The sequence below is a fragment of the Streptomyces sp. T12 genome (assembly GCF_028736035.1).
GTDB lineage: Bacteria > Actinomycetota > Actinomycetes > Streptomycetales > Streptomycetaceae > Streptomyces.
In genome coordinates this window covers 8722400-8948643 of the sequence record NZ_CP117866.1, presented here as the reverse complement: position 1 = coordinate 8948643, position 226244 = coordinate 8722400, and the positions used below count along the sequence as shown (strand labels likewise).

General features: G+C 70.2%; 212 protein-coding genes and 10 pseudogenes (2 of these 222 running past the window's edge). 91 read left to right on the top strand and 131 right to left on the bottom strand.

Annotation, left to right across the window (positions count from 1 at the left end):
• On the bottom strand, positions 1 to 706 hold the 5' end (the start) of the coding sequence (locus PBV52_RS40130) for an AlkA N-terminal domain-containing protein (protein ID WP_274249868.1). The gene continues 773 nt to the left of window position 1, outside the view; only the first 706 of its 1479 coding nucleotides appear in the window; the start codon lies at positions 704 to 706; the stop codon falls past the left edge of the window.
• Between the two features lie 178 nt (positions 707 to 884).
• On the opposite strand from PBV52_RS40130, the gene PBV52_RS40125 reads away from it, so the two are divergent.
• Positions 885 to 1253, top strand: coding sequence for a metalloregulator ArsR/SmtB family transcription factor (locus PBV52_RS40125; RefSeq protein WP_274245616.1), 369 nt, complete (start codon positions 885 to 887; stop codon positions 1251 to 1253).
• Between the two features lies 1 nt (position 1254).
• Here PBV52_RS40125 and PBV52_RS40120 read toward each other — a convergent pair whose 3' ends face one another.
• Together PBV52_RS40120 and PBV52_RS40115 are read right to left on the bottom strand one after the other, a co-directional pair.
• Entirely contained in the window at positions 1255 to 1749 is a 495-nt protein-coding gene (locus PBV52_RS40120) for a hypothetical protein (protein ID WP_373921969.1), read from the bottom strand.
• Positions 1750 to 1793: 44 nt separating this feature from the next.
• Entirely contained in the window at positions 1794 to 3323 is a 1530-nt protein-coding gene (locus PBV52_RS40115) for an FAD-dependent monooxygenase (protein ID WP_274245614.1), read from the bottom strand.
• Positions 3324 to 3611: 288 nt separating this feature from the next.
• Here PBV52_RS40115 and lanKC point away from each other — a divergent pair, with 288 nt between their 5' ends.
• The 4 genes from lanKC (at position 3612) to PBV52_RS40100 (ending at position 10053) form a co-directional block, all read left to right on the top strand.
• A complete protein-coding gene (gene lanKC / locus PBV52_RS40110; RefSeq protein WP_274249864.1) occupies positions 3612 to 6239 on the top strand; it encodes a class III lanthionine synthetase LanKC in 2628 nt (875 codons plus the stop codon).
• Positions 6236 to 6376 (top strand): SapB/AmfS family lanthipeptide, encoded by a 141-nt coding sequence (locus PBV52_RS51925; RefSeq protein WP_373921968.1) that lies wholly within the window; start codon positions 6236 to 6238, stop codon positions 6374 to 6376. Before lanKC ends, PBV52_RS51925 begins: the two co-directional genes overlap by 4 nt.
• Positions 6377 to 6493: 117 nt before the next feature.
• Complete coding sequence (locus tag PBV52_RS40105) at positions 6494 to 8215, top strand: ABC transporter ATP-binding protein (RefSeq protein WP_274245613.1); 1722 nt, start codon at positions 6494 to 6496, stop codon at positions 8213 to 8215.
• Between the two features lie 65 nt (positions 8216 to 8280).
• Positions 8281 to 10053, top strand: coding sequence for an ABC transporter ATP-binding protein (locus tag PBV52_RS40100; RefSeq protein ID WP_306801461.1), 1773 nt, complete (start codon positions 8281 to 8283; stop codon positions 10051 to 10053).
• A 25-nt stretch (positions 10054 to 10078) separates the two neighbouring features.
• Here PBV52_RS40100 and PBV52_RS40095 read toward each other — a convergent pair whose 3' ends face one another.
• The 10 genes from PBV52_RS40095 to PBV52_RS40050 all read right to left on the bottom strand — a co-directional run bounded on the left by PBV52_RS40095 (position 10079) and on the right by PBV52_RS40050 (position 20279).
• Positions 10079 to 10648, bottom strand: coding sequence for a response regulator transcription factor (locus PBV52_RS40095; RefSeq protein ID WP_181449719.1), 570 nt, complete (start codon positions 10646 to 10648; stop codon positions 10079 to 10081).
• A gap of 136 nt (positions 10649 to 10784) precedes the next feature.
• Positions 10785 to 11294, bottom strand: a complete 510-nt coding sequence (locus PBV52_RS40090; protein ID WP_274245609.1) for an O-acetyl-ADP-ribose deacetylase — start codon at positions 11292 to 11294, stop codon at positions 10785 to 10787.
• A gap of 37 nt (positions 11295 to 11331) precedes the next feature.
• Entirely contained in the window at positions 11332 to 12519 is a 1188-nt protein-coding gene (locus PBV52_RS40085; protein WP_274245607.1) for a cytochrome P450, read from the bottom strand.
• Positions 12516 to 13946, bottom strand: coding sequence for an alkaline phosphatase family protein (locus PBV52_RS40080; protein WP_274245605.1), 1431 nt, complete (start codon positions 13944 to 13946; stop codon positions 12516 to 12518). The genes PBV52_RS40085 and PBV52_RS40080 overlap by 4 nt, the downstream gene beginning before the upstream one ends.
• A complete protein-coding gene (gene eboE, locus PBV52_RS40075) occupies positions 13943 to 15100 on the bottom strand; it encodes a metabolite traffic protein EboE (RefSeq protein ID WP_274245603.1) in 1158 nt (385 codons plus the stop codon). Before eboE ends, PBV52_RS40080 begins: the two co-directional genes overlap by 4 nt.
• A gap of 7 nt (positions 15101 to 15107) precedes the next feature.
• Positions 15108 to 15962 carry a TatD family hydrolase gene (locus PBV52_RS40070; protein ID WP_274245601.1) on the bottom strand — a complete coding sequence of 285 codons (855 nt, stop codon included), beginning with the start codon at positions 15960 to 15962 and terminating at the stop codon, positions 15108 to 15110.
• 2 nt (positions 15963 to 15964) lie between these two features.
• Complete coding sequence (locus PBV52_RS40065) at positions 15965 to 16642, bottom strand: EboA domain-containing protein (RefSeq protein ID WP_274245599.1); 678 nt, start codon at positions 16640 to 16642, stop codon at positions 15965 to 15967.
• Between the two features lie 62 nt (positions 16643 to 16704).
• On the bottom strand, positions 16705 to 17565 hold the full coding sequence (locus tag PBV52_RS40060) for a sugar phosphate isomerase/epimerase (RefSeq protein ID WP_274245598.1): 861 nt from the start codon (positions 17563 to 17565) through the stop codon (positions 16705 to 16707).
• Between the two features lie 34 nt (positions 17566 to 17599).
• Positions 17600 to 18736 carry an SCO3242 family prenyltransferase gene (locus PBV52_RS40055; protein ID WP_274245597.1) on the bottom strand — a complete coding sequence of 379 codons (1137 nt, stop codon included), beginning with the start codon at positions 18734 to 18736 and terminating at the stop codon, positions 17600 to 17602.
• A gap of 130 nt (positions 18737 to 18866) precedes the next feature.
• On the bottom strand, positions 18867 to 20279 hold the full coding sequence (locus PBV52_RS40050; RefSeq protein WP_274245595.1) for an NAD(P)/FAD-dependent oxidoreductase: 1413 nt from the start codon (positions 20277 to 20279) through the stop codon (positions 18867 to 18869).
• A 96-nt stretch (positions 20280 to 20375) separates the two neighbouring features.
• Here PBV52_RS40050 and PBV52_RS40045 point away from each other — a divergent pair, with 96 nt between their 5' ends.
• A complete protein-coding gene (locus tag PBV52_RS40045) occupies positions 20376 to 20978 on the top strand; it encodes a hypothetical protein (protein ID WP_274245593.1) in 603 nt (200 codons plus the stop codon).
• On the opposite strand, the gene PBV52_RS40040 is transcribed toward PBV52_RS40045, so the two are convergent.
• The 5 genes from PBV52_RS40040 to PBV52_RS40020 all read right to left on the bottom strand — a co-directional run bounded on the left by PBV52_RS40040 (position 20914) and on the right by PBV52_RS40020 (position 26461).
• A complete protein-coding gene (locus tag PBV52_RS40040; RefSeq protein ID WP_274245590.1) occupies positions 20914 to 21759 on the bottom strand; it encodes an inositol monophosphatase family protein in 846 nt (281 codons plus the stop codon). The genes PBV52_RS40045 and PBV52_RS40040 overlap by 65 nt on opposite strands.
• Before the next feature lie 126 nt (positions 21760 to 21885).
• Positions 21886 to 23712, bottom strand: a complete 1827-nt coding sequence (locus tag PBV52_RS40035; protein ID WP_274245588.1) for a gamma-glutamyltransferase family protein — start codon at positions 23710 to 23712, stop codon at positions 21886 to 21888.
• Between the two features lie 47 nt (positions 23713 to 23759).
• Positions 23760 to 24590, bottom strand: a complete 831-nt coding sequence (locus PBV52_RS40030) for a bifunctional 2-polyprenyl-6-hydroxyphenol methylase/3-demethylubiquinol 3-O-methyltransferase UbiG (RefSeq protein WP_274245586.1) — start codon at positions 24588 to 24590, stop codon at positions 23760 to 23762.
• A 40-nt stretch (positions 24591 to 24630) separates the two neighbouring features.
• Positions 24631 to 25305: a response regulator transcription factor gene (locus PBV52_RS40025; protein WP_274245585.1), complete on the bottom strand. Its 675-nt coding sequence runs from the start codon at positions 25303 to 25305 to the stop codon at positions 24631 to 24633.
• 52 nt (positions 25306 to 25357) lie between these two features.
• Positions 25358 to 26461 (bottom strand): sensor histidine kinase, encoded by a 1104-nt coding sequence (locus PBV52_RS40020; protein WP_274245583.1) that lies wholly within the window; start codon positions 26459 to 26461, stop codon positions 25358 to 25360.
• A gap of 167 nt (positions 26462 to 26628) precedes the next feature.
• On the opposite strand from PBV52_RS40020, the gene PBV52_RS40015 reads away from it, so the two are divergent.
• Together PBV52_RS40015 and PBV52_RS40010 are read left to right on the top strand one after the other, a co-directional pair.
• Positions 26629 to 27636, top strand: coding sequence for a carboxymuconolactone decarboxylase family protein (locus PBV52_RS40015; RefSeq protein ID WP_274245581.1), 1008 nt, complete (start codon positions 26629 to 26631; stop codon positions 27634 to 27636).
• 150 nt (positions 27637 to 27786) lie between these two features.
• A complete protein-coding gene (locus PBV52_RS40010) occupies positions 27787 to 28449 on the top strand; it encodes a hypothetical protein (protein WP_274245579.1) in 663 nt (220 codons plus the stop codon).
• 30 nt (positions 28450 to 28479) lie between these two features.
• Here the strand turns inward: PBV52_RS40010 and PBV52_RS40005 are convergent, their stop codons facing one another.
• The 9 genes from PBV52_RS40005 to PBV52_RS39965 form a co-directional block, all read right to left on the bottom strand.
• The gene (locus PBV52_RS40005; RefSeq protein WP_274245577.1) at positions 28480 to 30027 is read right to left on the bottom strand and encodes an NCS1 family nucleobase:cation symporter-1; all 1548 of its coding nucleotides are present in this window, start codon (positions 30025 to 30027) and stop codon (positions 28480 to 28482) included.
• A 145-nt stretch (positions 30028 to 30172) separates the two neighbouring features.
• Positions 30173 to 31195 carry a TIGR03842 family LLM class F420-dependent oxidoreductase gene (locus PBV52_RS40000; RefSeq protein ID WP_274245575.1) on the bottom strand — a complete coding sequence of 341 codons (1023 nt, stop codon included), beginning with the start codon at positions 31193 to 31195 and terminating at the stop codon, positions 30173 to 30175.
• An 11-nt stretch (positions 31196 to 31206) separates the two neighbouring features.
• The gene (gene hydA, locus PBV52_RS39995) at positions 31207 to 32610 is read right to left on the bottom strand and encodes a dihydropyrimidinase (RefSeq protein ID WP_274245574.1); all 1404 of its coding nucleotides are present in this window, start codon (positions 32608 to 32610) and stop codon (positions 31207 to 31209) included.
• A gap of 97 nt (positions 32611 to 32707) precedes the next feature.
• Positions 32708 to 33550, bottom strand: coding sequence for a nitrilase-related carbon-nitrogen hydrolase (locus tag PBV52_RS39990; protein WP_274245572.1), 843 nt, complete (start codon positions 33548 to 33550; stop codon positions 32708 to 32710).
• Positions 33551 to 33730: 180 nt separating this feature from the next.
• Entirely contained in the window at positions 33731 to 35314 is a 1584-nt protein-coding gene (locus PBV52_RS39985; RefSeq protein WP_274245570.1) for a PucR family transcriptional regulator, read from the bottom strand.
• Between the two features lie 23 nt (positions 35315 to 35337).
• Positions 35338 to 36621, bottom strand: coding sequence for an aspartate aminotransferase family protein (locus PBV52_RS39980; RefSeq protein WP_274245568.1), 1284 nt, complete (start codon positions 36619 to 36621; stop codon positions 35338 to 35340).
• Positions 36618 to 37460: a nitrilase-related carbon-nitrogen hydrolase gene (locus PBV52_RS39975; RefSeq protein WP_274245566.1), complete on the bottom strand. Its 843-nt coding sequence runs from the start codon at positions 37458 to 37460 to the stop codon at positions 36618 to 36620. The genes PBV52_RS39980 and PBV52_RS39975 overlap by 4 nt, the downstream gene beginning before the upstream one ends.
• 225 nt (positions 37461 to 37685) lie before the next feature.
• Positions 37686 to 39602: a hypothetical protein gene (locus PBV52_RS39970; RefSeq protein ID WP_274245564.1), complete on the bottom strand. Its 1917-nt coding sequence runs from the start codon at positions 39600 to 39602 to the stop codon at positions 37686 to 37688.
• Positions 39603 to 39734: 132 nt separating this feature from the next.
• Complete coding sequence (locus tag PBV52_RS39965) at positions 39735 to 39995, bottom strand: helix-turn-helix domain-containing protein (RefSeq protein ID WP_274245562.1); 261 nt, start codon at positions 39993 to 39995, stop codon at positions 39735 to 39737.
• Between the two features lie 65 nt (positions 39996 to 40060).
• Here PBV52_RS39965 and map point away from each other — a divergent pair, with 65 nt between their 5' ends.
• Together map and PBV52_RS39955 are read left to right on the top strand one after the other, a co-directional pair.
• On the top strand, positions 40061 to 40837 hold the full coding sequence (gene map, locus PBV52_RS39960) for a type I methionyl aminopeptidase (RefSeq protein WP_274245560.1): 777 nt from the start codon (positions 40061 to 40063) through the stop codon (positions 40835 to 40837).
• A 318-nt stretch (positions 40838 to 41155) separates the two neighbouring features.
• A complete protein-coding gene (locus PBV52_RS39955; protein ID WP_274245558.1) occupies positions 41156 to 43711 on the top strand; it encodes an ATP-dependent Clp protease ATP-binding subunit in 2556 nt (851 codons plus the stop codon).
• Between the two features lie 13 nt (positions 43712 to 43724).
• Here the strand turns inward: PBV52_RS39955 and ggt are convergent, their stop codons facing one another.
• Positions 43725 to 45524 carry a gamma-glutamyltransferase gene (ggt, locus tag PBV52_RS39950; RefSeq protein WP_274245556.1) on the bottom strand — a complete coding sequence of 600 codons (1800 nt, stop codon included), beginning with the start codon at positions 45522 to 45524 and terminating at the stop codon, positions 43725 to 43727.
• 117 nt (positions 45525 to 45641) lie between these two features.
• Between ggt and PBV52_RS39945 the strand changes: the two genes are divergently transcribed.
• Both PBV52_RS39945 and PBV52_RS39940 read left to right on the top strand, forming a co-directional pair.
• Positions 45642 to 46400, top strand: coding sequence for a hypothetical protein (locus PBV52_RS39945; protein ID WP_274245554.1), 759 nt, complete (start codon positions 45642 to 45644; stop codon positions 46398 to 46400).
• A gap of 116 nt (positions 46401 to 46516) precedes the next feature.
• Positions 46517 to 48085, top strand: coding sequence for a CocE/NonD family hydrolase (locus tag PBV52_RS39940; protein WP_274245552.1), 1569 nt, complete (start codon positions 46517 to 46519; stop codon positions 48083 to 48085).
• 225 nt (positions 48086 to 48310) lie between these two features.
• On the opposite strand, the gene PBV52_RS39935 is transcribed toward PBV52_RS39940, so the two are convergent.
• Both PBV52_RS39935 and PBV52_RS39930 read right to left on the bottom strand, forming a co-directional pair.
• The gene (locus PBV52_RS39935) at positions 48311 to 49054 is read right to left on the bottom strand and encodes an amino acid ABC transporter ATP-binding protein (protein ID WP_274245550.1); all 744 of its coding nucleotides are present in this window, start codon (positions 49052 to 49054) and stop codon (positions 48311 to 48313) included.
• A gap of 137 nt (positions 49055 to 49191) precedes the next feature.
• On the bottom strand, positions 49192 to 49599 hold the full coding sequence (locus tag PBV52_RS39930; protein ID WP_274245547.1) for a DUF6278 family protein: 408 nt from the start codon (positions 49597 to 49599) through the stop codon (positions 49192 to 49194).
• A 243-nt stretch (positions 49600 to 49842) separates the two neighbouring features.
• On the opposite strand from PBV52_RS39930, the gene PBV52_RS39925 reads away from it, so the two are divergent.
• Positions 49843 to 51609, top strand: coding sequence for an SGNH/GDSL hydrolase family protein (locus PBV52_RS39925; RefSeq protein WP_274245545.1), 1767 nt, complete (start codon positions 49843 to 49845; stop codon positions 51607 to 51609).
• A 13-nt stretch (positions 51610 to 51622) separates the two neighbouring features.
• On the opposite strand, the gene PBV52_RS39920 is transcribed toward PBV52_RS39925, so the two are convergent.
• The 3 genes from PBV52_RS39920 to pcaC all read right to left on the bottom strand — a co-directional run bounded on the left by PBV52_RS39920 (position 51623) and on the right by pcaC (position 54463).
• Positions 51623 to 52402: an exodeoxyribonuclease III gene (locus tag PBV52_RS39920; protein WP_274245543.1), complete on the bottom strand. Its 780-nt coding sequence runs from the start codon at positions 52400 to 52402 to the stop codon at positions 51623 to 51625.
• A 56-nt stretch (positions 52403 to 52458) separates the two neighbouring features.
• Positions 52459 to 53094 carry an MBL fold metallo-hydrolase gene (locus tag PBV52_RS39915; protein WP_274245542.1) on the bottom strand — a complete coding sequence of 212 codons (636 nt, stop codon included), beginning with the start codon at positions 53092 to 53094 and terminating at the stop codon, positions 52459 to 52461.
• A 70-nt stretch (positions 53095 to 53164) separates the two neighbouring features.
• Positions 53165 to 54463 carry a 4-carboxymuconolactone decarboxylase gene (pcaC, locus tag PBV52_RS39910; RefSeq protein WP_274245540.1) on the bottom strand — a complete coding sequence of 433 codons (1299 nt, stop codon included), beginning with the start codon at positions 54461 to 54463 and terminating at the stop codon, positions 53165 to 53167.
• 412 nt (positions 54464 to 54875) lie between these two features.
• Between pcaC and PBV52_RS39905 the strand changes: the two are divergent.
• Positions 54876 to 54968: pseudogene (locus PBV52_RS39905) on the top strand (GNAT family N-acetyltransferase); the annotation flags it as partial.
• A gap of 351 nt (positions 54969 to 55319) precedes the next feature.
• Here PBV52_RS39905 and PBV52_RS39900 read toward each other — a convergent pair.
• The 5 genes and pseudogenes from PBV52_RS39900 to PBV52_RS39880 all read right to left on the bottom strand — a co-directional run.
• Positions 55320 to 55643 (bottom strand): annotated as a pseudogene (locus tag PBV52_RS39900) (transposase); the annotation flags it as partial.
• Positions 55644 to 56145: 502 nt separating this feature from the next.
• Complete coding sequence (locus PBV52_RS39895; protein WP_274245538.1) at positions 56146 to 57093, bottom strand: nuclear transport factor 2 family protein; 948 nt, start codon at positions 57091 to 57093, stop codon at positions 56146 to 56148.
• Positions 57094 to 57156: 63 nt separating this feature from the next.
• Positions 57157 to 57876, bottom strand: coding sequence for a YceI family protein (locus PBV52_RS39890; RefSeq protein WP_274245536.1), 720 nt, complete (start codon positions 57874 to 57876; stop codon positions 57157 to 57159).
• A 91-nt stretch (positions 57877 to 57967) separates the two neighbouring features.
• Positions 57968 to 58783, bottom strand: a complete 816-nt coding sequence (locus PBV52_RS39885; RefSeq protein ID WP_274245535.1) for an SDR family oxidoreductase — start codon at positions 58781 to 58783, stop codon at positions 57968 to 57970.
• A gap of 49 nt (positions 58784 to 58832) precedes the next feature.
• Positions 58833 to 59798 carry an SDR family NAD(P)-dependent oxidoreductase gene (locus tag PBV52_RS39880; protein ID WP_274245533.1) on the bottom strand — a complete coding sequence of 322 codons (966 nt, stop codon included), beginning with the start codon at positions 59796 to 59798 and terminating at the stop codon, positions 58833 to 58835.
• A gap of 105 nt (positions 59799 to 59903) precedes the next feature.
• Here PBV52_RS39880 and PBV52_RS39875 point away from each other — a divergent pair, with 105 nt between their 5' ends.
• Both PBV52_RS39875 and PBV52_RS39870 read left to right on the top strand, forming a co-directional pair.
• Positions 59904 to 60479 carry a TetR/AcrR family transcriptional regulator gene (locus PBV52_RS39875; protein ID WP_274245530.1) on the top strand — a complete coding sequence of 192 codons (576 nt, stop codon included), beginning with the start codon at positions 59904 to 59906 and terminating at the stop codon, positions 60477 to 60479.
• 12 nt (positions 60480 to 60491) lie between these two features.
• Positions 60492 to 61367, top strand: coding sequence for an LLM class F420-dependent oxidoreductase (locus PBV52_RS39870; RefSeq protein ID WP_274245528.1), 876 nt, complete (start codon positions 60492 to 60494; stop codon positions 61365 to 61367).
• A 131-nt stretch (positions 61368 to 61498) separates the two neighbouring features.
• On the opposite strand, the gene PBV52_RS39865 is transcribed toward PBV52_RS39870, so the two are convergent.
• The 9 genes from PBV52_RS39865 to PBV52_RS39825 form a co-directional block, all read right to left on the bottom strand.
• Positions 61499 to 62344: a class III extradiol dioxygenase subunit beta gene (locus tag PBV52_RS39865; protein ID WP_274249862.1), complete on the bottom strand. Its 846-nt coding sequence runs from the start codon at positions 62342 to 62344 to the stop codon at positions 61499 to 61501.
• Position 62345: 1 nt separating this feature from the next.
• On the bottom strand, positions 62346 to 62705 hold the full coding sequence (gene ligA / locus PBV52_RS39860; RefSeq protein WP_274245526.1) for a protocatechuate 4,5-dioxygenase subunit alpha: 360 nt from the start codon (positions 62703 to 62705) through the stop codon (positions 62346 to 62348).
• Positions 62706 to 62737: 32 nt separating this feature from the next.
• Positions 62738 to 63484: an SDR family NAD(P)-dependent oxidoreductase gene (locus PBV52_RS39855; RefSeq protein WP_274245524.1), complete on the bottom strand. Its 747-nt coding sequence runs from the start codon at positions 63482 to 63484 to the stop codon at positions 62738 to 62740.
• A complete protein-coding gene (locus tag PBV52_RS39850; RefSeq protein ID WP_274245522.1) occupies positions 63481 to 63762 on the bottom strand; it encodes a muconolactone Delta-isomerase family protein in 282 nt (93 codons plus the stop codon). The genes PBV52_RS39855 and PBV52_RS39850 overlap by 4 nt, the downstream gene beginning before the upstream one ends.
• 23 nt (positions 63763 to 63785) lie before the next feature.
• Positions 63786 to 64502 (bottom strand): alpha/beta fold hydrolase, encoded by a 717-nt coding sequence (locus PBV52_RS39845; protein ID WP_274245520.1) that lies wholly within the window; start codon positions 64500 to 64502, stop codon positions 63786 to 63788.
• Entirely contained in the window at positions 64499 to 65545 is a 1047-nt protein-coding gene (locus PBV52_RS39840) for an aromatic ring-hydroxylating dioxygenase subunit alpha (protein ID WP_274245519.1), read from the bottom strand. The genes PBV52_RS39845 and PBV52_RS39840 overlap by 4 nt, the downstream gene beginning before the upstream one ends.
• Positions 65546 to 65596: 51 nt before the next feature.
• Positions 65597 to 66631 carry a PDR/VanB family oxidoreductase gene (locus tag PBV52_RS39835; RefSeq protein ID WP_274245517.1) on the bottom strand — a complete coding sequence of 345 codons (1035 nt, stop codon included), beginning with the start codon at positions 66629 to 66631 and terminating at the stop codon, positions 65597 to 65599.
• Positions 66632 to 66738: 107 nt separating this feature from the next.
• Entirely contained in the window at positions 66739 to 67050 is a 312-nt protein-coding gene (locus PBV52_RS39830) for a hypothetical protein (RefSeq protein ID WP_274245515.1), read from the bottom strand.
• A complete protein-coding gene (locus tag PBV52_RS39825) occupies positions 67047 to 67796 on the bottom strand; it encodes a PIG-L deacetylase family protein (RefSeq protein WP_274245513.1) in 750 nt (249 codons plus the stop codon). Before PBV52_RS39825 ends, PBV52_RS39830 begins: the two co-directional genes overlap by 4 nt.
• Before the next feature lie 205 nt (positions 67797 to 68001).
• On the opposite strand from PBV52_RS39825, the gene PBV52_RS39820 reads away from it, so the two are divergent.
• Together PBV52_RS39820 and PBV52_RS39815 are read left to right on the top strand one after the other, a co-directional pair.
• Positions 68002 to 68685: a 4-carboxy-4-hydroxy-2-oxoadipate aldolase/oxaloacetate decarboxylase gene (locus PBV52_RS39820; protein ID WP_274245512.1), complete on the top strand. Its 684-nt coding sequence runs from the start codon at positions 68002 to 68004 to the stop codon at positions 68683 to 68685.
• 48 nt (positions 68686 to 68733) lie between these two features.
• Positions 68734 to 69387, top strand: coding sequence for a GntR family transcriptional regulator (locus PBV52_RS39815; protein WP_274245510.1), 654 nt, complete (start codon positions 68734 to 68736; stop codon positions 69385 to 69387).
• A 70-nt stretch (positions 69388 to 69457) separates the two neighbouring features.
• Here PBV52_RS39815 and PBV52_RS39810 read toward each other — a convergent pair whose 3' ends face one another.
• Positions 69458 to 71104 (bottom strand): AMP-binding protein, encoded by a 1647-nt coding sequence (locus tag PBV52_RS39810; RefSeq protein WP_274245508.1) that lies wholly within the window; start codon positions 71102 to 71104, stop codon positions 69458 to 69460.
• Between the two features lie 406 nt (positions 71105 to 71510).
• Between PBV52_RS39810 and PBV52_RS39805 the strand changes: the two genes are divergently transcribed.
• The 5 genes from PBV52_RS39805 to PBV52_RS39785 all read left to right on the top strand — a co-directional run bounded on the left by PBV52_RS39805 (position 71511) and on the right by PBV52_RS39785 (position 76745).
• Positions 71511 to 73163: a histidine kinase gene (locus PBV52_RS39805; protein WP_274245506.1), complete on the top strand. Its 1653-nt coding sequence runs from the start codon at positions 71511 to 71513 to the stop codon at positions 73161 to 73163.
• A complete protein-coding gene (locus PBV52_RS39800) occupies positions 73151 to 73798 on the top strand; it encodes a response regulator transcription factor (protein WP_274249860.1) in 648 nt (215 codons plus the stop codon). Before PBV52_RS39805 ends, PBV52_RS39800 begins: the two co-directional genes overlap by 13 nt.
• A 125-nt stretch (positions 73799 to 73923) precedes the next feature.
• Positions 73924 to 74835: an SDR family NAD(P)-dependent oxidoreductase gene (locus PBV52_RS39795; protein WP_274245504.1), complete on the top strand. Its 912-nt coding sequence runs from the start codon at positions 73924 to 73926 to the stop codon at positions 74833 to 74835.
• Positions 74832 to 75122, top strand: a complete 291-nt coding sequence (locus tag PBV52_RS51470; protein WP_306801460.1) for a hypothetical protein — start codon at positions 74832 to 74834, stop codon at positions 75120 to 75122. Before PBV52_RS39795 ends, PBV52_RS51470 begins: the two co-directional genes overlap by 4 nt.
• Before the next feature lie 141 nt (positions 75123 to 75263).
• A complete protein-coding gene (locus PBV52_RS39785) occupies positions 75264 to 76745 on the top strand; it encodes an aldehyde dehydrogenase family protein (protein WP_274245501.1) in 1482 nt (493 codons plus the stop codon).
• Between the two features lie 68 nt (positions 76746 to 76813).
• Here PBV52_RS39785 and PBV52_RS39780 read toward each other — a convergent pair whose 3' ends face one another.
• Entirely contained in the window at positions 76814 to 77758 is a 945-nt protein-coding gene (locus PBV52_RS39780; RefSeq protein ID WP_274245499.1) for a superoxide dismutase, read from the bottom strand.
• A gap of 369 nt (positions 77759 to 78127) precedes the next feature.
• Between PBV52_RS39780 and PBV52_RS39775 the strand changes: the two genes are divergently transcribed.
• Both PBV52_RS39775 and PBV52_RS39770 read left to right on the top strand, forming a co-directional pair.
• Positions 78128 to 79588: an aldehyde dehydrogenase gene (locus PBV52_RS39775; protein ID WP_274245497.1), complete on the top strand. Its 1461-nt coding sequence runs from the start codon at positions 78128 to 78130 to the stop codon at positions 79586 to 79588.
• A gap of 460 nt (positions 79589 to 80048) precedes the next feature.
• Positions 80049 to 80855, top strand: a complete 807-nt coding sequence (locus PBV52_RS39770) for an SGNH/GDSL hydrolase family protein (protein ID WP_274245495.1) — start codon at positions 80049 to 80051, stop codon at positions 80853 to 80855.
• 327 nt (positions 80856 to 81182) lie between these two features.
• On the opposite strand, the gene PBV52_RS39765 is transcribed toward PBV52_RS39770, so the two are convergent.
• A complete protein-coding gene (locus PBV52_RS39765; protein WP_274245493.1) occupies positions 81183 to 81758 on the bottom strand; it encodes a PadR family transcriptional regulator in 576 nt (191 codons plus the stop codon).
• 131 nt (positions 81759 to 81889) lie between these two features.
• Between PBV52_RS39765 and PBV52_RS39760 the strand changes: the two genes are divergently transcribed.
• Positions 81890 to 82282 (top strand): nuclear transport factor 2 family protein, encoded by a 393-nt coding sequence (locus tag PBV52_RS39760; RefSeq protein WP_020269986.1) that lies wholly within the window; start codon positions 81890 to 81892, stop codon positions 82280 to 82282.
• Positions 82283 to 82614: 332 nt separating this feature from the next.
• On the opposite strand, the pseudogene PBV52_RS39755 reads toward PBV52_RS39760, so the two are convergent.
• From PBV52_RS39755 to PBV52_RS39740, 4 genes and pseudogenes are all read right to left on the bottom strand, one after another.
• A pseudogene (locus tag PBV52_RS39755) lies at positions 82615 to 83084 on the bottom strand (transposase); the annotation flags it as partial.
• Positions 83085 to 83500: 416 nt separating this feature from the next.
• Positions 83501 to 85177 (bottom strand): CocE/NonD family hydrolase, encoded by a 1677-nt coding sequence (locus PBV52_RS39750; RefSeq protein WP_274245488.1) that lies wholly within the window; start codon positions 85175 to 85177, stop codon positions 83501 to 83503.
• A 104-nt stretch (positions 85178 to 85281) separates the two neighbouring features.
• On the bottom strand, positions 85282 to 86160 hold the full coding sequence (locus PBV52_RS39745; protein ID WP_274245486.1) for an alpha/beta fold hydrolase: 879 nt from the start codon (positions 86158 to 86160) through the stop codon (positions 85282 to 85284).
• Positions 86161 to 86516: 356 nt separating this feature from the next.
• Positions 86517 to 87086, bottom strand: a complete 570-nt coding sequence (locus PBV52_RS39740; RefSeq protein ID WP_274245484.1) for a TetR/AcrR family transcriptional regulator — start codon at positions 87084 to 87086, stop codon at positions 86517 to 86519.
• Between the two features lie 413 nt (positions 87087 to 87499).
• Between PBV52_RS39740 and PBV52_RS39735 the strand changes: the two genes are divergently transcribed.
• Together PBV52_RS39735 and PBV52_RS39730 are read left to right on the top strand one after the other, a co-directional pair.
• Positions 87500 to 88069 carry an RNA polymerase sigma factor gene (locus tag PBV52_RS39735; RefSeq protein ID WP_274245482.1) on the top strand — a complete coding sequence of 190 codons (570 nt, stop codon included), beginning with the start codon at positions 87500 to 87502 and terminating at the stop codon, positions 88067 to 88069.
• On the top strand, positions 88066 to 88674 hold the full coding sequence (locus tag PBV52_RS39730) for a hypothetical protein (protein WP_274245480.1): 609 nt from the start codon (positions 88066 to 88068) through the stop codon (positions 88672 to 88674). Before PBV52_RS39735 ends, PBV52_RS39730 begins: the two co-directional genes overlap by 4 nt.
• 179 nt (positions 88675 to 88853) lie before the next feature.
• Here PBV52_RS39730 and PBV52_RS39725 read toward each other — a convergent pair whose 3' ends face one another.
• A complete protein-coding gene (locus PBV52_RS39725) occupies positions 88854 to 89054 on the bottom strand; it encodes a hypothetical protein (protein WP_274245478.1) in 201 nt (66 codons plus the stop codon).
• Positions 89055 to 89272: 218 nt separating this feature from the next.
• Complete coding sequence (locus tag PBV52_RS39720) at positions 89273 to 90490, bottom strand: acetyl-CoA C-acetyltransferase (protein ID WP_274245476.1); 1218 nt, start codon at positions 90488 to 90490, stop codon at positions 89273 to 89275.
• A gap of 555 nt (positions 90491 to 91045) precedes the next feature.
• Here PBV52_RS39720 and PBV52_RS39715 point away from each other — a divergent pair.
• Genes PBV52_RS39715 through PBV52_RS39700 form a run of 4 tightly spaced genes read left to right on the top strand, consistent with a single transcriptional unit; the run spans position 91046 to position 94408 of the window.
• On the top strand, positions 91046 to 92191 hold the full coding sequence (locus PBV52_RS39715; RefSeq protein ID WP_274245475.1) for an acyl-CoA dehydrogenase family protein: 1146 nt from the start codon (positions 91046 to 91048) through the stop codon (positions 92189 to 92191).
• Between the two features lie 42 nt (positions 92192 to 92233).
• Complete coding sequence (locus PBV52_RS39710) at positions 92234 to 92971, top strand: SDR family NAD(P)-dependent oxidoreductase (RefSeq protein WP_274245473.1); 738 nt, start codon at positions 92234 to 92236, stop codon at positions 92969 to 92971.
• A gap of 16 nt (positions 92972 to 92987) precedes the next feature.
• The gene (locus PBV52_RS39705) at positions 92988 to 93746 is read left to right on the top strand and encodes an SDR family NAD(P)-dependent oxidoreductase (RefSeq protein WP_274245470.1); all 759 of its coding nucleotides are present in this window, start codon (positions 92988 to 92990) and stop codon (positions 93744 to 93746) included.
• Between the two features lie 35 nt (positions 93747 to 93781).
• Positions 93782 to 94408 carry a TetR family transcriptional regulator gene (locus PBV52_RS39700; protein WP_274245469.1) on the top strand — a complete coding sequence of 209 codons (627 nt, stop codon included), beginning with the start codon at positions 93782 to 93784 and terminating at the stop codon, positions 94406 to 94408.
• A gap of 456 nt (positions 94409 to 94864) precedes the next feature.
• Here PBV52_RS39700 and PBV52_RS39695 read toward each other — a convergent pair.
• From PBV52_RS39695 to PBV52_RS39660, 8 genes and pseudogenes are all read right to left on the bottom strand, one after another.
• Positions 94865 to 95209: pseudogene (locus tag PBV52_RS39695) on the bottom strand (MFS transporter); the annotation flags it as partial.
• 349 nt (positions 95210 to 95558) lie between these two features.
• Positions 95559 to 97103 (bottom strand): class I adenylate-forming enzyme family protein, encoded by a 1545-nt coding sequence (locus PBV52_RS39690; protein ID WP_274245467.1) that lies wholly within the window; start codon positions 97101 to 97103, stop codon positions 95559 to 95561.
• Entirely contained in the window at positions 97100 to 97984 is an 885-nt protein-coding gene (locus PBV52_RS39685) for an MBL fold metallo-hydrolase (RefSeq protein WP_274245465.1), read from the bottom strand. Before PBV52_RS39685 ends, PBV52_RS39690 begins: the two co-directional genes overlap by 4 nt.
• A gap of 174 nt (positions 97985 to 98158) precedes the next feature.
• The gene (locus PBV52_RS39680; RefSeq protein WP_274245463.1) at positions 98159 to 98551 is read right to left on the bottom strand and encodes a hypothetical protein; all 393 of its coding nucleotides are present in this window, start codon (positions 98549 to 98551) and stop codon (positions 98159 to 98161) included.
• Positions 98552 to 98644: 93 nt separating this feature from the next.
• The gene (locus PBV52_RS39675; protein ID WP_274245461.1) at positions 98645 to 98773 is read right to left on the bottom strand and encodes a hypothetical protein; all 129 of its coding nucleotides are present in this window, start codon (positions 98771 to 98773) and stop codon (positions 98645 to 98647) included.
• A gap of 98 nt (positions 98774 to 98871) precedes the next feature.
• Positions 98872 to 99315, bottom strand: coding sequence for a tautomerase family protein (locus PBV52_RS39670; RefSeq protein WP_274245460.1), 444 nt, complete (start codon positions 99313 to 99315; stop codon positions 98872 to 98874).
• A gap of 66 nt (positions 99316 to 99381) precedes the next feature.
• A complete protein-coding gene (locus PBV52_RS39665) occupies positions 99382 to 100287 on the bottom strand; it encodes an alpha/beta hydrolase (protein ID WP_274245458.1) in 906 nt (301 codons plus the stop codon).
• Between the two features lie 173 nt (positions 100288 to 100460).
• Positions 100461 to 101525, bottom strand: coding sequence for an AraC family transcriptional regulator (locus tag PBV52_RS39660; RefSeq protein WP_274245456.1), 1065 nt, complete (start codon positions 101523 to 101525; stop codon positions 100461 to 100463).
• Here PBV52_RS39660 and PBV52_RS39655 point away from each other — a divergent pair.
• Positions 101515 to 102561 carry an AraC family transcriptional regulator gene (locus PBV52_RS39655; RefSeq protein WP_274245454.1) on the top strand — a complete coding sequence of 349 codons (1047 nt, stop codon included), beginning with the start codon at positions 101515 to 101517 and terminating at the stop codon, positions 102559 to 102561. The genes PBV52_RS39660 and PBV52_RS39655 overlap by 11 nt on opposite strands.
• A 45-nt stretch (positions 102562 to 102606) precedes the next feature.
• Here PBV52_RS39655 and PBV52_RS51920 read toward each other — a convergent pair.
• Positions 102607 to 102837, bottom strand: a pseudogene (locus PBV52_RS51920) (ATP-binding protein); the annotation flags it as partial.
• Between PBV52_RS51920 and PBV52_RS51915 the strand changes: the two are divergent.
• Positions 102831 to 103172 (top strand): pyrroline-5-carboxylate reductase dimerization domain-containing protein, encoded by a 342-nt coding sequence (locus PBV52_RS51915; RefSeq protein WP_373922042.1) that lies wholly within the window; start codon positions 102831 to 102833, stop codon positions 103170 to 103172. The pseudogene PBV52_RS51920 and the gene PBV52_RS51915 sit on opposite strands and share 7 nt — an antisense overlap.
• A gap of 612 nt (positions 103173 to 103784) precedes the next feature.
• Here PBV52_RS51915 and PBV52_RS39640 read toward each other — a convergent pair.
• From PBV52_RS39640 to PBV52_RS39595, 10 genes are all read right to left on the bottom strand, one after another.
• A complete protein-coding gene (locus PBV52_RS39640) occupies positions 103785 to 104411 on the bottom strand; it encodes a peroxiredoxin (protein ID WP_346283437.1) in 627 nt (208 codons plus the stop codon).
• 149 nt (positions 104412 to 104560) lie between these two features.
• On the bottom strand, positions 104561 to 104788 hold the full coding sequence (locus PBV52_RS39635) for a hypothetical protein (RefSeq protein ID WP_274245449.1): 228 nt from the start codon (positions 104786 to 104788) through the stop codon (positions 104561 to 104563).
• A complete protein-coding gene (locus PBV52_RS39630) occupies positions 104785 to 105957 on the bottom strand; it encodes a thiolase family protein (protein ID WP_274245447.1) in 1173 nt (390 codons plus the stop codon). The genes PBV52_RS39635 and PBV52_RS39630 overlap by 4 nt, the downstream gene beginning before the upstream one ends.
• 56 nt (positions 105958 to 106013) lie before the next feature.
• Positions 106014 to 106691 (bottom strand): 3-oxoacid CoA-transferase subunit B, encoded by a 678-nt coding sequence (locus PBV52_RS39625; RefSeq protein ID WP_274245445.1) that lies wholly within the window; start codon positions 106689 to 106691, stop codon positions 106014 to 106016.
• Positions 106688 to 107446 carry a 3-oxoacid CoA-transferase subunit A gene (locus PBV52_RS39620; RefSeq protein ID WP_274245443.1) on the bottom strand — a complete coding sequence of 253 codons (759 nt, stop codon included), beginning with the start codon at positions 107444 to 107446 and terminating at the stop codon, positions 106688 to 106690. The genes PBV52_RS39625 and PBV52_RS39620 overlap by 4 nt, the downstream gene beginning before the upstream one ends.
• A 539-nt stretch (positions 107447 to 107985) precedes the next feature.
• On the bottom strand, positions 107986 to 108144 hold the full coding sequence (locus PBV52_RS39615) for a hypothetical protein (protein ID WP_274245441.1): 159 nt from the start codon (positions 108142 to 108144) through the stop codon (positions 107986 to 107988).
• A gap of 145 nt (positions 108145 to 108289) precedes the next feature.
• A complete protein-coding gene (locus tag PBV52_RS39610) occupies positions 108290 to 108916 on the bottom strand; it encodes a CGNR zinc finger domain-containing protein (protein WP_274245439.1) in 627 nt (208 codons plus the stop codon).
• Between the two features lie 131 nt (positions 108917 to 109047).
• A complete protein-coding gene (locus PBV52_RS39605) occupies positions 109048 to 109836 on the bottom strand; it encodes an enoyl-CoA hydratase/isomerase family protein (protein WP_274245437.1) in 789 nt (262 codons plus the stop codon).
• Between the two features lie 69 nt (positions 109837 to 109905).
• Positions 109906 to 111126, bottom strand: coding sequence for an alpha/beta fold hydrolase (locus PBV52_RS39600; protein ID WP_274245435.1), 1221 nt, complete (start codon positions 111124 to 111126; stop codon positions 109906 to 109908).
• Entirely contained in the window at positions 111123 to 111845 is a 723-nt protein-coding gene (locus tag PBV52_RS39595) for a flavin reductase family protein (RefSeq protein ID WP_274245434.1), read from the bottom strand. The genes PBV52_RS39600 and PBV52_RS39595 overlap by 4 nt, the downstream gene beginning before the upstream one ends.
• 369 nt (positions 111846 to 112214) lie before the next feature.
• Here PBV52_RS39595 and PBV52_RS39590 point away from each other — a divergent pair, with 369 nt between their 5' ends.
• The 4 genes from PBV52_RS39590 (at position 112215) to PBV52_RS39575 (ending at position 116054) form a co-directional block, all read left to right on the top strand.
• The gene (locus PBV52_RS39590; protein ID WP_274245432.1) at positions 112215 to 113015 is read left to right on the top strand and encodes an alpha/beta hydrolase; all 801 of its coding nucleotides are present in this window, start codon (positions 112215 to 112217) and stop codon (positions 113013 to 113015) included.
• Positions 113008 to 113904 carry an alpha/beta hydrolase gene (locus PBV52_RS39585; RefSeq protein WP_274245430.1) on the top strand — a complete coding sequence of 299 codons (897 nt, stop codon included), beginning with the start codon at positions 113008 to 113010 and terminating at the stop codon, positions 113902 to 113904. Before PBV52_RS39590 ends, PBV52_RS39585 begins: the two co-directional genes overlap by 8 nt.
• 277 nt (positions 113905 to 114181) lie before the next feature.
• Entirely contained in the window at positions 114182 to 115033 is an 852-nt protein-coding gene (locus PBV52_RS39580) for an MBL fold metallo-hydrolase (protein WP_274245428.1), read from the top strand.
• A gap of 334 nt (positions 115034 to 115367) precedes the next feature.
• On the top strand, positions 115368 to 116054 hold the full coding sequence (locus PBV52_RS39575) for a hypothetical protein (protein ID WP_274245427.1): 687 nt from the start codon (positions 115368 to 115370) through the stop codon (positions 116052 to 116054).
• 159 nt (positions 116055 to 116213) lie between these two features.
• Here the strand turns inward: PBV52_RS39575 and PBV52_RS39570 are convergent, their stop codons facing one another.
• From PBV52_RS39570 to PBV52_RS39560, 3 genes are all read right to left on the bottom strand, one after another.
• On the bottom strand, positions 116214 to 116654 hold the full coding sequence (locus PBV52_RS39570; RefSeq protein ID WP_274245425.1) for a VOC family protein: 441 nt from the start codon (positions 116652 to 116654) through the stop codon (positions 116214 to 116216).
• 325 nt (positions 116655 to 116979) lie between these two features.
• A complete protein-coding gene (locus PBV52_RS39565) occupies positions 116980 to 117345 on the bottom strand; it encodes a hypothetical protein (RefSeq protein WP_306801459.1) in 366 nt (121 codons plus the stop codon).
• Between the two features lie 23 nt (positions 117346 to 117368).
• On the bottom strand, positions 117369 to 117578 hold the full coding sequence (locus tag PBV52_RS39560) for a hypothetical protein (protein ID WP_274245423.1): 210 nt from the start codon (positions 117576 to 117578) through the stop codon (positions 117369 to 117371).
• A 41-nt stretch (positions 117579 to 117619) separates the two neighbouring features.
• Here PBV52_RS39560 and PBV52_RS39555 point away from each other — a divergent pair, with 41 nt between their 5' ends.
• Positions 117620 to 118153: a GNAT family N-acetyltransferase gene (locus PBV52_RS39555; protein ID WP_274245422.1), complete on the top strand. Its 534-nt coding sequence runs from the start codon at positions 117620 to 117622 to the stop codon at positions 118151 to 118153.
• A gap of 278 nt (positions 118154 to 118431) precedes the next feature.
• Here the strand turns inward: PBV52_RS39555 and PBV52_RS39550 are convergent, their stop codons facing one another.
• The 4 genes from PBV52_RS39550 to PBV52_RS39535 all read right to left on the bottom strand — a co-directional run bounded on the left by PBV52_RS39550 (position 118432) and on the right by PBV52_RS39535 (position 125412).
• Entirely contained in the window at positions 118432 to 119820 is a 1389-nt protein-coding gene (locus tag PBV52_RS39550) for an alpha/beta fold hydrolase (RefSeq protein ID WP_274245420.1), read from the bottom strand.
• 734 nt (positions 119821 to 120554) lie between these two features.
• Positions 120555 to 124244 (bottom strand): NB-ARC domain-containing protein, encoded by a 3690-nt coding sequence (locus PBV52_RS39545; protein ID WP_274245419.1) that lies wholly within the window; start codon positions 124242 to 124244, stop codon positions 120555 to 120557.
• 133 nt (positions 124245 to 124377) lie between these two features.
• Entirely contained in the window at positions 124378 to 124638 is a 261-nt protein-coding gene (locus PBV52_RS39540; protein WP_274245417.1) for a hypothetical protein, read from the bottom strand.
• 117 nt (positions 124639 to 124755) lie between these two features.
• Positions 124756 to 125412 carry a DUF1326 domain-containing protein gene (locus PBV52_RS39535; RefSeq protein WP_274245416.1) on the bottom strand — a complete coding sequence of 219 codons (657 nt, stop codon included), beginning with the start codon at positions 125410 to 125412 and terminating at the stop codon, positions 124756 to 124758.
• Positions 125413 to 125742: 330 nt separating this feature from the next.
• On the opposite strand from PBV52_RS39535, the gene PBV52_RS39530 reads away from it, so the two are divergent.
• Positions 125743 to 126573 carry a DUF2182 domain-containing protein gene (locus PBV52_RS39530; protein WP_274245413.1) on the top strand — a complete coding sequence of 277 codons (831 nt, stop codon included), beginning with the start codon at positions 125743 to 125745 and terminating at the stop codon, positions 126571 to 126573.
• Positions 126574 to 126774: 201 nt separating this feature from the next.
• Here PBV52_RS39530 and PBV52_RS39525 read toward each other — a convergent pair whose 3' ends face one another.
• Positions 126775 to 127398 (bottom strand): DUF1326 domain-containing protein, encoded by a 624-nt coding sequence (locus PBV52_RS39525; RefSeq protein ID WP_274245411.1) that lies wholly within the window; start codon positions 127396 to 127398, stop codon positions 126775 to 126777.
• A 319-nt stretch (positions 127399 to 127717) separates the two neighbouring features.
• On the opposite strand from PBV52_RS39525, the pseudogene PBV52_RS39520 reads away from it, so the two are divergent.
• Positions 127718 to 128815, top strand: a pseudogene (locus tag PBV52_RS39520) (permease); the annotation flags it as partial.
• 455 nt (positions 128816 to 129270) lie between these two features.
• Here PBV52_RS39520 and PBV52_RS39510 read toward each other — a convergent pair.
• On the bottom strand, positions 129271 to 129663 hold the full coding sequence (locus PBV52_RS39510) for a nuclear transport factor 2 family protein (RefSeq protein WP_274245410.1): 393 nt from the start codon (positions 129661 to 129663) through the stop codon (positions 129271 to 129273).
• A 210-nt stretch (positions 129664 to 129873) separates the two neighbouring features.
• Here PBV52_RS39510 and PBV52_RS39505 point away from each other — a divergent pair, with 210 nt between their 5' ends.
• Positions 129874 to 130347, top strand: coding sequence for a cupin domain-containing protein (locus PBV52_RS39505; protein ID WP_274245408.1), 474 nt, complete (start codon positions 129874 to 129876; stop codon positions 130345 to 130347).
• Here PBV52_RS39505 and PBV52_RS39500 read toward each other — a convergent pair.
• Complete coding sequence (locus PBV52_RS39500) at positions 130320 to 130664, bottom strand: hypothetical protein (RefSeq protein WP_274245406.1); 345 nt, start codon at positions 130662 to 130664, stop codon at positions 130320 to 130322. The two genes, PBV52_RS39505 and PBV52_RS39500, sit on opposite strands and share 28 nt — an antisense overlap.
• 268 nt (positions 130665 to 130932) lie before the next feature.
• Between PBV52_RS39500 and PBV52_RS39495 the strand changes: the two genes are divergently transcribed.
• From PBV52_RS39495 to PBV52_RS39435, 13 genes and pseudogenes are all read left to right on the top strand, one after another.
• Entirely contained in the window at positions 130933 to 134754 is a 3822-nt protein-coding gene (locus PBV52_RS39495; RefSeq protein ID WP_274245405.1) for an AAA family ATPase, read from the top strand.
• Positions 134755 to 134886: 132 nt separating this feature from the next.
• The gene (locus PBV52_RS39490; RefSeq protein ID WP_274245403.1) at positions 134887 to 135465 is read left to right on the top strand and encodes a hypothetical protein; all 579 of its coding nucleotides are present in this window, start codon (positions 134887 to 134889) and stop codon (positions 135463 to 135465) included.
• On the top strand, positions 135465 to 135863 hold the full coding sequence (locus PBV52_RS39485; RefSeq protein ID WP_274245401.1) for a NucA/NucB deoxyribonuclease domain-containing protein: 399 nt from the start codon (positions 135465 to 135467) through the stop codon (positions 135861 to 135863). Before PBV52_RS39490 ends, PBV52_RS39485 begins: the two co-directional genes overlap by 1 nt.
• A gap of 19 nt (positions 135864 to 135882) precedes the next feature.
• Positions 135883 to 136410 carry a hypothetical protein gene (locus PBV52_RS39480; protein ID WP_274245399.1) on the top strand — a complete coding sequence of 176 codons (528 nt, stop codon included), beginning with the start codon at positions 135883 to 135885 and terminating at the stop codon, positions 136408 to 136410.
• 503 nt (positions 136411 to 136913) lie between these two features.
• Positions 136914 to 137075 (top strand): annotated as a pseudogene (locus tag PBV52_RS39475) (DUF5994 family protein); the annotation flags it as partial.
• Between the two features lie 462 nt (positions 137076 to 137537).
• Positions 137538 to 137885: a hypothetical protein gene (locus PBV52_RS39470; protein WP_274245397.1), complete on the top strand. Its 348-nt coding sequence runs from the start codon at positions 137538 to 137540 to the stop codon at positions 137883 to 137885.
• Between the two features lie 39 nt (positions 137886 to 137924).
• Positions 137925 to 138629 carry a DUF5994 family protein gene (locus tag PBV52_RS39465; RefSeq protein ID WP_274245395.1) on the top strand — a complete coding sequence of 235 codons (705 nt, stop codon included), beginning with the start codon at positions 137925 to 137927 and terminating at the stop codon, positions 138627 to 138629.
• Positions 138630 to 138639: 10 nt separating this feature from the next.
• Positions 138640 to 138915: a hypothetical protein gene (locus tag PBV52_RS39460; protein WP_274245393.1), complete on the top strand. Its 276-nt coding sequence runs from the start codon at positions 138640 to 138642 to the stop codon at positions 138913 to 138915.
• 473 nt (positions 138916 to 139388) lie between these two features.
• Positions 139389 to 140630 carry a PP2C family protein-serine/threonine phosphatase gene (locus PBV52_RS39455; RefSeq protein WP_274245391.1) on the top strand — a complete coding sequence of 414 codons (1242 nt, stop codon included), beginning with the start codon at positions 139389 to 139391 and terminating at the stop codon, positions 140628 to 140630.
• A 179-nt stretch (positions 140631 to 140809) separates the two neighbouring features.
• A complete protein-coding gene (locus tag PBV52_RS39450; protein ID WP_306801458.1) occupies positions 140810 to 141439 on the top strand; it encodes an STAS domain-containing protein in 630 nt (209 codons plus the stop codon).
• Positions 141436 to 142107, top strand: coding sequence for a hypothetical protein (locus PBV52_RS39445; RefSeq protein ID WP_274245387.1), 672 nt, complete (start codon positions 141436 to 141438; stop codon positions 142105 to 142107). Before PBV52_RS39450 ends, PBV52_RS39445 begins: the two co-directional genes overlap by 4 nt.
• 22 nt (positions 142108 to 142129) lie before the next feature.
• Positions 142130 to 142858, top strand: coding sequence for an ANTAR domain-containing protein (locus PBV52_RS39440; RefSeq protein ID WP_274245385.1), 729 nt, complete (start codon positions 142130 to 142132; stop codon positions 142856 to 142858).
• A 78-nt stretch (positions 142859 to 142936) separates the two neighbouring features.
• Positions 142937 to 143653 carry a GAF and ANTAR domain-containing protein gene (locus tag PBV52_RS39435; protein WP_274245383.1) on the top strand — a complete coding sequence of 239 codons (717 nt, stop codon included), beginning with the start codon at positions 142937 to 142939 and terminating at the stop codon, positions 143651 to 143653.
• Positions 143654 to 143762: 109 nt separating this feature from the next.
• On the opposite strand, the gene PBV52_RS39430 is transcribed toward PBV52_RS39435, so the two are convergent.
• The 4 genes and pseudogenes from PBV52_RS39430 to PBV52_RS39415 form a co-directional block, all read right to left on the bottom strand.
• Positions 143763 to 143870 (bottom strand): hypothetical protein, encoded by a 108-nt coding sequence (locus PBV52_RS39430; protein WP_274249858.1) that lies wholly within the window; start codon positions 143868 to 143870, stop codon positions 143763 to 143765.
• A gap of 237 nt (positions 143871 to 144107) precedes the next feature.
• Positions 144108 to 144248, bottom strand: a pseudogene (locus tag PBV52_RS39425) (PRC-barrel domain containing protein); the annotation flags it as partial.
• Positions 144249 to 144292: 44 nt separating this feature from the next.
• Positions 144293 to 144577 carry a hypothetical protein gene (locus tag PBV52_RS39420; protein WP_274245381.1) on the bottom strand — a complete coding sequence of 95 codons (285 nt, stop codon included), beginning with the start codon at positions 144575 to 144577 and terminating at the stop codon, positions 144293 to 144295.
• A 344-nt stretch (positions 144578 to 144921) separates the two neighbouring features.
• Positions 144922 to 145755 carry a ribonuclease BN gene (locus PBV52_RS39415; protein ID WP_274245379.1) on the bottom strand — a complete coding sequence of 278 codons (834 nt, stop codon included), beginning with the start codon at positions 145753 to 145755 and terminating at the stop codon, positions 144922 to 144924.
• A gap of 273 nt (positions 145756 to 146028) precedes the next feature.
• Between PBV52_RS39415 and PBV52_RS39410 the strand changes: the two genes are divergently transcribed.
• The gene (locus tag PBV52_RS39410) at positions 146029 to 146199 is read left to right on the top strand and encodes a hypothetical protein (protein ID WP_172628906.1); all 171 of its coding nucleotides are present in this window, start codon (positions 146029 to 146031) and stop codon (positions 146197 to 146199) included.
• Positions 146200 to 146502: 303 nt separating this feature from the next.
• On the opposite strand, the gene PBV52_RS39405 is transcribed toward PBV52_RS39410, so the two are convergent.
• Positions 146503 to 147927 (bottom strand): non-reducing end alpha-L-arabinofuranosidase family hydrolase, encoded by a 1425-nt coding sequence (locus PBV52_RS39405; RefSeq protein WP_274245377.1) that lies wholly within the window; start codon positions 147925 to 147927, stop codon positions 146503 to 146505.
• Positions 147928 to 148457: 530 nt separating this feature from the next.
• Here PBV52_RS39405 and PBV52_RS39400 point away from each other — a divergent pair.
• On the top strand, positions 148458 to 148634 hold the full coding sequence (locus PBV52_RS39400) for a hypothetical protein (RefSeq protein WP_274245374.1): 177 nt from the start codon (positions 148458 to 148460) through the stop codon (positions 148632 to 148634).
• 50 nt (positions 148635 to 148684) lie between these two features.
• Here the strand turns inward: PBV52_RS39400 and PBV52_RS39395 are convergent, their stop codons facing one another.
• The 6 genes from PBV52_RS39395 to PBV52_RS39370 all read right to left on the bottom strand — a co-directional run bounded on the left by PBV52_RS39395 (position 148685) and on the right by PBV52_RS39370 (position 157845).
• On the bottom strand, positions 148685 to 149695 hold the full coding sequence (locus PBV52_RS39395; RefSeq protein WP_274245373.1) for a hypothetical protein: 1011 nt from the start codon (positions 149693 to 149695) through the stop codon (positions 148685 to 148687).
• A gap of 120 nt (positions 149696 to 149815) precedes the next feature.
• Positions 149816 to 152167, bottom strand: a complete 2352-nt coding sequence (locus PBV52_RS39390; protein WP_373921966.1) for an SWIM zinc finger family protein — start codon at positions 152165 to 152167, stop codon at positions 149816 to 149818.
• On the bottom strand, positions 152164 to 154986 hold the full coding sequence (locus tag PBV52_RS39385; protein WP_274245372.1) for a DEAD/DEAH box helicase: 2823 nt from the start codon (positions 154984 to 154986) through the stop codon (positions 152164 to 152166). Before PBV52_RS39385 ends, PBV52_RS39390 begins: the two co-directional genes overlap by 4 nt.
• A 160-nt stretch (positions 154987 to 155146) precedes the next feature.
• Positions 155147 to 155728 carry a sugar kinase gene (locus PBV52_RS39380; RefSeq protein ID WP_274245369.1) on the bottom strand — a complete coding sequence of 194 codons (582 nt, stop codon included), beginning with the start codon at positions 155726 to 155728 and terminating at the stop codon, positions 155147 to 155149.
• Positions 155725 to 156894, bottom strand: a complete 1170-nt coding sequence (locus PBV52_RS39375; protein ID WP_274245368.1) for an ROK family glucokinase — start codon at positions 156892 to 156894, stop codon at positions 155725 to 155727. Before PBV52_RS39375 ends, PBV52_RS39380 begins: the two co-directional genes overlap by 4 nt.
• 213 nt (positions 156895 to 157107) lie before the next feature.
• Positions 157108 to 157845: a GntR family transcriptional regulator gene (locus PBV52_RS39370; RefSeq protein WP_274249854.1), complete on the bottom strand. Its 738-nt coding sequence runs from the start codon at positions 157843 to 157845 to the stop codon at positions 157108 to 157110.
• Positions 157846 to 157974: 129 nt separating this feature from the next.
• Between PBV52_RS39370 and PBV52_RS39365 the strand changes: the two genes are divergently transcribed.
• Positions 157975 to 158997, top strand: coding sequence for a Gfo/Idh/MocA family oxidoreductase (locus PBV52_RS39365; RefSeq protein WP_274245365.1), 1023 nt, complete (start codon positions 157975 to 157977; stop codon positions 158995 to 158997).
• 34 nt (positions 158998 to 159031) lie between these two features.
• Here PBV52_RS39365 and PBV52_RS39360 read toward each other — a convergent pair whose 3' ends face one another.
• From PBV52_RS39360 to PBV52_RS39350, 3 genes are all read right to left on the bottom strand, one after another.
• Positions 159032 to 160210, bottom strand: coding sequence for a cytochrome P450 (locus PBV52_RS39360; RefSeq protein WP_274245364.1), 1179 nt, complete (start codon positions 160208 to 160210; stop codon positions 159032 to 159034).
• A gap of 43 nt (positions 160211 to 160253) precedes the next feature.
• On the bottom strand, positions 160254 to 160934 hold the full coding sequence (locus PBV52_RS39355) for a response regulator transcription factor (RefSeq protein WP_274245362.1): 681 nt from the start codon (positions 160932 to 160934) through the stop codon (positions 160254 to 160256).
• A gap of 141 nt (positions 160935 to 161075) precedes the next feature.
• A complete protein-coding gene (locus PBV52_RS39350) occupies positions 161076 to 162320 on the bottom strand; it encodes a sensor histidine kinase (RefSeq protein WP_274245360.1) in 1245 nt (414 codons plus the stop codon).
• A 179-nt stretch (positions 162321 to 162499) separates the two neighbouring features.
• Between PBV52_RS39350 and PBV52_RS39345 the strand changes: the two genes are divergently transcribed.
• Entirely contained in the window at positions 162500 to 162700 is a 201-nt protein-coding gene (locus PBV52_RS39345; protein ID WP_274245359.1) for a hypothetical protein, read from the top strand.
• 60 nt (positions 162701 to 162760) lie between these two features.
• Here the strand turns inward: PBV52_RS39345 and PBV52_RS39340 are convergent, their stop codons facing one another.
• The 3 genes from PBV52_RS39340 to PBV52_RS39330 all read right to left on the bottom strand — a co-directional run bounded on the left by PBV52_RS39340 (position 162761) and on the right by PBV52_RS39330 (position 164848).
• The gene (locus tag PBV52_RS39340) at positions 162761 to 163147 is read right to left on the bottom strand and encodes a ribonuclease domain-containing protein (protein ID WP_128434064.1); all 387 of its coding nucleotides are present in this window, start codon (positions 163145 to 163147) and stop codon (positions 162761 to 162763) included.
• A 155-nt stretch (positions 163148 to 163302) separates the two neighbouring features.
• Positions 163303 to 163929 (bottom strand): dihydrofolate reductase family protein, encoded by a 627-nt coding sequence (locus PBV52_RS39335; protein ID WP_274245355.1) that lies wholly within the window; start codon positions 163927 to 163929, stop codon positions 163303 to 163305.
• Between the two features lie 91 nt (positions 163930 to 164020).
• On the bottom strand, positions 164021 to 164848 hold the full coding sequence (locus PBV52_RS39330; RefSeq protein ID WP_274245353.1) for an AIM24 family protein: 828 nt from the start codon (positions 164846 to 164848) through the stop codon (positions 164021 to 164023).
• A 163-nt stretch (positions 164849 to 165011) separates the two neighbouring features.
• On the opposite strand from PBV52_RS39330, the gene PBV52_RS39325 reads away from it, so the two are divergent.
• Entirely contained in the window at positions 165012 to 165758 is a 747-nt protein-coding gene (locus PBV52_RS39325; RefSeq protein ID WP_274245351.1) for an SDR family oxidoreductase, read from the top strand.
• Positions 165759 to 165834: 76 nt separating this feature from the next.
• On the opposite strand, the gene alc is transcribed toward PBV52_RS39325, so the two are convergent.
• Both alc and allB read right to left on the bottom strand, forming a co-directional pair.
• Positions 165835 to 166950 carry an allantoicase gene (alc, locus tag PBV52_RS39320; protein WP_274245349.1) on the bottom strand — a complete coding sequence of 372 codons (1116 nt, stop codon included), beginning with the start codon at positions 166948 to 166950 and terminating at the stop codon, positions 165835 to 165837.
• A 47-nt stretch (positions 166951 to 166997) separates the two neighbouring features.
• Positions 166998 to 168335: an allantoinase AllB gene (gene allB / locus PBV52_RS39315; RefSeq protein WP_274245347.1), complete on the bottom strand. Its 1338-nt coding sequence runs from the start codon at positions 168333 to 168335 to the stop codon at positions 166998 to 167000.
• A 249-nt stretch (positions 168336 to 168584) separates the two neighbouring features.
• Here allB and PBV52_RS39310 point away from each other — a divergent pair, with 249 nt between their 5' ends.
• Together PBV52_RS39310 and PBV52_RS39305 are read left to right on the top strand one after the other, a co-directional pair.
• A complete protein-coding gene (locus PBV52_RS39310; protein WP_274245345.1) occupies positions 168585 to 169385 on the top strand; it encodes an IclR family transcriptional regulator in 801 nt (266 codons plus the stop codon).
• A 57-nt stretch (positions 169386 to 169442) separates the two neighbouring features.
• Positions 169443 to 169751: an antibiotic biosynthesis monooxygenase gene (locus PBV52_RS39305; protein WP_274245342.1), complete on the top strand. Its 309-nt coding sequence runs from the start codon at positions 169443 to 169445 to the stop codon at positions 169749 to 169751.
• A 27-nt stretch (positions 169752 to 169778) separates the two neighbouring features.
• Here the strand turns inward: PBV52_RS39305 and PBV52_RS39300 are convergent, their stop codons facing one another.
• Positions 169779 to 170066 (bottom strand): DUF5955 family protein, encoded by a 288-nt coding sequence (locus tag PBV52_RS39300; protein ID WP_373922041.1) that lies wholly within the window; start codon positions 170064 to 170066, stop codon positions 169779 to 169781.
• Between the two features lie 223 nt (positions 170067 to 170289).
• Here PBV52_RS39300 and PBV52_RS39295 point away from each other — a divergent pair, with 223 nt between their 5' ends.
• Together PBV52_RS39295 and aceB are read left to right on the top strand one after the other, a co-directional pair.
• Positions 170290 to 170892 carry an NTP transferase domain-containing protein gene (locus PBV52_RS39295; protein WP_274245338.1) on the top strand — a complete coding sequence of 201 codons (603 nt, stop codon included), beginning with the start codon at positions 170290 to 170292 and terminating at the stop codon, positions 170890 to 170892.
• A gap of 209 nt (positions 170893 to 171101) precedes the next feature.
• The gene (gene aceB, locus PBV52_RS39290) at positions 171102 to 172727 is read left to right on the top strand and encodes a malate synthase A (RefSeq protein ID WP_274245336.1); all 1626 of its coding nucleotides are present in this window, start codon (positions 171102 to 171104) and stop codon (positions 172725 to 172727) included.
• A 4-nt stretch (positions 172728 to 172731) separates the two neighbouring features.
• Here aceB and PBV52_RS39285 read toward each other — a convergent pair whose 3' ends face one another.
• The 5 genes from PBV52_RS39285 to PBV52_RS39265 all read right to left on the bottom strand — a co-directional run bounded on the left by PBV52_RS39285 (position 172732) and on the right by PBV52_RS39265 (position 177729).
• Positions 172732 to 173010, bottom strand: a complete 279-nt coding sequence (locus PBV52_RS39285; RefSeq protein ID WP_128429398.1) for a SelT/SelW/SelH family protein — start codon at positions 173008 to 173010, stop codon at positions 172732 to 172734.
• Positions 173007 to 173921: a HipA family kinase gene (locus PBV52_RS39280; RefSeq protein ID WP_274245333.1), complete on the bottom strand. Its 915-nt coding sequence runs from the start codon at positions 173919 to 173921 to the stop codon at positions 173007 to 173009. Before PBV52_RS39280 ends, PBV52_RS39285 begins: the two co-directional genes overlap by 4 nt.
• Before the next feature lie 112 nt (positions 173922 to 174033).
• Complete coding sequence (locus PBV52_RS39275; RefSeq protein WP_274245332.1) at positions 174034 to 174423, bottom strand: hypothetical protein; 390 nt, start codon at positions 174421 to 174423, stop codon at positions 174034 to 174036.
• A 4-nt stretch (positions 174424 to 174427) separates the two neighbouring features.
• The gene (locus tag PBV52_RS39270; RefSeq protein WP_274245331.1) at positions 174428 to 175855 is read right to left on the bottom strand and encodes a hypothetical protein; all 1428 of its coding nucleotides are present in this window, start codon (positions 175853 to 175855) and stop codon (positions 174428 to 174430) included.
• 356 nt (positions 175856 to 176211) lie between these two features.
• Positions 176212 to 177729 carry an IucA/IucC family protein gene (locus PBV52_RS39265; RefSeq protein ID WP_373921965.1) on the bottom strand — a complete coding sequence of 506 codons (1518 nt, stop codon included), beginning with the start codon at positions 177727 to 177729 and terminating at the stop codon, positions 176212 to 176214.
• 94 nt (positions 177730 to 177823) lie between these two features.
• Between PBV52_RS39265 and PBV52_RS39260 the strand changes: the two genes are divergently transcribed.
• From PBV52_RS39260 to PBV52_RS39250, 3 genes are all read left to right on the top strand, one after another.
• Positions 177824 to 179362 (top strand): IucA/IucC family protein, encoded by a 1539-nt coding sequence (locus tag PBV52_RS39260; RefSeq protein ID WP_274245328.1) that lies wholly within the window; start codon positions 177824 to 177826, stop codon positions 179360 to 179362.
• 78 nt (positions 179363 to 179440) lie between these two features.
• A complete protein-coding gene (locus PBV52_RS39255; RefSeq protein ID WP_274245326.1) occupies positions 179441 to 180709 on the top strand; it encodes a VWA domain-containing protein in 1269 nt (422 codons plus the stop codon).
• Positions 180709 to 181512 carry a hypothetical protein gene (locus tag PBV52_RS39250; RefSeq protein ID WP_274245324.1) on the top strand — a complete coding sequence of 268 codons (804 nt, stop codon included), beginning with the start codon at positions 180709 to 180711 and terminating at the stop codon, positions 181510 to 181512. Before PBV52_RS39255 ends, PBV52_RS39250 begins: the two co-directional genes overlap by 1 nt.
• A gap of 99 nt (positions 181513 to 181611) precedes the next feature.
• On the opposite strand, the gene PBV52_RS39245 is transcribed toward PBV52_RS39250, so the two are convergent.
• Positions 181612 to 182250, bottom strand: a complete 639-nt coding sequence (locus tag PBV52_RS39245; protein ID WP_274245322.1) for a helix-turn-helix domain-containing protein — start codon at positions 182248 to 182250, stop codon at positions 181612 to 181614.
• Positions 182251 to 182337: 87 nt separating this feature from the next.
• Here PBV52_RS39245 and PBV52_RS39240 point away from each other — a divergent pair, with 87 nt between their 5' ends.
• The 5 genes from PBV52_RS39240 to PBV52_RS39220 all read left to right on the top strand — a co-directional run bounded on the left by PBV52_RS39240 (position 182338) and on the right by PBV52_RS39220 (position 185941).
• Positions 182338 to 183549, top strand: a complete 1212-nt coding sequence (locus tag PBV52_RS39240) for a pyridoxal phosphate-dependent aminotransferase (RefSeq protein WP_274245319.1) — start codon at positions 182338 to 182340, stop codon at positions 183547 to 183549.
• Between the two features lie 107 nt (positions 183550 to 183656).
• Positions 183657 to 184190, top strand: coding sequence for an HAD domain-containing protein (locus PBV52_RS39235; protein WP_274245316.1), 534 nt, complete (start codon positions 183657 to 183659; stop codon positions 184188 to 184190).
• Positions 184191 to 184193: 3 nt separating this feature from the next.
• Complete coding sequence (locus tag PBV52_RS39230) at positions 184194 to 184793, top strand: histidine phosphatase family protein (protein WP_274245314.1); 600 nt, start codon at positions 184194 to 184196, stop codon at positions 184791 to 184793.
• A gap of 41 nt (positions 184794 to 184834) precedes the next feature.
• Entirely contained in the window at positions 184835 to 185467 is a 633-nt protein-coding gene (locus tag PBV52_RS39225; RefSeq protein WP_274245313.1) for a hypothetical protein, read from the top strand.
• 51 nt (positions 185468 to 185518) lie between these two features.
• A complete protein-coding gene (locus tag PBV52_RS39220; protein ID WP_274245311.1) occupies positions 185519 to 185941 on the top strand; it encodes a thioesterase family protein in 423 nt (140 codons plus the stop codon).
• 18 nt (positions 185942 to 185959) lie between these two features.
• Here the strand turns inward: PBV52_RS39220 and PBV52_RS39215 are convergent, their stop codons facing one another.
• Positions 185960 to 186826, bottom strand: coding sequence for an NAD(P)H-binding protein (locus PBV52_RS39215; RefSeq protein ID WP_274245309.1), 867 nt, complete (start codon positions 186824 to 186826; stop codon positions 185960 to 185962).
• 96 nt (positions 186827 to 186922) lie between these two features.
• On the opposite strand from PBV52_RS39215, the gene PBV52_RS39210 reads away from it, so the two are divergent.
• Entirely contained in the window at positions 186923 to 187720 is a 798-nt protein-coding gene (locus PBV52_RS39210) for an AraC family transcriptional regulator (protein ID WP_274245307.1), read from the top strand.
• A 13-nt stretch (positions 187721 to 187733) separates the two neighbouring features.
• Here the strand turns inward: PBV52_RS39210 and PBV52_RS39205 are convergent, their stop codons facing one another.
• Positions 187734 to 189386 (bottom strand): serine/threonine-protein kinase, encoded by a 1653-nt coding sequence (locus PBV52_RS39205; RefSeq protein ID WP_274245306.1) that lies wholly within the window; start codon positions 189384 to 189386, stop codon positions 187734 to 187736.
• Between the two features lie 115 nt (positions 189387 to 189501).
• Between PBV52_RS39205 and PBV52_RS39200 the strand changes: the two genes are divergently transcribed.
• Positions 189502 to 190107 (top strand): 3'-5' exoribonuclease domain-containing protein, encoded by a 606-nt coding sequence (locus PBV52_RS39200; protein ID WP_274245303.1) that lies wholly within the window; start codon positions 189502 to 189504, stop codon positions 190105 to 190107.
• Here the strand turns inward: PBV52_RS39200 and PBV52_RS39195 are convergent.
• The 7 genes from PBV52_RS39195 to PBV52_RS39165 form a co-directional block, all read right to left on the bottom strand.
• Positions 190070 to 191629, bottom strand: a complete 1560-nt coding sequence (locus PBV52_RS39195; RefSeq protein WP_373921964.1) for a nucleobase:cation symporter-2 family protein — start codon at positions 191627 to 191629, stop codon at positions 190070 to 190072. The two genes, PBV52_RS39200 and PBV52_RS39195, sit on opposite strands and share 38 nt — an antisense overlap.
• Positions 191630 to 191705: 76 nt before the next feature.
• Positions 191706 to 193085, bottom strand: a complete 1380-nt coding sequence (locus tag PBV52_RS39190) for an 8-oxoguanine deaminase (protein WP_274245299.1) — start codon at positions 193083 to 193085, stop codon at positions 191706 to 191708.
• Between the two features lie 136 nt (positions 193086 to 193221).
• Positions 193222 to 194169 (bottom strand): factor-independent urate hydroxylase, encoded by a 948-nt coding sequence (gene pucL, locus PBV52_RS39185; RefSeq protein WP_274245297.1) that lies wholly within the window; start codon positions 194167 to 194169, stop codon positions 193222 to 193224.
• Positions 194170 to 194174: 5 nt separating this feature from the next.
• Positions 194175 to 194567: a hydroxyisourate hydrolase gene (gene uraH, locus PBV52_RS39180; protein ID WP_274245295.1), complete on the bottom strand. Its 393-nt coding sequence runs from the start codon at positions 194565 to 194567 to the stop codon at positions 194175 to 194177.
• Positions 194568 to 194574: 7 nt separating this feature from the next.
• Complete coding sequence (gene uraD, locus PBV52_RS39175; RefSeq protein ID WP_274245294.1) at positions 194575 to 195084, bottom strand: 2-oxo-4-hydroxy-4-carboxy-5-ureidoimidazoline decarboxylase; 510 nt, start codon at positions 195082 to 195084, stop codon at positions 194575 to 194577.
• A 123-nt stretch (positions 195085 to 195207) separates the two neighbouring features.
• Positions 195208 to 195576, bottom strand: a complete 369-nt coding sequence (locus tag PBV52_RS39170; RefSeq protein ID WP_274245292.1) for a helix-turn-helix domain-containing protein — start codon at positions 195574 to 195576, stop codon at positions 195208 to 195210.
• Positions 195573 to 195824 (bottom strand): hypothetical protein, encoded by a 252-nt coding sequence (locus PBV52_RS39165; RefSeq protein WP_274245291.1) that lies wholly within the window; start codon positions 195822 to 195824, stop codon positions 195573 to 195575. The genes PBV52_RS39170 and PBV52_RS39165 overlap by 4 nt, the downstream gene beginning before the upstream one ends.
• A 137-nt stretch (positions 195825 to 195961) precedes the next feature.
• Between PBV52_RS39165 and PBV52_RS39160 the strand changes: the two genes are divergently transcribed.
• The 4 genes from PBV52_RS39160 (at position 195962) to PBV52_RS39145 (ending at position 200260) form a co-directional block, all read left to right on the top strand.
• On the top strand, positions 195962 to 196801 hold the full coding sequence (locus PBV52_RS39160; protein ID WP_274245290.1) for a TIM barrel protein: 840 nt from the start codon (positions 195962 to 195964) through the stop codon (positions 196799 to 196801).
• 127 nt (positions 196802 to 196928) lie between these two features.
• A complete protein-coding gene (locus PBV52_RS39155; protein ID WP_274245288.1) occupies positions 196929 to 197843 on the top strand; it encodes a 2-hydroxy-3-oxopropionate reductase in 915 nt (304 codons plus the stop codon).
• Between the two features lie 202 nt (positions 197844 to 198045).
• Positions 198046 to 199503: a catalase gene (locus tag PBV52_RS39150; RefSeq protein ID WP_274245286.1), complete on the top strand. Its 1458-nt coding sequence runs from the start codon at positions 198046 to 198048 to the stop codon at positions 199501 to 199503.
• Between the two features lie 406 nt (positions 199504 to 199909).
• Positions 199910 to 200260, top strand: coding sequence for a hypothetical protein (locus PBV52_RS39145; protein WP_274245285.1), 351 nt, complete (start codon positions 199910 to 199912; stop codon positions 200258 to 200260).
• Positions 200261 to 200473: 213 nt separating this feature from the next.
• On the opposite strand, the gene gcl is transcribed toward PBV52_RS39145, so the two are convergent.
• On the bottom strand, positions 200474 to 202258 hold the full coding sequence (gcl, locus tag PBV52_RS39140; RefSeq protein WP_274245284.1) for a glyoxylate carboligase: 1785 nt from the start codon (positions 202256 to 202258) through the stop codon (positions 200474 to 200476).
• 233 nt (positions 202259 to 202491) lie between these two features.
• On the opposite strand from gcl, the gene PBV52_RS39135 reads away from it, so the two are divergent.
• Both PBV52_RS39135 and PBV52_RS39130 read left to right on the top strand, forming a co-directional pair.
• Positions 202492 to 203196: a hypothetical protein gene (locus tag PBV52_RS39135; protein ID WP_274245283.1), complete on the top strand. Its 705-nt coding sequence runs from the start codon at positions 202492 to 202494 to the stop codon at positions 203194 to 203196.
• Positions 203197 to 203237: 41 nt separating this feature from the next.
• Positions 203238 to 203741: a GNAT family N-acetyltransferase gene (locus PBV52_RS39130; RefSeq protein WP_274245281.1), complete on the top strand. Its 504-nt coding sequence runs from the start codon at positions 203238 to 203240 to the stop codon at positions 203739 to 203741.
• Positions 203742 to 203743: 2 nt separating this feature from the next.
• Here the strand turns inward: PBV52_RS39130 and PBV52_RS39125 are convergent, their stop codons facing one another.
• Positions 203744 to 205336, bottom strand: a complete 1593-nt coding sequence (locus tag PBV52_RS39125) for an AMP-binding protein (RefSeq protein WP_274245280.1) — start codon at positions 205334 to 205336, stop codon at positions 203744 to 203746.
• On the bottom strand, positions 205333 to 207003 hold the full coding sequence (locus PBV52_RS39120; RefSeq protein ID WP_274245279.1) for an AMP-binding protein: 1671 nt from the start codon (positions 207001 to 207003) through the stop codon (positions 205333 to 205335). Before PBV52_RS39120 ends, PBV52_RS39125 begins: the two co-directional genes overlap by 4 nt.
• A gap of 123 nt (positions 207004 to 207126) precedes the next feature.
• On the opposite strand from PBV52_RS39120, the gene PBV52_RS39115 reads away from it, so the two are divergent.
• The 4 genes from PBV52_RS39115 to PBV52_RS39100 all read left to right on the top strand — a co-directional run bounded on the left by PBV52_RS39115 (position 207127) and on the right by PBV52_RS39100 (position 212835).
• Positions 207127 to 207972 carry a helix-turn-helix transcriptional regulator gene (locus PBV52_RS39115; protein WP_274245277.1) on the top strand — a complete coding sequence of 282 codons (846 nt, stop codon included), beginning with the start codon at positions 207127 to 207129 and terminating at the stop codon, positions 207970 to 207972.
• A 197-nt stretch (positions 207973 to 208169) separates the two neighbouring features.
• The gene (locus PBV52_RS39110; protein WP_274245275.1) at positions 208170 to 211001 is read left to right on the top strand and encodes a helix-turn-helix transcriptional regulator; all 2832 of its coding nucleotides are present in this window, start codon (positions 208170 to 208172) and stop codon (positions 210999 to 211001) included.
• 246 nt (positions 211002 to 211247) lie between these two features.
• The gene (locus PBV52_RS39105) at positions 211248 to 212036 is read left to right on the top strand and encodes a trypsin-like serine protease (protein ID WP_274245273.1); all 789 of its coding nucleotides are present in this window, start codon (positions 211248 to 211250) and stop codon (positions 212034 to 212036) included.
• Positions 212037 to 212187: 151 nt separating this feature from the next.
• A complete protein-coding gene (locus tag PBV52_RS39100; protein WP_274245271.1) occupies positions 212188 to 212835 on the top strand; it encodes a LysE family translocator in 648 nt (215 codons plus the stop codon).
• A gap of 33 nt (positions 212836 to 212868) precedes the next feature.
• Here the strand turns inward: PBV52_RS39100 and PBV52_RS39095 are convergent, their stop codons facing one another.
• Positions 212869 to 214035, bottom strand: coding sequence for a winged helix DNA-binding domain-containing protein (locus tag PBV52_RS39095; protein ID WP_274245268.1), 1167 nt, complete (start codon positions 214033 to 214035; stop codon positions 212869 to 212871).
• Between the two features lie 151 nt (positions 214036 to 214186).
• Between PBV52_RS39095 and PBV52_RS39090 the strand changes: the two genes are divergently transcribed.
• The 7 genes and pseudogenes from PBV52_RS39090 (at position 214187) to PBV52_RS39060 (ending at position 219700) form a co-directional block, all read left to right on the top strand.
• Complete coding sequence (locus tag PBV52_RS39090; RefSeq protein ID WP_274245266.1) at positions 214187 to 215347, top strand: magnesium and cobalt transport protein CorA; 1161 nt, start codon at positions 214187 to 214189, stop codon at positions 215345 to 215347.
• A 461-nt stretch (positions 215348 to 215808) separates the two neighbouring features.
• Positions 215809 to 216201: a hypothetical protein gene (locus PBV52_RS39085; RefSeq protein ID WP_274245264.1), complete on the top strand. Its 393-nt coding sequence runs from the start codon at positions 215809 to 215811 to the stop codon at positions 216199 to 216201.
• Positions 216198 to 216790: pseudogene (locus PBV52_RS39080) on the top strand (nucleotidyl transferase AbiEii/AbiGii toxin family protein). The gene PBV52_RS39085 and the pseudogene PBV52_RS39080 overlap by 4 nt, the downstream one beginning before the upstream one ends.
• Positions 216791 to 217525: 735 nt before the next feature.
• The gene (locus tag PBV52_RS39075) at positions 217526 to 218257 is read left to right on the top strand and encodes an HAD family hydrolase (RefSeq protein ID WP_274245263.1); all 732 of its coding nucleotides are present in this window, start codon (positions 217526 to 217528) and stop codon (positions 218255 to 218257) included.
• The gene (locus PBV52_RS39070; protein ID WP_274245261.1) at positions 218254 to 218736 is read left to right on the top strand and encodes a GNAT family N-acetyltransferase; all 483 of its coding nucleotides are present in this window, start codon (positions 218254 to 218256) and stop codon (positions 218734 to 218736) included. Before PBV52_RS39075 ends, PBV52_RS39070 begins: the two co-directional genes overlap by 4 nt.
• A 26-nt stretch (positions 218737 to 218762) precedes the next feature.
• Entirely contained in the window at positions 218763 to 219215 is a 453-nt protein-coding gene (locus PBV52_RS39065) for a transposase family protein (RefSeq protein ID WP_274245259.1), read from the top strand.
• A 53-nt stretch (positions 219216 to 219268) separates the two neighbouring features.
• Entirely contained in the window at positions 219269 to 219700 is a 432-nt protein-coding gene (locus PBV52_RS39060; RefSeq protein WP_274245257.1) for a GNAT family N-acetyltransferase, read from the top strand.
• Positions 219701 to 219970: 270 nt separating this feature from the next.
• On the opposite strand, the gene PBV52_RS39055 is transcribed toward PBV52_RS39060, so the two are convergent.
• The 7 genes and pseudogenes from PBV52_RS39055 to PBV52_RS39025 form a co-directional block, all read right to left on the bottom strand.
• On the bottom strand, positions 219971 to 220093 hold the full coding sequence (locus PBV52_RS39055; protein ID WP_274245255.1) for a hypothetical protein: 123 nt from the start codon (positions 220091 to 220093) through the stop codon (positions 219971 to 219973).
• A gap of 173 nt (positions 220094 to 220266) precedes the next feature.
• Positions 220267 to 220392 (bottom strand): annotated as a pseudogene (locus PBV52_RS39050) (IS630 family transposase); the annotation flags it as partial.
• Between the two features lie 68 nt (positions 220393 to 220460).
• Positions 220461 to 221339 (bottom strand): metallophosphoesterase, encoded by an 879-nt coding sequence (locus tag PBV52_RS39045; RefSeq protein ID WP_274245252.1) that lies wholly within the window; start codon positions 221337 to 221339, stop codon positions 220461 to 220463.
• A gap of 288 nt (positions 221340 to 221627) precedes the next feature.
• Complete coding sequence (locus PBV52_RS39040) at positions 221628 to 222722, bottom strand: alanine racemase (RefSeq protein ID WP_274245250.1); 1095 nt, start codon at positions 222720 to 222722, stop codon at positions 221628 to 221630.
• Between the two features lie 83 nt (positions 222723 to 222805).
• Positions 222806 to 224185 carry a pyridoxal-dependent decarboxylase gene (locus PBV52_RS39035; RefSeq protein WP_274245249.1) on the bottom strand — a complete coding sequence of 460 codons (1380 nt, stop codon included), beginning with the start codon at positions 224183 to 224185 and terminating at the stop codon, positions 222806 to 222808.
• A 31-nt stretch (positions 224186 to 224216) separates the two neighbouring features.
• Positions 224217 to 224843 (bottom strand): helix-turn-helix domain-containing protein, encoded by a 627-nt coding sequence (locus PBV52_RS39030; RefSeq protein WP_274245247.1) that lies wholly within the window; start codon positions 224841 to 224843, stop codon positions 224217 to 224219.
• A gap of 192 nt (positions 224844 to 225035) precedes the next feature.
• On the bottom strand, positions 225036 to 226244 hold the 3' end of the coding sequence (locus PBV52_RS39025) for a tyrosine-type recombinase/integrase (protein ID WP_274245245.1). The gene runs 1386 nt beyond the window's last position; only the last 1209 of its 2595 coding nucleotides appear in the window; its start codon lies off the right edge, out of view; the stop codon is at positions 225036 to 225038.

Below are 226244 nucleotides of genomic sequence, written 5' to 3'. Positions count from 1 at the left end.
ACGCGCCGTCCCGCCATTCCTCGACGCCGGGGACGGCGGTCGCCGCGAGGTGGCCGAAGAGGTTGTCGGGGTTGAGGGGGGCGCGGAACGGCAGGCGCAGGGTCAGGGCGCCCGCCGTGTTCGCCGGGGCCCCCGGTTTGCTGCGGGGGGCGCGGGCGCGCAGGTCGGTCGGGGCGAGGGCGAAGACCTCGCGCACCGTGTCGTTGAAGGTGCGGATGGAGGCGAAGCCGGCCGCGAAGGCGATGTCCGCCATGGGCAGGGGCGTCGTCTCGATGAGGAGGCGGGCCGCCTGGGCGCGCTGGGCCCGGGCCAGGGCGAGGGGGCCCGCGCCCAGTTCGGCGAGGAGCTGGCGTTCGATCTGCCGGGTGCTGTAGCCGAGCCGGTCGGCGAGGCCGGGCACGCCCTCGCGGTCCACGACGCCGTCGGCGATCAGCCGCATCGCGCGGGCCACGAGGTCGGCGCGCTGGTTCCACTCCGGGGAACCGGGGCTGGTGTCCGGGCGGCACCGCTTGCACGCCCGGAACCCCGCCTGCTGACAGGCGGCCGCGCTCGGATAGAACCGCATGTTCTCCGGCTTGGGCGGGACCACCGGGCAGCTGGGCCGGCAGTAGATCCCGGTCGTCACGACCGCCGTGAAGAACCAGCCGTCGAAGCGGGCGTCCTTGGACTGGACGGCGCGCACGCAGCGCTCCGTGTCGATGTGCATCCCCTTCTGCATGCGTCCAGCATCGGCCACGGGGGGCGACCAGGGCTGGCAAGAATCCGACATCGACCTCGGCTGTACTGGGAGCTGCCGGATCGCCCGAGCCCGATCACGCGAGCCGAACCCGGCGACACATGAAGAGGCATTCATGCGTTCATGTACGATGAGTAAGATACCCGGCATGGGTCATGGAGCCGTCACCACCGCGCAGGACGCCACCGAGCGCGTACGCCTGGACGCGGCCAACGTAGCCAAGGTGGCCACCACCCTCCAGGCCCTCTCCACCCCCTCCCGCCTGCTGATCCTGGCGCGGCTGCGCGAAGGTCCGCTGCCCGCCACGGAGTTGGCCGCCGAGGTGGGCATGGAGCAGTCCGCCTGCTCGCACCAGCTGCGACTGCTGCGCAATCTGGGCCTGGTGGTGGGTGAACGGCGCGGCCGGTCGGTCGTGTACGCGCTGCATGACCACCATGTCGCCGAGCTGCTCGACCAGGCCGTGTACCACGTGGAGCATCTGCGGCTGGGCATCAGCGACGCGGCCGAGGCCGAGTGAGTTACTCGGTCGGCGCGGGAGCCGGGCCCACGCCCCGCAACTGCTGGATCTTTCCGCCCAGTTGAGGACGGAGCCGCTCCAACAGCGCCGGTTTCGCGCTGACCACCCAGCGGGGGCCGACGAGGTACTTGCCGCCGTAGACGGCAGCCGCGTCCAGCCAGGTCAGCTTGTACTTCTCCTGGGGGAACGTGGTGATGAGGTAGTCGCCCTTCTTCGTGTGGCAGACACCCTCGCGCAGTTCGTCCGCGTCGGTCCGGATCTTGACCTTGCAGCCCGTCAGGTCGGCGATCACCTCGACCTTCGCCGGCGCCACGACGCCGGCCACGGTGGCGGAGACGTTCGTCGGGCTGCTCTTCGCGGCGGTGCCCGCGTCGTCACTCCCGCTCCCGCCGCACGCGGTTGCCAGGAGGAGAAGACCCAGACTGCCGGCCGCCGTCGCGATACGGCCGATGCTTCCTCGGTCGATTCTTTGGCTGATTCCTCGGTGTGACTGCACGAAAAGTGGTACGGATCAACGCCGGGAGCCGTTCACCTCGTATGTCACGCGGTATCGGTCGGCAGCCAGCGGGCGGCATAGGCCCGCAGCCCCTCCAGGTCGGCACCGCGTGCGACGTAACCGACATGGCCGTCGGGCCGTACGAGGCCCTGGGCGACGTCCGGCCAGGGGCCGCGGTCGTCGAGGCGGTGCACGGTGATCAGGCCGGCCCGGCCGTCCAGGACGGGGGCGAGCCGCTGGTCCGGCCAGAGGTGCGGTGGGCCGGTGAGGAGCAGGTGCCAGCCGGGGGCGGCGGTCCGGGCCTGGAGCCCCTGCGGCAGGTCCGGCAGCCGGTCACCGGCTCGCGGGCCGTGGCGGGGTGGTCGTCCGCCCGTGGTGGAGGCCGGGCTGCGCCGGTAGTGGATGGCGAGTTCGGAGACGGTACGGAAGACCCGCCTGCGGGGCGCCGTCGCACGCACCGCCAACGGGGCGATGCGCGGGACGAGCCGGGCCCGGGCGAAGCGGAGGAGAGGGTGGGGGCCGGCTCCGATGGCGAACGCGCGGTCGGTGAACCGCCGTACCGCGCGGCCGACCGGGGCGCGTTCGATGCCGTACGTCTCCAGCAGTTCCTCCGGTGCGGCGCCCCGGCACACGAGGGCGATCTTCCAGCCCAGGTTGAGGGCGTCCTGGATGCCGGTGTTCATGCCCTGCGCCCCGGCCGGGCTGTGGATGTGGGCCGCGTCGCCGGCCAGGAAGCAGGGCCCGGAGCGGTAGCGGGCGGCACCGCGGTTGTGGAGCCGGAAGTCGGTCATCCAGACCGGATCCCGCAGCACCAGTCCCCGAGCCCCGTACCGGTCGGCGATCTGCTGCAGGAGCGGCAGCGTCACCTCGCCGGCCGGGGCGTCGGACGGCCGGATGGCGAGCATCCGCCAGGGTGCCGGCGAGCCGAGCGGGAAGAAGAACAGCATGCCGGCCCCCGTCATGTACGTGTGCACGGCACCCGGCTCCAGCCCGTCGACGTCCAGGTCGGCGAGCAGGTACGTCTGCGGATAGGCGTAGCCCTCGAAGTCGATGCCTGCCTGGGCTCGCACGGTGCTGTGGGCGCCGTCGCAGCCGACGACGTAGCGCGCCACCACGTCTTCCTCCGTGCCGTCGCGGCCGCGCAGCCGGCAGAGGGCATGTGGACCCTGCTGATCCAGCCGGACCAGCTCCGTGCCGCGTTCGACAGACACGCCCCGCGTGGCCAGGTGCTCTCCGAGGACGCTCTCCGTCTCGGCCTGCGAGAGGAACAGCAGGAAGGGGTACGGAGTGTCCGTGAGCCCGATGTCGAAGAGCGGTACCGACACCGTGCGCCGGGGCAGGTGCAGGCGCACACGCATCGCCGGGTTGCCGCGGGCCACCAGCCGCTCGGTCACGCCGAAGCCCGCCAGTGCCTCCAGGGTGCGGGGCTGGATGCCGAGCGCCCGGGACTCGCGCACCCGGTCGAGGGAGCGGTCGACGAGGCGGAACGTGATGCCGTAGGCGCGCAGTTGCGCGGCGAGCGCGAGCCCTGTGGGCCCCGCGCCCACCAGCAGTACATCCAGCGATACCGGCATGCATCCACGGTAGAAGCCAGGCCGCGAGCACAGCCAACGACCGCGAGACCGTAACCCACCGCATACGAACGGCCGGGGTGGGCCCTCGTTTCTCCCGGCCCCGAGGAGACGGTCTCACCGCGCAGGCGTGAGGAACGGTGGTGTTCCACTGCGGGCGGAGTCTGCAATCCTCGGTAGTGATCCCGGGTGAATGTCCCCCCTGAGCTCCCGAAAACGGTCCTCGGACCGTCGGAGCAATTGTCTGTCCACGGGCCCGCGAGCCCATGAGCAGAGAATGTGGTGACCCCCGTGGATATGCGCTACGAGGCCTACTGCCTCATCGACCCGGACTTCTACGACACGCCTGCTCGTGCGAAGGGTGGCAGTGACGACTTCGAGCTGGCCCGGTGTCCGGCTCCGGACGGGTGGGTGCGGTCGGATCTGGACAGCTGGGTGGTTCTCACTCCCGAGGGTGTGGACCTCCCCCTACAGGGCTGGAAGATCCACGTATCGGCGTGCCTCGACGACGCGCGGAACACCCTCACCGCCGTGTGGGACTACTGCGTCCCCCGCCGGGTCGCCTTCAAGTTTCTTCCCAGCGAGGACAACCTCCTCCTCTCCAACGCGAAGTACGCCCCGCGTGAAGCCAGCGGCAAGTTCGTGACGATCTATCCGGCGGACGAGGCCCAGCTCGAGACGGTCCTCCACGAGCTGGGCTCCGTCCTGGCCGGCCGGCCAGGCCCGTACGTCCTCAGTGATCTGCGCTGGGGATCCGGTCCGCTGTACGTCAGGTACGGCGGGTTCGCCCTCCGGACCTGTGTGTCCCCCGACGGGGAGCTGGTGCCGGCGATCGAGGACGCGTCCGGCCGGCTCGTGCCCGATGTGCGCGGACCCGCGTTCCGGGTGCCGGACTGGGTGACGCTGCCCGCCTTCCTCGAACCCCACCTCACCGCACGCAACAGCACGACCGTCGCCGGCCTGCCCTACCGCATCGAGAGCGCCCTGCATTTCTCCAATGGGGGTGGCCTCTACACCGGTCAGGACATACGAACGGGACAGCGGGTCGTGCTCAAGGAGGCCCGGCCGTACGCGGGGCTGACCCTGGACTGCGCGGACGCGGTCACCAGGCAACGCCGCGAGCGGGAAGCCCTCGAACGACTGCGCGGGCTCGACTGCGTGCCCGCTCTGCTCGACCACTTCGTCCTGGGGGAACATCACTTCCTGGTCGAGGAGTTCGTCGACGGGCCGACGCTCAACAGCCTCTTCGTCGAGCGATGTCCCCTGGTCCTGCCGGAGACCGAGGACATGGACACCGTCGCCTACACCTCGTGGGCCGTCGACATGCTGGACAAGGTCGAGAGCGCCGTCGACGCCGTGCACGGCAGGGGCATGATCGTCGGCGATCTCCATGCCGACAACATGCTGGTCCGCCCCGACGGCCGGGTGGTGCTGATCGACTTCGAGGGCGCGGCTGACGTGACCGACCAGGGGGACCAGCGCCTCGCCGCCCCCGGCTTCGTGGTCCCCAGTGGCCGGACCGGTATCGACATCGACCGCTACGCATTCGCCTGCCTGCGCTTCTTCTTGTTCCTGCCGCTCACCGGCCTGTTCCCGATCGACGCGGGAAAGGCACGGCAGTTCGCCGACGAGATCTCCCGGACCTTCCCGGTTCCCCGTGGATTCTTCGACGACGCGGTGCGAGTGATCGCCGGGGAAGGCGCCGGCACACGGGCAGGCTCCGGCACGCAGGCGTGGCTGGAACCGGACCGCCAGGGCTGGATACGCACACGCGAGTCCATGACCGCGGCCATCCTGGCGTCCGCCACACCGGACCGTGACGACCGGCTCTTCCCGGGTGACGTCGAGCAGTTCGCCACCTCGGGCGGGGGCCTGGGCCTCGCGCACGGCGCGGCGGGCGTGCTGTACGCGCTGGACGCCGTCGGTGCCGGCCGCTACCCGGACCACGAGGAGTGGCTCGTACGGCATGCCCTGCACCCCGAGCCCGGAATGCGCCTCGGCTTCTACGACGGCCTGCACGGCATCGCCTACGTGCTCGACCGCCTCGGCCACCGCGACGTGGCGATGAAGGTCCTCGACATGGCTCTGGGCGAGCAGTGGCAGCAGCTGGGGACCGACCTCTACGGAGGCCTGGCGGGCATCGGCCTGAACCTCCAGCACTTCGCCGCGGCCACCGGTGACCCCGCGCTGCGTGACGCGGCCTTCTCGGTGGCGGGCATCGTCGCCGACCGGCTCGGATCGGCGGGCGCCGACGGCGGGAGCCCGTACGCCGGACTGCTGCGCGGCGCGACCGGGCCCGCCCTGATGTTCCTGCGGCTGCACGAGTACACCGGCGACCCGGAGTTCCTCGACCTGGCCGACCGGGCGCTCCGTCAGGACCTGCGCCACTGCGTGGTCCGTGAGGGCGGGGCCATGGAAGTCGACGAGGGCTGGCGGACCCTGCCGTATCTGGGGGTCGGCAGCGCGGGTATCGGCCTCGTGCTCGACGACTACGTCGCCCATCGCGAGGACGCCCTGTTCCATGAGGCCGCCGCCGACGCGATCCGCCAGGCGACCACAGCCCGGTTCTTCATCCAGTCGGGGCTCTTCCAGGGCATGGCCGGGATGATCCTCTGTCTCAGCCGGCCGTATCCTCCGGGCACGGCCGCACAGCGGGACCCGGTGGTCGCCGAGCGCATACGCCTGCTGTCACGGCACGCGCTCACCTACCAGGGCCACCTGGCGTTCCCCGGCGATCAGCTGATGCGCCTGTCCACCGACCTGGCCACCGGCAGCGCGGGCGTCCTGCTCGCCGTGGGCTCCGCGCTGCACGACAGCCCCGTGCGACTGCCGTTCCTCGCTCCCAGCGAGCGACGCGCCGCGCGGCACGGCCACATACCCCCGTCCCCACGAGGTCAGGGAGGAGGTGAACTTCCATGACACTCCTCGAACTGCAGGCAATCGATCCGACTGTCGCCACTGGCGGCAAGCCGCCGAAGAGGCACAGCAACTTGAGCGTAGTGCTGTGTGACGGAGGAGCGAGCGCCCTCAGCATCGCGCTCTGCAGTGGCAAGTAGTTGTCCGGCGCGGGGGCGCCTCGTGCGTCCCCGCAATAGCCGTTCTCTTCGATCACGTACGACTCCGGTCCCGCACAACCAGGACGACCAGGACGACCGGGACGACCGGGAGGTGCCATGAGCCTTGGCGCGGCGGACCGCCTTCTGCTGGCGTCAGCCCGGCGGGGCGGTGTCTGGGTGGGCGTCACGGTGGTCACCTCGTTGCTGCTCACCGGCGCCGGACTCGCACTGCCGGCCGTCATGGGCCGCACCCTTGACGCCGTCCTCAGTGGGGGCGACTCGGCGCGCTGGCTCGCTTTCACCGGAGTGCTGATCTTCGTCCTGGTGGCCGTCGACGCCGTGGACGATCTCGTCGGGCAGATCGCCGAGGCCCGGTCGACCGCCTGGCTGCGGCACACACTGCTGGGGCACGTGCTGGCGCTGGGCACCCGGGCCACCCGCAGGTTCACGCCGGGCGACCTGGTCAGTCGTCTGGTCGGCAACGCCGCCCGGACCGGGAACAGCGCGTCGGGCCTGGTGTGGGTCGTCATGGGCCTGGTCCCTCCGCTCGGCGCGATCGTCGCCCTGGCGTTCATCGACTACTGGCTGTGTCTCACCTTCCTGGCCGGGATGCCGATCGTGGTGCTCCTGGTGCGGGCCTTCCTCCGCGACATCTCCGACGCCAACGAGGGCTACTTCCGCGTGCAGGGCACCATCGCCGCACGGCTCGTCGATGCCCTGGGCGGAATCCGGACGATCACCGCGGCCCGGACCGTCGACCGCGAGGCGCGCCGTGTCCTCGCGCCCCTTCCCGAGCTGCGTCGGCACGGACTGAGCGCGTGGGACGCGATCGCGCGGATCTCGGCGCGCGGCGAACTGGTCGTCCCCCTGCTGGTGGTCGCCGTCCTGGCAGTGGCCGGACTGGGGCTCACCCAGGGCCGGATCACGCCCGGCGACGTGCTCGCGGCGAGCGAGTACGTGGTCATGGCGGCCGGCATCGGCGGCGTGCTGTCGTCGCTGAGCCAGCTGGCCCAGGCCCGTACGACAGCGGGGCGGATCGCCGAGGTGATCGCCGAACCACCCGTGGCGTACGGCCGGAAGCGCCTTGCCGAAGGCCCCGGAAGGCTGGAGTTCCGGCACGTGACCGTTCAGGGGACGGACGGCCCCGTGCTCCAGGACCTCAGCCTGATCGTCCCGGGCGGCGCCCTCGTCGCCGTCGTGGGCCGGTCCGGGGCCGGCAAGTCGCTGCTGGCCGCGCTGGCGGGGCGTCTCGTCGACCCGGACGAGGGTGAGGTGCTGCTCGACGGCGTGCCGCTGCGCAGCCTCGGCCGCGAGGAGCTCAGGCAGGCGGTGGCGTACGGCTTCGAACGCCCGGTGCTGCTCGGCGAGACCTTCGCCGACGCCATCGGGTTCGGCCCGCGGATGCCCTCTGCCGAGGTACTCGTGGCGCAGGCCAGGGCGGCCCGTGCCGACGCGTTCATCCGCCACATGCCCGCCGGATACGCGAGCCGCGTCGCCGACACCCCGATCTCCGGCGGCGAGGCGCAGCGGGTCGGGCTGGCCCGCGCGTTCGTCCAGGCCGGGCGGGTGCTCGTGCTCGACGACGTGGCCGCCAGCCTGGACACCGTGACCGAGCACCACATCAGCCAGGTCCTGACCAGTGCGCTCGCCGCCCGCACGCGGATCGTCGTGGCGCACCGGGCCTCCATGGCGGCACGGGCGGACATCGTGGTCTGGCTGGCCGACGGCGCGGTCCGGGGGCGGGGACCGCATCGGGCGCTGTGGGCGGATCCCGAGTACCGTGCCACGTTCCAGCCGTTCAGCCTTGCCGCCGCCGAGATGGTGGGGGGCGCACGGTGATGCGGCGGTCCGTGCAGATCCTGCGCTCCTCGCTCAGTCGTCGGCGTCGGGAATACCGCCGACTCGTGGCCTGGTCACTGGTGCAGGCCGCGCCCGCCTTTCTCTCCGGGTGGATCGTGGCCCGCGCCGTCGACCGCGGGTTCCTGGCCGACCGGCCCGGCATCGGCTTCCTCTGGCTGGGCGCGCTGGCGGGCGCCTTCCTCGTCGGAGCCTGGGGCACCCGGCACGCCGTGCAGGGACTGGCCTCACTCATCGAACCGTTCCGGGACGAGCTGGTCACGCTCGTGACCACGGGCACGCTGCACCGGTCCGCCCGGCTGGGCGAGCCGGCCGACACCGCGGGCGTGGCCCGGCTCACCGAGCATGTGGAGCGGGCCCGCGACGCCTACGGCGCGATCGTGCTGTTCGTCCAGGGCTTCCTGGTCACCGCCGGGGGCGTGCTGCTGGGTCTGGCCGGCCTCGACCCGGTGCTGCTCGCCCTCGTCGTGCCGCCGCTCCTGATCGGCCTCGCCCTGTTCGCCGCGGCACTGCGGGCGATGGCCGCACGACAGCGGGAGGTCATCCTGGCGGACGAGCGCATCGCCGAGTCCGCGAGCGCCCTGAGCGGCGGGCTGCGGGACGTGGTGGCCTGCGGCGCCGAGGACCGCGTACGCGCCGAGACGGGTGGGCAGGTCGACGCCGCGGCCCGGGCGACCGTGTCGCTGGCGCGGCTCACCGCGGTACGGACCGCCGCTCTGGGCATCAGCGGCTGGGTGCCCCTCCTGCTGATCCTGATCGCGGCGCCCTGGCTGGTGCGGAGCGGGGTGACGACGGGGGCGATCCTGGGGGCGGTGACCTATGTGTCGCAGGCCCTCCAGCCCGCCCTGCAGGGCTTTGTCCAGGGGCTTGGCAGCAGCGGGCTGTGGCTCCTGGTCACCGTCGGCCGGATGGCCGAGATCGCGGTGAAGCCCGACGAACCCGAGGCGACGGCACCCGAGGACGCCGAAGCGGGGACCGGCGCGGCGACGGGGCGTAGTCCGGTACGGCCCGGTGGTGCACGCGTGGAGGCCCGCGGTCTCACCTTCGGTTACGCACAGTCCGCGGAGCCGGTGATCCGCGACCTGGACCTCGTCCTGCGCCCGGGCGAGCACCTCGCCGTGGTGGGACCGAGCGGCGCCGGGAAGTCCACCCTCGCCGCGCTGCTCGCGGGGGTGCTCGAACCGCGGGCGGGGCAGGTGCGCCTCGACGACGCGCCGGTCCTCGCGCTGGGGGGCGGCGACGACCTGGCCCGGCACCGCGTGCTGATCCCGCAGGAGGCGTACGTCTTCGCCGGCACCCTGGAGGAGAACCTCACCTACCTGGTACCGGGCGCCGCCCCGGCGCACGTGCAGGCGGCGGTCCGTGCCGTGGGCGCGGCACCGCTCGTGGAGCGGCTGGGCGGCTACGACGCGCCGGTGGACCCGCGAGACCTCTCGGCCGGGGAGCGCCAGCTCGTCGCCCTGGCCCGCGCCTTGCTCCCGGCACCACGACTGGCCCTGCTGGACGAGGCCACCTGTCATCTCGATCCGGTCGCCGAAGCGGTCGCCGAGGAGGCCTTCGCCCGCCGCCCGGGCACCCTGGTCGTAGTCGCCCACCGCATCAGTTCGGCACTGCGGGCCGACCGGATCCTCGTCATGGACGGTACGCGGGTCGCCCTCGGCACCCACGAGGAGTTGCTCGCCGACTCCGCTCTCTACCGTGACCTGGTCGGCCACTGGGGCGCCGCGAACGCCTCTGCGCCGACGGTCGGAGCGATGACACGTGCGGGACGGGTACGGGATGCCGTCCGTGTCCTCCTGCGGCTCACCGCTCACCTTTGAACGCTCACCGCTCGCCTCCGAACGGTCACACCCAGCCCGACTCCCTGGCGATGCGGATCGCGTCGATCCGATTACGTCCGCCCGTCTTCCTGGTGATCGCCGACAGATGGTTGCGGACCGTGGCCACGGACAGGGACAACCGCTCGGCGATCTCACGGGTGGGCGTGCCGTCGGCGGTCATTCTCAGGATTTCCACGTCCCGCGGGGTCAGCGGGTTCTCTCCGGCGTCGAGCGCGACCAGTGCGAACTCGGGGTCGATGAACCGCTGCCCCCTGACCAGCTTGCGGACGCCGTGGACCAAGCGGTCCGCCGGCGCGTTCGTGCTGATGACCCCGGCAGCGTGCAGGTCGAGGATGCGGCGGAGCCGCTCGGGTGTCGTCGAGGCCATCAGCAGCAGCATCCGGCAGTCCGGCAGCCGCACCCTCAGCTCACGGTGCGCGGCGAGTTCCTCGCCCTCCTTGGAGTCGACGTCGATCACCAACACGTCGGGGCGGCACATCAGTGCCCGCGCGATCACCTGCCCGTTGCCTTCGACTTCGGCGACGACTTCGATGTCCTCTTCGCGAGACAGGAGGGCGGCGACCGCTCCCCTCATGAGGCGGGCTTTCCCGATCAGAAGCACGCGGATCAATGTCGCTCCCACCTGGCGCTACGCGGCCTGCCGAGACACCTCACCCTGCGTGCCGCACTCTCCAGACGCCTTCGGAGCCAATTATCCGGCCGCTCCGCGATCAGCGCACGTGCCCGGCGAACGCCTCGTACGCCCGCTCGTCGAAGAGCACGAACCGGACCTCCTCGACCGCCGTGTCCGCCGCCCGCACCGTCTCCACTGCGATCCGGGCACCGTCGTCGATCGGCCAGCCGTAGACGCCGGTGGAGATCGCCGGGAACGCGACCGTCCTGGCGCCCAGTTCGTCGGCCACGCGCAGCGACTCCCGGTAGCAGGAGGACAGCAGCTGCGAGCGGTCCTCGGTGGACGACCAGACCGGGCCCACCGTGTGGATCACGTACCGCGCGTCCAGCTCCCCGGCCGTCGTGGCGACCGCCTGCCCGGTGGGCAGGCCCTTGCCGTACTGGGAAGCGCGCAGCTTGCGGCACTCGTCGAGGATCGCGGGGCCACCGCGGCGGTGGATCGCGCCGTCGACTCCTCCCCCGCCCAGGAGGGAGGAGTTCGCGGCGTTGACGATCGCGTCGGCGCTCTCTCGCGTGATGTCGCCCTGAACGAGCCTGATGGTGGTCATGACTGCCTCTATAGCAGCCCTGACCACCGATGACCGGTTATTTCCAGGCGACCGGCAACGAGCGCACCCCGTGGACCGTGCTGGCCGACAGGGCCAGCGAATCGAGCGGGGCCGTCACGCGCAGGGACGGGAGCCTGCGGAACAGGGTGGACAGGCCCAGGCGGAGTTCGGTGCGGGCCAGCGACTGGCCGAGGCACTGGTGCAGTCCGTGTCCGAAGGCGAGGTGGCCGCCGGCGTCGCGGCGGACGTCGAGGGCGTCGGGGGCGGCGTACACGGACGGGTCGCGGTTGGCGGCCTGCAACGCCACCACCACGCCCTCCCCCGCGCGGATACGGACGCCGGACAGGTCGACGTCCTCCGTGGCGACCCGGCGTATCCCGGAGTGGATGACGGTCAGATGGCGCAGGAGTTCCTCCACCGCCCCCGGCCACAGGGAGCCGTCGGCCCGCAGTGCGTCCAGTTGGGCCGGGTTCTGCAGCAGGGCGATCACGGCCAGCGGGAACATGTTCGCCGTGGTCTCGTGACCCGCCAGCAGGAGCAGGGAGACCATGCCCGTGGCCTCGTCGAGCGTGGCCTCGCCGGTCGCGACGCGCTCGGTGGCCAGGCGGGAGACGAGGTCGTCGGCGGGGTCGTGCGTACGGCGCTCGATGAGGGCGCGCAGATAGCCGTAGAGCGCCATGCGGGCCGACATCGCCTCGGCCGGGTCGCCGGCGACGCTGGTGAGGGCGTTGGACTTCGCGCGGAAGAAGCCGTGGTCCTCGTAGGGAACACCGAGCAGTTCGCAGATGGCGAGGGTGGGCAGGGGCAGTGCGTACGACGCGACCAGGTCCGCCTGCGTCGCGTCGCCGTCCGTCATCGCGTCCAGCAGGTCGTCGCAGATCCGCTGTACGGCACCTTCCATCTGCTCGATGCGCCGGAAGGTGAAGTCGGGGATCAGCATGCGGCGCAGCCGGGTGTGGTCCGGCGGGTCCATCTGGTGGAAGAGGCCGGGAGCTTGCGGCGGTGCTCCGGGGCGAGTGTGGGGGAAGTCGGGGTGATTGGCGTCCGCGCTGAAGCGGGGGTCGGCGAGCACCGTACGGGCGTCCTCGTAACCGGTGATCAGCCAGGGGCTGTTGTCGCCCCAGATCGTCACCCGGCGGATCGGCTCCTCGGACTGCCACTTGGCGTACTCGGGGGCCGGGTCGAGCAGCGGGCGGATCGTGGGCAGGGGCGGGTGGGTCGTCACTTCTCCGTGCCTTCCATTGCGTCGGGCGTCTCGTGCAGGCCCGCGAGGCCCAGCAGCAGGGACTTGACCTCGGTGGCCGCGTACGCCTCCTTCGCCGGTGCCGACTCCGGCGAGGGCTGCGAACACAGCAGTACGGGGCCGTGGTCGGGGTCGGCGGGCAGGCGGCCGTGGCTGCCGCGGACGCCGGAGGGGTCGAGGGGGACGGTCTTGAGGCGGTAGCGGAAGCCGAGCTTCTTGCGGGCCACCTGGCCGACGGCGCGCAGCTTCACCGCGGGGACGGCCTCGTCGTAGAGGAGCTCGGCGGGGTCGTAGCCGGGCTTGCGGTGGATCTCGACCTGGCGGGCGAAGTCGGGGGCGCGCTCGTCGTCCAGCCAGTAGTAGTACGTGAACCAGGCGTCGGGGTCGGCGAGTGCGACGAGTTCGCCGGAGCGCTCGTGGTCCAGGCCGTGGGCGGACTTGCCGTCGGCGTCCAGCACCTGCTCCACGCCGTCGAGTTCGGCGACGAGCTTGGCGACCGTGTCGACGTCGGCCGGGTCGCGGACGTACACGTGGGCGACCTGGTGGTCGGCGACCGCAAAGGCGCGTGACGTCCACGGGTCGAGGTACTCCATGCCGTCCTGTGTGTAGACCTCCAGCAGCCCTGCCCGGCGCAGGGCGCGGTTGATGTCGACCGGGCGGGAGACGGGCGTGATGCCGTACTCGCTGAGCGCGACGACGGTGGCTCCCTCGCTCAGGAAGTGGTCGATCAACGGGCGCAGGGCGTGGTCGAGTTGGCGTGCGGCGCGGAGGGTTTCCGGTGAGTCCGGGCCGGAGCGCTGGGGCTCGTAGTCCATCTGCGGGATGTAGACGAGCGTGAGGTCGGGGCGGTGTTCGTCGAAGATCTGCCGGGAAGCGGCCAGGATCCACTGGGTGGAGGGCATGCCGGCGTTCGGGCCCCAGTAGGTGAAGAGGGGGAACGGGCCCAGCCGGTCGGTGAGTTCGTCGTGCAGGGAGGGCGGCCAGGTGTAGCAGTCGGGTTCCTTGCGGCCGTCGGAGTAGTAGACGGGGCGCGGGGTGACCGTCCAGTCGACGTCGGCGCCCATCGCGTACCACCAGCAGATGTTGGCGACCTTGTAGTCGGGCTTGGCCTTCCGGGCCGTCTCCCAGATCTTCTCGCCGCCGACGAGGGCGTTGTGCTGGCGCCACAGCATGACTTCGCCGAGGTCGCGGAAGTACCAGCCGTTCGCCACCGCGCCGTGCGTGGACGGGGGTTCGCCGGTGAGGAGGGTGGACTGGACGGTGCAGGTCACGGCGGGCAGCACGGTGTCGAGCCGGGCCCGGAAGCCGCGGTCGCCGAGGGCGGCGACGGCCGGCATATGCCGCAGAAGGTTCGGGGTGAGGCCGACGATGTCGAGGACGACAACGCGGTTCGATGGGTCGGTCGTCATGACGGGTCCTCCTTGAGGCCGAGGCCGGTCAACCGGTCGCGGGCCCAGGCGAGTTCGGCGGCGATGCCGCCGGGCAGGTCGGCGGGCGGTTCGGGGAGGACGGACCAGGTGTAGGTCTCGACCTCGATGTGGTCGCAGTGGGCCGAGGCCCCGCCCAGCAGCCCGGCGAGGACCTGGTCGAGCTGGCCGGCCGTCGTACGCAGCGGAGGTTCGGGCTCGGTGTGCAGCGGGGCGTGGAAGTGGACGCGCCAGGGGCCGCCGTCGGCGGGAAGGTCGCCGTCGAGGGCGTCCGGGAGGTCGTCCACGCCGAGGACGTCACCGTCGCTCGTCGTCCGGGTCTGGTGCAGGAACCGGGGTTCGGCGAGCCGGTGCAGGGCCGCGCGGGCGGCGGGGGCGGCCGGGTTCGCGGCCTCCACGGCGCAGGACGCCTGGAGTTTGACCACGGGCATCCCGGCTTCCGAGAGCCGCCGCAGGGCCTCGGCAGGGTCCTCGAACTGGACGGCGAGATGGCACGCGTCGAGGCAGATGCCGAGCCGGTCGGAGTCCAGCCCGCCCAGTTCCCGCACCGCCTGCGTGGTGGTCTCGACGACGCACCCGGGTTCCGGCTCGAACCCGACGCGGATACGGCGACCCGTCCACGCCTCCAGCGCGGCGAGCCCGGTGGCCAGCCGGTCCACGGCGTGCCGGGCCTCCTCGGCACAGGCGGGAGTCCACGGGGTGCGCCACGCGAGCGGCAGCGTGGAGACGCTTCCGCGGTCGACGTCGTCCGGGAGGAGGGCGGCGAGGACGCGGGCGCAGTCCAGGGTGTACTTCAGCCGGGCCTCGTCGGCCCAGTCGGGTTCGTACACGTCCTTCTTGACGACCTCGCGGTGGAACCCGGCGTACGGGAAGGCGTTGAGGGTGACGGTCTCCAGGCCGCGCGCCCGCAGTTCGGTCTTCAGACGCGTCAACGCGCCCTCGTCATCGGCGAGTTCGGTGACGACGGGGCGCGCCAGCCACAGGCCGATGCCGAGCCGGTCGACCCCGAGCCGGTCGCGCACGGGCTCGGCGTAGTCGGCGAGCTGGGCGATCACGCCCTGGAGGTCCTCCGCCTGGTGGACGTTGCTGCAGTAGCCGAGGTGGACGGTGGTGCCGTCCGGGTGCAGAAAGCGCATGGGATGTTCACGCTCCCCCGCGACGTATGGAGTTGCCCCGGAAGGTGGCCTCCTCGTCCGGCTTGGACTCCTCCAGCTCCAGCCGCCCGCTCTGGCCGTAGAAGGCGACCGGGTTGCGCCACAGCACCTCGTCCACGGCGTCGTCGTCGAACCCGGCGGCGAGCATGGCGTCGGCGGTCTTACGGGTCTTCAGTGGATCCGAACGCCCCCAGTCGGCAGCCGAGTTGACGAGCACCCGCTCCGTCCCGTGCTCCTTGAGGATCTCCACCATCCGGTCCTCGCTCATCTTGGTCTTCGGGTAGATCGAGAACCCGGCCCAGCAGCCGCTGTCCAGGACCATGCCGACGGTGAGCTCGTTGAGGTGGTCGAGGACGACCAGTTCGGGGGCGATGCCCGACTCCCGTACGACGTCCAGGGTGCGGCGGGTACCGGCCGCCTTGTCGCGGTGCGGGGTGTGCACGAGGGCGGGCAGCTCGTGCTCGATGGCGAGCTGGAGCTGGCGCGCGAGCGCCTCGTCCTCCTCGGGGGTCATCGAGTCGTAGCCGATCTCGCCGACGGCGACGACGCGGTCCTTGGCGAGGTAGCGGTCCAGTTCGTCGAGGACCGGGAGGCAGCGGGGGTCGTTCGCCTCCTTCGGGTTGAGCGCGATGGTGCAGAAGTGCTGGATGCCGAACTGGGCGGCGCGGTACGGCTCCCAGCCCAGCAGCCCGTCGAAGTAGTCGTAGAAGCTCTCGGGCGAGGTGCGGGGCTGCCCTAGCCAGAAGGCGGGCTCGACGACGGCGCGCACCCCGGCCGCGTACATCGCCTCGTAGTCGTCGGTCGTGCGGGAGGTCATGTGGATATGGGGGTCGAAGATGCGCACGGTCAGCCCTCTTCCTTGAGTGCGTGCTGGAGTTCTGCTCGGCCGCCGACGACGTCCGGGAAGGCGCGGACGAAGGGCAGGATGTCCTGGGGTACGTCCCGTCCCGCGACGATCCGCTCATGGGCGAAGTCGGCGAGCATACGGGCCAGTTCGCGGTCGGCGCGGGTGTCGAGGCCGGTGACGCGGTCCAGCGGGATCTCGCAGAACACGCACTTCAGTACGGCCTGGCGGTACTCGGCGTCCGGGAGGTGCGCGGCGGCGTACGGGCCGAGGGCGGCCTCGATCAGGCTGGTGTCGTTGCCGCGCAGGGTTTCCCGTACGAGGGGCAGGGCGAGGTCGGCCAGGTCGAGCAGCGGCAGGGCGCGCAGGACGGCGCGTTGTTCCGCCGGGTCGCCGTGGCGGTGGAGGCGGGTGACCTCGTCGGCGAGGGCCTGGCCGCGCAGGGGCAGTGCGGTGAGCAGGACGGCCCGGGCGGCCTCGTCGACGGTCCAGTACGCGTCGAGGCGGCCGTGCCCGCAGCGCCTTCGGGCGGCGGGGAAGAGCCGTCGTACGGCGGCGGGTTCGGCGGTGACCTCGGCGGCGCTGTCGTCCAGCCAGGTGCGGGCCGTGGGGTCCAGGCCGGCGATCAGGGCGGGGTGGGGGTCCGGCGGAGCCGAGAGGGAGGCAGTCGTGACAGCCATGGGGGGAGCAACTTCCGGAGATGTGGGAGGAGTCGAGCCGGCAGGAAAGGGCCGGGCGGTGTCTATCGGTGCGCCGCGGTCTGTACGGCCGCACGCAGGAACTCGATCGAGCGACGGGCCACGTCGGGCGCGTCGAGCGAGCCGCCCTGGATCTCGACGGAGACCAGGCCGCGATGCCCGAGGTCACGCAAGGCGGCCAGTACGGGCGGGAAGTCGATCTCACCCGCGCCGAATTCGAGGTGCTGGTGGATGCCGCGCCGCATGTCCTCGATCTGCACGTTGCGCAGCAGCGGTGCCGCCCGGCTCACGCAGTCGAGCACGGAACGTCTCTCCACGCAGTGCGCGTGGCCGACGTCCAGGGTGATCCCGAACAGCTCGTGCCCGTCGACCAGTTGGGCGAGGTGCAGGCAGCGCTCCACGGTGTCGACGAACATGTACGGCTCCGGCTCGAAGGCCAGCGCCACCCCGTACTCCTCCGCCGTCTCCAGCACGGTCTCCACCCCGGCCGCGAGCCGCTTCCACGCGTCCCGCTCCGGCAGCCCGTCCGGCGCCGGGCCGCTGCACAGGTGGACGGTGGGCGAGCCGAGATCGGCCGCGATGCGCAGGGCGCGGCGCAGCAGGTCGACCCTGACCTCGGAGCCGTCCGACATCAGCGTGGGCAGGTGCTTGCCCCAGGGGTCGAGGAAGTACGGCGCGCCGGTCTCCACCGTCACGTCCAGCCCGTGCCGCGTGAGTTGCCGGGCGAGGGCGGTGACGCGCCGGGGCAGATCGTCGGCGTACGGGTCGAGGTGGCCGTGGTCGAGGGTGAGGGCGACGCCGTCGTAGCCGAGATCGGCGAGGACGACCAGGACGTCGGTCAGCCGGTGGTGGGTGAAGCCGTTGGTGCCGTAGCCGAATTTGAGATCGGTGGGGGGAGGTCTCATGGTGCCGGTTCCTCACACGGAGGTGTGGTGGGTCTCAGGTGGGCGATATGCGCCGGGCCAGCCGCCGCGCGAGGGGGTGGACGACGCCAAGTGCCGCGGCGACACCCGCAGCCCCGCCACGCGCGGTCAGCGCCGCCTGCAGGGGCATCAGCCCAAGGATCCCGGCCCCTACGGCCCGCCGCAGGTTCTCCCCCGACGGCTCCCGTACGGCACGGACTTGGGCGGCCCCGTAGGTACCGAGGTAGGCGAGAGCACCGGCGGCGGTAAGGGCGGTGCGGAGCTTCGCCGGGGAGGTGGCGGTGAGGGCGGTGCGGAATTTCGCCGGGGCGGTCGCGGTGAGGGCGATGCCGAGCTTCTTCGAAGGAGCGGTGCCGCCAACGCCCTCAAGGGGCGCGGGGCTGTGTCGAACAGCGGCTCCGCCGCGGGGCGCGACCAGCCACATCGGCGCAGCAGACGCCAGACGGCCGTTCGCGGCACGTCCTGCGGCGACTCGGGCGACCGGAAGGGCCGTCGCGACCGCCGTCGCCGCAGACACGGCAAGAGTCGCAGCCGGAACCCGCGCCGGCGCCCCGGCGATCTCATGCCGACTGAGCGCCATCAACGTACCGGTATGCACCCCGACCAGCCCGGCAGGCACCGCGGCACGCCGCAGCGCAACCCCGACCGGCTCCGCACCGACCCCAGGCACAACCGCTCCGGCCAGGACGTCCAGAACCCGGGCTCCCGCCATGGCGACTGAGCCCACCGGCGTGGACTTGAGCTTCAGGTCATACGCCCAGACCAGCCCAGCCAATGGAAGCGCGGTGCCCACACTGCGCCGACCTCCCGCGGCGGCGGCGAGACCGATCCCCGCCGCGGTCAACGACCCGGCCACGGCGAGCGCCGTACGGCGCGGAACGCGCCCCGAGGGCACCGGTCGCTCGGGCCGCTCGACGGAGTCGACCGTGGCGTCGGCGTAGTCGTTCAGGGCCATGCCGGCCCAGTAGAGGCACACGGAGGAACCGATCACTCCGAGGGTGCGGGCGCCCAGCGGGCGTCCGGCAGCGGCCGCTCCCGCGATCACGTCACCGGGGACACTCAACGCGGCCGGAGCTCTGACGAGCAGGGCGAGGTCGGCGAGGCGCACGGCAGACCGGGATCCGAAGCGGGCAACCGCTTTCCGATCTTTCATGGCCGCACCTTACTCGCGGCTGTTTAGCATTCAGGTACCTACCCCCCAGTAAGGGGAGTGACAAAGAAGACACAGATTTTTCTTACCGTCGGGCCCCAACTGCCGGTAAACGTGGGTCGTTTGAGCAGCTTCACGGCTCCTGACGCAGCCGCCGCCACACCGCCTTGGCCGCGTTGTGCCCCGACATGCCGTGCACGCCCGGTCCGGGTGGGGTGGCCGACGAGCAGATGAAGACCGCCGGGTGCGGGGTGGTGTAGGGGAAGAGCGACAGCTTGGGGCGCAGCAGGAGTTGGAGTCCGGAGGCCGCGCCGGAGGCGATGTCTCCGCCGACGTAGTTGGCGTTGCGGGCGGCGAGTTCGGCCGGGCCGGCCGTGGCGCGGGCGAGGACGCGGTCGCGGAACCCCGGGGCGAAGCGCTCCAGTTGGCGTTCGATGGCGTCCGTGAGGTCTCCGGTCCAGCCGTTCGGCACATGCCCGTACGCCCAGAAGGCGTGCTTGCCGTCGGGAGCCCGGGTGGGGTCGACGACGCTGGGCTGCACCGTGATCATGAACGGCTTGTCGGGCGCCCGGCCCTCCCGGGACGCGGCGCGCAGCGCGGCGCCGATCTCCGCGCTGTCCCCGCCGATCTGCACGGTGCCGGCCCGCCGGGCCTCCGGCGCGGTCCACGGCACCGGGCCGTCCAATGCATAGTCGATCTTGAATGCGGCGGCGCCGTAGCGGTAGCCCTCGTAGTACCGGCCGAGCCCGGCGATACGGGCCAGCGCGGTCGGCGAGGTGTCGAAGATGTACGCGCGCGCGGGCGGCAGGTCGTCGAGCCGCTTGACCTCGTAGTCGGTGTGGACGGCGCCGCCGAGGTCCTCGAGATAGGCGGTGAGGGCGTCGGAGATGGACTGGGACCCGCCGCGGGCCACGGGCCAGCCGCGGGCGTGGGCGGCGAGGGCGAAGACCAGACCGATGGCGCTGGTGGCGAAGCCGCCCAGCGGCGCGATGACGTGGGCGACGAGGCCGGAGAACAGGGCCTTGGCCCGCTCGTCGCGGAAGCGGCGCATCAGCCATGTGGACGGGGGCAGCCCGACGAGGCCGAACCGGGCGAGGGTGACCGGGTCGCGTGGCAGCGCGGTGAGGGGCAGGGACATGAAGTCGCGGGCCAGCGTGTCCCACTTGGTCAGGAACGGCTCGACCAGCCTGCGGTACGTCCCCGCGTCGCGCGGGCCGAAGGAGGCGGCGGTCTCGGCGACGGAACGGGACAGCACGGCGGCGGTGCCGTCGGTGAAGGGGTGCGCCATGGGCAGCTCGGCGTGCAGCCACTGAAGGCCGTAGCGGTCGAGCGGCATGGTCCGGAACACGGGCGAGTTGATGCCGAGGGGGTGCGCGGCGGAGCACGGGTCGTGCCGGAAGCCGGGCAGGGTCAGCTCTTCCGTGCGGGCACCCCCGCCGACGGTGTCACGCGCCTCGAACACGGCCACGGAGAAGCCACGCCGGGCCAGCTCCACGGCAGCGGTCAGTCCGTTCGGCCCCGCACCCACCACGACCGCATCGAGCATCGACGGCACCTCGGACCCCTTCGTCAGCCGACGGCCTTGAAGGATCAGGATATGCCGGGCCACTGACAGCGCAGGGGCGCGGGTAAAGTCCGCCGGGTGACACGCCGCTTCCGCTTCCCCGTACCCGAGGACGGCCTGTGGCACTGGTTCGAGGTGGGGGACGCCGGGCAGGTGTTGCGGCAGATCACCTTCCGGGGGCCGGGTTCCGTACCCGTGGTGGCCGCCGAACCGGTCGAGGTGGCGCAGACACGGCAGGCGTGCGGGGAGTGGGGCGTGCGCCTGTACGAGGTCGTGTACGGGCTGCCGGTGCCAGAACCTCTCGTGGAGCCGCCGGGCGCCCGGTCGGTCGACCCGCGGGAGTTCGATGTGGCGTGGGGCCGGGCCCGGTCCTTCCGCCAGTGCGACGTCCGCCACGACACCGGTCCCCTGCCGGTCGGTACGCGCCTGACCGGGACGTTCACCGTCTCGCCGTGGGGTCCCGGTGTCACCGGCGTGTTCGTCGACGTCGGTCTGCCCGCCGTCGGCTTCGTGGACGCCCTGGTGCTGCTGCGGGCGGAATGCGAGTGGCCCGCGGAGGGCACCCCCGCCGAGTTCGAGGTGGTCGACCTCCGCGTCGGCGGGGGCCGCCCTCAGATCAGACTGCGACCGACAGCAGTTCCCGCACTCGGCGAGCCGTGGCCGCGTCACGGGCCGTCGTGAACGGCAGGACATTGCCGCCGGTGATGCGGAACGGCTCGCCCGCGCGGGTCAGGTGGGCGCCGCCCGCCTCCTCGACCAGGAGCAGGCCCGCGGCGTGGTCCCAGGCGGCCTCCCAGGAGAACGCCGTGGCGTCCAACTCGCCCCGGGCGACGGCGAGATACTCCAGCCCCGCGGACCCGCAGGGGCGGGGTCGCACGCCCTCGGTCCACAGGCCGAGCAGCGCGCGCTTCTGCTCGTCGGTCGTGTAGTCAGGGTGGGACGTGGCGACTTCCAGATCCCGGCCGGGCTCCGGCGCGCCGGAGTGCAGCTGCTCGCCGTCGAGGAAGGCGCCCCGGCCCCGTATCGCCGTGGCCAGCTGGTCGCGGGCGGGCGCGTAGGTCCAGGACGCCAGCAGGACGCCGCGCTGTGCGAGCGCCACCAGCGTGCAGAAGCCGGAGTCTCCGTGTACGAACTGGCGGGTGCCGTCGACGGGGTCGACGATCCAGACCGGGGCGTCGCCCTGGAGCGCGTCGTACGACGCCGGGTCGGCGTGCACCGCCTCCTCGCCGACCACGACCGAGCCGGGCAGGAGGGCGCCGAGCGCCTCGGTGAGGTACTGCTCGGCGAGTCGGTCGGCGTCGGTCACCAGGTCGTGCGGTCCGGCCTTCTGGTCGACCTCGTGCGCGGAAAGCTGCCGGAAGCGGGGCATGATCTCGGCCGCGGCCGCCTTGCGGACCGCTTCCTCCACGTCGGCGGAGTGCTGTGCGAGAAACTCGTCGATGGTTTCGTTGTTTTCGATCACGTGTCAATAAGAACACGCCCCACTGACAATCCCCGCCCGCCCGGTGGCCGCCGGATGGCATCGGCGTGAACACGTGGGGCGGGTACGGGCAGGTCAGAGGCCCACCCCAGGGGCGTCGACCAGCCCTCAGCGTCCGACCGCGTACCCCTGCATCCCCCGCGGATTCGCAGCCGCCGACAGAACCCCGGTCTCCGGATCCCTCGCGACCGCGCACAGCCGCCCCTCCGACCAGGCGTCACCGACGGTCACGTCATGACCACGCCGCCGCAGCTCCTCCACCACCTCGGCGTCCATCCGTGACTCCACGGTGACGCTCCCCGGCCGCATCCCGCGCGGGTAGAAGGAGCCCGGGAAGCTGTCGTTGTGCCAGTTCGGGGCGTCGATCGCGCCCTGGAGGTCAAGGCCGCCGCGGACCGGCTCCCGCAGGGCGACCGCGAGGAAGAAGTGCAGCTGCCACTGGTCCTGCTGGTCCCCGCCGGGCGTGCCGAAGGCCATGACGGGCACACCGTCGCGCAGGGCGATCGAGGGCGTGAGCGTCGTACGCGGCCGCCGTCCCGGCGTCAGCGAGTTCGGCAGGCCCTCTTCCAGCCAGGTCATCTGCAGCCGGGTGCCGAGCGGGAAGCCCAGTTCGGGCACGACGGGGTTGGACTGCAGCCAGCCGCCGCTCGGGGTGGCCGCGATCATGTTGCCCCAGCGGTCGACGACGTCGAGGTGGCAGGTGTCGCCGCGGGTGCCCCCGTCGACGGCCACGTCGGGCTCGCCCGGCACCGGGGACGTCGGGCGCTTGGCGACCGTCGGCTCGCCGACGCCCAGCACGTCGAAGCCGGGATCGTCGGAGGCCACCACGCGCGCGTGCGCGCACAGCCGCGGGGCGCGTCCGTCCGGGCTGCCGGGCCGCAGCTCGTGGGAGGCCTTGTCGCCGATCAGCTCCCGCCGGGCCGCGTTGTACCGCTGCGACAGCAGCTCGGCGAGCGGTACCCCGGCCGCGTCGCCGTACCAGGCCTCCCGGTCGGCCATGGCCAGCTTGCAGCCCTCGATCAGCAGATGGACGTACTCGGCGGACCCGTACCGGGGCAGCTCCGGCGGGAGCAGCGCGAGCTGCTGGAGGAGGACCGGGCCCTGACTCCAGGGGCCGGCCTTGCACACGGTCCAGCCGTTGAAGTCGTACGTCGCCGGCGCCTCGTAGGTCGCGGACCAGCCGGCGAGGTCGGCGGCCGTGAGTGTGCCGGAGCGCCGCTCGCCGCTGGTGTCCATGGTGGGCCGCTGGGCCTGCCGTACGAGGGCCTCGGCGATGAACCCGGTGCGCCACACCTCGCGTGCGGCCTCGATCTGCGCGACCCGGTCCCCGGCCCCGGCGACCTCGTCGAGCAGCCGTTTCCAGGTGGCGGCGAGGGCGGGATTGCGCAGCAGCTCCCCGGGCCGGGGGGCCTCCCCGCCCGGCAGATACACCTCGGCCGACGAGGTCCACTCCGTCTCGAACAGCTCCCGCACGGTCTCGACGGTCTCCCCGACGCGCTCCACGGGCGCGTGCCCGTGTTCGGCGTACCCGATGGCGTATGCGAGCACCTCGGCGAGCGTCCTGGTCCCGTAGTCCCGCAGCAGCAGCATCCAGGCGTCGAACGCCCCGGGCACGGCGGCGGCGAGCGGCCCCGTCCCCGGCACGAGCTCCAGGCCGAGCCCCCGGTAGTGCGCGACCGTCGCCCCGGCGGGCGCGACTCCCTGCCCGCACAGCACCCGCACCTCACCGCCCGCCGGCGCGAGCAGGATCGGCACCTCGCCGGCCGGCCCGTTGAGGTGCGGCTCGACGACGTGCAGCACGAACGCGCCCGCAACGGCCGCGTCGTACGCGTTGCCGCCGCTCTCCAGCACGGCCATCGCCGACTGCGAGGCGAGCCAGTGGGTGGAGGACACCATGCCGAAGGTGCCCTGGAGGGTGGGTCGGGTGGTGAACACGGGCGGACTCCTCAATGGACGGCAGCCGATCTTGCGATCGTACGCACCTACGGCAACCGTCTGCCCGCGGTCAGCAGGTGCCCGCTGGTGCCGAGGAGGCTGGGCTCGGACTCGATGCGCCGACTCGCCGCCAGGACGGCCTCACGACGGTCCGGGTCGTCGAGCCAGTCCTCGACGCCGCCCATGAGCCAGGCGACGCCCTCGATGCCGTACTGACCCTCGACGGTGAGTCCGGCCCCGGCGAACTCCGTGGGCACCTCGTCGGGTTGGGCGAAGTGGGCGACGGTGAAGAACCCGTCCTCGTGGTAGGGGTGTCGGCCGTCCGCCAGGACGGCATCGGTCCGTTCGCGGTGCAGGGGGATGAAGTAGCGCTCCTCACGCAGGAGGTCGTGCAGCTGTGCGAAGCGGTTGATGGTGGCCGCGACCACCAGCCCGCCCGGCCGGACCGCCCGGTACGCCTCGGTCAACGCCCCTACCCGGTCCGCCCGTTCAGGCAGGTGGTAGAGCGGGCCCAGCATGAGCACCACGTCGTACGCGGCATCGGAGGCGGGCAACTCGCGCGCGTCGCCGGCGCGGGCGGTGACGCCGGGTATCCGGGCGGCCTGCTCGACATGGAGCGGCACGGGATCGATGAGCTCGACCTCGTAGCCGTCCTGCGCGAGCCACTCCGCATGCACCCCGCTGCCGCCTCCGACGTCCAGCACGCACGCGGGTGCCGCGGGTAACAACCGTCGCAGCACGTCCTGCGTACGCCAGAACTCCAGCCGCCCGGCTGGGGCTCCGCCCTCTCTGAGCCGGTCGTCCTCCTTGCCTTGTGTGTAGTAGGCGAGGATCTCCTCGCGCAGGGCAGGCCGTTTCGCGTCCGTCGTCTCGGTCATCACCTCAGATTGCTGATCGCCGTCCGCCCAGCGCAACGGGTTATGCCCCGCGCGCCGTCACCAGCCCCGACTCATAGGCGAACACCACCAACTGCGCCCGATCCCGCGCCCCCAGCTTCGTCATCGCCCTGCTGATGTGGGTCTTCGCCGTGAAGGGGCTGATCACCATGTGCTCGGCGATCTCCTCGTTCGTCAGCCCCCGCGCCGCCAGAGCCGTCACCTCGCGTTCGCGGCGCGTCAGGCACTCCAGGCCGGGCGCGGTGGCCCGGTCGGGTGGGCGGGAGACGAACTCGCCGATCAGAGTGCGGGTCACCGACGGGGACAGCAGCGCCTCGCCGCGTGCCACCACTTCGATCGCCTGGAGCAGGTCGGCCGGTTCGGTGTCCTTCAGCAGGAAGCCGCTGGCGCCGGCCCGCAGGGCCTCGAAGACGTACTCGTCGTGGCCGTAGTTCGTCAGGATGACCACGCGGACCGGTGCCAGGGCCGGGTCCGCGGCGATCCTGCGCGTCGCCTCGATGCCCGTCATCACCGGCATCTGTACGTCGATCAGCGCGATGTCGGGGACCTGCGCGCGGATCAGTTCCACGCCCCGCTCGCCGTCCGCCGCCTCGCCGACCACCTCGATGCCGTCCTCGGCGTCCAGCAGGGCCCGGAATCCCGCCCGCATCAGCGCCTGGTCGTCGACGAGCGCCACCCTGATCACGTCATCCGTCATGCCGCCGCCCCCGTCGCCCCGTCCTTGTCCCGCCGCCCCCGTCGCCCCGTCCTCATCCCGTCTCCCCCAGCGGCAGCCGTGCCCGCACCGCGAATCCGCCCTCGGCGCGCGGGGCGGCGTGCAGGGTGCCGCCGAGGGCCGTGACGCGTTCGCGCATGCCGGTCAGACCGATGCCGGGGGTGGGCGGGACGGCCGGGTCGGCGGTGCCGTCGTCCTCGACACGGACCGTCAACTCGCCCTCGCTGTAGCCGAGTTGAACGGTCACCTTCGCCGGGCCCGCGTGCCGCGCCGCGTTCGTCAAGGCCTCCTGGACGATGCGGTACATCGCCCGGTCGACCGTCGCCGCCAGCGGCCGCTCCTCCCCCGTCACCGTCAGTTCGACCGCGAGACCCGCCGCCCGCGCCCGCTCCACGAGCAGCGCGGGCGTGCCGGTGGGCTCGTCCGTGCGCAGCACCTCCAGCGTGGCGCGCAGCTCCCGCATCGCCTCCCCGCTCGCCTCCTGGATGGCGAGCAGCGCGGGCGGCACCTCCTCGCCACGCTTGCGGGCCAGGTGCACGGCGACGCCCGCCTGGAGCTTGACGATCGAGATGCTGTGGGTGAGGGAGTCGTGCAACTCCCGTGCTATGCGCAGACGTTCCTCGCCCGCTCTGCGCAGCGCCGCCTCCTCCCGGGTGCGTTCGGCCTCCAGGGCGCGCTGCTCGGTCTGGCGCAGATACGCCTGCCAGTTGCGGTCGGCCAGGCCCGTCACCACCGCGCACAGGAACCAGCCGGCGAGCAGCAGCGCCTCCCGCGTGACGTCCGAGCCCGCCGAGCCCGCCGCCACGTAGCCGCCGAGGAAGACGGCGGCGGCCGCCGCGGCCGTGCCCCGGTGTCCGGTCCGCGACGCCGTGTGCACCGCGCCCACGACGGGGACGGCCAGGCTGCTCGCGGGCCCGGCGTGGACGACTGCGGCGAGCAGGCCGGCGGTGGTGACCGCGAGCACCACGCGCGGAGCCGTGCGGTGCGCGGCCAGGGCCAGCGAACCGACCGCGATCAGCGCGCAGTCGACGGGTCCGGCGCGTCCGTCCGCCACGGCGGCGAGCACGACGATCACGCCGACCACGACCGCCACGGCCAGGTCGACGAGCCGCCCGCGTGTGATCCGAAGCCCGCTCATGCCCGCACACTAGACCGCCCCACCGACAGCGACGTCACCCCTGTGGACGGCTCCCGGACTACTCCCCACGCAGTAGTGCCCGGCCCCGGCCCGACCGGCCGACGCAGCACCGACTGCCTTCGGCGGTACGACGACCCGGCCCACCCCGGCAGCGCACGCTGCTGCCCATGTCCACACCCTTCCGTCACACCGAACCCCTCCCCCCGAAGTCGGCCACCGGCACCGTCGCCGAGGTGTACGCCCAGATCGCCCTGGACTTCGGCATCGCCGAGCCCGTCACCTTCGTGGTCCTGTCCTCCGCACCCGAACTCCTCGCCCCCACCTGGGCGTTGATGCGCGAGTCGCTCATCGCGGGGGCGGGCAGCCGGACCGGCAAGGAACTGGTGGCCCTCGGGGTCTCGCTCGCCAACAAGTGCCCGTTCTGCGTGGACGCGCACACCGTGCTGCTGCACGCCACCGGCGACCACGCGCTCGCCGAACGCCTGGCCCGCGGGGAGCAACCGCGGAACGAGGAGCACGCGCGCCTGCTCGCCTGGGGGCGGCACACACGCGTGCCCGGCGCCGCCCTGGAGCCGTATCCCTTCCCGCGCGAGCACGCCCCCGCCTATCTCGGCACCGCGCTCACCTTCCACTTCATCAATCGGATCGCGTCGGCCCTGCTGACCGAGAACCTGCTCCCCGCGGGCGCCCAGCGCTTCCGGGCGGTGCGCAGCCTCGCGGGCCGCACGCTCGCCCGGACCGTGCGCCGCCCCGCCCGGCCCGGCATCTCCCTCGCGCTGCTCGACGACGTCGATCCCGGCGAAGCTCCCGCATGGGCGGGCGGCACGCCCGTCGGTCTCGCGTACGCGGCGCTGCTCAGGGCGGCCATGAGGGGCGCGGGCCTGCTCGACACCGACGACCATCACCTCGTGGAGCAAACCCTCCAGGACTGGGACGGAACACATCCGCCGCTCACCCCGGACGGGTTCCCGGACCGCCGGGAGCGTCCGGCGGCGCGCCTGGCCCTGCTGGCCGCCCTCGCGCCGTACCGCATCACGGCCGAGGACGTTGCGGCCTGGCGCCGACCGGAGCACACCGACCACTGCCTGGTGCATCTCGTCGCGTACGGCGCCTTCGTGGCCGTCGACCGCATCGAAAGCTCACTTTCCGGCCAAATCGCCCGGGAGGCCACGTAACTCACCCAGGGCACCACGTAATTGCGCCCCTCCCGTAACGGCGTCAGCACGGAGCGAGTTGGCACTTCCGCCCCACAGAGAGTCATGTGACACTGGCGTCCCGTCCGCAGTGCGGACTCCCTCCGCACCGTCCCCCACGAAAAGTGCGCCGTGCGTTCTCTTCCCTTGCCGCTCGCCCTCACCGCGCGCCTGTCGCCCGTCGTCGTGCTCGCCGCGGCGGGCTGGGCACTGTCGTCCGGACCAGCGACGCAGGCCGCCGACCAACCGGCGGCGCAGAAGAGCGGCGACGACTCGCCCTCGGCCCCCGCGACGGCGGCGGTCTCGAAGACGTACGCCGCCGCTCCCGCGCCGTGCGACAGCCTGAGCACGAAAACGATCAAGTCGCTCGTTCCGGGCGCCAAGACGGCCGGCAAGGAGATCCCCTCGACGGACTCCAAGCTGCGCCGCACCTGCTCGTGGAACGCGCTCAAGGGCTACGACTACCGCTGGCTGGACGTGTCCTTCGAGATCACCGCGTCGGACGACGCGGCGGAGAAGTCCTACAAGGAGCGCGTCGCGAACAAGAGCGGCGGAGGCGCCGTCCCCGGCATCGGCGACGCCGGGTACTCCGTCGTGAACCTCACCACCGAGGACAAGCAGCAGACCCGAGAGGGCGTGGTGATGATCCGCGCATCCAACGCGCTGGTCTCCATCACCTACAGCGGAAGCGACTTCGAGTCGAAAGAGGCGCCCAGCACGGACGACATCAACAAGGGCGCCATCAAGGCGGCCAAGGAGGCGGTGGCCGCGCTGGAGGACGGCCAGCAGGGCTGACCGTCCTCCTCACGTCCTTTCACGGCGGGCTCAGGCCTCGACGCGTTCCTTGTGTCCGGCCATCAGCACCACGTACAGCACCAGCGAGGCGCCCAGGCCCACCGCCCAGCCGTAGTCGGCGAGCGGCTTGAGGAACGGGATCAGTCCGTCGACCGGGAACGGTCCGGTCTTCGCACCGTCGGCGCCGACACCCGAGTACGAGCCACCGACCGCGAGGACGCCGCCGACGAGGAAGGCAACGATCGCGCGCCAGTTCCAGCCGGACGAGTACCAGTAGCGCCCGCCGGGCGTGTACAGGTCCGCGAGGTGCAGGACCGTGCGGCGGACGATCCAGTAGTCGGCGATCAGGATGCCCGCGACCGTGCCGAGCAGTCCGCCGACCACGCCGAGCCAGGTGAAGATGTAGAACTCCGGGGTGGAGATCAGCTTCCAGGGGAAGATCAGCACGCCGACGACACCGGTGATCAGCGCGCCCGTACGGAAGTTGATGAGCTTCGGCGCCAGGTTCGCCAGGTCGTACGCCGGGGAGACCACGTTCGCCGCGATGTTCACGGAGATCGTGGCGACCAGGACGACGATGAGGGCGAAGAGCAGGCCGAAGACGCTGTCCGTCTTGGCGGCGAGGGTGACCGGGTCCCAGATCGCCTCGCCGTAGACCACCTCGGAGCCGGAGGTGACCAGCACGGCGAGGACCGCGAAGAGGGTCATCGTGGTGGGCAGGCCGAGGGACTGGCCCCAGGTCTGTGCCTTCTGGCTGGCGCCGAAGCGGGTGAAGTCAGGGATATTCAGGGACAAAGTCGCCCAAAATCCAATCATTCCCATGAGGGAGGGGAAGAAGACCGGCCAGAAGTCGGGGCCCCAGCCCAGCTTGGAGGGCTGGTCGAGCAGCGCGCCGAAGCCGTCCGCCTTGACCGCGATCCAGATCAGCAGCACGAGGGCGCCGACGATCACGAAGGGCGCGGCCCAGTTCTCGAAGTGCCGCAGGAAGTCCATGCCGCGGTAGATGATGGCGATCTGCGCGGCCCAGAAGAGGATGAAGCAGAGCCACAGGGGCCAGGGGTTGCCCGCGATCTTGCCCGCGTCCTCCCAGTGACCGCCGGTGAGCTTGGAGCCGAGGGCGAAGATGCCGCTGCCGCCGATCCAGGTCTGGATGCCGAACCAGCCACAGGCCACGGCCGCCCGGATCAGCGCCGGGATGTTGGCACCGCGCAGCCCGAAGGAGGCCCGCGCCAGCACCGGGAAGGGGATGCCGTACTTGGGTCCGGCGTGCCCGGTGGCCAGCATCGGCAGCAGCACGATGACGTTGGCCAGGGCGATGGTGAAGACGGCCTGCTTCCAGTCCATGCCGAGCGCGACCAGGCCGGAGGCCAGGGTCCAGCTCGGGATGCAGTGGGCCATGGAGATCCACAGGGCCGCGAAGTTGTACGTCGTCCACTTGCGCTCGGAGACCGGTACGGGACGCAGATCCTCGTTGGCGAAGGGGCTGTCGGCGGGGAATGCCTCGGGGGCGAGCTCGATCCGGCCGTCGGCACCGGCCGACTGCGATATCGGTGACCCCGTGGGGACTGTTTCGGTCATGGGCAGGCCAATCGACAATGCGGGACGGGATGGATAGGCCGTGCGGGGGCCTTGGACCCCTCCCCGGGACGGCGGGGAGGGGGGAACAAGGTGGGGGGTCAGTGGAGCGGAGGGACTGGGTGTGTGTCGAACTCGTCGGCTGCGATCAGGCGTTGATCGCGGGGATGACCGTCGATCCGTACGCGTCGATGACGGCTTCCTGCGCGTCGTGCATGTCGTAGACGGCGAACTGGTCGACGCCCAGCTCACGCAGCGCGTTCAGCTTCTCGATGTGTTTCTCGGCCGGTCCGATGAGGCAGAACCGGTCGACGATCTCGTCGGGCACGAACTGGGTGTCCGGGTTGTCGGCGCGCCCGTGATGGGAGTAGTCGTACCCCTCGCGCGCCTTGATGTAGTCGGTGAGTTCGTCGGGTACGGCGGCGGAGTGCTCCCCGTACTTGGCGACCAGGTCGGCGACGTGGTTGCCGACCATCCCGCCGAACCAGCGGCACTGCTCGCGTGCGTGGGCGAGCGCCTCGGGCGAGTCGTCCTCGGTGACGTACGCGGGGGCGGCGACGCAGATCTTGACGTCGTCGGGGTTGCGCCCGGCCGCGACCGCCGCGTCCTTCACGGCCTTGACCATGTACTCGGTCAGATAGAGGTCGGCGAGCTGCAGGATGAACCCGTCGGCCTCCTCGCCGGTCATCTTCAGGGCCTTGGGCCCGTACGCCGCCATCCATACGGGGAGTTCGGCGCCCTCCTTGATCCACGGGAACCTGACGACCGTGCCGCCGCCGAGGTCGGCCTCGTCGCCGCGCCCCAGTGCCCGGATGACCTTCATGGCGTCGCTGATGCGGGCGAGCGTGTTGGGCTTGCGGCCGGCGACGCGCATGGCCGAGTCACCGCGGCCGATGCCGCAGACCGTGCGGTTGCCGAACATGTCGTTGAGGGTGGCGAAGGTGGAGGCGGTGACCTCCCAGGTGCGGGTGCCCGGGTTGGTGACCATCGTGCCGACCTTCAGCTTCTGCGTGTTCGCCAGGATCTGGCTGTAGATCACGAACGGCTCCTGCCACAGCACGGCGGAGTCGAAGGTCCAGCCGTACGTGAAGCCGCTGCGCTCGGCGCGCTTCATCAGGCTGACGACCCGCGAGGCCGGCGGGTCGGTCTGCAGGACGAGTCCGAAGTCCATGTACTCCGCTCCTAATTGAGGTACTGACAGGTGGAACGGGGGGTGTAGACGCCGTGCCCGGCGCGCCCGGTGTACTCCCGCTCGGTGATGACGAGTTCGCCGCGCGAGAGGACCGTCTCGACCCGGCCGGTGGTGCGCTTGCCCTCGTACGCCGAGTAGTCGACGTTCATGTGGTGCGTGACGGCGGACATGACCTGCTCGGCTCCCGGGTCGTAGATCACGACGTCGGCGTCCGCGCCCGGCGCGATCGTGCCCTTCTTCGGGTACATGCCGAACATCCGGGCCGGGGTCGCGCAGGCGATCTCGATCCAGCGGCGGCGTGAGATGTGGCCGTCGACGACGGCCTGGTGGAGCAGGTCCATACGGTTCTCGACGCCGGGAAGGCCGTTGGGGATCTTGGAGAAGTCCCCTCGCCCCAGCTCCTTCTGGCCCACGAAGCAGAAGGGGCAGTGGTCGGTGGAGACGACCTGGAGGTCGTTCGTCCGCAGCCCCTTCCACAGCTGGGCCTGGTGCTCCTTGGGCCGCAGCGGCGTCGAGCACACGTACTTCGCGCCCTCGAAGTCCGGCTCGGCGAGGTTGTCGGTGGACAGGAACAGGTACTGCGGGCAGGTCTCGCCGAAGACGTTCAGCCCCTCGTCGCGCGCCCTGGCCAGCTCGGCGACCGCCTCCATCGCCGAGACGTGCACGACGTACAGGGGAGCTCCCGCGACCTGGGCGAGCCGGATGGCACGGTGGGTGGCCTCGGCCTCGAGGAGCGACTTGCGCACCTCCCCGTGGTAGCGCGGGTCGGTCTCCCCCCTCGCCAGCGCCTGCTCGACCAGTACGTCGATCGCGATGCCGTTCTCGGCGTGCATCATGATCAGGCCGCCGTTCTCGGCGGAGCGCTGCATGGCGCGCAGGATCTGGCCGTCGTCGGAGTAGAACACCCCCGGGTAGGCCATGAACTGCTTGAAGCTGGTCACGCCTTCCTCGACCAGCAGATCCATCTCCTTGAGCGTCTCCTGGTTCACATCGGAGACGATCAGGTGGAAGCCGTAGTCGATCGCGCAGGTGCCCTCGGCCTTCGCGTGCCAGGCGTCGAGGCCCTCACGCAGCGAGTGGCCGACGCTCTGCACGGCGAAGTCGATGATCGTGGTCGTGCCGCCCCAGGCGGCGGCCCGGGTGCCGGTCTCGAAGGTGTCGGAGGCGAAGGTGCCGCCGAACGGCAGCTCCATGTGGGTGTGGGCGTCGACGCCGCCCGGGATCACGTACTTCCCGGTCGCGTCGATGGTCCGCTCGGCCGTCCAGGCCTCGGCGGCCGGGGTGCCGCTCGCGGCGAGTGCGGCGATGCGGCCGTCCTCGATCAGGACGTCGGCGTGCATTTCGTCGGACGCGGTGATGACGAGACCACCGCGGATGACGGTACGGCTGCTCATGCTCCTTCTCCTACCGTGGTCGACACTGGGTTCGTGCAAGTCGTCCGGCACCGCCGGCCCGGCCCCCCGTGTGCCGGGCCGGCGGTGCACGGATCCGCTACGGCGCGGTCAGCGGCGGGTACGCGTCGGGACGGCGGTCGCGGTAGAACTGCCAGCGGTCGCGCACCTCGCGCAGCTTGGCCATGTCCAGGTCGCGGACGACCAGCTCGGTCTCCTTGTCGCTGGCCACCTCGCCCACGAACTGGGCTTCCGGGTCGACGAAGTAGGTCGTTCCGTAGAAGTCGTTGTCGCCCAGCTCCTCGACGCCGACCCGGTTGATCGCACCGACGAAGTACTCGTTGGCGACCGCGGCCGCCGGCTGCTCCAGCTGCCACAGGTAGGCGGACAGACCCCGCGAGGTGGCCGACGGGTTGAACACGATCTCCGCACCCGCGAGCCCCAGCGCCCGCCAGCCTTCGGGGAAGTGCCGGTCGTAGCAGATGTAGACGCCGATCCTGCCGACCTTGGTGTCGAAGACCGGCCAGCCCAGGTTGCCCGGACGGAAGTAGAACTTCTCCCAGAATCCCGGCACTTGGGGAATGTGGTGCTTGCGGTACTTGCCGAGGTACGAGCCGTCCGCGTCGATCACCGCGGCCGTGTTGTAGAGGACGCCGGGCTGCTCCTCCTCGTACATCGGCAGGATCAGGACGAGCCCCAGTTCCTTGGCGAGCGCCTGGAAGCGCTTGACGATCGGGCCGTCCGGGATCTGCTCGGCGTACTCGTAGAACGCCTTGTCCTGGACCTGGCAGAAGTACGGCCCGTAGAACAGCTCCTGGAAGCACAGGACCTGAGCACCCTGCGCGGCCGCGTCGCGGGCCGCCTGCTCGTGTACCTGGATCATCGATTCCTTGTCGCCGGTCCAGGCGGTCTGGAAGAGGGCGGCACGGATCACTTGGCTCATCGGGACCTCCGGTCGCTCGGTGTGCGAGAAGGCTAGGAAGTCCGAAAGCCGCCTTTGAGTTGCACGGTGTCACGTCTGCGGGCGTGCGGCGTGTCACGGTGTCACCCTCTGCAGGAACCATGTTTCACCGCCGTTTTCCCAGGTCGTCGTGTGTTTCTACGCGGTTTCCGCGGCGCCTTGTCAGCCCAGTTGCGCGTCGTGCGCGAGGAGCGCGATATGCACCGAGGCAGCCTGCTCGAAGTCGTCGAGGTCGACGCCGAGCCGTGTCTGTATCGCCTCGATGCGGCGGTAGAGCGCGGGCCGGGAGACGTGGTGGAGCTGGGCGGTGCGGGACTTGTTGCGGCCGGTGGCGAGGTACGTCCGCAGTACGGCCAGCAGGGCGCCCGCCTCGTCGTCCCGTCCGCACAGCAGCCCGTCCAGCTCGCGCTCCGCGAACGACTGCACCTGCGGATCGTCCCGCAGCAGCCGGATCAGGCCCCGCAGATGGACGTCCTTGAGGCGTACGACGGCCGGTGGGTCGAGGACGGTCGAGGAGTCGGCGACGGCATCGGCGACATGCTGGGCCTCGCGCAGCCCGGCGGGTACGTCGTCCCAGGCGGTACGCGCGTCGGCGGCCGCCACGACGGTCCGGGCGGCCCCCGACTCCGAGCGCACCCGCGCGGCGAAGTTCGCGGCGAGCACGACGGCGTCCTGGTCCCGGGCGAGGCTGAGCAGGACGGCGGTGGCCCCGTCGGCGAGCTCGGCGACGATCCCGGACAGCCCCAGCATCCGCAGCACACGCTCCAGTTGGACCGGTTCACCGTCGCGCACGACCAGCGGCACGAAGGTGCGCCGGTTGACCGGCAGTCCGGCGGCACGCGCGCGTGGCAGCAGCTGCCGCGCCGGTACGACCCCGCTGACGAGGTCGGTCAGCAGGCTCTGCGCGGACTGCTCCTCCCAGGTGTGCGCGGAGTTGCCGCCGAGCATGCGGTGCAGGACGAGGGCCTCGGCGGCGCGTTCGGCGAGGAGCCGTCCGGTGGCGGTGTCGCCGCGGTGCCCGCAGAGCATGATCTGGCCCCAGCGCTCCCCGCGTCCGCCCAGTTCGGCGCGGATCCAGCCGTCGCCCTCGCTGCCGCCGGCCTGGCGGGCGATGCGCTCCCAGTCGCGCAGCACGTCGTCCACCGCCGACCGCTCCCCCGCCGTGGCGAGGACGCGGTGAGCGAGGTTGGTGACGACGACGGGGCAGGCGCTGTGCGCGGCGACCTCGTCGAGGAGCCGCTGGAGCGGGGCGCCCGCGGTGATGAGTCCGGTGAGCGCGGTGCGTACGGCCTCCGAGAGGCTGACGGCGGCGAACTTGCGCCGTACGAGCCGGGACTGCACCTCTTCTGTCAGCTCGGCGAACGGGAAGGGCCGGTGCAGGACGACCATCGGCAGCCCGCACCGCTCGGCCGCCCGGCGCATCACGTCCGGCGGGGCGGGAAACGCACGGCCCAGGCCCAGCACGACGGCCGCGGCCTCCGCCCGGTGCAGGGACCGGATGTACTCGGCCTGCTTCTCCTCGTCCCCGGCGAGCAGCACCCCGGTGGTCAGCACCATCTCGCCGCCGCTGAGCATCACCCCGACGTCCGGCGCCTCGGCGACATGCACCCAGCGCACCGGACGGTCGAGCTGACCGGCACCGGCCACCACCTCGGGCTCCCCGGCCAGCACCCGCTCCAGGGTGAGGACCTGCCGGACGGACAGGACCGGTTCGAGGCGCTCCCAGGTCTTGGCGGTGGTGGTCATGGTGGTTCCCTTGCTCAGCTGGTTCAGATGCTCCTCAGAGCGCTCTCGAGGATCGCGGCGCCTTCCTCGGCCTCCGCGACGGTGAGGGACAGGGGCGGGGCGACGCGCAGGGACGTGGTGTTGTGCCCGCCTCCCTTGCCGATGAGGAGGCCGCCCTCGCGGGCCGCCTCCAGCACGGCCGACGCTGCGGCCGGGTCGGCCTCGTCCGTGCCGGGCCTGGTGATCTCGATGCCCAGCATCAGGCCCCGACCGCGCACCTCGCGTACGTGCGGCACGTGCGCCGCGACGGCCCGCAGCCGCTCGACGAGCAGTCCGCCGACGCGCCGGGCGTTGCCCTGGAGGTCGTGTTCCAGCAGGTAGTTGAGGTTGGCGAGGCCGGCCGCCATGGTGATCTGGGTGCCGCCGAAGGTGGAGATGCTGTTGGCGTCCAGGCAGTTCATGATCTCGGCGCGGGCGACGACACCGCCGATGGACATGCCGTTGCCGATGCCCTTGGCGAAGGTCAGGATGTCCGGCGGACCGGACTGCGCGTGCGCCTGCCAGCCCCAGAAGTGCTCACCGGTGCGGCCCCAGCCGGTCTGCACCTCGTCGGCGATCCACAGGATGCCGCGCTCGGCGAGCACCTCCCGGAACGCGGCGTACAGCCCGTCCGGCCCCGAGGTGAAGCCGCCGACGCCCTGGATGGGCTCGGCGATGAGGGCCGCGGGCGGGCGGGTGTGGCCGAGGACGTCCACCAGATCCTCGACGCAGGCCGCGATGAAGTCGTCGTCGCTCAGCTGCGCGTACGGCCCACGCGTGCGCACCCCGCCGTGGACGTACAGCGTCTGCAGCGGTGACAGCGAGGTCGGCGACCAGCCGCGGTTGCCGGTGATGCCGACCGCGCTGAACGAGCGGCCGTGGTAGCTGTTGCGCATGGCGAGGATCGTGTTGCTCTGCCGGTAGGTCGTCGCGAGCAGCAGGGCGGTGTCGTTGGCCTCGGTGCCGGAGGTGGTGAAGAAGACGCGGGCGTCCGGGATGCCGCTCAACTGGGCGATGCGCTCGGCGAGTTCGACCATGGGCCGGTTGAGGTACAGGGTGGAGGAGTGGATGATCCGCCCGGCCTGCTCGCTCACCGCCTTCGTCACCTCGGGCAGCGCGTGCGCGGTCATCGTCGTCAGGATGCCGCCGAAGAAGTCGAGGTAGCGGTGGCCCTCGGAGTCCCACACGTACCGGCCCTCGCCGTGGGTGATCTCCAGCGGGTCCTCGTAGTAGAGGGCGAGCCAGTCCGGCATGACGTCACGGTGGCGTCCCAGCAGGTCCTTGGTCACGGCTGCACCAGTCCTTCGTAGGCGTCGGGGCGGCGGTCGCGGTAGAAGGCCCACTGCTGCCGCACTTCTTCGATCAGGTCGAAGTCGAGGTCCCGGACGACGAGTTCCTCGCCCTTGTCGCTGGCGACCTCACCGACGAACTGGCCGCGCGGGTCGACGAAGTACGACGTCCCGTAGAAGTCGTTGTCCCCGTACGGCTCCTGCCCGACGCGGTTGATCGCGGCGACAAAGTACTCGTTGGCGACGGCGGCCGCGGGCTGCTCCAACTGCCACAGGTACGCGGACAGCCCCCGCGAGGTCGCTGACGGGTTGTACACCAACTGGGCGCCGTTCAGGCCGAGTTGCCGCCAGCCCTCCGGGAAGTGGCGGTCGTAGCAGATGTAGACGCCGACCTTGCCGACGGCGGTGTCGAAGACGGGCCAGCCGACGTTGCCGGGCTTGAAGTAGTACTTCTCCCAGAAGCCCTTGACCTGGGGGATGTGGTGCTTGCGGTACTTGCCGAGGAAGGTGCCGTCGGCGTCGATCACGGCCGCGGTGTTGTAGTAGAAACCGGACTGCTCGACCTCGAAGACGGGGACGACGACCACCATGCCCGTCTCGCGGGCGAGCTCCTGCATCCGACGCACGGTCGGCCCGTCGGGTACCGGCTCGGCCCAGCGGTAGTGCTCCGGTTCCTGGACCTGACAGAAGTAGGGAGCGTTGAAGACTTCCTGGAACCCGATGATCTTGGCGCCCTGCCGGGCCGCCTCGCGGGCGTACTCCTCGTGTTTCGCCACCATGGACTCGGTGTCGCCGGTCCAGGTGGCCTGGACCAGAGCGGCGCGGACGACGTTGGCCATGAGCTGCTCCTTCGACGGGACGTCAGAGCCTCTACGCCCGTAGAGGGGGCCGTAGAGGCTTGAAAGTAAGCCCCTGGAACAGCCTTGCCAAGACCATCGTCGTTAACCCGCTGAGTCGATCACGTTTCACACTCCAGTGGGGGACGGATGGGGCCGGTGGGAGGGGTGTCAGCCCATGACTGGGGGCGTCGCGCCGTGTTCAGGCGCGCGCCATGATCGGGGGCGTCACGCCGTGTAGCCCGCCACCCGCAGCGCATGGACGAGATCCCAGTAACGCTCGTCCGAGACACCCCGGGCGGCGTCCAGCAGCAGCGGTACGAGCCTCTTCGGGGCGGGCTCGGCGCTGCGGGCGGCCTCCTCCGGGGTGCGGACGCGGACGTACGCGTCGAGCAGCGCGCGGACTTCGCGGTGCCGCCCCTCGTCGACCAGCCGCACCACGGCCTGCCCGATCTCGTGCGCGGGCCGCGCCACGCCCTGCCGCAGGATCTGCTCCCCGTCCTCGGCACGCCCCGCCTCGGTCAGCGCGTCGGCCGCGGCGACGAGCCGCTCGGCCGGCAGCGAGGCCGCCTCCCACAACAGGCTGGCCCAGTCGGCGCCGAGTCCGGCGCGCTGCATCTCGGCGGCGAGCAGGGGGAAGCGGGCGGCGGGCCAGTACGCGGCCTCCACGAGCAGCACATGCGCCTCACCGGTGCGCCCCTCACCACGCAGCCGCACCAGCGTCTGCACGGTCCCGACGACCTCCCGCCGATCCGCCGGGTCCGTCGGTTCGAGCCGTGGCTCCGGGGCCGTGTGCGCGGGCGTCTCGACGGCGGCCCCGGCGAACCGGGCCCCACGCGGGGTACGGCCGCTGGAGACGGGCCGCGCGGGAAGGGTGGGGTCCGCGGTCGGCGGTACGACGACGGGGGCCGCCTCCTCCTCGACCATCCCGGCGAACCGGGCGCCGCCTCGGCGGCGCTTGCGTTGTTTGGGGGTGGGGTCGGGGGCAGGGGCGGGGTCGGGGGCGATCGAGGGGGCCTGGGCATGTTCTTCGGGCGTCGAGTCGACGGAGTACCGCACGTCCGGCCAGTCGGACGCCGCGGTGGCGCCGACCGGGGCGGTGCGGTCCATGGGACGCCCGGTGGGGTGCGCCGTGCCGACGTCGGCGCCGGCGCCCGCGCCCTGTGTGTCCGGCCAGTCGGACGGTCCGGCGATGCCTCCCGGGGCGTAACGGTCCGCAGGACGCCCCTGGAGAGAGCCATGCCCTTCCGACGCCGGCCCGGCACCGGGGCGTCGCCGCGCTGCGCGCCACTCAGCCGCTTCGGCGGCCGGGGTGGGCGCTCGGCGCCCGTCGTGTCGGTCGGCGGCCGTCCCGGCAGGGGCTGCCCCCAGCCCTTCGGGCCGACCCGCCGCCTGGGCCTCCGACCGCGCGTCGCGCTGATGCGGCATACCCGGGAATCCGCCGCCGCGAGAGCCGGTCGCACTCGGCTGCCTACGGCCCGCACCGGGCCCGACGTCCCCGAACCCGTCTTCCCTGAATTCCTCGCCCCCGGGCGCCTCGTCCGCGAGGCCCTCGTCCCCGAACCGCTCGGAGACGCGGAACACGGACCCCTCCCCCACCCGGTCCCGCCGTATCGCCTGCCCCCGTTCGCTCGCCGTCCGTCGGTCCAGGTCGGTGATCCGGGCCCGGAGTTCGGCGCACCGCGCGGTCGCGCGTTCGTGGTCGTCGCGGGCCCAGGCGAGGTCGAGACGGATGGCGTCGGCCGCTTCCTGGCTGGTGGCGGAGGCGAGCGATCGGCCCAGGTCCGCCTGGCGTTCGGCGGCGTACCGCTGCTCGCGGAGCATGACGTCGAGCCGGTCGCCGAGGGCGTCACGGCCGCCGGGACGGGAGTCGTACGCGGCGAGGGCGGCGGCGTGCAGGGCGCGGGCGCGTTCCGTCTCGGGGCCGGCGCCGCCGGGTCCGTACTGGGTGGCGAGGTCGTGCAGGAGTGCTTCCACCACGTCCCAGGGCGGCACTTCCCGTCCGTCGAGGCAGGCCTGCATGCCTTCCGGGTCGCGCTGCCAGAACACCCCGCACCAGCCGCCGCCCTGATCAAGGCGCGCCAGAAGACCATCCAGGTAGTTCACGAACTCCCGTACCCGGGCCGGGAGTTGATCCACTGACATCGCCCAACTCCCGCCAGACCGGAGTACTCCGGTCCGTTAGGCAACACCAGCCATGTTACGAACGCGCTACGGGAAGTTTTCCGAATGGACGCAGAGTACGCCGCACCTGCCGGAACGTGACGCGCGCGCCCGTCAGGCGGCGACCTCGACCACCGGTGTGCAGCGCCCGGCGAGTTCGTCCATCGACAGACCGAGGGCCTGCGCCAGTGCGGACACCGTGAAGAAGGCCGGGGTGGGCGCCCGGCCGGTCTCGATCTTGCGCAGCGTCTCGGCGGAGATGCCGGCACTCGCCGCGACCTCCACCATGCTGCGGCCGCCGCGCGCCTCGCGGAGCAGCCGGCCGAGCCGCTCGCCGCGTTCACGCTCTTCGGGGGTGAGAGGGGTGCGCACCATGGCGCCCATTCTAATACCGCACCCACCCCGCCCACCCCCATTCAAATACCGGTATAGTAATTGGCATGGTGGAGTTGAAGACGGACACGTCGATCGATGCGATGTACGCGGCGGGGCAGGTCGTGGGGCAGGCCCTCACGGCCGTACGCAAGGCCGCTGACGTGGGGGTTTCCCTGCTGGAGCTGGACGAGGTGGCGCGTGAGGTGCTGCGCGCGGCGGGCGCGACCTCGCCCTTCCTCGGCTATCGGCCCTTCTTCGCCCCCGTTCCCTTCCCCGCCGTCATCTGCACCTCGGTGAACGACGCGATCGTGCACGGCATCCCGACCGGTTACCGCCTGCGCGACGGCGACCTGGTCTCCATCGACTGCGGCGCCGAACTGGGCGGCTGGGCGGGCGACTCGGCGATCAGCTTCACGGTCGGCACACCGCGCCCGGCCGACGCACGTCTCGTCGAGACGGCGGAACGGGCGCTGGCGGCGGGCATCGAGGCGGCCGTGGTCGGCAACCGGCTGGGCGACATCGCGCACGCGATCGGCTCGGTGTGCCGGGCCGCCGGGTACGGCATCCCGGACGGTTTCGGCGGACACGGCATCGGCCGCAAGATGCACGAGGATCCGTCGGTGCCGAACGAGGGCCGCCCGGGCCGGGGCATGCCGCTGCGGCCCGGTCTGGTCCTCGCCATCGAGCCGATGCTCATCGCGGGCGGCGAGGACGGCTACCACGCGGCCCCGGACGGCTGGACCCTGCGCACGAACGACGGCTCCCGGGCGGCGCACGTGGAGCACACGGTGGCGATCACCGACGCGGGACCGCGCATTCTCACCGCCCGGGAAGCCCTCTGACCACACCACCCCGGCGGAGCGCAGGCTGACGGCGCACATGGCGTCCCGGGCGTCCTGGGCCTGCGTGGTGGTGGCGGGCGCGGCTCCGCGACGCAGGACAAACGGGCTCTGGGCGCCCTGCCCATGGTCCGGGTCCGCGACCCCCTCTACCGCGACCTGGCCACGAGCCGGAGGCTGAAGCCCGGGCGTTCCTGCACATGCCCCCTGAGCCAGAACGTGCCATCGTGGCATGAGCGTGGCCGAACCCGGTTACCCGGCTCCGGCACGTCGATCAGCGAGGGCGACCCTGCCCGCGCAGGGACGCCGGATGGGAACGCCATGACCAGCGGCTTCAATGGTGGTCCGGAAGACTACGACCCCTTCGGAGAATTCCTCGCCCGCTTCTTCGGCGGACCGCGCCCCGGCCCCCGGCAGATCGACATCGGCCGCCTGCTCAGTCAGCCGGCCCGGGAGCTGGTGCGGGGCGCCGCACAGTACGCCGCCGAGCACGGCAGCCGCGACCTGGACACGCAGCACCTGCTGCGCGCCGCGCTGTCCGCCGAACCGACCCGGAGTCTGCTCACCCGGGCCGGCGCCGACCCGGACTCGCTGGCGACGGAGATCGACGAGCGGTCGGGCCCCGTCCAGCACCCGCCGGGCGAGGCCCCGCCGCCGACGTCGCTCTCCCTCACGCCGGCCGCCAAACGCGCCCTGCTGGACGCGCACGATCTGGCCCGGGCGCGCGGCGCCGGTTACATCGGCCCGGAGCACGTGCTCAGCGCCCTCGCCGCGAACCCCGACTCCGCGGCGGGGCACATCCTCAACGCGGCCCGGTTCGCCCCCTCCAGCGGGCCCCCCGAGGCCTCGGACGCCCCCGATTCCCGGCCCCGCATCGATCAGCGGCCGCGCGTCGACACCGGTACGCCCACCCTCGACAAGTACGGCCGCGACCTCACCGACCTCGCCCGCCGCGGCCGTATCGACCCGGTGATCGGCCGGGACGAGGAGATCGAGCAGACCATCGAGGTGCTCTCCCGGCGCGGCAAGAACAACCCGGTGCTGATCGGCGACGCGGGCGTCGGCAAGACCGCGATCGTGGAGGGCCTGGCCCAGCGGATCGCGGACAGCGACGTGCCCGACGTGCTCAGCGGCCGCCGGGTGATCGCGCTCGATCTGACGGGCGTGGTGGCCGGTACCCGCTACCGGGGTGACTTCGAGGAGCGGCTCAACAACATCGTGAGCGAGATCCGCTCGCACTCCGACCAACTGATCGTCTTCATCGACGAGTTGCATACGGTCGTGGGCGCCGGAGGCGGCGGCGAGGGCGGGTCCATGGACGCCGGGAACATCCTCAAACCGGCCCTGGCCCGCGGCGAGCTGCACGTCGTCGGCGCGACCACCCTGGAGGAGTACCGCAGGATCGAGAAGGACGCGGCCCTCTCCCGCCGCTTCCAGCCGATCCTCGTCCCCGAGCCGACCGCCGCCGACGCGATCGAGATCCTGCGCGGTCTGCGCGACCGTTACGAGGCCCACCACCAGGTCCGCTACACCGACGAAGCGCTCGTCGCCGCCGTCGAACTGTCGGACCGCTATCTCACCGACCGCCGCCTGCCGGACAAGGCGATCGACCTGATCGACCAGGCCGGCGCCCGGGTACGGCTGCACGCGCGGACCAAGGGCACGGACGTACGGGCCATGGAGCGCGAGGTCGAGCAGCTGTACCGGGACAAGGACCAGGCGGTCGCCGACGAGAGTTACGAACAGGCGACGCAACTGCGCGACCGTATCGTCGAGTTGAAGCAACGCATGGCGGACGCGGCCGGCGACGAGGAGGTCGACGAGGGCCAGCACCTGGAGGTCACCACCGAGGCGATCGCGGAGGTCGTGTCCCGGCAGACCGGCATCCCGGTGAGCAGCCTCACCGAGGAGGAGAAGGACCGGCTGCTCGGTCTGGAGGAGCATCTGCACGAGCGGGTCGTCGGCCAGGACGAGGCGGTGCGCGTCGTCTCCGACGCGGTACTGCGCTCGCGGGCCGGGCTCGCCAGCCCGGACCGGCCGATCGGCAGCTTCCTCTTCCTCGGCCCGACCGGCGTCGGCAAGACCGAGCTGGCCCGGGCGCTCGCCGAGGCCCTGTTCGGCAGCGAGGAGCGCATGGTCCGCCTGGACATGAGCGAGTACCAGGAGCGGCACACCGTCAGCCGCCTGGTCGGCGCCCCGCCCGGCTACGTCGGTCACGAGGAGGCCGGCCAGCTCACCGAGGTCGTGCGCCGGCATCCGTACTCGCTGCTCCTGCTCGACGAGGTGGAGAAGGCCCACCCGGATGTCTTCAACATCCTGCTGCAGGTCCTGGACGACGGGCGGCTGACCGACTCCCAGGGCCGGACCGTCGACTTCACCAACACGGTCATCGTGATGACCAGCAACCTCGGCTCGGAGGCGATCAGCCGGGGCGGCACCGGGATCGGGTTCGGCGCGGGCGGCGAGGAGGCCGACGAGGAGGCGCGGCGCGAGCGGATCCTGCGGCCCCTGCGCGAGCACTTCCGGCCCGAGTTCCTCAACCGCATCGACGAGATCGTCGTCTTCCGCCAGCTGACCCACGACCAGCTGGAGCGGGTCACCAACCTGCTGCTGGACAAGACCCGCGGTCTGCTCCGGGCGCAGGGCGTCTCGGTCGACTTCACCGGCAGGGCCGTCGACTGGCTCTCCGAGCGCGGCTACCAGCCCGAGTACGGTGCCCGTCCGCTGCGTCGCACCATCCAGAAGGAGGTCGACAACCAGCTCTCCCGGCTGCTCCTGGACGGCCGGATCGGCGAGGGCGGCCGGGTGACGGTGGACGTGGAGGACGGGCGGCTCGCCTTCCGTACGGAAGAGCTGCCGCCCGCCCCCGAGTTGTGACCGTGGTGCGGCGCTACGACGCCGGCCGCACCACCATCGCCGAGCCGCCGCCCCGCCGTACCGTCTCGGCGGCGGCCAGCCACTTGCCGTTCGGCAGCCGCTGGACGCCCGTGGCCGCGCCGATCTCGGGGTTCTGCCGGAAGCCGTGACCGATGGCCTGCAGCTCGGCCCTCAACGGGCTGTCGTACAGGCCCGGTTCGAGTTCGGTGGTGGTCTGGTTGCGCTGGCTGGCGCGCGGCGCGGCGATCGCGTCGACCAGCGGCAGCCCGCGGTCGAGGAAGCCGGTCAGCGTCTGCAGCACGGTGGTGATGATGGTGGCGCCACCGGGCGACCCGAGCGCCACGACGGGCTTGTTGTGCTGGTCGAGCACGATCGTCGGGGACATCGAGGAGCGCGGCCGCTTGCCCGGGCCCGGCAGGTTCGGGTCGTGGACGTTGGGGCTGGCCGGGGTGAAGGAGAAGTCCGTCAGCTCGTTGTTGAGGATGAACCCGCGGCCCGGCACCGTGATGCCGCTGCCGCCGGTCTGCTCGATGGTCAGCGTGTACGAGACGACGTTGCCCCACTTGTCGGCCACCGTGAGGTGGGTGGTGCTGTCGCCCTCGTAGGTGGTCGGCGCCGCCGTGCCACTCGCGTCGCAGGCCGCCGGGTTGCGCGGGTCACCCGGCGCGACCGGGCTCGTCAGCACCGCGTCGTCCTTGATCAGGCACTCCCGCGAGTCGGCGTACTTCTGCGACAGCAGCTCCTTCGTCGGTACGTCCTCGAAGGCCGGGTCGCCGACCCAGCGCCCGCGATCCGCGAAGGCGATACGGCTGGCCTCGATGTAGCGGTGCAGGTACTGGGCCTCGCTCGCCTTGGACAGGTCCGTGTTCTCCAGGATGTTGAGGGCCTCGCCGACCGTCGTGCCGCCGGAGGAGGAGGGCGCCATGGAGTAGACGCCGAGGCCGCGGTACGAGGTCCTGGTGGGCGCCTGGGACTTGGTGCGGTAGGTGGCCAGGTCCTTGGCGGACAGGTCTCCGGGGCGGGCGTTCCAGCCGGAACTCGGGTCCACGGGCGGGTGGTTGACGGTGTCGACGATGTCGTCGGCGAGGTCGCCCCGGTAGAGCGCACCGACGCCCTTGCTCGCCAACTCCGCGTAGGTGCGGGCGAGATCGGGGTTCTTGAAGGTGGCGCCGACGACCGGGAGCTGCCCGTTCGGGAGGAACAGCTTCGCGGTGTCCGGGAAGTAGCGGAACCGGGTCTCGTTCGCGGCGGTCTGCGCGCGGAAGGTGTCGTCGACGGTGAAGCCGTCCCGGGCGAGCCGCTCGGCGGGCTTCAGCAGGGTGCCGAGCCCGTTGCTCCCCCACTTGTCCAGCGCCTTCTGCCAGGTGGCGGGCGTGCCCGGAGTGCCGACGCTCAGCCCGCTGCTGACGGCCTCGGCGAACGGGATCGCCGTGCCGTTCTCCACGAACAGGTCGGAGTCGGCGGTCAGCGGCGCGCTCTCGCGACCGTCGATCGTCTGCACCGTGCGGGACTTGGCGTCGTAGTAGACGAAGTAGCCGCCTCCGCCGATGCCGGCGGAGTAGGGCTCGGTCACACCGAGCGCGGCGGCCGTGGCCACGGCGGCGTCGACGGCGTTGCCGCCCTTCTTCAGGACCTCGATGCCGGCCGCGGAGGCGTCCGCGTCGACGCTCGACACCGCGCCGCCGTAGCCGACAGCCACGGGGACCTTGGCGGCGGGGCTGCTCTGCGCGGCGGGTGGCGCCGCCGCTCCCACCGACACCACGGCGGCCGAGACGGCCAGGACCGACAGTTTCCGCGCGACAGGGCGACGCATCCGCACCTCCATACAGGGGCTGTTGGCGCAGCCTAATCGATCGCCATGCCCTCGTCAGGAGCACACGGACACCTGTCTCGAACAACGGTTTGCGTTCGCCCGCTACCATGCGCGCCCATGAATGACGACGTGCGCAACATCGTGCTGGGCGTGGTCGCGGCGGGCATCAGTGCCACGCTGGGCTGGCTCGCCCGTACGTACCTGTGGAAGCGCAAGCTCCGCCGCAAGCAGGCCTTCTTCGGGCTGCCCGACAACGCCGAGTCCTTGCTGGTGGTCAACCGCGGCGCCGGCGGGCCCGAGCTGACGGTGATGCGCTACGACGTGTTCGCGCTCCTGGAACTCGCCGCCCTCATCAAGGACTGCGACGCCCACGCCCAGATCGTCCCGCACGACGCGGCGCGCCAGGGCTTCGGTGAGCGCACCGAGTTCTGCGTCGGCGGCCCGGCGTCGAACCGCCGCATGATGGCGCACCTGGCATCCCTGCTGCCCGGGGTGCGGGTGAACGTCGACACCGAACCCGGCCCGGACCGGGGCGCCTTGCAGGTCGGCTCCGAGCGCTACCGGGTGGAGGTCGGCAAGGAGGAGTACGCGCTCCTCGCCCGGCTCACCGTCGGCCAGAGCCACGGCACCCGCCCGGTCTTCCTCTTCTGCGGCCAGACCTCGATCACCAACCAGGCCGCCACCCGCTACCTCGCGCGCAACCACGAGCGGCTGTCCCGCAAGCACGGCAACAACTCCTTCGTCCTGCTCCTGAAGGTGGTCAACTCACAGGCGTACGGTCCGGACGTCGTCGAGCTGGTCGCGGACGTGACACGGGCGGCGCAGGCGCCGCTGCCGACACCAGCGGCTCCGCGCAATACCCACCGCACCTCCTGAGGTTCATCACATTCCGGTAATCGTTACTGGCACGTAACTTACCGACGGGTTACTTGCGGTAAGAGGCGACGGTTACCGTTCGGTCACTTTGCACTGACACGAGTGAGGAGTGACCCGTGGGACACCATCGCAAGGCCCTGCGTACGACCGCCGTGGGCGCCGTTTCCGCGACTCTGATCGCCGGTAGCGCCCTCGGGTTCGCCCCGGCCGCCGGGGCGGCCACGAGCAGCGTCCGCTTCGTCGACATCAGCGGCGACGGCGGCACCACGCTCAAGGCGAACGTCATCACGCCGGCCGGCGCCGACGGCAGCCACCGCTACCCGCTGCTCGTGCTGCCCACGAGCTGGGGCCTGCCCCAGGTCGAGTACTTCGCGCAGGCGCAGAAGCTCGCGAACTCGGGCTATGTCGTGGTCAGTTACAACGTGCGCGGCTTCTGGCAGTCGGGCGGCGAGATAGAAGTGGCAGGACCGCCCGACATAGCCGACGCGTCCAGGGTCATCGACTGGGCGCTCGCCAACACCCCGGCCGACGCGGGGCACATCGGCATGGCGGGCGTCTCGTACGGCGCCGGCATCAGCCTGCTGACCGCCGCGCACGACAAACGGGTCAAGGCGGTCGCCGCCCTCAGCGGCTGGGCCGACCTCATCGGCTCGATCTACTCCGGCCGCACCCAGCACGTCCAGGCGGCCGCACTGCTGGACGGCGCGAGCCTGGTCACCGGCCGCCAGAGCGCCGAAGTCCGGCAGATCTTCAACGACTTCTACGCCTCCAACCTGTCCAAGGAACAGGACATGATCAATTGGGGGAAGAAACGTTCGGCCGCTACATACGTGGACCAACTGAACAAGAACGGCGCAGCGGTCATGATGGCCAACGCCTGGGGCGACACGATCTTCCCGCCCAACCAGTACGCAGACTTCTACGAGAAGCTGACCGGCCCCAAGCGGCTGGAGTTCCGTCCCGGCGACCACGCCACCGCCGAGCTGACCGGCCTGTTCGGTCTGCCCAACGACGTGTGGACGGACACCGAGCGCTGGTTCGACCACTACCTCAAGGGCGAGGACAACGGCATCAACCGCGAGCTGCCGGTCCAGCTCAAGTCCCGTTCCGCGGGCGGCTACGAGGGCTACCCGGACTGGAAGTCGGTCGGCGCGACGAACAAGAAGATCGCCCTCGCCGGCACGACCACCATCCACACGAACGTCAACTCGGGAGCGGACGGCGGGATCGTCTTCCTGTCCAGCATCCTCGACCAGGTGGCCCAACTGCCCCCGGTCGCCTCGATCCCGCTGATCCCCCGGCGCTGGGCGGGCGTCTGGCAGTCGGAGAAGTACGCCACACCCCAACGCGTGCGCGGGACGGCGAAGTTGCACACCACTCTCACACCGACCAAGGAGAGCGGCACCCTCGTCGCCTACCTCTACGACGTGGGCCCGCTCGGCCTCGGCAAGCTGGTCAGCAACGCGCCGTACACCTTCCACGGACGTACGCCCGGAAAGCCGTTCACCGTCGACCTGGAGTTGTACTCCACGGCCTACGACGTCCCGGCAGGGCACCGTCTCGCCCTGGTCGTCGACACGGTCGACCCGCTCTACATCGAGCACAACCCGTCCGGCGCGCGGCTGACCTTCTCCTCACCGGCGAACGACCCGTCGTACGTGTCGATCCCACTGCGTGAGCAGTGATCTCCGGCCGGCGCCGGGCGGGTATGGCTCTGTGACTGCTGCCCCCTGCTGCCCCTGGTCTAGGGGCCGTGGGGGGATCCCCACCCGGCAGCAGCGTCCCTGGTCGCGGCCGGGGCCACCTCCACGGCCTTGGGGACGGACGAAACATCGTAGTCGACGTCGGACACGGCGAGGATTCCGGCGTGGAAAAACGCCGTTCGTCTCGGCATGGGTCGCACTCCCCGCTCAGTGATGGAGGATCTTCGAGAGGAAGTCCCGGGCGCGCTCGCTGCTGGGGTTGGTGAAGAACTCGTCGGGGCTGCGGTCCTCGACGATGCGGCCGTCGGCCATGAACACGACGCGGTTGGCGGCCGAGCGGGCGAAGCCCATCTCATGGGTGACGACCATCATCGTCATGCCGTCGCGGGCGAGTTGGCGCATGACCTCGAGCACCTCGTTGATCATCTCGGGGTCGAGCGCGGAGGTGGGCTCGTCGAACAGCATCATCTTGGGCTCCATGGCGAGGGCCCGGGCGATGGCCACCCGCTGCTGCTGGCCCCCGGAGAGCTGCGCCGGGTACTTGTCCGCCTGGTCGGCGACGCCGACGCGTTCGAGGAGTTCACGGGAGCGCCTTTCGGCGTCCTCCTTCTTGCGCCCGCGGACCTTGACCTGACCCAGCGAGACGTTCTGCAGGACCGTCTTGTGGGCGAAGAGGTTGAAGGACTGGAAGACCATGCCGACTTCGGCGCGCAGCCGCGCGAGGGCCTTGCCCTCCTCGGGCAGCGGCTGCCCGTCCAGCGTGATCGTGCCGGACTCGATGGTCTCCAGCCGGTTGATGGCCCGGCACAGCGTCGACTTCCCCGAGCCCGACGGGCCGATGACGACGACCACCTCTCCTTTGGCGACGGCGAGGTTGATGTCCTGCAGCACATGCAGGTCCCCGAAGTGCTTGTTGACGTCACGCAGCTCGATCAACGGATCGACAGCCATGCCCAGCCCCAGTCCATGTCAGCTGTGTAGCGGTCATCGCAAACTATCCAGACGAAAGGTGACTTAATGCACGACACGCACTTTTCGGGCATAAGCCGTATTTACGCCGAACTTATGTCGAACTGTCGACCGGGGCCTCACGCTTCCGCCACTTCCGCGTACAGCTGCGACAGCTCGGGCACCCCGCTCGCGGCCCACTCCTGCCCCGCGGCCACGACATCGAACTCACGGCCGGAGGCGAGCCGGACGACCGGCTGACCGTCCGGCCGGATCCTCCAGGCGGCCCCGGGCACGGTACGCACGATGACGGTGCCGAGATACAGACCGGCGTCGTTGCCGAGCCAGGGCAGGACCTCCTCGTCGTCCCGCCAGCGCGGCACCAACTGGTCGACCGCCTCCAACGAGGACGCGGTGTCGTCGAGTTGGACCCCGGCCCGGGACGCGTGGGAGCGCAGGAGTTCGCACTCGGAAAGGAGCTCGGCGATGCCCTCGGGGTCGGGGGCCCCGCGCTTCTCGGGCCGGTTGCCCAGAAAAGGGATCTTCATACCCCCAGCGTGTCATTCGTACTGCCGAACGCACCACAGGCGCGCGGGCCGCCGATTCCGGTCGAGTTCACGCCGAGTTCGGGCATGGCTCGTTGACGAGTCACGGGTGCCTCTCTAGCTTCTCGGTGCGTCTTGCGTCGCGTCAGAACGTCTCGCCTGTACGTCTCACCTGAAGTCTCGCCCCGAGCTTGTCATGTGCAGTCATACGTAGTCCTGAGCGGTCGTGAACGGGAGGAGTCGGAGTTGCGCCGACGTGTGTGGAGTTCCGCGGTCGTCCTCGCTCTCTTCGCGGCCCTGGTGCCGGGTGTCTCCGCGCAGGCGGCCACCGAGCGCAGAGCCGGGCCGCTCCCGCTGGAGCGGCTCTTCGGCAACACGGCGGTCAGCGACAACGCCCGGCCCGCCCAGGCGGACTTCGACGGGTCGGGCGCCTCCCTGTCGGCGCAGGACCTCGCGGCCGCGGGCTGGACACCCGGCCGCACGCTCACCGTGCAGGGCGCCCGGCTGACCTGGCCGAACCGGAAGCCGGGCGAGCCGGACAACGTGCGGGCCGAAGGGCAGGACGTACGGGTGCACGGCCGCGGTGACGCGCTCGCTTTTCTGGTGGCGGGCACGGACGGGACCGACGTCGGCGGAACAGGGACGGTGGGGTACGCCGACGGCACCCGGTCCGGCTACAGCCTGACCGCCCCCGACTGGCGCACCGGCCCGCTCGCCACCAAGGCCTTGGCGCTGCCGCACATCAACACGCCCGGCGGCCAAATCGCCGAGCGCCCGCGGCTGTACGTCGTGACCGTGCCGCTGGTCATGGGGCGCGAGGTCGCCTCGGTACGGCTGCCACTCGCGCGCGGGCTGCATGTGTTCGCGCTGGCGGTACGGCCCGCGGCCCCGGGCTGGACGGGGAGTTGGGCGACCGCGACGGGCGGCTATCCGACCGTCGGGCCGTGGACCGACCGGACGTTGCGGCTGGTGGTGCACACCTCGGCGGGCGGGCCGCGGGTGCGGCTGCGGTTCGACAACACCTTCGCGGCGGCGCCGGTGCGGATCGGGAGCGCCACGGTGGCGGTGCAGGAGGCGGGCGCGGCGGCCCGGGGGACGCCGGTGCCGGTGTCGTTCCGGGGGGCGGCGGGCGTCGAAATCCCGGCAGGGGCGCAGGCGTACAGCGATCCGCTCAGCTTCCAGGTGCCCGCGGACACCAACCTGCTGGTGAGCTTCCACCTGCCCGGGACCGTGCCGGCCGCACCCGTGCACCGGCTCGCGCAGCAGCGGTCGTATGTGAGCGGGCCGGGCGACCATACGGCGGACGGCTCCGCGGTACCGTACGGCACGGTCCTGACCAGTTGGCCGCTGCTGACGGGCGTCGACGTGGGCGGTGGACCGGGGTCCGTGGTGCTGCTGGGGGACTCGATCACCGACGGCGACAAGTCCACGATGGACGCCAACCGGCGGTGGCCCAATGTGCTGGCCACACGACTGCTGAACCAGCATGTGGTCCCGCGCTATGGGGTGCTCAACCAGGGGATTTCCGGCAACCGTGTGGTCAGCGACCGCTATCCCGGTGACGGGGTGTCCACGGACACGGCCGGGGTGAGCGCCTTCTACCGGTTCGACCGAGATGTCCTGGCCCAGACGTCGGCACGCACGGTGGTCGTGTTCGAGGGCGTCAACGATGTGCGGTGGGGCACCACCGCGGAACAGGTGATCGCCGGGCTGCGCGCGATCGCGGACCGGGGGCACGCGCGGGGGCTGCGGATGCTGGCGGCGACGATCCTGCCGTGCGAGGGGGAGGTCCGGTGCACTGCGGCGGCCGACGCGGAGCGGGTCAGGGTGAACGAGTGGATCCGCTCCGGCCCCGCGTTCGACGGCGTGCTCGACTTCGACGCCGTGGTGCGGGACCCGGCGCGGCCGTCCCGGATGCTGCCCGCATACGACAGCGGGGACCATCTGCATCCGGGGGACGCGGGGCTCGCCGCGCTGGCCGAGTCGGTGGATCTGCGGGGTCTGCTCCGGTGACCCCGGACGGCGCCTAGACGTCCAGGTCCACGACCACCGGCGCATGGTCCGAGGCGCCCTTGCCCTTGCGCTCCTCGCGGTCCACGTAGGAGTCGGTGACCGCCTTGGCGAACGGCTCGTTGCCGTACACCAGGTCGATGCGCATGCCGCGGTTCTTGGGGAAGCAGAGCTGGCGGTAGTCCCAGTAGGTGTACGGGTGGTCGTACTTGAGGGGGCGGGGGACGACGTCGGACAGGCCGGACTCGCGCAGGGAGGCGAGGGCGGCGCGCTCGGCGGGGGTGACGTGGGTGAGGCCCTCGAAGGCGGCCACGTCGTAGACGTCGTCGTCCGTCGGCGCCACGTTGTAGTCGCCCATCACCGCGAACGGGCGGCTGCCGCCCGCGTCACCGGCGACGGCCGCCTTGAGGGCCTCGAACCACTGGAGCTTGTAGGCGTAGTGAGGGTGATCCACCTCACGGCCGTTCGGCACATACACCGACCAGACGCGGAGCGGGCCGCAGGTCGCGGAGATGGCGCGGGGCTCCTCGGCGCCGTCGTAGCCGGGGTCGCCGGGGAGTCCCTTGACGACCTCCTTGAGGCCTACGCGGGAGAGCACCGCCACGCCGTTCCACCGGCCGGTGGCGTTGACCGCCGCCTCGTAGCCGAGGTTCCGCAGCGGGTCGAACGGGAACTGCTCCTCGGCGACCTTGGCCTCCTGGAGGCACAGCACGTCGGTGCCGCTGCTCTCCAGCCAGGCCAGAAGCCTCGGCAGGCGGGCGGTGATCGAGTTCACGTTCCAGGTCGCGATGCGCATGCCTGACAACCTACCGGGCGGGACTGACAGCCCGGCCCCGCCCAGCGTGGGGCCGCTCACACCTCCGCCGAGTCCCCCGGCGTCAGACGCAGGTGCTCCGAGCCGCCCAGGCCGCCGATCTGACGGTCGTAGATCGGGCGGGCCAGGTCGGTGAGCAGGGCGTCGTGGATGTCGTAGGCACGCTGCGGCTTGACCTCGCGGACGTAGTCGATGACCTCCGAGATCTTGCTCCAGGGCGCCATGACCGGGAGCATCAGCGTCTCGACGGGGTGGTCCGGCACGGTCAGGGCGTCGCCGGGGTGGAACACCTTGCCGCCGTCGATGAGATAGCCGACGTTCGTGATGCGCGGGATGTCCGGGTGGATGACGGCGTGCAGTTCGCCGTGGACCTGAACGTCGAAGCCCGCCGCGGTGAAGGTGTCGCCGTGGCCGACGGTGTGCACGCGGCCCGGGAAGGCCGCCGAGATCTGCTCCGCCACGGACGCGAGCGTCCAGATCTCGGCGGCGGGGTTGGCCTCCATGGCCGCCCGCAGATGCGCCTCGTCGAAGTGGTCGGGGTGCTCGTGCGTGACGAGGATCGCATCCGCGCCGACCGCGGCGTCCTCCTCGCTGAACCCTCCGGGGTCGAGAACGAGCGTGCGCCCGCCCTTCTCGAGGCGGACGCAGGCGTGCGACTTCTTCGTGAGCTTCATGGCACCATCCTGCCCCCGCCGCCCGGTCGATGGGCGGCTCAGGGTGGTGCTTGCGGTGCCTGGCCGGCGCTCACTCCGTGGGAGTGGTCTCCTCCCTTATCACCTGCTGCGCCACCTTGAACGCGCTGTTCGCGGCCGGTACGCCGCAGTAGACGGCGGCCTGCAGCAGCACTTCCTTGATCTCGCTCGGGGTGAGGCCGTTGCGCAGGGCGGCGCGGGTGTGGAAGGCGAGTTCGTCCATGTGGCCGCCCGCGACCAGGGCGGTGAGGGTGACACAGCTGCGCGAGCGCCGGTCGAGGCCGGGTCTGTCCCAGATCTCGCCCCACGCGTACCGGGTGATGAACTCCTGGAAGTCCCCCGAGAACTCGTCCGCCTGCGACAGCGCCCGGTCCACGTGCGCGTCGCCGAGGACCTCGCGGCGGACCTTGATGCCGGCGTCGTACGGGTCGGGCCGTCCCGCCGTCTGCGGTTGTTGTACGGCGGCCGGGGCTATCTCGGCGATGGGCGCGGGCTGCGGGGGCGCGGCCAGGACCGGCTTGGCGGGGGCGGCCAGGATGGCGATCTGGCCGGTGGAGGAGTCGTAGGCGGGCTGCCAGGCGGTGGAGAAGTGCCGGACCAGCAGGTCGGTGACGGCGGCGGGCTGCTCCACCGGCACCAGGTGGGAGGCGCCGGGGACGACGGCCAGGCGAGCGTCCGGTATGCCGGCGACCAGGGTGCGGGCCTCGGCGGGGCCGGTGACCTGGTCGTCCGAGCCGACGAGGACGAGGGTGGGCACGGCGACGCCGGAGAGCTGTGACCGTACGTCGAAAGAGGCGAGTGCCTCACAGGCGGCGATGTAGCAGCCGGGGTCGGTGGTGCGCACCATCTGTACGGCCCACTCGGTGATCGCGGGCTGGGCGGCGGCGAAGCCGGAGGTGAACCAGCGGTCCGGCGAGGAACGGGCGATGGGGTCGAGGCCGTTCGTACGCACGATCACACCCCGCTGCCGGAACTCGTCGGCCGTGCCGAAGCGGGGCGAGGCGGCGATCAGGGCGAGCGAGGCGATCCGCTCCGGGTGGCGCAGGGCGAGTTCGATGCCGAGGGCGCCGCCGAGCGCGCAGCCCGCGTAGCCGAAGCGCTGTACGCCGAGGCCGTCGAGGGTCGCGAGCAGCCGTTCGGCGAGGTCCGCGACGGAGCCCGCCGGGTACGCGGGCGCGCCGCCGTGTCCCGGCATGTCGAACCGGAAGACGCGCCACTGCTGCGTCAGCTCGGGGACCTGCCGGTCCCACATGTGCCATGTTGTACCCAGTGAGGGACCGAGGATCAGGACAGGTGCGTCTTCTGGCCCGTCAAAGCGGTATTGCAGGGTGTTCATCGGTGTCTCACTCACCCGCCTGACCCTCTCATCTGTCACGAGATGTCACATCGCCGGGGTGGACCGAGCGGGCCTTGCCCCGCTCCGGCACTGCCGGACCTCCGACGAGAACCCAGGTATACGTTCTCCGGCATGTACTCGTGGCCGTGTCGGCAGCGGGCCCTCCGGGCGCGTGCGCTCCTTCAGTCGCGACGAGCAACGCTTTCCTCTTTGATCACGGCCTCACAGGCGGTTCGGGTTGCAGCATCGAGTGTGGTGGCACGGACGAGGCTCGGCGTGACTCACCTGGAAATTTCCCGGAATCCCGCCCAACAGCAGCTTGAACACCACACACGGTGAACGCTTGGTAGAAGGCTCGACCGTAGCCGGATGCGCGGGCTACAGCGAGGTCTCGTTCGGCTGGTAGCCGGCGAACTCGCGCACCGGGCGCACGTTCACCACCCTCGACACCGCCCGCGGCCACCTCCTCGACGTGTACGCCGAAGTGCGCGCCCCACTCCTCCACCTGCCGAACTACGCGGACGCCGTGCTCGATGGTGTTGCCGTAGGCACGACGTGATCGGCTTCGACCCCCGCGGCCCGGCCACCAACAGCCCGCTGTACTGCGCGCTCGACCAGGACGAGTGGCCCGGTTGAGCGCGGCGGCGTTGTCGTCGAAGGCGTCGCCATGATGATCCGCGCAAGCCGCGCCAAGTGCGCTGACAGTGCGAGGGAGTCCAGGTGTCGCAGCGGTGCAAGGTGGGCCGCAGGTCGTCATAGCGGGCCAGCGCGGACGGGCTGCCTGTTGCCGCCGGAGGATCGGCGCCCTGCGCGGCCGGAGCGCAGAGCGTGGCGAGGAGGACGGCCGTGGCGAGCGTGGCCTTGTGCGACGAACGCTGCCTTCGGGCAGGTAGCGGCGGGGGGAGGCGATCCACTCGTCGTGCATCTCGAACAGCACGGCGGTGACCAGCCGCAGCAGTGCGTCGTCGTTGGGGAAGACCTGGACGACGTCGCTGCGGCGTTTGATCTCCCGGTTGATCCGCTCCAGGGGATTCGTCGACTGGATCTTCTTCCAGTGCCGTTCCGGGAAGACGGCGAAGGCGGTCAGGTCGTCCTTCGCTTCCAGCAGCATCTGTTTGACCTTGGGGAACTGGCCGCCGAGCATATCGGCGACGGTGTCGACCTGGGCCCGGACCGCGTTCTGGCCCGGCTGGGCCCTCCTTCCCCCCGGACGCGTGGACGCTGGGCTGGTACAAGGCGCTGTTCGCCGACGGCAGCAAGTGGCCGGCCGCGCTGTCGCTCGGGAGGCCGGGAAGGCCGCGCGGCGAGGTGCCTGCCGGCTCCGCGCGGCCTCCCCGCCGAACCGGACATGACGGTTTCCCGGTCATCCGGCCCTCCAGCGACTACTGCGTGAATGGATTGGCAGGCCGTTTTGCGTGGATTCGGTCATGGCAGGTATCACAGGCCACAACGGTCTTGCGACGCCGGTGCGGCATTACGCGCGCCCGGTCGAAGGCCGCCATCCGGCATGCGCGAGGTCGGCGAGAGCACGGACATGACGCACCAGCACATTGCCCTTGCTTCCGCAGAGACCCGGAGCGGCAGCGGTCGGCGATTCCCGCCGACCGCTGCCGCTGGAGTGGGATCCCACCGAACCGTGTCACCAGTGGCTTCTTGTTCTTCCGATGCTCATAGCAAGCCCTCGTGGCGGAATCGGCTCAGAACATGGTGTTGTCGTTGAGGGGAGGGGTCGACGGCACGTCCTGGACGGAGTCCCAGTGCTCGAGGATCTTGCCGTGCTTGCCGACGCGGAAGATGTCCACGACGGCCTGGCCGCGGTCCTCGGGGTTGAGGCGGTAGTGGGCGTGGATGGCCACGAGGTCGCCTTCGGCGATGACGCGCTTGCGTTCCACGATCAGGTTCGGGAACTGCTGGAAGAAGTTGGTGAACTGCTCGCGCAGGCCGGCCGAGCCGTTGGGGATGGTGGGGTTGTGCTGGTAGTACTCCGGCGTCAGGTACCTGACCGCGTCGGGGTTCTTGTCGACGAGGAGTGTGTCGAAGTAGGCGGTCGCCACCTCCTGGCTGAAGGGGGTCACCCAGCGGGGGCCGGGCTGGTTCGTGCGCGGCTGGCTGACTGTGCCGAACATGTCGTTGCCGTTGACGGTGGTCTCCGGTACCTCCTGGACCACGTCCCAGTGCTCGGCGATCATGCCCTTCTTGTCGAAGCGGAAGATGTCGACCACGGACGAACCGCGGGTGCCGGGCTCGAAGACCGGGTTGGAGTGCACCATGACCAGGTCGCCCTGGGCGAGGACCCGCTTGACGTTGTACACGTGGTCCGGGAACTGCGCGTGCCAGTCGCGGATGAAGTTCTTGATGGCCTCCCGGCCGTCGGGGGCCATCGGGTTGTGCTGGATGTAGTCCGCACGGATGTACTGGTCGGCGACGCTGAGGTTGCCTTCCTCGAAGAGCTGCCTGAGCACGTGGACGGCGACGCGCTTGTTGCGCTCCTCGGCGTGGGGGTTCGCCTGCAGGGAGTCCGCGACGTTCAGGGAGGAGGCGGGAGCGGACGCCGTGGCGGCGGGCACGAATCCGGCCATGGATCCGATGGTCGCCGTGGCCAGCAGAGCGGCGACGGTCCTCCTGGACAAGTGGGTCTTGCTCATGACGGTGTTCTCCAATACGGGTGCGATGAGCGATGCGTTACGTAGTAGCTGTGGGCGGCGGAATCACGCGGGGCTGAAGGCGAGGAGGAACTCGACGGTCCCCTCGTCCTCGACGGCGATCCCGCCGAAGTTCGGTGCGTCGATGCCGTAGTCGGCGAAGGTGACGGGGATCGAGCCGTTCACGCGGAAGCCGTCGGCGGTGCGCTGGGCGGTGAGGTCGAACGTGACGGAATTGGTCTCGCCGTGGATGGTCAGATCCCCCGTGGCCTCGCCGGTGACCTGTTCGTTCACGTCCGGCACCGAGCCGAAGTCCACGGACTCGGTGAGCTCGAAGACGGCGTTCGGGTACCGCTCGGTGTTCATGATCCGGCCGCGGAACTGGCTGTCGCGTTGGTCGGAGTCGCTCTCCACCGAGGCCAGGTCGACGGTGAAGCTCCCGCCGACAGCCCGGGTGCCCTCGATCTCCAGCTCTCCGGTGACCTCTTCGGTACGGCCCACGGCCGTGACGTTCTGGCCGAAGAGCACCTCGTCGACGCGGTAGCCGGCCTGCGAACCGCTGCCGACCCGCCACGCGCCCTCGACGCCCTCCCCCGCCTGCTCGCCGGAGCCGGAGCCGGAGGTGCTCTCCGGCGTGGCCGGTGGACTGTCGAGTGACAGCGCGGCTGGTGGGTCGTCCTGGATGTAGTTGATGTAGACGTACGGGCCTCCGACGCCCACGAGGGCGGCGGCGGCAACGCCGACGATCAGCCAGCGCTTCCAGCGTCTGGGTGTGGTGCGTGCCATTGGTTCCTCCGAGAGGCAGATGGTCGAGTAGTCGATCTTGAAAGTTCAAGTACTGGGCTAGAAAGCACCCTGGGCCATGAATGCCATGGGGTCAGCCGTGGGCGGCGAGGGAGACGTGCTCCCACTCGGCCCAGGTGGCCAGCTTGCGCGCGTAGTGGTCCTTGGCCAGCTGGATCGGCGGCCTGCCGAAGAACACCCGCAGCGGCGGGTTCTCGGTATCCACGATCGTCAGCAGGGCGGGACCGACGGCCTTCGGATCGCCCATGTCGGACAGGTCCAGGCCCTCGGCCAGGGCCTGACGGACTCCGCCGTAGAGCGGGTCGGGCTCGGAGTTGACCGCGGAGGCGCCGGGCCAGTCGGTGGGGTAGGGGCCGGGCTCGACCAGGGTGACCTTGATGTTCTGCCCGGCGACCTCGGCGGCCAGGGCCTCGGACAGCCCCTCCACCGCCCACTTGGAGGCGGCGTAGACACCGAGGCTCGGAAAGGAGAGCACGCCGCCGACGGAGGAGACCTGGACGATGTGGCCGCCGCCCTGGGCGCGCAGCAGCGGCAGCGCGGCCTGGGTGACCCAGAGCACGCCGAAGAAGTTCGTTTCCATCTGGTCGCGCGCCTCGGCCTCGGTCAGCTCCTCGACCATGCCGAAGTGGCCGTAGCCGGCGTTGTTGACGACGACATCCAGTCGGCCGAAGTGCGCGTGGGCCTTGTGGACCGCGTCGAACGCGGCGGTCTTGTCGGTGACGTCCAGGGGCAGCGCGAGCAACTGCTCGCCGTAGGTGATCGCGAGGTCCGTCAGGGACTCCGTGTTCCGCGCGGTCGCGGCGACCGAGTCTCCGCGATCCAGCGCGGCCTCGACGAACGCGCGGCCGAAACCGCGGGACGAGCCGGTGACGAACCAGGTCTTGGACACGAGAACCTTCCAGTGGGAAAAGGGAGTTGATGGAATATGGAATGGGAGGTCAGGCCAGGAGCTGCTCGGAGACCTGCCACAGACGCGCGGCCGCCTCCGGGTCCACGGCGTGCGCGGCGACCCCGGTGTTGGTGCCGGGCCGGTGCGGTTCGGCCTCGTCGCAGTCCTCGAAGTACCGGCCGGTGACGCCGTCGACCACGAGCGACGCGGCCAGCAGCACCGAGGTCGCGGCCCCCTGCTCCACCGTCTTGAGGGACAGCTCGGGCGGCTGCGTTCCCTCGCCGATCAGGGCCTGGAGGTGGGCCCCGAACTGCGCCATCTCGGCGTCCCCGATATGACGCATCAGGTTGGTCCGGATCCCGCCGGGCATCAGCGCGTTGACCGCGATCCCGTCGTCGGACCAGCGCCGGCCGGCCTCGACCGCGAACAGCACGTTGGCCGTCTTGGACTGCCCGTAGGCGAGCCACGGGTCGTACGGCCGCTCGGTGAAGTGGAGGTCGTCGAAGACGACGGGTGAGAAGAGGTGTCCGCTGGAGCTCACCGACACCACGCGCGCACCGCCGGCCGCCGCGAGAGCGCCGTGCAGCCCGGTGGCGAGGGCGAAGTGCCCCAGGTGGTTGGTGGCGAACTGCAACTCCCAGCCCTGTGGCGTCCGGGTCTCCGGAGTCGCCATCACGCCCGCGTTGTTGACGAGGATGTGCAGCGGCCCTTGCCATGCGGTCACGAACGCCTCGACGGACGCCGGATCGGTCAGATCCAGGGAGGCGACCGTCACGCCCTCGGAGCCGGTGGTGACCTTGATGTCCTCCGCGGTGCGGCGGCCGGCGGCCGTGTCCCGCACGGCGAGGACGACCTGCGCGCCGGCCCCGGCGAGCGCCCGGGCGGTCTCCACGCCGATGCCGGAGGCGGCTCCGGTGACGACGGCGCGGCGGCCGGTGAGATCCGTGCCCGCGATGACGTCGGCGGCCATGGATCCGGCATGGAAGGGGGTGGTGATGCGTGTGCTCGTGGTCATGTCGGCACGTGCTCCCGGTTTGCTACGATCAAAAAGCGGAGGAACCTCCGCTTTGCTTGAACTTTAAGCGGAGGATCCTCCGGTTGTCCAGGAGAAAGGAATGCTGTGACCGGCAACACACGCGGACTGCGTGCCGACGCGCGCCGCAATCGGCAACGCCTGCTCGACGTGGCCGTACGCGCCTTCTCCGAGCGGGGCACGGACGTGTCGCTCGAGGCCATCGCCAAAGAGGCCGGTGTGGGTATCGGCACGCTGTACCGGCACTTCCCCACCCGGGAGGCCCTGCTTGAGGCCGCATACCGCAACGAGGTCGCGCGGGTCTGCGACAGCGCCGAGGAACTGCTGGCGCAATACCCGCCCGACCAGGCGATGCGGGTGTGGATGGACCGGTTCATCGACTATCTGGCCACCAAGCAGGGCATGGCGGACGCGTTGAAGGCCGTCATCGCCTCCGGCGACTCGGACCCGTTCGCCGAGAGCCTGGACCGGATCAGCACGGCCATCAGCACGCTGCTGAAGGCCGGGGCCGAGGCGGGCGTCCTGCGCTCCGACGTCGACCCTCTCGACGTCGGCTTCAGCCTCGGCGGCATCCTGCTGATCACCACCGACATGGGGCTGCGCGACCGCGCGGGCCGCATGCTCGATCTGCTCCTCGACGGACTCCGCTACCGCGCCGACTGAACTGGAGAACTCATGCGACTGGGCGTACACATCGCCCGCTTCGACCACCCCGACGGCCCGGCCGCCCTCGGACCCGAGCTGGCCGCGGCGGGTGCGGCCGCGGAGGAGGCCGGCTTCAGCCGGCTCTCCGTCATGGACCACTACTTCCAGATGGAGGCGTACGGCCTCACCGCGACGGAGCCCATGCTGGAGGGCTACACCACCCTCGGCCATCTCGCGGCCCACACCTCGACGACCCGACTCGGCCTGCTCGTCACCGGGGTGACGTACCGTCATCCCGGGCTGCTGGCCAAGATCGTCACCACGCTCGACGTGCTCTCCGGCGGCCGGGCGTTCCTCGGCATCGGCGCAGCCTGGTACCAGCGTGAGCACACCGGCCTCGGAGTGCCGTTCCCGCCGACCGGCGAGCGCTTCGAGCGGCTGGAGGAGACCCTGCGCGTCTGCAAGCAGATGTGGGACCCGCAGGCCAACGGCCCCTTCGAGGGCAGGCACTACCGGCTGGCCGAGACACTCTGCGTCCCGGCGCCCGTGAGCGCCCCGCATCCGGAGATCATGATCGGCGGCGGTGGGGAGAAGAAGACCCTGCGGCTCGTCGCCCGGTACGCGGACGCCTGCAACCTCTTCACGTCCAGCCCCCAGGAGGTCGCGCACAAGCTGAAGGTGCTGCGCGGTCACTGCGATGACGTGGGCCGCGACTACACAACCATCAGGAAGACCGTCCTCTACATGGACCCCGGCGGCACGCTCGACGGCTTCGCCGAGGCCATGGCCGAGTACGCCGCGCTGGGCATCGACGAAGCCATCATCGTCCCGCCGGACGGCGCCCCGGCGCGCTGGATCGAGCACCGCGCGGCGCCGGCGGCGAAGGCGCTGGCCGGACTGGGCTGACGGCGTGACACAAGGGCCCCACGTGCTCCACACGCACGAGGGGCCCGCCGCACGACGGTCGCAGACGCAGAAGGAAGTCACCGGCTCCCGGCGGTGATGCGGAGAATGGCGCATGAGCCACCGGACAGCCGTCAGCAACGAGCGCTCAGGTTCTCGAACAGCACCATCCCGGCCGCGGTGTTCGACGCGGGCACGTGGTACGTCTCGTGCACGCGGCGGATCCGGGGACCCAGCGCACCACGCATGATCAGCCACATGATGAGTTCGATGCCCTCGGAGCCGGCCTCGCGGATGTACTCCTCACGGGTCAGCGCCGCCAGCTTCTCCGGGTCGTGCTCGATCGCGTCGAGGAACATCCGGTCGAAGTCCTGGTTGATGAGTCCCGCGCGGGCACCGGCCAGCTGGTGGGACATGCCTCCGGTGCCGAAGACGGCGACCTTGAGGTTCTCGGGGAAGGACCGGATCGCCGCGCCGAGCGCGTGGCCCAGGGCCAGGCAGCGGGCGGCGGTCGGCTGCGGGTACTGGATGACGTTCACCAGGAGGGGGACCACCGCGCACGGCCAGCTTTCACCGGGGTCGGGACAGTACACCGACAACGGCACCGTCAGGCCGTGGTCCACGTCGAGTTCCTGGAACACCGTGATGTCGAAGGACGCGTCGACGAGGCTCTCGACGAGGTGGTCGGAGAACTCCGGGGCGCCGGTGACGACCGGGACGGGGCGGCTGCCCCACCCCTCGTCGGCCACCGTGTACGACGGGGCCGTGCCGACCGCGAAGGTCGGCGTGACACTCAGATCGACCGCGTTGGCGTGGTCGTTGTAGACGACGACCACCACGTCAGGGGTGTGCCGGGCCATCCACTCACGCGCCGGCGCGTACCCGTCGAACAGCGGCTTCCAGTACGGATCGTCGGTCTTTCCGTGGTCCATGGCCGCACCGATCGACGGCACGTGCGAGGTGGCCAGTCCCCAGATCACCTCAGCCAAAGCTCCGCCCTCCCGCTCTGAGCGCCTGTGCGAACTCCTCGGTGGTCATGCCGGTGAAGACACCGCCGAGGTACTGCATGGACTTCTGGTCGACCATGGCGAGCTTGAAGACGTAGAAGATGGAGCCGCCCAGCTCCATCATCCGGTTCCAGTCCCGGTGCAGGACGGCGTCCCGCTGCTCGGCCGTGAGGCCGTACGCGTCGCAGTAGGCGGCTTCGTCGGCCTTGAACTTCGCCCGGTTCCCGGCGTGTTTGAGCGAACCGCAGAGCCGGTTCAGGGCCTGTCCGCGGCGGCTTTCCGCGGCGTCGAAGACGTAGGTGCCGGGGACCTTCGGCGTGCTGCTGGACGACATCCCGTTGCTCTCCTTCCGTGGTGCCATGCCGGTCAGTGCAGGAGTCCGCCGCCGTCGCAGACGAGCGTCTGGCCGGTGACCATGACCGCGTCCGGGGAAGCGAGATACGACACCAGCCCCGCGAAGTGCTCCGGGGTGACGAACTCCTTGATCGCCTGCTGCCGCATGGTCGCGGTGAAGACCTCGTCGCCGGAGTGCGCCCGGGTCCCGGGGGTCGCGACCTGGGCGGGCGCCACCGCGTTGACCGTGATCCGGTGCTCGCCCAGCTCGCGCGCCATCACCCGGGTCATGCCGATGAGCGCGCCCTTGCCGGCCACGTAGGCGATCTGGCCCGGCGCGCCGGTGAAGAAGGTGCGGGACGCCACATTGACGACGCGCCCGCGGTACGGGCTCTCGCGCAGCCACGGCACGCACGCCTGCACCATGAGCAGCGGGCCGACGGCGTTGACGTCGAAGAAGCGGTGGAGTTCCTCAGGGGTGGTCTCCAGCAGACTGGCCCGGCCGGACAGCAGACCGGCGTTGTTGACCAGGACGTCCACACCGCCGTACGCCTGGACTATCCCGTCCACCGTCCGGCGGGTCGCCGCCGGGTCGCTGACATCGCAGCGCCAGTGCCGTACCCCGGGGACGACCCCGCTCGTACCGTCCGGTTCGGCCATGTCCAGTGCGGCGACGGCGAACCCGTCCGCGGCCAGCCTGTGGACGATGGCGCTCCCCAGGCCACCCGCAGCGCCCGTGACGACCGCGACCCGGGGACCGTCGCCGTCCGAACCCGTCACGGTGCCTTCTCCTGCGGATGGGGGGCGAGCGCTTCCACAGTGATGTCCATCCACTTCCACATCGGCAGGGAGACCAGGGCGTCGTGCAGCTCCGCCGGATCGGCCGCCTCGTACAGGCCGATCGTGGCGCCTCGGCCCGGGACCCGCCACAGTCGCTTGAGGATGCCCGCCTCCCGCAGCTGCATGGCCCGTTCACGCTCGTACTTGCGCAGGGACTCGCGGATGTTGTCGGGGGTGTCCGGGGGCAGGGTGTTCTCGGTACGGACGAGGAATTCCATACGGGGCGTTCCCTTCACGAGGGTCAGGCTGCGGCGATCTCCAGCAGCAGTTCGGCCAGTTCACCGGGGGCCGTGACCATGGCCTCGTGGCCGGTGGCGATCTCGTGGACCGGCCAACCACGGGCGGCGGCACGCTCGGCGTGCGGGGTGAACACCCGCATCCAGTCGATGCATTCGACGAAGACACCGGGCACCTGGTCCGCCTTGCCGGTCAGCCGCAGCGGCTCCGTGTACGTCAGCCACGGGTGCGGGGTCAGCCGGGGGCCGAGCCAGTCGAGGTCCGCCTGGTCCTCGACGCCGAGCACGCTCAGCGAGCGCACCGGGATGAGCCAGCCGAAGCCGGGCCCCAACACGGACTCCCGGTAGTGCCCGGCGATGCGGTCGGGCAGCAGGTCGATCGCCGCGTCCCCGTCGTCGCCGACGAAGGCGTCGAGATGGACCCGTTTGGCCAGCCGGTCCGGGACGCGGTCCGCGACGCCGGTGACGACCTGACCGGCGTAGCTGTGTCCGACGAGTACGACGTCCCGGGCGTCGTGGGCCTCGATCAGCGCCACCACGTCCTGGACGTGCGTGCTGAGCCCGACCTGGGGAGTGAGGAGATGGGCACGGTCGCTCACCCCGGTCAGCGTGGGGGTGTGCACCTCGTGCCCGGCCGCGCGCAGCAGCGGTGCCACGCGCTGCCAGACCCAGCCGCCGTGCCAGGCTCCGTGGAGGAGTACGAAGACGTGGCGGCCGCTCATGCGGATGCCCTGGTGCGCGGGGCGCTGTCACCCTGCTGTTCGCGGGCCAGCATCTTCGCCACCGCGCGGCGTCCGCGCAGCGCGGCGAGGTCGGACCTGATGCTGGACTCTGCCTTTCCGCCCGGATCGGTGGCGTACATCACCTCCTGCGCCTCCAGGGCGTCGACGTCCTCCTGCATCACCGCGAGCTGCTGCTCGTGCTGGAATTTCGTCAACTCCTCGTCGTGGATGAGGTAGTCGCGGCCCAGGGCGTAGAAGTCGTGCGTCTCGTTGCCGCGCGCCGGCGTCATCCCGTAGAGCACCTTCATGTGGAAGCCCTCCGGTTCCTCGGTCCCAGTGGCGGCGACGCGGATGTTGAGGACGAAGATGCCCGGCGGGTAGAAGTCGCCGTCCTGCCAGCGGTCCACCGGAGAGGTCAGCCCGCAGGACTTCTCGTAGAACGGCGGGGCCTCGATGCCGACCATCCGGCGGCTGAAACCGACGCGGTCGCCGTCCACGGTCACGTCGATCGGGGTGGCGGCGACGGCGGCGTTGCCGATGCTCGTCGGGTGCAGGAACGTCTCGTGGGTGAGGTCGAGCAGGTTCTCCAGGAGCAGCAGGTGCCGGGCCTTCAGCGGGACGACGCCGTGCACGTGGGTCCAGTCGGGATCGGTGAGCCACGAGGTTTCGGGAAGCAGGCTCTCATCGGCCAGTTCGGGGGCGCCGGGCCAGATCCAGATGACGCCGTCCCGCTCGACCAGCGGGAAGCGGCGCAGGGCCGCTTTGGGCCGGTCGGCCTGCTCGGCGACCCCGACGCACACACCCTGACCGTCGAAGCGGTAGCCGTGGTAGTCGCACTGGAGGATGCCCTCGTCGTCCAAGTGCCCCAGGGACAGCGGGTACTTGCGGTGGGGGCAGCGGTCCTCGATCGCGGTGACGGTTCCGTCGGGCAGCCGGTAGAAGCAGACCGGGAGGTCTGTGATCCAGCGCTGCGTGAGGGTCCGGCCGATCTCGTCGGACCAGGCTCCCAGGTACCAGCCGTTGCGGACGTGCTGAGTGAGCATGGCGGCTCTCTCCTTTCAGAAGTCCGGTCAGAAGTCCGGTCAGAAGTCCGGTCAGAGGTCCAGGACGAGGCGGCCGCCGCGGGCGCGGGAGACACAGATCAGCATGGTGTCGCCGGCGGCCCGCTCGTCATCGGTGAGCAGGGAGTCCCGGTGGTCGATCTCGCCCGCCAGGACGGCGGTCTCGCAGGAACCGCAGATGCCCTCCTCGCAGGAGGACATGACCGGTGCGCCCGCCGCTTCCACGGCCCTGAGCACCGACTGTCCCGGCTGCACGGTGAGCGTCACCCCCGACGAGCGCAGCTCCACCTCGAACGGTTCGTCGCCCTCGCCGTCACCGGAGTGCCGCCCCGGGGCCGCGGCGAACCGCTCCACGTTGAGCGATCCCGCCGGCCAGGTGGCGCAGTGGGCCTCGACCGCGTCGATCAGCCCGGCCGGGCCGCAGCAGTACACCAGGGTGGAAGGGGAGAGTTCACCGAGGTGACCGGCGAGGTCGAGCAGGCCGTACTCGTCCTGCGGCCGTACGGTCACGCGCTCGCCGTAGCCCTCCAGCTCGGACAGGAACGCCATGGACGCGCGGCTCCGGCCCCCGTACAGCAGGGACCAGTCGGCCCCGGCCGCGGCAGCCTCGGCGATCATCGGCAGTAGGGGGGTGATGCCGATGCCGCCGGCGACGAACAGGTACCGCCTGGCCTGCCGCAGCGGGAAGTTGTTGCGCGGGCCGCGTATCCGCAGCTCGCTTCCCTCGCGGACGTTGTCGTGGATCCACTGCGATCCGCCGCGTCCGTCGGGCTCCCGCAGCACCGCGATGCGCCAGCAGTCGGTGACGGCCGCCGGGCCGCACAGCGAGTACTGGCGGACGGCACCCGTGGGGAGGACCACGTCGATGTGCGCGCCTGGCTGCCAGCGCGGCAGGGGTACGCCATCGTGCGATGCGAGCAGCAAGGAGGCGACACCGTCCGCCGCCGTCCGCCGGGACAGTACGGTGATTGTGCCGTCGTACTCGGTCTCGCGTGGCGCCGGGCCGGCCGCGGCTGCTGCCGTCCCGAGCGGGAGCGCGTCCAGGGCGGCGGTCGACGGGCTCGTCATGTGCGTCATCTCCTCGGCACGGTCGGTGGTGCGGTGGCACGGTCGACGCTAGTCGGGGGGGAACGCGCAGGTCGTCGCGCTAATGACCGGACCCGGACGGCGAAAGGTCACGACCCGCCTACGTCATTCGTCACGCCCGCCGGGCCCCCGGCCGTGCTGCGGGGTGTCTGGTCGAGGTGGATGTGCAGCGGGTGGTCCGTGGTCCAGAGGGCCTCCACCACGGCGTGCAGATGTTCGGCGTCGACCCGCCACAGAGGTTCGCCGTAACGGTCCTCCCGCGTGACGCCGTTCGACGGGACGACGTCGGTCAGCAGCTCCTGGTGACCCGGGGAGCCGTCCGGGTCGTCGGCCCCCCGCGCGAACTCCACGAACAGGGACGTGTCGCGGAAAGGCACCCAGATGTGCGTCGCCGACGTCATGCCAGCACCCCCGTCGTCTCGGGGTAGAGCCGCACGTACGCCTCGCCCATGGTCCCGTGCGAGAGGCCGAGGTTGGGGCCGGCGTTGCGCTTCAGCTGGACGCCGCGCCGCTTGGCGAGGTCGGTGTAGTAGTCCCACATGTGCTGCTGGGCGGCCAGGCACTCCATGGCCTTGCGCTTCTTGTCGAAGACGGAGGTGATGTCCAGCAGGGTGTTCGGCTTGAAGTCGCACTGCTCCGGCTGGTGCGGTTCGAAGAAGAACACGGGGGGAGCGCCGAGCGGTTCGCCGGGCGCGTCGTAGCCGACCGCCTGGGCGAGCACGCGGGCCTGGAGCGCCATGCGGGCGGCGGCCGGGTGGTCGCCGTTGTAGGGGTCGGCGAGGGTGTGGGTGAGGACGACCGCGGGGCTCACCTCCCGGTACACGCGCACGATACGGTCCACCAACTCCGGTGTCTCCAGCAGCGGGTAGTCCCCGGCGTCGAGGAACTCGATCTCCGCGCCCAGCGCGGCCGCGGCGTCGGAGGCCTCGGTGCGGCGCAGTTCCTTGATCTCGTCGAGGCGCAGGCCGTCCCGCCAGGCCCGTGCGGACTCGCCGCGCTCGCCGAAGCTCAGGCACAGCACCTTCACACGCTGACCGCGTTCGGCGGCCAGCGCGATGGCGCCGCCGGCCCGCCAGACGAAGTCGCCGGCGTGCGCGCTGACGACCAGCAGCGCGCCCTCGGGCGGAGTGGACGTGTCGTGGGTCATGAGGGGCTCCTTGGGATCGAGTGCGAAGGGGTGCGTCGACCGGTGCCGGGCGAGCTCCGGTTCCGCAGCGCTGTTTTCGCGAGAGGAGTGCGGGACGGAAGAGGTTGGTCCCACAGATGTCACAATATCGCTGACTTTATTGTTGACAATACTGCTGACGTAGGGAATTCTCCCGGCATCGAACCTGGAGAAACCCGGAGGAGACGTGCCGAACCACCATCTCGTCGTCAGGAACATCACCCGGCCCACCGCCGAGGTCGTCGCGCGGCTCGCGCAGGCCGGGGTGTCCACCGTCCACGAGGCCATCGGCCGCCGCGGCTTCGCGGGGACCGGTCTGCGGCCGAACCAGCGGAACGTGCGCATAGCCGGCCCGGCGGTGACGGTGAGTTCCCACCCGGGGGACAACCTGATGATCCACGCCGCCGTGGAGGCCTGCCGGCCCGGCGACATCCTGGTGGTGACGACCACCTCGCCGTCCACGGACGGCATGTTCGGCGATCTGCTGGCGACCTCCCTCGCCGCTCGGGGCGTCATCGGGCTGGTCACGGCGGCCGGGGTGCGCGACACCGCCGAGCTGAGGGAGATGGGCTTCCACGTCTGGGCCCGGTCGGTGTCCGCCCAGGGCACGGTGAAGGCGTCCCCGGGCTCGGTCAACGTGCCCGTGACGCTGGGCGGGGTGTCCGTCCACCCCGGTGACGTCATCGTCGCCGACGACGACGGCGTGGTCGTGGTGCCCCTCGCCGAGGCTGAGGAAGCGGCGGAACTCGCCGAGAAGCGGATCGCCAAGGAGGCAGCGACGCGCGAGGTCCTGCGCTCCGGGACGCTGGGCGTCGACTACTACGGGCTCCGTGCCAGGCTCGCCGAACTGGGCGTCACCTACCAGGACTGACCGCCGGCTTTCTCGCCCTGGACCTGTGGTGGATGGGGACCGCACACCGTGAGCACTTCTGTGGAAAACGACGTCACCGGTGCGATCCGGGCCGCGCTGCTGCGCGGTGACTACGTGCCGCGACAGCGCCTGATCGAGGCGGACCTCTGCGAACAGTTCGGCGCCGGCCGCTCCGGGGTGCGGTCGGCACTCCGGCAGCTGGCGACGGAGGGCCTGGTCGAGATCCAGCGCAACCGCGGCGCCCGCGTCCGGGAGATCTCCTTCGCCGAGGCGGTCGAGGTGACGGAGGTACGGATGGTCCTGGAGGGCCTGATCGCCGCTCGCGCGGCGGAGCGGGTCAGCCCCGCGCAGGCCGAGGAGCTCCGCGCGATCGGTGCGGACATGGCTCGGGCGGTCGCCGACGGCGAACTGATGGCGTACAGCGACCTCAACGCCCGTCTGCACCGCCGTGTGCGCGACATCGCCGGCCACGAGACCGCCAACCAGGTCGTCGAACGACTGCGGGCCCAGGTGGTCCGGCACCAGTTCATGCTGTCCCTGGTCCCGGGGCGGGCCCGCGCGTCGCTGCCCCAGCACCAGCGGATCATCGCGGCGATCGCGGCCGGGGACCCGGTGGCGGCCGAAACGGCCATGCGGGACCACGTGGCGAGCGTGGTGGAGGCGCTGCGGGCGCTCGAAGCCCGCCAGGAGCGCGCGAGCTGAGGCACGGCGAGGCGGCAGGGCACGATGTGCCCGGCCGCCGTTCCCGTTCAGGGCTTCAGGCACTCGACTGTCACATTCCGTCGCCGGCACCCGCGTCGGCGTCCTGGACCGTCTTCCTGGCCCAGGCGACTTCGAGCTTGCCGGTGGGGGTGCGCGACAGGACGTCCGTCAGGACGACGGAACGCGGCACCTTGTAGCCGGCGAGGCTGCGCCGGACCCAGTCGCGCAGCTCCTCGCCGGTGGCGGTGGTACCGGGAGGGACCGCCACGACGGCTGCCACCCGTTCTCCCCAGGTCTCGTCGGGGACGCCGACGACGACGCAGTCCTTCACCGCGGGGTGCGAGAGCAGGACGTTCTCGACTTCCTGCGGGTGCACCTTTTCCCCGCCGGTGTTGATCACGCCGGAGCCGCGTCCGAGGAACCGGATCGCGCCGTCGGCCTCGATCCGGGCGAGATCGCCGGGGATCGCGTACCGGACCCCGTCGATGGTGCGGAACGTCGTCGCGCTCTTGGCGGTGTCCTTGTAGTAGCCGAGGGGCATGGGCCCGCAGTAGGCGAGGTTCCCGACCTCGTCACTGCCGGGTTCGACGAACCGGTCACCGGGGCCGACCACTCTTGTCGCGGGCACGGGGAAGAATCGGGCGGGCAGGTCGCGTACCGACGAGGTGATCGCGAAGGCGAAGGGACCGCCTTCGCTGGAGGCGATGGCGTCGATGACCGTGACCTCGGCGCGTTCGTGCAGCGCGCTCTTGAGCGCATCGCTGAGAGCGGTGCCGGAGCTGAGGACCCTGCGCACGGAGTTCAGGTCGTGCGGCGTACCGGCCTGTTCCGCCCGCACCAGCTCGTCGACGAGCGGTCGGCACACGGCGTTGCCCGCGACGATGACCGTCTCGACCCGCTCCGCGGCGATGGTGCGCCAGACGTGCTCCGGATCGAGGCCGCCCTGCCGCGCGGTGACCCCCCGGCCGCCCACCATCAGGGCGCCCATGGTGTTGAACAGCCCGGTGGCGTGCATGAGCGGTACGACGGGCATGGTGGTCGGTGCACGACCTTCACGGTGTGCCTCGATCGCGATGGCCACGGCCTCGTCGAGCGTCGCGGGGAGTTCGGTGACACCGAGCGGATGGAAGATCGGGACCACCAGGGAGTGCAGCAGATCGCTCTGCCGCCACACCACGCCCTTCGGCTTGCCGGTGGTCCCACCGGTGTACATGAAGAGCCGGTCCGATCCGGGCCGCGGCTGCGGCTCGCGTGGTGCGTGGGCCGCCAGCAGGTCTTCCAGTTCGGGCACAGAGGGACCGGCCGGGCCGTCGGCGGGTGGATCGCCCGCCCTCACCAGCAGCTTCAGCGTGCGTACGTGTCCGGCGGCGTGCGTGACCCGGTCGGCCAGGGCGCCGCTGAAGACGAGCGCGGCGGCGTCGGCGTCGGTGAGGAGTTCGGTGAGTTCCTCGCCGGTGTAGCGGTAGTTGGCGTTCACCGGGACGGCGCCGAGCTTGAAGGCGGCGAAGACCGTCTCCAGGTAGGCGGAACCGTTGAACAGGTAGCAGGCCACGGTGTCGCCCTCGCGCACCCCGGCCGCTTCCAGCGCGGCGGCCAGCCGTGACGCGCGCTCGTCGAACTCCCGGTAGGTGGTGTCACGGCCGGGCTCGGTGATGGCGACGGCGTCGGGCAGGGCCCGGGAGACCGCCTCCCAGATCGTGCCGATGGACACGTCCATACCTCAGGACCTCCTCGTCCTCGGGGCGGTGGCAGACCGCACGGCCGGGCGCGGCCGGAGCGCCCCGTGGATGTCTGGGGGGAGTAGCGATCCACGGGGCGCTTCTCCCTCACGGTAGGCGGGGCGCACTCCTTGCGGAACGCGTGCAATGACTCGACCGGCTCGGCGCTTCGACAGGGCGGTGAACAGGACGAATGACGTAGATCCGCTCCGAATCCGCCGGGCTACGATGCTGGGGCGATCGCGAGTCGCCCCAGTCCGCTCACCGACTGACGCGTTCTCCTGACGCAGCGCATCCGCGTGGCGAACCGGCACGGCGAATCCAACGCGTCGGATCAGCATCACGGCGGACTTCGACAGCAAGGTCCAACGCCCGCCGGTCACAACGACGATGAGGAGGTCGGTCATGTCCGCATCACCCGTGGGGTGGGACGAGGTCGCCGCCGTCGCGCCGGACGGCCTGGCCGTACTGGACTGCGTCGGCCGGTTCGTCCGCCTCAACCCCGCGGGGGTCGCGTTGTGCGGCGCACCCGAGGAGGCCGACCTGCTCGGTAGGACATCCCCGTTCGCGCTGGCGGAAGGGGCCACCGGCGCGTGCCGGGCAGGGCTGCTGGAGGAGCAGTCGGACGAGCGCGTGGCTCACTGGATGCCCGCCTCCGGGACCCGCCGGGAGTTCGCCTACCGGGCCCGCGTCCTGCCGGGCGACCCGAAGTTCACGGTGGTGTCGTTCCGCGACGTGACCGACGAGTGGCACCGGCAGCGCAGGATCGCGGCGATAGCCCAGTCGTCGATCGCACTTGCTTCGGAGGGCTCGCTCGGCTCGACCCTCGACGCCGTTGCCCGGCAGATCGTCCAGACCGACGGCCTGGCCGGCGTACAGATCCTCATCCTGGACAGCACAGGCCGCGAACTGCGGCTGATGGGCTCGGCGGGGCTACGGCACTGGGACGCGTTCCTCGACCGGCTGCTGGAGTGCCGCGACCGCGGCGCCCGGCTGAGCATGCTGGACACCCTGCGGGAGCGCAAACCGATCGTCGTGCCCCACCGGTGGGCCCAGATCCGCGAGGATCCGGCCTGGGAACCGCTGCACGCCTACCTCGGGGAGCTCAACTGGGACTCCTTCGTCAGTGTTCCGCTGATGGCGCGCGGCCGACCCGAAGGGGTGCTCAACGCGTACTTCGCACCCGGTCAGGAGATCGGCGGCCGAACGCTGGAGTTCCTGGCCGCCATGGCGGAGCAGGCCGCGCTCGCCGTCGACTACGCCACGCTGCTGCAGCGCGAACGTGAAGGGGCCCGCCGGAACGAGCGCCGGCGCCTCGCCCGCGACCTGCACGACTCGATCGTCCAGCAGGTGTTCTCCATCGGCATGCAGGCCAACGCCGTCGGAGTGCTGGGGGCGCGCGACAAGCCGGTGCCGGCGGAGGCGGTCCGGCAGTTCGCGGAGGAGGTCAGGGCCCTGTCGCAGACGGTCCTCGCCGACCTTCGGGCGATGGTGCACGAACTGCGTCCCACCTCCACCCGGCTCGGCCTGGAAGAGGCGGTGAGCGCACTCGTCAAGAGCACCGAGAACCGGACGGGTCTCAGCTTCCGACTGCTGTTCGGCGCGGAGCTGAACGCGGTCGAACCCGACCTGGCGGAGGACATGTACCGGATCGTCGCCGAGGCCATCCACAACGTGGTCAAACACGCGGGGGCCACCACCGTCACCATCCGCCTCGGCGTACGCGACCACACCCTGACCGCCGGCGTCCGTGACGACGGTCGCGGACTCGCGGCATCCGGCGGGCGCGGCGGCTCGGGGCAAGGAGAGGACGACGGGCGGACGACCGGCGCGCACTGGGACCACGGCTACGGACTGACGACCATGCGGGAAAGGGCGGAACGATGGGGCGGCGCCATGAGGATCAGATCCGGGAAGAGCGGTACGGCCGTACGGGTCGTCATACCCCTGCCCGTACGGGTGCCGGAGCCCCCGGACACGGAGACGGACGGCTCACGGAGCACTCCGCGGGCGGTGCCGTTGCCGGAGACACCGGACCCCGCCCCATCCGGGTCCTGATCGTCGACGACCACGCCGTCGTACGCCGCGGGATCCGCGCCTACCTCGAGGTCCTGGACGACATGGAGGTCGCTGCGGAGGCCGCCGACGGGCAGGAGGCGCTCACCCGGCTCGACGCGATGGCCGCCCACCAGGAACTCCCGGACGTGGTGCTGATCGACCTGCTCATGCCCAGGATGGACGGGGCGACGGCGATCGGAGTGATCAAGCAGCGCCACCCCGGTCTCCGGGTCGTGGTGCTCACCAGCTTCGGCGAGATGGAACGCGTCCACGCGGCGCTCGCCCAGGGAGCCGCAGGCTACCTGCTCAAGGACGCCGAGGCGGGTGAGGTGGTCGCCGCCATCCGCGCGGCCGCCCGGGGCGAGGTCTTCCTCGACCCCGCGGTCGCCAGGGGACTGACCCAGGAGATCGTTTCGCCACCGACCGGGCTGGCCTCGCTCACCGGCCGGGAACGCGACGTCCTCGTACTGGTCGCCGAGGGACGGTCGAACCAGCAGATCGCCGACGAGCTGGTGATCAGCGAGCGCACCGCCCGCACCCACGTGAGCAACGTCCTGCGCAAACTCCGGCTCACCTCCCGGACCCAGGCCGCGCTGTTCGCGGTGCGGCAGGGTCTGGTCCCGCCGCGGGGCTGACCGCGACGGATGTCCTGGGCGGTTCAGGACACAGGTCCGCCGCAGGTGCCGTCATCAGCGGGTTCCTCCCGGGCCCGGAGCGTTCCTACGCTCAGGGGTACCGACCCCCAGCTCAGGAGGACAGCATGCTCGACGGCAAAGTCGCCATTGTCACAGGTGCGGGCCGAGGCCTGGGAAGGGCCTACGCCCGCGCGCTGGCGGCGGCGGGCGCCGCCGTCGTCGTGAACGACCTGGACGCCGACGTGGCCGCGGAGACGGTCGACGTCATCACGGACGCGGGTGGAACAGCCGTCGCCCATGTCGGCGCGGTCGGCGGTGCCGAGTTCGCCGACGGGCTGGTCCGGCGCGCGGTCGACGAGTTCGGCCGGCTCGATGTGATGATCACCAACGCCGGTGCGCTGCGCGACAGGACCCTGCGCAACACCACCGACGACGACTTCGACCTCGTCGTCACCAGCCATCTGCGCGGTACGTTCACCTGCGGCCGCGCGGCGGCGGCCCGTTTCCGTGAACAGGGAGAGGGCGGTCGGCTCATCCTGGTGGGATCACCGGCGGGGCAGCGCGCGAGCTTCGGCCAGACCGCCTACTCGGCATCCAAAGGCGCGATCGTCGCGATGACGCGCACCTGGGCCGTCGAACTCGCGAAGATCGACGTCACGGTCAACGCCATCGTGCCGACCGCGCTGACGCGCATGGTGGCGACCATGCCCCGGATAGGTGACCTCGTGGCGAAGGTCGACGCGGGGGAGCCTGTACCCGAGGCCCTCCGGCGGCAGGGTCTCGGTTCGCCGGACGACGTGGCGCCGATGATCGTGTATCTGGCGTCGAAGGAGTCGGCCCACGTCACCGGACAGGCCATCGCCGCTGGGGGCGACCGGATCGCCCTGTGGACGCACCCCGGTGAGGTCGAGGAGCGGTTCGGGCAGGGCGGCTGGACCGCCGAGTCGGTCGCCGAACTCTTCTCCCATGCCTATGCCGACCGGCTCCAGGACTTCATGCCCACGCCCCTCGACCTGGAGGCCTTCGAGGAGGCGTGACGCGCATCGGCCCCCGTCATCGAGGTCCGTGCGGCGGGCAGCGGCTCCTCCCAGGCCTGCGGCACCGCGGCGACGCGGGCGAAATCCGCGCTGATGTCTCCCGCGATCTGCAGCAGCGGCAGATACTCCTCGACGAGCCGCTCGACCGAGGTCTCGGCCGCGTGGCAGTTGACGTTGAGGGCCGCGATGACCCGGCCGGAGCCGTCCCGCAGCGGGGCGGTGACGGACCGGATGCCGGGTGCCGGCTGTTCGTCGGAGAGCTCGACACATCCGAGCGTCCGAAGTGACTCTGGCCTGAACCGTCCGCCATACGGATGATCGTCCGTCAGGCGTCGCCACTCCTTCTTTCCCGTGCTTCCTGGTCTTCGCCCGTTCCGTGCGCTCGCGACACCGAACGAAGGGGCGCACCTGATCCTTTGGAGAGCCGCATGTCCGAAAGAATCCCCACAGCACCGGCGGAGACCTGGGCGGCGCCGGTCCGGACGGGACTGCTCATCGGCGGCAGGACCGTCGAGACCGACGATTGGACAGCCGTCCACAACCCGGCGGCCCCTGAGCAGATCGTCGGTCACGCCGCCGCAGCCACCGTCGAGCAGGCCCGGGCGGCCGTAGCCGCCGCGGACGCGGCGTTCCCGAGCTGGGCGGCGATGCCCGCGCGCCGGCGAGCGGAGATCATCGGCCAGGCGCTCACCCTCCTCGACGGCAGTGAGGCCGACCGGGCAGCGCTGATGACCCGCGAGAACGGCAAGATCTCCCTCGAGAGCCAGATCGAGATGAGCGTCTTCGTCGCCCGCATCCGGGCGGCCATCGACCTGGTCGACTCCCTCGACCAGGTAAGGCACCTCGACGGCCCGCCGCTGACCTCGCACATCCACCGGCTCCCCATGGGCGTGGTCACCGTCATCGTCCCGTTCAACTGGCCGATCGCGATCCTCGGCGCGAGCCTGCCGTACGCGCTGCTTGCCGGGAACACCGCCGTGGTCAAGCCTCCGCCCACCGTGCCGCTGGCCATGGTGCGCACCCTGGAACTGTTCGCGGCGGGACTCCCCGCCGGCGTCCTGAACGTCGTGACCGGCAGCAACGACGCGGTCGCCCCGCTGCTCACCGACCCCCGCGTCCGCAAGATCGTGTTCACCGGAAGCACGGCCGCCGGCAAGAACATCATGGCCGCCGCCGCGCAGAACCTCGCCTCGGTGACCCTCGAACTCGGCGGCAACGACCCCGCGATCGTCCTCGATGACGCCGTACTCGATCAGGAGCACATCGGACGGCTCGTCCAGGGCGCGTTCCTGACGAGCGGCCAGGTCTGCATGGCCGTCAAACGGCTGTACGTCCACCGCTCCCGCTACGACGAACTCGTCGACGCGCTCGCCACTGCCCTCGACACCCAACGCGTGGGCCCGGGAACCTACCCCGCCTCGACCATGGGCCCGCTCAACAGCGCCGCCCAGCGCGACAAGGTGACCGCCATGCTGACCGAGGCGGCCGACGCCGGAGCCGAGATCCGCGAACTGGGCACCCTGGCCCCAGGCGCCGCCTCCTCAGGAGGACACTTCCTGCGCCCCGCCCTCGTCCTCGATCCCGACCCGGGCCTGAGAATCGTCACCGAGGAACAGTTCGGCCCCGCCCTGCCGATCCTGCCCTTCGACGACGTCGACTCCGTACTGGACCAGGTCAACAACGACTGGTCGGGACTGTGCTCCTCGGTCTGGAGCGCCGACCCCGCCCGCGCGGCGGGCCTCGCGGAACGGCTGCGCACCGGCACCACCTGGATCAACCACGCCAACGCCGTCGCATGCGACGACCGAGCCCCCTTCGGCGGCTTCCGCCAGAGCGGCATCGGACGCGAGATGGGCCCGGACGGCCTGCTCTCCTTCACCGAAGCGCACACCATCACGACGCACGGATAGAAACGGCGAGTACCGCTGGACCCCGCCGGCTTTGAGTGGGCGGGGTCCAGCCGTACTCCGGTCGTACGTCACACCAACGGCACGGACACTGCGTTGTAAGGGGTGTTCTCATCCCGGTCCGGGGTGGTGAAGCGGGAGTTGGGGAGGTACAGCCGACCCTGGTAGGCGGCGGCCGTGGTGGGCAGGTCGAAGCGGTCGTCCCTGATCACTCCGATCGCAGTGCCCCTTGTACCCGACCGGTTGAGCCGGATCACGTCCACCTGGTTGGGGTTGGGCTGGACCACGTAGAGAGTGCGGCCGATGAGCACCAGCCCGTCGCCGCTGGGCAGCGTCGTGTCACCCAGGTCGACCTTGCGGGCCACGCCGGTGTGGGGGTTGACGCGCATCAGCGAACCGCCGTCCGCGGCCGCGTTGGTGACGAGCAGGGCGCTGCCGTCGGGCGTGAGCGAGATGCCGTTGGACGTGAAACCGGACTGCACCCAGTCACCGCTCAGCGTGAGGCTCTCCGGGGCCCCGATGCTGCCCTGCCTGCCCAGCGGCAGCTTGAAGAGCTGTGCGCTGAACGACTCGGTGAACCAGGCGGCGTCGTGGGTGAGCAGGACGTCGTTGACGAAACTGTTCTCTCCGGCGACGACGTGGTTGGCGAGCAGCGCACCACTGTGGGCGTCGACGACCCGCAGTTCGGCACTGCTGCCGCCTGCCAGGAACAGCCGCCCCCAGGAGTCGACCTTCAGGCCGACCGTCATGCGCCCCAGGCCGCGGTGGACGACCTTGCCCTTGCCGCTCGCGAGGTTCACCCGGTACACGCCGCCGGTGGCGATCGATCCGAAGTAGGCGTACGGCGCGGAGCCGATCGCGACTCCCTCCGGCCCCCAGCCGTTGGGCAGCGAGAACTCCCCGGGCCAGGATCTGGCGGTGCCCGGGGCGGCCTGTGCCGTACCACCGATCAGGGCCGTCGCTCCCAGGGCGATGCCCGCGCCGAGAAGCTGCCTGCGTGCGAGAGAACTTGTCATCGATCGTCCTTCCACGGAAAACAAGACGGGCCGTGCCGGTCCGGCTGGGCTCCTGGACCAATTCTTGAGAGTTCAAGTACCTGTGCACAGCGACGAATGTCCTGACTCTCCTCGGTCCATCGGACGGAAAGCTGCCGGGCCGGCGGGAGCACGGACCGCGAAGGCGCGCCACTCGACAGCAGGCCGACCTGACAAGGCTGAACGTCGCGCCCGGGATACGTCATTCGTCCTTACTTCCGGCGCTCATCTCCCGGCTCCCTGTCCAGGCCGTCACCGCTGGGCCATCATCCGAAAACCTGCCGGCCGCAGTGGCGCGACCGGCGTGAGCACGGTGACGGCTGAGCGCCGCACCGGGAGGGCGAGCGGGCCATGAGCGTGCAGCGACCGCACATCGAACCGGGCAGGCTGTTCATCGGCGGAGAGTGGCGGGACGCGGAGTCCAAGGAGCGGCGCGACGTCATCGACCCGTCCACCGGCAGAGTCGTCACCACGGTCGCGGAGGCCGACGGCAGCGATCTCGCCGCCGCGGTGGCCGCAGCACGCGAGGCCTTCGACACGGGGCCGTGGCCCCGGACGCCGGGCCGCGAGCGCGCCCGGGTGCTGCACCGGGTGGCCGATCTGGTGCGCGAACGGGCGGACGAGATCGCCGCCGTGGAGAGCCTCGACGTCGGCAAGCCCGTCTCGTTCAGCCGGGGGGTGGACGTGGAGACCGTGGCCGAGACGTACGAGTACTACTCGGCGCTGGCGCAGTCGGTCGACGGGGCCACGCGAGAGATCCCCCTCCCCTCCCACGCCTACACCCGCAGGGAGCCCATCGGCGTGGTGGGAGCGATCACCCCGTTCAACTTCCCGTTGATCCTCAGCACGTCGAAGTTCGCCCCCGCCCTGGCGGCCGGCAACACCATCGTCCACAAACCGGCCGACGAGACCCCCCTCAGCGCGCTGCTGATGGCGGAGATCCTCGCCGACGCCGGCGTTCCCGCGGGAGTGGTGAACGTCGTCACCGGCAGCGGCCCCGTCCTGGGTGAGGCACTGGTGCGTCACCCGGGCGTCGACAAGATCGCCTTCACCGGGTCGACGAGGGTCGGCCGCCTGGCGGCGAGCACGGCCGGCGAGCAACTCAAGCCCGTCACCATGGAGTTGGGTGGCAACGCGCCGCACATCGTCTTCGAGGACGCCGACGTCGGGAAGGCGATCGGCGCGATCATCAAGGCCTTCGTCTTCAACACCGGACAGTTCTGTATGGGCGGACCCCGGCTGCTGGTCCACCGGTCCCTGTACGACACCACGATGGGCATCCTCGCCGACGCGGTTCCGGCGGTCCCCGTCGGCGACCCCTTCGACCCGGCCACCGTCGTCGGGCCGATGGCCGGCGAGCGGCACGTGGAGAACGTCGAGGGCTTCGTGAAAGCGGCCGTCGAGGACGGCGGCCGCATCGTCGTCGGCGGTGAGCGCTTGGAACTCAACGGCGGTTACTACTTCAAGCCCACCGTCATCGCCGGCCTGGACAACGACGCCCGCACCGTCCAGGAGGAGATCTTCGGCCCGGTGCTGACGGTTCAGCCCTTCGACACCGAGGAAGAGGCGATCGCGCTGGCGAACAGCACGCCGTACGGACTCGCCGCCGGTCTGCAGACGTCCGACCTGGCGCGCGCCCATCGGGTCGCCGCGCGACTGGACGCCGGCATCGTCTGGGTCAACGACTGGGCCATGCTCGATCCCGCCGTGCCCTTCGGCGGCGTCAAGCAGTCCGGCTACGGACGCGAATCCGGGCCGGAGGCGCTGCAGGCGTACACGAGGACCAAGTCGGTCGTTATTTCCCTCGCCTGACCCCTCGACAGGGCCGACTCCGAGCGCCCGGCCGCCGCCGGCGGACCCTCCCGGCCGGATCGGCCGGGGACATGGCGGCCTGGCAGTAGGCGTTGTCGCCCGGGCCGTGGACGCCACCGTTGAAGGTGACCCGGTACGGGCGGTTCGGCGCGAAACGGCGGGCGGTGGCGAAGCCGACCGCGTCCTCGTTGTGCATGCCGTTGATGACCCGGGCGCTCAGGTGCCGGCTCAGACCGTGGTCGGTGCTCAGGTCTGAAGAGGCAATGGGCGGTGAGGTCGGCACGGGACCAAGGCGGTGGACCGCCCTCGACGGCCTCAGCTCCTGCCTGAGCGGCGTCACTTTGCAGGAAGGTGAGCCCGTAGCTATCCTCATATTCAACAATGCGACTAGGTGCCTAGTTGTTTAGCGATGGCCATGTGCCACTTCCATCAGCAGCGTTGACGAGAGGCGGTCGACCCCGTGTCGAGCAGTGGGTATCTGCGCTATGTCGCCCTGGGTGACAGTCACACCGAGGGGCTCGGGGACGGCGACGACGTCCGTGGTCTTCGGGGCTGGGCGGACCGGCTCGCCGAGCAGGTCGCCCGCCACAGCCCCGGCCTGCTCTACGCCAACCTCGCGGTGCGCGGCCGTAAGGCCGGTCAGGTGCGCGCCGAGCAGCTGGCTCCGGCTCTCGCGATGCGGCCCGACCTCGCCACCGTGGTGGCTGGGGTCAACGATGCGTTGCGCCCGGGCTGCGACCTCGACGAGGTGGCAGGCCATGTTGAGGCGATGTTCGCCGCCCTCACGGCGCAGGGCGCCACCGTCGCGACCCTCATGTTTCCCGATGTCGGGCGTATCACGCCGTTGGCCCGCCCGATCGGTCACCGTGTTCTCGCACTCAACGCGCGCATCCGGGAGGCCGCCGACCGCCACGGCGTGGTGGTGGCGGAGACGGCCGCGCACGCGGCGGCGACCGATCCCCGGTTGTGGAGTGCTGACCGGCTGCACGCCGGCCCGCTGGGACACGCGCGCATCGCGGCTGCCGCGGCCCAGGCGCTCGGTCTGCCGGGCAGCGACGACAAGTGGACCCTTCCCCTTCCGGCCGAGGGGACAGACATCTCTGTCTGGAGGACCGCGGGTGCCGAACTACGCTGGGCCGGCACCTTCCTCGGCCCTTGGATCGGCCGCCGCCTGCGTGGCCGCTCCTCCGGCGACGGCCGCCAGGCCAAGCGGCCGGCGCTGCTTCCGGTGGCCGCGTCCGCTGGGGACACCTCCCCATCGGTGTGATGCTCTGGCTTGCGACGACGCCGGCGGCTCCTCGTGCTGAACTGCTCTTCACCGGACGGGAGCTGGAAATGAGTGACGTCCATCCCTTCGCGTACTACGCGCGAAGCGTCTGCGGATCGTCAGCGATGTGGTCGTAGGCGTCGTGGCACTGCTGTTCACCGTGTTCTACGTCAGTCCAACACAAGGGACTGCATCGCAATCCCGCCGACAAGGAACCGCAGCCGGTCCTCGCTCGCACACAGACCGACGACCCCTGGGAGGCCGGGCTGCTCACGACCATCCAGCTACTAAAATTATTGACTAACTGTGTGGGTGGGACCGCCGCAGTCAGCCGTCGGCCCGGAGCGCGGCCGTGCGCTGTTCGAGCCTGCGCAGCGCCATGTCCCCCCACTGGAGGTTCTCCCGCTCGAACGACATCCCGCGCAGCAGGGTGAGATACGGGCCGATGCGCTCGGCCTCGGCGAAGTACGCCTCCTCAGAGCGCCCGTCGAGCAGGCGCTGCCGGAGCCGCTCGTAGCGGGCCAGCTTGGCGGTGGCCCACTCCATGCGCTCGGTGATGGCGGTCTGGACCGCTTCCATGTCGCCCGCGTCCAGGCACTGCACCTTGACAAGCAACTCGTCCCGGATCACCGCCGGTTTACCCAAGGGCTCGGCGGTGAAGGCGTGGACGGCCTTCCGCCCGGCCTCCGTCAAGGAGAACAGTCGCTTGTTGGGGCGGCGCTTCTGCTCGACGACGCGGGCCGTGACGAGCCCTTCGGCCTCCATGCGATCCAGCTCCCGGTAGAGCTGCTGAGGCGTCGACATCCAGAAGTTGGCCACCGTCGCGTCGAACGCCTTCGCGAGGTCGTACCCGGACGCCTCGCCCTCCAGCAGCGCGGCCATCACCGCGTTCCGCAAAGCCATGGATGCAAGCTAGCAGATTAATCAACAAGGTGACTAATAGTCATCCCCCCCCCTTCCCTGTAGACAAGCCCTAACGGGCCCTCTACTCTCCAACACACCTATTCACATTTCTGAGTATGGGAAGTGGGCTCATGCATCCCTTCCGCAAGGCCGTCGAGAGCGGCGACCTGGACGCCGTGGCCGCTCTGCTGGCCGACGACGTCGTCTTCACCAGCCCCGTCACCTTCAAGCCGTACCCGGGCAAGGCGATCACCGCGGCGATCCTGCGCGGCGTGCTCCGGGTCTTCGAGGACTTCACCTACATCCGTGAGATCGCCAATTCCGACGGCCGCGATCACGCCTTCGTCTTCACCGCCACTGTCGCCGGCAAGCAGCTCCAGGGATGCGACTTCCTGCACTTCGACGACGACGGGAAGATCGACGAGTTCACAGTGATGGTGCGCCCGCTCTCCGCCGCCCAGGCGCTCGGCGAGGCCATGGGCGCCCAGTTCGAGCAGATCGCCCGAGAGGCCGCCGAACAGTAACCACGACGACGGACTTCGACGGACTGCGCACCCTCCTGGCGGAGCGCGACAACGTCCCCGGCGGCTGCGCCACCTCCTTTCGACGAGGCCGCTTCGAGTTCGAGACAGCGCTGCACCAGCTGTCCGGAGTCGGCATGGAGGGCCAGCAGTACACGCTGCGCGGGCTGTTCGAGAAGCTGGGCGTCGCTGACTCACTGGAGTTCGTCCAGGAGCACGACCTGTATCGCGCCGTGGTACCCGGCCGGCGCGACGTGACCCTGCCCGCCGACTGGGCCGGCGCCGTGGACGCCCTGGAGGACGCCTTCCCCAGCAACCGCGCCCGCGTCGAGCGTTCTTCGCGCTCGCAGGGACGTGACGGAGCCGTCACGGCACACGACCTCGACGCCCGGATGCTCGCGCAGCCAAGCTTCCAGCGTGTCGGCGGTGCGGTCGGGCAGCACGTCGATCCGCTCATAGGTCTCGGCGTCGATCACCACGGCGGCATAGCGGTGCCGCCGGCGCAGAGCGAAGTCGTCGACGCCGATCACGCGGGGCGTCCGCCCGGTGCGCAACGGGATGCGCAGCAGGGCGCGCAGAGCCGTGTGGCGAGCAGGCCCGCCGCGAGTATCGTCAGCAAACGAGATCCCGCCCGGCCCGCCAACTCCTTTACCACAGCCTTGACTTACCTGGCCAGGCGGGCCGTGCGTCGCTGGTGACGCTCAAACACTCCGGGCATCTGCTCGCGGAAGGGCTGCCGGCAGCCGTGCGTGGGACACACCAAGCGCCGCACCCGCACACGGACGTTGAGGACGGCTGCCCGTCCGCCGCCTCTGCTCGAGGGCGTTGCGCCGCTCGGGGCGGTTGAGCAGCAGCCACCGGACGGTGCCGCGTTGCTCGACGAGCAGAGGTTCGGTGTCGGTCAACGTGGCTCCGGGGCGGCGAGTTCGGTGCGCCGGCGGTTGCGCTCGTGCCCCCTTGGCCCAGGCCCTCGGTGCCGTACTCGACCGGATGGCCGCCGCCTCCGGATCCGGCCGCGTCATCGCAGGCCGGTCGAGCGGAACCTGGTCGGTCTGCTGACCGAGGAATCTTCACCGCGGCGTTTGCCGAGGGGCAGGCGCCCGTGGGAGGTCATCGCCTCCGCCGCAGGATGCCTGCCGCCCTTCGACCGAGCCGACGTGGCCACTTCGGCGCCCTTGCCCACCGGAGCAACGGATCGGCGGGCTCTCCCATCGCTCCCGGTCAGGCTGGAGGCACCACGGGCAGGACGATGCGGGACGGCCGGGCGGGGTCGTGGAAGACCTGCTGCCGGGCCACTCGGGCCGTGGTCGCGTTCTCCTCGGGTTCGCCCGTGTTGAGGTTGCGGTCCCAGCGGGGGAAGTTGCTGGAGGTGACCTGGACCCGTATCCGGTGACCCGCCCGGAAGACGATGCTGGTCGACCACAGGTCCACGACGTGTTCGGCCGCCTCGCCCGGTGTCGCCGCACGCACCCGCACAATGCCGTCGGCCACATTGCGGGAGACACCGTGCTCGTCTACGTCGCACAGGCGTGCCACCCAGTCGGTCGAGGGTGCGTCCGTAGCGGCGAAGAGCACAGCTCGGACGCGGCCGGTCACCTCGACGTCCTCGGCGAGGGGTTCGGTGGTGAAGACCAGGACGTCCTCGCGCGCCTCCACGTCCCTCTGGTCGAGAGGCCCGGGACGGAACTCGTCGGTCATCAGCAACGCGCCGCCGGTGGTGGGCACCGGGTCCATGGGGTCGTAGGTGAACTCCTCGGCCTGCTCGGCGACAGCGGGCGGCTCCTGCGTCAGGCGTCCGTCGGCGCGCAAGTGGAAGTCCGTGTCCACGGCCCGCGACAGGGGCCATTCCGTCTCCTCGCGCCACTGGTTGATGCCCATGACGAACAGCAGCACCCTGCCCGTGTCCGGCTCCAGCGCCTCACCGTCGCCGATCGTACGCTGGAACCAGTCGAGCTGGAGGCCGTGCAGGGGTCCGCGCATGCCCATGAAGGCGGAGTTCGCGCCGAACCCGAAGTTGACGTCGCCGATGACGTGCTGCTGGTTGGCGTGACTCCACGGACCCATGATCAGCGTGGCGGACCGGCCGGCGCGGCGCATGGCGGTGAAGTTGTCGAGCGTGCCCTGGGCGAAGATGTCGTACCAGCCGCCGACCTGGAAGGTGGGCAGGTCGACCTCGTCGTGCCGGCCCGCGACACGGGAGGAACGCGCCCAGTCGGGCTCCCGTCGGGAACGCTCGTAGCCCAGCTCGGGAAGGTCGTGCCGGGCGAACGCGGGGAACCGCCCGGCGGGCAGTTCGCCGTAGCCGCCGTCGGCCAGGCCGTCGAGATCCTGCACGAGCCTGCCGAGGCTGCCGCCGAGCGTGGCCGGGTCGGTGCTGTGACGGCGCATCAGCGCGTCGGCGCCCATCATGAGGGACCAGGGCGCGGTGATGCCGAGTTCGATCGCGCCGCCGCGCGTCCACAGTCCGTCGTCCGGGTCGGACCACGTGACCATCGGCGCGATCGCCTTCAGCTCCGGCGGCTTGGACAGCGCCGCCATCCACTGGGTGTTGCCGAAGTAGCTGGCGCCGATCATGCCGACGGAGCCGTTCGCTCCGGGGAGGGCAGCGGCCCACCGTACGGTGTCGTACCCGTCGCTCTCCTCGTACGTCCAGGGCTCCCACTCCCCCTCGGAGGCGAACCGGCCGCGGGTGTCCTGGAGGATCACCATGAAGCCACGCCGAGCCGCCGCCAGGGGATCGAGGAGGGCGATCGCCAGGGCCATCTGCTTGCCGTACGGCAGTCGGCTCAGCAGCACCGGCCACGGCCCCGTACCCCCGGGCCGGTAGACATCCGCGCGCAGCACCGTGCCATCACGCATCTCCGCCGGAACATCGAACTCGATCTGAATCTCTGCCATGCGCTGCCCCTTTGCATGCCACGACGCTGTCAGGCACATGGTCGAACCTGGTCCCCGTCCCGCACTACACCCGAACGGGGGTGACTACGGCGCTCTCGGGGCGGTCACGCCACCGCGTTCAGCAGGTCGGCCAGCAGGTCGGGCCGTTCCAAGGCGATGAAGTGGCCTGCTCCCGGCACCTGCGTGAAATCGGCGGCCGGCAGCAGTTCCTTGTCGGCTTGCCGGTCCGACGGCCGCGACCAGTCCTTCTCCCCGTAGACGAGGTGGACGGGTGCCTTGACCTCGGGGTAGCGCGAGCGGGCGGCGATGAGGCTGGGCAGGTTCTGGTACACGGCCCTGGCGACGGTCGGGTAGCCGGGGCGGCTGCCCACCTGGAGGAGCTCGTCGACGTAGTCCTCCCGCAGAGCGGTCTTGTCGACCAGCCCGCCCTGCAGGATCCTGCGGAGGGCGGCCTTGGGCTCCACCCCGGCGACCACCGGGCCCACCCCCGGAGTGAGGACACCGCCGACCACCACACGGGCGAGAAGACTGGACCGGGCGATACCGCCGCGGAAGTCGTACGCGTTCACCGCGACGACGCGCCGGACCCGCTCGGGCAGGTCGGCCGCGGCGGTCAGGGCGAGCACCGCCCCCATGGACTCCCCCACCAACGTCACGTCGTGGAGGTCGAGTTCGGTCAGGAGCCGCTTGACGCCCGCGCGCATGGCCGGCTCGTCGTACGACGCGCCGGGCACGATCTCGGAGTAGCCCATCCCCGGCAGGTCGAGGGCATACACGGTGTACTGGTCCGAGATCAGCGGGATGAGGTGGCGGAAGTGCTCGGCCTGGGTGCGCACGGTGTGCAGCAGGACCACGGGAGCACCGGTGCCCGCCTTGAGGTAGCGCAGGGTTCCCTCACGGCTGTGGCGTCCTGTGCGCGGGGCGATGGTGTGGCTGGTGGTCCCCGGAATGTGAATCGTGGGACGTGGCTCTGGGCTGGGCATCTCGCTGGCTTCCCTTTGTGTGAACTGCTGCGGACGGGTGATTCGGATAGGGCCCGCCCGAAGGGGGCGTGACCACGGACCAGCCCTTGGATTCATTGAGAAACCGACCGGTTTCCATCATCGTAAACCGATCGGTTTCCGAGCGCAAGGCTGAGGTTGCCATCCGCAGCAATAGGGTCAGCGCACAGGGGAGACGCGAGAGTGTCACGCACGGCGGTCGCCGATTCCTCCTGGCGCGCGGCACGCCCGTCAACGCCCTTGCGACCACCGGGCTCCCCTCGATTGCGGGGAATCAGGGGCGGGAGCCATCGGTCCGGGGAGGGCACGGTCACGGCGCCCGCTCGAAAGGGGATGCGTCAGTGCATGCCTGCCGCATCGAGCAGGGTGGTCACGGTGGGCGTGACGAGCCCTGTCAGATTGTCGGCTCCGATCCCCGCGCGGGCGCTGGCGCCGTCGAAGACCAGGCTGAGCTGCCGGGCCAGCAGGTCGGGGTGGCTTGCCCCGCCCCGTTCGGCCTCGGCACGGAAGAAGGCGGTCAGATTCCCTTTGACCCGGTGGGCCACCTGGCTCGCAGGGTGACTCTGGTCTTTGAGCTCGATCTGAGCAGCCAGGTACCGACAGCCTTGGAAGTCGGGCGTACCCGCCTGCTCCTCCAGCTGGTCGAAGACGTGCAGGATCCGCTCGCGGGGTGAACGGCCGTCGTCCGCCGCCGGCAGGAGCCCGGCCGCGAAGGCAGAGGCGCGCTCCCTCAGGCTCGCCGCCAGCAGTTCGTCCTTGCTCTCGAACAGCTGGTACAGGGAACGCTTCGACACCCCCGCCGCCTTGCACAGCGCCTCGACGCCGATGCCGACACCGTCTCGGTAGGTGAGCGTGGCCGCCGCCTCCAGCAGCCGCTCTCTGGTATTTGGCTTCACTTCGGTGGTCATACCGCGAGGTTAACTCGATGCAGAGAAAATGAAAACCGATCGGTTTACAGTGCCTTACCGGGGCGACCTCGCGCCGCCCACGGGCCGAGCGGGCATGTGAGTACGGTTCCGCTACGCCGGGACGGCGGTCTTCTGAGGCTTCGTCCGGGCGGGGACGCGGTGCAGCCCCTGGCCAGGCCCGCGCCCACTGGGCGCCGTTGTAGAGGATCTCTGCCGCAGCGGCTTCGAACTCTGGGAGGACGCGCGCGAAGGGTCGTGGCCGACCTACCCGTGCCGGACCTCGCAGGCCGGGACAGTCGGGAAGCGGCCGTCGCCTCGGCCGGCGCGACGGACCTCCCTTGGGCCGGGTAAGTAGAGTGCCCGTGGCGATGAAAGGAACAGGCCCCGGCCGGACAGGTGGGGGTGTGGAATCCATGCTGGAGCTGGAACGTGCCCGGGCCCGAGAAGCCCGCTTCAATGCGCTGGCGCGCGCGGTGGCAGAGCCGCTGCACCGATATCTGCTGCGCCGGGCGGACACCGACGCGGTAGACGACATCCTCGCGGAGACGATGCTCGTGCTCTGGCGCCGCCTCGAGGACGTGCCCGGGCTCGGGAAGGGCCCCGTGACCGACCCCGACAGCGTGCTGCCCTGGTGTTACGGCGTCGCACGCGGCTGCCTGTCCAACGCCCGCCGGGCGGAAGGGCGCAGGCTCCGGCTCGTGGAACGGCTGACCCGTACCGCACCGCCGCCAAAGCCCGGGGAAGCCGAGCACCCCGAACTGCACGCCGCACTCGGCACACTCGGCGCCCTGGACCGTGAGGTGGTGCTGCTCTGGGCATGGGAGGGGCTGACCCCGCGCGAGATAGCGGAAGTGACAGGACTGACCGCCAACGCCGTCAGCATCCGCCTGCACAGGGCAAAGAAGAAACTCGCCGCTCTGCTTGACCGAAAGAATGACGACAAGGCCGGACATGAGATGGGTGAAGGAAGGAGCAACCGGTGAACGACGAAGAACTGCTGGCCCGGATGAGGGCCATCGACCCGGCGCGGACCTCTGATGCTCCCCAGCCCGACATCAACCGTCTCCTGGAGGCCACCATGACCGCCGACACCACAGTCCGCACCTCCCCCCGCACATCGGACCGCCCCCGCCGCCCCCTGCTGCTGGCCGCAGCAGCCGCCGCTGTGCTCACGGTGGGAGCCGGCATCACCTGGGGAGTCACGGCGACCCGCGATACTCCTCCGGCCGTGGCCGCCCCGCTGGTCCTGACCGTTCAGCAGGGCACAGGCAGCGGCCCGGCCACAGGGTGCGCCGAGCTCGACGTCACCACCCTGCGCCAGTACACGACCGCCTTCGAGGGCACCGCGACCTCCATCGACGGCGACCAGATCACTCTCCGAGTGGACCACTGGTACCGCGGCGAAGACGCCTCCACCGTCCGGCTCGACAACACCCACGAAGGACAACTGGAGTCATTCGGCCAGGAGTTCGCTGTCGGCCAGACCTACCTCGTCTACGCCAAGGACGGCAAGGTCCCGGTGTGCTACGGCGATGCCGAGGCCACCCCGAAGCTGCGGAGCCTCTACGACCGGGCGTTCGGGCAGTGAGCGCACCGGGTCGGCGGCTGTTCCGTCTCGCAAGGTCTGCCGTTGCCTCGTTGCGAGGTTCAGCGGGAGCCGGTCGGTAAACGCGTCACCGCTCGCATCGCCCTGCCCGACGACCTGGGCGGGGACGTCACCGGACGCCGCCCCCAGTAGCAGCCGGCGCTCGCCCTCGGCCCCCGCCTTCACTGACGGCCTGATGAGAAGCGGCGCGCTACAGGGGGGCGCCGGATGAGCTCGGCTACGTCGCGTTCCATGTACTGGGTGTCCACCAGCACGGCTTCGGTCGGTCCGGCGATGATCGTCGAGGTGGCCGGCGAGAACGCCCCGCCGTTGGGCAGCTCCTGCAGGGCGCAGGTGTAGACGTCGAGGGTCAGGTCGGTCATGTTGTTACCTCCGCTCCGTTTGAGACGGTGAGCTGCTCCGGCTGAGGTGGTGAGCCCGGGAGAAGTCGGCTTCTCGGTTCCTCGCTCGGTCCAGGGATTGCGTAGAGGTTGCGCTGGCCCGCTTAGGCGAAAGTTCGGCCTGAGGCGGCCGCGGTCGATCCGGCCGCGTCGCGCGACTGTATGGATCTCTGCGCTTGCCGGGACCGACGGGCTACGCCCTAGGCGAGCCGCTCGATCAGCATGGCCATGCCCTGCCCGCCGCCGACGCACATCGTCTCCAGGCCGATCTGTTTGTCATGGGCCTGAAGGTTGTTGATGAGCGATCCGGTGATCCGCGCTCCGGTCATCCCATAGGGGTGGCCCAACGCGATGGCCCCGCCCGAAACGTTGAGTTTGTCCTCGTCGATCTGCAGCGCCTGTGCAGAGCCGAGCACCTGCACGGCGAATGCTTCGTTGATCTCTACGAGGTCGACGTCGCTCATGGTCAGGCCTGCGTGGTCGAGTGCCTGACGGGTGGCTTCGATGGGGCCGAGGCCCATGATCTCCGGCGAGAGAGCGGTCACGCCGGTGGAGATGATGCGAGCCAGCGCCTGCAGGCCGAGTTCACGCGCCCGGACATCGGACATGATGACGAGGGCCGCCGCTCCGTCGTTGAGCGGGCACGAGTTGCCGGCGGTGACGGAGCCCTTCTCACGGAAGACCGGCTTGAGCGCGGAGACCGCATCGAGCGTCGTCCCGGGCCGCGGGCAGTCGTCCTCGGTCACGATCGAGCCGTCGGGCAGGGCGATCGGGGTGATCTCCTTGCGGAAGTGGCCGCGCGCGATGGCCTCCTCGGCTCGGCACTGCGAACGAACCGCCCACCGGTCCTGCTCTTCGCGACTGATGCCCGTGAGGGAGGCAACGTTCTCCGCGGTTTCACCCATGCTGATGTACACGTCGGGCACCACTCCCGACTCGCGAGGGTCGGTCCAAGCCTCGTGGCTCGCCTGCCTGGCGGCCGAGCGTGCCTGAGCGACGCGGAACGCGGGATTCTGCGTGTCCGGCCAGGAGTCCGAGTTGCCGTTGATATACCGAGACACGGCCTCTGTGCCCGCCGAGATGTAGGCCGAACCTTCGCCTGCCTTGATCGCGTGGAAGGCCATCCGCGTCGTCTGCAGCGACGATGAGCAGTAGCGGGTCACCGTGGTGCCCGGCAGGTTGTCGTAGCCCAGTTGGACCGCGACGTTGCGCGCCATGTTGAAGCCTTGTTCGCCACCGGGCAGACCGCAGCCGAGGATCAGGTCTCCGATCTCGTCGGGGTCGAGTTCCGGGACCTTGGCGAGCGCCGCAGCGATCACCTGGGTGGCGAGATCGTCGCTGCGCATCTCCTTAAGCGACCCCTTGAACGCCCGACCGATCGGCGAGCGGGCGTAGGACACAATCACGGCTTCGGGCATCTGAGTGCTCTTCTCGGAGATCTGGCGGTGGGTTCCGTCCGGGCGAGCGGCTCTCAAGCTCCGGCAGAACAGGGATGACGTCAGCAAGGTAGCCACCCGAAACAGGTACTCCATAGGACGATCGCGCCTCGCCGTGGTACGTCCGCGCCAGACGGCCCCTGCCCGTTTCGTCTTGGCTCGGGTACCTCGGTGAGCGCCGCGCCCCGGCCCGCCGTCCTCCCGCATGCCTTCGGCGACCGAGGCAATCGCATACAGACGTTCGGCGGCACTGCGGAGCGAGCACGCCACCGATCCGCGCCTGCCTGCGGGCATGGCCGCCCATCACCCCGCTCAACCAGACCCGTCAACACGGTTGATGTGTTGGGAGTTGATGGGGGAACCGCCGGCGGACTCCACTGCGCGCGATGGAGGACCCCCGTGGCGTACGTCATGGCCGCCTACCTCGCAGACGGGGTTGACGGAATCGACCCGCCTAAGAAAACTAAGCACTCGCATAGTTACTATGCACTCGCTTACTTCCTGCTTCCTATTTCCGGCGAGCGACGAGGAGCTCCTGTGCGCCGTACCGTCTTCGATGCCGACCACGAGGCCTTCCGGACCTCCGTCCGGGCATTCGTGGAGCGCGAGCTGCGGCCGCGCCAGGAGGGGTTCATCCAGCAGCGGGCGATCGACCGCGCCGCGTGGAAGGCCGCTGGGCAGCAAGGACTGCTCGGGCTGCTGATACCGGAGCAGTACGGCGGCAGCGAGGCGGGCGACTATCGCTTCACCGCGGTTCTGCACGAGGAATTCGCCCGGCTGTCGGTGGCATTCGCCTCCTCGTTCACCATCCACTGCGAGGTCGTCGCCCCCTACCTGGTCGAGCTGACCACCGAGGAGCAGCGTGAGCGCTGGCTGCCGCGGTTCTGCGCGGGCGAGCTGGTCACCGCGATCGGTATGACCGAGCCCTCGGCAGGTTCCGATCTTGCGGCCCTGCGGACCACGGCCGTGCGCGACGGCGAGAACTGGACCCTCAACGGCTCCAAGACCTTCATCACCAACGGCTTCGGCGCCGACCTCGTGGTCGTCGCCGCTCGCACCAGCCCGGAGAAGGGCGCCAAGGGCATCACGCTGTTCGCCGTGGAGACGGACATGCCCGGTTTCGAGCGAGGGCGCAAGCTGGAGAAGGTCGGTCAGCACGAAGCCGACACCGCCGAGCTGTTCTTCCACGACGTGCGAGTCCCGGGCGCCAACGTCATCGGCGAAGTCGACCGCGGCTTCATCCACATGATGGAGCGGCTCCCGCAGGAGCGGATCGGTGCCGCCGTGCTCAACCTGGCCCACGCCGCGCAGATCCTGGACGAGACGCTGGAGTATGTGAAGGAGCGGAAGGCCTTCGGCCAGTCCGTCGGCTCCTTCCAGTACAACAAGTTCCGGCTGGCCGAGATGGTCACCCAGATCGAGGTGACCCAGGCCTTCGTCGACCAGTGCGTCGCCGCCCACGTCACGGGCCGACTCTCGGCGGTGGACGCGGCCAAGGCCAAGTGGTGGACCGCCCAGGTGCAGAACGAGGTCCTCGACGCCTGCGTCCAACTGCACGGCGGGTACGGCTACATGAACGAATACCGGGTCGCCCGAGCCTGGCAGGACGCCCGTGTCACCAAGATCTGGGCCGGCTCGAACGAAATCATGAAGGAACTCATCGGCCGCGACCTCGGCCTGTAAGGCCCTTGGACACGGACACCACTATCCGGATTGGAGCGCCCGATGGGCAACCTCAGCTTCGACTTCACTGGCCACACCGTGATCATCACCGGCGCAGCCCGCGGCATCGGCCTCGAACTCGGTCGCCACCTGCGCACTTCAGGCGCGGACGTGGTCCTGGTCGACCGAGACGAGGACGAACTCCGCGCGGTGGCGAAGGAGTTGGACGCTCTATGGGTGGCTGCGGACGTCGCCTCCAGCACTGACGCGGAGCGTGTCGTCGCCACCGCGCTGGCCGAGACCGGCCGCGTCGACGTCCTGGTCAACAACGCCGGGATCCTGCGCGACGGCGTCCTGTGGAAGCTCACCGACGACGACTGGGACGCCGTACTGGCCGTTCACGCGGGCGGCGCCTTCCGGTTCACCCGGGCGTGCGTCCCCCACTTCCGCGCGCAGAAGTATGGCCGGGTCGTCAACGTCACCTCCTACTCCGGTCTGCACGGCAATATCGGCCAGGCCAACTACGCCACCGCCAAAGCCGGGATCATCGGCTTCACCCGCACCGCCGCCAAGGAGCTCGCCCGCTTCGGCGTCACCGTGAACGCCATCTCCCCCAACGCGGAGACCCGCATGGTCTCTTCCGTCCTCGCCGAGAAGCGCGCCGAGCTGACTGCCGGCATCCCGATGGGCCGCTTCGGCGACCCGAGCGAGATGTGCGCGGCTGTCGCCTTCCTCGCCTCTGAGGAGGCCGGCTACATCACCGGTGCCGTGCTGCCCGTCGACGGCGGCCTGTCCATCTGACCTCTCTGGAGCCCCTGTGAACATCCTCGACCGCTTCCGCCTCGACGACCGCGTCGCCATCGTCACCGGCGCTTCCTCCGGCCTCGGCGTCGCCTTCGCCCAGGCCCTCGCCGAAGCCGGGGCCGACGTCGTCCTGGCCGCCCGACGCACCGACCGGCTCGCCGACACCGCCCGCCTCGTCGAGGCCACGGGCCGCCGCGCCCTGTGCGTCAAGGCCGACGTCGCCTCGCCCGACGACTGCCATGCGGTCGCGGCGGCCGCCGCGGACTTCGGCCACGTCGGCGTCCTGGTCAACAACGCCGGCGTGGCCGATGCGGTCCCGGCCAGCCGGGAGACACCGGAGCACTTCCGGCGCATCATCGACATCAACCTCATGGGTGCCTACTGGATGGCCCGGGCGGCAGCCCGAGTGATGACCGGCGGCGGCTCCATCGTCAACATCGCCAGCGTCCTCGGCCTGGTCAACACCGGCCTGCCGCAGGCCGGCTACTCCTCCTCCAAGGCGGGCCTGCTCGGTCTCACCCGCGACCTGGCCGCCCAGTGGAGCCACCGCAAGAACATCCGTGTCAACGCCCTCGCCCCCGGCTACTTCGCCTCCGAGATGACCGCCCGTCAGGACGCCGACAACATCGACGACATCGTCCGCCGCATCCCGCTTCCCCGCACCGGCGAACCCGAGGAACTCGCCGCCGCCGTGGTCTTCCTCGCCTCCGACGCCTCCAGCTACGTCACCGGCACCACCCTCACCGTCGACGGCGGCCTCATCATCAGCTGAGCAGACCGACAGACGTGATCCGCAAGAATGGGCGCGTGACAACCAGCGCAACCGACGACCTGTGGGGCGAGGCCGGCCCCGGCTCCCGGCGCATCCTCGAGGCGGCGCTCACGGCCTTCGCCGCCCGCGGCTACCACGGCGCCTCCACCCGCGACATCGCCGCCGCCGCCGGGATGAGCCCGTCGGCCGTCTACGCACACCACCGCACGAAAGAAGACCTCCTCTACGCGATCAGCCTCGCCGGCCACCGCAGCGCACTGGCCGCAGTGGAACGCGCTCTGGAGGAGGAGGTGACGGCGGTCGGTCGGCTACGGGCGCTGGTTCACGACTACACCGCCTGGCACGCCCGCCACCACCAGCTGGCCCGCGTCGTCCAGTACGAGCTCGGCGCACTCGCGCCGGGCCACCGTGACGAGATCCTCCGGCTCCGCCGCCGCACCGAGGAAGTGGTGCTCGACGAGATCGCGGCCGGCATCGCGTCCGGGGCGTTCCGCACCGAGGACCCGGGCGGTGTCGCGCTGGCGGTACTCTCCCTCGGCGTCGACGTCAGCCGCTGGTACGCCCCCGGCGGCCACCACACTCCCGTCAGCCTCGGCCGCCGCTACGCGACGCTGGTGCTGGCCATGCTGGGCACCGACCACCGGTCCGCGACCGCAGGCTGACGAACGACGTCGGCTCTCTCCCATCACGGCTACGTCGCGCTTGGTCAGCCACGGGCGCCCCGGTTTCCCGGAGAAGTCGAGCACCCAGATGTCGAGTTGGGGATGGTCGGCCTGCCAGACCTCCCTGGGTGCGCCTGCCTCGCTCCGGCAGTTCGAACCCACGCCTCCCGGCGGCGCTTGGCGCTCCGGTGCGCCATCACTATCGGCCCCGGATCGGCAAAGGTGACGATCTCGTGCACTGTGCCTACCGGGGGCTCGGCCGATCCCGCCGGGCCGCGACGCCGGACGCCTGCCGTTGGATCGCCGCTGTCGGGAGACCAGGCGTCCTCAAGGCCAGGCCCTCGATGAAACATCCAGGGCATCGAAGCGGCCCGCGTGATAGGCAACCAGCCACCGCTGAGCGGCTCGGCAGGTACCTGCATCGCCAGCGGGGCCGCTGTGAGCGTCACCCGGTCGGGCGGGTAAGCACCCTGCTGCTCGGCACCCCCTGCAGGCACGCGCCGCGAAGAACAGGCCGGGGCCCGTCGCGGCGCCGCCAGGGCGGACGCTGCCGCGAAGCCGACCAGGCCCACAAGGAAGGTCCGCTCGCGTCCGACCAGGTCGGCGATCCGACCGCCCGCAGGCAGACTCCCGAACGCGAGCGTGTATGCGGTAATCACTCACTGGCGGCTGTCATCGAACGCCCCCAGTCCCCACTGGGCCGAGGACAGAGCGATGTTCACGATCGTGGTGTCCAAGGACACCATCGGCTGCGCGAGGCGATCACGCCCAGGCCCACCACCGATCCGGATCAGGAGACAGCTCGTCCGATCGGGCGTCGGCGGTGGCCGAAGTCCTGCCGGGGGTCTCACCGGCCCGCCTGCGCTCAGTCTGGGTGAGCCGGCTCCTGACCGCCTCCGCGCCATCCCGTCTTGGGCGTCGCGATGGCCCATGGGCGCTGCCAAGACGCAGGCAGGGTCGTCGGTCGCGCAGGCCGTGGTGAGTTGCGGCGGTCGGACGCGGCGCGGGACATAGAACCGTTCGCCAGATGCTCGCCCCTTGCCTCGCGGTCGTCCATCCGCACGAGCATGCCCCTGAAGGGAATCTCGCCCCGCGGGCCACCCGACCTTCGAAGATGGCGAGCCCTCGATGACCGAGCATCTGCTGGTGGTCAATGGGATGACAGGACTGCGGCGTGAGCGGCCCGCAACGAGGGCTTGTCGATCTTGCCGACGGCGTTCCTGGGGAGGGCGTCGACCACGAAGAACGACGTCGGCCGCTTGTAGCCGCTGAGGTGTTGCGCAGTCAGCGCTTCCAGAGCCGCGGGGTGAACAGTCATACCAGGTCGCGGCTGGACGTAGGCGACTACCACCTCTCCCCACTTCTCGTCAGGCACACCGATGACGGCGGCCTCGAGGACAGACGGGTCAGCCGTGAGGACGTCCTCGATCTCCTTGGGGTAGATGTTCTCGCCACCGCGGATGATCATGTCTTTCGATCGCCCCACCAGGGTCAGGTAGCCGTCCGCGTCCAGGTGGCCTACGTCGCCTGTGTACAGCCAGCCGTCCACGATCGTCTTCGCCGTGTCTTCCGGCCGACCGAGATAACCACGCATGACGTTGGGGCCACGCACGATGACCTCACCATCCATGCCAGTCGCCAGCTCATTACCCTGCTCGTCGACGATCCGGAGCTCCTGCCCCGGGACGACAACCCCCACGGTGCCTGCCCGGCGCGGACCCGCGACGGGGTTGACGGTGGAGAAGCAGGTTCCTTCGGACAGCCCGTAACCCTCGATGATGGGGAAGCCGTACCGAGCCTCGAATCGGATCGGCAACTCGGCGGAGGCGGGTGCTGCGCCGCAAGTGCCGTAACGCAGCGAGGACGTGTCGGGTCGAACGTCGGCCGGCAGCGCCTCGAGCATGTTGTAGATCGTGGGCACGGCACTGAAGTAGGTGGGTCGCTCCCGCTCGACGAGATCGAAGAAGGTCTTGGGGTCGAACCGGTCGGTGATGAAGACACTGCCGCCTGCGACCAGCGGCATGAGCACGCTGATCACGATGGCGTTGACGTGGAAGAGCGGCAGGATCAGCAAGCAGCGGTCGGTCGGCCCGGCCTCGATCGCCTGGCACCCCATCGCCGCCATCGCGTCGATGTTGGAGTGGTCGAGCATCACGCCCTTCGGTACGCCCGTCGTTCCGCTGGTGTAGATCAAGAGTGCCGGCGCGGTCGAGTCCAGCTGCGGCGTCGGGCCCGACCCCACCGCCTCTCCGTACAGGTCGTCGACGGCCGGCGTGGCGACGCCTGCAGCGGTCGTGCCGTCCTCGACGACCAGCACGCGTGCGCCCGAGTCGTGGAGCTGCCGTGCGACCTCACCCTCGGTCAGGCTCGGATTGACCGGGGTGACGGTCGCCCCGAGCCGCCAGGCCGCGAACAGCAGAAGCACGAACTCGACACGGTTCGTCAGCTTGAGCGCCACGACATCGCCAGTACCGATCCCAAGGTCCTGAAGGTGACGAGCAGCAGCCCGGACACGGGTCAGGAACTGGGCATTGGTGAGCGACTGACGCCCGTCGGCAACCGCGGGCCCATCCGGAGTGGATGCGGCGCGACGGTCGGGCAGAGAGGCGAATTTCATGGTGAGGTCACCTATCGTGGTGTGGCGCGTTTCAACGCGAAGGCAACAGTGCGGGCTTCGGGTGACAGGCTCGGTCACTCAGCAGCATCGCGCTTCGCGATCGCCTCGCCGGCGGAGAACTGGAGCGTCCAGACGTTGCCGTGGTGCGGGTACTTCTCCACCATGGTGGCCACCAGCTCTTCGGCGTCCTTCGCGACCTCGGAGGCAGCCGCGAAGTCCTGGATGTAGGCGCGGGTCTGGGCGATCATGGTCTCGACCGCGTAGTCGTCGCCGTCGGGCCTGCGGTGTCCGGACACGATCATGCGCGGGCGGAGGCTCTCCACGGTGTCGACGGTCTCGAGCCAGTCCTGCCACTCATCGGGCGTCGACAGGCCGAGCATCGGGTGGATCTCGTTGTAGACGGAGTCACCGGCCACGACGACGTCGATCTCGGGGATGTGCACGATGCTCGTGGGATGGATGTCGGCCTGCTTCACCTCGATGATGTGCAGGGGAGATCCGTCGACGTACAGCGTGTCGCCTTCGAGCGGCTCCGGAAGCGGCCCCGCCATGATGCAGGTGTCGCCGAACAGCATGCGCCACTGCTCGATCTGAAGCTGCATGTTCTGCTTCATGGACTCGACCACGTGGGGCAGCGCCACGGCCTTCGCCTCCGGGAACCGCTCCAGGAGCGGTCCGAAGCCCAGGTAGTGATCAGCGTGATCGTGGGTGATGTAGATCGTCGTGAGCTTCTTGCCGGTGCGCTCGATCAGGTCACCGAGGTCGCGGACGTCGTCCTTGAGGTAGAGCGCGTCGATCAGGACCACCTCGGTGGCGCCGCTCACGAGCGTGGCCGTGGTGGGCGAGAAGGTGCCGTTCGGTACGCCGGGAAACTCCTCGGCCGGGACATTCGGCCAGCGACCGACGAAGACCGTGGCGCGGAGGGGTGCGGCCGGCGAGGAGTGGGTGTCAGTGGTCACGAGGTACCTCCGGTTGCGGTGTTGTCGGCCGACGCGGCATTGCGCACGTCGGCGGGCGAAGTCACGTTATGAACGCACGCTCGGTGACTCATAGAACGAGTGCGCCGAGCGCTGGTATGCGAGCGCCACGTTGCTCTGAAGCACCACCGTGGCTGCTGGAGCGGTTGATACGGCTCACTGCAGGACTAGCAACCCCGCGGAGACGGCGGCAGCGCAGAGTGCCAGAGTGATCGCGACGGTCGGCGCGACGCGCCGTTCGCTCGGCAGGGAGCGGAAAAGTCTGGACAGCGTGATCATCGCTGCGACCGGTGGTGCGGCTCGCCAGAAATCGCGCAGGGCCCCGCGACCGGCAGCGGCGAGCGCGGTATCCGCGTACGCCGTCATCCGCGTCAGTGCGCGTGTCGTCTGCCCCACATTCGTAGGTGAGGGTGCTCGGCCCGCGACGACGGCACGCAGCGCCTCCTCGAGCGGCTCCAGTCTGTTCGACCAATGTGCCCGGAACACGATGGTGCCTGAGGGGTCGATGATGTACGCCGAGCTGGGGCGCGTGCCGAACGCGCGGTGCACCGTGCCGTCGATGCCGTCGACGGCGACCTCGAAGCCGAAGCCGTGGTGCTCTTGAGAGCGCGCGCGTTACGAGCCCCCGCCCCGCGCTCTCGGCTACCGGGCCCTGTCCCCGGCTCCCAGATCGCTCCTCGGGATCCGCAGATCGCGCATGATGTCCGCGAAGGTCGGCCGGTCGATTCGGTAGCGGGTGCCCTCGCCGCGGGTGGTATGCGCTGTGGTCATCATGCGCTCCTCAGACGGATCCTCCGGAGATGGATGAGGTCCCGGGGCCCGCACGGTGGACAGGACCCCCACGGTGCCTCGGGACCTCGGTCAGGGGATCAGCCGGCCAGCTGCTCGTAGGGGATGGGCCGGTTCTCCCTGGCCCAGAGCTTCTCGATGTCGGACTCCGGCAGAGGCGGAACGAGGCCCTGGACGCGCCAGAGGTCCATGGGGGTCTCGTCGATGTGGACCTCCCAGTCGTAGCCGCGCTCCTTGACCAACGGCGCCAGCTTCTCCTCGATGATCTCCATGCACAGGAACCGCATCTCGGGGTCGTCCATCTGCCGGGCGATGTGGTCCACGCGGATCCGTATGAAGTTGTTGTTTGCCTTACCACCGACGTACATGGTGTTCGCCGGCATGTCCTTGAACAGGACGACGACATAGAACTTCGGCAGGTCATAGGCGTAGTCCGTGTAGAGCGAGGTGATCCTCTCGGACAGTTGTTCCTTGTCCTCCGGGGTGAAGGCGCTCTCGGGGGTGAAGATCTCCCAGTACGGCATTGCGGCTCCTTGCTGGATGGATCGGTGACGGAAGGTGCGGCTCGTCGATGCGGCTCAGAAGGGGGCTCAGCCCCGGAGGTGCTTGACGAAGTGGTCCCGTGCGGCTGCGGAGAGCTCGTCGAAGCCGGGGCCGCTGTAGAAGTCGAAGTGGCCGCCCTGCTTGACGATGATCTGCTTCGGCTCCCGGGCCTCCTCGTACGCGTCGAGGGCCAACTCGAACGGTGCCACCCTGTCGTTGTCAGCCACGATCATCAGGAGCGGGGTCGGCGCGATGCGGCTGATGAAGGTACCCGGGGCGTACTCGGTCACCATTTCCATGCTTCGAGCCGTCAGCTCGTTCTTCCAGTTGGGCGCCCGGTCCGCCGACGTCTTGCTGAACCACTCGTAGGCGTCGGCCGCGGGCATCACTGCCTGCGCCGTAGGGTCGGCCGCGACGACCGGGACCATAGCGGGCTCTCCGCCGGTGAACCGGTTGAGTCGGTCGCCCTCCTGGATCGCACGGAAGACCGGGATGAAGTCCGGCCGGATCGCCCGGCTCAGGGTGCGCGGACCCGTGATGAACGGCACCTGGGAGACGACGGCCTTCACCCTCTTGTCGATCGCCGCGACCATGAGGACGTGTCCACCGGAGAAGCTGGAGCCCCAGATGCCGATCTTCGACGCGTCCACCTCGGGGCGGGTGGTGGCGTAGGTGATCGCGTTCCGGAAATCCCGGTACTGCAGGACCGGGTCGACCTCCTGGCGGGGAGTTCCCTCACTGTCGCCGAAGTTCCGGTGATCGTAGGCGAGCACGTTGAGGCCAGCTTCGGAGAAGACCACGGCATAGTCGTCGAGGTGCATCTCCTTGACGCATGACAGCCCGTGCGCCAGGACCACGACCGGTGCCGACGTGCTGGTGTTCCTGGCCGGATAGAACCAGCCCCGGAGGGTGACGCCGCCCTCGCCCTGGAACTCGATGTCTTCTCGATTCATGTGATCTTCCGATTCGCTTGCGATGGTCCGTCGGTCGTGTGGAGGTTCACTCGGAGTGATCCGACACTCGCGAGTGGTGGTGTCGGGCCCAGAATCCACGAATGCCTGCGAGGGCTCATAGAAGGATCGCGCCGCGGGGTGGTACGGGTGTGTCACGGCCTACGAGGAGACGGTCAGGCGCATCCGTGGGCTTCCCGGTAGTCGCCGGGCGACAGCGAGAACTCTCGACGGAACTCCCGTCCGAAGTGGCTGGCATCGCAGAAGCCCCACCGGTGCGCGATCGCGGCGATGCAGAGGTTCGTGTTCACCAGGTCGCCTCTGGCCGCTGCCAGGCGGTGCATGCGGATGACCGCCCCGACGGTGTCCCCAGTCGACGCGAAGGCCCGGTGGACCGTCCTCGGAGAAACGCTGTGGGCGGCAGCGAGGTCGGCGACTCTGATCGGTCCACCGGCGAGATGGTCGATGATCCAGTCTTCCAGCCGCCGTCGGAACAACTGCAGGAACTCGTCGTCGCCGATGTGGGGTCGACTCGCACGGATCACGCCGGCGATGAGGACGAGGAGGGCGTTGCGCGCTCCCTCGACCTCCGCCGCGGACATCCGCCCGATGTGACGGTCCAGGCTCATGAGGAAGCCGTGGAGGAGGTTGGCCAAAGGGTTCTGAGCCGTGTCCAGGAGCAGGCAACCGGGTGCGCCGCCCCCCGCGTCGAACGGGGACAGGGCGCTCATGGGCACCCGGACCGTTCGTTTGGCCAGGTGATCCGGGATGACGAACCGCCCGGTCGTGCGGGTGCTCATGATGAGAACCGTTCCTGGTCGCAGGACGACGGTCTCGTCAGAAGTCTCGATGATCTGTTGGCCGGCGTTGGCGGCGAGGAGCAGCAGCGCGTCATCGTCCTGACGCACTGCGTTTCTGCCTCGGGTCCCTTCGACCTGCGGGCACACCCAGTCGGTGATGAGCAGGTCTCCGAGGTCCAGCTCCTCAGCAGATCCGAAGCGCTTGACCGGCCCTGTGAGCTGCAGGTCCATGGAGGCAAGGCGGTCGCGGACGGCGAGCCTCCAGCGGACGTCCAACTCTTCGGGTGTCAGCAAGCAGGCGGGGCTTAGCATGGATGGGGCGACAGTCACTTCGGCTCCAGCTCGATAGAAGCTGTCCTCTCGGTCGTGACTCGTAGTTTGCTTCGTCGAAACATTCCGGTACTTGCCCTGAGGCGACAAGGATTTGTCCTTGCGTGACACCGATCTTCCTGTCCGGTGCTCTGCCCTGCAGGGACTGTCCGCGCTCGTCACCGAGATCGGCGGCTCGGGCCCCGAACTCCTCGCGGCATATGGCTTCGACGAGGCGAGGATCGCCGAGGGCAACTCGTTCGCCAGTCTCCGAATGGTCGAGCGCGTTCTCGAGGAAACGGCCGGCCGATTCGCGCTTCCGGACCTCGGGTTGAGGATGGCGGCGCAGCAGGATCTGCATGTGCTGGGACCGCTGGCGATCGCCATGGAGAACTCACGCACGATCGGCGAGGCCGTCGAGTGCGCGAGCCGGTACCTGTTCGTCTACAGCCCGGCCCTCTCACTCGAGGAAACCGACGATCCGCTGGGAAGTCCCGGTGTGGTCGGCCTTCGCTACACGACCACGGGCATCAACGCATCACCACAGGCGATCGACTACGGCATCGGGATCGTCCACCGAGTCCTGACGCTGATCCACGGCGACGCACCCTACGGACTTCGTTCGGTCCTGCTTCCACACGCTCGCCTGGCACAGGAAAGCTCCTACCGGGCGTACTTCGGGGCCGAGGTCAGATTCGACTGTCCGAGCGCGGCCCTGCGCGTCCCGAGCCAACTGTTCTCGACACCGGTCAGCGGCGGCGATGACCTGCTTCACGACATCGCGATGGACCATCTCGAAACGCACTTCGGCCACCAGCACGTGCCGATGTCGGACCTGGTCGCAGCGATTCTCAGCGAACAGCTCGGATCCAGCGGTCCGGACCTGTCGAAAGTCGCGCGCCTGCTGAGTCTCCACCCGCGTTCACTGCAGCGGTCCCTGTCCAAGGAGGGCACGACCTTCTCCGGCGTCGTCGATCGTGTACGCCGGAGTCAGGCCCTGGACTTGATCACGAGGACCGACCTGTCCTTCTCGCAGATCGCGGCCAGCCTGGGGATGCAGGAACAGTCCAGCCTCACTCGTGCGGTACGTCGGTGGTTCGACACGTCACCTTCCAGACTGCGACGCGAGGGACAGGAGCCGAAAGGTCATTCCGCCCTCATCGACTGAGCGTGCTCCGCGAGCCCCGAGCCGGCCCCGGGTGATCTCGTCTCTCTACAGTCTCAAGTCCGCCGTCACAGGCCTGAGTTCGGAGCTTCCTCTGCTTGGGAGGGCCTGTTCGGCCCAGATGACCTTGCCCTCGCCACTGTGCCGTGCGCCCCAGCGCTCGGCGAGCTGGGCGACCAGGAGCAGGCCGCGGCCGCCTTCGTCGAAGACCCGGGCATGGCGCAGGTGCGGGGCGGTGCTGCTGGCGTCGGAGACTTCGCACGTCAGAATGGATTGGAGACGAGAACCTCATCGCCGATGCCACAGCCCGCGTCGGCGGTGGCCCCGCCTTCGTCGCCTACATCGCCAAAGCCTTCACCGACGTCGCCACCAAAGCGGGATTTACCGACGACCAGGCCCTCACCTTCACCTGCCAGGTCCTGCGTGGCACCGCCGACCTCCTCACCACCACCCGCCAGGACCCTGAACACGTCTACTGCCGCGTGACCACCGGCGGCACCATCGAACAAGGCATCCTCACCCTCCAGAACCACCACGTCCACGACACCCTCCTCGACGTCTTCGACAACGCCGCCTGCCGCGCCCGCCAACTCGGCTTCGCAGAACGCGGCTGACGGCCGGCCTGAGCATCGTCGGCTTCCTGCGAATTGGGTGAATAGCGCATATCGGACTCTGGGCGCAACGACCCGCCAGACGGTTAGCGTTCTGACGCGCCATCGACCGCATGTGCACAGGTCACAGCTGGTGCGCGGGAAGCGTCAACGCCCGGACCCTCGCTCGCCGCCCGGTCGGGACTTCGCGGCGAGCGAGGTCGGCCAGCTCCCGGCGAAGGCGCTCTGACCTGCGGCGACGCGCCGTGAGGGAGGCGGGACCGGGACTCGCCGCGCGGGAACACTGTGCTCCAGAGAGGCAGCAACGGCCGAATGACCGTTTACGTTTTGGTACGTACGAGAAAGGTCCTGCCCAGCGTTTCCGCTGGTCAGGACCTCTTTCCGGCAGTGCCCCGGCAGGATTCGAACCTGCGCACATGCCTGTGGACCGCCGCCGGAACGGTCCCCTGCGCACGGATCGTCGACGTGGGATCCGGTCCCGGCGCGATCACGGGGCAGCTGACCGAGATCGCTGCTTCGGACGGCGCGGTCTGGGCCGTCGACCGGGACGGCGACGCGCCAGCGCAGACATCGTTGCTTTCTCCGCCCGTATTGGCTGGTATGGGCGGCGGGAGACTACGGCTGGTCCGTCAGGCGCAGGTATGGCTTCACCGTTCGATATCCGGGAAACCGAATGGCTGCCGCTTCGTCACTTACAGCAGCGGTGATGACGACCTCCTGGCCCTGCTGCCAGTCCGCAGGCGTGGCCAGTTGGTGCTGAGCCGTGAGCTGCAGAGAGTCCAGTACTCGAAGAATCTCTGCCAAGTTCCGCCCCGTGCTGGCCGGATATGTCATGGTCAACTTGATCTTCTTGTCGGGCCCGATGACGAAGACGGTGCGCACCGTCGCTGTGTCGGATGCGTTCGGGTGGATCATCCCGTAGAGGTCTGCGACAGACCGATCACTGTCGGCGATCATAGGGAAGTTGACCTGGGCGCCCTGCGTCTCGGCGATGTCCTTCGCCCAGGCGCGGTGGTCCTTGGCGGAGTCGACCGACACCGCAGCGATCTTCGTGTCACGCCTGGCAAATTCGGGTTCAAGTCGGGCGGCCGCACCGAGCTCCGTGGTGCAGACCGGAGTGAAGTCGGCGGGATGGGAGAACAATATTCCCCAACTCTCGCCGAGCCATTCATGAAAACGCAGTTCACCGGTGGCGGACTCTGCCGTGAAATCCGGGGCGAGGTCACCTATTTGGAGCGTCATTTCGGCGTTCTCCTTCAACCAGAGTGGGGTGTGGGAAAGGTAATGCGCGGCGAAGTGCCGCTGAAGCACCTGCAGATCGAACCCAACGTGACGGCGAACAGCACTGATCCCCAAGCCTCGGTGGCGACGCGGACCGTGCCGAGCCGGCCCTACCGCTCCTGCAAGAGCGGAAGGCTGCGGATCGCGCCGAGGGCCCAGGCGTGCAGCAGGTGCGCGGCGTAGGCGCGGGTGGGGCCCTGGGCGGCCATGCGGGCGAAAGCGGTCGCCTCGGCCAGCAGGCACGCGGCGGCGGTATCGGCGTCGCCGCCATCTGAAGGATCCCGCTGCACACAGTGGGCGGAAACCCCGCCGTTGTCCGTTGTGGTGTGCCCGGTCATGCTTCGAGCACTACTGCGAGTCCCTGGCCGACGCCGATGCAGATGGCGGCGACGCCGATACCGCCGCCGCGTGCGGCAAGTGCGTGTGCGAGGTGTCCGACGATGCGTCCTCCGGAGGCGCCGAGGGGGTGGCCGATGGCGATGGCGCCGCCGTCGACGTTCACCTTCTGGGGATCGAGTTCGGGCCAGAGCCGCATGCAGGCGATGCTCTGGGCGGCGTATGCCTCGTTGAGTTCGACGAGGTCGACGTCCGACCAGGTTCTGCCGGCGCGGGCGAGGGCGCGGTTGGCTGCCTCCACCGGGGCGATGCCGAAGACGTCCGGGTCGTTGCCGGCCACTCCTCGTCCGGTGATGCGGGCCAGGGGTTGTGCTCCGGGCAGTGCGTTCTCGGCTCCGAGCAGTACTGCGGAGGCACCGTCGTTGAGGGGAGAGGAGTTGCCCGCTGTGACGCTTCCGTTCGCGAGGAATGCCGGCTTGAGCGCGGCAAGGGCGGCCATGCTCGTGTCGTCGCGGATGCCCTCGTCGCGGTCGAGGTGGACACCGGGCATACCGATGATCTCTGCCGCGTAGGCGCCGTCGGCGAACGCGCGTGCCGCGTTCTGATGGCTGCGCAGGGCGAAGGCGTCCTGCTCCTCGCGTGAGATGGCGAAGCGTTGCGCGAGGATCTCGGCTGTCTGTCCCAGGGGGATGGTCCACTGCTCGGGCATGCGGGGGTTCACGAGCCGCCATCCCAGGGTTGTGGAGATCATGGTCGCGTTGCCTGCCGGGTAGGCTCGGTCCGGCTTGGGCACGACCCACGGTGCGCGGCTCATCGACTCGACGCCGCCGGCGAGCACGAGCGTTGCGTCGCCTGCTTCGATGGCGCGGCTGCCCTGGATGACCGCCTCGACTCCGGAGCCGCACAGGCGGTTGACGGTCACGCCGGGCGTGCTGGTGGGGAACCCTGCCAGCAGTGCGCCCATTCGGGCCACATTGCGATTGTCCTCGCCGGCGCCGTTGGCGTTGCCGAACACGATGTCGTCGATCCGCTCCGGGTCCAGGTCCGGCTGCCGCTCGACGATGGCGCTCATGACACGTGCGGCGAGGTCGTCCGGGCGTACGCCCGCCAGTGCTTTGCCGTACTTTCCGAAAGGGGTTCGTAGAGCGTCGTATACGAAGCTAGCGGTCATGACCTCGTCCGTTTTCGTTCATGGTCGTCGAGTGGCGGAATTGTGCTGGCGTCTTGTCAGGAACGGTCGGCAAGGGGGACAACTCGTCCATCCCTGAGGTGCAGTCCGGTGGCCGAGGTGAGCGCGTCGATCGTGGCGGTGCCGAACAACTCGCGCACCGCAAAGCCGACGGGGGTGATGTCGAATACCGCGTGGTTGGTGTAGACGCGGGTGACGCAGCCCACGCCGGTGAGGGGGTAGGTGCACTGTGTGACGAGTTTTGGTGTGCCGTCCCGGGTGAGCAGATCAGTCATCACCCACACCGACTTGGCACCGATCGCCAGGTCCATCGCCCCGCCGACCGCGGGTATGGCGTCGGCGGCGCCGGTGTGCCAGTTGGCCAGGTCGCCGTGCTCGGATATCTGGAACGCCCCGAGCACGCAGATGTCCAGGTGCCCTCCGCGCATCATGGCGAACGAGTCGGCGTGGTGGAAATAGGAGGCTCCGGGCCGCTCGGTCACCGGCTGCTTCCCCGCGTTGATGAGATCTGGATCGATGTGGCCTGGCACTGGTGCGGACCCCATCGCCAGCATGCCGTTCTCGGTGTGCAGGACGACTTCCACATCTTCGGGGATGGCATCGGCCACGAGCGTCGGCGCGCCGATCCCCAGGTTCACGACGGAGCCCTCGGGAATGTCGAGCGCGATGCGGGCGGCGAGTTCGCGGCGGGAAAGGCCGGAGCTGAGAACGGTCATCGGTTTTCGTCCCGTGATTCGATGGTGCTCGGGTTCGGGTTGCCCTCCGCGTCCGCGGCGCCGACGAAGGCACCCTCACGCAGCCATGTCCGCTCTCCGACACCGACCACCCGATCGACGAAGATCCCCGGCGTGACAACGGTCTCGGGATCGATTGCGCCCAACTCCACGACGCGGTCTACCTGTACGACGGTGCTCTGCGCGGCGGCAGCCATGATCGGCCCGAAGTTCCGCGCGGTCTTGCGGTACACCACGTTGCCCCAGCGGTCGGCCAGATGGCCGCTCACCAGCGCATGGTCGGCGTGCAGAGGGTGTTCCAGCACGTGGTCGCGCCCGTCGATGACCCGGTGCTCCTTGCCGGCGGCCAGCGGGGTGCCGAAGCCCGTGGGAGTGAAGAACGCGCCGATTCCCGCGCCTGCGGCTCGGATGCGTTCAGCCAGTGTCCCCTGCGGGGCGAGTTCGAGCTCGATCTTCCCCGCCCGGTAGAGGCGGTCGAAGACGTAGGAGTCGCTCTGACGCGGGAACGAGCAGATGATCTTGCGGACGCGGCCCGCGGCGAGCAGAGCGGCCAGGCCCGTGTTTCCGTTGCCGGCGTTGTTGTTGATGACCACGAGTTCGCGGGCGCCCTGCTCGAGAAGGGCGTCGATCAACTCCACGGGCTGACCGGCTCTGCCGAAACCACCGATCATGATCGTTGCCCCGTCCTCGATGCCCGCCACGGCCTCGGCGACACTCGGACAGACCTTCGAGATCAAGTGACATCACCCTTTCGCGAAGCGGCCTCAATGCCGCCCTGCTGGCGGTAACAGTACATCGGGAGAGGTGATTCGTACATAGTCAAAATGCTAATGACTATGTACAAGGCGATCGGCCATCCGGCGGGCGGCAGCGGGGCGTGCCTCATGTGCCCAGAGAAGTGTCCACAGGAGGAGTCCGGCCGCCAGACCGCGAGCTGCGAGGAGCCGCCAGACGTCGTGGAAGGATTCGACGGCCGTGACCGCCGTGGGTTGCCGAGGACAGCGCCGAGCTGGCGGAGGCTGCGTTGATCTCCGAGCCGAGCGCGAACGGCGCAGGCAGCGACTGGGCGGCGGCTCCGGACTGGGCGGGCAGGGTGGCCCCGCACCGAGCCCGGTCGGCAGCGCGGCGGGCATGGGTCCGAGGGCGGTCGCCGCCCATGGAACCCTAGGTGCCGATGGCAACCGGCCGCCGGCCGACGGGAATTCCGGCAGGAGCGGGGCTGGTGACGTAGGTGAGACCAGGGCGGCGAAGGCCGCCTGCAGAGCCCGCCCCGCGATCAGCGACGCCCGCGTTCGGCGCGAGGCCGCACGGGGCGCGAGCTGGAGACGGCCTGCGTGACGAAGCGGCAGCCGACGAGCATCCCGCGAACTCCGCCGGGCAGATCACACCGTACGGCGAGGTTGGCCAGCGTGCCGCGGCGGGAGGCGTCAGCCACGCTTCGGGTCGGATGCCTCGGTTGCTGCCGGACGGGCGGTGGCGGGGCGTCGCCGTCCCGCCGGGCTGACTCGGTCTTTGTGCCAGAGCATCTTCGGCAGCGCCCGCACCGCGCGCGACGGCGTCCGCTTGCGGATGCCATCGCATCACCGCGCCGAGGAGAGCCCGCGTTCCTTCAGACGGGCCCGATAGGCCCGTACGTTCTGGGTGTTGCCGCAGGTGGTGACGTCGTGCCAGAGACGCGAGCAGTTCTTGGAGCGGTCGTAGAACGCACCGCGACAGCGAGGGTTCGCACACACCTTCAGTCGCCGCATCGTGTCGGCATAGGTGGCGGCGGCCAGTTGGATCATGACGTACGAGCGGAGAAGCTCGACACCCTTGCCGCGAGCATGTAGCCGCGCGCCTCCGGCGTCCAGACTGACGGCTGCCGTCGTCTCGATCGACGGTGCGGCGACGGCGGCGGAAGGTTCGTCGGCATGCCCGGTGGCCAGCGCGGCGCGGAGGTCGTCGCGCAGCGATTGGAGGCGCCGGAGGCCCCGTGCATCGAGGGGGCATGGAGCGGAAGGAGCGCTGGAGTCGATACTGCTCAGCGTTGCGAGGGAGGACCGGAGCCATTGCTCCGCCGTATCGACGGACTCCAGGAGGTCAGGCTGGCGTGGCTTGCCCAGGCTCGCTGTGTTCAAGAGGTCCTGTACGAATCCCAGCCCGCCTGGGGCGTTGTGTTCGACTTCCTCATAGCGAGCCGAGGCCGGCCATTGGACCGCCGCACTCATCGTGTCCTCCTGGTGCCGTCAGGGTGCTTGCATCGCCTCTGTAAGAGCCTATCGCTTTCACCTGTGACCCATGGCCGGACCGCATGAGCGGGGCCGCCTGCAGGACGGCCCCGCGAGGGGACCTATTCCCCCTATTCCCCGGTGAAGTCGACGGTGGGTCGGGGCTGTCCGGCCTTGTAAGCCGCCACAGCCGACGTCAGAGCGACGGTCACATCCTTGGACTCGAACAGGGGGATGGCGATGTCGAACATCGAGTCGTCGGCGGCCTTCACGCCACCGGCTTCCCACATCCGCAGCAGCGCCTTGTGCGCGGCGTGCGCCCGGGTGGGCCCTGCGGCCACCTTGCGGGCGAACGCCCGAGCGGCCTCGAGGACTTCGGCATCGGGCAGGACGTGGTTGACGACTCCGGCCTGCGCCATGGTGGCAGCGGGCACCTGTTCCGAGGTCAGTGCCCATTCGTAGGCCCTGGCACGGCCCGCACGAGCGGCCGATCGGTAGATGCCGCCAAGCAGGGTGACGAGGCCCAGCGTCTGCTCGGGGTGCCCGAACCGGGCGCCCTCGCCGGCGAAGATCACGTCGGAGCGCAGGGCGAGTTCGAAGCCCCCGCCGAAGCACAGGCCGTTCACCGCTGCGACCACTGGCACGGGAATCTGCTCGAAGCGGTTGAAGGCGAACATGTACCGCTCGAACAGCATCCGCAGCTGCCGCACGTCGAGGTCGGGCCACGTGACGATGTCCCCGCCGAAGCAGAAGTCAGGCCCTTCGGCCCGCAGAAGGATCGCCCGCGCCCCCGATGACTCCGCCTTCTCGACCGCTGCGAGCAGTTCCTCGGCCATCTGTTCGTCGATACGGTTCTGCGGCGGGTTGTCCAGGACGATCTCGGCGACGTGGTCGTTGATATCGAAACCAAGATGGCTCATCGGTCTTCCATTTCTTTCCTGCAGGCACGGTTGCTGAGGGTGGCCGCGCGGGACAGACGGGGAACTGGGCTATGCGCCCGGAGCGGGCTGCGGGTCGCCCGCATGGAAGTGATCGGGCGGGACGATGCCGACCAGCCGGTCGCGGACCGTGGCAGAGAATCGCAGGACTGCTCCGAGCGGACGATGGTGGATCGCCGCCCGGACGACATCGCCCTCTGCGTTCTTCTCCAGAAGAGTGACGCCGGAGAACTCCACTCCGCCGAACGCCGTCGCCTTCCACTGCAGGTAGGTCGTGGTTGCGTCGGAGGCCTCGGCCGTGAACTCCAGCGACTCGTAGATCGTGCTCGCAGCCGCGAGAGCAGAGGCGACGAGCGCCCGACCGCCGATCGGCCGGGCAAGAATGCTGGCCTCCAGCACGACGTCCTCGGCGAAGCCCTGGGCGAAGGTGTTCTCGGAATGCTCCGAGAAGCCGCTGCGCCAGCCCGAAGCCGCATCGCCGGCATTCAAGTTCTGGAGGAAGCCGAGGACTTCGCGGGCCAGGGCGTGGGGGTACTCCACGTGCAGCCAGTGCCCACCGCCGGGAACCGTCGCCTGACGCGCAGCAGGGAAACGAGGCGCGATGGCGCCGGTGACAACTTCCTCGGTGACGAAGCCGTCGCTGTCGCCGCGGACGATGAGGACGGGGCCGCAGTACGCGCTCTGTTCCGATGCCTCCTCGACACCGTTGTTCCAGATGTCGACGTACCGTGCGGCCACGGGCGGGGCAACCAGCAGGCCGCTGCGGCCCAGCGCGTCCAGTGCCTCCTTGTCGAGCGCCGGCGAGAGCTGGGTGCGAACGGCACGCTGGGCCTCCGCGTTCCCGCCGAGTGCCCGGAACGGTACGACGGCCTCCTCGGGCAGACGGGTGCCCCCGAGCGGGACCGGCGTGAGCAGAACCAGTCCGGCGACGCGCCCGGGCCGGGCGGCGGCCGCGAGTTCGGCAACCTGGGCGCCCATGCTCTGGCCCACCACGACGACGGGTCCCTTGATGTCGTCGACGACGGATGCGACCTCGTCGGCGAACAGGGCCAGGCTCAGCTTCTCCGTGTCCTCGGCACAGGACGCACGGGTCCCGGAACCCGGAAGATCGATACGCGCCGTCGCCACGGCACCCTTCAGGGCTTCGACGAAGCCGTCCCAGACCGTGGCATCGTCCAGGAAGCCGTGGACGAGCAGCAGTGTCGGCGCCTGCGGGAGCGCCTCGCCACCGCCGGTACCGGCTGGGTCGGTGCGAACAAGGTCTCTGGTCATTTCGGTTCCGTCCTCGTTGATCCGGAAGGCGACCATTCCGCCGTGTCGATGGGTGAGAAGTCCGTCGGACGTTCATCGAGCCGCGCGCTGCGCGTCACGCGCAGACGCTCGACGAGCTCCTCGGGAAGGGGGGTGGTGAAGATGTTGTCGACGAGCGAGTACTCGGCGGCCAGACGCCCAACGGCCCCCAGGGCACCGGTGTCGATGCGCCCGCCGGGCAGGTAGAGGTCGTCGCGCACGTGGAAGCGCTCCACGCGCCCCCAGACCACGTGGTCCGGCATCGGGGGCATCGGGATGATCCGATCGACCACGCACTCCATGGAAACAGGGGCGTCGGCGATCCGGGGCGCCGCTACGACCTCACACTTGCCCTTCTCCAGGCCGAGTGCCTCGAATTCGTCGACCTCCGGGTCGAACTCGAAGGCGGAGCGGTGCACCTCGTCGGCATGGCCGATCGACGCCATGTTCACCACGAACTCACCGGTGTCCCGGATGTTGACGAACGTGTCCTTCAGGGTGACCTCGTCGGAGCGGGGCTGAAGGGAGATCGACACGATCGGGGGAAGGCGGCCGACGACGGTGAAGAAGGACACCGGGGCCACGTTGCCGATGCCCGCGGTCGACCGGGTGCTGACCCAGGCGATCGCGCGCGGCAGCACGCTGCCGATGAGAAGTTTGTAGCTCGACCTGGCGTCGAGCGATGCCGTATCGATGATCATTTGCACTCTCCGTTGAACGCCTCATCCGAAGGCTGCCGGTCTCGGCCTGCTCTCGGCGCCCGCGACGATGGCCGGCTCGATTCCCGGTCAGTACCGGGTGCGGATAGCCCCGGGGAAACGCGGGGCGAGAGGGACGACCTCTGATGCGTACAGAAGCGTAGCGCCTACACTTGTGACAACGCCAGGTGTGCGCCACCTGAAATGCCCGCCGGGACCCCGGAGAGGGAAGGCCGCGTCAACACATTCGAAATGACATAGCCATACCGTTGTCACCTATGTACCCAGCTGTTAGGGTCCGCCGCTATGAAAGCAACAACGCTTCCAGGTCTCACCGGGGAACCGGCACTGGAGATGCTCCACGCCTCACCAGTGAGACCCGCGGCACCCGGAACACCCCAGCTGCTGTTCGTGCACGGTCTGGGCTACGCCGCCTGGGTCTGGGAGGACTGGATGGCCGCGGCGGCCGCGGCCGGACACGACAGCTGGGCGGTCTCCCTGCGCGGCCACGGTGGCAGCGGCGGCACCGCCGCCCGCTCCGCGCTGAGCGACTACGAGGCCGACGTCGTCCGCGCCGCACGCTCGCTCCAGGGGCCCGTCGTGCTGATCGGGCACTCCATGGGCGCGCTCGTCGTCCAACGCGTGGCCGCGGCGGCGAACGCCGCTGCCATGATCCTGGTCGCTCCGCTGCCCCCACGCCCCGCGGTGCACACGATTCTGGCGGTACTGCGCCGGCAGCCGTGGGAAGTGCCGCGCTACATAGCCGGCAGGCCGATCAAACTCGGTCCCCACATCCTCTACGCCCACCCGGACGACCCGGCGACGGCCGAGGCGAGCAAGCGCCTGACCCCCGACTCCCCGCTCGTCCAGTACCAGTTCCTCTTCCACCGGCCGACGCGCGTACCGCCGCTGCCGGTCCTGGTACTCGCCGCCGCGAAGGATCGGCTCGTGCCCCTCGTCTCCGCACGGGCCACCGCGCGGCGCTACGGGGCGCGACTCCGGAAAATCACCGGCGTCGGACACACCATGATGCTCGACCCGGAATGGGCCCAGGGCTGGAAGCAGATCGAGTCCTGGCTCGCCGACGGCCCCCCGACGGCAGCCCACCCCACCGGCCCGCCACCCACCCGGCGCGGCAGGAGTGACAGCAAGGAAATGAGGAACCATGGTTGACAGGCGAGACGTGGCCTTCACCGCCGACGGTGGAGTGACCCTGCGCGGCTGGTACTTCGTACCCGAAGGCGAAGGCCCGCATCCGGCCATCTCCATGGCTCACGGCTACGCGGGCGTCAAGGAGCACGCCCTGGAGGGCTTCGCCCGGCGGTTCGCCGAGGCGGGTTTCGCCGTACTCCTCCACGACCACCGCACGTTCGGCGCCAGCGACGGCGAGCCACGTCAGGACGTCAATCCGTGGGTGCAGGCCGAGGACTGGCGTCGGGCGATCTCCTTCCTGGAGGCGCAGCCCGAGGTCGATCCGGACCGGCTCGGCGTCTGGGGAAGCAGTTACGGCGGTGGGCACGCCATCGTGCTCGGTGCTACGGACCGGCGCCTGAAGGCCGTCGTCGCACAGGTCCCGAACATCAGCGGCTTCCGGCAGGGGCTTCGGCGGGTGCCTCCGCATCTCGTTCCCGCCCTTGAGGAGGGGTTCGCGGAGGAGGAGCGCAGCGCCGCCCGCGGGGAACCGCTCCAGTACCAGCAGATCGTCAGCAGCGATCCGGCGGTCCGCGCGTCCTACTACTCCGGCGACGCGGTCGACTTCTATCTCCAGGAGCTGCCGGAGGGAGTCTGGGAGAACCGGGTGACCGTACGGTCCACGCGCATGGCGCGCATGTACGACCCCGGGTCATTCATCCGCAGGGTGTCCCCCACGCCTTTGCTGATGATCGTTGCCAAGGACGATTACCTGACGGTGACCGACGTCGCTCTCGAGGCCTACGAGGACGCCCTCGAACCCAAGAAGCTGATCCTCATCCCCGGTGGCCACTTCGACCCGTACCGCGCCCAGTTCGAGCGCGCCGGCTCGGAAGCACTCGACTGGTTCCGGAAGTTTCTGCAGGCATAGAACGAGTGCATCCGCGAGGAAATCGGCCGGGTCAGCATCCGGCCTGATGGATGATCAGACCAGCTCGTCGGTGAACTCCTCGTCGTTCAAGTGGCGGCAGGATCTTGGAAGAGAGACCCCACCACTGCCCCCGCCTGGCGAGCCAGGCACCCGGCTGGGCGGCGTCCGGACCCGGTATTCCGGGCGAGCTGGAGCAGTTCACGGCAGGTGCGCCCCAACACGGCCGCCTCGACCGCGGGGCACGGGCCCCATGACGACTAAACGATAGGAGTCGGCCTTGGCCGGTAAGAAGGACCTTCGATACGCGGTCCACATCTCACCCTCGATCCCCACAGAGATCAGTGATCTGCCGCCCGGTGTGGAGCGGCGGATGTGGTCGCCCATCTCCTCGACGCTCGTCTACGGCGAGCGGGACGCGGTACTCGTCGACCCGGTCATGACGGTCCAGCAAGCCGTCGCGCTCGCCGAATGGGTGGAAGCGTACGACCGGAATCTGACGACGGTCTACATCACCCACGGGCACGGAGATCATTGGTTCGGGCTGGCGACCCTCCTCGAGCGCTTCCCGAACGCCCGAGCGGTCGCCACGCCGGCGGTCGTCGAGCACATGGCGAAGCAGATGGAGCCGAGCTTCGTCGAGAGCTTCTGGAACGCGAGGTTCCCGGGCCAGATCCCGGACCGCCTCGTGGCAGCCGACCCCATGAAGGACCAGGTGCTCGAACTCGAGGGCCGAGAGTTGACGGTCGTGCCGCTCGGTCACACCGACACCGACGACACGACCGCGCTGCACGTCCCGTCCATCGGGCTCGTGGTCGCCGGGGATGCCGCCTACAACGACGTGCACCTCTATCTCGCCGAGTCGCCGAGCGAGGGCCGCAAGGCGTGGAAGGAGGCGCTCGGCGTGATTGCCGGCCTCGGAGCCGACCATGTCGTGGCGGGGCACAAGCGTCCCGGCCGGCCCGACTCCCCGGGCATCCTCGCCGAGACCCGCGCCTACATCGATGACTTCGAGGACTGCGTCGCGCGCACCGCCTCCACTGAGGAGCTCTACCAAGCGATGCTGGAGATCCATCCGGACCGGGTCAACCCGGGCGCCCTGTGGGGCTCGGCCCGTTCGGTGAAGGGCTGACGCGACACGCCTTCTTCGGCCCCGTGCCACTGTGGTCTGCACCATGCGTCCGGCTGACAGCCGATCACCGACCCGTGGTACGCGCAGGGTCGCGCTGTTCAGGCGGTCGACCCTTCCGGAGGCCCACGACGGCTGGCCAGGCGAAGTCCGCCGCCCTCGAAGACCGGCCAGCGGGCGAGCCATGGCAAGGAGGTCTGCTGTGTGGGTGAGGCGGTGTAGGAGCGTCGTCGCCACTGCCGCGGGCCTTGGGAAAACTTCATGCCCGACTTTGCCCACGCCGCCCGACACCACCGACTGCTCGACCGGATCGAACATGTGGCGGAGCACGCCTGACTTGAGTCCTCGGAAGGGGCTTCGCCACGCGGCGGGCACTCGCGGCAGCGCCGCCCGGCGTGGACTATTTGCGGGCAGGCGCCGCGGAGTCCTGGGGCTGACCCCGCACAGTGCGGCGAAGGACGCCTCACCGCACGTCCGCCGGATCCCCCCCCTCTTCCCCAACGCCCGGCTCATCGCCCACCGGGCCGAACTCGCGACCTTCGACTCCCTGCACCCCATGCAATGGGCCTGGTACGTCGAGGACGGCACCGACGGCATCGACCCCGGCAGACTGGCCGTCACCGACGGCGACATCGAACTGGGCCACGGCGTCTCGATCATCTGGACCCCCGGCCACATCGACGGCAACCACTCCCTCTGCCTCAACACCCCCGACGGCGTCTGGGTCTCCTCCGAAAACGGCATCTCCGCCGACAACTGGCAACCCGGCCAGTCAAGAATCCCCGGCATCAGGGCCTACCACCGCCGCTTCCGGCGCGAAGTCGTCCCCAACGCCAACACCCTCGAAGACGCCATCGACCAATACGACTCCATGGTCATCGAGAAGACCCTCGCCGACCCCTCACCCCGCGACCCACGCTGGCTCCAGATCCTCCCCTCCTCAGAACTCGCCCCCTGGCGCCGCCACTGGCCCGTCATCCCCACCTTCCACCACGGCGGCATCGACTACGACACCAGCCGCTGACAACATCGCCGTCCGACCAGTTGAACGCGCCCCCAGCTGCCCCGGTTGGCGCAGCTGCCCGTGGGGCCTCTCCAGCGGACCCCGCGGGCAGGGCCGACCACGGCGGCCCTGCGTCCATCTCATGGCCTCCGTTCGGCTGCGTGGTTCGGTTCCTCCTCCTCAGCGCAGTTGCTGGGCCAGTCCGACGATGATGCCCTCCGGGCCGCGGAGGTAGCAGAGCAGATAGCTGTCCTCGAACCGGGCGATCTCGCCGACGAGTTCAGCGCCGTGAGGGCGCAGGCGGGCAACGGTGTCCTCGAGGTCGTCGACGGCGAACATGACGCGGTGCGTGCCCAGAACGTTGTGCGGCCGGTTGCGCGGCCCGGCGCTGATCACCGCGGGGCTGCGGTACTTCGCCAGCTCGAGCCGGCTGTGACCGTCCGGGGTCCGGACCATCGCGATGTCACAGCGGACGCCGTCGAGTCCGGTGCACTGATCGGCGACGAGGCCCTCGACCTCCGCCCTGCCCTCCAGCTCCATACCGAGTTCCACGAAAAACGCGACGGCGGCATCCAGGTCCTCGACGACGATGCCGACGTTGTCCATCCGCTGAATCGCCATGCTGGTTTCTCCTTCTTCCTCGTGTTCTTCCTCGTGTTCTTCCTCGTGTTCTTCCTCGTGTTCTTCCTCGTGTTCTTCCTCGTACGGCCGATGGTGACCGCTGATGCCCCTGGGACGGAATCGACACCCCTCGCCACGTCCACTCGTCTCAGGGAACGCGACAGGTGTTTGGAGGTAGGCCGAGCCGCTGCCGGAGACTCGCCGACACGGCGAAGAGGTGGGTCACCGGGGATTCCCCGCCCAGGACACGACGGGTGTCCACCCAACGCGGGCACGGCGTCGATTGGACTGCTGCTACGGGGTGAGCGCTTGTTGCAGTGCCTCGTCAAGGAGGTGTCGTAGCCGGGTGGCGGTGTCGGCCACCGCGGTGGCGAGGAGTGCCGGGCCGGTCAGGGGGGTGGGCGAGGGACGGGTCGACGACGAGGAGTTGGCCGCAGGCGCGGTGCGATCCCATCACGGCCGGGCCGTCCCAGGCGGGGTGGGGGCCGCCGAGGGGGCCGCTCATGGCGCCGATGACGTCGACACGGGCCAGGCCGCCACGCGGGCGGAGCCCTTGGAGGTGGAAGGGGCCGTCGCTGCTGAGCACAGGGAGGGTGGTGGTGCGGCCGTTGTGGGCGGCCCGTATCCGGGCGGTTGCCACGACGGTGGATGCGTCCGGGAGGGGCGCGAGGTCTTCTGCGAGGGTGCTCATGTCTCCTGCCGGGTCGTACGGGATCAGTGCGTGGCGACGGCGGGTTCGGGCCGTGCGGTCTCGTGGCGCCAGGCGGTGAGGCGTTCCAGTGTCCAGTCGGCGACGGGCCGGACGCCGCCGCGCTCCCCGAGTTGCTCGCCGCCACACGCGAAACGGACGGAGAAGAGATCGGCACCGGCCGGTATCCCGCGATGGACGTGGTGAACGCGTGGGCAGTCCGGTCGGTGCTGCACCGATTACCGACGAGGCCGTTGCCTTCGGCAGGATGAGCGCCATGACCGAGATCCGTACACCCCGCCTCCTCCTCCGCCGCTGGCATGACGACGACCTCGCGCCCATGGCGGACATCAACGCGGACCCGCGGGTCATGCGCTGGATCGACGACGGCTCGGTGCGCGACCTGGACCACACCGCAGAGGCCATCGAGCGCTGGGAGGAGGAATGGGACGAGGAAGGCTTCGGACTCTTTGCCGTCGAGCTGCTGGCCTCGGGTGAGCTGGCCGGCTTCACGGGTCTGTCCGTGCCCGAGTTCCTCCCGGAGGTACTGCCCGCCGTGGCGATCAGCTGGCGACTCGGCTCACAGTTCTGGGGCCAGGGATACGCATCCGAAGCCGCCCATGCCACGCTGGAGTTCGCACTCCAGGACCGCGGCCTCGACTGCGTCATCAGCATTAGCCAGGTCGGTGACGACGCCTCCGAGAACGTCATCCGCAAGCTCGGCATGGTGCCGGAGCGAGAGACGGCGCACCCGGTGTACGGCTATCCGCTGCGCGTTCACACCATCGATCTCACCGAATTCCAGGCGTGAACCGGTCGCCACGGAGTAGACACCCAGGCGAGCGGGCTCACGAGTACGGCTGCTCGTCCTGTGCTCCCATGTGCCCGGAGACGTAAGCGTCCGCCAGCTGTAGCCAAGGGGTAGAGGGGAGCCGTCTCCAGATCACCGTGCAGGCGGAGCAGCCGAACGCTCAGCTGGCCACCTACGACACTCAGTGCCCCGCATGAGTGTCGTAGGTGGCCCGCAGGGGGTGCTTCTGTTCTCTCGTGCGAAGCTCCACCGCTGTCAACCGAGAGCCCGGGGGCGCTCTACGGGCTGGCGCTGGCCACGCCGCTTTCGTCGACGGTGAACTGTCCGTTCGCGGCGCCGTTGAAGGTCCCGCTCCTGATCCACTCGATCAGCGCCGCCTTGACCGTGGCATGGGGGCCGGCCCATGGTTCGCCGGGGCGCTCGCCGTAGGGCGTTCCGGACTCCGGTGTGCAGCGCGGGCCGGAGCAGCCCTCCATCTGCATCTGGTGGCTCGCGCACTGGAGCTGCACGAGCACCTTGTTCGTCATCGACGCCGGGAGCGCGTTGAAGATGGCGGGCGCGTTGGCCGGCAGCGCGGTGGCGTCGTCGAGACCGTGGATGACCAGTGTGGGCGGGGTCAGTTGCCCCGCGACGGCGGTGTTCCAGCCGTAGCTGGAGAACGTCGGCGAGCGGTTGAGGCCGGTCGGGTTGCCGGGCTCGTCCCCGCCCCAGTTCCGCCCCTCGGTGTCCTGCTCCATGATCTGCTCCCAGAACTGATCCTGGCTGCCGGGGACGACCCGCCCGGTGCACTCGGCCTCGCGATCCGGCGGCAGCACCGGTGCCCTCGGGCGGCGGTCGAGCGTCAGCGGGAACGTGACGAAGCCCGCCGAGGGCTCCGTCTCCTCAGTCGGACCACCGAAGAGCGACGACATGAACACGGCCCGGTTGACCTTCGCGATGACGTCGGCGCTTCCGGGGAGGAGCGGGTTGGGGTTGGCTGCGTACAGCGTCCGCCCGACGCGCGGCCCGCCGAGCGAATAGCCGAGAAGAGTGACCTTGCCGTCCGTCGGCTGCGCGCGCGTGATGGCGTCGTCGATGACCTGGCGGATATCGCGTACCCAGACGTCGGTGCCCGCAAAGCGGTGATTGCTTGAGTGTGCGCGCCTCTCCTCGCCCAGCGGATTGGGCATGAGGAGGGTCCCCTGTTGATCGAGGGTGAAGATCGGGTTGTGGGTGCGGTCGCACCCCTCGGGGTGCGGACAAGTTCCGTCCGCGAGGTAGGGCCTGAGGCTCGCGTTGCCGGGATCGTTCAGGCCCTCGTCGAAGCGCGTCGAGTGGCCGTAGCCAAGCAGGCTCGGGGCGAAGGTGTCGATTCCCGCCCGCGCGAGGCCGTCCTGCATGCTGAGCGAGCCACCTTCCGGGGTGCGGTGGCGCAGGTCGAAGCTTGGCGAGGCCGTGACGCTGCGGCCGTGGATCAGCACTGCGGCCCTGTTGGGCACTCCTGGGCATTTGCCGTTCGCGTACACCGGCTGGACGCGATGCACCTGGATCCTCGCCGGGCGCCCGTCGAACTGAGGGTCCGGCATGAGCCCGGGCGGCACCCTGAACCGCAGCCAGTGATCGCGGGCGGCGACGCCGGTCGGCACCTCGTCGCATTGCTGGGCCGACGGCTGGGTGGCAACGGCCATCGATGTCGTGCTGGAGCCGAAGGCACTCATGATCAGGCAGACGCCCAGCAGGACCCACCTCGTCCGGGCCCCGGGCCATCCCCCCCCCGGACCATCCCCCGTTCCACGCCCGTCGCCCGCGCCCCGCCGAGGCCGCCAGTACGCCTATTCTCAGGAGGATCCCTCTGTGTCGCTGAGTCATGCGCGGTGCTGCCATGCCCAAACCTCCTGCCGCTGGACGCGGGTGAAGCCGACGCTCATTAGCGTGCCCAGCAGGCACGTAGAGAGCGCCCCGCGCACGGGTGCACAGGTGGCACATCGGCGCGCGGGGGCGGCGCCAGCCGCCCATGTCCCCACGCGGTCATAGGACTTGGAGGCAGGAGGCGCCTGGCTCCTGGCTCCACCACGCTCCCTGCGACCACACACGCCGACACGGCCCGGGCGATCTGCACTGGCCCGGCGCCCGACTTGGGCGCATCGCGCTGCCGGCACCGGGCCGCTTCGGGCGGTCGGAATCGTGATGACGCCTGATTGACCGGCAAGCCCCTGTCGAGACACACCCCGCCAGCCCGGCACCGGCAACGCACCATCCCCGGCCAACGGTCGACGCCGTGTGATCAAGACACCCCGGTCAAAGGCCTCATGAGTCAGACCCGAGCCCGGGACAGCACCCGCCAATTCTCCGGCCCGTCACGGCACATGGACACCGTGTGTTCAAACCCGACCGCCGGCCGTCGGCTGCCACGGATCACAGGTCAATTGCCGCGAGTGGGTGCCCCGGGACGGAAGTCGTAGAAATACAGTCCTCGAGCGCCGCCGACTATCAGGCCTCGGCCCTCGGGAGTCCAGGCGCAGGCGGCCAGGGAGTCGTCCGTCCGTACCTGGACGACAGGGTGTTCCCGTGCCCAGTCCCAGATCCGCACCGTCCCGTCGCTGCCGGTCGTGGCCAGCCTGGTGCCGTCCGGGGCGATCGCCACGGCCTGCACTTCGCCGGTGTGTCCGGTCAGGGTGTGGGTGCAGATGCCGGTGGCCCGGTCCCAGATCCACACTCTCCCCTCACGGGGAACGTCGTAGTCGTGGCCGATGGTGGCGAGCCAGGTGCCGTCCGGAGCAAGGGCCATGGCGTCCACATAGCCGTTGTATCCAAGGGTGTTGGTGCGGGTGCCGGTGGCCCGGTCCCAGATCCACACCGCCGAGTTGATGACGGCGGCGAGCCAGGTGCCGTCCGGGGCGATCGCCACGGCCTGCAAGCTGCCGGTGTGTCCGGTCAGCGTGTTGGTGCAGGAGCCGGTGGCCCGGTCCCAGATCCGTACCTCGCCGGGAATGACGATCTCGCCGCGATCGGTGGCTCGGTCCGTGATCCGCAGTTCCCCGCCGGGTGGGATGTCGCCGCTGTTGGTGTGGCCGTAAATCACGGGCCGCACCGTCTCGCCGCTGCCGGTGGCGAGCCAGGTGCCGTCCGGAGCAATCGCCACGGCCTGCACTTCGCTGGTGTGTCCGGTCAGGGTGTGGGTGCAGGTGCCGGTCGCCCGCAGCCAGATCCGCACCGTTTTGTCGGTGCCTGCGGTGGCGAGCCAGGTGCCGTCCGGAGCAACCGCCACCGCCTGCACTCTGCCGGTGTGTCCGGTCAGCGTGTCAGTACAGGCGCCGGTCGCCCCGTCCCAGATCCGCACCGTCCCGTCGGTGCCGGTCGTGGCGAGCCAGGTGCCGTCCGGAGCAACGGCCACCACATCCACCCTGTGGGCGCGTCCGGCGGCGGCGGTGGCATTGCTTGCAGGCCGGTCCCAGATCCGCACGGTTCTGTCGTCACCTCCGGTGGCGGCCCAGGTGCCGTCCGGAGCAATCGCCACGGCCTGCACTGTGCCGGTGTGTCCGGTCAGCGTGTTGGTACAGGCGCCGGTCACCCCGTCCCAGATCCGCACCGTCCCGTCATCACCTCCGGTGGCGAGCCACGTGCCGTCCGGAGCAATCGCCACCGCCTGCACTCTGCCGGTGTGTCCGGTCAGCGTGTCAGTACAGGTGCCGGTCACCCCGTCCCAGATCCGCACCGTCCCGTCATCACCTCCGGTGGCGAGCCACGTGCCGTCCGGAGCAATCGCCACCGCCCTCACCAAGCGACTGTGTCCGGTCAGGGTATTGGTGCAGGTGCTGGTGGCCCGGTCCCAGATCCTCACCGTCGTCCCGCTGACGGTTGCGAGCCAGGTGCCGTCCGGGGCAATCGCCACCCCTCTCACCCCGCCGGGGTGTCCCCGCAAGCTGGCAGTGCGGGTGCCGGTGGCCCGGTCCCAGATCCGCACCTCCCCTGGCATGCTGTCGTCGCAGGTGGCGAGCCAGGTGCCGTCCGCGGCAATCGCCACCCCCGTCACGTCGCCGATGTGTCCGTGCAAGCCGGCAGTGCGGGTGCCGGTGGCCCGGTCCCAGATCCGCACACCGCCCCGCCCGAAGAGGCTGCTTCCGCCGACGGTGGCGAGCCAGGTGCCGTCCGGGGCGATCGCCACGGCATTCACCCCGCGGGTGTGTCCGGTCAGGGTCTTGGCGCAGGTGCCGGTGGCCCGGTCCCAGATCCGCACCTCCCCCTCGCGGAACAGGCCGCCGTCGTCGCCGACGGTGGCGAGCCAGGTGCCGTCCGGGGCGATCGCCACCGCTCTCACCGACGCCGTGTGCCCGGCCAGTGTGCGCTGCAGGGCGGGGTCGGCCAGGTCTGGTGAGGGCCAGCGGTTGGTCAGGGTCGCCTGGCCGGATTGGTCGTGCCGGGCGGTGACCTGGTCGTGCCAGTCGGCCATGGGTTCCAGGCGGTTGTACAGGACGGCGGTCAACAGGTGGGCGGGTTCGACGGGGGTGAGGAAGTGGCTGATGCGGGCGAGGTCGCGGGCTCGGGAGGCCGCGGTGGGGGTGGGTATCTGGTCCAGGTCGGACCAGGGGGCGGTGGGGCCGCGCTGGTGCAGTCGGGTCTCCACCCAGCGCAGGTCGCCGGCGACGGCTTCGGCGTGGGCTGAGCGGCCTGCAGCGAGCAGGTGGGCGATGAGGTGATCGGACAGGTAGCCGTCGGGCAGCGTCCACCAGGCGGCACCGGGCCGTGGTGCCGAGGGCGCGAGCGGGTCGGCCGGGGGCAGGCCGGCTTCGACGGTGTCCACCAGGGTGGTGTGCAGGGCGGCCAGGCGGGCGGGGCCGAGTTCGCGGCGCAGATAGTCGCCGATGATGTCGTGCAGGCTGACCGTGCCGCCGTCTGCCGGGTTGAGGGTGAGCAGGGACAGGTCGTCCAGGGTGCGGCACAGTTGCCGCGCTTCGGCCGCGGTGAGGGCGCCGGTGGCCTGCCACAGCTGGGCGGCCAGGGAGACAGGGACTGCCTCGTCCTCGGCGAACACACCCAGCTCGGCGAAGCGCTGGTCCCCACCGGGGGGCAGGAGGGTGGTGGCGGCCTCCACGGTCGCCCGGACCGCCTTGGCCCGCTGCTGCGGGTCATCCAGGTCCAGCGCCGTGCCCGGGTCGTCCGGTGCCGTCGGCCCGTGCTGCCGCAGCCGCCACAGCAGGTCCTGGCCGGCATCGGCCGCAGAGACCCCGGTGGACACTTCCCGCGCGATCAGCCGGTTGACCTGGCGCAGCAGCAGCGCCCACCGCCCGGTCACGCCCAACAGGCCCTGGACCACCTCCTCAGGCAGGCCCGGTAAGTTCCAGGTCAGCACCTGCCGGGCCTGGGCGGGCGACATCTCATCGACCCGGATACGCGCCGCCCCGGGCGGCAGTACGGCGGGAACGCGTGTGGTCACCAACCGCACACACCGGCTGCCCCCGATCAGGAATGGGGCGAGTTGCTCGGGCGTCCAGACGTCGTCGAGGACCAGCAGGGTACGCCGCCGCTGGTCCAGAAGCCGCCCCAGATGGGCCCCGGCCGCCTGCGGGTCGGTGAAGGTGCGGGTGTCTCCGGTGATGAACTCCGTGACCTCGGCGACCTTCGCGGCAATCGCGGCCCGCCCGCGCACCTCCCGGCCCAGGGTGATGAGATACACCCGGCCCCGAAAACGCCGCCGTACCCGGGGAGCGGCACACACCACGCCGGCCAGCGTGGTCTTGCCGAAGCCGCCCGCGCCCTCCAGCGCCGTGGTGATGCCCACCGCACCGCGCCTCGTTCCGCACACCTCAGCCACGGCCCGGTCGCTCTCCGCCCTGTCGATTACCCAGCCAGGCACCTGCGCAGGCGGCGGCGGAGGCGGATCGTCCGCCCCCGCAGCCGGACGGTCCTGCGCCCGGAACAACGCCACGGCAGCCAGCACGCCCAGGAAAGTGAGTGCCAGCAGCGATGGCCACGGGTGCCCACGCAGCACGTCTAAAACGCCTGGCCAGCGCTCCTGGGAACTTGCCGCATTGCCCGCCAGCGCCGCCAGAGCCGCCGTGACACCCGTGGTGACAGTGAGCACGACGACCGCGATGACCCGCCTGCCTGTCACTTGCACCGCTCCTCGGAACCGCCCGCATCCCCTGCTGCTGCCGATTGCCGAAGGCTACAGTCACCCCCAACTTCGGCGTTTCCGCTGGGGTCGTCTGGGTGCTCGGGCGCTCCGCTTTCGTTCACACAGATCGCTAGAAGGCGCTGCTGTTGCAGCCCATGTCCGCGCCCAGGTGGGCGTCCTGCCCACCGGCGTTGCCCTCGCCGTTGAGCCCGTTGCCCAGCAGCCCGTTGAGGATCCCGACCTGGCCGAGGACGTCGGGGTTCAGGTCGTGCGACTTACAGTCGGAGCTCTGCAGGACGCTGACCTTGTCCCCGCCCTGGCCACCTTTGTCGCCGTGGCCGTCGAGGCCCTGGGCGGTGGCGGTGGCGGTGCCGGCGAAGCTCGCCGGCATGGGCCTGGCCCTGAAGGACAGCCCGCCTGGCGACCCGACCGCCGCTGCCCTCTCGGCCCGGGTGATCTTCCTCGAAAAGCTGTGGCGGGGTGGGCCCAGATGACTGATTCGAGCACATCAGTCGGGGCCGCTCCAATCGAAGGGGAAGTACTTGCTGGACTTGCCACTTCGGCTCCAGCTGAAGCCGAAGGCGTCCGCCCGGTCGGTGGTGGACCGGCCCCAGGTGGCAACCTGCCCCGGACCGACCTCGGCACCGGGGGCGTTGTGGACCTGGACACGCGCCCCCTCAGGCGTGGTGGGACCGGTGAGGGCCTCGGCACGAGCACTCACCCGGCTGGGGATCTCGGCGCGCCACGACCCCAGGTCCTCGTCGACTTCGACGGTGATCGGAGCGACGTCCATGCCGCGCATCTCGGGTCCGAAGACCTCGACGAACTGTTGCGGCCAGCCACCGGCCTCACCCCCGAAGATCGCGCCGAGTGCGGCGCGCTGCTGGTCGTCGGCGCGCTCGTCGACGAAGACGGCGGCGTACGGGTCCGTGTGCTCGCCGGTCCACACGTTGCCGCTGAAGGACGCGAGCATCAGGACATTCAGATCGTCGAGCCGGACATCCCCGAACTGTCCCTCACGTATGTGCCAGGCCATCACGCCCTCACAATCGCCCTCGGACGGGGGCTGGGCGAATGTGCACGGGCACGGTATGGCGCATTTGCAGGTGTCGAACCAGTCGCCGGCCACGCGCCAGGGCGGGCTGCTGGTGGTCTGCTCAGCCATCTCGCTCCTCCTCTCCCAGTTCACGGAGTGGCGTCACTTCCAGGGTGCGCCTGGCCGACGCCTAAGCGAAGCCCTTCGGAAGCGGGAGGGGCTGAGCGGGCCCCTCGCACCCACACGTATGGCAACCGTGACGTCACAGCACATCGCTGTGCAGCAGTCGCCCCCCAAGGTCACTCAGCAACCGCACCGGGAGGCCCGCACTGTCATGCCGGTTGTGTCCCGTGGCCCGGTCATGCGCTTTTGAAGCCTGCGATTCTGTGCTCTGCTGGAGATGTCCTCACAGTGCTCGCCGCGGCCACCGGAGCGGCGGGCATCCTTGGGAGGCACGCCATGCCGCATCTCCGGCTCGCCCCACCGGAGCCCACCCGGCCGGGGGTCCTGCTACCGAGGCGTGATCTTGCCCTCGGCTGGTTCCTGCTGACCCTGATCGCCGCTCTGGCGTGGGTGCTCACGGCCGCGCAGTCCCGCGACATGGGGATGGAGCCGGGCACCATGGGCCTCGCGCTTCCGCTCTTCCTCCTCCTGTGGGTGATCATGATGGTGGCGATGATGCTGCCGTCGCTGGCACCCGTGGCACTCACCTGGGTACAGGCGATCAACCGCGGCACCGCGGGCCGCGTCCGTGCGCTGCGCCTCACGGAATTCGTCGGCGGCTATCTGCTGGCCTGGTCCGGGTTCGGGCTGCTCGTGTACGGGGCCCTGGCGGCGACCGGCCACCTGGTCGACGATCACCCCGAGGCGGGGCGCTGGATCGGTGCTGGCGCCTTCCTGCTCGCGGGAGTTCAGCAGTTCGGGCCGCTGAAGCGGGTGTGCCTGCGGCACTGCCGCAGCCCGATGTTCCAGCTGCTGCGGTACGCGCGGTTCCGGCCGTGGGCGAAGGATCTGCGGGTGGGCGCGCACCACGGGCTCTACTGCGTCGGCTGCTGCTGGGGGCTGATGATCGTCCTGATCCCGCTCGGCGTGATGAATGTGGCGGCGATGGCGGGACTGGCGGCGGTGATCTTTCTGGAGAAGCTGTGGCGGGGCGGTCCCTGGCTCAGCTGGGCGGTGGGCGTTGCCCTGTTCGTGCTGGCCGTACTGGCCCCGTTCCAGGACTGGCTGCTGCCGGGTCTGCAGATGTCGGGTCCGTCGATGGACCGAATGCTGGCTGCGGCGCTCTGACCGGCTGTCGGTCGTCCCACCAGGTGGCCCTCGGCAGCTGAAGTACCCGGCGCTCGACACACAGAACGGCATTACGAAGTTCACCGCCACGCGGACGTGGCCGCGTCGGCGTCCCCGGACGCGATGACGGAACCCTGGTGAACCAGGGAGAACACTGTGCCGGCCTGGTGCGACGAGACGGCGCACTGCACCTCTACACCTCTACCCGCGCCCGGTGGGCGCGCCCTCGGGTTGTTCGCTGGAGAACGTGTACTCGGACACTTCGCCGTACGCCGGCTCGAAGGTCAGGCCGAACGCCTGCGAGCTGCCGGTGGTGGTGCCGATGGTGAACTCGGGCGCGAATCCGAACATCGCGTTCTTCACCTTCGTCGGTCCCCCGTCGGGCCCGCGCAGCGGCTCGAATGCGAGCTGCGTCCTCCCGTCGACGCTGAGCCGGGGCGTCTCCCCGTCCGTGAGGGAGATGCTCGCCCGCTCCACGCCCAGGTTCTCGCCGAAGAACTGCGAGAGCTCGCCGAACGCGCCGCCCTCGCTCCCGGACACGATGCGTTCGAGCGCGTCGGCCTGGGCATCGCTGGCCCCGTCGTCGATGACGAAGCCGACCTTCCAGTTACCCGCGGTCAGATGAGAGGGGAACTGGTTGTACAGGGCGAAGTCCACGCCGGACAGGTCCACCTCGTCCAGGTGCCCTTCGGCCACATGGAAGGCGGCACATCCAAGGCACTCCTCGCGCCCTTGAGGGTCGTGCGGCATCGCGTCGACCGCGCATCCGCAGACCACTGCGCATGAGCAACCAGCCAGGTAGTTGCCCGAAATACTCCACGTCATGACTGCTCCTGAAGGCTGGACGATGACCGTCGCCCGGCCGTGCGGACGACGACGGCACCAAAAGCGGTGGGCGGGGAGCGAGCAACCGGCGGGGAGCGAGCAGCCTGCGGGGCGCGAACGCACGACACCCCGCCCCCGGGCGTGCCCCTCGCCGTGGCGGCGTACGACCCTTCCATGACCGGCTCACTCAGCGGGCCGACATTTCGGTCCCGGTGAGCCCCTTCTCCCCAAGCGTAGGCACGCCGAGGGCGCGCAAGGTATACCCCCCAGGGGTAAGGTCTCGTCCGACACCAGAAACACCTCGGGACGGGGTGGGTCCATGGCCGCGATCGGGCACGCGTTGTCCATCGCCGGGTCGATGACCTGGGAGGTCACCTGGGCGCTGATCCTCGGCTTCACGCTCTCCGCCGTCGTACAGGCAGTGGTGCGCCGGTCGACGGTCGTACGGCTGCTCGGCGACGACCGCCCGCACACGCTCGCCCTGTCCACCGGGCTCGGCGCCGCTTCATCCTCCTGCTCCTACGCGGCCGTTGCCCTCGCCCGCTCCCTGTTCCGCAAGGGCGCCGACTTCACCGCGGCGATGGCCTTCGAGATCGCCTCCACCAATCTGGTCATCGAACTCGGCATCATCATGGCGCTGTTGATGGGCTGGCAGTTCACCGCCGCGGAGTTCGTCGGCGGGCCGGTGATGATCGTCGTACTCGCCGTGTTGTTCCGGCTCTTTCTGCGCCAACGGCTCCTCGACAAGGCCCGCGAGCATGCCGACCATGGGCTGGCCGGCTCCATCGAAGGCCACGCGGTGATGGACATGTCGGTGGGAGGGGCGGGCAGCTTCCTGCGCAGGCTGTTCTCTCGGGACGGGTTCACGTCCGTGGCGCACATCTTCGTCATGGAGTGGGCGGCGGTCCTGCGCGATCTGGTGACAGGGCTGCTGATCGCGGGCGCGATCGCCGCGTGGGTGCCGGACGAGTTCTGGCGCACCTTCTTCCTGGAGGACCATCCGCTCGCCGCCAAGCTGGTCGGCCCGCTCGTCGGACAACTCGTCGCGATCGCCACTTTCGTGTGCTCCATCGGCAACGTGCCACTGGCGGTCGTGCTGTGGAGGGCGGCATCAGCTTCGGCGGCGTGATCGCCTTCATCTACGCGGACCTGCTGATCCTGCCGATCCTGAACATCTACCGGAAGTACTACGGCGCCCGGATGGCCGCCTTCCTGCTGGTCACGTTCTTTGCCGCGATGGCGGTCGCCGGGTATGTCGTCGAGTTCGTCTTCGGCGGCCTGGGACTGATCCCCGACCAGGCCGATGCCAAGATCCCTGACGAGGGCATCACCTGGAACTACACGACCTGGCTCTAACATCGCCTTCCTGTTGCTGGCCGCGGCCCTGCTCGTACGGTTCTGGCGCACCGGCGGCCCGCACGGAGGGCCCTGCCCTCCTGCGACTCCAGTGCGGCGGCCACGGTTTCTGCAGCGCCTCGGCGCCGACTCCGGCACAGGAGCGTACGTACACGCCATAGACGAGGAAGGTCAGCAGATCGGCGGCAGAAGACGGATCGCTCATGAACTGCCTGCGGTTCGGGGGCTGGCTGGCCGGCCGGCCTCATCGCCAACATCCTGACCATTCCCGGCCGCTACGACATCGCCCTGCGCGACTTCGGACTCCTGCTCGGCGCCGTCGCCCTGGTCCGGCTCGCCGACGGCTACCACGCCACGCGGCAGCCCGCCGACCCGGCGCCCCGCGCACTCCCGGGCGGGTGAGCGACCGCGTCCCGCTCATCCGCCCTGCAACAGCTCAAACAGGGCCGCGCCAAAGTCTCGCAATCGGCTCGACCACCTCACCCGGTGCTCACGGCCCGGCACAGCCATCGGCGCCTACGACCAGAACTCGTCGTACGACTGCGGGTCGGCCGTCAGCACCCAACCTTCGGTGATCTTGTCGTCACTGATGTGGAAGACGATGGCGTAGTCCATATCGAGTTCCTTGCCTGCACGTGATGCGGTGACGTGCAGCAGCGCGACTGTGTGGTCGTCGTTGGCGAGGACATCGTGGAGCTGCGGCCGATATGTGCCGCCTGTCAGCTGGAACTCCCGTCCGAACAGCGCGAACGTGTCCTCACGCCCTCGGTACTCTCCCGCCAGGGGGTTCCTGCCCCCGATATGCCACACCACCTCGGGGTGAAAGACCTCCGCCAGCGCATTCATGTCGCCTGCCGCGAAAGCGGCCATGACGCGCCGGAACACAGCGATGTTCGGGTGATCGGTCATCAGTGCCTCCGTCGGGCCCCCCACGGACCATACGTCGCGCGACACACCATGGCTCGGCATCGCTGGGCCATCAGGCCGAGCGACGCATCATCACGCGGCGCGGCCACAGTGACGCCACCCGGCATCCACCGGCACGCGCACCCGGATGGCGGCCTTCTGCCGGCTCCGCGGCGGGGACAGATGGGGTCACCGAGGAAGGAGCGGTGCCCCATGGTGAACAACGCCCATGCGCGTCACAGCGGTGAAGGCAAAGCCTTCTGGATGCTGAACGGCCTGTACGAGGTCAAGGCGTCGAGCGACGAGACCAACGGCGCCATGACCGTCATGGAGATGACCATTCCGGAGGGGATGGGCCCACCGCCCCACACCCACCCCGGCACCGAGAGTGTCTACGTCATCGAGGGAACGCTCCGCTATCACATCGACGGCGAGACAGTCGAAGGCGGCCCTGGATCCTTCTTCCACATCCCCGAGGGCACCCTGGAGCGGTTCGAGCCCACCAGCACCGTACGACTCCTGGTCACCTACACGCCGGGCGACGTGGACAAATTCTTCGCGGAGGCAGGCGAACCCGCCCAGCGACGCGAGCTGCCGCCCCGGTCGGACACCCCGGCGGACATTGACCGCATCATCGAGATCGCCGCACGGCACGGAATTCAGATGCAGCCGATGCCCGAAGCCTGAGCGCGTTGGCAGAAAGCCGCGATCACGCGGCCTGAACTGGGCAGTGGTCCGACAGACCTGGCCGACCGCGCCGATGTCCCGATGCTGCTTGGGCGGCATCCAGCGGGGTTGAGGGCGGTGACGGCGACGAGATTGGAGTCCGATCTCTGGTCGATGACTTCGTTCTCGAAGGAGGCGAGGTAGCAGTCCGGGACGAATTCGACCAGGTGAACGCAGAAGAGCGTGCCTGCCGTGCGGATGTGCTCTTCGTTGAACTCCGCCTGGTGGTGATTGCGACCCCTGCCAGCCCTGCCGCCCGACACCACGAGACGGATCACGGTCGAAGTCCACCCCTGGGGAGGACCGCCGCCTGCCACTCTGGCCTGGTGTTCTTCAAGCCGAGCGAGGGGCGATCTTTCAGTGCGGTGTGATCACCGCGTCAGTCGACACACCTGAAGCCAAATGACCGACCTGGACTCAGTTCTCCTGCCACGACCCTCGCCCGCGCCTCTTGGGCAGATGTACGCCGGCATGGTCACGTGGCGCGTTGGTAATCGTTGCTCGCCTCGGTGGGGTGTCAGTGCCTCACCCTAAGGTGACGAGCGAGTGCTGGAAGTGGTGGAGGGGATCCCAGTGGCATACGTGCAGCATCTTTCGGTCCGGGTGCCTTGGCATGACACAGGCTGGGAGGGCCGAATCTGCGCCGATCCACTAGGCAATGCGTCGTGCGTGCTACTGGAGAACGTCGGGCGACGGCGGAAAGACGAGCTGGAGGTCGAGTATGCGGGCCAGGCCTTCAGCGCGTTACCGGACAGCTTGCCCGCGTGTGCTGGTGAGCGGGGCGGGTTTCTGAGCAGCAGGGATCATGTGCTGCGGACATCCCACCCCTACAACCATGCCCTCAAGACGCTCAAGGGTGCGTCCGTTCCGATGCCCGCATGGTCGGTCCACGGCATCCCGTTCCGCTGGCTCAATCGGGCGATGCTTCTGGACGGTGTCATGGAGCAGCAGCCGGTGGACGGCTACAGCTCGGAGGCAGAGGAGTGTGCGATTTCCGCGCTGGGCTTCGAACCTCCGTGGGTCCTTCACGGGGACAACCAGAAGGCTGTCATCGACACGTTCTTCCAGGATGTCGTCGAAGGGCAGTCGCTGGTCTTCTTCTATCTCAAGCACGCTCCGTTCGAGGACCATCCCCGTCGAATCCTCGTCGGTGCGGCATTGATCGCCTCGGTCACGCCGCCCGGCCGGTGGCCGGCTGAGGGTCCCACCCCGTTTCCCAATCACATGTGGGAGACGGTGGTACGGCACACGCTGCGGCCGGACGGCAATGGAGGCATCCTGCTGCCGATGCAGGCCCTGGCGCGGATCGCCGCCGATGGTACTGATGTCTCGCGTGCCCTGGCGCAGGCCCCGGAGACGTGCTGGGAGTTCTCGTACGGAACCGAGCACGTGCCGTCAGACACAGCAGTCGCCTCGCTGATGGAGCTCAAGCGTGCCGCCGAAGCTGCCATCGAACTGGGCTGTGAGCTGCCGCAGCGGTCCTTCGACTGGCTCGACGAGCAGTTGCACCATGCCTGGCTCCGCCGCGGTACCGCCCCTGGTCTGCCCGCGGTGCTGAGCCTCCTCGGCGTGTCTCACCCCACGTTCGCGGCCCGAGAGGTGACGTCTGCCGTCAGCGACAGGGAGGACCCCTGGCCCGTACTGGAACGGGCACTGCAAGGACGCGGCGGTCCAGCCTCGGTCACCGCACTGGCCACGCCCACCCGCCAGAAGGTCTGGGCGGCGCTTGGACACGATCAACGCCAGGCTCTGCGACTGCTGGCCCGCTTCGACCTGACTATGGACCAAGTGCGCCTGGTATGTGAGCAGAAGACCACGATGCCACTGTCCGTGGAGGAGCTACTCGCAGACCCGTACACCCTGGTGACCTGCACGGTGGACGACGCGGATCCGATCCGCTTCGAAGCCGTGGACCGGGGCTGTTTCCCCGACCTGCAGCTGACGGACCGGTATCCGTTGCCGGTCTCGGAGCCGCTCACGGATCCCGACGACAAGCGGCGCCTCGAAGCCGCGATGGCGACTGTGCTGCTGCGCGGCCAGGCAGAGGGGCACACTCTGCTGCCGCTCGAAGAGATGCTGGAGGGTTTGGAGAGGCTGAGCTCCGTCAGGCCATTGCGCCCCAGCCAAGCGGTTTTGGCAGCTCACCAGTTGCGCGCCGAGGACCTGGACGACGACTTGGACTTCAACTGGCCGCAGTTGTGCCGGACGCACGTCGCCGATGGTACGGCCGCCTACAAGCTGCGTTCCGCGCTGTGGCGCAAGCATGCAATTCGAGAGGTCATCGACCAGCTCCGCTCCACGGCCCGGCATACGGCGCCGAAGGATCTCGCGGCCACCCTGGATTCCGTGCTCGACGAGCAGGGTGAGATCGCCGAGGCCGACCGCGTCGACGAGGCCCGGGCGCGACAGGAGAAGGCCGCGGCCTTGCGTGAGATGTACGAGAGCCGGTTCACCGTGCTCAACGGTCCGGCGGGCACAGGCAAGACCATGCTGGTCAAGGCACTGGTACGACGGCCGGAGGTGATGTCGGAGGGAGTGCTGCTACTCGCTCCGACGGGCAAGGCACGGGTCCAGTTGCAGAACAAGGTCGGCCATCAGGCCCAGACACTCGCCCAGTTCCTGAGCAAGTCAGGCCGCTATGAAGGCGACACCGCCCGGTACCTGATCACCGGCCGCCTACCCCGCGAGCGCCAGTACGGCACAGTGGTCATCGACGAGGCCTCGATGCTCACGGAGGACATGCTCGCCGCATTGCTCGACGCCTTGGAACCTCGACAGCGCCTGATCCTGGTCGGTGATCCGCGCCAGCTCCCGCCCATCGGCGCGGGCCGTCCTTTCGTTGACCTCGAACGCTCAGCACGGCAGGGCCACAGCGGCTCATGGCCGCGCGTCGCTCCGGGATGGGCCGAACTCACGGTGCTGCGCCGACAGCGCGAGCTGGGCGATGTCCGCCACGACCTGATGCTGGCGCGCTGGTACAGCGGTGACGAGCGCGGGCCGGGCAGCGACGAAATCTGGCAACGTCTCCGCCAGGGCGAGAATATGCCGACGCTCCGCGCAGTTCCTTGGAATGGCCGGACGGCCGCGCAGGTGGTCGATGACGTGCTGCGAGAAGAGTTCGGCGTGGTGGACGACGCCTACGGCCTGAGCTTCGCGATCTCGTACGGCGCGGGGAGAACGCAGCGCGGAGCCAGGACGTACCCGGACTTCTCCAAGGCCGCCGCTCAGTGCGGCACTTGGCAGATCCTCAGCCCCGTTCGCGGGACGGCACACGGGACCGTGGAACTCAATCGCCACCTCAAGCGGCGCTACCGCGGTGCCTCCCTCGAGAATGCGCTGAGGAACGGCTGGAACCGCAAGGTGCCCAAGCCGCTGGGTGCGGAGCAGATCGTGCTCGGCGACAAGGTCGTCCATACCCGCAACGGCACGCGCTCCGCTTGGTCGCAGACCGAGGGCCAGGCAGCGAAGGGCTATGTCGCCAACGGCGAACTCGGTGTGGTCACCGGTCAGGTAAAGACCCCACGCATGAAGAGGCCGCCTTGGATTACAGAGGTCGAATTCTCGTCCCAGCTCGGATTGCGTTACAAGTACGGACGCATCGGCGGCGAAGACGACGTGCCCCTGGAGCTGGCGTGGGCCCTTACCGTGCACAAAAGTCAGGGCAGCGAGTTCGACACCGTCATCGTTGTGCTGCCCGCCACGGCCCGCAGTATCTCGCGGGAGCTGCTGTACACCGCCCTCACCCGCCAGACCAAGAGAGTGGTCCTCTGCCATGAGGGGCCGCTCGACGACCTCATCGAACTGACGCGGGCCACCGGATCCGACACCGCCCGCCGGTTCACCGACCTCATCGACGCACCGGACCCACGCGCGGTGGTGACACCGAGCGGCGCTGACTGCGGGCGGGTCGACGCGCGACTCGTCCACGTAGCGGTCAACGGCGTCATGGTACGAAGCAAGAACGAAGTCATCGTCGCCGGCATCCTCGAACAACTCGCCCCTGGAGCCTGGGCATACGAGCAGCCCTTCAAGGGAATCGACGGCCGCACAGTACTGCCGGACTTCACTGTCACGCCGCTGTCCGGGCCTCCCATCTACTGGGAACACCTCGGCATGCTCGACAACCCCGAGTACGCCGCCAGGTGGCAGCAGCGCGTGAAGTGGTACGCGCAGCAGGGCGTGCTCCCCGAAGAAGACGGTGGTGGCCCCAACGGCATCCTGGTCTGGACGAGCGACGAGCACGGCGTGAACGAACCGGAGTGGCGGGCACTCGCCCAACGCGTCATCGGTGCCGCGGCTATCCGCCGAGCTCGGCCTGCTCCCTCGAAGAAGACGGCCGCGCGTCGCCGCAATCCCGAGCGTCCTTGACTTGCCGGCTCATCATGAACTGCCCAGGTTCCGCGGGACCTGGGCAGTTCTCATCGGGGTATCTGGTGGGTCGAGGTCGCTGTTACAGGCCGCAAGAAAGGGTCACAGCGGCGTCCACGTCAGCTCCGTGCCATGCCCCGTTGTCCCCCCAGATGGCTCAAGTCCCGCTTCGAAAGCTGCCAGAAGCGTCCCTTCGACCTGGTCCTGCGAGACATCAGGGGCACCACCACGCTCGGCCGCCTCAAGTTCGACCAATGGGTCCTCGGCTTCGCCTACGACAGCAGCCGGCGCGTCGACTACGTCGCCGGCATCGAGAACACATGGGTCCAGCCGATACCCACCGAGGACGCCACCAAGTGGCGGATCGGCCAGCACTTCCACCACAGCGTCAACGCCTCCAGCAGCGCTCCAGACCCTCAGGTGACCGCGCCGCAGACCGTGAACCGTGACGAACTGCTCGGCGTGTGGGACACCAATCCCCACTGGAGCCTCACCTACACCTCCCCGGACAAGGGCGCCCTGTTCGACCAGGGCAACCAGCAGCGCGTCTTCTCGACCGTCGCGATGGACCTGAGCGCCGGCTCCCCCAACTCCGCCCCCTTCAACGAGGGAAGCAACGTCTACAACTCAAGCGTCCGCTACGACTACGCCGGACCGGTCGCGGGCAGCACAAGGGCACCGTCTTCACCAAGGCCCGTGGGGAACTCGTGATGAGTCAGAAGGACCCCGCGGTCAACGAAAGCGCCGTGCACATCTACGACGCCCTGAACCGCCCCGAGCGCACCTCCCCCTCCTGGCCCGGCAAGAGCGTCCCGGGATCGAAGGAACCCCTACGCCGAGTCGTCGATCCGAAGAAGATCGAAGACAATCGCAAGAAGTCCATCGAGGAATGCAAGAAGGTCTGGGGCGACTACACCGGCAGCGGCCTCGAGTGCGACGAGTACCCCTTCGCCTCCACCAAGGAAGGGTCCACCAAGGGCGACAACCGCTTCTCCGTCCGGCTGATCGACGGTAAGGACAACCGCAAGGGCGGAGAGCGCCTCAACGAGACGTACACCCTCAACCGCGTCCTGGACAGCGACCCCTTCTACGTGAAGATCACCAACTAGCAGGAAGACACCACTGACCATGGCGCTTCTCGCCGAACACACCGCCACCGCCACCCCCGGCCGCCGTGTGCTGGAGGTCTACGACGCGGACGCCTACCTCGGCGACGAAGCAGCCATGGACGCCGCAGAGACACAGGTGGTGGCCGGAAACGGCTACCACCTGTACCTCCTCAGCCTGCAACCGGACATGGAAGTCCAGATGACCATCCGCATCTGGGACACCCCACCCGCCCCGCCCACCGAGGCCGAAGGCCACACCGACATCAGCCTCGAATCCGAAACAGGCACCCTGGTCATCGGCCAACTCGACCGCGGACCCGCCGACGAGATCACCCTGCCCCGCCCCGGCGTCTACGAAGGCCACGCCTGGTGGCAGCACCGCCAAGCAGCAGCCGACTACTACAACACCACCCTCGACCAGCTCACCGACGACTCCCCCGAAGACCAGCTCACCGAAGCCTGGAACAACTGCCCCGTCACCGAACGCTACGTCCTCGACCTGGCCTACACTCGCGACCCCGAACCCATCGACGACGAAGACCTGTAAGCGGGGGCCGGACTACTTCTCCATCATGGGCTGGGGTTCGGCAGCCGCGCGGACCGCTCCCGGCGGTAGCGGCACCAGCCGCTACCGCCCCTCAACCGCCACGGTGGCGCAAATACGCGGGTCAGCGCTGCGTGCACGACCAGCCATGTTTCGGTGCGGTGTCTCTGCGGTGTGCATGTGCTCGACGAGGACGAGGAACAACCAGAGCGGCGGCTTGGGTAATCGCTTGCCGGAGCCAAAGCGAGCAAGGAGCGCGCGAGGGGTACGGCCGCGGTTGGCCTGTTCATCGGGATGGCGCTGGTTTTCGCCGGGCGGTTCGCCGACGGTGAGGGGAACCCGGCGACCTCTTCCACACCCGCGAGCACGGCAACCGGCGATGGTGAGACGAGCCGCTGCTCGGAGGACGACCGCCGACGGAAGTGAGCCGACGTCCAGGAGCGGCCCGTTCGGCCTCTTCGGGGAGTAGCGTGAATGCATCGGGAGCATTTCGCACACCGGCTCCGATGCCGGTGTCGTTCCCAGTAAGCAACGACACCGGACAGCTGCGCTCGCGCGTGAGTCCTTCACCAGGGCACGTCGAGCTGGACGGCGCATGGTGGCCTCGGTCGAGTGACCTGACACACGAACTCTCCGCTCTGGCGGACGTACTGGATCCGCCGTGGGGGTCACGGGCTGCCCATGGGAGGGGAATCGCGAGGAGGAGGCCGGACACGGACACCGGCTACGAAGAGCCTCGCCTTCTCCACCGTACTCCCGCACGCTCCGGGACGAGGCGGGCCGGATCGCGTGGCCACCGCGTTGACACGGACCGGTGCCGGACGTTGACTGGCAGCACGGTGCAGGGCCATGCCGCTCCCGAACACACGGCGAAGCATTTCTCCTTCCCGCCTCGCCCAGACCCCGCGGGAACCCACCTACCGGACAACAGTGAGGCCGGCCATGACCGTTTCACGGACCGTCAGGAACCAGGCGCAGACGATGAAGGGCAGGATCACGGAAGAGCTCGGCCGGGTCACCCGCAACAGGCGACTGCAACGCCGAGGCAGGACCGACCGGGTCTCCGGAAGCCTGAAGCAGGCCGCGGAGAAGGCCAAAGGCGCCTTTAGGCGTAGCGGAAGCGACCCCCGATGATGTACGACCAGACACGCGCCCAGCAGCCCGCGGGCCAGGCCCGGGGCCCCGCCGAGCGCCGTACCCCAGGCCCGGAGCCACTGCTCCCGTCGGCCGAACGGGACAAGATCGTCCAACGCCTCCGGCACGCCCTCAACACCTTCGCCGACACCCCGCGCGAGGCGCTGGAAGAGGCCGAGAGCGCCTATGACGAAGCCAGCGCCCAGCTCGTGAAAGCCCTCGCGGAACGACGGCGTCTCCTGCGCGCCGGCTGGCAGGACCAGGCCCCGGAGGCACAGTCCGACGGACTCCGGCTCGCGCTGAGGCAGTACCGGGAGATCACCCAGCGACTGCTCCACATCTAGGCGGCCACTACTCCGCGCCGCAGGGAAGCGCGGAGTAGTGTGGACACTACCGAGAGCATTTCGCACACCGGCTTCCACGCCGGGTCGTTCTCGGCGAAGGATGAAACCCGGGCCGCCGCAGAGGCGGCCCGGAGACGGGTCCGCATCATGTCGGCGACCTTGCTCCACACCCTGCCGCCCACCGAGCCCGTCGCAGCCCCGGCCGCGCGTCTCGCCCTGAAGACCGACGGCACCTCCCGTGGACTCCTGGACGGTGCCTGGTGGCCCCGCTCGCGGAATCTGCTGAGCGAACTGCCCGCACTGACCGACGTGTTGGATCCCTTGTGGGGCCGCATCACCCGCATCGCCGTCAACCCGGAGCACTGGCCGGTCATCCCCCGCAAGATTCCCGTGGACGGCCACATCGTCAAGGTCGGCTGGTTCACCCCGGAGATCGACCCGCACAAGCTGCTGCTGCTCTCCTACGGCACCGGCCGTTGGGACCTGCTGGTCATCCCGCCCGAGACCGGGGCGGCGTCTGCGGCCCGTCTGATGGCTGCCGCGTCCGACTACGACGGCCCGCCGCTGACCGCGAGCGCTCTCATTGCCGCGGACGAGGCCCGGCACGGTGTCTCCGCGACCGACGGGCCACTGGACCCGGACGAGGCATGGGAGTACGAGGGCGGCGCCTCGGCGGTGGCCGCGGCCGTTCCGGAACAGGCCGGTCCGCCCGGCCGGACCAGTCGTCTGATCATCGGGATGTGAGGTGGCCGCCATGAACACCTTCCTGACGGCCGCCGCCTTCTTGGTTCTCATCGCAGGGGCGGCGTACGTGATCCACCGGCTCAACATCCAGCACGCCGACAGAATCGCCGTGCGCCGGTACAGCGCCCCCCTGCCCGGCCGCCGCGGACGCGGCACACCGCAACCCCCGGTGGGTCCGGACCGGTCCAAGTCGCCGACCACGGGCGAACGGCGGGACCACCGCGACGGGGGCCGCGGCCGGTTCCCGCCGCGCCGCCGCAGCAGCCGTACGTCGCCGGGCCTATGACGCTGCGAGGAGCGGCCGGGTCCCATGAACCGAGGCGTCATGGCTCTTCCGCAGCCGAACATCTACCGGCACGACCGGGGCAGGCGAGCACTGATCATCCTGGCCGGTGAGATCGGCCCGGCCACCGCGCCCCGCACGGCTCCTCACGGACAGCGGCTCCGATCTTCTGCTCCTGTGTGGGCTCCGGGAGAGATGTGATGCACAACGGGACGAAGAGCCGGCTGTTCCGACCGTGTGTGACATGCCGCCTCTGGCGTAATGGGCTGTTCGGCGTGGCCCGCCGCGTCACTCTGTGCGGGTTGATCGCGGTCGTGTCGGGAGCCCAGGTGTGCAGATCACGTGAGCGGGTCGAGCGCATCCGCTGTGACCGCAGGACGGACCGCGCGTGTCGGTGCGGGCGCTGGACTCGCGGCACGAGGTGAGCATGGACACGGCGGCCGAAGCTCCGACGACGCCGGTGCGGGAGTGCGGTTATGGCGGAAGGTGAGCGCCGATCCGACGAGGGCGTGCTGGACCGGTCGGAAGGGTTCGGTGAGCGGCTGCTGGGGGTGCTGCTGGACCGGGCGCACGAGATGCCGCCGCAGCTGATCGCCCCGCTGATCGCGGAAGAGGTGGCCAGGGTCGGGGGCCGCGACGTCTCGATCCTGCTGCAGGACTATGGCCAGCTGGTGTTGGTGCCGTTGCCGGGTCGGCGCCTCATGGTCGGCGAGCCTGAGCCGATCGGTGACTCTCCTGCCGGCACGGCCTTTCTGCATGCGACCACCGTCGAGGTGCCGCAGTCCGACAGTGTCCGGATGTATCTGCCGTTGCTGGACGGCAGCGACCAGGTGGGCGTGATGGCGCTCACCCTGGACACCGTCGATGACGACGACCGGCGGCTGCTGCGCAGGCTCGCCGGCCTGGTCGCGGACATGCTGGTCACCAAGCACAGCTACACCGACCAGTTCTTCCTCGCCCGGCGCCGCGAACCGATGAGCGTGGCCGCGGAGATCCAGTGGTCCCTGCTGCCGCCGCTGGCGATGTCCGTCCCTCAGGTCTCGGTTGCCGGAATCCTGGAGCCCGCCTACGACGTCGCAGGCGACAGCTTCGACTACGCCCTCAATGAGGACATCCTGCACGTGGCCATGGTCGATGCGATGGGCCACGGCCTGGATGCCGCCACGATGGCGACCGTCGCCGTCGGGGCCTACCGGCACGCCAGACGTGCCGACATCGGCCTGTCCGAGATCTACACGTTCATGGACCGGGCCATCGCCGGGCAGTTCGGGCCCGACCACTTCGTCACCGCCCAGATGATGCGTCTGAACATCACGACGGGCCACCTGCAGTGGGTCAACGCGGGCCACCCCGCACCGCTGCTGATCCGTGACCACGAGGTCGTCCGGCAGTTGGGAGGCCCGACCACCTTGCCCGTCGGCTTCGGCGGTGAAGAGCCCCGGATCAGCGGGCAGATGCTCCAACGCGGCGACCGAGTGCTGTGCTTCACCGATGGCTTGATCGAGGAGCACGAGGCCGGCGAAGAACAGTTCGGCGAAGAACAACTCATCCACTGGGTCAACCGCATCGAACGCACAGAGAAGGGAGTACGAGCGGTGGTGCGCTCACTCTCCCACGCCCTGAAGCAGCAACGGGGCGGCCGCACCACCGACGACGCGACCCTCTTCCTGATCGAATGGCGAGGGGGCGCCGCCGACCACCTTGCGCTCCTGGAGTGAGCCGACAACCGCACGACCGGCTCCGTCATGCGAGCCACCGCGTGTTTTGCACCGCCCATATCCTTTGCACCGTCCATATCCTGGGATTGGGCTGCTTCGGACCGTCCGTCACACGATGCGAGGACTACGCTGCTGTGTAGACGTCCCAGACCCCGGCGGCATGCTGTTGCTGAACACAGATGGCTGCGGGGTGCGGACTCTTCGCCTGTCACCCGGCGCTTCCCCGGAGGGAACTGGGTGGGTCCTCTGTCCTGCTGCGCAGGCTGTCGGACCGGCCGCGGCTCTGCCTCCGCCGAACGTACGCTCCTGCCGGGGGCGCGCCCAGGGTGCCGGAACTCCGGCTCACCGTGCCGCTGCCGGATGGTCTTCCGAACCGAGGCGTCATGCCCCTCTCACAGCTCACCGTCCATCGCCATGACCAAAGGAAACAGGCGCTGATCACCCTGTCCGGTGAGATCGACCTCGAATCCGCGCCGTTGGTGCTCGAGTCCCTGGAACGGTGCCTGCGGGACGGTATCCGCACCATCGACATCGACCTCACCCCCGTCACCTTCTGCGACTGCAGCGGACTCAACGCATTCCTCCACGCTGCGCAGCAGACCACCGTGGCCGGCGGGACTCTGCGACTGCACCATCCGCCGACGACACTGGCTCGGATTCTCGACCTGGCCGACTGCGGGTTCCTGCTCCTCGGCCTTCCGTTCGACCACGTGCCATGTCCTCTCGGCGACACCCCGGCCGCGCCCCGTCCAGCCCCGTCGCACCGGTCTCTCCCGCCTGTGCCTGTTCTCTCGGGCGATGTGCGATGACGGCCGAACCCGGGCGGGGACAGTCACGGAAGCCGGGGGACGGCGAGCCGTCCGCCGTGGCTCCGGCGCGGTTGCGTCGGCTGAGCCGTTGGCTGGTGGAGGGCCTGCGTGAGGATCTGGCGAGGCTGTATGTGGAGTCCCGTGCAACGGCGCCGGGTGATCCATACCGCCGTCCCAGCCGCCAGAACTTCCTGAACCGCCTCACCGTGGACATGCGCCGACCGGGATTCGCCATGGTGATCGCCGAGACGGACAGCCTGACGGGATGCGCCTTCGGATTCCCGGTAGGAGGCGACGGCTCCTGGTGGCTCGGCTTCGACCGAGCATTGCCGCGCGGCATCGAGCAACTCACAGCGTCCGGCAGCGTCTTCGCGTTCGCCGCAATCCTGATCCGGCCGCACCCGCAGGACCGGGAACTCGCCCGCCGTGTGCAGGAGCGGCTGCTGACCGACCATCAGGCATCGCTCGGCACCACCCTGGTGGACCGGGCCGATCGCCCGACCCTCGCTGCGCTCCGCTCCTGGGGGTGGCTGGATGTCGGAGAGCTTCGCAGGCCGGCGGGCGCCACCACGTTCCGCGCGCTGGTACTTCCCTTCGGGGAACGCACAACGGCGAGGCTGGAGGGCCTTGTCACGATGCCTGGAGGCGGTGGCCCCGGTGGGCCCTGACAGGCGGTCGACCCGCATTCGGATGCTGGTGGCCGAGCAGGCGGTGCGACGCGGTGCCCGGGTGAGTGTGGTGGACGTGTGCGCGGCGGCCGTGGCCGCGCTGCCGGTCGGCGGGGCCGGGCTGTCGGCGATGTCCAAGGCTGCGCCGAGCCATCCGCTGTGCAGCACCGACGACATCAGCGAGCAACTGGAAGAGCTCCAGCTCACGCTGGGCGAGGGGCCCTGCGTGGACGCCTTCGTACGCGGCTCGGCCGTCCTGACACCCGATCTGCTCACCACTGAACTTCAGCATCGCTGGGCCGTGTTCGCCGATGCGGCCCTGGAAGCCGGAGCCCGTGCGGTGTTCTCGCTCCCTCTGCAGAAGGGAGCGATCAGACCGGGGGTTCTGGACCTGTACGCCAACATTCCGACCGTACTGGACACGGAGGAACTGGCCGACGCACTCGCGTTCGCCGATCTCGCGACGCTGCTCCTGCTCGACACAAGGATCGACGAGGCGGGCGCGCCGACCGGCGAGCCTATGGCGGACCGCAGCTTCGAGGACCTGGGCGCATACCGGGCAGAGATCGACCAGGCCAGCGGCATGCTCACTGCTCAGCTCGGAGTCGGCATCGAAGAAGCCTTCGTCCGGCTCCGCGCCTATGCCTATGTGCAGGGACGCCGGCTCGCGGACGTGGCCGCCGACGTGGTGGCCCGACGGCTTCGTTTCTCCCCGGACGCGGAGCCGGATCAGGACGAGAAGGAAACCTGACGTTCGGTGCCGGCCGAGGAACGTGCCGTACTTCCCGCCCCTTCGGGCAGGGACTAGTCTCAATCGAGGGTGCCCACGATGGATCAACAGCTTCTGGCCAAGACCTTCGTCGAGCTGGCCGACAATCTGGTCGCCGACTTCGACATCATCGATTTCCTGCGCCTGCTGACCGACCGCTGCGTCGGCATGCTCGACGTGAGCGCCGCCGGGGTGCTGCTCGCCGACCGGGACGGCAAACTCCGCGTCATGGCCGCCTCCGACGAACGGGTGCGCCTGCTGGAGCTCTTCCAGCTCCAGAACGACGAAGGCCCCTGCCTCGAGTGCTTCCGCATGGGCGTACCGGTGATCGTCCCCGACCTCGGTACGGTGACCGCCCGCTGGCCGCGCTTCGCGGTGGCGGCCCAGCGCAGCGGGTTCGGCGCGGTCCAGGCCCTGCCCATGCGTTTGCGGGACGAGATCGTCGGCGCCCTGAACCTCTTCCGCACCGCCCCCGGCCCCTTCGACCCGGCCGCCACACCTGTCGCGCAGGCCTTGGCCGACGTCGCCACCATCAGCCTGCTGCAACAACGCACCGCTGAGCGCAGCACGGTGCTCAACGAACAGCTGCAGACGGCGCTGAACAGCCGGGTACTGATCGAGCAGGCCAAGGGGAAGCTCGCCGAACGCCAGGGCATCGACATGGAGCAGGCGTTCACCGCGCTGCGCGGCTACGCTCGCGCCCACAACCGGCGCCTGGCCGATGTGGCCCGCGCCCTCATCGACGGTTCCGAACCCCTCGCCGGCCTGGGGTCCTGACCCACGCCGTGCAGGAGGCCGCTACTGCTCTGCACCGTCCTCGATCAGGCGGCGGATTGAGTTCCGGTCATGGCGTGGATCGCTCGCCGTCCGCTGGGCGCGCACGCCGTCACCTCCGGTCGGCAGCGGCCACGTCCCGGAGCTTGAAGTTGCAGTGCTCCGACACGTCCACCAGCAGGTCCCAGGCCCTCGCGCTGGAACACGGAGCCAGGGCCATCACCATGCCTCGTGCCTGGTCGATGACCGCACGGCTCGCCGGCGCCCGGCCCAACTACTCGTTTGTGGCGCGCAGTTCGACGACCTCGGCCAGCAACGCCGCGTCCCCCTCAGAAGGCACAGTCCTCAGCAGGGCACAGTCCTCAACAGCCGCTGTTCTTCATGGGGCGGGGTCATTTGGTGCATGGTCCGTACCTCACAGGGCAGTCATGCCGTCCGTGGGTGATCAGCGGCGCGCCAGCCGGTGCCGGGTGGGCAGCCCCGTACGTACCGTGGCCAGGGCCGGCTCACCGGTGGTGGTGTCCACATCGACCGCCTCCAGGACACCGATCTTGTGCGACTCGATGTCGAGCGACTTGCCCTCCCAGGCGGCGACCAGGGCCCCGGCCGCCTCCGAACGCAACCCGTGGCTACCCGGCCACTTCACGGGTACCTGCGGTGTTCGCGGTCCCGACGGTCCTCGCGCCGCCAGCGCGCCCGGTTCTGACGACTGTAGCGGCGGTCCCAGCGTTCCTGGCGGTTCCGGCGCTCCTGGTAGTCCCGGTAGTCCCCGAGATCGGAACTGCCGCTGCGGCTCCGGCCGCCGCCACGATCGCGGCCGTGTCGGGTGGCGGTATAGACCAGCAGGGCCGCGGCCACCCACCAGATGGGATCGAGGAAGCCGAAGCCGAACAGGACCGTGATGAGGATGAGGAGCAGGACGAACACGCTGGGCCTCCCCGGGAGCGGGACAGGGCATCGATACCGGGGACTGGGGCCTCACCCCGCAGCGTAGTCCTGCCCAAGGGTTGCGGATAGCGTGCGACGTAAGCGCGTCCTGCCTGGCATGGATGGCTGCTTGGCACCTGTCGGGAAAGTGCGGCGAGGACTAAGACCACACGGCCCTCACTGGCTCGACGGCATGGTCAGTGCAGAGCGTGCTGGAGGGCGGTGTCGTTGGCCCAGGAGCCGCCTCGCACCTTGCAGAGGCCCGCGGATCCGAAGAGGAACCAGGCCCGGCAGCGATGACGAACTCGCGGCCCCAGCGAAGTGACCAGTGGTAGGGCCGCACCTCATCTGCGCCGTTTCAGTGCGTGTGCCATGCGTGGGAGTTCCTCGTACAGCAGCCGGCCGACCAGCGCCCCGCCGAAGACGACGACACCCACGCCGACCAGCCAGGACTGGATGACCAGGACAGTTCCGACAGGTCCGAAGGTGACGGCGTTGGAGGCGATCAACGGCGAGAAGACGAGCCGGGAGAAGACCCTCAGGCCGAGCAGCCCGATCACGGTGGCCACGGCGCCGGGCAACAAGGCACGCCAGCGGATCCGCCCGCCGAGCAGCAGGCGCTGGGACCACCACAGGAACAGCACGGCACTCAGCGACGCGACGGCCCCACCTGCCAGGGGTTCACGCCGCAGCGTGGTGGTAGCGGAGACGTAGAGATATCCGGTGAGGACGCCGAGCCACACCACGTGGCGCCATCTGGCCCACCAGCGGGCCGGAGGCAGGTCCCAGACCTTCTCGTAGCCGGTCTGCACCGCCGCCCCGAAGCTCAGACCGAACACGGCAAGGGCGGCGATACCGAACGCGGTCGTGGTCCGCAGGGCCTGGCCGGGCCGGGTGAACAATTGCTCGACCTGCCCCATGGAGGCCGTCGACACGCCGAGCCCTTCTCCCAGCCACTGCGCGAATCCCCGCCCGTGCTCGGGATCGGCAGAGGAGACAATGATCAGCAGCGGCACCAGCGTGAGAAACCCCAGCGCGGCAAAGCCCAGCGAGCGCGACCACAGTTCAATATCCCTGCTCCGCCGCCATCCGCGCCCGACCGGCGAACGGCTGATCACATGGCGCAGCGGCCCGAACCGAGATGAACGGTCCGCGGCGCCGGAAGGCTTCATCGGCATGTCTGTCGACTACCCCGTTCGGAACCCTTGCCGCGCGAGGGCGCGACGCAGAGATGCCCGGATAACCTGGAAGAACGATGGGCTACCGGGCTCAGCGGGCTGCGACTGCCCGAGGGGGCGGCTCGTACCGGCCCGGATCAACGGCTCAGGAGGCCGGCCATGATCCATTCAGCCGATATCCGCGAGTGGCGACATGCCCTACCAGACGGGCGCGGGCGGCAACTCGCGCGCCACTGATCGCCCGCTCAGCCACCCAAGGGAGGTGTACGCGTCATGGCCCTCTTGCTGTTTCTCCTTCTGGTCGCCGTCGTGCTGGGAATCATCGGAGTGGCGGCGGAGGGGCTGGGCTACCTGCTGATCATCGGCATCGTGATCCTTGTGGCTGCGCTGGGCCTCATCGCCGTCCGCTGGTCCCAGCGCACCGGTCATCGCCCCCTCCGATAACGAACGACACCCTGTACTCCGTGGAAGCACTCGCAGCAGCAAGTGCAGCCCCATTGCGCAAAGGACAGACCTACGGCACCGTCCTCGTCGACGTCGTGAGCCGGGCCAGTCGGCCTTCCCAATTCCGGCTTCGGTCCGCACCCACGATGAAGGTCCACGAAAGAGAGGAACCCCGGCCGACGCGCGGCTGGGGTTCCTCGAGGCGATGAGTATCAGTCAGCAGGTGGAGTTGCCCACGCCGTAGACCGCTCGTCTACGCGCCGGCGGACCGCACCACATCGCGGTCACTGGGGATCAGGCGGGTCAGCGCTGCAGGGTAAGGACACCCGGACGCCAGGGCAGTTGGTCGTAGGGGCCGCCCGCGGTGGGAGACTTGCCCTGGTAGAGGAACTGCAGGTTGCAGGGGTCGATGGTCATGGTCTGGTCGGGGTTGTTGCGGACCAGGTCACCGTGGCTGATGTCGTTGGTCCAGGTGGCACCGCTGTTGGCCTTGCCCGCGAAGGGGTTGCTCTCGCTGCTGGCCTGCGGGGTCCACGAACCGCTCAGGCTGGTGGCCGTGAACGAGCGGAAGTAGCGCCCGTTCGCACCGATCGCCTCAACGATCATGAGGTACTGGTTCTGGCCCTGGACCTTGTAGACCTGCACCGCCTCGAACAGGTTGTTCGTCGAGTCGCTCATGATCGTCGTGTACGACGAGCCGAAGCTGCCCGGGAAGTTCCCGATCGGCATGCTGGCCCGGTAGATCTTGCCGTTGTCACCGGCGAAGAACAGGTACATGTTCTGGCCGTCAGCGATCAGGGTCTGGTCGATCGGGCCGGTGCCGGAGCCGGAGATGCTGCCGGTGAACAGCGGCTGCGGTGAGGACCAGCCGTTGGGGTTGGTGGGGTCGCTCGACGTGCGGTAGACGAAGGGCGACGCACCCCACTGGTACGCCAGCACCCAGATGTTCTTGGGTGCGAAGTAGAACAGCGTGGGCGCCACCGCGGCCTGGCTCATCCCGGCCTGGCCCGCCGACGCCATGTCCGACCAGTTCGTGAAGGGACTGAACCTCATCGAGCCGTACGACGATCCCGACACGTTGGACGCGTAGACCAAGTGCTTGCCGTTGTACACCACATTGGTGAAGTCCTTCAGCGAGACCCACCCGTTCGCCGGCTGCGCCAACGCACCCGTCGACGTCCACCGGTACGTCGACGGAAGAGAACACGTGCCGCCCCCCGGCGGGGCCGACGTCAGGCCGGTCCACTTCTGGTTGCTGCCGCCGTTGCACGTCCAGATCTCCACCGCCGTACCGTTGGCCGTACTGGAGCCCGTAACATCCAGGCACAGCCCGGACTCCACGCCGACGATCGTGCCGTCGGAGTTCACCCGCCACTGCTGGTTCGCACCGCCGCTACAGGTCCAGATCTGGACCCGGGTGCCGGCCGCGGTGGCGTGGCCCGGAACATCAAGGCACTTGTTGCCGTACACGGTCAGCTGGTTGCTGTCCGTCAACGTCCACTGCTGGTTGGTCCCGCCCGAGCAGTCCCAGATCTGCAGGTACGTGCCGTCGGTCTGGCTGGCGTTCGACACATCGAGACACCGCCCGGAACCAACACCGCGCAAGGCGCCGCTGGTGGCCGCCTGAGCCGGGCTGGCGACGAGCATCGCCGCCAACGCGACCAGGGCCGCAGCCGCGGCGGTGAGCACCACAGACAGATGCCTGCGGCTGAAACTTCGTCTACGCATGGGGACCTCGTGATCCTTGAGTAAGCGGTTCCGGTGGGCAGAGGCTGTCCGGACTGTCGATGTGGTGCGGTTCGTAGCGGTCCGTGAGCAAAAGAAGGATTGATAGGGCCATGACATATGCGTCGTGCGGCATGCCCCTCGTGGTTCGGCCGTGACGGTGGGCGCGACCCCGAGGTGCTCTGCTGTGCGAGCGGAGCAGCTCTGGCGTGTTCGTTATGTCGAACTTGAATCGAAGTGTCGAGCAACCTGGATGATAGGGAACCGGTGAACGGCGTCAACACCTCTCGCATGATTCGCGATTGACACCGAAACATTCGCACAGATCATGAATGAAACGCCGCAGGTCAAGCCGATCGAATGGCCGGGCTGTGCGGATGGACAGGCCTTTTGGCGCCGGAGCGGGGCCGGTTTCGCGGACAGTGTTGACCGCTGCTGGCCACCTCTCCAGTATCCGTGCCACCCCGAATTTCCGAATAGGGTCCGAAATTTCGAAGGCCCTTCAGGTGGTCTCCGGGGAAAGGGAGCCCTAGGTGCCGGACGTTCAGGCGGACGACTGCTCCGCCTCCTCGCAGCGCTCACCCTCGCCGCTGGGCTGGAACAGCTGGAACAGCGCAGCGCTCACCCTCGCCGCTGGGCTGGAACAGCTGGAACAGCTTCGGATGCGGGATCACCGGGCCGCAGGTCCGCCAGGCCGCCGACGCGGTTGATCAGATGGAACGGGTCTCTCTCACCGGCCTTCACGTCACGCCGGTTCGGCTCAGCCGCGAAGGGTGACCCCGAACCGGGTCCGCATCCGTCGCAGCTCCCACAGCGAGACGGCGGTCACCGACAGCGGCCCGCCCAGCAGCGAGCAGAACTGGAAGACCGGTGGGCCCTGCGGCATGCCGCTGTCGATCAGGTTGAAGACCGCGAGCACCCAGACCAGCACTCCAGTGATCACGGGCGGCAGCATGGGGTGGACGTGGGCGGTGTTGAAGGCGCTGCGGGCTGAGTACAGCGACGCCATGAAGAAGAAGGGAAACCCCCACACGATCACGGCCAACGCCGCGAAGGCGATCAGATAGCCAAACCAGTCCCTGCGGTTGTCGAGTGCGCTCTGGGCCGCCACGTAGAGGACCCCTGCGATGACCACCACCGTCAGCACGTACCAGCCGACCGCCTTGAGCGGGGCATGGAGCCGGGAGCGCAGCTGCGGCCGCAGGGGCGGGGGCGCGTAGAGGATGAAGCCGAGGATGACCAAGGGTCCGGTGAAAATCAGCAGGACCGGGGTGATGATCAGGTTGGCGACGCTGCCCGTCCCCGCGTCCTCCCATCGGTCCGCCTCCACGCCGTAGACGAGGACCAGCGCGAGGGTGGCGGCGGCGCCGAGGACTGTGCGGGCGACCTGGACGCGGTCCACGGTGCGGTCCTCGATCCGGCCGTCGCCCTCCTGGACGAACAGCCGGGTGGCGACGCGGTGTGCGGAGCGGATGATGGCGCCGGCGAGGAAGAAGACGGAGAAGTACCACAGGCGGCTGCGGCGGCGCGGGGCCCGCACGGGCGCCGCGGGCGGCGGGCCGTAGGGGTAAGCGTTTTGTGGATACGGGTGCTGTGGGTACGGGTGCTGTGGATACGGGTTCGGCTCGGGCGGACCGTACGGACCTGCGCCCGCGGGCGGGGGCCCGTACGGGTTGTTGGCCGGCGGCCCGAGAGGTCCGCCCCAGCCCTGGCCGCCCGGTGCGTTGCCGCCGGGTTGTCCCGCGCCGGGACCCCATCCCCCCGTTGCCATGTCTCTTCCCCCGTTCGTTTTCGGACAGTCGCTGTGTCGCATGGCGACATCGCGGCAGTGTAGTGGCTCGAATGTCGCGGTCCACCACGGCCGTTGGGGGCCGCGGTACTTGAACCCCCGTCAGCCTTCCGGCGAGCCTCCCAGGCCCGTCAGGGCGCCGACCGGGTCGAGGTCCGGGGTGCCGCGCGGCCACCAGTCCTCGTGGCCCGGTTCCGATTCGTACGGGTACCAGAGGCCGTCGCGGCCCAGGCGGAGTTGGACATGGCCGCGAGGGTGCGTGAGGTGGTTGTGCCAAGGGCGGAAGGCGGGGAGGTCGGCGGCGAGGAGGAGGGGGCGGGCACGGTCGAAGCGGCCGGCCGGCGGGTCCCAGGGCTCTTCGAGGACGGCGAGGCCTTCGAGGCCGCCCTGGCGCCAGGCGGCGACCGCACGCGCCAGCTCTGCCGGGGTGCGGTCGGCTGCGGAGGCGAGCGAGGCGTACAGGGCACGGGTCGCCGCCGTGAGGCCGGAGCCCGGGCGGGCCGCGGCGAGTCGTACCGCGTCCTGCCACAGGGTCAGTTCGGCGACCGGATCGCGGCCGGTGCTGAGCAGGGCGTGCGCGCGGGCGGCCGCGTCGGTCGCCAACTGGTCCAGCGCGAAGGGGTCCGGGCCGCCCGGTGCCGCCGGGTAGACGGGAGGCTGCTCGGGGTGCGGGGGCACGGGCAACGGGACTGGGAGAGGAGGAAGTTGGCGGTGCGCAGCCAGGGCGTCGGTGGCGCGTACGCCCGGCGCGGGCGCCGGTTCCCGTTCCTGCGCGGCACGGGCCGCGCGGGCGGCGCTCAGGCGTGAGAGGGCGTCGAGCAGCTCGCGCTCACCGCGGCCGCGCAGCAGGAGCAGTACGAAGGGGTCGGCGTCCAGCAGGCGTGCGGTCTGGTAGCAGAGGGCGGCGGCGTGCTTGCAGGGGTGGCCGCGGTCGGGGCAGCTGCAGTGGGGGTCGAGGTCACCGGGGCCCGGCAGCAGGGGCACCCCGCACTCGGCGAGGGAGTGCGGCATCTCCTTGTCGAGCAACGCCGCGATGTGTCCCGGCCGGTCGGCCGCGGCGTCCAGGAACCGCGCCCAGTCGCCGTCACCGAGCGTCCGCAACCGCACCTGCACGCGGTACGGCCGCGGACGGCTGCCCCGCACATACGCCAGGACCAGCCCCGGCGTCACGGTGATGGCATCGACGTGCCCCTCCTGCGCGTAGCCGCGTCCCCGGGCGAGCCGCTTGGGATCGAGGGCGCCCTCTTCCAGGGCGGCCACCCAGGCATTGCCCCACCACGTCTCGGCGAAGGCGTCGTCCGACGAGCGGGGCGCGAACGCCGGGAAGGTACGGCGGAGTTCACCGTCCCGCCCCGGGGCGGCCATGGAACGGGGGACCTGGGGTGTGGCGGGAACGGAGGGCAGGGGCCCAGCGTCGCCGCCGGGGGGCGCCGAGGGTACTGCGGGACGGGCAGGGGGCTCGGACGAGTCACCGGATCCGGAGCGCGCGGAAGGTGTGGCAGGACGGCCGGCGGACTCGGCCGAGATACCGGGCCCGGAGCGCTGCAAGGATGAGGATGCTGCGGGTGGTCGGCCCTGTGCTGAGCGGGAGTCGTTGGGTGCTGGGGAGGCGGGGGCCTCCGGGGCTGGTGTGGAGGGCGAGTCGGGGGCGTGGCCGGCCGGGCTGGTTCGGCGCCGAGTGTCCGGATCGGGCGTCGCCGAGTCGTCCGTACGCGGCTCGTCCATGGGCGGCATCCGGAATGCGTCGGCGAGCAACTCCCTCACCTCACGCGCACGGAGAGCGGCAGCCCCGCCGACGGCACCCCTGCGAACCCGGGGATCGGTCGAGTCCGGACGCCCTGACCGGCGCGCGCGCTCCTTGTCCCCGCTCCCTTCTTCGTCCGCCTGGGCCTGCCGCCTCTCCCCGAGTGCTGCCCGCAACGCCTCACGGGCGGCATCGGCGGGACGCACCCCTCGCCGGTCGGGTGCGGGGTCGGGCACCTGCGGGACGGGCCCTGCTTCGGTGCCGGGCCGGTCCGCTTCGGCACCGGACGCACCGGACGCGCCGGTCCCGGCGCCGGCACGGCGCAGTGCCGCCCGGGCCGCGTCACCCGGCCGAGCCCTTGGGCGCTCATCCCGCTCGCCCCTGTCCGGAACCGACTCCTCGCCGACAGACTCCCCCTGCGGCAGGTCCCGGCCCTCGGCCGAACCCCCCGGCACCCCCTCGCGTCGCTCCCGCGCGGCCCGGAGCGCTCGGCGTGCCACGTCGGCCGGGCGCGCCTCGGGCGATCGGCCCGGCTGCTCCTGAACCGGTGTCCGGTCCGCGTCCCGCTCGACGTCAAACTCGGCGTCAAGCTCGGCGGCGGCCACGTCTGCCTCGGTCGAGCGCGCCGGATCCGGACGGCCGGCAGCACTCGAAGCACCGTCACGGCTCGCCCCACCACCCGCACTCCCCCGCTCCACCGGCCCCGTCATGACGTCCTCCGCAGCGACACGAGGTCGGACAGTTCACGGTCCGTCAGTTCCGTGAGGGCCGATTCGCCGGAGCCGAGGATCGCATCGGCCAGGGCCCGCTTGGACTCGAGCATCTCCGCGATGCGGTCCTCGACCGTGCCCTCGGTGATGAGGCGGTGGACCTGGACGGGCTGGGTCTGGCCGATGCGGTAGGCGCGGTCGGTGGCCTGTTCCTCGACGGCCGGGTTCCACCAGCGGTCGAAGTGGACGACATGGCCCGCGCGAGTCAGGTTCAGGCCGGTGCCCGCCGCCTTGAGGGACAGGACCAGGACCGGCGTCGCACCGCTCTGGAAACGGTCCACCATGCGTTCGCGTTCCGGGACCGGCGTGCCGCCGTGGAGCAGGTCCACCGGGACCGCCCGGGCGGCGAGGTGGGAGGCGATCAGCCGGGCCATCCCGACGTACTGCGTGAAGACCAACGCCGACCCGTCCTCGGCCAGCAAGGTGTCCAGCAGTTCGTCCAGCAGGGTCAGCTTGCCGGAGCGGGCGGACAACCGCTCGGTCGCCGCCGCTTCGGCTTCCTTCAGATACAGCGCCGGATGGTCGCAGATCTGCTTCAGGGACGTCAGGAGCTTCAGCACCATGCCCCTGCGCGCCATGCCCTCCGCCGTCTCGATGGCGTACATCGACTCGCGCACCACCGCCTCGTAGAGCGCGGCCTGTTCCCGGGTGAGCGGGACCGGGTGGTCCGTCTCCGTCTTGGGGGGCAGCTCCGGGACGATGCCGGGGTCGGACTTCTTGCGGCGCAGCAGGAAGGGACGGACCAGGCGGGCCAGCCGGGCCACCGCCTCCTCGTCCTCGCCGTTCTCCACCGCGCGCGCGTGCCGGGCGCGGAAGGACTTCAGCGGGCCGAGCAGGCCCGGTGTCGTCCAGTCGAGCAGGGCCCAGAGCTCGGAGAGGTTGTTCTCGACCGGAGTGCCGGTCAGCGCCACGCGCGCGGGCGTGGCGATCGTGCGCAGGGCCTTCGCCGTCGCCGAGTACGGGTTCTTGACGTGCTGTGCCTCGTCGGCGACGACCATGCCCCAGGTGTGCTGGGCCAGCGTCGGCGCCGTCGACCGCATCGTGCCGTACGTGGTGAGGACGAAGCCGCCGTCCATGTCCTCCAGGGTGCGGTCCGGGCCGTGGAAGCGTCGGACGGGGACGCCGGGCGCGAAACGGGTGATCTCCCGCTGCCAGTTGCCCAGCAGGGATGCCGGGCAGACCACGAGGGTCGGGGCCGTCCGGGCGCGCTTCAGGTGCAGGGCGATGACGGTGATCGTCTTGCCGAGTCCCATGTCGTCGGCCAGGCAACCGCCGAGCCCCAAGGACGTCATGAGGTCCAGCCAGGCCAAGCCCCGGAGTTGGTAGTCCCGCAACGTCGCCCGCAGTCCCGGCGGCGGTTCGGCCGGGTGTACCCCCGCCGTCAGCCGGTCGCGCAGGGCCGCCAGGGCGCCGGCCGGTACCGCCTCGACCGTCTCGCCGTCGACCTCCGCGCTGCCGGTGAGGACGACGGACAGCGCGTCGACCGGGTCGAGCAGGCCCAGTTCGCGTTTGCGGGCCTTGCGGACGAGGGCCGGGTCTACCAGCACCCAGCGGTCCCGCAGCCGGACGACCGGGCGGTGCGCCTCGGCGAGCGCGTCCATCTCGCCCTCGGTGAGCGGGTCGCCGCCGATCGCCAACTGCCAGCGGAACTGGAGCAGTTCCTCGCTCTCGAAGAAACCGGTGCCGTCGGTCGCCGAACCCGGCGCCGGCCGTACGACCGCGGCCGCGCTCAGGTCCTGCGCCAGGTCCCGGGGCCAGTGCACCGCCACCCCGGCCGCCGCGAGCCGGGTCGCCGCCACGCCCAGCAGATCGCCCAGCTCATCGCCGGACAGGGCCAGCACATCGGGCGCGTCCTGCTCGGACAGCCGGTCGAGCGGGGCCCACACCCGGGCCGCCCGCCGCACCGCCAACGCCGCGTCCACCCGCGCGCGTGGCCCGAACGCCGCGTCCGCCTCGCCCGACCACAGGGCGGCCGCGTCGGCCACCAGGGTGGGGTCGGCGAGGCTGTGCACCTGGACGACGGCCGCGCCCGCGCTGCGCACGCCGTCACCCCCGTCGTCGAAGAGGTCGTACGCCGACAGGTCCAGGCGCAGCGAGATCCGCACGCCCGCGTCCATGCCGGCGGCGACCTCGGCCGCCCAGTCGTGGGCGTCGGGCAGGCGCTGGGCCTCGTGGGCGGCGAAGGGCTTCCCCGAGACGTGCGGTGCGGCGGGGGTGCGGGGCAGGGTGTCCGCGACCGCGTCCAGGAAGGAGCGCATCAGCGCCTCCGGCTCGGGCAGCCGCAGCGGGCCCGGGCCGGTCAGGGGAACCGCGTGGCCTTCGTACGGCAGGGCCGCGGCGACCGCCCGCAGGTGCGCGATGTCGTCCGGGTCGAGCGGGCCGGCCCGCCAGGCGTCGTGGCCGGTGGGGGTGAGGCCGGGCAGCAGCCGGCCGCGGGCGGTGAGCCGGAGTGCGTGCAGTGCGGCCGCGCCCCAGCAGGCGGTGGCGGGGTGGGCGGCAGGGTCGCGCCGGGCGCGCACGAGCAGCGGCAGCGCGTCGGTGAGCGGCAGGGACAGCGCGGGGGTGGTCCTGCGGCGGACTCCGGCTCCATGACGCCGTACGACGGTGAGCTCGGTGTCCTCGGTGGGCAGCGGGCCGCCCTCGGGATCCCAGAAGGCCATCCGCCCCTCGCGCGGGAGGGGCGCGGGCAGGAAGACGGCAGCGAGTCGGACGGGGACGGCCTCCCCCGTGCGCTCGGCCACCGCGGCCCTGTCGCTCATACGTCCTGCCACCTCCCGCCCTTGAGTCGGATCAACCGTCTTCGACTCTACGGGCGGGGTCTGACAATCGGCCCCGGCAACCGGCGCGGGGCGGAAACCTCGCCGGGTGATCAAGGGAGGGATCAAGGGGTGATCAAGGGGGGTGATCAACGGGATGTGATCAAGGAACCGTGCGCGAGACGACGTACACGAACGGATTGGCCGGGTCGGACATGTTTATGACGACGTCCTGGGTGGGCGCCGGGTTCTTCTGCTTGTGGGTGAAGCCGTACCACGGGCCGGGGCCCGTGAAGTCCCAGCCGGTGACCTTCTGGTCGCGGGCGCTGATGGTGACGGCGTCCCGCTTCAGGTCGTCCCGGCTGACGCCCATGGTCTTGAAGAACCAGTCCAGGTTCGCGTCGGCCGTCTGGAACTGGACGTAGAGACGGCTGGTCTTCCAGTTGTTCGTCTCGTAGTACGCGACGTTGTACGACCAGTCCGGGACCGGGATCTGGTACAGGCGGCGCTGGACCCTCGACGGCCAGTGCGGGGTGAGTCCGGTCGCCGAGTACTTCTCCTCCTTGTCCTTGCCGCTGTCGCGACTCTGGTTGGCGGAGATCACCAGATAGCCGGCCGGTACGCCGATGAGCAGCCCGATGATGAGCAGGGTGATCGCCCTGCGGCGGATCATGTGGCGGCGGTCCTCGGCCGGCGGCTGCGGCTCGTCAGGAGAGTCGGCCTGGCGGGGTACGGTCACGGTCACGCCGACCCCTGCGATGCCCGGCGGGCCTCGGCGAACCGCGCGTAGCGCTCGTAGCGCTCCACCCGGCGCCGGTTGGCGCGGCGGAAGCGGCGGGCGACCAGGCGGGCCAGGTCCGCGGCGCCGACCATGCCGGCCTCGGGGCCGAGCTGGGCCCGCGTGATACGGGCCTCGGGGCGGTAGCCGCGGCCGGTGAGGTGGCGCTTGAAGGCGTCCCGCGCGGGGGCGATCAGCAGGTCGTCGGCGGCCGACACGCCACCGCCGATCACGAAGCACGACGGGTCCAGGGCGGCCGCGAGGTTGGCGATGCCGACGCCGAGCCACTGCCCGATGTCCTGCAGCAGCTCGATGCACATCGCGTCGCCCTCGCGGGCCAGTTCGGTGATCATCGGGCCGGTGATGTCGCCGATGTTGCCCTTGACGTGCTCGATGATCCCGTACGCCACCGGCGAGTCGGCGGCGGCCAGCTCGCGCGCCTCCCTGACCAGCGCGTTGCCGGAGCTGTACTGCTCCCAGCAGCCGCGGTTGCCGCACGGGCAACGGTGGCCGCCGGGCACGACCTGCATATGGCCGAACTCGCCGGCGACGCCGTACTTGCCGCGCTTGACCTGCCCGTCCTCCAGGATCGCGCCGCCGATGCCGGTACCCAGCGTGATCATGACGAGGTGGTCCTCGCCGCGGCCGGCGCCGAAGCGCCACTCGGCCCAAGCGGCCGTGTTGGCGTCGTTGTCGACCAGGACGGGCACGGCGAGGCGGCCCGCGATGCGGTCGCGCAGCGGCTCGTTGCGCCAGGACAGGTGGGGCGCGAACAGGACGCGGTTGCGGTCGGCGTCGACCCAGCCGGCCGCGCCGATACCGACGGCGTGCACATCGTGGCGGTCGGACAGGTCCAGGACCAGCTCGACGATCGTGTCCTCGACGACCTTCGGGCTCTTGGACTTGTCCGGGGTCTCCGTACGGAGCTTCTCCAGGATGTTGCCGTCGGCGTCCACGACGCCCGCCATCACCTTGGTGCCGCCGATGTCGATGCCCACGGTCGGCACCCGGGGCGCCGACAGGTGTGAGCGGCGCTCCCGGGGGCCGACCGTGCGGAGCGCTGGCGCGCGGCGGGAGCCGATGGGGGCGCTGCCCGTCCGGGCGGGGAAAGCGAGGTCGCGGTAGGTGCTCATCGCCGCCGATTCTGCCTCACCGCGCCCTTGGGTGCCGTGCGGGGCACCAAAGCGGTGGTGACTGCCACATGCCGAGTGCGGGCGCGTGGGGGCTTGTCGCGCAGTTCCCCGCGCCCCTGGGGGACGTTGCACTTCAGGATCGTTGCAATGTCCTGACATTGCAACGTACCAACCGGTCTTTTGCGGTCGGCCAGGAGCGTCCGGGCCCGAAGTTCATGACCGCACGAGCAGCTGGAACTCGAAGGAGTAGCGCGTCGGGCGATACGTGTGCGTGCCGTACTCCACGGCTCGCCCCGTGTCGTCGAAGGTCACGCGCTGCATGGTGAGCAGCGGGGCGCCCTCCTCCTCCGCGAGGCGCTCGGCTTCCGCGGCGGTGGCCGCGCGGGCGCCGATGGTCTGGCGGGCGCTGTGCAGGGTGATGCCCGCGGCGCGCATCAGGCGGTACAGGCCGGTGGCCTCCAGCTGCGCGGTGTCCAGGTCGATCAGCGCGGGCGGCAGGAAGTTGCACAGGTACGCCATCGGCTCGCCGTGCGCGAGGCGCAGCCGCTCGATCCGGTGTACGTCGCTGTCCTCGGCCACCCCGAGCGCCGCCGCGACCTCGGCGGACGCCGGGACGACGGTGTTGACGAGGACCTTGGTCGCCGGGCGCTGGCCGGCCGACTCCAGGTCGTCGTAGAGGCTGCTGAGCTCCAACGGGCGCTTGACCTGGCTGTGCACGACCTGCGTCCCGACGCCTCGACGGCGCACCAGCAGGCCCTTGTCGACCAGCGACTGGATGGCCTGGCGGACGGTCGGCCGGGACAGGCCGAGGCGTGCGGCGAGTTCGATCTCGTTGCCCAGCAGGCTGCCGGGTGTGAGCGCTCCGTGCTCGATCGCGGCTTCGAGCTGCTGGGAAAGCTGGAAGTACAAGGGCACCGGACTGCTCCGGTCCACACTGAGCTCGAGTTCCACGGTCGGGTCCACTTCTGGTTTCGGCACGGGCCGAGCGTAGCTCTACGCGTTGTTGACGGGAAGTAGTGTAGTTTGATTGTCCTGACATATGCATTGACAGCTTACGCACTGAACCCGCACTTTGTTTCCATGCGCATCGGGGTCATCGGTACGGGCCGCATCGGCACGATTCACGCCAACACGCTGAGCCGTCACCGCGACGTCGGCTCCCTGATCCTCACGGACGCGGACGGCGCGCGGGCCCAGGAACTGGCGCGGCGCCTGGGCGAGACGGCGGCGCCCGGAGTGGACGAGATCTTCCGCTGGGGCGTGGACGCGGTGGTGATCACCACGGCGACGTCGGCCCACGCCGAACTGATCGGTCGGGCAGCACGGGCAGGACTCCCGGTGTTCTGCGAGAAGCCCATAGCACTCGATCTGCCGGGCACGCTGCACGCGATCGGGGAGGTGGAGACCGCCGGGACGATTCTCCAGATGGGTTTCCAGCGCCGCTTCGACCCGGGGTACGTGGGCGCGCGCGAGGCGGTGCGGTCCGGGCGGCTCGGACGGCTGCACACCGTGCGGGCGCTCACCAGCGACCAGGAGCCGCCGCCGGTCGAGTGGCTGCCGCTGTCCGGCGGGCTGTACCGGGACACGCTGATCCATGACTTCGACGTGCTGCGCTGGGTGACCGGGCGCGAGGTGGCCGACGTGTACGCGGCCGGGTCGGACGCCGGGCCCGCGATGTTCCGTGAGGCGGGCGACGTCGACACGGCCGCGGTGGTGCTGACGCTGGACGACGGCACCCTCGCCACGGCCACGGCGACGCGGCTGAACGGCGCCGGGTACGACGTACGCATGGAGCTGGCCGGGGAGTTGGACCAGATCGTGGTCGGGCTGGACGACCGTACGCCGATCGCGTCCACCGAGCCGACCGGCCCGCCCGCGGCGGACAAGCCGTGGTCGGGGTTCCTGGAGCGGTTCGGACCGGCGTACGAGGCGGAGCTCAACGCGTTCGTGGAGGTGGTGCGCGGGGAGCGGGCCAATCCCTGCGACGGGCGGGAGGCCTTGCAGGCGTTGCGGATCGCGGAGGCGTGCGAGCTGTCGCGGGGCGAGCGAAGACCGGTCGCGCTCGCGGAGATCGCGGGCGGAACTCAGGGTGCAGCCCTGTGAAGCCCGGACTCGAAGGCCCGCGGTGCCCGATCCGCTACCAGCGCACCGGCAGACTTCGCACCCCCCGTATCAGTACGCCCGGCAGCCACTCCCCGGGCGCCCCGTCCAGAGCCAGGTCCGGGGCGCGCTCCAGCAGGGACCGTATCGCCGTGCGGGCCTCCAGGCGGGCCAGGGGTGCGCCCAGGCAGAAGTGGATGCCGTGGCCGAAGGCGACGTGGCTGCGGGTGTCGCGTCGGATGTCGAAGGTGTCGGGAGCGGGATAGCGGCTCGCATCCCGGTTGGCCGCGGTGAGGCCGACCATCACCGGATCGCCCTTCTCGATGTGGACGCCGGCGATCTCCACGGGCTCGGCGGCATACCGGAACGTCGCCGTCTCCACCGGGCCTTCGTAGCGCAGCATCTCCTCGACGGCGCCGTCCAGGAGGGTCATGTCGGCGCGCAGGGCGGTGAGTTGGCCGGGGTGAGTGAGCAGGGTGTGCACACCGCTGGTGATGAGGTTGACCGTCGTCTCGTGCCCGGCGATCAGCAGGATGAAGGCCATGCCCCGCAGTTCGTCCGGGGAGAGCCGGTCGCCGTCCTCGGCCGTGGTGCGGATCAGTTCGCTCAGCAGATCACCGCTGGGCCCGGCGCGCCTCTTGCCCTCGATCAGGTCGGTGAAGTAGGCGCCCAGGGCGACGAAGGCGTCGACCTCCTTGCCCGGGCTGGTGGGCGCTATCGCCTCCGTCGACATCTTGCGGAACTCCCCGCGGTCCATCTCGGGCACGCCGAGCAGTTCGCAGATGACGGTGAGCGGCAGCGGGTAGGCCAGGGACTCCACGAGGTCGGCGCGGCCCCGCGGCAGCATGGCGTCGAGCAGATCGTCGGTGATCCGCTGGATCCTCGGCCGCAGCTCCTCCACGCGGCGCATGGTGAAGGCACGCGCGACGAGCCCGCGCAGCCGGGTGTGCTGGGGCGGATCGGTGGCCAGCAGGTTCTTCCCGATCAGCTCCTCTTCAAGCGACTTCACGCCGATCTTGGTGCCGTCTTTGACCAGCCGCTGGTCGGCGAGCGCCGCGCGTGCCTCCTCGTGCCCCACGACGAGCCAGACCTCGGACTGCCAGTCGGGCAGCCGGACGCGGTGCACGGGGCCCTGCTCCCGTAAGCGCGCGTACACCGGATGCGGGTTCTCGCGGAACCCCTCTCCGAACTCCCCCAGGTCGATCACTTCTGCCATGACGCTCCCCCTCCGACACTCCGACAACGCACGGGCACCCCGGCTAGTGCCCGTCGTCCTCCGCTTCCTCCAAAAGTCCCGCGTCGTACGCCAACAGGGCGATCTGCACACGGTTGTTGAGGTCCAGCTTGGCCAGGACGCGGGAGACGTGGGTCTTGACGGTGGCGACGCTCATGAAGAGCTCCGCGGCGATGTCGGCGTTGGACAGGCCCCGGCCCACCTCGACGGCGACCTCGCGTTCGCGGTCGTTGAGGGCGGTGAGCCGCTCACGCGCGCGTGAGCGGCGCGTGTCGGCCGCGGTGCCCGCCGCGCGGTCCATCAACTGGCGTGTCACCGTGGGCGACAGGACCGGGTCCCCGGCCGCGACCCGGCGCACCGCGTCGACGATCTCGGCGGGCGGCGTGTCCTTGAGCACGAACCCGGCGGCGCCGGCACGCAGGGCGCGCAGCACCAGTTCGTCGGCGTGGAAGGTGGTCAGCAGCACGACCTGCGGGGCGTCCTTGCGGCCGCGCAGCCGCTCCGTGGCGGTGAGGCCGTCGACCGACGGCATCCGGATGTCCATCAGGACCACGTCCGGCCGGGTCCGGTCGACCAGCGTCTCCACCTCACCGCCGTCGGCCGCCTCACCGACGATCTCGATGTCGTCGGCGCCGCCCATCATGAAGGACAGTCCGGCTCTGACCAACGGGTCGTCGTCGACGAGGAGCAGTCTGATCGCAGTCATGTGCCTTACGTAATCACGGTTGTACGGCGTGGAGGTGCGGTACGGCGAGGACCACCCCTCAACCACGCGGGCGCACTCCGTGACATGTGCCGCGCCGCACGCACGCGTTGGGGGGCAGGCGTCACCCCCACTCGCCCCCGCTCACCCCCAGGGCAGCCAGGCCCGCACCTCGAACCCCCCGTCCGCCACCGGCCTGTGCTCCAGGCGCCCGCCCGTCAGCGTGGCCCGTTCCGTCAGCCCGATCAGGCCCTGTCCCGAGCCGGGAACGTGGGGAACCTCGCCCTCGGGCGCGGGATTGCGTACCGACACCGACAGGCCCTCGCCCGGTGCGCCGGTCACCGTCACCGTGACCTCCGTACCGGGAGCGTGCTTGCGGGCGTTGGTCAGGCCCTCCTGGGCGATGCGGTAGGCGGTGCGGCCGACGGAGGCGGGGACGGCCGCGGGGTCGGTGACGCGCTGGTCGAGGGTGACCTTCATGCCGGCCTCGCGGGACTCGGTGACCAGCGCCTCCACTGCCGCGAGGGTCGGCTGCGGGCGGCCGGCGTCGTCCGGTTCGCCCGCCCGCAGTACGCCGATGATCTCCCGTAGGTCCTGGAGGGCCTCGTGGGCGCTCTCCCGGATGACGCCGGCCGCCCGCGCGATCTCCTCCCGGGGCGCGTCGGGCCGGAACTCCAGTGCGCCCGCGTGCACGCTGAGCAGCGTCAGGCGGTGCGCGAGGACGTCGTGCATCTCCCGGGCGATGGCCTCGCGGGCTAGCCGCTGGGCCTGCTCGGCACGCAGCCGTGCCTCCGTCTCGGCACGCCGGGTGCGGTCGCGCAGGCTCAGCATGAGCTGCCGTTTGGACCGTACGAACATGCCCCAGCCGACCGCCCCACCGGTCAGCAGCACGCCGACGAGGATCGCCCAGCCGTAGGGCAGGTCGGGGTCGGGGCGCAGCCAGAAGAACAGCGGGGCCAGCGCCAAGGAGGACCCGCCCACCCAGGCCACGTACCGGAGGGGCCGGTGCACGGCGAGCGTGAAGAAGGCGACCACGCCCGCGCCGCCCGCGGTGCTCGACACGAAGCAGACCGGGACCATCGCGATCGCGAGCCCGACCGGCCAGCGGCGTCGCAGCCACACCGCGGCACAGGCGAGCGCGCCGAGGAGCTGGTCGAGGGCTGCGAGGCCGACCGGGATGTTCTCGTCGGCCACCGTGTCCGCGGTCAGCAGACCGATGATCACGGCCAGGAGGAAGCAGGAGAAGTCGACCACCCAGTCGCGCGCGGTGCGCCGGGGCCGTCCGGAGCGCTCGGGGTCGAGCTCGAACTCCTTGATCAGGGCCGAGGGCAGCAGCCAGCGCCGCCCTTCGAAGACCTGCGATACCGGATCCGGCTTGTCACCACTCACGGTCGACAAATCTACGCAGTACCGGGCCCTGGTGCGGCCCCTCGGGTCCGATCGACGACCAAAGTCGCGGCACCGGAGACCTTCGTTGCGGCGGGCCGCCGCGGAACGTGGACTTCCGTCGGGCATGGCTCGCCCCGCGGCCGATTGGCGTGGGGGGTCCGCGGGGCGAGAGTCATGGCATGAAGCAGTTGCTGGAGATCCTTGGATTCATCGCCCTGGTGCAGGGCGTCGCGGGCCTGGTGCACGAGTTCACCGACTGGCACTGGGGACTCGTACAGCGGATCGGTTTCCTCGACGGCTTCGAGATCTACGCGAGCGTCGCACTGCTGGTGCTGGCGTTCGCGCTGTTCGCCGCCGCCGAGAGCCGGAAGTCCGGTTGAGCGCGGACCGGACTTCCGGCTGGTCGCACCGTTCCTCGGCACCGACCGTGAACTACGGGCTCAGCAGCTGTAGTTGATCAGGTCGAACGACGCGTAGTGGTCGGCCGTGTAGTAGTCCTCCTGGTTCTCCTCACCGGTGACGATCCGGCGAGCTCCACGCGTAGACGAACCAGGCGTGATGACCGTGTACTCGTGGTAGTACCCGGACGACTGGCTGGGCAGGATGCCTTCCCGGTTGGAGAAGACGGTGCCGTCCTGCGAGTACGGGTAGGGGCCGCCCTGCGCGATCAGGTCGAGCGTGTCGTGCGCCTGGGAGGGCAGGTCGCCGTAGCAGATGCTGCCGACCGCGGCGGCCGCCGGAGTGGCAGTGACGGTGCCGCCGACGAGGAGGGCGGACAGGACGGCGGCTGCGGCGCCGATGCGGGTGATTCGTGGGGGGAATCTCATGCCTTCATGATGACGCGCGTAGACAGTGGCATGTCAATGTCAAGCCCGGAGATTTTCCCGGCAAGTCCGATGAGTTTTCGGGAAGTTAACGTACGCCCCGGCGTTCTCACCCGATCTCCACGAGGTGGCCGGGCGAGAACTCCGCGGGCGGGTCCTCACGCGTTCTCGGGGAGCTCGAACGAGCCGTATTCCGGGCGGCCCGCGAAGTCGTACGAATGGATGGCGACGCCCTTGCTCGTGGTGCGGCCGGCGGTGTGCCTGAACGCGGTGGGCACGGCGCCCTCCCCGAACAGGCGGTGGCCCGTGCCGAGCACCACCGGGAAGGTCAGCAGGTGGAGGGTGTCGACGAGGTCGAGGGCCAGCAGGGACCTGACCAGGGCGCCGCTGCCGTGGACCTGGAGTTCTCCGTCGGTGCGCTCCTTGAGGGCGGCGACCTCCTTGGCGAGGTCGCCGCTGACCACCGTGGTGCCGGCCCACGCGGGGTCCGTCAGTGTCGAGGAGGCGACGTACTTCGGCAGTGCGTTGAGCTTGGACGCGACCGGGTCGGCCGGGTCGGTCACCTTCGGCCAGAACGCCGCGAAGATGTCGTACGTACGGCGCCCGAGGAGGAAGGCGGCCGGGCGCGCGAAGACCTCGTTGATGAACTGGCCGAAGTCGTCGTCGGCGTACGGAAAGACCCAGCCGCCATGCTCGAAGCCGCCGCGGGTGTCCTCCTCCCGGCCGCCGGGTGCCTGGTAGACGCCGTCGAGCGTGACGAAGAGGGTGGAGACGAGCTTGCCCATGAGGAGTGCCTCTTTTCAGGGGGGTGGGGTCTGCTGTCATCACCTCAGACCCCGTCGGCACCCGCAACTCATCGGTGGGCCGTGTGCCGTCTCACCCCGCGTTCGTCGAGAACAGACCGCCCGTCGGCCCCTGCTTGTCGCCGCCCTGGGCCTTCTTCAGCGCGTTGGCCAGGCTCTCGATGGTGAGGGACTGCAGGATGACGCGGCCGTTGCCCTCCAGGGTGGCCAGGGAGAGGCCCTCGCCGCCGAAGACGGCGTTCATCAGGCCCTGCCGGTTCAGGCCGCCGACGCGCTGGACGCCGTACTGGATGCCCTCCTCGAAGGCGACGACGCAGCCCGTGTCGACCTCGATGCGGCCGCCGAAGTCGGCCGGGTTGAGGTCGATGAAGTTGCCCGCGCCGGCGATGATCACCGTGCCGTGCCCGGTGAACTTCTCCAGGACGAAGCCCTCGCCGCCCTTCATGCCGGTCCTGCCGCCCTGGAAGGCGATGCCGAAGTCGACGGTGGACTCGGCGGCGACGAAAGCGTCCTTCTCGGCGAACCACGCGCGCGTGCCGTCGAGCTCCAGTGCGCGCATCTCGCCCGGGAGTACGCCCGCGAAGCCGACGGTGCCCTCGCCGCCCTGGGACGTGAAGTACTGGAACGCGATCGACTCGCCCGCGAGGACGCGCTGGCCGACCTGCATGGCGGTGCCCATGGCCTGGCGCAGCATGCCGCCCATGCCGCCGCCACCGCCGCCGGCGGTCGGGACGCCTTGGGGTGGCTGGCCGTTCGACGGGCCGGTCAGGCGGGTCTCCATGGTCACGTTGGTGGTCTTGAAGAGGAACTTGCCCGCCTCGCAGTACACGGTCTGACCGGGCCGCAGGCTGACGACCGCCATCTGCATGGCGTTGCCGACGATTTCTTGCTGAAGAGTCACGTGGAGGGAACGAGGGAACCGGAGCAAAGAGTTCCGACCGGTACCACCGGGTCTACCCAGTTCCGCCAGGGTTCCGGTTCCCCACGATCTCGGTGTCCGTTCGCCGCCAGCACTTCGGGCCGCGCGGCGCTGGGATGGATCCATGACAACGACTTACGGACCCATGACAGCCACTCACGGAACCCTGCACGGCAAGGTCGCCCTGGTCACCGGCGGCAGCCGCGGCATCGGCGCGGCCACGGCACTGCGGCTCGCGCGGGAGGGCGCGGACGTCGCCGTGACCTACGTCAGCGGCAAGGAGGCGGCCGAGGAGGTCGTACGGGCCGTTCAGGCGCTGGGACGGCGGGCCGTGGCCCTGCGGGCGGACTCCGCGGACGCGGACGAGGCTGCGGACGCGGTGAAGCGTACGGCGGAGGCACTGGGCGGCCTGGACGTGCTGGTGAACAACGCCGGCGTCGGCGTACTGGGCCCCCTGGAGGGCCTGTCGCTCGCGGACGTGGACCGGGTCCTCGCCGTGAACGTGCGGGGCGTGTTCCTGGCCTCGCAGGCAGCGGCCGCCCGCATGCCGGCAGGAGGTCGGATCATCACGATCGGCAGCTGCATGACCCAGCGCGTGCCGGGCCCCGGCGGAACGCTCTACGCGACCAGCAAGTCGGCCCTGATCGGCCTGACGAAAGCCCTGGCCCGCGAACTGGGCCCGCGCGGCATCACGGCGAACATCGTCCACCCCGGCCCCATCGACACGGACATGAACCCCGCCGACGGCCCGTACGCGGCCGGCCAGGCGGTGATGACCGCGCTGGGGCGTTTCGGCACGGCCGAGGAGGTGGCGTCGATGGTCGCGTACCTGGCCGCGGCGGACTACGTCACGGGGACGGAGTTCGCGATCGACGGCGGCCACGCCGCGTGACATGCGTGAGGCGCACCGGTGCTGTCCAGCCGGTGCGCCTCACGGGTCAGCCGTCGCGCGTCAGCGCGCCAGGGTCTCAGCCGCCCAGCTCCTGATGCCGAGCCGCCAGCCCCGCCACCCCCTGCTGCGTCAGCGAGCCGTGCAGCCGCAGGCGGGAGATGCCGCCGTCCGGGAAGATGTCCACGCGCGCGTGCGTGCCGACGGCGGGGGTCGGCAGGACGAAGCGGTGGTTGGTGTCGGGCTGGAGGCGGGTGCGCGGGAGGACCTCGGTCCACTCACCGTCCTCGCCGTCCTTCACCGACACCGATGCCCAGCCCGCGCTGTTGCCCTTCAGGTACGCCGTGTCGATCTCGATCGCCCGGATCTGGGACTGCGCCACCAGCCGGTAGCGGATCCAGTCGTTGCCCTGGTCGCGGCGTCGGCGCGTCTCCCAGCCGTCGTCCATCTTGCGGGAGCGGCCCGGCTGGATGGTGTTCGTAGCGGGCGAGTAGAAGAGGTTGGAGGCGTCCTCGACCTGGCCGCCGTTCTCCAGGGCGACCACGTCGAAGGTGCCGAGCACCTCCAGCCACTGCGGGTCCGGTGCCACCTCGCCGTACACGCGCAGGCGTGCGATGCCGCCGTCGGGGTGCTGGTTGACCCGCAGGTGGGTGAAGCGCTGTTCGACGGCGATGGAGAAACCATTCTCCGCATGCCCGCCCACCGGCGTGCGCGGCACCAGCGGGGTCCACTTCACGTCGTCCGCCAGCAGTTCCTCGGGCGACGGAGAGCCCGGCACCGAGGTGCCCTCGACGGACACCGCCTGCGGGTAGTTGCCGCGGAAGTGGGCGGTGTCGACGACGATCCCGCGGATCACGCCGGGCGCGCCGAGGCGTACCAGCGCCCAGTCGTGGTCCTCGGCCGTCGGCCACGGGTGCTCGGCGGAGGCACCGCGCCGCCGCCGGGTCTCCCAGCCGTCCATGATCTTGCCCTTGTGCCCGAAGTGCTCGGGGTCGAACTCGGCCCGCTCGGGCACCAGCAGGTTCTCGCGCTGGGCGAAGAACTCGTCGTTGGCGGCGACGACACCGGCGCCGAGCCGGCGGTCGGCGAGGTTGGCGTACTGGGTGAAGGGGAAGTCGGCGGTGCGGTAGTCCGCGTACGGGTCGCCGCCTCCGTAGGGGTTCGCGTCGCCAGTGAAGCTGGGTATCGCCGTCACGAGGTGTGCCTTTCAGGAATCGGCCGCTGCGGGTGCGGGAGAGGTGGTCAGTGGGCGCGGGTGAGCAGGTGGCCCTTCGGGTCGGTGAACTCGCCCTCGGCCACGATGCGTTCGCCGCGCAGCCAGGTGGACTTCACGACGCCGTACAGGGTCTTGCCCGCGTACGCCGTCACACGGTTGCGGTGCTGGAGGGCGGCCGGGTCCACGGTGAACGTCTCGTCGGGCGCGAGGACGGCGAAGTCGGCGTCGCGGCCCGCCTCGATGGCGCCCTTCTGATCCAGTCCGACGAGCTGCGCCGTCCGCGCGGACATCCAGCGGACCACGTCCTCAAGGCCGTGCCCGCGCCGGCGGGCCTCGGTCCACACCGCCGCCAGGCTCAGCTGGAGTCCGGAGATGCCGCCCCAGGCGGTCGCGAAATCGTCCGTCTTCAGGTCGGCCGTGGACGGCGAGTGGTCGGTCACCACGCAGTCGATCGTGCCGTCGGCCAGCGCCTGCCAGAGCAGGTCCTGGTTGGCGGACTCGCGGATCGGCGGGCAGCACTTGAACTCGCTGGCGCCGTCCGGGACTTCCTCGGCGGTCAGGGTCAGGTAGTGCGGGCAGGTCTCGACGGTGATCCGTACGCCGTCCCGCTTGGCCTCGGCGATCAGCGGCAGCGCGTCGCTCGACGAGAGGTGGAGTACGTGTACGCGCGCGTGGAGACGCTTCGCCTGGTCGATCAGCTGGGCGATCGCCGTGTCCTCCGCGTCGCGCGGGCGTGAGGCCAGGAAGTCGGCGTACTTGGGGCCGCCCTGCTGCGGGGCGGCGTCGAGGTGGTGCGGGTCCTCGGCGTGCACGATGAGCAGGCCACCGAAGGAGGCGATCTCGGCCAGGGACTGGGCGAGCCGGTCCTGGTCGAGGTGCGGGAACTCGTCGACACCGGACGGCGACAGGAAGGCCTTGAAGCCGAAGACGCCGGCCTCGTGCAGCGGGCGCAGGTCCTTGACGTTGTCGGGCAGGGCCCCGCCCCAGAAGCCGACGTCGATGTGCGCCTTGTCGGCGGCCACGTCCTGCTTGGTGCGGAGGTTGTCGACCGTCGTGGTGGGCGGGAGGGAGTTGAGCGGCATGTCGACGAGGGTGGTGATGCCGCCGGCCGCCGCCGCGCGCGTGGCGGTCCAGAAGCCCTCCCACTCGGTGCGGCCGGGGTCGTTGACGTGCACGTGCGTGTCGACCAGGCCGGGCAGCAGGACGTCGTCGCCGAAGTCCTCCAGCCGGGCACCGGCCGGAACGTCGGCGTCGTACCCGAGTACGGCCGTGATCTTGCCGGCGGAGACCGCGACCGAAGCGGCCCGCGTCCCCTCCGGGGTGATGACGCGCGTCGAGCGCAGCACCAGTTCGACGTCGGACACCCGAGCCCCTCTCTGCCGCCGTTAACTTCCGCGTAACGGAATTCAACTTTCTGTTGAAGGAGTCTCCGCTCCCGCTTCCGCGCCGTCAAGGGCACACTTCTCCACAGTGCACCCACCCCATGCACTCTGGACGTTTCCACAAAGCGGAATTAGAATTCCAGCACGCAGAACGTAGCTACGTACAAGCGGGGAGTCAACCGACTGGCGGGTAGGCTTGCGCCCTCCCACCGGTCCCGAAAGGAACGCGCCGTGCCGACGTCCAGCGCCAGCACCACCGACTCCGCCAGGTCCAGCAACAGTGGCGGCGTCCAGTCCCTCGAGCGCGCCTTCGACCTGCTGGAGAGGATGGCGGACGCGGGCGGCGAGGTCGGTCTGAGCGAGCTGTCCGCGAGCAGCGGGCTGCCGCTGCCCACCATCCACCGCCTCATGCGGACGCTGGTGGCGTGCGGATACGTACGCCAGCAGCCCAACCGCCGCTACGCCCTCGGCCCGCGCCTGATCCGCCTCGGCGAGTCCGCCGCCCGGCTCCTCGGTACCTGGGCCCGGCCCTACCTGGCCCGGCTGGTCGAGGAGACCGGCGAGACGGCGAACATGGCCCTGCTCGACGGTGACGAGATCGTGTACGTCGCCCAGGTGCCGTCCAAGCACTCAATGCGTATGTTCACCGAGGTCGGCCGGCGCGTGCTGCCGCACTCCACGGGTGTCGGCAAGGCGCTGCTCGCCGGGTTCCCGCCGGAGGAGGTGCGCGCCCTGCTGTACCGCACCGGCATGCCGGCCGCCACGGAGAAGACGATCACCACCCCGGACGGCTTCCTGGCGGCCCTGGAGGACGTGCGGCGCCACGGCTACGCGGTCGACGACAACGAGCAGGAGGTCGGTGTCCGCTGCCTCGCGGTCTCGGTCCCCAACTCCCCCACCGCGGCCGCCATTTCGATCTCGGGCCCGGCGGGCCGCGTCACGGAGGCGGCGACGGACAAGATCGTGCCGGTGCTGCAGCAGGTGGCCATGGAGCTGTCCGAGGCGCTGGCGACCTCGACTCCGACGGCGTAGATCCGCGGGCGCGCCTACCCTGGGGGCAGGGGACCATCGCAGAGCGAGGTGGCCACCATGCTGCAGGAGAACAAGCACTGGTCCTCGGGAAAGTGGTCGGTCAAAGAGGGCAGCGCCGACGAGTTCATCGAGCGCTGGCGGGAATTCCTCACCTGGACCAAAGAGGCGCACCAGGGGTTCCTCGGGGCCCGGCTGATCCGAGACCTCAGGAGCCCGAACTCCTTCCTGTCCTTCGCCACCTGGCAGGACCTGGACTCGATGCGCGCCTGGCAGGGCGACCCCGAGTTCAAGGAGCACTTCGACGCCGCCTACGTCCTGTGCGAGGACATGCAGAGCAGCGGCTACGAGACGGTCGTCGACATCTGAGCGCGGGGCGTGCGGGCCGGCCACGGTTCAGCGGCGCGGGGGTTCCCCGAACAGGTCCACGGCGTCGCGCACGTCCGACAGCCCCCGGGACAACGCACTGACCGACCCGATCGCGCCGGCGATCAGCAGCAGCGACCTGCGCAGCCGCGGAATCTCCGGCGCCCTGTCGATCGTCATCGCGGCCAGCGCGGCAAGCTCGTCCTCGGCGATGCCCCGGTCGGGGAACTCGGAGGGATGCGCGGCGAGTTCGCGGCGCAGACGGGACACCGCCGTCCGCAGTTCCGCCACCCTCGGGTCCTCGTCGCTGCCCGCCACCGGCCTCTGTCCCAAGCTCCGCAACACAGCACTCCCCCCTCGCACGCCGTTGTGCGCCAGTAGTCCCGCTCCCCCGCGCAGGCCCTGTCGTCCCCCCTGGCGCTGGTCGGGCGCCGGGGACGCGGGTCAGTAAACGCCACCGATGCCGGGCGCGCCACCGTACGGACCGAAATTCAGCCCAAGGAAACCCGGCACACCCGTGGACGTCAGGTATGCAGGACGCATGACGCAGAAAGAAGCACCCCCGGTCGCCGGTCTGCTCCTCGCCGCGGGCGGTGGACGACGGCTCGGCGGACGGCCCAAGGCACTCCTGCGGCACCGTGGCCGGCCGCTCGTCGAGTACGCCGTCGGGGTGCTGCGCGCGGCCGGCTGTGCCCGCGTGCACGTCGTGCTGGGCGCGCAGGCCGCCGCCGTACGGGAGCGGGCGGAGCTCGGTGACTGTGTGCTGGTGGAGAACCCCGACTGGGCCGAGGGGATGGGGTCCTCCCTGCGCGCCGGGCTCGACTCGCTCGCCGGTACGGGGGCGAGGGCGGCGCTCGTCTCGCTCGTCGACCAGCCCGGCATCGGTCAGGAGGCGGTCGCGCGGGTGCTCGCCGCGTACGAGGACGAGACGTCGCTCGCCTCGGCCGCGTACGACGGCGTACGCGGGCATCCCGTCCTCTTCGGCGCCGCCCACTGGGCGGGCATCGCGGCGACTGCGACCGGCGACCGAGGGGCACGCGCCTATCTGAAGGAGCGTGAGGAGGCGATCCGTCTCGTCGAGTGCGGGGATGTGGCGCGGTCCTACGACATCGACACCGAGGCCGATCTCGCCCACCTTGAGTAAGGGGGGTGGCACCCAGAGCCACGTTCCCTCGACTCAGAGAATCTCGACATCAACAAACGATTGAACTTCCACCATGAGGAAACTAGTATCCACTGTTCAGAAGCGCCCGTCCGCTCCACGGGCGTTCCTCGTCGTATCCGGGAAGACTGGCACCCGGTGCCAAAGCTCGACCGCTCGTCTTCGTAGTTCGCTGAAGGAAGTGACAGCTCATGTCCGCACCAGCGCCGTCCCCGCTGGCCATCGTCGACGCCGAGCCCCTGCCCCGGCAGGAGGAGGTCCTTAACGAGGCGGCCCTCGCCTTCGTGGCCGAGCTGCACCGCCGGTTCACGCCCCGGCGTGACGAGCTCCTCGCCCGCCGCGCCGAGCGCCGCGCCGAGATCGCCCGTACCTCCACGCTCGACTTCCTCCCCGAGACGGCCGCGATCCGCGCGGACGACTCCTGGAGGGTGGGCCCGTGCCCGCCGGCGCTGCAGGACCGCCGGGTGGAGATCACCGGCCCCACCGACCGCAAGATGAGCATCAACGCCCTCAACTCGGGCGCGAAGATCTGGCTCGCGGACTTCGAGGACGCCTCGGCGCCCACCTGGGAGAACGTGATCCTCGGCCAGGTGAACATGGCCGACGCCTACACCAGGAACATCGACTTCACGGACGAGCGCACCGGCAAGTCGTACGCCCTGCGCCCGAACGAGGAGCTGGCGACGGTCGTCATGCGCCCCCGCGGCTGGCACCTGAACGAGCGCCACCTCGTGGATGCGGACGGCACCGCTGTCCCCGGTGCGCTGGTCGACTTCGGCCTGTACTTCTTCCACAACGCCCAGCGCCTGCTCGACCTCGGCAAGGGCCCGTACTTCTACCTCCCGAAGACGGAGTCGCACCTGGAGGCCCGCCTCTGGAACGAGGTGTTCGTCTTCGCCCAGGACTACGTCGGCATCCCGCAGGGCACCGTCCGCGCGACCGTGCTGATCGAGACGATCACGGCCGCGTACGAGATGGAGGAGATCCTCTACGAACTCCGCGACCACGCCGCCGGGTTGAACGCGGGCCGCTGGGACTACCTGTTCTCCATCGTCAAGAACTTCCGCGACGGCGGCGCCAAGTTCGTCCTGCCGGACCGCAACGCGGTCACGATGACGGCCCCGTTCATGCGCGCGTACACCGAACTCCTCGTCCGTACCTGCCACAAGCGCGGCGCGCACGCGATCGGCGGCATGGCGGCGTTCATCCCGTCCCGCCGGGACGCCGAGGTCAACAAGGTGGCCTTCGAGAAGGTCCGCGCCGACAAGGACCGCGAGGCCGGCGACGGCTTCGACGGCTCCTGGGTCGCCCACCCCGACCTCGTCCCGATCGCCATGGAGTCCTTCGACAAGGTCCTCGGCGACAAGCCGAACCAGAAGGACCGCCTGCGCGAGGACGTCCACGTCGAGGCGGCCGACCTGATCGCCATCGACTCCCTGGACGCCAAGCCGACGTACAACGGCCTGATCAACGCCGTGCAGGTCGGCATCCGTTACATCGAGGCCTGGCTGCGCGGCCTCGGCGCGGTCGCCATCTTCAACCTCATGGAGGACGCGGCCACCGCCGAGATCTCCCGCTCGCAGATCTGGCAGTGGATCAACGCGGGCGTCGAGTTCGAGAACGGCGAGAAGGCCACGCCGGAGCTGGCCCGCAAGGTCGCCGCCGAGGAACTGGCGAACATCCGCACCGAGATCGGCGAGGAGGCCTTCGCGGCCGGCCACTGGCAGCAGGCCCACGACCTGCTCCTGGAGGTCTCCCTCGACGAGGACTACGCGGACTTCCTGACGCTGCCGGCGTACGAGCAGCTGAAGGGCTGAGCCCTCAGGAAGCCGGTTTGTCCGAGTGGCCCAGGGACTTTCCCGGGGCCACTCGGTCGCGTACGACCTGCTTGACCGCCGTGGGCTCGGGGAAGCCCTGCTCGCGGCGGTCCCATACGACCTCGTCGTCGACGCGGACGACGAAGACGCCGCCCTTGCCGGGCTTCAGCGCCAGCTCGGACAGCTCCGCCTCGAAGGTCGTGAGCAGCTCCTGCGCCAGCCATGCCGCGCGCGGCAGCCAGCGGCACTGGGTGCAGTACTCGATCTCTACCCGGCCACTCATCCGAGGTGCACCGACCAATCCTGTTCCGCGGCCGGCTTGCCGTGCAGGTCGGGGACCCGCTTGAGCCAGTTCGGCCGGCCTTCCTGTGTCTTCGCCACCCGTCGGGCCTCCTCGGCGGCGAGTTCCTCCCGGGTGGGGAAGTCGGTGGGGAGCCAGGCCGAGGACGCCTGTACGCGCGCGTGGAGGTGGGCGATGTAGGCGTCACGGACCTCTCCGGGGCTCATGAAGCCCGGTTCGGCGCTCAGCCACGCGTCCGGGACCTCCGCCACGACCTCCCGCAGCAGCGCCTCGGTGACCTTCGGCGCCAGCTCGGCGTCGGCCGCGCGTACGTCGGGGGCGTAGTGGCCGAGGGCGTGGTGACGGAAGTCGTATGCCTTCGCGGGGTCCGTGCCGTCCCAGCGGTGGTGGAAGACGAGCGCGGCGCCGTGGTCGATGAGCCACAGGCGCGGCGGGACGGTCCCCAGCGTGGGCCAGACCATCAGGTTGGAGCTGTGGACCGTACGGTCGACGTTGGCGGTCAGGGCGTCCAGCCAGACGATGCGGCCCGCCTCCAGCGGGTCCACGCGGAAGTGCTTCGCGAGTTCCGGGGTGAAGTCCTTCGCGCCCGGCAGATAGTCCATGCCGAGGTTGACTCCCGCGCTGGCCGCGTGCAGTTCCCGTACCTCCTGGTGCGGCTCGCTCGCGGCGATCTCCGGGTCGAAGTGGACCAGGACCAGCTCGGGGAAGCGCAGTCCCAGGGCACGGGCCAGTTCCCCCACGATCACCTCGGCGACCAGCGCCTTGCGGCCCTGCGCGGAGCCGGTGAACTTCACGACGTAGGTGCCCAGGTCGTCGGCCTCGACGACTCCGGGCACGGAGCCGCCGGACCGCAGTGGCTCGATGTAGCGGGTGGCGGTGACCCTTCTCAACATCTTCCGAGGCCCCACACGTCGTTTGCCTTATATTCCACGACCAGCTCCCACGCCCCTGCCTCCGGCCTCCGGCATGAAGTGACCATAGTAACCAAGCGTGACGGCGCCCGGTCTAGAACAGAGCCTCCACGCACTGCTGGATCGCGGTCACGTCCGCTGCGACCGCGGCGGTCGCGTGGACGCCGGGGCCGATGAAACCGAGCCAGCGCAGGAGGGTGTTGCGGCGCGGCTCGTCGCGGGCGAGTTCCGTCTGCACCTGCTCGGCGGCCTCGACCAGTTCCGCCCCGTCCTCGTACTGCTCCTGGTTGCGGCGGAGTTCGTCCAGCAGAACGCCGACCGCGGTGCGCAGTTCCTCGACGGCCGCCGCGTACTCTGCCGGCGTCGGAGTTCCGGTCACCGTGGCGTGACCCAAGGCGAGCGTGCTCCGCTCGATGCGCACGTCCCGCCCGGCCTGAATGCCGCTGACGTGACTCGCCGACTCATATGCCCCGCGATCCGACATCACGTCACCTCTGCCTTACGGGCTGCGGGTTCCGCAACAGGTGGCCGCCTCCGGCGCGCACGCTGGAGCGCTTGATGGAGATGTCCCGCCCCGCGAACAGACCGGAGTTGTAGATGGTGGTCTGGCGCTGGATCAGGTCGCTGGAGTCGATGTTGTGATCCTCGAGAAACTGCACCAGGGCGTCCAGGACACGGTGCTCGATCGTCTTGGCGTACAACTCCCGGTCCAGTGACTGGAAGTACCGGTGGAAGAACCGATCGCTCGCCTGCTCCCGAAGGCTGAACTTCGAGCCGTAGTCGAAGGTGCGCATGCGGATCGAGCGCTCCTGCCTGCGTTGTGCGCGGTGCCTCTCGAGCGGTGCGAAGAGGTCTCTCAGGAGCGCGAAGGGCGCGCGGACCAGCAGGATCGGGGTGCGTGCACCCGCCTCGCCGACCAGTCGGCACCACTGCCGGAAGGTAGGTGAGTCCAGCAGCCTGTCCACCGTCCGGTACTTCTCCCGCACGGGCGCGAGCAGACAGTTGCTTCCCTCGATGAACGCGATGTCACGACCGGACAGCAGCGCGCATCTCAGGAACAAGGTGATGACCAGTTCGCCGCTCCAGCCAGTGACCCGGACCGCCAGATAGGGCCGCGCGCGGCCCTTGCCGTCCTCGCGCAGCTCACGCAGGAGGGCGTCCGAAACCTGCGCTCCGGGCGGTCCGCCCAGGTTGCGCAGCACCTCGGCGCGGGTTCGGTCGTCGATTCCGATCAGCAGGTCGGCCCCGTTGACCAGGAGCACGTCGGCGACGTCCATGCCGGGCAGTTCGAGCGCCCCGACCCTGGCGGAGATATGGGCGTTGAGGTCATGGATGGTGAACGGGATGACCTGCTTGCCGGCCTCGGCACGTCCGGTGTTCAGAGCGAACGACCAGGTTCTGTAGGTCTCACCGTGCCCGACGAAGGGCTCGAAGCGCGAGGAGACCACGACATTGCCCCTGTCACGGAGTTCGATCGCCTCAAGACGTGCGGCGTCCCTGGCCGTCGGTGGCCGGGGGGACTGCCTCGGGTCGAAGTTCTCCCGTTTCAACTTCCGGGCGACGACGCCGTAGTGCACCGACACCAATTCGGTGGCCACGATCACCCAGGCTACGAGCAGCCCCAGGAACAGGGACACACCTTGGGTGAAAGGCAGGGTGATCACCATGACGAGCAGCAGGAGGAGGAGTACGACGTCCCGCCGCCGCTGGCGGGTGCGGGCGGCCAGAGCGTGTCGCAGCACGCAACCAAGGTCCACGCCGGGCGAGGAAGCCGCGGCACGCCGCGGCTCGTGCACGATCCGGGCCACTGCCTTGCGGGCGAGCCCGATATCGGTGTGCATCGCCGCGCACAGGTACCGGGTGACGTCATAGGAGACGTGAGGGGGTGCTCCCGCCGAGGGCGTCGACTGCGGCATGGGCGGGAGGGGAACCGGCGTACCTGCTGAATCGGGCTCGGGCCGGATCTGCCACGGAGGCGGCGGGGGCGGCGGGGGAACGGGCGGGCGGCCGCGAGATGCGCCGCCGGGTGGGTCGACGGACGGGTTCATCGCTATTGCCTCGGGGATTTCGTTCAATTGCGGCACATGGGCATTGACACCCTGTGCGTGATCAGCAACTCAGCCGAGCCGTATTCATTTTACTCCGCTTTATCCATTTTTGCTCGCCTTTGATCCCATGGCACCGAGGGTTGCACTCGACGGATACGCCGTGCGCCGCCTTGAATGGTTCCGCCCCATCCGGAAAGCGACCTGACGCCCCATCAGAGGGTGGATCACCTCTCGTTCCCTCTGCCCGCCAGGGAGTTCGGGAGAGGCAGGTAGCGGGCGTCGGCGCCGTCCGCGCCCGACCAGCGCAGCAGCAGGTTGGTCTTGCCGGGGAGGGTGGGGGCCGACAGCAGGCCGGCGATCTCGGGGAGGTCGTGGCGGGCCAGTTCGCGGCGGGCGGCGGGCCACGGGTCGTACCCGGGGTGTCGCTCGGCGAGGGCGGCCGCGACCTCGCACAGATGGTTCACGACCAGGCAGTACACCAGCCGCTGCCACCCGGCCGGGCGGGAGACGTCCGACAGCAGCTTCACGCCCTCGGCGTCCCGGAACAGGGCCTGCACCGGGATGCCGTCGGTGTCCACGGCGATCAGCGTGTTCTGCAGGTGCGCCTCCAGCACGACGCCGTGCTCGGCGAAGGCAGCGAGGGCGGGCGGTACGACCGCGCCGAGGTACGCCTCCCACCAGGCCGCCGGGTCCGCCGTACTGTCGAGCGGGCTCCCCTCGAAGCCCTCCACGAGGGCGGCGGCGAGCAGGGGTGTCGTGCCGGGCAGCAGTCGGTCGTGGAAGCCGTCGCGGACCAGGACGGCGAGTTCCTCGAAGGCGAAGTCGGCGGTGCGGTAGCCGCGGTCGCTCAGCCAGGCCGCGCGGCCGGTGGCGAAGGCCGCCGTGGCCGCAGCGTCGGTGCGGCGCAGTTTCAGCAGGTCGTGGCGCCACAGCCGGCGGATGTCATTCGTGATCCGCACGTCGAGGCTGAACTTCAGGAACAGGTCGCGCTCGGGGACGTACAGGGTGCGGATCGCGGCCGTGGGCCAGGCGTCGCAGCCGGTCGTGCCCAACCGGATCAGCCGACCGTCGGCGAAGGCCGGCGCGAGGTCGACCAGGTCGAGCTGCCAGGGGTGCGCGGGCAGCAGCCGGTAGCCGGGCGGGGCCTCGCCGAGGGCGTCCAGGGCGGAGGTGTCGCCCTCCTCCACGACCATGTCCTCGCGCAGGCCGAGCAGCGTCAGCGGGAAGCGGGCGTGTGCCTCGGGGGCGTACGGCAGCCAGGCCGCGACCGGGCCGCCGCCGCGCGCCTTGGGGGCGGGGTGGTAGGGGTGGCCGGTGAGGAGGGACTGCTCGGAGCGCAGGTACGGGTCGTCCGGCGGCGTCGCACGCGCGCGTGCCGTGAGCAACGCCGCCACCGCGTCCCGGCTGTCGATCATCTCGGCGGGCAGTTCGTGGTTGGACAGACCGGTGTGGCGGCGCAGTTCGTCGGCGACGAGTTTGACGAGCTCGGTGTGCCCGATGCGCTGCCAGGCGCCGGCCGCGTCCACCTCGGGCTCGGCCGGCCGCCGTCCGCCGAGGACCCGCAGCAGGCGGCCCGTGCCGGGCAGCCGGTACACCTGCCGCTCGCCGGACCCCCCGTGCGGTTCGGCCACTTCGCGCAGCAGGCAGTTGAGCAGGGGCGCGACCGCGTGGGCGTCGGCGCGTGCCGCGACGTCGTCGTCGGCGGCGGCGGCGGGTGGAGGGTTGAGGTGCACGCGATCCACTCGTTCTCTACGGTCCGTTCAGGCGGGAAGACGATCAGTATGTCTGTCGTCGGTGCCTGCCCCGACGCCCTACTCGTACCCGAGGAGCCCGCCCGTGCACCGTCCCCCCAGCGCCGAGGCCGAGGTCGCCGCCGAACTGGCCGATGTACGCCCCCACCTCGCATCGCGGTACGCGGCCGAGCTCCCCGGGGCCCGCGCGGCGGTGCTGACCCGGCTGTGGCGTGCCCTCGCGCACGAGCCCCTGCCCTGGGTCGCCCACCGTGAGACGGGCCGGGAGGGCCTCGCCCTGCGCCTCTCCGACGGCCGCCGTCTGCACGGCCCGCGCGCGGACCCGTACGCCACCGCCGCGTATGTCACCGCCGTACGGCTCGACGAGACGTCGTACGACGACCCGGCCCGGCTGCTGACCGACCTCTCTGTACCGCACGGGACGTCTCTCGCCGCCGAACTCGGCCACAGCGTCGCCTCGTTGGCGCTGTCACGGGCCGGGCAGGAGGCCGGGCAGGAGGCCGGGCAGGGTGCTCACTCGAAGGAGTGGCCGGTGCGCGACTGGGAGTGGGAGCAGCGGGTGGTCGACGGGCATCCGTTCCACCCCAACTGCCGTTCCCGGCCCGGCTTCTCGGTCGCCGAGCAGCTGGCGTACGGGCCCGAGCACCGGCCGGTGGTCACACTGGGGCTGGTGCCGGTGCGGGTGGCCGAGTGTCTGGTGACGGGCGAGTGGCCGGAGGGGATGCGGGACGGGGAGCGGCTGCTGATCCCGGTGCATCCGTGGCAGGCCGAGCATGTGCTCAAGCGTCCCTGCGATCCCTACGGCGACGGTGTCGCCGCGCATCCGCTGATGTCCCTGCGGACGCTCGGCCTCCCCGGCGGCCCGCACGTCAAGACCGCGCTGAGTGCCCGGCTGACGTCCTCGGTGCGGGACATCTCGGTGTACTCGATCGCCCTGTCGGCCACGTTGTCGGACTTCGCGGAGGCGCTGGCGGCGCGGACGGACGGGCTGCTGCACATCACCCGCACGCTGGGGGCCGCCACGGCCAACTCACCCGACCTGGCAGCCGTGCTGCGCGAGTCGCCGCAGGAGTACGCGGGGCCCGGAGAGCGGGTCGTGCCGGTGGCCGCGCTCGCCACCACCCAGTTGCCCGGGCAGCCCGAGTGGCTGGCCGAGTTCACGCGGCTCGCCCTCACCGTGGGGCTGCGGCTGCTGGAGCTGGGAGTCGCGCTGGAGGCGCACGGGCAGAACCTGCTGGTGGTGCTGTCGGCGAGCGGCTCCCCGGTGCGCCTGGTCTACCGCGACCTCGCCGACATCCGTGTCAGTCCAGCCCGGCTGGCCCGGCACGGCATTGCCATGCCGGAGCTGACCGGCCGGATCGTCACGGACGACGTGACGACCCTGCGCCGCAAGCTGTTCGGCTCGCTGGTGGCCGGGGCGCTGGCGGGTACGGCGGGTTCGGGCGCGGCATTGCGCGCGGCGCTGGAGGCGGTCGTACCGGATCTGCCGGGCACCGTGGATCTCGCCGCACTGCGCGAGGAGCCGCTGCCCACGAAGGCGTTGACGTTGATGCGGCTGTCGCCGGGGACGCCCGGGGATCAGTGGGCGGAGCTGCCCAATCCGCTGATCACCGAGGTGTTCTGACCGGTGGTGCGACACATGTTCTGACAGGGGTTCTGATCTCGTTTGAAGCGGAACACCTCTGATCAATAGGATCCGCCGATGATCAGAACACAACGGCTGGCGGCCGGGGTCTGCGCCCTGCTCGCCGCGCTCACGGCCGGGATAGCCTTCCCGGCCGGGGCGGTCGCCGACGAGACCACCGCCACCGCTCCGAAAGTCGATCTCGTGATCGACGTCAGCGGCTCGATGCGGGCGAAGGACATCGACGGCCAGTCGCGGATGGCCGCGGCGAAGCAGGCCTTCAACGAGGTGCTGGACGCAACGCCCGAGGAGGTCCAGCTCGGTATCCGCACCCTCGGCGCCAACTACCCGGGCGACGACCGCAAGACGGGCTGCAAGGACACCGCGCAGCTCTACCCGGTCGGCCCGCTGGACCGCACCGAGGCCAAGACGGCGGTGGCGACCCTGACGCCCACCGGCTGGACGCCGATCGGCCCCGCCCTGCTGAAGGCGGCCGAGGACCTGGACGGCGGCGAGGGCTCCAAGCGCATCGTGCTGATCAGCGACGGCGAGGACACCTGCGCGCCGCTCGACCCGTGCGAGGTGGCCCGGGAGATCGCCGCCAAGGGCATCGGCCTGACCATCGACACGCTCGGCCTGGTCCCGAACACCAAGCTGCGGCAACAGCTCAGCTGCATCGCCGAGGCCACCGGTGGGACGTTCACCTCGGTCGAGCACACCGACGAACTCGCCGACAAGGTCAACCAGTTGGTGGACCGGGCGGCCGATCCGGTGGTGACGCCGGTCGCGACGACGGGCGCGGACCAGTGCGCGAAGGCGCCGACGCTGAACTCCGGTCTGTACACGGACCGCGAGGAGTTCGGGCAACAGCGCTGGTACCGCGTGAAGGTCCCGCACGGCTGGGAACTGCGCGCCTCGGTGAGCGTCGCGGCCGACCGTGAGGTGAACCCGTCGTACGGGCTGCTGCTGCGCGCGACGACCGAGGGCGGCCGGGAGATCGTCCGCGGCGAGGCGGCGGGCAACGGCCGTACCGATGTGATCTCGACCGGGCTGCGCTACCCGAAGGCCGAGGCGGAGGACACGGAGGGCGAGGTCGCGCCCGAGACCGTCTGCCTCCAGGTCACGCACTCCTTCTCACCGGCCAGTGGCGTGAAGACCACTCCCGGTCTGCCGCTCGAAGTGACCATCGACGTCGTGCACGGGCCGGACGGGTCGAGCGACGTGGCCTCCTTCGGCCTCGGACGCGGCTGGTGGCTGCTCGGCGCACTGATCCTCACCGGCTTCCTCGCCGGTCTCGTCTGGGGCTGGCTGTCGCGCTGGCGGGTAGCGGTCTGGAGGACCAACTGATGCGGATCACACGCGTGTTGAGCGCCGCGGCGCTGATGCTCGGGCTGGCGGTCACCCCGGCGGTCGCCGACTCCTCGCCGTCACCGAGCGCGTCGGAGGACGGCGGCGCGCCGACCCAGGCGGGCACCTCCTTCCGTACGGCGACCGAGATCGAGCAGGGGCAGACGGCCACCGCGAGCGCCTCCACGGGCGACTACCTGTACTGGTCGTTCCCCGCGGACGCCGGACAGCGCCCCACCGTCCACGCGACGGTGAAGCTGCCGGACACGCACGCCGCCGAGACCTGGCAGATCGACGTGTACGACGGCCTGCGGCGCCGCCAGTCCTGCCAGTACGGGGCACAGACGCGCACGGCCGCGGCGGACGCCGCCACCGTCGAGCCGACGTGTGTGCTGCGCACCGTCCGCGCCTGGTCGGAACCCTGGGCCAACGACCCGCTGCCGGGCACGTACTACATCCGGCTGACGGTCGTGAACCTGGCCACCTCCGACCTCGGTCTGCCGGTCGACGCCGAGGTCCGGGTCGACTCCGAGGACCTCGGCGGGGCGGCGGCGGTGGACGGCTCGCTGGCTCAGCCGCTGGTGCCGGGGGCCGGAGCCATCTCCCAGGGCGATGAGGAGGAGTCGACCAAGGAGGCGCTGCTCGCGAGCCTTGAACCCAGCGGCGGCTGGGCGTCCGGCTGGTGGTCCGACCGATGGGTGTGGACCGCGATCGGCGGCGTGCTGGCCGCGCTCGCGGGGATCGGCGGGTACGCGCTGACACGCGGGGCGGGTCGGCCGTCGCGAGTGCCGCCAGCGGCCTGACGGTCAGTCGAAGCGACCTAGGCGTCAAGGACGCGAAGGCCCGCCGTACTTGGTCGTACGGCGGGCCTTCGGCCGCTCGGATGTCACGCGGGTAGCTGCTCAGATGTCACGCAGGGCCTTGGCCAACGTCCCGTCACCGGTCACCTCGATACGACCGCCCCGTATGGCATCGCTCAGGCTCAACTCACCTCGTGCGAACGCCTCACACGTCCCGGAACCCAGGACCAGCCGCGCGTCGGGCTCCCCAGGAGCGGGCCCGTCGCCGTAGACCGGACCGTCCTCGGCACCGACGTACAGATGGAAGTCGCCCTCGTCCAGCCGGACTTCGACGAGCCCCTCCCCCACCCCGCCTTCCCGCAGGGATCGCAGCAGCGGCAGCGTGAACCAGTGCGCGCGCACCGCGTCGGTGGGCCGCCGCTCGCCGAGCTCCGCCTGGCCCCACGTCCCCAGTGCCTGGAGGACGGGCAGCAACTCCCGCCCCCGCGAGGTGAGTTCGTACACGAACGCCGCGCCGGGGGGCGGCAGCCGGCGCCGCGTGCTGAGCCCGTCCTGCTCCATGTCCTTCAGCCGTGAGGCCAGTACGTCCGTGCTCACGCCCGGCAGATCGGCGTGCAGGTCGGTGTAGCGCCGCGGCCCGGCCAGCAGCTCCCGGACAATCAGCAGGGTCCAGCGGTCGCCGACGAGGTCGAGCGCGCGGGCGGCGGAACAGTACTGGTCGTAGCTTCGGCGAGGTGACATGCGACGCAGTCTAGACATGTTGTTGGACTTTCCAAGCTCGAACTTGGTAAAACCAAGTAACACACGAAACCGGAGGGGCGAGCGCGCATGGAGTTCCGGCAGTCGAGCAAGCTGAGCGAGGTCTGTTACGAGATCCGCGGCCCGGTGATCGAGCACGCGAACGCGCTGGAGGAGGCGGGCCACAGCGTGCTGCGCCTGAACACCGGCAACCCCGCGCTCTTCGGCTTCGAGGCGCCGGAGGAGATCCTCCAGGACATGATCCGGATGCTCCCCCAGGCGCACGGCTACACCGACTCGCGCGGCATCCTCTCCGCCCGCCGGGCCGTGGCCCAGCGGTACCAGACGCTGGGCCTGGAGGTCGGCGTCGACGACGTCTTCCTCGGCAACGGCGTGTCCGAGCTGGTCTCCATGGCCGTACAGGCGCTGCTCGAGGACGGCGACGAAATCCTCATCCCCGCCCCGGACTTCCCGCTCTGGACGGCGGTGACGACCCTCGCCGGCGGCAAGGCGGTCCACTACCTGTGCGACGAGCAGGCCGACTGGTACCCCGACCTGGACGACATGGCATCGAAGATCACGGACCGCACGCGCGCCGTGGTCATCATCAACCCGAACAACCCGACCGGCGCGGTCTACCCCAAGGAGATCCTGGAGGGCATCCTCGACCTCGCCCGCCGGCACGGCCTGATGGTGTTCGCCGACGAGATCTACGACCAGATCCTGTACGACGACGCGGTCCACCACTCGGTCGCCGCCCTCGCCCCCGACCTGGTGGTCCTCACCTTCTGCGGCCTGTCGAAGACGTACCGGGTGGCGGGCTTCCGCTCCGGCTGGCTCGTCGTGACGGGTCCGAAGCAGCATGCGAAGGACTACCTGGAGGGCCTGACGATGCTGGCCTCCATGCGGCTGTGCGCCAACGCGCCCGCCCAGTACGCCATCCAGGCCGCGCTCGGGGGCCGCCAGTCCATCCGCGAGCTGACCATGCCGGGCGGGCGGCTGCACGAACAGCGCAACGTGGCCTGGGAGAAGCTCAACGAGATCCCCGGTGTGTCGTGTGTGAAGCCGAAGGGCTCGCTGTACGCGTTCCCGCGCCTCGACCCCAAGGTGTACAAGATCCACGACGACGAGAAGTTCGTCCTGGACCTGCTGCTGCGGGAGAAGATCCAGGTGGTGCAGGGCACGGGCTTCAACTGGCCCACGCCGGATCACTTCCGGATCCTGACCCTCCCGTACGCGGAGGACCTGGAGGCGGCGATCGGGCGGATCGGGCGATTCCTGAGCGGGTATCGGCAGGCCTGAGCGGGTATCGGCAGGCCTGAGCGGGTGTCGGCAGGCCTGAGCGGGTGTCGGCAGGCCTGAGCGGCAGTCGGCAGATGTGACCGCGCCGGGGTGGGTATGACCCGTCCATGAGCACCCGCCCCCTTCTGCTCCTCGACGTGGACGGCCCCCTCAACCCCTTCCGCGCCCCGTTCCTCCGCCATCGCGGCTACGTGACCCGGCGGCTGCATCCGGCCAACTGGTCGGCCCGGCAGACACCGGGGTCCCGGCGGCTGCGCCGCGGGCTGCGGGTCCGGTTGCACCCGGGGCACGGGGCGCGGCTGCTGGCACTGCCGTACGACTTGGCGTGGGCGACCACCTGGCAGCACCAGGCCAACGAGATGATCGCGCCGGTGGTCGGGCTGCCCGGTGATCTGCCGGTCATCGAATGGCCCGAACTGTTCGGGAAGGATCCCGAGGGGCTGTACTGGAAGACCCGGCACGTGCTGGCGTGGGCGGCGGGACGGCCCTTCGTCTGGGTCGACGACATGGTCACCGATCTCGACGTGCGGCATGTCGCGGCCCACCACGACGCGGCCGCGCTGCTGCTGACGGTCGACGCGCGCAGGGGGCTGCGGGAGCGTGATTTCGCGGAGTTGGAGCGCTGGGCTCATAGCCTGTGACGCATGGGTGATCTCTTTCTCGTCCGGCACGGGGAGACCGAGTGGTCGCGGTCCGGCCGGCACACGGGCTCGACGGACGTGCCGCTCACCGAGCACGGACGGGAAGAGGCGCGGCGGCTGGTGCCGTTGATCCGGTCGCATCGGATCGGGGCCGCGTTCGTCAGCCCGTCGCAGCGGGCGCGGGAGACGGCGGAGCTGATCGGGGTGCGGGACGCCCGCGTCGACGCCGATCTGCGGGAGTGGGACTACGGCGGGTACGAGGGCGTCACCACCGTGCAGATCCAGCGGGAGCGGCCCGGGTGGTTCCTGTTCACGGACGGGGTCGCGCCCGGGCCGCCGGCCCACCCCGGGGAGAGCCCGGAGCAGGTCGGGGAGCGTGCCGACCGGGTGCTCGGCAGGGTGGACGCCGCCCTCGCGAACACGGAGGGCGTCGTCCTGCTGATCGCCCACGGGCACTTCCTGCGGGTGCTCACCGCCCGTCGCCTCGGGCTGGCGCCTGCGCACGGGGCCCTCTTCCAGCTGGCCACGGGCGCGCTGTGCCGGCTCGGCACCGAGCACGGGCGGCCGGTGATCGCCGGCTGGAATGTCAGACCCCCGGCGTAGCCTGCGAAGCGGGTGAGACCCCACGCAGGAAGGAACACGCCGTGACCCGACCGCCGACCGCCGCGCAACGGCGTGTCATCGACGCCGCCGATCCCGTGACCGGGCGGCTCAGAGGTACGGAGACGCAGCTCGCGGCGTTGGTGAAGCGAGGGCTCGCCTTCCGGCACCCGCGGCCGCCGCACGATCACTTTCTGACGCCGGCGGGGCATCGCATACGGGAGGCGGAGGCGACGGCGCCGCAGGAACCTCAGGAGGCTCCTGCGGCCACCGGTGTCTTCGCCGCGCGCATCGGCGGTGAGGAGGACGCGCCGGAGGCGGGCCCGGCCCGGGTGCGTGAGGTGCACAGCGCCTGGCAGGGGCTGCTGGAGCTGCGCCGGATGACCCATCGGGACGGGGCCGTGGACCGGCCGTGCGGCTGGGAGCGTACGCATCTGGTGCAGGCCGCCGCGCTCGCTCTGGAGGCGGCCGGGCATCGTCCGGCCGAGCGGGACTCCGAGGACGGCTACCGGGTACGAGCGACCCCGCAGCCGGAGGCCGTCGCGGTGCACGAGCCGGACGGCGCGCGACTGCGGGCCTGCGCGGCCACCCTGGAAAAAGCGGGGTGGCAGGTCGGCGAGCACGCCGAGCCTCGTACAAGAGCGCGCTATCTGCTGGCATCCCCGCGCCGGGCATGACGGGCATGCCAAGATCGGTGCACAGGGCATCGAGCATGTGAAGGGGAAGCAGTGAGCGAGCCGTTTTCCGTCCGGGTCACCGTCCGCGGCTACGAGACGGATGTGCAGGGGCACGTCAACCAGAGCGTGTACATCAACTACGCGGAGCACGCTCGCTGGTCGTTGCTCCAGGCCGCAGGCATCAGCCAGACGGGCCTTGTGAGCAAGGGGGTGGGCCCCGTCGCCCTGGAGACGACCATCCGCTACAAGCGGGAACTCGTCGCCGGTGACGAGGTCGACGTGACGTGCGCCTTCGAGTGGTCGGGCGGCAAGACGTTCCGTATCCAGCAGACCATCCGCAAGGCGGACGGCACGGTGGCGGCCGAACTCACGGCGGTCGGCGGCCTGCTGGACCTCAAGGAGCGCCGGATGGTGGCCGATCCGCAGGACTACTTCAAGGAACTGGCCACGGACCCGAGCCTGTTCGGGCTCTAGGCCCTGGGGCGCCGGGCCTCAGGCGAACGCCTCCTTGTGGTCCAGCGCCCACTCCCGGTACGTCCGCGCCGGTCGCCCCAGCACATGCGGCACGTCCTCGGTGACGACGGCGTTGCCGCCCTCTTCGATGAAGCGTGCGCCCGCCGTCAGGCTGTCCGCGTAGGCGGCGCCGAGGCCCGCTCCGAGCAGCTGTTCGCGGCGCTGGGCTGCAGTCAGGTGGAGGAGTCGCACCGGGCGGCCGAGGATCTCGCCGAGGACCGCGGCCTGGCCGCCGGCGCTGATGGTCTCGGGGCCGGTCAGGGTGTAGGTGTGCCCGGCGTGGCGTGGGTCCGTCAGCGCGGTCACGGCGACTTCGGCCACGTCCCGCGGGTCGACGACGCCCTGCCTGCCGTCGCTCATCAGGTTGGGCGCCGGGGTGCCGCCGCGGACCGCCTCGCTCCAGGCCAGTGTGTTGGAGGCGAAGGAGGAGGGGCGCAGGATGGTCCACTCCAGGCCGCTCGCCCGGGTGGCCTCCTCGCCGGGCCGGTGCCAGGTGCCGAACCGGCCCAGCCGGGGGTCGCCCGTGCCGATCGTGGAGAGCTTCACGATCCGCCGCACTCCCCCAGAGGGGGTACCCCCGGCCGCCATCGCCGCCTCGACCAGGCCCCGGTCGTACTCGGCGTCGTCCGGGCCGAACACGCCGACCAGGAAGGCAGCCTCCGCGCCCGCCATCGCCGCCTCGACCGAGGCCCGGTCGCGGTGGTGGCCGGGCGCGGTCTCCACACCCGAGGGCACCCGGGCCGCCGCGGGGTCCCGGGTCAGGGCGCGCACCTTCTCGCCGCGCGCCGCGAGCTGTCGTACCACTTCACTGCCGATGGTGCCGGTGGCACCCGTGACGAGGATCATGTCCACCACGATGGGCGGCGGACGGCGCCGGACTCTTGGAAAATCCGGCACGGTTCACGGGCCCGGGCGGCCGTGTGCCGCGCGTACGGTGGACGGGTGACGAACGCCGTGCACCGACAGGTACTGCCCACACCCGAGGCGCTGCGCCCGTGGGTCGCGGACATCGGGACCGTGTCGGTGGACGAGGAGGCGGCGGAGCCGTACGTCCAACTCCCCGACGCCACCACGAAGGTGGTCATCCGGGTCGGGGCGGACGGCCGCCGCAGCACCCTCGTCGTCGGCCCGCGCACCCGCGCCTCGTACCACCGGGGCAAGCGGTTCGCCGCCTGCCTCGAACTGCGGCTGGCGCCCGGCACCACCCGACCCCTGCTCGGCGTCCCGGCGGCCGATCTCGTGGGCCACGCGCTGCCGCTGCACGAGCTGCCCGCCGAACCCGCCCGCCGACTGGCCCGCGAACTGCGGGACATGGCGCCGGAGCAGGTGGTGCCGCATCTGGCACAGGCGCTCCCCGACCGGCTGTCCGCCGTCGCGGACCCCTCACGCACCGCTCTGCTGCGGGCCGGTGCCGACGCGCTGTCGATGCGAACCGGCCGCGTTCCCGGGCAGGTGCAGGACGTGGCGCGCGAACTGGCCGTCAGCGAGCGGCAGTTGCGCAACCTTTTCGCCGAGGGCGTCGGTCTCTCCCCCAAGCACTACGCCCGTATCGACCGGGTGCACGCGGTACTGGCCCGGGCCGACGCCATCCCCTGGGCGCAGCTCGCCGTCGCCTCCGGCTACTACGACCAGTCCCACATGACGTCCGACTTCCGCACCCTGATGGGCGTGCCACCCCGTTCGTACTTCACCGGCCGCCTTCCCGACGCCCAGCCGTGCCAGGCCACCGCCCGCCGTTGACGTACGACGACTTCTAGGCCGCCTCCCGCCAGATCGTCATGTCGAGCTGCAGGAAGGCGAGTTCCGGCAGCGCCGTGGACTTCGTCTGGAGCACGAGCAGCGCGATGTCGCCGGAGGAGTGCTTGACGCAGATCTGGCTGCCGTTCGCCGCCCCCGCCAACGGCCAGCGGCGGCGATCGGCACTGGCGAGGAGGAGACGGCACTCGTCGAGGGAAGCCCCCGACGCGCCGAACAGCTGGACGAACACGCTGGTGTCGCTGTCCAGCGCACAGCCGACGTCCTTGCAGTCGAAGCGGATGTCCCCCTTGCGGTCCTCGCGCTGGACCGGCTCCTTGAAGCTCAGCGAGCTCTTCGCGTCCAGCCGCTGGAGGGGGTAGGGGACGGCTTGCGGCGACTTGGACGCGGTCGGGGAAGGCTGTGCCGCGTCCGACGTCCCGTCACCTGCCCCCGACCCGTGCCCGGATGCCGAGGGCGACCCCGCTGACGACTCCGGCGTCGACGACCCTTCGGACTCCTTCGGGCCGGGCGTCGACGGTGCGCCCGCGACCCAGTCACGGAACCTGCCCCCCGCGTCCGAGACCATCCACGCGAAGCCCGACAGCACCAGTACCCCCGCCGTCACGGCCGCGGTCGTGATCAGCGCGGTACGCCCTCTGCGCGTCCGCCGTGCGTCCGGCACCGTCGACTGCGGCTGCGGCTGCGGTCCCGTGACGACCAGCGGTGCCGAGTGCAGCACCCGGGTGGGGTCGGGAACCGGCGACGGCACCGGGGACGGCACCGTCACCTCCGGCCCCGTGACCTCCCGCCATACGGCCGGGCCAGCGCCCGCGTCGGCGTCCGTGCCCAACCCCTGTCGGCACCACTCCACGACCTCCGCCAGTGTGGCCCGCTCCTCCCGATCGGTGACCAGGCATCGGGCGATCAGCCGACGGAGCTGCTCGGGCAGCGGGGACAGGTCGGGTTCCTGATGCACGATCCGGTAGAGCACGGTGGCCGCGGGACCGTCCCCGTACAGCGGCCGGCCCAGCGCCGCGAACGCCGCCGTCTGGCCGAGCGCGAAGACGTCGGTGGCCTCCGTGACCTCATCCGCGGTCGCCTGCTCGGGGGCCATGAACTGCGGCGTGCCGACGGCGAAGCCGGTCGCCGTGTGGGATGTGGCGTCCGCGGCCAGCGAGATGCCGAAGTCGATCACGCGCGGCCCGTCGGCGGCCAGCAGCACGTTCGACGGCTTCAGGTCCCGGTGCACGATGCCCGCACCATGGATGGCCTGCAGTGCCTCGGCCACCCCCGCCACCAGCCACAGCACCGCGGGCACCGGCAGCGGACCACGGCGGGCGACGGCCTCCGCCAGGGACGGCCCGGGCACGTACAGCGTGGCCAGCCAGGGCGGTACGCCGTCCGCGTCGGCGTCGATCAGCTCGGCGGTGTACGCGCCCCGGACCCGCCGGGCCGCCTCCACCTCCCGGCGGAACCGGCGCCTGAAGTCCGGGTCGTCGGCCAGCTCCGGCCGCACCACCTTGATCGCCACGGGCCGGCCGCCTTGCGTGTGCGACAGATAGACCCGGCCCATGCCACCCGCGCCGAGCCGGGCGGCGAGGCGATAGCCGGCCACGACGGGCGGATCGTCCGCCTGCAGTGGCTGGAACACCTCGGTCGCGTTGTTCATCGGCCCGCTTCCCCCTCATCCCCTGAACCCCGGGTCAACCATGAGTTGACCGAGGCAGAAGCCTAAGCGGAATTCGGGTGCGGAAAGTCCCGGACACCTGGGATGCTCCCGCTCCATGGCCGCACGACGCATCAGACCCAGCCTCTACATCTCCGTCGACATCGAGGCCGACGGCCCGATCCCGGGTCCGTACTCGATGCTGAGCCTCGGCGCGGCGGTCGCCGGGGTCCAGGACGCCGACGGGTTCACGGCGGCCGACCCCGAGCAGCACACCTTCTATCGCGAACTCCGCCCGATCGGCGAGGAGTTCGTGCCCGAGGCGCTGGCCGTGAGCGGGCTCGACCGCGAGCGCCTCGGGAAGGAGGGCCTCGATCCCGCCCTGGCCCTCGCGCAGTTCACGCGCTGGGTGCGCGAGGTCGGCGGCGACGCGCAGCCGGTGATGTGCGGCTACCCGGCGTCGTACGACTGGACGTTCCTGTACTGGTACTTGATCCGCTTCACCGGGGCGAGCCCCTTCGGCCACTCGGGCTGCCTCGACATGAAGACGCTGTACGCCACCAAGGCCGGGCTGCCCCTGCGTGCGGTGGCCAAGGGCACGATGCCGCGCGAGCTGCTGTCGCGGCGCCGTCACACGCACCATGCGCTGGACGACGCCATCGAGCAGGCCGAGCTGTTCGCCAACCTCATGGGGTGGCCGGGGCCCGGGTCGCCGACCCGGTGATCTCCTCCCCTGCCTCCATGGGGTGGGTGACGTCCTGCGCGTCCCGGCCCTTGCCAAGGTGGTTGAAGACGAGGTTGAGCGCCACCGCCGCCACACAGCCCGTCGAGATGCCCGAGTCCAGGACGATCCGCACCGTCTCCGGGAAGGCGTGGTAGAAGTCCGGCGCGGTGATGGGGACGATGCCGACGGCCAGCGAGACGGCGACGATCAGCACGTTGTTGTCCTTGTCCAGGCCCGCCCGGACGAGAGTCTGAATGCCGCTCGCGGCCACCGAACCGAAGAGGACCACGCCCGCGCCGCCGAGCACCGGGCGCGGTACGACCGCGATGAGCGACGCCGCCATCGGGCACAGGCCCATCAGGACGAGGAAGCCGCCGCCGACGGCGACGACGTACCGGCTGCGGATCTTCGTCATCGCGACCAGGCCGATGTTCTGCGCGAAGGCGCTGCACATGAAGCCGTTGAAGAGGGGGCTGATCGCGGAGCCGAGGGTGTCGGCGCGCAGGCCCGCCGCGATGGTCTTCTCGTCGGCCGGGCGCTCGACGATCTCGCCCAACGCCAGCATGTCGGCCGTCGATTCGGTCATCGAGACCACCATGACCACGCACAGCGAGATGATCGCGGCGAGCTGGAACTGCGGGGCGCCGAAGTGGAACGGGGTCGGGAAGCCGATGACGTCCGCGTCCGCGACGGGGCCGAAGTCCGTGACGCCGAACGGGATCGCGATCAGTGTGCCGGCGACCAGGCCGAGCAGTACGGCGATCTGCTTGACGAAGCCCGTGGTGAAGCGGCGCAGGAGCAGGACGATCAGCAGGGTCCCGGCGGCCAGGCCCAGGTTCGTCGCCGAGCCGTAGTCGTTCGCGGCCGGGTCGGGCCCTTGCGCCCAGTTGAAGGCGACCGGCAGCAGGGAGATGCCGATCAGCGTGATGACCGTCCCCGTCACCACCGGCGGGAAGAAGCGGACGGCCTTGCTGAAGAAGGGGGCCGCCAGGAAGCCGAGCAGGCCGGCGACGATGACCGCGCCGAAGATGATCGGCAGGGCGTCGGACTTGTCCTCGGTGGAGGCGACGACCGCGGTCATGGGGGCGACGCCGGCGAAGGTGACGCCGTTGACGAACGGCAGCCGGGCGCCGATCTTCCAGATGCCGAGCGTTTGGAGGAAGGTGGCGAGGCCCGCGGTGAACAGGCAGGCGCCGGTGAGGAAGGTCAGGTCGGTGGCGGACAGGCCTATGGCCGCGCCGACTATCAGGGGTGGGGCGACGACTCCCGCGTACATGGCGGCCACGTGTTGCAGACCGGTGGTCGCCATTTTCAGGGCGGGGAGTTTCTCGTCCACGGGGTGGGTCGAAACGGGCTGGGCGGACACTGCGGCTCTCCTCCGGTCGGTTAAACGCGTCGGCTCTGACGCGGGTTCAAGGAGGTGGTACGCGGTCGTGCGGGACCGGGGACGGGCCCGTTCTGGGGGAAACGGAGACCGTTCCGGGGCGCACGCGTCCACGCGCGCCCCGGAGACGGCCGCCATGGACCCCGCTCGGGTCCACGGCACCGGTCGGGAGCCGTCCCTCTCGACCGGAGATCTTCAACTGGTCAGGCCTGCGTCAGGCCTGCGCGGCGATCCTCGCCAGCCGCTGTGCCTCTTCCCGCGTCGAGCGGGCGATGGCGTCCTCGTCGGCCGTGAGCAGCCGCCCGTCCTCCACGATCTGCCGGCCGTTCACGAACGACGCCGTGACCGGGGCCGCCGCGCCGAAGACCAGCGCGGTCACCGGGTCGGCGATGGAGGCATGGGCGAGGGTGTCCAGCTTCCACAGCACGAGGTCGGCCAGCTTGCCCGGCTCCAGCGAGCCGATCTCGGCGGCGCGGCCGAGGACCTGGGCACCGCCGTACGTCCCGAGGCGCAGGGCCTGGCGGGCGTTCAGGGCGGCCTCGCGGTGGGCGCCGAGGCGGTTGATGAGCAGGGCGTTGCGCAGTTCGGTGTGCAGCTCGCCGGACTCGTTGGACGCCGTGCCGTCGACGCCGAGGCCGACCGGGACGCCCGCCGCGAGCATGTCGGGGACGCGGGCGATGCCGGCCGCGAGGCGGGCGTTGGAGGACGGGCAGTGGGCGACACCCGTCTTCGTGCGGGCGAAGGCGGCGATGTCGGAGTCGTTCATGTGGACGCAGTGCGCCATCCACACGTCCTCGCCGAGCCAGCCGGTGGACTCGAAGTAGTCGGTCGGGCCCATGCCGAACAGCTCGTGGCAGAACTTCTCCTCCTCCACGGTCTCCGAACCGTGGGTGTGCATGCGCACGCCGAGGCGGCGGGCCAGCTCGGCACCCTGCTTGAGGAGCTCGGTGGAGATGGAGAAGGGGGAGCAGGGGGCGACGGCGACCTGGGTCATCGCGTCGAAGGAGGCGTCGTGGTGCCGCTTGACGGTCTCCTCGGTCCCGGCCAGCGCGCCTTCGAGGGTCTCGACGGCGAAGTCCGGCGGCAGGCCGCCGTCCTTCTCGCTGCGGTCCATGGAGCCGCGGGCGAGGGTGAAGCGGACGCCCATGTCGCGGGCGGCGCCGATGATGGCGCCGGAGAGGTCGCCGGAGCCCTGCGGGTAGACGTAGTGGTGGTCCATGGCGGTGGTGACGCCACCGCGGGCCATCATCGCCAGCGAGCCCTGCGCGGCGGAACGCACCATCTGCTCGTCGATGCGCGCCCACGTCGGGTAGAGGGCGACGAGCCAGTTGAAGAGGTTGTGGTCCGTGGCCAGGCCCCGGGTGATCCACTGGTAGAAGTGGTGATGGGTGTTGACCAGGCCGGGGGTGACCAGGTGCCCGGTGGCGTCGATACGGCGTACGACGTTCTCCAGGCCCTCGGGCGCCTTGCCCGCGCCGAGCGACTCGATGCGGTTGTCCGCGATGACGACGTGGCCCGTGGCGTACTCGGTGTCGTTCGCGTCCACCGTCGCGATCGAACAGTTCTCGATGACGATGCGCTGGGCTGCTGCCATGATTCGCCCCTTTTTCACGGGAGTTGTGCTGAGTTCGGGAGGGCACGGCAGGACCCTGGGGGATTTGAGTACCGCGGCCGGGGAGCCTTCGAAGGCCCGCCCCTCCGGCCGCGGGTGCCGAAATGGAGTTGCTGGCTTACAGGTTGGTGAGGTCCATGGGGATCTTCGCCTCGCAGCCGTCCCGCAGGATGGTGGCCTCGATCAGGCCGTAGGGGCGGTCGGCGGCGAAGTACACCTCGTTGTCGTTCTTCAGCCCGAACGGCTCCAGGTCCACCAGGAAGTGGTGCTTGTTCGGGAGGGAGAAGCGGACCTCGTCTATCTCGCTGCGGTTGTTGATGATCCGCGAACCCATTTGGTACAGGGTCTGCTGGAGCGAGAGCGAGTAGGTCTCGGCGAAGGCCTGGAGCATGTGCTTCTTGGTCTGCTCGTAGGACTTCTCCCAGTTGGGCATCCGCTGCTCGTCGTCGGTCCAGTTGAACCGCCAGCGGCCGGAGACCTGGGTGGCCAGGATGCGGTCGTGCGCCTCCTGGAGCGTCGTGTACTTGTCCTTGACGTAGCCCCAGAACTCGGAGTTGGTCGAGTTCATCACGACGAGGTCCTTGAGGCCGGAGATGACCTCCCACTTCTCACCGTCGTAGGTGATCTGCGTGACCCGCGTCTCCTGGCCCTTGCGGACGAAGGAGTGCTTGACCTCGTCCGCGCCGATGAACTGCGAGTTGGCGTCGGAGGCCGCGATCCGCTCCCAGGCGTACTCCTCGATACGGATCCGGGCCTGGTGGATCGGTTCCTGCGAGGTGACGAAGTGACGGGCGAGGTGGATGCCGAACTGCTCGGCCGACTCGATGCCGTACTCCTTGGCGAACGCGTACACCGTGTTCTTGGTTGTGTCGGTCGGCAGGACGTTGGCGTTCGAGCCGGAGTAGTGGACCTCGTCCATGTCGCCGCTCAGCGCCACGGATACGTTCAGGTCCTTGATGTGATGGGTGGCGCCGTCCCGCGTGATCTTTACGACTCGGTTCTCGGCCTTGCCGTACTGGTTCTGTCCCAGGATCACAGGGCGGGCAGGGCGGGAATTGAGTGTCATGTCTGCTAGCTCCCTCGGTAAACGGAGTAGCCGAACGGGTTGAGCAGCAGCGGCACGTGGTAGTGCTCCCCGGGCTTGACGGCGAAGGTGATCGCCACCTCGGGGAAGAACACGGCACCGCTGTCCCGATTCGCGGGGGCGTCCTGCTGCGCATCGGCTTGCTTCTTCTCGAAATACGGCTCCACCGCGAAGTCGAGCCGTACGTGTGTGGTCCCCTCCGGCAGCGCGGGGAGGTCCTTGCACCGCCCGTCCGCGTCGGTCACGGAGCCGCCGAGCGCCTGCCACTCGGCATCCCGGCCGCTGCGGGCAGAGAGCTGGATGGCGACGCCCTCGGCGGGGCGGCCGATGCTGGTGTCCAGGATGTGCGTGGACACCGAGGCGGTGGTGCTGGTGCTCATGGCTTGGTCAGTCCTCTTCGACGAGTCGGGCGAGCCGGATGCGGTTGATCTTGCCCAGCTCGGTGCGGACGATCTCCCGCTCCTGCTCCGGCGAGTTGCCGATCCGTTCCTTGACCGCGTCGCGCATCTGCTCGCCGGTCCGGCCGGTGGCGCAGATCAGGAAGACGTGGCCGAACTTGTCCTGGTAGGCCAGGTTGAGTTCGAGCATCTCGGCCTTGAGCTCCTCGGAGGCGCCGGCCATGCCGCGCTGCTCCCGGGCCGAGGTCGGGTCGCCCGGCTTGGGGCGGCCGATCGGCGGGTGCCCGGCCATCGCCTCGGCCAGGTCCTCGGCGGTCAGCTCGGCCGTGGCGGCGTCACTGGCGGTGTAGAGGTCGTCGGCGGCGGCGTAGGGGCGGGCGGCGAGCAGTCGCTTCGCCCACGCCGTGGAGGCACACGCCTCAAGGAGGGCGGCGTGGGCCGCGTGCTCCTCCAGGGCGTTGAACCGGGCCAGGCCCGAGGGCGTGGAATTCGACGTCACGGGAGCCTCCGTGGCCGCGAAGGGCCTTCGTACTGAACGGGCGTGCCGATAGCTAACGCCCTACGACGACGAGACGTCAACACTTTGTTGAAAATTCGCGGTAACGAAACCGGGCAGGACGCCTCAGGCGCCCTTCTCACGGTTGAGGTAGTTGTAGACCGTGAAGCGGCTCACCCCGAGCGCGCTCGCCACGGTCTCCACGCCGTGCCGCACGGAGAAGGCGCCGCGCGCCTCGAGTATCCGCACGACCTCCTGCTTGGCCTTGCGGTCCAGGTCGGCCAGCGGCTTGCCCTTCCTGCGCTCCATGGCGGCCAGGATGTGGTCCAGGGAGTCGGCCAGCTGGGGCAGGCGTACGGCGAGGACGTCGGCGCCGCCCCAGGAGAGCACGACGTCCTCGGGGCCGGCCTCGTCCGGCGCGATTATCTCGCCGCCCATGGCGTCGACCAGCGGCTTCACGGCCGCGATGAAGGGCTCCTCGCCGGTGCCGGTCACTGCTCACCCTCCCCGATCACATTGATCTGGAGGGAGATCCGGGTGGCGCCGGCTTCCAGGCTCTTGCGCAGCAGGGCATCCAGGGCGGTGAGCACGGCGTCGGCACCGCCCTCCGCCGTGTTGCCGAACGGGCCGACGTCCACCGCGTCGAGCTCGGCCGCCTCGATGACCTCGCGGGCCACCAGCGCGTGCGCGGGTGCCTCGTCGAGGTCGAACGGCTCGGTCGTGAACTCCACTCTCAATCGCACGCGCTCAACCTAACGCCCGGTGACGCTTTCCGCCGACCCCTCTTGACAAGCTTCGACACACGGCGACAATCTTCCAGTAGGCAGAAACTAACTTCCGCAATATGGAATCTCGACCAACGGAAGGGAGCGCCGGCGACATGGGATTCGCAGAGCAGCGCTTCAACGTCAACCTGTCGATCCTCTTCACGGAACTCCCGCTCCTGGAGCGCCCCGCGGCCGCCGCCGCGGCCGGCTTCACCGCGGTCGAGCTGTGGTGGCCCTGGATCGACTCCCCCACCCCCGAGCAGTCCGAGCTCGACGCCCTGAAGAAGGCGATCGAGGACGCGGGCGTCCAGCTCACCGGCCTGAACTTCTACGCCGGTCAGCTGCCCGGCCCCGACCGTGGCGCCCTGTCGATCCCGGGCGAGGAGTCGGAGAGGTTCCGCGCCAACATCGACGTGGCCGCCGACTTCGCCCGATCCCTGGGCTGCCGCGCGCTCAACGCCCTGTACGGCAACCGCGTCGAGGGCGTGGACCCGGCCGAGCAGGACGCGCTCGCGCTGGAGAACCTGACCCTCGCGGCCCGGGCGGCCGACCGGATCGGCGCGATCCTGCTGATCGAGACCCTCAACAAGCCGGAGTCGCCGCGGTACCCGCTGGTGACCGCCCCGGCCGGCGTCGGCATCGTCGACAAGGTCAACGAGGCGACGGGGCTGGGCAACGCGAAGTTCCTCATGGACCTCTACCACCTGTCCATGAACGGCGAGGACCTGCCGCAGGTGATCGAGCAGTACGCCGCGAAGACCGGCCACGTGCAGATCGCCGACAACCCGGGCCGTGGCGCGCCGGGCACGGGGACGCTGCCGCTGGCGGAACTTTTGGGCCAGCTGCAGAAGGCGGGCTACGAGGGTTGGGTCGGCCTGGAGTACAAGCCGGGCGACCGCCCGAGCGCGGAGGCGTTCGACTGGCTGCCGGTGGAGCTGCGCGCCGCCCGCTGACGGCACCGCCCGCCAGACCCCCGCTTCGACCCTGAACGGGCCTCGTCCTCAAACGCCGGACGGGCTGATTGTCACTGACCGGCGCCACGCAGACCTAGCACAGCAGTATCAGAGAGGTACCCCCATCATGAGCAACCTCGCAGATTCTTCCCACCCGACCCGCCCGGCGATTGCCTGGATCGGCCTCGGCATCATGGGCTCCCCCATGTCCGAGAACCTGATCAAGGCGGGTTACGACGTCACCGGCTTCACCCTGGAGCAGGACAAGCTGGACCGCCTGGCCGCCGCCGGTGGCACGGTCGCCGGTTCGATCGCCGAGGCCGTGAAGGACGCCGACGTCGTCATCACGATGGTGCCGGCCTCCCCGCAGGTCGAGGCCATCTCCTACGGCCCCGACGGCATCCTGGAGAACGCCAGGTCCGGCGCGCTGCTGATCGACATGTCCTCGATCACCCCGCAGACCTCGGTCGACCTGGCGAAGGCCGCCAAGGACAAGGGCATCCGCGTCCTGGACGCCCCCGTGTCCGGCGGTGAGGCCGGTGCCATCGAGGCCGTACTGTCGATCATGGTCGGCGGCGAGCAGGCCGACTTCGACGCCGCGAAGCCGATCCTCGACGCCCTCGGCAAGACCATCGTGCTGTGCGGTCCGCACGGTTCGGGTCAGACCGTGAAGGCGGCCAACCAGCTGATCGTCGCCGTGAACATCCAGGCATGCGCCGAGGCCGTGGTCTTCCTGGAGAAGTCAGGCGTGGACCTGAAGGCGGCGCTGGACGTCCTCAACGGCGGCCTGGCCGGCTCGACGGTGCTGACGCGGAAGAAGGACAACTTCCTGAACCGGGACTTCAAGCCCGGCTTCCGTATCGACCTGCACCACAAGGACATGGGCATCGTCACGGACGCCGCCCGCAACGTCGGCGCCGCCCTTCCGGTCGGTGCCGTGGTCGCCCAGCTGGTCGCGTCCCTGCGCACGCAGGGCGACGGCGGCCTGGACCACTCGGCCCTGCTGCGGGCCGTGGAGCGCCTCTCCGGCGCCCAGGTCTGACGCCGGAGAGATCCGCCAGAAACTTCCGGGCCGCGGCGCCGCTGACACTTGTCCTGTCGCGCCCAGGCGTCGCCGCGGCCCGGAATCACCTTCAACAAACCGTTGATTTCACTTCAACAAACTGTTGACGTCCGATCTCCCCACTCCTACGCTCCACAAAGCGGAAACAGTTTTCCGCTGACACCCGCACGGAAGGTCCACGATGTCGAAGCGCGTGCTCACCACCGAGTCCGGCGCCCCGGTCGCCGACAACCAGAACTCAGCCTCCGCCGGCGTCGGCGGCCCGCTCCTGCTCCAGGACCAGCACCTCCTGGAGAAGCTGGCGCGCTTCAACCGCGAGCGCATTCCGGAGCGCGTGGTGCACGCCCGGGGCTCCGGCGCGTACGGCCACTTCGAGGTGACCGACGACGTCACCGGCTTCACCCACGCCGACTTCCTGAGCGCGGTGGGCAAGCGGACCGAGGTGTTCCTGCGCTTCTCGACCGTGGCCGACAGCCTGGGCGGTGCGGACGCGGTCCGCGACCCGCGCGGCTTCGCGGTCAAGTTCTATACGGAAGAGGGCAATTACGACCTCGTCGGGAACAACACCCCGGTGTTCTTCATCAAGGACCCGATCAAGTTCCCCGACTTCATCCACTCGCAGAAGCGCGACCCGTTCACGGGCCGTCAGGAGCCCGACAACGTCTGGGACTTCTGGGCGCACGCCCCCGAGGCCACGCACCAGGTGACCTGGCTGATGGGCGACCGCGGCATCCCGGCGTCGTACCGCCACATGAACGGCTACGGCTCGCACACCTACCAGTGGACGAACGCCGAGGGCGAGGCCTTCTTCGTCAAGTACCACTTCAAGACGAACCAGGGCATCCGCTGCCTGAGCGCCGAGCAGGGCGCCGAGCTCGCGGGCAAGGACGCCAACTCCCACCAGACGGACCTGCTCCAGGCCATCGAGCGGGGCGTGCACCCGTCCTGGACGCTCTACGTCCAGCTGATGCCGGCGGCCGAGGCGGCCGACTACCGCTTCAACCCGTTCGACCTCACCAAGGTCTGGCCGCACAAGGACTACCCGCTGCAGCGCGTGGGCCGGCTGGTCCTGGACCGCAACCCGGACAACGTCTTCGCCGAGGTGGAGCAGGCCGCGTTCTCCCCGAACAACTTCGTGCCGGGCATCGGCCCCTCCCCCGACAAGATGCTCCAGGGCCGCCTGTTCGCCTACGCGGACGCCCACCGCTACCGCCTGGGCGTCAACCACACCCAGCTGGCCGTCAACGCGCCCAAGGCGACCGTGGCCGACAACTACGGCCGTGACGGCCTCATGGCGACCAACTCCCAGGGCCGCGCGGCGAAGAACTACGAGCCGAACTCCTACGACGGCCCGGTGGAGACCGGCCGCCCGCTGTCGGCCCCGCTGGCGGTGACCGGCCACACCGGCACCCACGAGGCGCCCCTGCACACCAAGGACGACCACTTCTTCCAGGCCGGCGAGCTGTACCGGCTGATGTCGGCCGAGGAGAAGTCCCGGCTGATCGCGAACATCGCCGGTGGCCTCTCCCAGGTCTCCCGCGACGACGTGATCGAGAAGAACCTGGCCCACTTCCACGCCGCCGACCCGGAGTACGGCAAGCGCGTGGAGGAGGCGGTCCGCGCCCTGCGCGAGGACTGAACCCCAAGGCGGCGTCCGTCTCCTGACGGTAAGTCATAAGACGGACGCACCGCCCGCGCCGCACGGCCGAGCGACCCGGATGAGGGGTGGTCGCTCGGACGGGGGCACGGGCAACGCGAGGACCGCGGCGGCGTGCGAGCCAGTGCGGTGGTGAAGGTCCCGGCCTCCTTCTTCGACCTGAGGGAAGGAGCCCCCGGTGCCGTCGCAACCGCCGCGGTCCCGAGCCCCCAAGACCCCGTCCGGCGGCGCGAACGTCCTGTCGCGCCCAGCCTCGCACCGTCGGACGGCCACAACCGAAGACCTCACCGGCTGAAGAGCGCCGGGTACGGACGGTCCCGTACCCGGCGCTCTTCGGCGTCTTCCGAGTCGGACTCAGGGGTCGGACAGGGCGCGGTAGCTTGGCCGTATGCCTTCCGTACTGGTTGTCGGTTACGACCCGCAGGCGATACCCGGCGTCGACGCGCAGGCCCTTCGGGCGGCGCTGGACAAGGAGTTGGCCCGGTTCGGCGAGCACGGCATCGACGCGGCCATGACGCTGGTCGTGTTCGACGAGTCGGCCGAGCCCACCCTCGTCGCGTCCTTGGTCGAGCGTCCGTGGGACGTGGTGGTCGTCGGGGGTGGCATCCGCAAGACGGAGCAGTTGCTGCCGCTCTTCGAGCAGATCGTGAACCTGATCCGACGCCATGCGCCCCAGGCCGCCATCGCGTTCAACACCAGTGGCGGGGACAGTGTCGAGGCGGCCCGGCGCCGGCTCTGAGGCACGGAACCCTCAAATCAACCTCTGAACACACGTCGGGGGGCTTCAACCCACCCCTGCCGTGGGCACATTCTGTTCACGCGAGGCCCGCCGACACGGGGGCGGCGGGCCTCGCGACGGGGGACACGGAAAACGGGGGAAACGCAAGACGGGGGACACGAAAGGGGCGGCCCAACCTCTCGGTTGGACCGCCCCTCGGTGCAGCGAGACGCGTCAGACCTTCAGCGTCTTGATCGACGTAGGCGCGTGCTCCGGCTCCGTGGCGATCTCCTCGAACTCCACCACATTGCTGATGTCGTTCGTCGTCGACATGGAGATGTTGGTGACCCGCTCCAGGATCGCCTCGACGACGACCGGCACCTGGTGCTCGGCGGCGAGCTTCTTGGCCTGCTCCAGGGCGGCGCCCAGCTCGTTCGGGTCGGTCACCCGGATCGCCTTGCAGCCGAGGCCCTCGGCGACCTTGACGTGGTCGACGCCGTACACGCCCAGCTCGGGCGAGTTGATGTTCTCGAACTCCAGCTTGACCTGGAAGTCGATGTCGAACGCCCGCTGCGCCTGGCGGATCAGGCCCAGGTAGGAGTTGTTGACCAGGACGTGGACGTACGGGATCTTGTGCTGCGCGCCGACCGCCAGCTCCTCGATCATGAACTGGAAGTCGTAGTCGCCGGACAGGGCGACGACCTGCGCCTCCGGATCGGCCTTGGCGACGCCCAGCGCGGCCGGGATCGTCCAGCCGAGCGGGCCCGCCTGGCCGCAGTTGATCCAGTGCCGCGGCTTGAAGACGTGCAGCATCTGGGCGCCGGCGATCTGGGAGAGGCCGATGGTGGAGACGTACCGAGTCTGAGGGCCGAAGGCCTTGTTCATCTCCTCGTAGACGCGCTGCGGCTTGATCGGGATGTCGTCGAAGTGCGTACGGCGCTGGAGAGTCGCCTTCCTCTCCTGGGCGGAGGCCGCCCAGGCCGAGCGGTCGGGCAGCTTGCCCGCCGCCTTCAACTCCCATGCCACCTCGACGAACAGCGCAAGGGCCGCCTTCGCGTCCGACGCGATGCCGTAGTCCGGGGCGAAGATCTTGCCGATCTGGGTGGGCTCGACGTCGACGTGGACGAACTTCCGGCCGGCCGTGTAGACGTCCAGCTTGCCGGTGTGGCGGTTGGCCCAGCGATTGCCGATGCCGAGGACGAAGTCGGACTCCAGGAAGGTCGCGTTGCCGTAGCGGTGCGAGGTCTGCAGGCCGACCATGCCGGCGTTGAGCTCGTGGTCGTCGGGCAGCAGGCCCCAGCCCATCAGGGTCGGGACGACCGGGGTTCCGGTCAACTCGGCGAACTCGACGAGGAGTTCGGCGGCGTCGGCGTTGATGACACCGCCGCCGGCGACGATCAGCGGGCGCTCGGACGCGTTCAGCATCCCGATCGCCTTCTCGATCTGGGCGCGGCTCGCGGCGGGCTTGTAGACCGGGAGCGGCTCGTACGTCTCCGGGTCGAACTCGATCTCCGTCAGCTGGACGTCGATCGGCAGGTCGATCAGGACCGGACCGGGACGGCCGGAGCGCATCAGGTGGAACGCCTGCTGGAACACGCCGGGGACCTGCGCCGCCTCCAGGACGGTCACCGCCATTTTGGTGACCGGCTTGGCGATCGAGGCGATGTCGACGGCCTGGAAGTCCTCTTTGTGGATCACGGCGGTCGGCGCCTGGCCGGTGATGCACAGGATCGGGATGGAGTCACCGATCGCGGAGTACAGGCCGGTGATCATGTCGGTGCCGGCGGGGCCGGACGTGCCGATGCAGACGCCGATGTTGCCCGGGTGCGTGCGGGTGTAGCCCTCGGCCATGTGCGAGGCGCCCTCCACATGGCGGGCGAGGGTGTGGTGGATCCCCCCGGAGGCCTTGAGCGCCGCGTAGAAGGGGTTGATCGCCGCGCCCGGCACGCCGAACGCGTTGCTGACGCCCTCGCGCTTGAGGATCTCGACTGCCGCTCGGGCAGCGGTCATACGAGCCATTGAGTACTCCTGCTTCGGCTGTCGGATTCGCACTCCCGTCGCGCCCCGCGGTGAGCAATTCCGTGACGATGACATCCCCGCGATCCGAACTTATTCCGTATCGCGGAAATTGTTTTCTACTATCTGGAAGCAATGTAGGTGGGCTGGTGAAGACCGTCAAGGGGCGGACAACCGGGCCCTGCCTGGAGGACGATGGGTGCGCTGTCCGATGCGAGGTCGTCCTGGAGTGGGCCATGTCCGAGAGCGTGTCGGTGCGCTGCCCGGCCTGCCGGCGCGAGCATCACTACGAGGCACCCGCCTATCCGTGTGAGTGCGGGGCGCCCGTCGCACCGGCGCTGGACCCGCACCGGACGGCGACGGCCATCACCCATCGCACGTGGGACGACGAATGGGTCGGCGTGCGCTGCACGGCCTGCGGCCGGGAGAACGAGTGGCCCCGCCCGGAGCTGGGCTGCCCCTGCGGGACGGTGCTGCGCGTACCGGTGGCGGGGACGGACACGGGTTCGGCGCAAGAGGCGGACACGGGCCCGGCACCCCGGAAGGCGCCCGCCGCACGCCGTGTCTTCCAGCCCGTCACGATCCGCACCGCGCGCGACGCGGTCACGGCAGCCGCCGTCTATCTGCGCTGGCTCGGCTACCGGGACATCCGCCGCGCCGACCAGCGGCCCCCGACCGGTATCGGCATCGCCGCCCACGGCCTGCTCGCCCAGGTCGACCCGACCGTACGTCCGGCCTCGCTGCGGGACGTGGAGTGCCTGTGGCTGACGGCCATGACGGAGTCCGCCGCCTGCGTCTACTTCTCCCTCGCCGGATACGCCCCCGACGCCCGCGCCCGCGCCGACACCCTCGGCGTCCCCCTGTTCGTCCTCGACCTCACGGGCACGCCCCAGCCGGTCAACACCCTCGCCGACGAACTGGACGCGACGGGGGCCCGGTAATCCGCTCGCGCCCGGCGCGGCCACCGGCAGAGACTCGGCACATGCGCATCCGCCCCGCCACGCCCGACGAGCTCCCGGCCCTCCAGGACATCGAGCGCGCCGCAGGAGCCGCCTTCCGCGACCTCGGCATGGCGGCGATCGCCGACGACGAGCCGCCGGCCCTGGACGTCCTGGAGCACTACCGCCGGGCCGGTCGCGCCTGGGTCGCCTGCGACGACGGCGACCGCCCGGTCGGCTATCTGATCTGCGAACCCGTCGACGGCGCCCTGCACATCGAGCAGGTCTCGGTGCACCCGGACTGCGCGCACCGCCGCCTGGGCCGCACCCTTCTCGCGTACGCCGCCGACCGCGCCCGCGAGGAGGGCCTGACCGCTCTCACCCTGACCACCTTCACCGAGGTCCCGTGGAACGCGCCGTACTACGAACGCCTCGGCTTCCGCGTCCTGGACGAGGCCGAGCTCACTCCGGGGCTACGGAAGATCCGCGCCCACGAGGCGGAACTCGGCCTCGACCGATGGCCACGGGTCTGCATGCGCCGCGGCTAGCCTCAGCGGGCGCCGTACTTCTCCCGCAGCTCCACCTTCCGCACCTTCCCGGACACCGTCATCGGGAAGGAGTCGAGAACCTGCAACCGGCTCGGGATCTTGTAGTGCGCCAGCCGCCCGTCGCAGAAGGCCCGCAGCTCCTCCAGCGTCAGCGGATCGGCCGAGTCGCGCGCGATGACGCAGGCCAGCACCTCCTCGCCGTAGCGCTCGTGCGGCACCCCGACGACCTGGACGTCCGCGATCTTGGGGTGGGCGTACAGGAACTCCTCGATCTCGCGCGGGTAGATGTTCTCGCCACCCCGGATGATCATGTCCTTGATGCGGCCGACGATCTCGACGTAGCCGTCCTCCCGCATCGTCGCGAGGTCACCGGTGTGCATCCAGCGCCCGGGGTCGACGGCCTCGGCGGTCTTCTCGGGCTCGTTCCAGTAGCCGAGCATCACGCTGTAGCCGCGGGTGCACAGCTCCCCCGCCTTGCCCCGCGGCTGGGTCACGCCGGTCGCCGGGTCGACGATCTTCACCTCGATGTGCGGCAGCACGCGGCCGACCGTGCCGGTGCGGTGTTCCAGGTCGTCGTCGCGGCGGGTCTGCGTGGAGACGGGCGAGGTCTCCGTCATGCCGTAGCAGATCGACACCTCGGCCATGTGCATCTCGGTGACCACCCGCTTCATCACCTCCACCGGGCAGGGCGAGCCCGCCATGATCCCGGTGCGCAGGGAGGAGAGGTCGTACGACGCGAAGTCGGGGTGGTTCAGCTCCGCGATGAACATGGTCGGTACGCCGTACAGGGAGGTGCAGCGCTCCTGCTGGACGGCCTCCAGCGTGGCCTTCGGGTCGAAGGACGGGGCCGGGATGACCATGCAGGCGCCGTGGGAGGTGGCGGCCAGATTGCCCATGACCATGCCGAAGCAGTGGTAGAAGGGCACGGGGATGCACACCCGGTCCTGCTCGCTGTAGGCGATCGACTCCCCCACGAAATAGCCGTTGTTGAGGATGTTGTGGTGGGAGAGGGTGGCCCCCTTGGGGAAGCCCGTCGTACCCGACGTGTACTGGATGTTGATCGGGTCGTCGCAGGACAGCTCCTCGTACGCAACCGGCGTTCCCCGCGCGATCAGCGCCTCCCAGCTCGGGTCCCCGATGTACACGGTCTCCCGCAGCTGCGGGCACTTGCCGTGCACCTGCTCGACCATCGCCCGGTAGTCGCTCGTCTTGTGGCTGAGGGACGCGAAGAGCAGCGAGATCCCGGCCTGGTTGAGGACGTATTCGACCTCGTGGGTGCGATAGGCCGGGTTGATGTTCACCATGATCGCGCCGATGCGGGCCGTGGCGTACTGCACCAGCACCCACTCGGGACAGTTGATCGCCCAGATGCCCACCCGGTCGCCCTTGGCGACCCCGCTCGCGAGCAGCGCGTACGCCAACTCGTCGACGTCGGCGGCGAACCGGGCGTACGTCCAGCGCCGCCCGGACGGTACGTCGACGAGCGCCTCCCGGTCCGGCCACGCGGCGACCGCCCGGTCCAGATTGGCCCCGATCGTCTCACCGAGCAGGACCGTCTCGCTCGTCCCGTGGGCGTACGACAGCTGTGCGGTCACCGGAAGTCCTCCTCGCGGTACTCGGCGTCCGATCCGGCCGCCGTGGCCTCGCGCAGCTCGATGCGGCGGATCTTGCCGGAGACGGTCTTGGGCAGCGGCGCGAACTCCAGGCGGCGGATGCGCTTGTACGGCGCCAGGACCTCCCGTGAGTGCTCGAAGAGCACCTTGGCCGTGTCGGGACCCGGCTCCCAGCCCGCCGCCAGGACGACGTACGCCTTCGGCACCGCGAGCCGCACCTCGTCCGGCGCGGGCACGACGGCCGCCTCGGCGACCGCCTCGTGCTCCAGCAGGACGCTCTCCAGCTCGAAGGGGGAGATCTTGTAGTCGGAGGCCTTGAAGACGTCGTCCGCGCGGCCGACGTAGGTGATGTAGCCGTCGGCGTCCCGGGAGCCGATGTCGCCGGTGCGGTAGTAGCCGCCGGCCATCGCCTCCGCCGTACGGTCGGCGTCTCCGTGGTAGCCGGTCATCACGCCGACGGGGCGGGCGGACAGGTCGAGGGCGATCTCGCCCTCCGCGGCCCCCGGTGCGCCGGAGACCGGGTCGAGGAGTTCGACGCGGAAGCCGGGGCTGGGGCGGCCCATCGAGCCGGTCTTCAGGGGTTGGCCGGGGCTGTTGGAGACCTGGACGGCCGTCTCGGTCTGCCCGAAGCCGTCCCGGATGGTCACGCCCCAGGCCTCGCGCACCCGCTCGATGACCTCGGGGTTGAGCGGCTCACCGGCGGCGACGGCCTCGCGGGGCGGGGTGCGCAGGGCGCTCAGGTCGGCCTGGATGAGCATGCGCCAGACGGTCGGCGGGGCGCAGAAGGTGGTGACGCCCGCGCGGTCCATCTCCGCCATCAGCCGGGCGGCGTCGAAGCGCGTGTAGTTGTGGATGAAGACGGTCGCCTCCGCGTTCCACGGGGCGAAGAGGTTGGACCAGGCGTGCTTGGCCCAGCCGGGCGAGGAGATGTTCAGGTGCACGTCGCCGGGCTTGAGGCCGATCCAGTACATGGTGGCCAGGTGCCCGATCGGGTACGAGGCGTGGGTGTGCTCGACCAGCTTGGGGCGGGCGGTGGTGCCGGAGGTGAAGTAGAGCATCAGCGGGTCGTCGGAGGCGGTCGGACCGTCGGGGGTGAACTCGGCGGGGGCGGCGTACGCGTCCTCGTACGACTGCCAGCCCTCGCGCACCCCGCCGACGGTGATGCGCGTGTAGCGGCCGGGCACCTCGTCGAACTTGCCGGTGTCCTCGGCCCGCACCAGCACATGCCGGACGCGGCCCCGCTCCACCCGGTCGCGCAGGTCGGCGGGGCCGAGCAGCGGGGTGGCCGGGATGACGACGGCGCGCAGCTTCATGGCCGCGAGGGCGATCTCCCACAGCTCGGCCTGGTTGCCGAGCATGACGAGGACACGGTCCTCGGGCCGGACGCCGCGCGCCCGCAGCCAGTGCGCGACCCGAGCGGACCGCTCGGCCATCTCGGCGAAGGACAGCCGGACCTCGCTGCCGTCCTCCTCGACGATGTGCAGTGCGGTGCGGTCGTTTCCGTCCGCGATGACGTCGAACCAGTCGAGCGCCCAGTTGAACCGGTCGGGTCGCGGCCAGGCGAAGCCCTCGTAGGCGGTCGCGTAGTCCTCGCGGTGGTCGAGCAGGAAGTCCCGCGCAGTGCGGAACAGCTCCGTCCCCGTCGTCATCTGTCCTCCTGGTTACCGGACCTTGCCGGGCGGCTCTCTGTCATCGTCTAATCCGTGACGTGGGTCTCACTACCCCCGAACGGGGGTGTGCGCTCCGGGAAGCCGCACTGAAAGGGCGAGTACGTGGCAGTGGACGCGGCCGCATCGGTGGACATAAGGGGCGCTTTGGCGCGCCTGCGCCGCTCGACCGGGCTCCCGGTCGCCTTCGGCGGCCTGGTGGAGTCCGGGCGCTCCCGGATGCGCATCAGCGAACTGAACGGCACGGCCACCGAGTCCCTGAGCAGACTCGCGGTGACCGCCGGCAACGGCCTGGGGGGCAAGGCGGTGGCCCTCGCCCGCCCCTGCGCGGTCACGGACTACTCCGTCTCCCGGCAGATCACCCACGAGTACGACGCCGCGGTCGCCGCGGAGGGACTGCGTTCGGTGCTGGCGGTCCCGGTCGTCGTACGGCGCCGGGTACGCGGTGTCCTGTACGGCGCCCTGCGCACGGCCCAGCCCCTGGGCGACCGCACGCTGACGGCGGCCGTGGAGGCGGCGCGGGACGTGGAGCAGTCGCTGGTGGTGCGGGACGAGGTGCGGGTCTTGCTGGAGGCGGCACGGCCGGAGGCGATGCGGCCGGAGACGGCGCCGTCCGACCGGGGCGCCGCGTGGGAGCAGGTCCGCGAGGCCCACGCGACGCTGCGGGCCCTGGCGCCGCGCATCAGCGACCCCGCCCTGCGCGCGGAACTCCTGGAAGCCTGCGGCCTCCTGACGGAAGGGCCCGCGCTGAACGGCGTGCAGCTGTCCCCCCGGGAGCTGGACGTGCTGGCGTGCGTGGCCGCCGGCTCGACGAACGCGGTCGCCGCCGAGCGGCTGGGGCTGGGGGCGGAGACGGTCAAGGGCTACCTGCGGTCGGCCATGCGGAAGCTGGGCACGCACACCCGCGGTGAGGCGGTGGTGGCGGCTCGCCGGGCGGGGTTGCTGCCGTAGGACCGGGGGCCCGCAGGACTGCTGGGCCGCAGGTCGCCCACCCTCGGCCGAGCCGGCCCGGACGACCCTCATTCATTCCGCCGAGCTTTGAATTTCTCCATGCTCCTCCGCTGTTATTTGGCTCACCATGTCTTCGGTCCGAATTTCAAAGATCCGTTGCCTAATATTGGCCCGAACACGACACACGGAGGGGAGCGGTGACCGTGCGACGGGACTTCAAGGAGCCTGCGAGATGCCGCCCCGACCAGGTCATCGGCAGGGAGGAGCTGTTCACCGCGGCGCGTGAGCAGCTCGGACGGGGCGGCAGCGTGCTGCTTCACGGTCCTGCCGGAATTGGGAAGTCGACGGTCCTGCGGGCATTGGCCGCGGAATACGGCGGGGCGGCACGCACCGTGTTGCGCTGCTCGCCCACGGAGTCCGAATCCCACCTCCCCTTCCTCGCCCTGGCCGACCTCCTCGGCCTGGTCCTGGACGAGGTGTCCGAGCGGCTCCCCGCCGCCCAGCGCATCGCCCTGGAGTCGGCGCTCACCGGTCGCGGCGAGTCCACCCTCCAGCGCGACGGCCTCGCCCTGCGGCTGGCCGTGCTGTCCGCGCTGCGCGCCCTCGCCGACTCCGGCCCCGTCCTCGTCGTCGCGGACGACCTCCAGTGGCTCGACCCGGCCAGCGCCGAACTCCTCGGCTTCGCCGCCCGCCGCCTGGGCGACACCCCAGTGCGGATGCTGTGCGCGGTACGGACCGACGGCCAGGAGTACGACCGCCATCTACGCGCGTCCCCACCGGACACCCTCGCGGTACGGCTGGGCCCCCTCTCCAGCGCCCAGATGTCCGCCCTCCTCGACCACCGCGGCTACACCGGGCTGCCCCGCTCCACGGTCCGGGACATCCACCGCACCAGCGGCGGCAACGCCCTGTTCGCCCTCGAACTGGGCCGCGCCCTCGCCGAGAACCCCACCCCGCCCCGCCCCGGCGAGCCCCTGCCGGTGCCCACCTCGCTGCGTGCGCTGGTGCTGAACCGCCTGGAGATGCTGTCGCAGGAGGCGCGCCGCACCCTCCTCGTCGCAAGCGCGGGCGCCCGGCCCACGCTGGCCCTGCTGCACGCGGCCGGTCGGGACAACGCCGAGGCCGAGACCGCCCAGGCCGCCGAACTCGGGCTGCTGGCGACCGAGCCCGAGGGCCCCGCCGTACGGTTCGCGCACCCGATGATCTCCGCCGCGCTCTACGCGGAGGCGCCCGCGCAGGAGCGCCGGGCCGCGCACGCCGCGCTGTCCACGGTGGCCTCCGACCCGATCGAGCGCGCCCGGCACCTGGCCCTCGCGACCACCGGCACCGACCCGGAGGTCGCGGCCCGCCTCGCCGAGGCCGCGGCCCTGGCCCGGGACCGGGGCGCCCCTTCGGTGGCGGCCCAGCTCGGTCTGCTCGCCGCGCGGCACACCCCGGCGGACGGCCCGCCCAGGACAGGCCCCAGCCCGGAGTTGCTGCGGCTGGACGCCGCCGAGGACGCGATCACCGCCGGGGAGCTGGACCTCGCCCGGGACATCGCCCGTGAGGTGCTCACCCGGGCGACCGTGCCCGCGGACCGGGTGCGGGCCTGGATCGTCGTGATCGACACGGCGGGCCACGCCATGACCGAGGTCGACGCGATCTTCCCGCAGGCCCTGGCCGACGCGGGCGACGACCCGAAGCTGCTCGCCCTGGTCCACTACCAGCTGACCTGGCGTGCCGTGCTCGTGAAGGGCGACTTCGACGAGGCCAGGGAGGAGGCCGCGTACGCGGCGGCGCTGGCCGCGCGGGCCGGCGACCGGTACACCGAGCTGATGGCGCTCGCCTTCCAGGCCCAGATCGAGACCCTCATGGGCCACGCGGACGCCCCCGCGACCATTCGACGGGCGCTGGAGGAACCCCAGGACCCGAGGGTGGCCTGCCATCACAACGGGGCCGGCTACTCCCGCTTCCGCTGGCTGATCATGAGCGACCAGCTGCCCGAGGCCCGCGCGGCCGTCACCGCGCTGCTGCGCGAGGTGCGCCGGCACGGCTGGGTGGAGAGCGAGGTGCACTTCCTGCGCGGGATCGCGGAGACCGAGCTGCACTCCGGGCACTGCGGGCGCGCCCTCGACCTGGCCCGCGAGAGCCTGCGCCTCGCCCGCGACACCGGGATCGGCGAGGTGGCCTCCGCCGTGCTGACCTCGCTCGCGGAGGCCGCGGGCGGCGAGGTGGACCGGGCGCTGACGCTGGCCCGGGAAGCGATGGAGCACGCCGAGGAGGACGGCGACCAGATGTACGTCTCCCGTGCCCTGACCGCACTCGGCCACGCCCAGCTGGTGGCCGGGGACGTGGAGGCGGCGGTCCGTTCGCTGCGCCGGGTGCGCGAGATGGAGCAGGGCCTCGGCATCACCGACCCGGCACGCGGCCGCTGGCACGGCGACCTGGCGGAGGCCCTGGTGCGCAGCGGCGAGTTCACGGAGGCGCAGGACGTCATCGACGTCACGCGCGAGCAGGCGCTGCGACTGGACCGCGAGAGCGTCCTGGCCGTCCTCGACCGGGCCGAGGCACTGATCCGCGCGGCACGGGGCGAACAGGACGCCGCCGTGGCCCAGTTGACGTCGGCACAGGACCGGCTCGGCAAACTGGGCTACAGCCTGGAGGAGGCCCGGGCCGCCTTCGCGCTGGCCCAGCTGCGCACCGGCACTCCGGGCCCGACCTCGTACGACGAGGCGGCCCGGCTGTTCCGCCGCTGCCGGGCGCTGCCCTGGCTGCGGCAGGTCGAGGCGGCCGCTGCGGCACGCCCCGCGGAACCGGCCCCCACGCCCGTCTCCGCACCGGACGGTCTCGAAAGCCTGGACGGGCTCGCCTCGATGGAGCGTCAGGTCGCCGCGCTCGTCATGGAGGGCGCGACCAACCGGGAGATCGCGGCGCGCCTGTTCATCAGTGTCAAAACGGTTGAAGCGACCCTTACCCGCGTATATCGAAAGCTCGGGATCCGATCGAGGGTCGACATCGTCAGACTGGCAGCGGGGCGCCGTACCACGTGAGTTCGGGGCGCCGCACGCGGTGAGTTCACCCGTTCTTGTCGGTCCGCGCAGGTTTAGCCGGACACGACCGAGGGTTTTCCCTGCCCAACTCCCTTAGGGGGTTCCCTCATTGGGAAGGGGAACTCCCGGGACCTACCTTGTGGATGTGCCGCTCGCCCGGGCACACGGGGGTCGGTCCCGCGACCCCCGTGCAGAACCCCCCACACCCGCGCGACCCCCCACCGGCCACCCCCAATGAGGAGACTCATGTTCGGGCTCACCCGTGCCAGAAAGACCGCCGCCGTCGCGGCGACCGCTGCCGCCGCCGCGGCCGCACTGCTCAGCGCCCCCACCGCTGAGGCCGCGTCGACGCGCATCGTGGGCGGTACGACGACCACGACGACCGCGTACCCCTTCGTCATGCAGATCACGGACGCCTCGCAGAACCAGTTCTGCGGTGGCACGCTCGTCTCCGCGACCAAGGTGGTCACCGCCGCCCACTGTATGGTCGGCGAGACGACGAGCAGCGTCCGGGTCGTCGGCGGCCGCACCTACCTCAACGGCACGAACGGCACCGTCAGCCGGGTCAGCAACATCTGGGTCCACCCGGACTACACGGACGCCACCGACGGCAACGACGTGGCCGTGCTGACCCTGTCCACCTCGATGCCGTACACGACGGCCTCGTACGTCGACTCCTCGGACACCGGCGTGTACGCGGCCGGCACCACCGCCCGCATCCTCGGCTGGGGCACCACCTCCTCGAACGGCAGCTCCTCCAACCAGCTGCGGACGGCGACCGTGCCGATCGTCGCCAACTCCAGCTGCGCGAGCTCCTACGGTTCGGACTTCATCGCGTCCGACATGGTCTGCGCCGGATACACCTCCGGCGGCACTGACACCTGCCAGGGCGACAGCGGCGGTCCCCTGCTCATCGGGGGCGTCCTGGCAGGGATAACTTCCTGGGGCGAAGGCTGCGCCCAGGCCGGTTACCCGGGTGTCTACACCCGGCTGACCACCTTCTCGGACGAAGTGACCGACCAGGTCGAGTCGTAACCGGGAACGGCACCCAGAAGGTCTCCTGAGCACACCTCAGGTGCAAGACCAGGGGGCGTTGCGGGCCTCCACGAGCGGCCCGCAACGCCCCCTATCCATGTCCGTTGTCAGTGGCACCTGATTGAATGGCTGACGGATGGGGGTGATGGGCATGGTGTCCACGGACCGTTTGCTGGCCTTCGCGGCGATGTCGCTGTTGGTGATCGTGATCCCGGGGCCGAGCGTCCTGTTCGTCATCGGCCGCGCCTTGGCCCACGGCCGCCGCAGCGCCGTGGCGACCGCGCTCGGCAATGTCTTCGGCTCGTATCTGCTGGTGGTTGCGGTCGCGGTCGGCATCGGCTCGTTGGTGGAACGGTCCGTGACGATCTACCTGGCGGTGAAACTGGCCGGCGCCGCGTATCTGGTCTATCTGGGCGTGCAGGCGTTCCGCCACCGCAAGGAGCTGAAGGCGTCGGCGATACGGTCGCAGCCGCCGGGACCGTCACGTGGCGATCTCCGTACGGTCCTCGACGGCGTCCTCGTCGGTGTCACCAACCCCAAGGGCGTGGTGTTCTTCGCTGCCGTCCTCCCCCAGTTCGTGGACCACTCGGCGGGCCATGTCCCGCTGCAGATGCTGCTGTTGGGCCTGGTCCCCATCTCCATCGGCCTGGTCACGGACACCCTGTGGGGCCTGACCGCGTCGGCGGCCCGCACCTGGTTCGCCCGCTCCGACCGCCGGCTGTCACTGATAGGCGGAGCGGGCGGCTGCACGATGATCGGGCTCGGGGTGACGGTCGCGGTGACGGGGCGGGCGGAGTGACGCCCCGGGAATACGGCCGTAAGGGGTGGCCGGCTAGGGGATGACGGTCCCGAAACGGATGTCGTAAGACGCCTCCGGATGCATCACCGTCAGCATCCGCTCCCCTTCCTCGGTCACCTCCCCGCGCTGGGCCCTGGTGAGCTCGGTGAACTCCTCGATGACGAGGGCGTCGCCGAGGATCCGCCACACGCCCGCGAGGAAGCCGTCGACGAGCAGGGGGCAGTAGACCGTGTTCGCCTGCCAGGTGCGGCCACGGTTGGCGGGCGGAATCACCCGGGTGCGGTCGGCGTGGGAGAGGAGGAGGTTGTCGAACTCGGGCAGGAAGCGGGGCGGCGCCGGGGTGTCCGGGTCCGGGCGCGGGGCGTCGGGGAGGTCGAAGAGTTCGACGCCGCTGTCGTCCCGGAAGGTGACCAGCTCGGGGCGGAGCCGTTCGAAGGCGGGACGCATCCGGGTCAGACCGGACCAGGTCTGCATGTCCTTCACGGAGGCCGGCCCGAAAGCGGCAAGGTAGCGCAGGACCGTGGCGTCCGGGGAGGCGGCCGGCTCGGCGGGGCGGCCCAGCCAGTGCTCGGCGGTGGTGAGGGAGACCTGGGCGCCACGACCCCACAGTCCGCGCGGGGTGACCTGGACGAGGGGCAGCGTGCAGCGAGCGGCGACGGCGAGGGACTGCGGGTCGGCGTCCGGCCACTCGGAACTGAGGGCCTCGCGCAGCTGCTTCATGGTGCGAGGCTCGGCCTCGACGAGTTCGCGGGCGAGTACGGCGAGGCGCTCCAGGTCGACGCCGACTAGGCCCTTGCGGAAGTAGTTGATCTCGCGGTCCCTGGCGGGCTGCACCAGCGGACGCAGGGTGAGGCTGTCGTCGGCGGTGTGCAGATGGATGGTCGAGCGCATGGTGACGATGCGTACGGCCGCACGCTCGGCCAGCAGTCCGGACAGCGCCTCGGGCGTGAAGCCGTCGAGGCGGGCGGCCAGCGCGTAGTACGGCGGCTTGACCTCCTGGGCCTGCAGGCCGACCAGATGCTCCACGGCCGCCGTCGCGGAAAGGGGCGAGCGGCGCAGCAGCAGCTGCCGGTCGAGGGTGGCGCGGTTGAGGGCGCGGTTGCTGAGCACGGGGCCCGCCGCGGCCGTCGTCGGCTTCGTGCTGCGCTCGGGGGTGCTGCGCTGGGGATTGCCACCCTTGGCCGTGCTCCGCTTCGTCATGCTCCGCACGCTAGCGAGGCTTGCGGACACCTTCAGTCCGAAACTTCACGGAATCCTGGATCGACTCGCCCCCACTCACGCCGTTCGCCCCGTATATCCTGCTCCGTGATCACGCACACGCACTCGTCGTCCCCGCCGGGAGGCAGCCGCGATGTCCGAGCGACGCGCACGCCCCGCCTCGAAGAACCCCATGAAGTCCGTCTGGCGCCGAGCCGTGACTCCACCGCAGCCACCGAAACCACAGCAGCCGGCACCCCCGGCACACTCCACGGCCCCCGACGCCACCGAGGCGGCGAGCGTCGTGGAGGCGGCGCTGTACCAGGACGGCGTCCGGGTCTCCTCGCCCGCCACCCTCGCCGAGACCTTCCGCGAGCTGCGCGACCAGCCGTCCGGTATCGCATGGATCGGCCTGGCCCGTCCCACGGAATCCGAACTCCTCTCCCTGGCCGCCGAGTTCGACCTGCACCCGCTCGCGGTCGAGGACGCGCTGGAGGCACACCAGCGACCCAAGCTGGAGCGCTACGGCGACACGCTCTTCGTGGTCCTGCGCGCCGCCCGCTACCTGGACGCGGCCGAGGAGGTCGCCTTCGGCGAACTGCACGTGTTCGTCGGCCCCGACTTCGTGATCACGGTCCGCCATGGCGCGGCCCCCGACCTGTCGGCGGTGCGGCGGCGCATGGAGGAGACGCCGGAACTGCTCAAACTCGGCCCGGAGGCGGTTCTCTACGCGATACTGGACGCGGTGGTCGACGGCTATGAGCCGGTGGTGGTGGGCGTCCAGAACGACATCGACGAGATCGAGACCGAGGTCTTCCGCGGCGACCCCGAAGTCTCCCGCCGTATCTACGAACTCTCCCGCGAAATGGTCGAGTTCCAGCGCGCCACCCGCCCACTGGTCGGCATGCTGCACGGCCTGATGGCCGGTTTCTCCAAGTACGGCACGGACGAGGAACTACAGCGCTACCTCCGCGACGTCGCCGACCACGTCACCCACACCAGCGAACGCGTCGACGGCTTCCGTCAGGCTCTCACCGAAATCCTCACGGTGAACGCGACGCTGGTCACGCAGCAACAGAACGCGGAGATGCGGGCGTTGGCGGAGGCGGGGTTCGAGCAGAACGAGGAGATCAAGAAGATCTCGGCGTGGGCGGCGATTCTCTTTGCTCCCACGTTGGTTGGAACCATCTACGGCATGAACTTCGAGCACATGCCGGAGTTGGACTGGAGCTTCGGATACCCCTTCGCCATCGGCCTGATGGGGGTTGTTTGCGTCAGTTTGTACGTGATTTTCAAGCGGCGGGACTGGCTCTGATTCTCCCCTTGCCGAGCTCAGTTCTTCTGCGGCATTTGCTCTCGCACCGGTCACGGACCGGGCCGGAATCAGCTCTGGGGAGTCCCTGGGGAGAAGTGATGCGGGTGATCTCGTCTACCTGCCTCCAGTAAGGCACTGACCAGGACTCTTACCCTCCTGCAGGCGCCGGGGAGAATCCGGGGAGATCGGCTGACGACACAGCTCCTGCGTCGTCGGCTTCGTCCCTATCCCGCTTCCTGCTCAACATCTCGCCGGTCACCTTGCCGCCCCCCTAACAGATCACAGACAGTGACATTGGCTTCTGAGCGGAGCCACACGTCCGCCCGCTCTGTGCGGCCTCCTGATTGTGGTGACGAACGGGCTGCGACAGCCGGCGCACCGCCGGGTTCACCCCTGCTCACTCCTGGCGCGGGCTCGCACATCATGGCCCGCTCCGCTTCTGCGGCCGCCATAACGGAGGCATGTCCTCCAGCGCGCAGCACCCCGCACCCGCGCCGAGGGACCTCTCGGGCGCGGACGCCCAGGACCTCGCGCTGTACCGGGAGAAGTTCCGGCGCCGCCTGCCGGAGTCGCTGGACGAGCTGCACGGGCCGACGCACGGTGTCGTAGAGCTGCCGCTGCACCTGGCCTGGTCCGGGATGACCTTTTACGACCTAGGCAAACCTCGCCAGCGCATGGGCCTGTACCGCACCGTCCTGCACGAGGGCCTGCGCGACGATCTGCCCCAATACCTCAACCGGTATCTTCGCCTCCAGATGTGGCCGGTGCTGCGCACACTCGTCGGTCGCACCGTGCGCTCCGTGTGGGAAGACGCCTTCCCCGAGCTCGCCTCCCGCACCCGGGCAGCCGCATGACGGACATGCCGGAGCTGCACACGCGGCTCGTGGCGGACGTGATCGCCCTCGGCTCGCCGTATCCCTTGCGCCCATGGCCGACATCGCGGCCGCACTCTGTAGTGGTCCGGAGGCCCGGGGCTGGAAGGTGCAGGCGCTGGAAACTGCCCCGCTGTCTGCTCGCTTCACCGTGACCGACCCAGTCACAGAGCAGGCCTGTGAAGTCGACATCCTCAAGGAGATCTTCTGGCGGCCCGTCGCCCAGAGCCCGTACGGGCCCGTTCTCGCGGAAGAGGACGTCATCGGGACCAAAGTCCGCGCCCTCGCCGACCGCGGAGCACCCCGCGACCTGATCGATGTGTTCGCAGCATCCCGCCGCTGGTCCAATGCCGAGCTCGAGGAGTTCGGCCGCCGCCATGCCCGCGGCTGCTTCGAGCGCGAGGACCTCCAGGCGAACCTCACTGGCGCCGAGTGGACCGACGACGAAGCCTTCGCCGCATACGGCATCGACGATGCCACCATCACCACTCTCCGCACCTGGGCCGTGGAGTGGGCCGACGACCTCGCGACCCGCCTCCTCGATGAGTCGGAGGACCCGGACACCGACTGATCGCAACGGGGCGAGAACGAATCTTCCAGCAGTCCGGGCCGACGGACACTGTCTCAACGCCCCTGTCCGTAAACACCTGATGGCGAGGATGACGCCCCACATTCAGCTTTCGGTCTGGCGGCCCTCGGCGCCTGCTCCGAAGCCGGCGTCGCGCTGCCTCCGTCATGTTCTTCGCAGTCCCGCAAGGGGGCCGCTGGCCTCCGGGCCCGGCATGACTGTTGCCCCTCTGCCGAACGGATGACCAAATGCGGCAGGGCCGTTACCAGCGAGGTGCGGTGCAGCCCGGCTGCGCGAGGCGCGCCGCTGCAAGCGAACGTGCTGCCGTTGACCGTAGGGGTGAGACGCCGGAATACGTCTGCAAGCTGTGTGGTGCCCCGGTGTCGACCGAGCCCGGCCGGGAGATCAGGACGGCCACAGCTCCCGCTTTATCTGCACTATCGGACCGGGCTGGAGCACAACGTCCTTGGTGCGTGGCGATCCTAACGTGCTGACAGATTTGAGGTACATGAGGCACTGGGGCCGACTACGTTCAAGCTGATCATTGTAGGGCGAGGCCATCGATGGCGCAGGTCCGGGTGGCAGTCGCGCCGAGGTGTCGGCGGTGGAGTATCGCCCCCGGGGGAAATTGAGGTCCGGACGTGCTGGCCTGCCGCGATATCGAGCTCGCTACATGTAGCCAGTGTTTAGGAAGTGGCCCTGGCGTCGAACGCGACGACGTAGGCAGGATCGTGAGTCATGCGTGCAGTTGTGTTCGACATGGATGGGACGCTTTTGGACAGCGTCCCCACGGTGTCCCGCGCGTACGCCGACGCGATTCGCTCGCTCGGCGGCCCGCCGGTCTCGCCGGATGAGGTGGTCGCCGGCTGGCATGTCGGCCACACAGAGCTGGTTCTCGCCCACTTCCTCGGCCGCACCTGCGGCCCCGCCGAGGTCGAGCGCTTCCACGCTTACCTGGATCCGGCCGTCGCCGAGCTGCGGCCGTTCCCTGGCATACCGGCCCTGCTCGACGAAGTCGCCGATGCGGGCATGCGGCTGGGCGTATTCACGGCGGCCACCCGGCGAGTGGCTTCGAGCATGCTCGCTGCCGCCGGAATCGACGCGCGATTTGGCGTGGTCATCGCAGGCGACGAAGTCGACAGGCCCAAGCCGGCGCCGGACGGGTTGTTGCTGGCACTGCGGCAGCTCGGGGTTCCGGCCGAGGCGACTGCCTATGTGGGTGACGCTGAAGTGGACCTCGACTGTGCCAACGCCGCGGGATCGCTGGGAGTGCACGCCAAGTGGGGTGCACGCGCCGGTGTCCGTACCGGGGCTCACCCGGTCGCGGCGCGTCCGTACGACGTACTCAGCCTGCTGGTGGCGCCTCGCAGGCGTACGGGCGACGGCATGGCCCGCCAGGGCAGCTCCGGGACAGTGTCCCGCAGATCGGCAGATCAGTTGAGGCTCGCGAGTGAGGATGGGCAGTCGTGATCGCCATTGGTTGGTTGCGCGAGGAGGATCGCGCCGCCTGGGAAGCGCTGGCGCGCGGTTACAAGGCGTTCTACCGCACCATGGTGCCGGACGAGGGCTACGAGCAGACTTGGCAGCGGCTACGGGGCGACACCGAGTTCCACGGCATCGGCGCCTGGTCGCAAGGGAAGCTGGTCGGCATCGCGCACTATCTGTTCCACCCGACGTTCTGGATGGAAGACAGTTGCTACCTCCAGGACCTCTTCGTCGACGAGGCGGCACGCGGCCGAGGCGTGGCGCGGATGCTGATCGAGAAGGTGGCCGATGCATCGCGGGAGCAGGGGGCATCCCGCTTCTACTGGACCACTCAGGAGGACAACACCGCCGCCCGCGCCCTGTACGACAAGGTGGCGAGCTTCCAGGGGTTCATACGCTACGACTACCCCATCGGCTTGCGACCTGGGGGAAGTGCTGGCGGGGGCCGGTCGGCAATGACGTGAGAAGGGCCGTGCGGGTCAGGTGAGTTGTGAAGCTGACCTGGGCCCGCACGGGGTGCTCACATCCTGCTCTGTCCGGCGTCTCCCACGCACACTTCGGCGAGTTGTTCGCCGAACTCGCCGACCCCTGGGAGGCGGCCCGACAGTCCACGCTGCGCATGGCGCGGGGTGGTGAACGCAAGCGGGCGGCCGGGGCAGGACGCAAGCCGAAGCTGGTTCTGTACGACAGGCTGCTTCTCACGCTGGTACACCTGCGCCATCAGCTACCGCACGAGGTCCTGGCCGAACTCTTCGATATCGACCGCTCAACCACCTCGGCGGCGATCCGGCAGGTCCGCCCGCTGCTCGCGGCGCGCGGCTTCGCGGTGCCCGACCGGCCCGGGGTACGACTGCGGACGCTGTCCGACGTCTTCGCCTACGCCGAGAGCCTCTGGTCAACCGAGCGGGCGCCTCAATTGGACCCGGGCGGCATCCGGGGCTGAAGCCTCGGACAACTACTTGGATTTTCCAAGTTGCCTGGTTATGCTGCCGCCTCGTGATCACTAGCAGGAGCGACGGATACGAGCTCTCCACAGACCCGGATCGCCTCGACGTGGCGCTGGTGCACGAATGGCTGTCGACCGACGCGTTCTGGGCTCTTGGGCGCAGTCGGGAAACGGTTGAGGAGTCAGTGCGCGGCTCATTGAACTTCGCTATCTACGACGCCTTCGGTGACCAGGTCGCCTATGCGCGCGTGGTGACCGACCGCGCCACCTTCGCTTGGCTGTGCGACGTCTACGTTGTGCCTGCGCACCGCGGCAGAGGGCTCGGCACCTGGCTTGCGGGAGCGGTCCGCGACCATCTCGCCCCGTATCGGCTCAAGCGTGTGCTCCTGTCGACCCTCGACGCCCATGAGGTTTACGCGAAGGCTGGATTCATGCCGGTTCCGAATCCCGAGAACTTCATGATCTTGAGGGTGACGGGATGAACGAACCAGGGGCGGGCTGCTACGGGCAGATGCATAGTCGCTGAGACGTCTCCCCATTTGGGCAGATCGGTAGCCTGACGATCATGGCGGGGATCGTTGAGCGGCTGGTGCCGGACGAGTTGTGGGAGCTGTTTCAGCAAGTGCTACCGGGGGGCGCCACGCGGCCGCAGGACGGACAACGTGACACTGGGAGAGCCCACTGCTGGGAAATCCAGCGCACGGTGGGTTCGGTGGGGCCGTCGGAAAAGGACCTGGTCACAGGCATCACGGCTACCGGAGGAGCAACTGGATGCCTTCAACGCCTATGAGGGCGCCGTGTTGCCGCTCCTTGCCGAGCACGGAGGGCGACTCGAACGGCGACTGCGCACTCTGGACGACCGTATCGAAGCTCACCTCGTGACCTTTCCCAGCGACGAGAGCTTCACCTCCTACCTGCCTGATGAGCCTTTCGTCAGGTGCCAACGCATCCCGGATCGCACACCGGCTCTGGAACGTACGGCCGAGCCGCTCAGCAGGGCCTTGCTCGCCCAGGGACCGGAGCTCGCGAGCCTGCCGGACTAGTGCCACGGGTAGCGGGCGGTGAAGCCGTCGGCGTTGAAGTTGTGGATCACATCGCGGACCCGATCGGTGCTGGTGAACGTCACGTCTGCGTTGTTCGCCTCGCTCATGCCCTGCGCGGACAGCAGCACCATCTGAGCCCGCCGTCAGGTCACCACCGACCTGGTACGGGCGAATGATCCGCACCCTGCACCACGCTTTTTCAGCTCGGGCTCATCTTGGCCGGGCCGAGTTTCTCGATCACCTCACGCATCTCCTCCTCATCGGCTTCGTAGACCGTCTCGCCCACGCGGAGATCACGGGCATGAAGGGTGTGAATAAGCGGTCCGTGGGGCGTGCCGAGCCGGACCAGGGAGGCCGAAGGACCGTGCACGGCGCGCTCGGTGCCGGGCTGGGCAGTCAGGTCGATGCGGCTGACGATGCCGGGCGTGACCCAGACCGTCGCCTGTTCCAGGCGCCCCAGGATCTGAAGATGGAAGTGACCGCACAGGATCAGCTGCACATCCGTTCCGCGGATCACCGCACCCAGCTCATCGGCATCCTGCAGCCCCAGCGCCCGCTGCACCTCGACCTCCAAAGCGACCGGCGGGTGGTGGAAGGCCAGGAGCGTGCCGTGCGCCGCGGGCATGGCCAAGACCTCACGAAGCCAGTCCAGCTGGGCCCGGCCGATCCTCCCGTAGCCCTTGCCCGGCACGAGAGAGTCAAGAGTGACCACCCGCCAGCCACCGACCGTGCTCACGGCGGCCCGCTCACCCCCGGGCCCGTCGTACACCGCGTCGGGGCGTGCGTGGCCACAGCCGAGCACCTCGCTGAACGCCGCCCGCTCATCGTGGTTCCCGGTCGCGTAGAACACCGATGCGCCCCGCTCCTGGGCGTAGCCGCCCACGAGCTCATGCGCCCGCGCGTAACCCTCGCGCGATCCATCGTCCGCCACGTCTCCCGTGACGACGAGTGCATCGAGGTCGCGTAAATGGACCAGGTCGGCGAGCATCCGGCGAAGCGCCGCCGTGCCATCGGCCCCATCGGCGTCCGGGCCGCCGGCGCGGTCGAGGTGTGTATCGGACAGATGCAGAATCTTCATCTCGTCAACCTAACCGCACATCAGCTGCTGCCGGCCTCGCGGAGCGAACGAAGATCCGGGCTCACACCACAAGCCGTCAGCCGCAGGCCCACGAGCAACCGACAGCGAGACGCGTTGTCGGTTCTCATCGACATTTCCGGGCCGTCTGATCGCTAAGTGCCGCCCGAAACCGTCGACAAACGTCGCCAGCTCCCGTTTGCGAAACCACCGTGTTGGTGTGCCCCCGGCCAAGGCCCTGAGGGCACTGCGTTCGCAGGGTGAGACACACGGGGCTTCTGCATAGGACCGTCAAGTGTTGGCGCCACGGGCTGCTACCGGCCAGCGGTCGACGACGTTGCCCTGCCGGGTGACGACCAGTTCGTCGGCAAGATTGACCGCCGTGCAGACGTGGTTGGGGGCGACGGCTACGAGCGCGCCCAGGGGCGGGGCCTCGCTGCCCTCTGGGAGTACGACCGTTGCGTGGTGCTCGGAGAGCGCGGTGACCGTCGCCTCAGGGAAGTCTGGTAGTTGTCCGTGGCCGGCCACCCACGGGGTGGTGTCGGTGCCGAGGACCTTGCTGCCCGCGTCCAGCACGAAGCGCCCCTTGGCCGGGGCGCTGACCACCGTCGCGGCGGCGACGAGTGCCACGTCGTCCGGAGTGCAGGAGCCGAGGGCCAGCTGGGTGGCGTCATTGAAGACGTAGACGCCGGGCCGGAGTTCGTTGACGATGCCCGGCTGCCAGCGGCCGGCGGTCGGCGTCGAGCCGCCGCTGATCATCCGTGCCGGGAGCCCGACGGCAGAGAGTGCTTCGGCGGCCTCGCCGAGCTCCCGCTCCTCGTCGCGAGCCGCTCGCTCGCGGGCCTGGGCGTCGTGACCGTAGCCGTGCCCGGGGAAGGTGAAGACGCCGACGACGTTCAGTCCGGTATCGGCCGCAGCTTTGCCGACGGCAACGGCATCTGTGGGACGGACGCCGGTACGGTGGTGCCCGCTGTCGATCTCGACCAGCAACTCGACCGGCCGGGCCGAGCCCCGCACGGCCTCCCCCAGGCGCCGTGCGCCCTCCGGGGAGTCAGCGGCCAGGCGCAAGGCCACTGTCTCCGCGAGCCGCCGCAGCCGCCGGGCCTTGTCGTTGTCGATCCACAGCGGGTAGGCGATGAACAGGTCGGTGACGCCGTGGCGGGCGAACGCCTCGGCTTCGGCGATGGTGGCGACCGTGAGGCCGACAGCGCCGGCCGCGAGCTGGCGGTCGGCTATCGGCAGGCTCTTGTGGGTCTTGGCGTGCGGGCGCAGCGCGAAGCCTCCGGCACGGGCGTGCTCGGCCATCCGCGTGATGTTGCGCTCCAGTACATCGACATCGATCACCAGCGCGGGCGTGGTCAGGCCGGCGGAAAGACTCGTGAACATGGGCATACCTCCGGTGTCGGAACGCCTCCAGGGGATCACGGCGGGCTCCTGGCCCGTCTCACAGACGACCCGGTGAGGGTGACTCATGCGGTGATCTCCCTCGCTGCGGTCCGGATTTCGTCCAGCAGGACGGTGAGGTCGGCCTCGGTCGTGTCCGGGTGGAGGACACAGGCGCGCAGGGCTGCCGTGCCCGAGAGCCGAGTGCCGGTGAGAAAGGCCCGCCCGCGCCGCTGTACGGCGGTCGGGATGGCCTGGTTCAGTGCCTCTGTCGTGTCGGGGTCGAGGGCCTTGGGCCGGTGGCGGAAGGCGACGACGGAAGTGACGGCCGGGGCGATCAGGTCGAAATCGTCGGAGGCTTCGATCATGTCGGCGAGGGCACGGGCGAGTTGGGCGGTTCGCTGCACCAGGTGGGCGATGCCGTCGCGGCCGAGGTGCGCGATCGTGGCCCAGACACGCAGTGCGCGGAACGGACGGGTCTGTTCGGGGCCGTACTCGGAGAACCAGCCCAGGTCGTCGGCCTCGTCGTCGCGGAGGTAGGGCGGTATGAGGCTGAAGGTGTCGCGCGGGCCGACCGGGTCGCGGAAGAGGACGCATCCGGCGTCGACGGGTACGCCGAGCCATTTGTGAGGGTCCAGCGCGAGGGAGTCCGCCCGTTCCAGGCCGACATAGACGGGGCGGATTCCTTCATCGAGGACCCCGAGCGCGCCGTAGGCGCCGTCGACGTGGAACCACAGCTCGTGCTCGCGGGCGATCCCCGCGATTTCCTCCAGAGGGTCGACGGCGCCGGTGTTGACTGTTCCGGCGCTGGCCGCGATGAGCATCGGGCGCACGCCCGCCTCCCGGTCCGAAGCGATCAGGCGGCGCAGTGCGCCGGTGTCCATGCGGTATGCGCCGTCGACCGGGACCGTGCGGAGGTAATGGCTGCCCATGCCAAGGAGTTCCGCCGCCTTGCGCAGACAGCTGTGCCCCTCGGCTGACAGGTAGACCGCCAGCGGAGGCTGTCCGTACAGGCCCGTCTCGCGCACGCTGTGGCCCTGTTGACGGATCGCCCGCTGCCGGGCAGCGGCCAGCGCGATGACGGTTGCCATGGAGGCACCGCTGGTCAGCAGTCCGGCACCGGGCGGGTGCGGGAAGCCGACCAACTCCGCCAGCCACCGCACGGCGGTGCGCTCCAGCAGGACTCCGGCGTGGTCTCCTCCGGCGCAGCTGGGGTTCATGGCTGCGGCCAGCGGGGCGACCAGGACTCCGGCCGGCGAGGGCGGGGAGTTGACCCACCCGAAGAACCTGGGGTGCCCGTTGCCCATCGGATAGGGAAGAATCCGGTCCCGTACGTCGTGCAGCAGTTCCGCCACGGGGCGCCCCGCCCCGGGCAGCGGCTGCCGGGTGAGCCAAGAGCGGTCCGCGTCGGCCACCGGTCGCCACACCGGCCCGCCGGCTACGGCGGCCAGGTGACCGACTGCCATGTCCGCGGCCGATCGGCCCGCTCGTCGCAGGTCATTCATCGGGGCCTCCGGACACGTGATGGTGGTGTGGGTCGGCTGTCTGGCCCAGCGCCATGGCCAGGTAGTACACGCACACATCAGCGGAGTCGTTGGCGAAGGCATGCCGGCGGTTGCCGGGGAAATAGGCGGCGTCCCCGGACGCCAGACGGTGCGGGACACCATCGACGGTCAGGCGCAGTTCCCCCGTCTCCACCGCCACGTACTCGTGCGAGCCCGGGGCGTGCGGGGAGAACTCCCCGGCGTCCACGCCCGGTTCCAGGGTGGTGCGCATGAACTCGAACTCGACGCCCGGGAGGACGGGAGACAGGATCCGCCGCTCCCACCCGGAGGGATCCCGCACCACTTGCTGCTGGGCGCAGTGCAGGACCACCACACCGGGGCGTACGGGTTCGTCGAGGAGCCGGGCGATCGACGTGCCCAGCGCGGTCGCCAGCCGGTCGAGGACCAGCACGCTCGGCGTCTTGGCACCGCGCTCCACCTCGGACACCATGCTCCGGCTCACCCCGCTCAGCTCGGCGAGCCGCTCCACAGCCATGTCCCGGGCCCGCCGCTCGGCTCGGATCCTGGCCCCCAACTCAGCCATGGACAGACCGCTGGACAGGGCGTTTCGATCACTCATGATTCCACTATAGCGATTCCACTCCCCTATAGAGGAATTCTGCTGGCTCGGGCTGCCGACGCCCGTGAGAAGGACGCTCTCGCCCGCCCTGCCTCCCCCGACGTCAACAAGCCGATCACGGTCGACTCGCCCTGAAATGAGGCGTGGTGGCTCCGCCCGGCGGAGCCACCACTTCTGAGTCGGATCAGGATCTCAAGGGACTGCCCGCATGGCCTTTCGTAGGGCGAGCCGGAGCGACGCGATGGTTTCTTCCGATTCCTCACGTTGTTTCGCGCGTCTCTCGGCACGGCTGCGGGCCTCGGTGAGGTCTCTGGCCAGGGCCTGATTCCGGTGTTCCAGGTCCTGAATCCGATTGACGAGATCGGCCTGGGCCACATTGTCGATTTCCGCGCCCAGGGCAAGCTGGACACGACGCTTCAGAGCATCGCGCTCTCGTTTCAGCTCCTGGATCTCCTCACGGGCGAGCGCGAGGTCGGTGTGCAGGCTGGCGGGCGTGGCCCGTTCGGGCCGGGGAACCGCAGCCGCTTCCACGCCGTGCTGGGCCTGGCCCCTCATCGCGTCCCGGATCGCGGCTTTGATGGCGGGTTTGTTGTAGACGAACCAGGTCGACACATCCGCTTCTCGTGCCGCACGGGCGAAGGAAACGCGCTGTCCGGTGGTGTGCAGGTCGCGGATGGCGCGCCGCTCATGGGCACTCCGGGTGTTCAGCCGTTCCACGGGGACGAAGGCAGCGGCTGACCGTGCCTTGCGCAGTTCTCGTGCTGCTTCCTCAACGGCCGTTCGCTCGTGCTCGGGCAGGGCCTCCAGGGTGTGCCGCATCTGAGTGAGGGACTTGTTGTAGCCGGCGATCTGGTCGTCGAAGTTGCGGATGACCCAGTCGGCGGCGCCCATGGCCAGGGCTGCTTCCTTGTCGGCCCGCAGCTCGGCGACCTGCTGCTCCAGGGCCGGCAGGTAGGAGGGGTCGGGGCGGTAGAAGTCGCAGCCGGCGCACTGGAAGCGGATGCGGCAGTGCTGCCCGCCGGCCTTGACGTTCCTGGGTTCGCTGCAGCCTCCGTAGGGGACCGCGACGGTCTGGCCCTCGTAGGCCAGTGCGTCACCGTAGCTGTGGGGGTTGCCGTGCCGGTCGATGGTCAGCCGGGCGACGGTCTCGATGGCTTTGCGTTTCCGCTCCAGGGAGACCTTGTAGTAGCCCATAGTGGTGTCGGTTTCGCGATGGTCCATCAGCTCGCGCAGGTGATCCACGGGCACGCCGGCGTCGGCGTGCCGTTGTGCGTAGGCGTGCCGCAATCCGTAGAGAACGATCTCCGCGCGGTCGTACGGCATGGGGTTGCCGTGCTCGTCGAGCCCCTCGTCGAGCAGGACGGGGATGCTGTCCACCCAAGTCCGGAAGATCTTGGCAGA

What these genes read in the sequence shown, in the direction of transcription:
- PBV52_RS40125 (WP_274245616.1), top strand. Translation starts at nt 885, where the DNA reads ATGGGTCATGGAGCCGTCACCACCGCGCAGGACGCCACCGAGCGCGTA.
- PBV52_RS40115 (WP_274245614.1), bottom strand. Translation starts at nt 3,323, where the DNA reads ATGCCGGTATCGCTGGATGTACTGCTGGTGGGCGCGGGGCCCACAGGG.
- PBV52_RS51925 (WP_373921968.1), top strand. Translation starts at nt 6,236, where the DNA reads ATGACACTCCTCGAACTGCAGGCAATCGATCCGACTGTCGCCACTGGC.
- PBV52_RS40105 (WP_274245613.1), top strand. Translation starts at nt 6,494, where the DNA reads ATGAGCCTTGGCGCGGCGGACCGCCTTCTGCTGGCGTCAGCCCGGCGG.
- PBV52_RS40095 (WP_181449719.1), bottom strand. Translation starts at nt 10,648, where the DNA reads ATGAGGGGAGCGGTCGCCGCCCTCCTGTCTCGCGAAGAGGACATCGAA.
- PBV52_RS40090 (WP_274245609.1), bottom strand. Translation starts at nt 11,294, where the DNA reads ATGACCACCATCAGGCTCGTTCAGGGCGACATCACGCGAGAGAGCGCC.
- PBV52_RS40080 (WP_274245605.1), bottom strand. Translation starts at nt 13,946, where the DNA reads ATGACGACCGACCCATCGAACCGCGTTGTCGTCCTCGACATCGTCGGC.
- eboE (WP_274245603.1), bottom strand. Translation starts at nt 15,100, where the DNA reads ATGCGCTTTCTGCACCCGGACGGCACCACCGTCCACCTCGGCTACTGC.
- PBV52_RS40065 (WP_274245599.1), bottom strand. Translation starts at nt 16,642, where the DNA reads ATGGCTGTCACGACTGCCTCCCTCTCGGCTCCGCCGGACCCCCACCCC.
- PBV52_RS40060 (WP_274245598.1), bottom strand. Translation starts at nt 17,565, where the DNA reads ATGAGACCTCCCCCCACCGATCTCAAATTCGGCTACGGCACCAACGGC.
- PBV52_RS40055 (WP_274245597.1), bottom strand. Translation starts at nt 18,736, where the DNA reads ATGAAAGATCGGAAAGCGGTTGCCCGCTTCGGATCCCGGTCTGCCGTG.
- PBV52_RS40050 (WP_274245595.1), bottom strand. Translation starts at nt 20,279, where the DNA reads ATGCTCGATGCGGTCGTGGTGGGTGCGGGGCCGAACGGACTGACCGCT.
- PBV52_RS40030 (WP_274245586.1), bottom strand. Translation starts at nt 24,590, where the DNA reads ATGACCGAGACGACGGACGCGAAACGGCCTGCCCTGCGCGAGGAGATC.
- PBV52_RS40025 (WP_274245585.1), bottom strand. Translation starts at nt 25,305, where the DNA reads ATGACGGATGACGTGATCAGGGTGGCGCTCGTCGACGACCAGGCGCTG.
- PBV52_RS40020 (WP_274245583.1), bottom strand. Translation starts at nt 26,461, where the DNA reads ATGAGCGGGCTTCGGATCACACGCGGGCGGCTCGTCGACCTGGCCGTG.
- PBV52_RS40015 (WP_274245581.1), top strand. Translation starts at nt 26,629, where the DNA reads ATGTCCACACCCTTCCGTCACACCGAACCCCTCCCCCCGAAGTCGGCC.
- PBV52_RS40005 (WP_274245577.1), bottom strand. Translation starts at nt 30,027, where the DNA reads ATGACCGAAACAGTCCCCACGGGGTCACCGATATCGCAGTCGGCCGGT.
- PBV52_RS40000 (WP_274245575.1), bottom strand. Translation starts at nt 31,195, where the DNA reads ATGGACTTCGGACTCGTCCTGCAGACCGACCCGCCGGCCTCGCGGGTC.
- hydA (WP_274245574.1), bottom strand. Translation starts at nt 32,610, where the DNA reads ATGAGCAGCCGTACCGTCATCCGCGGTGGTCTCGTCATCACCGCGTCC.
- PBV52_RS39990 (WP_274245572.1), bottom strand. Translation starts at nt 33,550, where the DNA reads ATGAGCCAAGTGATCCGTGCCGCCCTCTTCCAGACCGCCTGGACCGGC.
- PBV52_RS39985 (WP_274245570.1), bottom strand. Translation starts at nt 35,314, where the DNA reads ATGACCACCACCGCCAAGACCTGGGAGCGCCTCGAACCGGTCCTGTCC.
- PBV52_RS39975 (WP_274245566.1), bottom strand. Translation starts at nt 37,460, where the DNA reads ATGGCCAACGTCGTCCGCGCCGCTCTGGTCCAGGCCACCTGGACCGGC.
- PBV52_RS39970 (WP_274245564.1), bottom strand. Translation starts at nt 39,602, where the DNA reads ATGTCAGTGGATCAACTCCCGGCCCGGGTACGGGAGTTCGTGAACTAC.
- PBV52_RS39965 (WP_274245562.1), bottom strand. Translation starts at nt 39,995, where the DNA reads ATGGTGCGCACCCCTCTCACCCCCGAAGAGCGTGAACGCGGCGAGCGG.
- map (WP_274245560.1), top strand. Translation starts at nt 40,061, where the DNA reads ATGGTGGAGTTGAAGACGGACACGTCGATCGATGCGATGTACGCGGCG.
- PBV52_RS39955 (WP_274245558.1), top strand. Translation starts at nt 41,156, where the DNA reads ATGACCAGCGGCTTCAATGGTGGTCCGGAAGACTACGACCCCTTCGGA.
- ggt (WP_274245556.1), bottom strand. Translation starts at nt 45,524, where the DNA reads ATGCGTCGCCCTGTCGCGCGGAAACTGTCGGTCCTGGCCGTCTCGGCC.
- PBV52_RS39945 (WP_274245554.1), top strand. Translation starts at nt 45,642, where the DNA reads ATGAATGACGACGTGCGCAACATCGTGCTGGGCGTGGTCGCGGCGGGC.
- PBV52_RS39935 (WP_274245550.1), bottom strand. Translation starts at nt 49,054, where the DNA reads ATGGCTGTCGATCCGTTGATCGAGCTGCGTGACGTCAACAAGCACTTC.
- PBV52_RS39930 (WP_274245547.1), bottom strand. Translation starts at nt 49,599, where the DNA reads ATGAAGATCCCTTTTCTGGGCAACCGGCCCGAGAAGCGCGGGGCCCCC.
- PBV52_RS39920 (WP_274245543.1), bottom strand. Translation starts at nt 52,402, where the DNA reads ATGCGCATCGCGACCTGGAACGTGAACTCGATCACCGCCCGCCTGCCG.
- PBV52_RS39915 (WP_274245542.1), bottom strand. Translation starts at nt 53,094, where the DNA reads ATGAAGCTCACGAAGAAGTCGCACGCCTGCGTCCGCCTCGAGAAGGGC.
- PBV52_RS39895 (WP_274245538.1), bottom strand. Translation starts at nt 57,093, where the DNA reads ATGAGCAAGACCCACTTGTCCAGGAGGACCGTCGCCGCTCTGCTGGCC.
- PBV52_RS39890 (WP_274245536.1), bottom strand. Translation starts at nt 57,876, where the DNA reads ATGGCACGCACCACACCCAGACGCTGGAAGCGCTGGCTGATCGTCGGC.
- PBV52_RS39880 (WP_274245533.1), bottom strand. Translation starts at nt 59,798, where the DNA reads ATGACCACGAGCACACGCATCACCACCCCCTTCCATGCCGGATCCATG.
- PBV52_RS39870 (WP_274245528.1), top strand. Translation starts at nt 60,492, where the DNA reads ATGCGACTGGGCGTACACATCGCCCGCTTCGACCACCCCGACGGCCCG.
- ligA (WP_274245526.1), bottom strand. Translation starts at nt 62,705, where the DNA reads ATGTCGTCCAGCAGCACGCCGAAGGTCCCCGGCACCTACGTCTTCGAC.
- PBV52_RS39850 (WP_274245522.1), bottom strand. Translation starts at nt 63,762, where the DNA reads ATGGAATTCCTCGTCCGTACCGAGAACACCCTGCCCCCGGACACCCCC.
- PBV52_RS39845 (WP_274245520.1), bottom strand. Translation starts at nt 64,502, where the DNA reads ATGAGCGGCCGCCACGTCTTCGTACTCCTCCACGGAGCCTGGCACGGC.
- PBV52_RS39840 (WP_274245519.1), bottom strand. Translation starts at nt 65,545, where the DNA reads ATGCTCACTCAGCACGTCCGCAACGGCTGGTACCTGGGAGCCTGGTCC.
- PBV52_RS39835 (WP_274245517.1), bottom strand. Translation starts at nt 66,631, where the DNA reads ATGACGAGCCCGTCGACCGCCGCCCTGGACGCGCTCCCGCTCGGGACG.
- PBV52_RS39830 (WP_274245515.1), bottom strand. Translation starts at nt 67,050, where the DNA reads ATGACGTCGGCGACGCACATCTGGGTGCCTTTCCGCGACACGTCCCTG.
- PBV52_RS39825 (WP_274245513.1), bottom strand. Translation starts at nt 67,796, where the DNA reads ATGACCCACGACACGTCCACTCCGCCCGAGGGCGCGCTGCTGGTCGTC.
- PBV52_RS39810 (WP_274245508.1), bottom strand. Translation starts at nt 71,104, where the DNA reads ATGGACGTGTCCATCGGCACGATCTGGGAGGCGGTCTCCCGGGCCCTG.
- PBV52_RS39805 (WP_274245506.1), top strand. Translation starts at nt 71,511, where the DNA reads ATGTCCGCATCACCCGTGGGGTGGGACGAGGTCGCCGCCGTCGCGCCG.
- PBV52_RS39795 (WP_274245504.1), top strand. Translation starts at nt 73,924, where the DNA reads ATGCTCGACGGCAAAGTCGCCATTGTCACAGGTGCGGGCCGAGGCCTG.
- PBV52_RS39785 (WP_274245501.1), top strand. Translation starts at nt 75,264, where the DNA reads ATGTCCGAAAGAATCCCCACAGCACCGGCGGAGACCTGGGCGGCGCCG.
- PBV52_RS39780 (WP_274245499.1), bottom strand. Translation starts at nt 77,758, where the DNA reads ATGACAAGTTCTCTCGCACGCAGGCAGCTTCTCGGCGCGGGCATCGCC.
- PBV52_RS39775 (WP_274245497.1), top strand. Translation starts at nt 78,128, where the DNA reads ATGAGCGTGCAGCGACCGCACATCGAACCGGGCAGGCTGTTCATCGGC.
- PBV52_RS39765 (WP_274245493.1), bottom strand. Translation starts at nt 81,758, where the DNA reads ATGGCTTTGCGGAACGCGGTGATGGCCGCGCTGCTGGAGGGCGAGGCG.
- PBV52_RS39760 (WP_020269986.1), top strand. Translation starts at nt 81,890, where the DNA reads ATGCATCCCTTCCGCAAGGCCGTCGAGAGCGGCGACCTGGACGCCGTG.
- PBV52_RS39750 (WP_274245488.1), bottom strand. Translation starts at nt 85,177, where the DNA reads ATGGCAGAGATTCAGATCGAGTTCGATGTTCCGGCGGAGATGCGTGAT.
- PBV52_RS39745 (WP_274245486.1), bottom strand. Translation starts at nt 86,160, where the DNA reads ATGCCCAGCCCAGAGCCACGTCCCACGATTCACATTCCGGGGACCACC.
- PBV52_RS39740 (WP_274245484.1), bottom strand. Translation starts at nt 87,086, where the DNA reads ATGACCACCGAAGTGAAGCCAAATACCAGAGAGCGGCTGCTGGAGGCG.
- PBV52_RS39735 (WP_274245482.1), top strand. Translation starts at nt 87,500, where the DNA reads ATGCTGGAGCTGGAACGTGCCCGGGCCCGAGAAGCCCGCTTCAATGCG.
- PBV52_RS39725 (WP_274245478.1), bottom strand. Translation starts at nt 89,054, where the DNA reads ATGACCGACCTGACCCTCGACGTCTACACCTGCGCCCTGCAGGAGCTG.
- PBV52_RS39720 (WP_274245476.1), bottom strand. Translation starts at nt 90,490, where the DNA reads ATGCCCGAAGCCGTGATTGTGTCCTACGCCCGCTCGCCGATCGGTCGG.
- PBV52_RS39710 (WP_274245473.1), top strand. Translation starts at nt 92,234, where the DNA reads ATGGGCAACCTCAGCTTCGACTTCACTGGCCACACCGTGATCATCACC.
- PBV52_RS39675 (WP_274245461.1), bottom strand. Translation starts at nt 98,773, where the DNA reads ATGACCACAGCGCATACCACCCGCGGCGAGGGCACCCGCTACCGAATC.
- PBV52_RS39670 (WP_274245460.1), bottom strand. Translation starts at nt 99,315, where the DNA reads ATGCCGTACTGGGAGATCTTCACCCCCGAGAGCGCCTTCACCCCGGAG.
- PBV52_RS39665 (WP_274245458.1), bottom strand. Translation starts at nt 100,287, where the DNA reads ATGAATCGAGAAGACATCGAGTTCCAGGGCGAGGGCGGCGTCACCCTC.
- PBV52_RS39640 (WP_346283437.1), bottom strand. Translation starts at nt 104,411, where the DNA reads ATGACGCTCCAAATAGGTGACCTCGCCCCGGATTTCACGGCAGAGTCC.
- PBV52_RS39635 (WP_274245449.1), bottom strand. Translation starts at nt 104,788, where the DNA reads ATGACCGGGCACACCACAACGGACAACGGCGGGGTTTCCGCCCACTGT.
- PBV52_RS39630 (WP_274245447.1), bottom strand. Translation starts at nt 105,957, where the DNA reads ATGACCGCTAGCTTCGTATACGACGCTCTACGAACCCCTTTCGGAAAG.
- PBV52_RS39625 (WP_274245445.1), bottom strand. Translation starts at nt 106,691, where the DNA reads ATGACCGTTCTCAGCTCCGGCCTTTCCCGCCGCGAACTCGCCGCCCGC.
- PBV52_RS39610 (WP_274245439.1), bottom strand. Translation starts at nt 108,916, where the DNA reads ATGAGTGCGGCGGTCCAATGGCCGGCCTCGGCTCGCTATGAGGAAGTC.
- PBV52_RS39605 (WP_274245437.1), bottom strand. Translation starts at nt 109,836, where the DNA reads ATGAGCCATCTTGGTTTCGATATCAACGACCACGTCGCCGAGATCGTC.
- PBV52_RS39600 (WP_274245435.1), bottom strand. Translation starts at nt 111,126, where the DNA reads ATGACCAGAGACCTTGTTCGCACCGACCCAGCCGGTACCGGCGGTGGC.
- PBV52_RS39595 (WP_274245434.1), bottom strand. Translation starts at nt 111,845, where the DNA reads ATGATCATCGATACGGCATCGCTCGACGCCAGGTCGAGCTACAAACTT.
- PBV52_RS39585 (WP_274245430.1), top strand. Translation starts at nt 113,008, where the DNA reads ATGGTTGACAGGCGAGACGTGGCCTTCACCGCCGACGGTGGAGTGACC.
- PBV52_RS39570 (WP_274245425.1), bottom strand. Translation starts at nt 116,654, where the DNA reads ATGGCGATTCAGCGGATGGACAACGTCGGCATCGTCGTCGAGGACCTG.
- PBV52_RS39565 (WP_306801459.1), bottom strand. Translation starts at nt 117,345, where the DNA reads ATGAGCACCCTCGCAGAAGACCTCGCGCCCCTCCCGGACGCATCCACC.
- PBV52_RS39555 (WP_274245422.1), top strand. Translation starts at nt 117,620, where the DNA reads ATGACCGAGATCCGTACACCCCGCCTCCTCCTCCGCCGCTGGCATGAC.
- PBV52_RS39550 (WP_274245420.1), bottom strand. Translation starts at nt 119,820, where the DNA reads ATGGCCGTTGCCACCCAGCCGTCGGCCCAGCAATGCGACGAGGTGCCG.
- PBV52_RS39540 (WP_274245417.1), bottom strand. Translation starts at nt 124,638, where the DNA reads ATGCCGGCGAGCTTCGCCGGCACCGCCACCGCCACCGCCCAGGGCCTC.
- PBV52_RS39535 (WP_274245416.1), bottom strand. Translation starts at nt 125,412, where the DNA reads ATGGCTGAGCAGACCACCAGCAGCCCGCCCTGGCGCGTGGCCGGCGAC.
- PBV52_RS39530 (WP_274245413.1), top strand. Translation starts at nt 125,743, where the DNA reads ATGCCGCATCTCCGGCTCGCCCCACCGGAGCCCACCCGGCCGGGGGTC.
- PBV52_RS39525 (WP_274245411.1), bottom strand. Translation starts at nt 127,398, where the DNA reads ATGACGTGGAGTATTTCGGGCAACTACCTGGCTGGTTGCTCATGCGCA.
- PBV52_RS39510 (WP_274245410.1), bottom strand. Translation starts at nt 129,663, where the DNA reads ATGACCGATCACCCGAACATCGCTGTGTTCCGGCGCGTCATGGCCGCT.
- PBV52_RS39505 (WP_274245408.1), top strand. Translation starts at nt 129,874, where the DNA reads ATGGTGAACAACGCCCATGCGCGTCACAGCGGTGAAGGCAAAGCCTTC.
- PBV52_RS39490 (WP_274245403.1), top strand. Translation starts at nt 134,887, where the DNA reads ATGCCCCGTTGTCCCCCCAGATGGCTCAAGTCCCGCTTCGAAAGCTGC.
- PBV52_RS39485 (WP_274245401.1), top strand. Translation starts at nt 135,465, where the DNA reads ATGAGTCAGAAGGACCCCGCGGTCAACGAAAGCGCCGTGCACATCTAC.
- PBV52_RS39480 (WP_274245399.1), top strand. Translation starts at nt 135,883, where the DNA reads ATGGCGCTTCTCGCCGAACACACCGCCACCGCCACCCCCGGCCGCCGT.
- PBV52_RS39470 (WP_274245397.1), top strand. Translation starts at nt 137,538, where the DNA reads ATGATGTACGACCAGACACGCGCCCAGCAGCCCGCGGGCCAGGCCCGG.
- PBV52_RS39460 (WP_274245393.1), top strand. Translation starts at nt 138,640, where the DNA reads ATGAACACCTTCCTGACGGCCGCCGCCTTCTTGGTTCTCATCGCAGGG.
- PBV52_RS39455 (WP_274245391.1), top strand. Translation starts at nt 139,389, where the DNA reads ATGGCGGAAGGTGAGCGCCGATCCGACGAGGGCGTGCTGGACCGGTCG.
- PBV52_RS39450 (WP_306801458.1), top strand. Translation starts at nt 140,810, where the DNA reads ATGGCTGCGGGGTGCGGACTCTTCGCCTGTCACCCGGCGCTTCCCCGG.
- PBV52_RS39445 (WP_274245387.1), top strand. Translation starts at nt 141,436, where the DNA reads ATGACGGCCGAACCCGGGCGGGGACAGTCACGGAAGCCGGGGGACGGC.
- PBV52_RS39440 (WP_274245385.1), top strand. Translation starts at nt 142,130, where the DNA reads ATGCTGGTGGCCGAGCAGGCGGTGCGACGCGGTGCCCGGGTGAGTGTG.
- PBV52_RS39435 (WP_274245383.1), top strand. Translation starts at nt 142,937, where the DNA reads ATGGATCAACAGCTTCTGGCCAAGACCTTCGTCGAGCTGGCCGACAAT.
- PBV52_RS39430 (WP_274249858.1), bottom strand. Translation starts at nt 143,870, where the DNA reads ATGGCCCTGGCTCCGTGTTCCAGCGCGAGGGCCTGGGACCTGCTGGTG.
- PBV52_RS39415 (WP_274245379.1), bottom strand. Translation starts at nt 145,755, where the DNA reads ATGCCGATGAAGCCTTCCGGCGCCGCGGACCGTTCATCTCGGTTCGGG.
- PBV52_RS39410 (WP_172628906.1), top strand. Translation starts at nt 146,029, where the DNA reads ATGGCCCTCTTGCTGTTTCTCCTTCTGGTCGCCGTCGTGCTGGGAATC.
- PBV52_RS39405 (WP_274245377.1), bottom strand. Translation starts at nt 147,927, where the DNA reads ATGCGTAGACGAAGTTTCAGCCGCAGGCATCTGTCTGTGGTGCTCACC.
- PBV52_RS39395 (WP_274245373.1), bottom strand. Translation starts at nt 149,695, where the DNA reads ATGGCAACGGGGGGATGGGGTCCCGGCGCGGGACAACCCGGCGGCAAC.
- PBV52_RS39390 (WP_373921966.1), bottom strand. Translation starts at nt 152,167, where the DNA reads ATGACGGGGCCGGTGGAGCGGGGGAGTGCGGGTGGTGGGGCGAGCCGT.
- PBV52_RS39385 (WP_274245372.1), bottom strand. Translation starts at nt 154,986, where the DNA reads ATGAGCGACAGGGCCGCGGTGGCCGAGCGCACGGGGGAGGCCGTCCCC.
- PBV52_RS39375 (WP_274245368.1), bottom strand. Translation starts at nt 156,894, where the DNA reads ATGAGCACCTACCGCGACCTCGCTTTCCCCGCCCGGACGGGCAGCGCC.
- PBV52_RS39365 (WP_274245365.1), top strand. Translation starts at nt 157,975, where the DNA reads ATGCGCATCGGGGTCATCGGTACGGGCCGCATCGGCACGATTCACGCC.
- PBV52_RS39360 (WP_274245364.1), bottom strand. Translation starts at nt 160,210, where the DNA reads ATGGCAGAAGTGATCGACCTGGGGGAGTTCGGAGAGGGGTTCCGCGAG.
- PBV52_RS39355 (WP_274245362.1), bottom strand. Translation starts at nt 160,934, where the DNA reads ATGACTGCGATCAGACTGCTCCTCGTCGACGACGACCCGTTGGTCAGA.
- PBV52_RS39345 (WP_274245359.1), top strand. Translation starts at nt 162,500, where the DNA reads ATGAAGCAGTTGCTGGAGATCCTTGGATTCATCGCCCTGGTGCAGGGC.
- PBV52_RS39340 (WP_128434064.1), bottom strand. Translation starts at nt 163,147, where the DNA reads ATGAGATTCCCCCCACGAATCACCCGCATCGGCGCCGCAGCCGCCGTC.
- PBV52_RS39335 (WP_274245355.1), bottom strand. Translation starts at nt 163,929, where the DNA reads ATGGGCAAGCTCGTCTCCACCCTCTTCGTCACGCTCGACGGCGTCTAC.
- PBV52_RS39325 (WP_274245351.1), top strand. Translation starts at nt 165,012, where the DNA reads ATGACAGCCACTCACGGAACCCTGCACGGCAAGGTCGCCCTGGTCACC.
- PBV52_RS39305 (WP_274245342.1), top strand. Translation starts at nt 169,443, where the DNA reads ATGCTGCAGGAGAACAAGCACTGGTCCTCGGGAAAGTGGTCGGTCAAA.
- PBV52_RS39295 (WP_274245338.1), top strand. Translation starts at nt 170,290, where the DNA reads ATGACGCAGAAAGAAGCACCCCCGGTCGCCGGTCTGCTCCTCGCCGCG.
- aceB (WP_274245336.1), top strand. Translation starts at nt 171,102, where the DNA reads ATGTCCGCACCAGCGCCGTCCCCGCTGGCCATCGTCGACGCCGAGCCC.
- PBV52_RS39285 (WP_128429398.1), bottom strand. Translation starts at nt 173,010, where the DNA reads ATGAGTGGCCGGGTAGAGATCGAGTACTGCACCCAGTGCCGCTGGCTG.
- PBV52_RS39280 (WP_274245333.1), bottom strand. Translation starts at nt 173,921, where the DNA reads ATGTTGAGAAGGGTCACCGCCACCCGCTACATCGAGCCACTGCGGTCC.
- PBV52_RS39275 (WP_274245332.1), bottom strand. Translation starts at nt 174,423, where the DNA reads ATGTCGGATCGCGGGGCATATGAGTCGGCGAGTCACGTCAGCGGCATT.
- PBV52_RS39270 (WP_274245331.1), bottom strand. Translation starts at nt 175,855, where the DNA reads ATGCCGCAGTCGACGCCCTCGGCGGGAGCACCCCCTCACGTCTCCTAT.
- PBV52_RS39255 (WP_274245326.1), top strand. Translation starts at nt 179,441, where the DNA reads ATGATCAGAACACAACGGCTGGCGGCCGGGGTCTGCGCCCTGCTCGCC.
- PBV52_RS39250 (WP_274245324.1), top strand. Translation starts at nt 180,709, where the DNA reads ATGCGGATCACACGCGTGTTGAGCGCCGCGGCGCTGATGCTCGGGCTG.
- PBV52_RS39245 (WP_274245322.1), bottom strand. Translation starts at nt 182,250, where the DNA reads ATGTCACCTCGCCGAAGCTACGACCAGTACTGTTCCGCCGCCCGCGCG.
- PBV52_RS39240 (WP_274245319.1), top strand. Translation starts at nt 182,338, where the DNA reads ATGGAGTTCCGGCAGTCGAGCAAGCTGAGCGAGGTCTGTTACGAGATC.
- PBV52_RS39235 (WP_274245316.1), top strand. Translation starts at nt 183,657, where the DNA reads ATGAGCACCCGCCCCCTTCTGCTCCTCGACGTGGACGGCCCCCTCAAC.
- PBV52_RS39230 (WP_274245314.1), top strand. Translation starts at nt 184,194, where the DNA reads ATGGGTGATCTCTTTCTCGTCCGGCACGGGGAGACCGAGTGGTCGCGG.
- PBV52_RS39215 (WP_274245309.1), bottom strand. Translation starts at nt 186,826, where the DNA reads ATGATCCTCGTCACGGGTGCCACCGGCACCATCGGCAGTGAAGTGGTA.
- PBV52_RS39205 (WP_274245306.1), bottom strand. Translation starts at nt 189,386, where the DNA reads ATGAACAACGCGACCGAGGTGTTCCAGCCACTGCAGGCGGACGATCCG.
- PBV52_RS39200 (WP_274245303.1), top strand. Translation starts at nt 189,502, where the DNA reads ATGGCCGCACGACGCATCAGACCCAGCCTCTACATCTCCGTCGACATC.
- PBV52_RS39195 (WP_373921964.1), bottom strand. Translation starts at nt 191,629, where the DNA reads ATGGCGGCCGTCTCCGGGGCGCGCGTGGACGCGTGCGCCCCGGAACGG.
- PBV52_RS39190 (WP_274245299.1), bottom strand. Translation starts at nt 193,085, where the DNA reads ATGGCAGCAGCCCAGCGCATCGTCATCGAGAACTGTTCGATCGCGACG.
- pucL (WP_274245297.1), bottom strand. Translation starts at nt 194,169, where the DNA reads ATGACACTCAATTCCCGCCCTGCCCGCCCTGTGATCCTGGGACAGAAC.
- uraH (WP_274245295.1), bottom strand. Translation starts at nt 194,567, where the DNA reads ATGAGCACCAGCACCACCGCCTCGGTGTCCACGCACATCCTGGACACC.
- PBV52_RS39160 (WP_274245290.1), top strand. Translation starts at nt 195,962, where the DNA reads ATGGGATTCGCAGAGCAGCGCTTCAACGTCAACCTGTCGATCCTCTTC.
- PBV52_RS39155 (WP_274245288.1), top strand. Translation starts at nt 196,929, where the DNA reads ATGAGCAACCTCGCAGATTCTTCCCACCCGACCCGCCCGGCGATTGCC.
- PBV52_RS39150 (WP_274245286.1), top strand. Translation starts at nt 198,046, where the DNA reads ATGTCGAAGCGCGTGCTCACCACCGAGTCCGGCGCCCCGGTCGCCGAC.
- PBV52_RS39145 (WP_274245285.1), top strand. Translation starts at nt 199,910, where the DNA reads ATGCCTTCCGTACTGGTTGTCGGTTACGACCCGCAGGCGATACCCGGC.
- gcl (WP_274245284.1), bottom strand. Translation starts at nt 202,258, where the DNA reads ATGGCTCGTATGACCGCTGCCCGAGCGGCAGTCGAGATCCTCAAGCGC.
- PBV52_RS39135 (WP_274245283.1), top strand. Translation starts at nt 202,492, where the DNA reads ATGTCCGAGAGCGTGTCGGTGCGCTGCCCGGCCTGCCGGCGCGAGCAT.
- PBV52_RS39130 (WP_274245281.1), top strand. Translation starts at nt 203,238, where the DNA reads ATGCGCATCCGCCCCGCCACGCCCGACGAGCTCCCGGCCCTCCAGGAC.
- PBV52_RS39120 (WP_274245279.1), bottom strand. Translation starts at nt 207,003, where the DNA reads ATGACGACGGGGACGGAGCTGTTCCGCACTGCGCGGGACTTCCTGCTC.
- PBV52_RS39105 (WP_274245273.1), top strand. Translation starts at nt 211,248, where the DNA reads ATGTTCGGGCTCACCCGTGCCAGAAAGACCGCCGCCGTCGCGGCGACC.
- PBV52_RS39100 (WP_274245271.1), top strand. Translation starts at nt 212,188, where the DNA reads ATGGTGTCCACGGACCGTTTGCTGGCCTTCGCGGCGATGTCGCTGTTG.
- PBV52_RS39095 (WP_274245268.1), bottom strand. Translation starts at nt 214,035, where the DNA reads ATGACGAAGCGGAGCACGGCCAAGGGTGGCAATCCCCAGCGCAGCACC.
- PBV52_RS39090 (WP_274245266.1), top strand. Translation starts at nt 214,187, where the DNA reads ATGTCCGAGCGACGCGCACGCCCCGCCTCGAAGAACCCCATGAAGTCC.
- PBV52_RS39085 (WP_274245264.1), top strand. Translation starts at nt 215,809, where the DNA reads ATGTCCTCCAGCGCGCAGCACCCCGCACCCGCGCCGAGGGACCTCTCG.
- PBV52_RS39075 (WP_274245263.1), top strand. Translation starts at nt 217,526, where the DNA reads ATGCGTGCAGTTGTGTTCGACATGGATGGGACGCTTTTGGACAGCGTC.
- PBV52_RS39045 (WP_274245252.1), bottom strand. Translation starts at nt 221,339, where the DNA reads ATGAAGATTCTGCATCTGTCCGATACACACCTCGACCGCGCCGGCGGC.
- PBV52_RS39040 (WP_274245250.1), bottom strand. Translation starts at nt 222,722, where the DNA reads ATGTTCACGAGTCTTTCCGCCGGCCTGACCACGCCCGCGCTGGTGATC.
- PBV52_RS39035 (WP_274245249.1), bottom strand. Translation starts at nt 224,185, where the DNA reads ATGGCAGTCGGTCACCTGGCCGCCGTAGCCGGCGGGCCGGTGTGGCGA.
- PBV52_RS39030 (WP_274245247.1), bottom strand. Translation starts at nt 224,843, where the DNA reads ATGAGTGATCGAAACGCCCTGTCCAGCGGTCTGTCCATGGCTGAGTTG.